A 230,686-nucleotide genomic window follows, 5' to 3' on the forward strand; every position below is an offset into this window, starting at 1 on the left:
GGCCAGCACGGAGGTCAAAGGCTGGTTCAATTCATGTGCCAGGCCCGCGGCCATTTCGCCAAGCGCATTCAAGCGGGCTACCTGACCGATACGTAGCAGCTCCTGAGCACGTAAGGTCTGTTCACGTTGTTTGCGCACATAGATGACCAACGCCACCAGCAAGGCGCTGGCCAGGGCGAACAGTGCCGCCTGCCCCCAAGGCAGGTCGGCATAACTCAGGACGCGGCGCGTGTGCAATTGAAAGGGTTGGCTGGTGGAAGCCAGCGTCTTGACCGACTGGAATACCACAGGTCCGGCATCGTCCAATCCTGGGCTGATCACCCATTGTTGATCCTGCCATTCCAGCACCACGCGCACAGGACTGCCATTACGCTGAAAAGGCCATTCGTCCCAGACGATGGCGGCATTCAAATCCAGTTGTACGGCAAAGCTGGCCGGGTGCGCCGCCACCAGCAGAACATAACGCCCTTGCGCCAGCCGCACATCCGTCAACACGGCACGCTCGGCCTTTAGAGACTGCAACTGCGCCTGCTGCCATTGGGGATTGGTCCACGCGGTGCCACTCTCTTGACGATAAATCGCCATGACCTGGGGAAAGATGGCTTCCAGCGCTCCCAGACGTTCTATCCGCTGCACGGGCGGCTGCAACAGGGCGAGCATCTGCAAAATGGCGTCCTGCTGAGCCAGACGCTGGCCCAGCAGCCGGTAGGCTATATTGCTTTGCACCGTGAATGCCTCCTGCTGCCTCGCCAGTTCAGCGCGCGTCAGCATGGTGGCGCCAGTCAAAGACAGGCCGAGCCAAATCAAAAAACCATACAGAAAGGTACGATGGCGCGATTTCATGGGTGCATGTTGAAGATGGGAGCCAATCAGATAAATAGGCCAACTGGCCCGGAAAACCAGACTTTCCTATATTAAACAATGCCCCTGTCCCGCGCCGTTGCAGCCGGTAAGGTCTGAATCCTCAAGGCCGACGGCACCTTCTGCAAGCGCATGTTTCAAGGACCGTCGACCAAGGGCATTCTTCATTTCAAATGCGATATCAGAAAAACCAACCTTTCACGGCTTGGCCGCCTGCTGATACAAAGGCATGACCCGTTCCGAGATCGCCTGCAAATCCGCAATGCGGGTAGAGGAAGCCGGGTGGGTGGACAGGAATTCCGGCTGACTTCTGCCCTGCTCCAAGGCGCCCATCTTCTGCCACAAGGTCACCGCCGCACGCGGGTCGTAGCCAGCACGAGCGGCCAGTTCAACCCCAATCAAATCCGCTTCAGATTCATGGGTGCGGCTATTAGGCAGTTCAAACATGACTTCGCTCAAAGTCCCGCCCAGATCATTCACGGCTTGGACGCCGGTCAGAGCGGAGAGCACCGTCAAACCAAAAGAAGTCGCCATTTTCTGGGAAACCTGTTCACGCGAGTGCTCGCGCAAAGCATGGGCGATTTCATGACCAATGACGGCAGCCAGTTCCGCGTCGCTAGGCTGAATCCGTTTGATCAGGCCATTGAAAACCGCCATCTTGCCACCCGGCATGCACCAGGCATTGACTTCGTCCTCGTTAATGACGTGAACTTCCCAGTTCCAGGAACGGGCGTCAGCTCGGAACACACCGACTTGATCAATCAAGCGTTGAGCAATGGTTTTAACGCGTCGGGTCTGGGCCGCATCCGTATCCAGCGCCTTTTGCTGCCGTGCTTGAGACAAGACCTGTGCATAGTTCTGGGCGGCCGCCTGATTCAGCTCGGCCTCGGAGACCAGATTGGAGATGAATTGTTTGCGCTCGACACCGACCGTCCCGCTTTCTGTGGTCTGCACCGTGGCACAGCCCGTCATGGCCAGGAGTAAACCCGCCGCCAAAAAGCGTTTTCCTTTCGCAATACCTTTCATGCTCAGCTCCAAGAAACAAACCTGACAAGAAAATGAAGTGCTAGGTTCCTGCGCAAACGCTTAGATTCAGACACCACACTGCGAGCGATGACGCAGGCAATGATCCATCAGCACAATCGCCAGCAACGCTTCGGCAATCGGCGTGGCACGAATACCCACGCAAGGATCATGACGACCCAGTGTCTGGACCTCGACCGCTTCGCCAGCCCGATTCACAGAAGGACGCATGGTGCGAATGCTGGCGGTCGGCTTGATCGCCAAAGAGACCGTTACAGCCTGCCCCGAGGAAATCCCGCCCAGCACGCCACCGGCCTGATTGGTCTTGAAACCATCCGGGTACAGCGCATCCCCGTGCTCCGAGCCTTTTTGCGTGATGCAGTCAAAGCCAGCACCAATCGATACGCCTTTGACAGCGTTCAAACCCATCATGGCGTGGGCAATATCGGCATCCAGGCGGTCGTAAATAGGCTCGCCCCAACCGGCAGGCACACCTTCAGCCACGACTTCAATTCGGGCACCAATGGATTCGCCTTCTTTACGCAGCTCATCCATATAGGCTTCCAGTTGCGGCACGACGTCCAGATCCGGAGCGTAAAACGGGTTCTGCTCCACGACATCCCAGCTTTTGAACGGAATTTCAATCGGCCCCAACTGGCTCATGTAACCGCGAATCTTCACCCCGAAGTGTTCAGCCAGCCATTTCTTGGCAATCGCACCGGCGGCTACTGTAGGCGCGGTCAAGCGCGCCGAAGAACGGCCACCACCGCGCGGGTCGCGGTTCTCGAATTTCTTCCAGTAGGTGTAGTCGGCATGACCGGGGCGAAAGGTATCCAGCAGATTGCCATAATCCTTGCTGCGCGCATCGGAATTGCGAATTAACAGGCTAATCGGCGTGCCTGTGGTGCGGCCTTCATAAATGCCGGACAGAATTTCTACCTGATCAGGCTCGCGGCGCTGTGTCACGTGGCGCGAGGTGCCTGGACGGCGACGATCCAGTTCAAATTGAATATCTTGTTCAGACAGCTCCAGGCCCGGAGGGCAGCCGTCGATCACTGCGCCAATCGCTGGACCATGAGATTCGCCGTAATTCGTGACGCGGAAGCTTTTACCAAGAGTATTGCCGGACATAGGAAGAGTGAACGCAGAGAAATAGGGAAAAATAAAAGACAGGCACGATTATGGCATTGTTCCCGGATCAGGACATGCCCGGCACCGTGCCCTGCCTTTTAGGAAGAGCAACTGACCGCCAGTTCCGCACTGCCTTCGGGCGGCGGCATGGCGTAGGCCTCAAAACCGGCACGCTCGGTATAGGGATCGCGCAGCAACATCAACAAGGTGTCGATTTCGCTGGCGTCGTCCTTGGCGGCGGCCTGAATGGCCTGCTCGGCCAAATGGTTACGCAAGACATACAAGGGATTGACGCGATTCATGGCCTCGCGCTGTTCGGGCGCATCCGAGCCGTCCAGAGTCAGACGCTGGCTATAGGCTTGCCACCAGGCCTGGGCCTGGTCTTCGGAACCTTCAAACAGGTTCAGGAAGGCCTCGGGAGCCTTGCCTGCCTGTGCCAGGGCACGGAATGACAAAGTGAAATCCGCCCCGCTGTTATGCAGCAAACGCCACCAATCGTCGACCAGTTGAGCATCCTCTTCCCGCCAGCTACGCAGGCCCAGCTTGGCCTGTAAATTGCCGTGATAGCGCTTCAGGAAACTGGCTTCAAAACTTTGCAGATGCTCTTTCAGCGGCTCGGGATCCAGATCCAGCACCATCAGCGCGCTGGCCAGACGGTACAGATTCCAATGCACGATGGCAGGCTGGGCGTTCCAGGCATAACGACCTTGGTTATCGCTGTGATTGCACACGTGATTCACGCGGAATCGGTCCATGAAACCGTAAGGGCCGTAATCAATTGTCAGGCCCAGGATGGACATATTGTCCGTATTCATGACGCCGTGACAGAAACCCACGGTTTGCCAGTCGGCTACCATTTCCGCACTGCGATGCGTCACTGCCTGCAGAAAACGACCTACACGCTCTTGATCGGAATCGCCCTCTACGATTAATTCAGGGTAGAACTCGCGCAACACATAATCCAGCAGTTCTCGCACACGCGCAGGATCATTGGCCCAATGTTCAAACGAACCGAAGCGCACGAAGCTGGGCGCCACACGGGTCACAATCGCCCCGGTTTCCACCGTTTCGCGGTACACCGGCGTATCCGAGCTGACCAAGGCCAGAGCGCGGCTGGTGGCAATGCCCAAGCCCGCCATCGCTTCGCTGGCCAGATACTCACGCACACTGGAGCGCAGCACAGCACGGCCATCACCCATGCGGGAATACGGGGTTTTACCCGCGCCTTTCAACTGCAATTCCTGCTGGCCAGTCGGGGTGTCAATTTGCCCCAGCAAATGCGCCCGGCCATCACCCAACTGCCCGGCCCACACCCCAAACTGATGACCGCTATACACAGCCGACACCGTCAGGCCGCCCGGCAAGGGGGCCTGACCACTGACTACATCTAAAAATTCTTGCTCGCCCAGGCGCGTCACATCCAGGCCCAACTGCGCCGCCAATTCTTTATTGACATGCAGCAGGCGTGCATTGGCCAGAGGCTGAGGCGGCACAACAGTGTGAAAGGCCGAGGGCAAATCGGCAAAACGATGAGCGATGGTCAAGCCATCAAACAAGCTGGACATACAGACCCCCTCAGGCCGACTTGGCGGCTTTTGCAGCCTCGGCTTTCTCGGCCTTGCTGCGCTGCTTGGCCGCTTTCTTGGCAGGCCAGAGATAAAAAATGGCGCAGAAATAGTAAATCAGGGACAAGACGATTTCAGCAATCGCCCAGGGCAGGACTTCCGCTACCGGGTCCGACCAGGCACGCATGACCCCTTCTGCGAAATACAGCAGAATCATCATGGAGGTCCACTGCAGGGTATAGAGATTGCCTTTCAGCACGCTGCGCAGCGGCAGCACTAAAGGAATCACTTTCAGCACCAGCCAGGAGCCGCCGGGTTTCAGGGGCGCAAAATGCAGCTCCCAGGCCAGGCACAAAGCGATCAAGGCGACCAAAGCCAGGGCCGCCACTCGATGAAGTATGGGGTTTAAAGGTTCATGCATGCTGTTATTATCACCTGAACCCTGTCGAAAAGCAGCGTCCGCCGCATCAAACCGCTATGAAAAACGACGAGAACTTCCCTATGCCCTCTGAGCAAGCTGATCAGACAGACTTGAACCCAGATAACACCGATCCTGTATCCCAGCAGGAGTCCCCGCCCTCGCCCGCCCCCACCGCCAAGCATCACTTTTTAAGTGTGGCGCGCTTCGCCATCAAGCGGGTGGCCGAAAAAGACCTGATGAAGGTGGCCTCCAGCCTGACCTACACCACGATTCTGGCCATTGTGCCCATGCTGACGGTGGTGCTGGCGCTGTTCACCGCTTTCCCGCTGTTTCAGGAATTTGAACATGCTCTGGAAGGCTTCCTGACCCGTAATCTGATGCCCGAAGTGGTGTCGGAAAACATCATGCTGTACCTGAACCAGTTTGCCTCCAAGGCCTCGGGCCTGACCGCGGTCGGCAGCTTGTTCCTGATTGTCACGTCCATCATGCTGATCATGACCATTGACGAGACCTTCAACAATATTTTCCAGGTCCATGTGCAGCGACCGCTGGGCCAACGCCTGCTGGTGTACTGGGCCATTATTTCGCTGGGCCCGATTCTGACTGGTGCCAGCCTGTGGGCCACAACCATTCTGGCCAGGGAGTCCTTGGGTTATATCGGCGACTTGTCCGGCATTGTGTCCTTCGCCCTGGCCTACGTGCCCTTCCTGTTCACCGCCCTGGGGCTGACGGCGTTGTTCATGTATGTGCCCAACCGCCGCGTGTGGTGGCGCGATGCCCTGATTGGGGGTGTAGTCACAGCCGCCTTGCTGGAATTGATGAAAGCCGGTTTCGCCTTCTACCTGACCCGCTTTCCCACCTACACGATTATTTACGGCGCCTTTGCCATCCTGCCGATCTTCCTGCTGTGGATCTATATCTCCTGGCTGATCGTCTTGCTGGGTGCCTCCATGGTGGCAATCTTGCCCGATTGGCGTGGCCGCAACTGGGTCAAGACCAATGTGCCCGGCATTGCCTTTACCGATGCCGTGAACCTGCTCTATCAACTGTGGCTGAACCGTCAGAACCAGCAAGGACTCAGCGTCCGTGAACTCAGCCACAAGCTGGAACGCGACCCGGACGAGCTGTACGGAATTTTATGCAAGCTCAAGTCCATGGGGCTGATTGCTGATACCCAGCAGGACAATGACGAGCAGTGGGTACTCAGTTGTGATCTGCGTCAGGTCAGCCTGAAACAACTTACCAAGGCATTTTTGCTGGACCGTGCCCATACGCACGAGGGTCCGCTAGAATATGTATTCAATTATCTTTCTCAGTTTTTCGATCAGCGACTATCCAATCTGGAAGAGCTGTTTGAATCGCCGCAAGGCATTCTGACAGAGCCAGCCACCATACTAAACGCCGATCACGGTCAGGAGACCCAGTATGCTAAAAGTCAGTGAAATCCTGCGTGTCAAGGGAGACACGCTTTATACAGGCACCCCCGAAATGACCGTTGAAAAAGCGGTACAGAGCATGAGCGAGCTGGATATCGGTTCGTTGGTGATCATGGAGCACGGTCAGTTGGTGGGTATGTTGACCTTTCGGGAGATCATTCGCCACTGGCACGCCCAAGGCAATAAAGCCCAGGGTTTTACCGTGCGCAGCATCATGGATGACGCCCCCGTCAGCGTCACCCCCAACACCAGCGCCGACGAAGTGCAGCGCCTGATGCTGAACAACCACGCCCGCTACATGCCAGTGATGGACGGCCCGGTTCTGATGGGGGTTATTTCCTTCTTTGATATGGCCCGCGCCATTGTTCACGCCCAGCAATTCGAGAACAATATGCTTAAAGCCTATATCCGCGACTGGCCTACTGATTCCGAGCAAGCCAACGCGTCCTAAGACGCTGCTTCAGCCAGCCTTTACTGGCGGCTTTGCAACACTTCCCAGGCCTGCGCAAGCAGGCCTGGATCGTTTTTGGCCAACCAGTTGTGATCCGACAAGGTGCGACGCCACTGACGGGCACCCTTCTTGCCATGCGGCCAGCCCAACATGCTTTTAATCACAATGCGCAGCGGCACACCGGCCTGCACATGAGGACGCGCGTAGGCAATCATCTGTTCGACGACCGAGTCTTCATCCAGCAGCACATCCTCGGGCCACAGGCGACGATGAATATCGCTCAAGACCGCCGGAGTATGCCAGGCGGCGCGACCGAGCATTACGCCATCAAACTGCTCTTCCAGCTCCACCGCCTGATCGGTCTCGTGAATACCGCCATTTAGAATGAACAGCGCCTCGGGGAAGTCTTTTTTCAACTGCATGGCCATGTCATAGCGCAGCGGCGGAATTTCCCGATTGTCCTTGGGCGACAAACCCTTCAAGACCGCATTGCGGGCATGAACCGTAAAAACACGGCAACCCGCTTCGAACAAGAGTCCCACAAAATCCCGCACGAAATCATAGGACTCGTTGTAATCCAGACCCAGCCTGTGCTTGACAGTAACGGGTACAGAAACCGCATCCTGCATGGCTTTGACGCAGTCGGCCACCAATTGTGGCTCGTTCATCAGACAGGCACCGAAGGCACCTTTTTGCACGCGCTCCGAGGGGCAACCACAATTCAGATTAATTTCGTCGTAACCCCATTTTTCACCGGCCAGGGCACTGGTCACCAAAGCATCCCGATCACTACCACCCAACTGCAGGGCCACTGGATGCTCCGCCTCATCAAAATCCAGATGGCGCGCCTGATCGCCGTGCGTCAATGCGCCCGTAGTAATCATTTCAGTGAACAGCAAGGCGCGCGGGGCCAGCAGACGATGAAAAAAACGGCTGTGGCGGTCAGTCACGTCAATCATGGGCGCCACACTCAAACGCCACATCTGGCTGTCCGGCATCACAAAAGTAGTCATAAACAGGGGGCAAATCGCCTGATGGCAGGCGTGATCAAAAAGGGAAAACACCCATTTTAATGGTTTCAGCCGACCACAGGATGAAGATAAAGCGCGGTAAATCGCAGCAGGTCTCCAAAAAGCGGGCGCACTGGTCTAAAATCGGCCGTTTGACATACTTGCGCGCCTAATTAGTGCGCCCCAACCGGACCCTCACTGAAAGCATGGCTGTTTTTACTTCTGTCAGCGAACTTGACGCCCGCGAACTGCTGGAACACTACACAATTGGCGAGTTTGTTTCCTTACGTGGCATTACCGCCGGCATTGAAAACACCAATTACTTTCTGAGCACGACTCAGGGTGAGTACGTTCTGACCCTGTTTGAAGTCCTGACGCTGGAACAGCTCCCTTTTTACATTGAGCTGATGCACCACCTGGCGGCCAAAGGCGTTCCGGTGCCGGAACCGATGACCCGCCGCGACGGCAAACGCATCTGTGTCATGCACGGCAAGCCTTGTTCGATTGTGACACGCCTGCGTGGTGGTTACGAGCCCGAGCCCACGGTTGAACACTGCCGCCAGATCGCCCGCACCCAGGCCCAGGCCCACCTGGCCGCTCAGGACTTCCCCCTGGAGCAGCCCAATCTGCGCGGCTTGAGCTGGTGGAAAAGCACCGTCCCTCAAGTCCTGCCCTTTCTGGATGCCAGCCAGTCCGAACTGATTCAGGCCGTCCTGCAAGAACAAAGCAACTTTGCCGATAGCGATACCTATCGCTCCTTGCCACAAGGCCCGGCCCACTGCGACCTGTTCCGCGACAATGTGCTGTTTGCCGGGACCTCGGAAGCGCCACAAATGGGCGGCATCATCGACTTTTACTTTGCCGGTTGCGATACCTGGTTGTTTGACGTGGCCGTGGCCGTGAACGACTGGTGCATTGACCGCCTGAGCGGTGCCTTGAACCTGGAAAAAGCCCAGGCCTGGCTGGAATCCTACGCCCAGGTGCGCCCCTTTACCGAAGCCGAGCACACTGCCTGGCCTATACTGATCCAGGCCGCCGCGCTGCGCTTCTGGATCTCGCGCCTGTACGACTTTTATCTGCCCCGCCCCGCTCAAACCCTCAAACCGCATGACCCGCGGCACTTTGAGCGCGTGTTGCGCCAGCGTCGCGACCATGCTGTACCGGCGCTACCTCGATAAATACGGATACTGATATGCAAGCTGCCAAGCTCCCCTTTCTTTACGGGTGGTACTGGATTCAGGAAGGGTTGCGTTTGTTCAAGCTGCAACCTGCTGCTCTGTTTTTCTGGAGTTTGATCACCTCGATCCTGATCAACCTGAGCAATATCTTCCCCATCATCGGCCAGATGGTGCTGATCGTTCTGGTGCCCACCATGACCTTCATCATCCAGAATGCCTGTCGCCGTATTTATAACGGTGAGGTCATACGCCTGGGCATGTGGACGGAACCCTTGAAACCCGCTCCCGTACGCAACCGCCTGATCAAGCTCGGTTTGATCTATCTGCTGGCGTGTTTGGTCGTGGGCTTTCTGGCGACCTTCCCGTTCGTGAATGAACTGTCGCAATTGATGGACAACAGTAATGCCACCCCGCAAGCCATCATGGCGGCATTTCGCAAACCCATTATTTTGTTCTTCGTGCTGTACCTGGGCCTGTCCGCCCTGTTCTGGCACGCACCCGCCCTGGTAGGCTGGCACGCCATCCCCGTCAAGCAAGCCCTGTTCTTTTCCATGATTGCCTGCTGGCGCAACAAGGCCGCTTTCCTGCTCTACGGCCTGTGCTGGGCGGCTGCCTTTTTCGCCATCCAGACCCTGGGTGAACTGCTGCTGGGTGCGGGTTTAAGCCCAGGCACGGCCACCATGGTGCTGACGCCTATCAATCTGGCAATGGCTGCCATCCTGTACGCCAGCTTCTACCCGGCGTACCGCAGCGTGTTTGGTGATCCGTCGGGCGATACACAAACCGTCTGACAGGCTTACTCCTGAGCCTGCCAAGCCCCTCCCAAAGCACGATACAGGCCCACCGCCGCCAATAGGCGGTCGGCCTGTCGCTGCACAGCGGCATCCTGTGCAGCGTACAAAGAACGCTGCGTATCCAGCAAGCTCAGCACCGACTCCCCCCCCTCGCGATAGCGGGTTTGAGACAGGCTGAAAGCACGGTCTGCCTGCCGTAGAACCTCTTTTTGTGCATCCCATTGCTGCTGAGTCCCAACAACCGCATCCAGCGACATTTGCACGTCCGCGAATCCCTGCAAAATGGCCTGACGATACTGAGCAAGCAATGCCCGACGCTGCGCTATCGCGGCTTCATGCCCCGCTGCCAGACGCCCGGCATTGAAAATCGGAGCTAGCAGGCCACCGGCTAGCAAATAGACCGGGTTATCAAGCTCCTGCGAAAGCTGCCCATCCGCGCCCCCTACTGTTGCCGAGAGCTTCAGGCTGGGAAACATCGCCGCACGGGCAGCCGTCACATCTCCATCGCCAGCCCTGAGCCTGGCTTCGGCGGCCTGTATGTCGGGGCGTCGTACTAGCAGTTCAGAAGGCAGCCCCGCATCCAGAGCCGGTGTGAGCAAATCCGCCAGGTCCCTGGCGGTGGAATCCGGCTTCGTAGTTTGTCCCAACCACAGCGCAAGCAGCGCTTGCGCCTGTGCCGTCTGTTGACGCAGCAAGGCAATGCTCGCCCCTTGCTTGGCCACCAGAGTTTCTTGTTGTGCCAGGGCCAGCGGAGACTCTGAGCCTGCTTGCACACGGGCACGTACCAAGGCTGACAGGCGCTGGGCACTGGCTAGATCGGACTCGGCAATAGCGAGCCGTTGGCGCAAACCATTCATCCTGATCCACGCTGCCGCCGTCTCGGCACTGACTGTCAAAGCGACAGTCTGCGCATCCCATTCACTGGCCACGGCATGAAATACCGCCGACTCACGTTCGGCACTCAAGCGCCCCCAAAGATCGACCTCATAGCTGGCCGTCAGACCCAGTGCAACTTTCGACCCCGCCGTGTCCGGGCTTCCTCCCAACCGCCCCTGTCGGGAAGCATTCAGGTCCATGGAGACTTCCGGCCCGCGTGATGCGCCGACCATGCGCGCCATCGCCCAGGCTTGTTCCAAGCGGGCGAGCGAAACCGCCACATCCTGGTTATTGGCCAAGGCCTGTTCCACCACTGCCCTCAGTTCCTGACTGCCAAACTGTGCCCACCAGTCCTTGGATAGCGCTGCGCCTGCCCTCTCCTGCTGAAGCGGCAAGCGATGCCATTGCTCAGGCAAAGCCAGTTGTGCATCATCAGGGACTGGCTGCACCGCGCAACCGGCCACCAGGACAGCGGCACCGATCAAGGGATATAAAGAAAAACGCGGCATCTCACTCTCCCGCCAAGGCCACGACTGGATCAAGCTTCGCTGCCTGACGCGCGGGCATGATGCCAAAAACCACGCCCGTTGCCAGCGCGCAGAAAAAAGCCACCAGCATGGCCCGCACCGAGAAGATCACCGGCACACCCCACAACATCAGCAAGGCACCGATGGCCAGCCCAATCACCACCCCAGCCACGCCGCCAGTAAAAGACACAACAACTGCTTCACTCAGGAACTGACGACGAATGTCGCGTTGACGCGCACCCGTCGCCATGCGAATACCGATTTCCCGAGTCCGCTCCTTGACGGACATCAGCATGATGTTCATCACGCCCAGCCCACCCACTACCAGGGAAATACCGGCGATCAATGCCAGTAGCAGCGTTTGCTGGCGCAAGACCTCTTTCTGGCCCTGAACCACCGCCGCGCTATTGCTCACTCGGAAGTCATTCGCTCTCCGGGTCTCGCGCAAGACCTGCTCGATATCCGCCACCGTTTGATCCAGGACGTCCAGGTCATTCACCACGACTGAAACAAAGCTCAATTGAGGTCTGCCAAAAATACGCTGGCTAGCCGTTGAGTAAGGAATCAACACCAGTTCATCGTCGTGACTGCTGCCGCTGATCAAACCCTTTTCCTCCAACTCCCCGACGACTCGCAAGGGCGTGTTATTAAGCAAGAGGTATTGCCCAATGACTTCCTGGGCAGGCGTATCAGGGAACAATCGTTCCCGAGCCACTTTCCCCAAAACAATGACCGGAGCCAAGGTCTCATCGTCCTCCGGCGTGAAGAACACCCCATGCCGGATATTCCAGTTCAGAACCACCGGAGCATCCGAAGTCACGCTCCAGACCTCGGTGGCAAATGTCTCTCCCCCCGCCCGCAACAAGGCCGATTCGGACAGATAAGGCATGGCAACGCGCACATTCGCTACCTGCGCCAGCACCTTGGCATCCCTTTCGTAGAACTCTCCACGCATTCCAGTGGCCGCATCCACATCCGGGCGGACATACATGCGGTGTGTGCCCCATAGGGCGATCTGTTGCAGCAATTTCTCGTTATTACCCTGCCCGACGGCCACCAGCACAATCACCGAGGTCACGCCGATCACAAAACTCAGCAGGGTCAGAAAGGTACGAAAGCGACTTACCCAAAGCGCACGCCATGCACCGGACAAGAGCGTACCGATATCTTGCAGCCAGGATACGGACGAGGGTGCCGAGTCTATGTCGAGACGATCAAACGAGACACGGGATGGAGAATCTGCCTGGTCAAACTGATTGGGGATACGGTTCCTGGGAGCTTCCAGAGTCGCTGGAGGACTATACTGTCTGCCCGGCTGGCCCCTATCTTCGACAATTTCCCCATCGCTAATACGCACGATGCGCCGCGCCTGTGCAGCCACCTTGTCATCGTGGGTGATGAGAATTACGGTATGGCCTGCGTCAGATAACTCATTGAGCAGGGCCATCACTTGGGCACCGCTACGGCTATCGAGCGCCCCCGTAGGTTCATCGGCCAGGATAAGCTGCCCCCCATTCATCAAGGCGCGCGCAATCGACAAGCGCTGCTGCTGCCCACCCGAAAGCTGCTGAGGACGGTACGTCGTCTTGTCGGCCAGACCCAGACGTGTCAGCAAGCCGGTCGCCCGCTCTGCACGCGCCTGCGCTGGCATACCGGCATAGATCGCAGGCATTTGCACGTTATGCAAAACATCAAGCGTGGGAATCAGGTGATAGCCCTGGAACACAAAACCAAAGGCCTCGCGGCGCAGTCCGGCCAGCTCATCACCCGACATCTGCGCCACATCGCGCCCCAGGAAACGGTAGCTACCCGATGTAGGCCTATCCAGACATCCCAGGATATGCATCAAGGTGGATTTACCCGACCCCGATGCACCCACAATCGCCACAAACTCCCCGGCCTGTATGCTCAGCGAAATCCCATGCAGAACTTCCACCGCAGGGGCTCCATCCCGGCCACCGTACTGCTTGCGAATGTCAGTCAATTCAATCAGCGCTGCACGGGGCTGAATATCACTTACCATCGCAGCCTCTTGGCACCGTTTTCTTCACTCAGACGCATTACCAGCGCCTCCCCCTCCTCCAGACCCGATACCACTTCAACATGCAGGCGATCTTTCATGCCGATTTTGACCGACCGGGTTTCCAGGCTCTCATTCCCTGTCCAGACACGGGCGGTAAACACATCCTGATCCGGCGTGGCCTGCATCCCCGCCAAGGGGGCAAGCAAGACATTCTGCGCACTGGCCTCCACAAAGAAGACGCGGGCGCTCATTTGCGGCATCAGACTACCGTCGTTATTTTCCACATCGAACAAGGCGATGTAGCTGACGGCCTTGTTACCCGAAGACTTATCAACCCCACTCTCACCACTTTTGACCGGCGGTGCAGGCAGCACCTGACGCAAGCGACTCTCCCAACGACGGGACTCTCCCTTCTCATCCAGCAAACCCAGCGTTGTGAAGTACACCGGCATATCCGGTTTGACCCGCCCCACATCGGCCTCTGACACTTCCGTCCAGACAGTCATGCTGGTCAAATCAGCCAGGCGCAGCAAATTAGGCGTCTGATAGGTCGCGTTAAGCGTCTGGCCTTCACGCGCTTCCAGCGTAATGATCGTGCCGTCCATGGGGGCATAAATACGGGTATAGCCCAGCAAGGCCTCGTTACCCTCCAGCGTGGACTGCGCTCCGGCAATTTGCGCCTTCAGGCTAGTGACACGCGCCTGCGTAATCCGCACATGAGCCTGCGCATCCTGCAGCAGCTCAATACTGGTGGCCTCCTGCCGATGCAGGCGCTGCTGGCGATCCGACTTGATCTTGGCCAGCTCCAATTCAGTCTGCTGCTCGGCCAACTGGGCGCGCAGGCTTTCCAGAGTCGCACGGTTGGCATTGACCATAGCCAACTGCACCGCAGGGTCGATTTCCACCAGCAGATCTCCTTTGGCCACGATATCGCCCACATCCACGGCAATATGTTTGATCTGACCAGACACCTGCGCGCCCACATCCACATAGCGATGCGGTTGCAGGGTGCCCAGGGCGGAAACAGACAACTCCAGACTGCCACGGCGCACGGGCTCAGTCTCAATCGCCAGATCGGTGCGCCACAAGGCTCGCCAAAACAATAGCGCCAGCAAAGCCAGGGCAAGAGCCGCCAGCAGGCGGCGCACCATGCGCCGGGAAGTTACAGCCATTTAACTCATGCTCCATCCAGGTTTCACAGCAAGAAGCCAGCCAGTTTCTGCACGGCGCGCACCTGTCCAAGACAAACGACTGGCTGGCTTCTTGTCATTTCACAGTGCTTGCAAGTCGATCCGAACCACTTGGTCCAGCACGGCTGGCTGCCCTTCCTCAGCAAATGGCTGCTTCACACTGACATACAAGCGCTGCCCGTCAGGCGTCACCGCCACCGTATTAGGGTGAGCGGGCAAGGCAATACTGTGCTTGATGGCGTAACTGGTGGCGTCGATCACGCTTAGCGTTCCGCTATCTCGGCTAGCGACATAAACCTCATTGCGAATCGGGTTGTAGCGAATCCCTACCGGTGTTTCTCCCGTCGGAATCGTGTGCAAAATGGAGCCCGTTTTCATATCAAACACCAGGGTGCCTTCGCCGTTATTAAGCTGATTGGCGAACAGTCGTTCACTCTTGCTATCCAGCGCGGTGTTCACCAGAAAACGTCGGCGGGCATCGGTGTCCCCCCGTTTCTCGGGGATGCGGTTTTCACTGACCAGCTCCCAGCTACGGGTATCAAACACGGCATAGGCTGCGGTGCCACTGACCAGCAATTGATGATTCGCGGCATCCAGAGTCAGACCTGCAGTCGGTGCTTCGATATCGTGCAAAATGCGTTCCGTAGCGAACTTCTTGCTGTCGATTACCCAAATAAATCCACCATCCGTCACGCCACTAACGATGACCTGGCCAGCAGCTTCATCCACCACAATCTGACGGGTATGCACGGCCTTGCCTTTAGCATTGCTCACACCATGATGCAGCGTGCCCTTGACCGTCCCGGTAGAGGCATCGATCGCCGAAACGGCACCATCCAGCGTATGTCCGGCATAGAGCGTATTGCTACGCGTATCCAGCGCCAGTGCAAACGGCTTCAGTGCCAGATCAATTTTTTTCTGAACCGCCAGTGTTGTCGGGTCTAGCTGATAAATGGCACCGCCACCCTTGCTGGAAAATTCAGCACTGCTAGCCACGAAAACGGCGTTGGATGTGGGGCTATAGACCAGCTCGTAAATTCCCTGCGCGATGTCCTGCTTCAAGACCGAGCCGGATACCGGCGCGGCAACAACAGACGTGGAACCCGGCTGCTTTTCAGATACTTGCGATGTGCAGCCCAGCAAAAACAAAGGTAGCAGCGCGACCGATACGCAGCGCAGGCCATGCGCTAAAAAAGTAGATTTCTTGGACATATAAATCCTTAAGAGGCAGCCCTGGCGTAAAACGCCAGGGAAACGAGGAAGACAAGGCTGATGTGCCGCTGATTCAAGGCGGCACAGAAGAAGGTTCACTAGTGATGAATGTGGAATCTGCGGCGATTAATACTTCCAGCGCAGATTCAGCATGACGTTGCGTGGCGCACCGTAAAAAGTGCTGAACCCCGCAGATCCGACCTGACGCAAATAGGTACGGTCGAACACGTTGTCGACCAGCAGATCCACGTTCCAGTGCGAATTGATCTGATAGCCAATTTTGGCGGCTACCGTGGCGTAGCCGCCCTGGGTGTAGATGCCGTTGTAGGTATCACTTTGCACATTCAGGCCAGTACCCACAGTCCAACCTTGCAAGGCACCATCCAGCACCTTGTTGTTGAAACGATACTGGGTCCACAGCTTGAACATATGCACAGGCACGGCCGCATTGACCGGAGCACCCAGATTGGCCTGGTTGGTGTCTTTAACAATCTTGGAGCGATTCCAGGTGTAGCTGGCGCTGATATCCCACTCGGGCGTGGGGTTGCCGGTGACCTCCAGTTCTACGCCCTTGCTTTCCACTTTGCCGGCACTCTGGTAGCAGGTGCCTGCCGCTGAACCACCACAACCGATATGCTCGTTGTCCACCATGGAGCGGTTCTTGTCCTCCAGATAGAACAAGGCCAGGGTGGCTTTCAGGCGACCATCCATGAACTCGCTTTTAAGGCCCGTTTCGGCCTGCCAGCCTACGCGTGGTTTGAGGATATTGCCCGAATAATCAAAATTGCTTTGCGGGACGAACGTATCCGCATAACTGGCGTACCAGGTCATATCTGGATGAAAATCCCAGACCAGACCGCCATAAGGAGTGAACTCATTATTAACCTTCGCATTGCTGGTGTTCCAGCTCGTTTGCGCAGGCCAAGTCGTCCGGCTTTTGCTGGAATAATCCGTCCAGCGACCGCCCAGAATCAGCCTGAAATCATCGGTGAGACTAAAACGGGCGGCGGTATACAAACCCGACTGCTGAGTGACGGTCTGGCTACGGCTAGTGGGTGAGCCGAACTCGTAGCTGCTGTGATCATCCAGCACGTAATGGGGGGCCGCAGCGGTATAGGCCTGACCGGAACGGTAATCACGTTCGGTAATGTTGTAGCCAAGGGTCAACTCATGCGTTTGCCCAAACAGCTCGAACGGGCCAGTCGCACTGATGTCGCCACCCTGATAGATACGGGACTCGTCCAAATAACCGGCGTCACCGCCCTTGGACAAACCCGTCTTCTCATCAATCCGCGTATTGAAAAAAGAATAAGCCTCGGTATCCACTTTGCCGTAGTTATAAGTCAACTTGGTTTCCCAGCCATTCTCAAAACGGTGAGTCAAATCGGCTGAAAACTCCGGACTCTTTCGGGTCGACGGCTTGTCTGAACCTACATACGCATCACGGCCGGGCAGCTCGTCATTCATGTAGCGTGGCAAGCCCCAGTTCACGATATTTTTCTGATAACCATAGGTGCCCGTCAGACCCAGCGTGGTGTGAGGTGTCAGGTCATACTCAAGCGCACCGTAAATCAAGGTATAGCGATTGAACCAAGTCTCATAAAAGGTCTTCTTGTCATCATGAGACAAGACACCGCGCGCACGCAGTCGCCCGTCTTCCGTCAAAGGAGCACTAACATCCAGGTCCACTCCCCCATGCTGCCAAGACCCTGCACGCAGTGCGCCCGACATGCCGAACTCTTTAAGTGGCCGCTTACGGACGTAATTGACCGTGCCCCCAGGCTCCCCGGTTCCCGACAACAAGGCGGAAGGCCCGCGCAAGACTTCGATGCGATCGTATTGTGCGATCGTGTTATTGCCCGTGCCTCCCGTGTAGCTACTTTGTATCGGTACGCCATCCGCCTGGATATTTGCGGAAAAACCGCGAATGCTGGGGGATTCCTGGCCTTCATAGCCTGACAGCGTCACCCCGGTCACTTGCCGTAGCGCATCAGCGGATGTGGTCCACCCCCTGTCTTCAATCTGCTGACGCGTCATCACCGATACAGATTGGGGAATTTCTCTCAGGGATGTCACGCCCCTGAACAAGGTGACGGAATCAGCCGCATAAGAGCCTGTGCCTTCCGTGGTCGCTTCCAGATTACCCACCACCCTGACCGGTGCTAATTCAGTGACCTCAGACACGCGCGACAGCATGACATTTTTGCCCTCCCGTCGGTACTGCACGACAGTCCCTTGCAACAGACGCTGCAAGGCCTGCTCGGGTGCCATCGTGCCCTGTACCGCAGGAGCCTGGATACCTGCCACCACTTGCGGGGTGTAGAAAAACTGCAGATCAGTCTGTCGCCCCAACTGAATCAATGAATCGTCCAGCGACTGCGCTGGAAGCCTGATTTGTACAGCCACTTCCTGAGCATGCACATTCATGGGCAGACTCAAGGAAAACGCTCCCATCACGGCCATCGCCGTCAAATTGAGGCACAAGGCAGAGCGGGAAGCCAGCCGTCTGCTGGTGGAGCGGAATGGACGGTTGCCCATGATTCGGTTCATCCTTCAAGAAAAAGACTGCTGGGGCCTGTTCGGCCCGGTTGCCAAAGGTAGATTGCCTGGATACGGCAAGTGCCCGTCCACGACGCGGCACCTTCATGAGTAAAGCGCTTTGCTACCGTCTGCTCCTGAATGGAAACCCAAATCTAAATTGAAACTATTTGCAACTACAGAAAATTACATTTCATCCAACACGCGCACACACCGATGCGCGTAGCAAGGTACGCCACACTGATCAGCAAAAAAAGAAAGGGAATGAGGCCCGCGTCCTATGGCTTCAGATAGGGACAGACGCAGAAAGAACTAGCGGGCCAGAATGTCTACCGCCGTACCGTCCGGACGCGGCTGCACATTCACCGGCACGATATGTGGCAAGGCAGCCAGAAAAGAAGCCGGGTCGTCGATATTGAATACGCCGGAGACCTGCAAGCCAGCAATCTGAGGATCGGGCACCACCAGACGTTGAGTGCTGTAACGATTCAGCTCCTCAATAGCCGTGGCCAGTGACGTACCCCGGAAAACCACCTTGCCCTCACGCCAGGCCACGGAGTTTTCAACATCCTTGCCTTTGCCCGCGCTCAGATGATCGGGTTTGGAGACACGCGCCACATCGCCTGGCCGCAGCTTTGCGACTTGCCGACGCCACCAGGGGCCCGCGCTCACTTCAACGGAGCCCTGCAAGACATCGACTGAAAATGCCTGGTCGATACGGCGCACATTAAATTGCGTGCCCGTCACTCGGACAGCGCCACTCTCCATCTCGACCACAAAGGGCGTGCCTTGCGTGCCATCCACCTGGAAAAACACTTCTCCCTGCTCCAGACGAACCGTGCGCTGATGTCCATAAAGCGCAACTGTCACGCTTGTATCGGTATTGAGTAGCAGTGTGGAATCGTCTGGCAGAACAATCTCGCGCCGCTCTCCATGAGCGGTGGCAAATTGCGCCTGATACTCGGGGACAGCACGCCAATGCATGGGGTCAAGAACGGCAACCGTCAATGCCGCCACACAGGCAAGTCCCAGGCCATAGCTCCAGAATGCGCGCCGTGATGGTCTGCGATCCACTGCAGGCCCTGACGCCCTGCCAAGCTTTTGCACTTCACTTTTAGGCAGCGCGGCCGCCATGCTCCAAATATGCTGGACCTGCTGGTAGTGCTGTTCATTGCCTGGATCAGCCTGACACCACTGTTCAAAGGCCGCATGCTCTGGCTGCGTGACATCGTCCGAATGCATGCGCTCGTACCAGTACGCCGCCTGGTCACGCGGGTCGGTCAAGCTAGCCGGATCTATCCTGTCAGTCATGATCGTCTGCCCTCCAGGGCCAGGGCAAAACCTGCCCTCTTATAAGACAAGACGCTTGAGGACGCAGATCTCCTGAACGACTAGTGAGCATTTTTATGTAACTGATCTTGTAGATGGCGCAAGGTACGCATCATATAGCGTTCGACCATATTACGAGAAACCCCCATCTTCTCGGCGATTTCGGCATTGGACAAGCCCTCGACCTGACGTAATTGAAAGGCGATCTGGCAAGCCTGGGGAAGATCGTTCAAGGCAGCCAACATGCTGCGCGCCATTTCATCGGCCTCATACCAATCATGGGAACTGGATGCAGTCGGATGATGTTCTTCCGGCAAGGCATCCAGCGATTGCGTCTGGCGCACCTGTTCAGCGCGATAAATACTGATGGCACGGTTCGAGACAGCACGCTGAAAATAGTAATGCTCATGGTCACGCAATACCGCCGTATCCTGCTCCAGCATCTTCAATGCCACATCCTGAAGCGCGTCTTCGGCATCCTGCCGATTGCTGGATTTGCGCGTCCATGACCCCACCAGCTTGCTGTAGTGAGCAAGCCAGCCTTTCTTGGGCGTGGGTGGGCGAGACATGGTAAATACAGGGTAATAAAATCGTGGAACTCGCAATAATAACAATAATTCTCATTTCGATGCACAGATATGTAACGCTATCGCCCCGCCCCCTTTGGTTTTCCGTACTTCCTGCAAGGCCACCGCCCAAGGAGCAAACTGCTCCGGCCCGGACAGATAGCCCCGCGGCGCTTCCAACACCGATCTGGCTTTTCTATGCCAACGAGCCTTTCCTGGCGAGACAGCCAGACAAAACCTCAAGGGCTGATCACGTTCATCCAGAAAGCAGATATCCAGAGCCTGTCGCATTCCCCATAAATGAACCGCTCGGCATGGCCGCAGCCACACCGCTGTTGCAAAATCCCTGCTCTGCGGCAATGCCTTCCAGCCACGCCAACGGGCCCAGAAAGTATTGGCATCGAATAAATACAGGGGCTGCGCCTGCTGTAGCGTCTTTTGCAGCGGCTGTTTGGTCAAGGTTGATATCGGCTCCACCCTAGCCTCCGCCTGCCAACCAGGGGCCTAACAGACTCATGGCAATCACCAGAAACGTGCAGGGAAAAATGCACACGACCAAAGGCGCCAACAAATACACAGGCAACTTGAGTGCTCTTTGCTCCGCCTCCAAATGCAGATGAGCACGCAGTTTTTCCGCTTGAGATCGCAAAAGCAAGGCCAAGGACAAACCGGTGTCCTGAGCCAGCTCCAAAGACAAAGCCAACTCCTCCAGTTCCGCCTGCCTGAAGGTCAAAGCGACATTACGCATGGCTTGTGGCAAGCGTCGTCCTGCCCGAACCTCTCCCTGCACCTTGCTCAGGCTGAGCAGCAAACTTCCTTGTGGCACAGCCTCCATCGCACGAGCCCAGGCCTGTTGCAGCCCCAAGCCGGACTCGACGGCCAGCACTAATAAATCCAGAAAAAACGGTAAATCCCGACGACAACGGGCGTGATGCTGACGCTGCAGTTTTCTACCTCGCGAGATGGCCTGCAAGAGACTCAACAAAAAACCGGTTGTGATCAGGCCAGCGATATCGACCAGTGCTGCTCCCTGACTGAGCAGAAAGACCCCTGCCAGGCTTGTGAACAAGGCGGTCAAGGCCACACGTTTACTAAGAAAAACCCGTATCTCGTTCGCATACGAGCCCCATAAGCGTTCCGGCCAGTCATGCACAAAAGGAAAAGACAGGCAGACATTCAAGACTCTGGAAAATGGCGCTTCCCACGCCTGCCAGGCAGCCTGTTTCAGGCTGCTGCCACCTTGCAGCAACAGCAGATACCTTCCCCGCCAAGCCCATAAACAGGCGATCAGAAACAGGGCGGCGCTCAAGGCAGAAAGTGACCAAATTAAGGCCTGCATAGTCACGCCTCTCCTCGCAAAATTACCTGCATCCACCACAGCCCCATCATCAGCATGGCGACAATGCCTCCTGCCACCCACACGCCTACTGTGTTGAGCCAGGCTTGTTCAAATGCAGTGGCATCCAGCAGATACAACGCTCCCGCCACAAAAACCGGCAAACAGAACATGATTCTGGCCTGCAAGCGAGCTTGAGCCGTCAAGGCAACAATCTTTTCCTCGATGGTCAGACGGGCGCGTATCGTTTGTGCCAGTATTTTCAAACGCTCACCCAGCCCCGCCCCCGTGCTCTGCCCCATCTGCATGGCACTGACGAACATGGCCAACTCCGACACCGGCACACGCTCCAACAAGTCCTGGTAGGAGTCTTTGGCATTCAAACCCAAGCGCTGCTGGCGCAACAACAAACGCAACTCTTGCCCTAAAGGCGCAGGCAACGATTGGGCTAGCTGCTGCAAGGCCGCTTGCAAAGCCAGCCCCGCCTGCAGACTCAAGGCCAGGGACAAGACAAAATCTGGCAATTGTCGTCGCAAGGCTTCCAGGCGTCGCCGCCCCATCCAGCGCAAAATTACCAAAGGCGTCACGGCAGCAATCAATGCGATAAGTACAGCTAGCCACAAAGAATGAATCAGCCACCACGCCACCAGAAAGACCAGAGGCAGCACGGCCCAGGCACCAAAGGCAAGATACTGACTGCGCACAAACACAAAATGCGATTGCAGGCTCTGCTCGGACTGCTGAAGCAATTGCTGCCTGTAGCGTGTGGCAAGACGCTGCCCCAAGCGCAATAAAAGATACGCTAGCGCCGTGGTACCAAAGACGGTCAGCAAAATACTAAGAAACTTCATGACTGCCCCTCTGATGGAGAGACATACTCAGACCTCAAACCGCTGGCCGTAAAACCAAACTCCGGGCGGTAACTGTACAGAGTCTGCAATTGAATACGCTGTGCTTCTATACCCGTTACTTCCACAACCTCGTGAACCAAACGCTTGCCATCGGGCAAACGACTCAGTTGCACAATAATGTGCAAAGCCCGTGCGATATGCTCCCGCACGACCAGCAAAGGCAAATCCAGACCCGCCATCAAGACCATGCCCTCCAGGCGCGACAAGGCATCACGTGGGGTGTTCGCATGCAAGGTCCCCATCGATCCTTCGTGGCCTGTATTCATGGCGGACAACATATCGAAGGCCTCCGCCCCCCGACATTCTCCGACCACAATCCGGTCGGGCCGCATGCGTAGGGCTTGTCGCAACAGGCTCCGTATATCCACCTGTCCCTGACCCTCTGCATTGGCAGGCCGAGACTCCAAGGCCACCCAATTGCTGTGCTGCAACTGCAATTCGGCTGCATCCTCCAGGGTCACAATGCGCTCTCCCGAATCAATGCAGGTACTGAGCACATTCAGCAAGGTGGTTTTACCTGTGCCCGTCCCGCCCGAGACCAGGATATTGCAGCGCCCCTGTACTGCCTGTTGCAGAAAGCGAGCCATCTCGGGAGACAAGCTACCCGTCTGCAGCAAGTCCTCCAAGCCCAAGCGTCGTTTGGGGAATTTGCGTATGGTCACGCAGGTTCCCTTGACCGCGATAGGTGACAAGACCGCATGAAAACGTGAACCATCCGCCAAACGCCCATCTACAGCAGGCGAGCTGATATCCAGCCTTCTGCCCAAGGGCGCCAAGATACGATCAATAATGGCCCGCAAAGCGGTTTCACTACTGAAGGCCAAGGGATGGGCCTGCAATCGCCCCGCCTGCTCCACAAAAACCCGGTCGTAGTGATTAACCATGATTTCCGACACTGAAGCGTCCGCCAATAATGGCTCCAAAGGGCCAAGACCCACGGCCTCCGCACAGACACTAGCCTGCAATCTGGCACGTTCATGCTCAGGTACAGCACACTGCGCCTGAATCAAACGCCCCAGGCAATCAAAAGCCTCCTGTTCCAATTGTTTGTCCGTCACCCTGGACAAGTCCCGGCGCTGCAGCTCCAAGGCACTGAGCAAGGCATGGTGCAGGCGCTGTTGTTCTTGCCTGAACAAGTCACTATTGGAAGACGGCATAGGCTCCTGATCAGGAAGCGGTGCGTGACCATCACGCGCTACCGTCCGCACAGGTTCTTCCAAGATCAAAGCTCCATTGCCCCCAACACCTGCCATCGGCTTCTGAGCATCGGCTTCCGTCTGAAATGAGGAGGTCTGCCCAAAACCAGCAATACGCAACTTGAAACCGCCCAAAGCCAGCACATCCCCCTGACGCAAGGGGCCATCGTCATAGACCCGTTTGCCATTAAGTTGCACGCCGGTCAGCGAGCCATGATCCTGTATATACACGGCCCCGGCGCGCTCCAGCAGGCTCGCGTGCTGACGCGCAATTCGCCAGGACGGCAAGACGACATCGCAAGCCGGATCGCGTCCTATCAGGGCGGGCAAATGGACTGACCAAGGACGCGTCGTCCCCAACTCTGATTCAAGCTCAAGGTTCAACACGAAATACCTCGCTGTCTGGCTCTACCCATTGAGAACGATTGCCATGCCATACCCCAGCCCCCTTAGGCGCAGGACGCACCGGTGTATTCAGGCGCGGGGCATCGGGGAAGGTCTGATCCAGCCACTGTGCTGCATTTGCCTGCCGGGCCAGCAAGTCGGGATGCTCGGCAGCTACCAAGGTAGGCGTCACAAATACCGCCAGTTCTGTTTCCTGTCTGGCAAAGCGTTCTGAACGAAACAAGGCCCCCAGCACCGGCAAGCTGGCCAGACCCGGCAAGCGGTCTACATGACGGGACTCCTCTCTTGAAATAAACCCGGCCAGCACCAGGGTCTGCCCTGAACGCACATTGAATTCGGTAGAGGCCCGGCGTGTTTTCAAGGATGGCCCGGCTGGTTGAGACAGGCTGGCATCCACGGAACTGACCTCTACCTCGATCTGTGAACGCACCAGTCCGCCCCGCTCCACTCTGGGCACGATGCGCAGTGATACGCCATAGGGCTTGAAACTGGTCTTGCTGTTTCCTTTGTCATCCGTGGTGGTGTAGGGCAGCTCGCCCCCAGCCAGGAACTCCGCCTGCGACCCGCTGCGTGCCAATAACTGCGGCTGCGCGAGTACGACGGCATGACCTTCCTGCGCCATGGCCTGAACACGGGCGGACATCAAGGCTCCAACACCAAAGAAAGCCGCCCCCTGACGGGCCGGAAATGCCAAGGGCAAGACCGCTTCACCGGGACGCTCCAGAAACTGATGCGTTGCGGCATCCCAGCCACCGCCCATACTCAAGCCTCCCTGAGAGCTGCCATCCCAACGCACACCCAGCTCCCGCAAGCTGTTACGTGGCACTTCCACAACCTGCACATCCAGCAAGACCATAGGCTCCCAACCGTCCTGCTGGGTAAAGTCCAATAACTGGGGATGCTCCTGGCTCAGAGCCTGAATTCTTTGCTTGTCCTGATCGCTTAAACCCTCACCTTCCAACACCAGTTTTCCGCCTAGTTCACTGATACGCAGTTCAGGAATACGCTCCAGCAAACTTCTTAACTCAGCCAGTGTCTGCCGGTGATGTTCGGGTGATACCTCTATCTGATAAGACTGGCTTTGCCCAGAACTGGACCAGACCTGCACCACCGTGCTGCCTGTCTTGCGCGCAAAGAGAATCAGCTCCCCTGATTCGGTGGTGACCGCATGAACAATCTCGCCATCGCCAACCGCTACGCGTTCAACCTGAGTTTCGGGCAACACCATCAATTCACCGACCTGCAAACTTAAGCCCTGAGCATGACTGGGCATGCCAAGACCGAACAAGGTGCTGGACAGCACGCTGAAGGCGGCTCTGTGTTGCCAATGAATCGTTCTGCTCATGGCTGTTGCCCCACTGACAAACTGTCAGGCATCGCCAGCCACCCCAGACGTTCCTGCTCCGCCGGGCTGATCTGCCCACCTGGCCGGTTACCGTACAGGACCTGCACGGGCTGTCTGGGCGCCCCACCCTGTCCCAAACCCAGGATATCGGCCAGCTCACCACGCACTGCCGCCTGATGAGGGGTGTGATCATCAGGATTGCGCAGCAAGGCACTGATGCGACCATGCTGTCTGGCGGCCAGCAGTTTCAAGGCATCATCGGGGCCTACGTCCAGCGTGAGCGTGTTGTAGGCTTCTTTATCGAGACGATTCGATACCGTGCCTTCACCCGATTTCTGACCTGTCGCCAGCACCAGAACAGACTGCAATAACGGGGCTGTCACCCGTCTTTGCCTGTCATCAAAGCTGACATAAATATCAATCAGATCCCCAGGCCGGATCAGACCCGATACCGAGCTGATGGCATCCACCGGTACGGTTAAAGCCCGTCGACCAGAAAGCAATTGCTGCGAAAAGGGACTGCTGGCTTCCTGCACGTGGGCCTTGCTGATCAAATCTCCCGCACGCAACGGCTGGCTCACTATCTGCCCGACCAAGCTTTCAAACTGGGCCGCATCCCAGCTATCGCTAGGGACCAGGTCTGCGGGATAAGCACGGGCCGCCAAATGTTCAGCTTGAAGCACGGTTCCTGCCGCCAAACTGGACGCAGCCACGACCCTGTCCAATTGCACGCGGTGCGCAGCCTGTCGCAAAGCCTCTTCCTGGCGGTCCAGATAGCGACTGCTCGTCCCTGCCGCCATCCCTCCCGCCAACAAGGCCAAAACCCCAAATCCCACCGTCGGATGGCGACATAGCCATAAGAATTTTGCACGAATCATGAGGCCTCCTTTTCACAAGCACGGCAAATCAGCAGCAAGTAGCGCTCCTGCCCATACTCCAGTTCCATCACATCCAGTTCGGCTGGACCCCTACGCCAAAAGCGCTCGCCCGCTTCAGATCCCCAAGCCTCGCGACGCAAGGCCTCTTGCCAGCCCGATTCCGCGATGAGCAACCAGCTTTGTGCCTGCCCCGGCTGTTCGTGTTGCCATAACACGGGACCTGAAACAGGTGCTTCAGCCAGGTTTAAAGACGGACTCATCCGCTGACTTTGCTCGGCCATACTCAACAATCCTGAACGAGGCTGGGCCTGCACACTATCCAGCCATAAAACGCAGTTCTTGCTATCTTTTGCGCTCAAAAACACCCATTGCTCCTCCAGCCTCATGGCGCCAAAGCTGGCACCACAAAAAGGCTCCAAACGCGAGGACAAGGCTTGCGGGCCCAGCTCTGTACTCAAAGCCCAGGAATGGACCGGCCCCACATCCGTCTGTGTAATCTGGCCTTGATCCCAACTGATCTGAGGATCTTTTATCGGTTCGGACAAACTCTGCGTCTTGGCAGGGACGGGGCTAAGCATCAGCAAGGTCATCAACAACAAAGCGAGCAACGACTTCATAAGGCCCCCTTGTTAAGCTGATCAGGCACGAAGTCCTGCCATCGCCCCAACCAGTCCAGATCAGGCTGGGTTCTCCCCCACGCGCTATCCAAAGGCCTGGCTTGCCGTACCGTCTCGCGGGCGGCTGAGTGGCTGGATGATGCCGCCTTTTCCCACGCGGTAGCACTGCTTTCCAGACGCTGCCGGGTTTGCTGGGTGCTCGCCGCTTGCCCTGCACCGGCCCACAATTGTGATTGCCGATGAAGCTGCGTGCGCTTGGACAAGGCGCTTAACCAGCGAGGCCAGGGTACAGAAACGCGCGACTGTGCCGTCCAGGACCCACTCTGCAGGCTCAACAGCTCCCACTGCAAAGACTGGGCAGCAGAGGTGTCGGACTCCACAAAACGAACTGGCTCCAAACCGGGCGCAGGACTGAACACAGATGCCTGAGGTTTGCCTTGAGCGTCATGCATGAACAGCGTCAAATGCGTGCTTTGCTGCATTTGCTGCAAGCGATACTGCTGCTGCATCAGCCAGCGGCCCGCCATAACTATCAGACCCAGTACCACGCCCAGCAAACAGGCCTCCACCAGAGCCATCCCCACTTGTCGCTGTGTCATGATCGGCGGCTCCCTGCATCCATCAGGCGTGCCTGCCAGAAAGGCAGAAACAAGCTCGGCCGGGTCTCATCGGACTGGGGACTATCAGGCGGTAAAGAGAAAAAAGATTGAGCCGCCGCACGGGTATGGACGGTCTGCCCTAAATGACCGTTTGCCTGCAAACTCAGGACTAAATCCGGGCCAGCACGCTGCTCTGGATCAGCCAGAGCATAGCCATCCACCCAGGCTCTTTGGCTCCAGGGCCGGGCATCACGTCGCGCCCAGGAATGCGCCACGGTATTACCCTGGGCCGACAACAAAGAGCCATTCCCCTGCTCCATAGCCCATTTCCAGAAGCTCTGCCCTGAAAAGTCGTCTGGGGCTTCAATGCCTGAAGTCTGTGCGGGGGTCTGCAAGGCCCAGGCCATCGCGTATTCACGGAAGTAGCAACCTATCCAACGGTTGGATCGCACCATATGCATGGACTGCGTATCGGTGGAATGCCAGCGACCCGTGGTATCAAACTCGGTACGACCAGAGCGGCGTAAGCGATGACGCCACAAGGGACAGCGCCTGTCGACTCCCGGATAAGAGCGAGCCTCGTAATCTCGCGGGGCCAGAAAACCATACAAAGACACCAGATGTTCCAGTCCAGGTTGCCACTGCTGTTTCCCGGACTGCAAAAGCAGAAACTGCGGCCAACTATCCTGTTCAATCTGCCAGTTCAGGGCTTGAACCGGCCAGTCTGGCAAACTGCCCTCCAGAGTCGCTTGAATAATGGCGTGTCGACGTTGCGGCAAGCCCTGCACCAATTGCTGTTGTGCTTGGGCCAGCACCCCATGAATCACCTGCTGATGCCCCTGAAAGGCCTGCTCCAATGCCTCTTGATTGTCTCCGGCAGAACGCGCCTGGGTATACGCCAGGCCATGCGCCGAACCAAACATCATGGCGACCAGATGAGCGGGAGGGTTGGCTCGACGAGCCTGACCTGACTGTGTCTGGGCAGCCCTGTCCCACGTTGCCAAAGTCAGCAAATGACCCAGCGCCAGTTGATGCCCGAGCTGCGCCCGATTGATATACGCCAGCAGATTCAGCGTACGGGCCTGCTCGGTTGCCGCCCCATAGGCCGCCGCATCCAGCACCAAAGACAAGCGCCCTTGTTGCTCTGCAATCTGGTTCACATGAAAGTAGCCGCCCCAGGCGACAGACAGGAGCGCCAGCGCAATCAGGCCCCAGGCCAACGCAGCCCCGTCTTGATGATGATCGGGCTGCCTCATTGCGCATTGCCCGTAAAAGATTTTAGGCTCTTGGCACTGCCTTGAGCGGCTGCCGCAGAAGCCGCTGATTGGGCTTGTTGAGTCTGCTCGGAGCCATCCTCGCCCGCCAGTTCCTTGGCCATGGCGGCAGTCTGGTTACGAATCACCTGACCAAAAGACTGGTAAACGGCGATGGCCGCTACCGCGACCAAAGCCACAATAATCAAATACTCGACCATGCCCTGGCCGCGCTGCCGCCTGATGAACTGTCTCATTGGAATCTCCCAAAAGTCAGTTCATAGTCTGCCCCTTGGCAGCGCGCCAGAATATTCGCAAAAACCGAGCCGGATGGGCTTGTCCGGCTACGGTCTATGCGACTACTTCATACAACACTTGGCACTGTCAGCGTCACAAGGCCTGCAGATCAATACGAGCCACCTGATCAACAGGCTCCGGCTCCCCTTTTTTTGCAAATGGCTGCTTCACACTGACATAAAGCTGCTGACCGTCAGGCGTCACGGAAATCGTGTTGGGATGCACAGGCAGCGTAATAGTATGTTTGATGGCATAGCTGCTAGCGTCGATAACACTCAGCGTTCCACTGCCTCGGCTGGCTACATACACTTCATTGCGAATCGGGTTATAGCGTATCCCCACCGGCATATATCCCGTGGGGATTTTGTGCAAGATGGCACCCGTTTTCAGGTCAAACACCAAGGTGCCTTCACTGTTATTAAGCTGATTGGCAAACAAGCGTTCACTCTTGCTGTCCAGGACGGTATTGACCAGAAAACGTCGTCTGATATCGCTAGGCGACAGCTTCTCCGGGATGCGGTTTTCGCCGATCAGTTCCCAACTATTCGTGTCGAACACTGCATAGGCCGCCGTGCCACTAGCCAGCAATTTATGATTCGCCGCATCCAGAGTCAAACCTGCCGTGGGCGCTTCAAGGTCGCGCAGAATACGGTTTGTCGAGAAGGTCTTGCCGTCAATAACCCAGATAAAACCAAGATCTGTCACACCACTGACGATGACCTGATTAGCAGCTTCATCCACCACGATCTGGCGTGTATGCACCGGCTCGCCCTTGGCATCTTTGACGCCATGATGCAAGGTTCCCTTGAGCGTACCCGTTGAAGCATCAATAGCTGAAACAGCGCCATCCCGGGTATGACCGGCATAGAGCGTGTTGGTACGCGCATCCAAGGCCAGCGCAAATGGCTTGAATGGCAGATCAATCTTTTTCTGTACGGCCAGGCTGACTGGATCCAGCTGATAAATCGAGCCGCCTCCCTTGCTGGTCAACTCCTCCGTACTCGCCACAAACACGGCCTTGGAGGCCGGGCTGTACACCAGCTCGTAAATTCCCGGCGCAACTTCCCGTTGCAGGACGGCCTCTGACACCGGAGTAGATACGGCAGCAGTCGCCGCTACTGGCGTGGGTGCCGCATGAGACACACCAGTCAGCAAAAACAAGGGCAGCGCGGCAACAAGAATGGAACGCTTGCTGCGCGTTAAATAAGTAAATTTCTTGGACATACAAACCTTTTTGAAAACACCCCTGGCGGAAACGGCCAGGAAAAATGACAGATACAAACTCAGAACCGATGACTGACTGTCAGCAAGACCTGGCGAGGTTTGCCCAGGTAATTGCCGGTGCTGATGCTGGAGCCGATCTTTGAGTAGTACTGCTTGTTGCTCAGGTTATCGATATTCAACTGCACGGATGTATTGCGGTTGAAGTCGTATCTGGCCAAGAGATCAACAATGGCGTAGCCAGGCTGCTCGATGCGGAAATTTGATCCCTTGTAGAACACCTTGCTTTGCCAGCGCACGCCGCCACCCAGGGTCAGGCCATCCAGGGCACCGCCCAGTCGGTATGTACTGAAGATCTTCACCATGCTTTCCGGGCTGCTTCGTTCGTTGTACATCTCACCCTTTCTGGTACCCGACGCATATTCAGAGCGTGCGTAGGTATAGCCTGCACTGACGTTCCAGCGATCGGTCACGGCACCGGCCACCTCAAGTTCCACGCCACGCGTGCGCACTTTCTCTGCCGCCTCGTAGCAATACAGCACAGCAGGATTGCAGTACGTCACACCAGCTACCTGCGTGGGCAGATTCAACTGCTCCAACTGAAACAGCGCGATCGATGCATTCAGGCGTTTGTCCAGAAACTCGCCCTTCAAACCCAGCTCCTGATTCGTACCTTTCACCGGGTCCAGCAAGGAGCCGTTGATGTCGTAATAACTTTGCGGCTTGAAAATGCCGGTATGGCTTGCATAGACCGAGTAGGTGTCATTCAAGTCGTACACCAGGCCAACATAGGGCACAAACTCGGCATCCGCCGAATAGTCCGTTTTATAGTATTGCGACTTGGACTTGAACCAGCTCACACGACCACCCAGTATGAGTTTCAATGGGTCCGCGATATCAAAGCGTGCAGAGGCATAGAGTCCCAGTTCTTCCTTGTTCTCATCTACATAGTAGGGATTCAGACCAAAGGTCGGCTTGGCCTGCGATGTGGGATTCCAGTTCTCCGGATCAAGCGGAATGTTGGCGGCGGAACTGCCATCCACCCGCTCATTTTCCTTGTTGGCATTGATCCCGATAGAAAAATCATGATCACGCCCGAACAGCGTCAGGGGACCATTTGCATTGACGTTGAACGCGTAATGCTTGTCACGCATATCCACGCTTTGAGTAAATTTGCGCAGTGCGCCGCCGGTATACCAGGGGTAGCTCGCAACGTAATCGGACTCGGCCCACGCCGCGCGAGTCAGGGCTTTCATGACCCAACCGTTGTCAAACCGATGCCCCAGGTCTGCATACAGCGTTGTCTGACGGCGATCCAGATACTCCCAGTCGCTGCCCAGAAAATCATGAGGCGACAAGTCGTAAAACGAGCCATCTGCACGGGTCGGAAATCCTCCCCAGCTATAGCCGTCGTTATGTTGCCGCTGCCGTGACAAACCCAGGCTCAGGGTGGTGGCGGGCGTAAGGTCCACGTCCACCACGCCATAGAACAGTTGTTCCTTCTGGCGGTTGTAGTCCCGGTAAAGTTTGCCACCTCCGGCCACAATGACCGCACGGCCACGCACAGTGCCGGACTCATTGAGCGCATTGGACAGGTCCACCACGCCACGCGCATTCTCCCATGATGAGGCCGTCACGCGGGCCGAATACTGAGGTGTCGAAGTCGGTCTTTTGCGGATCAGATTCACGGATGCTGACGGGTTGCCAGACCCTTCCAGCAAGCCCGTGGCCCCCCGCACAATCTCCACCCGGTCATACATGGCCAAATCATCATCGGCCAGAATATCGCGCGAATAGCTTTGAGTGGACGTCGTGATGCCGTCGTACTGAATATTGGAAATGCTGTGACCACGCGCCAGATACTCCCAGCGCGAATCGCCATTGCCTTGCACGGCCACAATCCCCGGAGCATCACGCAAGGACTCATCCAGAGCCCGGTAATTCTTGTCCTCGATTTTTTGATGCGTAATGACGGTCATCGACTGCGGTGTTTCACGCAGCGAGAGCTCCAGTCCGCTGGCCGATGTCGACGGCCCCATCGCGACATAGGAGCCGCTCCCTTCTGTGGCCAGGCCCGTATTGGCCGTGACCGTGATCGGAGCCAATTGCGTGGTGTCATCATGACTGGGGCGGGTCAAGGAAACTGTTCTCCCCCTCCAACTGGCCTGCACTCCTGTTCCCTTCAGCAAACTTTGCATGGCTTGCTGCGGCGTCATGCGCCCACTAACGGGCGCTGCCTGCAAGCCACTGACGGTATCGGGCAAATAATAGATTTGGATATCTGCCTGCTGTCCCAACTCCAGCAAAGCCTGATTCAGGGATTGAGCCGGAATGGAGATCGACAGCACAGGCACATCCTGCGCGACCACCTGCTCCAAAGGGCTGAACGACAAGGCCAGTGCCAATACGCTGAGCCCTACGCCCTGCACCGGACGTAAGGCAAAAAAAGGCCATCGTTTATTTGTGTTCTGTGGATACACCGTAGTACTCGTTATAAGGAAAGCGACGCACAAAGCGACAAGCCCTTTGGCCAAAGGCAATCAGAGACGCAAAACCGTCCCTTCCCCCATAAGAGTCAATCAGGAGCAAACCCCGTAACGATTCTCGTTCTTAAATTGAAAGAAATTGTATCTTTCAGGGAGTATGAGGTCTAACGAGCCGCAATACCCCATCGGCCATCTGGCCCTTGCACAATCACCACGGGTGCCAATGAGGGCAGGACTTCCAGAAAAGCCTGGGGGTCATTCACATTGAAGACACCTGTCACTCGCAACCCGCGCAAGGATGGGCTATGCAGCACAATGCCTGGCTCCTTGTAGCGATTGAGCTCGGCCACGATATATTCCAGTGGCTCGGCATCGAAAATGGCTCGACCCTGACGCCAGGCCAAAGCCTGCACCATATTTCGTGACTGCACGGACGCTTGTTGACCGCTGCCCAGGCGCACACCCTGCTCCCCTGCCAGCTTGTAATGGACGCTGTTCCACCAGGGTCCACTCTCTACGCGCACCGAACCGGATTCAACCGCCACATCAACCGTGTCCATCTCCCGCCGCACGTTAAAACGAGTGCCCGTCACCCGTATCACAGCCTGACCCGCATCGACATTAAAAGGCCGATCTGGCTCGGAGCGTACCTGGAAGAAAGCCTCCCCTTTTTCCAGCACGACACGGCGCTCGGACTGATAGAAGGAAACGTGCACCGCGCTGTCGGTATTCAGACTGATCAGCGATCCATCCGGCAAGGTCTGCTCAAGACGTTCGCCCTTGCGGCTGACATAACGCTGGGCATACTGCTCACTTTCCAGCCAACGCTGCGGCCCCAGAACAGCGACTCCCGCTGCCGCCGCACAGGCACTTCCCAAACCTGCGATAAACGCTCTGCGCCCCCATTGCGGTGTCCGAGGGCGAGTGTTCTGTGCCAAGCGTGCCTTGAAAGCGGCATCCGGTGTTACCTGCGCAATCGACCACATGGCTTCCATGTCTTGATAAGCCTGCGCATGACGCGGATCCTGCTCGCGCCATGTGTTAAGCAGCGTCTGATCCCCCTCCTGCATCAAACCACCTCGCACGCGCGCAAACCAGAACGCGGCGGCGTCATGGGGATCATCAGGAATGGGAAGTGAATGGGATAAGCTCATAGTCGCTACGATAGCTCGCCGGTTAATCCCTGTACCAATGCGGGTGAAGACAGAAAAGTGCTCATGGCGTGCATCGCTATATTAAGAGGAAAACTGCTGCAACTTAAGCTGCAAATGACGCATGCTTCGGGTCAGGTACTTTTCTACCGAACTGACAGACAAACCCAGATGACTGGCAATTTCGGGCACCGTCCAGCCCTCCAGTCTATGGCAAGAAAATACCTGCTGACAAACAGGTGGCAACTCATCCAGGGCCGCCAGCAAGGCTTCCGAAAGCTGCCCGCAATAGGCCGCCTCCTCGGCGCCCGACACCACGGGGTGATCTTGTTCGCTCAGATCCTGCAAGGGAATCGTTAAGGCGGGTTGCTCCCGCTTTTGTCGCTGTATCAGACTGTTGGCCGCACTGCGGTGCAAATAGGCCCTGGGATTGCTAATCCGGGCTGCATCTTGCTCCAGCATACCGGCAATGGCATCGTGCGCCACATCTTCCCCGTCAAAGCTGTTTGATGAACGTCGCGTCCACGTCTTGACCAGCTCGTTGTAATGCACGAGCCAAGTTTTACGTGAGGACGAAAAACGCGACATAAAACAGCATGGGGTAAGTAGATCAGAGGGACATGATAATAACAACAATTCTCATTATTGTTCTTATGTTTTGATATGGACAGGAAAAAGCCTCGGAGTCATTGCCTCCTTTATCAGGCAAACGAACAAAAAAAACCCGCCAACAGGCGGGCTTTCTTGAAACAAGCTCAACGAGGCTCTAACTTGGCCACACTTTCCCTTGCTGTTCTGCTTTCTTCTTTGATGGACACGTAGACATTTCCCGAGCCCGCATCCAAGGTCAAGCTATTAGGATGCGGTGCCAAAGGCAGCGTGGCCAAAAGTGCGTAGTCGTTTGCATCCAGCACGCTGACGGTGCCGCTATCCCGGTTGGAGACATAGATACGGTCACGACCCTCATCCAGCAAGGGCGCAATGGGAGCTTTACCGGTAGGAACGCTAGCCACTAAAGCACCATTCGTCGCATCAATCGCGACCATACGATGCCCGGTTCCACGCTTTTCGTAATCCGTCAGCCCTGCCTTTTCCTTACGCAAGACATCCATGCGTTCCGAGCCCAGATCACTCGCCAATAGACGGCGTCGCTTGTGGTCATACGCCAGGTTCAGCAGTTGATCGGCCTTGACCTCCCACTTGGTTTTAATGGTGAGCGTCTGCGTATCAATCCCAAACACCTGTCCCTGCAAATTGGACACGTACACCCTGCCCCCTTCCTTATCCAGCGCGATCCCGGCAGCACCCGCTCCCAAACCTGGAACCACACGGTCCAGCTTCAGGCTGGCCGTGTCGACCACATACAGCACACTAGCTTGAGCACTCAGGCCGGGGACATACAAGCGTTGCTGCTTCTGGTCTACAACCAGCTCACGCAGCAAATGCGGGTAGATGGCTTTATCGCCGTCGTAACGAATCGGCTCGGCCAATTGCACCACACCCAGCACCCTATTTTGAGCCGTATCCACGACTGTCACAGACGCCGTCAGTGCATTGCCCACATAAAGGCGATTGGCGGCATCATCCAGAGCCACGCCAAACCCACCGCGCTCCAGCGGAATTTCTGCAGCAAGCGACAAATCCACCGGGTTCAGGCGCAAGACTTTGGAGGGCTCATTAGCCGGATCCGCGCCCCCCGCCGAAGCCACAAAAACCGCCTGCTGGCGCTCCGAAAATGCAAGTTCATACAGACGCGGGGCCACCGTTTTGCGCGCAATCTGAATGGTTTCCTGTGCTTTTTGTTCCTGAGCCAAGGGCTTGAGCGCCGCACGCCCATCCGCCCCCACCTGCGCGCAAGCGGCCGTCACGCTGACGCAGGCCAGCAATCCATAACGCTGCCATTTATTCATAGTCCACCTCTTGTTTTTGAATGAAATTTGTCTGACTTAAAAGTCCATGCTGGCGGACAACATGAAAGTTCGCGGTGCGCCCAGCCACAGCTTGCCGCTGCCACCTGCTGACCAATACGCCTTATTGGTGATATTGAGTACATCAGCACGCAAAGTCACCGCATGACCGCTAATCGAGGTTTGATAGCGCAAGCCAGCATCAAACAAGGTTCTTCCTGGAGCTCGCATCGTGTTATCGCTGCTGTAGTACTGCCCTTGAATGGCCTGCATATTCCCGCTTGCCGTCAGGCCAGGGACACCCGGCACATCCCACTCCACACCCAGCTTGCCTTGCCACTTGGGTCTGGCCATGACGAAACGTCCCTCATTCACACCACCAGCGGTCTTGCTCAACTCGGCATCCAGATAGGCAATACCGCCCATTACTCGCAAGCCCTCTACAGGCTCTCCGAAGAAGTTCAGCTCCAGGCCTCGATTACGCTGCTCGCCATCAAAGGAGAACAGATTGGTCGCGGGGTCGATATAGCTGTTGGGCAAACGAATCTGATAGGCGCTCAAGGTGGCGGCAAAATCGCCCAGATCCAGCTTCACACCCAGCTCATGTTGCTTGGTTTTATGGGGTGCAAAGATCTCCCCGGCATTATTGGTGCCCACCGGAGCAATCGCCCCCTCACGCAGGCCCTGGATGTAGTTGCCATAGACAGAAACTTCATCGCTCAGTTTGACGACCAGCGCGGCGGCTGGCGAGGTTGCCGATTCGTCATAGCGCGCCGTGCTGGCACCGCTGACGGCATGGAAGGATTCACTCAAGACATTCTGTCGTCTGATGCCCAAAGTCAGCATGACGCTATCGTCCGCAAACGAAAGTGTGTCAGCGATGCCCACGCTGCTTAAACGCGAAAAGGCAATTTTGGGAACCTCTGATTTACCAATCACCGTGGCAGGGGCAGGTCCCCAGGAAGGCGAATAAATATTGGTATACCAGTCCGCAGGCAATAAATTAACGACTGTTTTAGAGCGAACCTCTTGCTCGTAGTAGGAGGCGCTCAGCGCCAGTTCGTGACGAACGCTGCCCGTATTCAAGCGCGCCATGATGCCGACATCGCCCGCCTTACGGTCCAGAATCTGACGTTGCTGCCCGAAATTGTTTCGGTAACGACCATCTGCATCTGTCACCGCAAATACGACGCCTAAAAGGCCGTCGTAATCGGTGCTGCCCTGACCGTAATTGCCATATACCGTCACATCTTTACTCAGATCCGCCTCGCCCCGCAGCACAAACGCGGTGTCTTCAGCACGCGAGTATGTCCAGTCTGGTGCCAAAGCTTGTCCCGCCTTGGGAACATCGGGTGTATCCAATCCCCTGCCTACGGTGATCCCGCGTGTGACGCCTTTTACATTGTCTTTATTCATGTAAAAGTCCGCCGCCAGACGGACGGTATCCGTACGCCAGTCCAGGCCCAGCGCTGCCAGCGTAGCCCGCTTTGACTGCTCATCAATAGACGTACTTCCATCCTGGTACAAGCCGTTAAAGCGAATCCCAAATTGCTGCTTGTCACCAAAACGTCGGCCGATATCGACATGGCTGCCATATTGGCCGTCAGAGACAAACATGCCAGTCAGTCGCGTCAAAGGAGTCTCGGTAGCACGCTTCGGGACCAAATTGACGCTTCCGCCCACGGAGCCGCCGGGTGGCATGCCGTTAAGCATGGCAGAGGGGCCTTTCAGCACCTCGACCCGCTCCACCAACTCCAGAGGGACTCGGTTATAAGGCAGCAAACCGTACAGTCCGCCAAAGGCGATATCCCCCGAGCCCACATCAAAACCACGGATCACAAAGGCTTCCCGAACCGTGCCGCGCATGCCCAAGTCGTAGACGGCCGCGTCCGTAGAGCCAATCACCCGAGCCAGATCCTGTGCCTGCCGCACAGCCTCTTCGGTGTAACTGATCGTGCTGAACGGCGTTTCCATGAAGTCCTTGTAGCCCAGCATGCCCACTCGGCTGCCTGTCGCCACTTTTCCGCCTGCATACACCGGCGTCAAATCTCCCCGGTACAAACCAGTGACAATCACAGGGCTAAGTTGTGTCACCTCCTCCGTCCCGCTAGCAGGCGATACGACCGTGTCAGGCACGGGACGCAACACATAGCGGCTGTCTGCTGTCGCGACGGTTTCATAGCCCGTGCCTGCCAGCAACTGAGCAAACCCGCCTTGAACGCTATATTGCCCTTGCAAACCTGGGCTTTGGAGTCCGGCCAACTGCTGCGGCTCGTAAACCAGTTGTACACCAGAAAGCGCGGCGAACTCGGCCAATACATCGCTGAGTTTGCCCACCGACAGTGTGTAGTTTCGTTTGGAGCCGCTATCGGCCACCTCAGCCGCCAACACCGGCGCACTGCCCAGCAAAGACGTCACGACCAGGCTAGCCATGGTGGAACTGAGAAACAGAGCGAGTACATCGGCTCTTAGCCGGAACAAGGATGGGCGCAGCTTGCGCGATGGGTGTGAAGCCTGCTCGCCAGCCGCGCCCCCGACCAGTTTGGACAGACATACGTGAATAGCCATGCTAAGAACCTTTCGTCGATAGAGATGAAAACCCGTGACGTCATGCGTCATAAGAGGTACACCGGACGAGAAGAAAAAAGTGCTCACTTCACAGCAAAATTTTTTGTCTGACTGATCAGCAGACAAGCTCTGTGCCACTCAAGATCGCGGTAGCAGCTCCACCCAGTATGGAGAATATGTTTGGATACGCAGTGGCAATGATTCGGCCAGACTGGCCAAGGCTGCATCGGTATCAGTCAGGGATAGCGCCCCCGATACACGTAGCTGTGAAAGCGAGGGATCACAGCGCAGGACACCGGATCGATAACGGCCCAGCTCGGCCAATACGTCTTCAAGACGCATGTCTTTGGCCAGCAAAATGCCGTGTTCCCAAAAGATTTCCGGGTCTTGTAGAGGACGAGAGGGACTGACACCCCGGATAGTAAAATCGGCTTGCTCCCCCGCCTGCAGACGGCGGGCCTGCCCGGCCAGCGGTCGGATTTCAACAGCATGCTCCATCACCGCTACGCGGTAGGTATCTGCATCCAACTGACGCACACTGAAGCGCGTACCCAAGGCACGTACCAAACCGGCAGAGGTATCGACCAGGAAAGGCCGTGGGACAGCAAAAGAGTCCGGCTTGGTCGTCACAAGAATCTCACCACTGAGCAAATGCAGGCGGCGCTCGGTCTGTCCTAAGGCAATATTGACTGCACTGCCTGTATTGAGCACCAGTTGAGAGCCATCTGGCAGAACCATGGGCTTGAGCTCACCGGTGCCTGTGCTCGCGTCAGCCGTCCAGCGACGCCACGGCGCCTGACTGATAGCCAGCACGCCCAGTGGAGCGGCAAACAAGAGTGTTCCTAGCATGCGCAGTGTATGACGGCGTTTATGACGACTATCCAGCTTCTCCACCGCCTCTTTGCCAATCTCCACAGGCACCTGATCGAAGACATGGAATACCGCCTGGGTTCGCTTCCACGCGTCTTCATGAGCGGGGCTTTGCCTGAGCCAATGCTGGAATGCTTGGTGATCTTGCTCTGTCGGCGTGTCGTATTGAAAGGTCATGGCCCACGTGGCCGCCTCTTTCAGCAGATCCTGACTGATCATGTCCCGGGATGATGACATAGGCTAGGTCCTGGCCTGTTTCACGCCACTACGGCGCAAGCAACCAGCGCTTTCTGGATATAGCGCCGCACCGTAATCAGCGGCATCTGCATTTGCTCGGCAATCTGGGCCAGCGTCATGCCGTGTAACTGGGCCAGCAAAAAGACCTCCCGAGTACGCGGCGTCAGGCTGGCCAGCATAGTGTCTATCCGCATCAGAGCCTCGATGATGATCAGGCGCGTTTCCGGCGATGGCACATGCACAGGTGGAAGATGGGCAATAGCGTCCAGATAAGCATCTTCTACCGACTTTCTACGCCAGTGATCGACCAACAGACCCTTGGCTATATGTGTGAGCAAAGCACGCGGTTCACTGCCAAAGCCTGGGGTAAACGAACGGGAGCTCAGAATGCGGACAAAGGTATCTTGGGCGATATCGGCCGCATCATGGCTATTGCCAAGTTTGCGGCGCAGCCAGCCCTGCAACCAGCCATGATGATGGCAATAGAGCGTTTCAACCGTCATCACGGATAGCTTGTCGGACATGGGAGTATTCATTGAAAGCCTGGGGTCAGGCATGAAGACAAATAAGAATAAGTCTCAATTATCAATAAATTACTTCCGGCAGGCAAGATATACCTGTATCTGCACGGGCCTGACCGTCAGGCGACATCCTGGCGGACTATGTCACGCGCCCACCCTGCTCTCAAACGCTCTATACGAAAATGAATGAACCCGTCTGGAGACAACGCTCCAGACGGGTTCATGACTAACTATTCAGACTGAGATCAGACCAGACGCACGTCTATGCTGCCCAGACCGTCGATAGCCCCGTGCATCACATCGCCACGTTCCACCGAACCTACACCGGCCGGGGTTCCTGTGAAGATGATGTCGCCAGGAACCAGCTCGAACAGGCCCGACAGATAAGCGATGGACTCAGCCACATTCCAGATCAACTGATTCAAATCGCCGGTCTGGCGGCGTTCGCCGTTGACGTCCAGGGTGATTGCACCTTGGGACAACTCGCCAATAAGGCTGCGTGGCACCAGAGGGCCGGTCGGTGCGGAGTGGTCAAAGGCTTTGCCCACTTCCCAGGGACGACCGGCTTTTTTGGCTTGCGTCTGCAAATCCCGGCGGGTCATATCCAGACCCACCGCGTATCCCCACACACATTCAGCAGCCTGCTCCACGGTCAGATCACGCCCGCCTTTGGACAAGGCGACGACGAGTTCGATCTCGTGATGCAGATCCTGGGTGCGGGACGGATATGGCATGTCGCAGACCTGGCCGGGCAGCACATTCAAAATGGAATCCGCCGGTTTGCAGAAGAAGAAAGGATCTTCGCGACCGGTAAAGCCCATTTCCTGAGCATGCTCGACGTAATTGCGGCCGACGCAATAAATGCGGCGTACAGGAAAAACCTGCTCACTGTCCTGTACGTTCAGTGCCGCAACGGCTGGCATGGGGATGACGGTACTCATTTTGCCTGGCCGTCAGCAAAGCGCTTGGCACCGTCTACCAGTTCTTTCTTGGCAGCTTCGATACCGTCCCAGCCCTTGACCTTGACCCATTTGCCTTTTTCGATGTCTTTGTAGTGCTCGAAAAAGTGCTTGATGCGCTCCAGCTCTTCAGGCTGCAGATCTTCAGGCGACTTCACGTTGCGGTACAGGGGATACAGCTTGTCGGTAGGTACAGCCAGCAGTTTGGCATCGCCACCTGCTTCGTCGTCCATGTGCAGCACGCCGATAGGACGGCAAGGGATCACAGCACCGATCTGGATTGGGAAAGGAGCAATCACCAGCACGTCAACAGGGTCGCCATCGTCCGAAATGGTTTGTGGAACGTAGCCGTAGTTGCAGGGGTAGTGCATGGCGGTCAGCATGAAGCGATCCACAAAAACCACACCGTTTTCGTCAACTTCGTATTTGACGGGGTCCGAGTTCATGGGGATTTCGATGACTACGTTGATCTCGTCGGGCAGTTTTTTGCCAGCAGGTACTTGGGCGAGGCTCATTCGTGCAAACCTTTAAAAATAAAAGAAATTAATCGTTGGAGCGTCGAGGACGATCCGAAGTTTGAGAGAGATCGACCCCAGGGATGGGAGCCGTATCAAAGTAATCATCCAGATCCGAGGAGGAGCTCACGCTATCTTGCTCCGGTGTCGCAGCAGGAGGTACGGGCTCGGCGACCACAGGCAAGGGACGGCCATGATCGGGCAAGTCCTCGGCCACGACGCTGGCGGCATAGGTGTAATGCGGCAAATCGTCATCGTCCTGCGAAGGCAGACTGTCTGCGTCCGTGTGGCTAGGATCATGACGGGTATCCGCCGCAGGCAAAGCACGGCTGACTGCCAGGATAGGCAAGGTACCGGCCATGGACGCCGCCTTACGCCAGTAAGACACCGCTTCGTCATGGCGACCCAGGCTGTCGTACAAATTACCCAGCAATGCGTGATTACGCAGATCACCCTGAATTTTCAGGCTGCGCAGCAAATAATGTTCGCCCTGGCCCCACAACTGACTGGTCAGACACAAGTGACCCAAGGTGGACAGCAAGACCGGATTATTAGGCTGACTACGCAGCCATTCCTCGGCTTTGGCCAAACGGCGGCCCACAAACTCGGGGGGGCATTGCGCATAGGCTTCCAGCAAGCGAGCATCGAAGCTGGCGGCAATCGCAGGCTCCAGAATGCGACCGGCTTCTTCGTAATTGCCTTCTTGTTCCTGAATCAGGGCAGCTTCCAGGGCCACGCCGGGCAAGACTTTTTCTTCAGATTTCAGATCCGACCACAAGGCCTTGAACTGTTCTACACCGCCTGCACGCAAGCGTGCGGCAGCCGCAAACTCGATATGGCTGAGTGCCTCCTGGCGGTCAATGCCGCTGCGACGCACCAGCAAACGGGTCAACTCATAGACGCGCTCGGCATTGCCTTGCTGACGATAGGCACGCAACAGCAAACGGGTGGCATGCAGGTGACGCGAACTGGCATCTTGCAAGCCTTGCAGCAGCTCGATGGCCTCTTCTGTCCGGTTCTGATCCAGATACAGTTCGGCTGAGGCCACTGCGCTGGCTTCTTTCAAGCGTGCATCGTCACCAGCGGCCGCACGAGCGGCTGCCAATGCTTCGTCACGTTGTGCAATCTGACCTTGATAATGTGCGGCACGGGCCGCAGCCAAACCAGCCACGACTTTGCTGGACTGCGAGCGGGTTTTGCTCATCAGCTTCATCATGTCTTTTTCGGCTTGTTCGTAACGCCCTTCCAGAATGCTGATCCAGCCTGTTTCCAGCAAGGTTTGATCGCGCCGTTGAGCGCGACGACCACGCCAAAGACGGAAACGCTCTGGACCGTCGCTGAACCACGCCAGAAGACGCAGCAAAACGTACAGAACAATGAACAGGCCCAGCGTGCACAGGACCACATAGGTGAGCGAGGCACGAGCCAGATAATGCGGGGTCACCAGGTAGACGTTACCGGCGTGTTCACGCAGGACCAGTGCCAGAGCAACCGCGGCAATGAATAGGATGAGGGTCCAGAACCAAGTACGCATACCTTACCCCTGCGCCTGAGCGGGCTGTTCCGTCTCGGTTTGAGCGGGAGCACCAGACTCAGTCTGTTCGCTAGCCGGAGCCGCTGGCTCCTGGCTGGCAGGCTCAGTGGATTGAGGAGGGTCGGACAAGATGTGATCTGTATCGCCCGGCTCGTTCGTGCTGTCGTCCGCATTCTCCTGACTACGACCGGCCTGGGCCTGACGCAGGCTTTCAATCGCCGCCAAGGTGTTATTCACGGTAGGCAAACGAGCGCCGATGCGGGTGTCTTGCAATTGACGGGTCAGACGCAGCGCTTGCTGAACCTGGCCGGATTGCGTGTCAAAGCGCTTTTCCAGCGCCGTAGCCACAGCCGTCAACTCGGTCTGCCAGACGGCGGACTGATTCATCATCATGGCCAATTGCGCAGCCATAATGCGCAGACGCAGATTCTCACGCAGACGGGCAGCCTGATCGGGCGACATCAACAAGGCGGCAGCATCGTCAACACGGCGAATGGAGACAAACTGTCCCAGATCGTGGCTGACAGAACGCCAGGCGCTGCTGCCCCACTGCTCCACCGTGTTCCAGCTACGTTCCCACCATGGGGCATCGGTCGCCAACTCAGCAGGTTCCTGAACCTCGGACTGCAGGTCCAGCGCTTCGGTATTAGCACCACCCGCAACATCATCAGGCACCAGCAAAGGTGCTTCCGAGACGTAACGCGACAAGGTATCCAGTTGACGGGACAAAGAGGCCACATCAACCGTAGCCGCTGCACGCAAGCGCTCCAGATCGCCATTCAGGGTCTGTTGCAAGGAGGCCAGTCCCACGCGATTGGCACGCGCCAACTGCGCCTGGGCCGCTTCCAGAGAAACGATGGCATTGGCCACATTGCCACCCAGCATCAATTGTTGCTGGGCAATCGTGGCCAGGTGATCAATATCATTCAACAAGACCAATTCCGACCCGCTGTCCGTCATGGTCTGGAACGCCTGGCTCAGATCATGGAACTGTTCGGTGGAATCGTTAAAGGATTTTTCCAACTGCGCCAGCTTGTCGGACTGACGCTGTGCCAGGGCCAGGGCTTGCTGCGCGGTCTGGCGCGCCTGCTCCGTGGTACTGACGTTGGTCGCCAACTGCGCTTGCAGTTCAGCTTTATGCTTTTCCAGAATCGAGTTCTGATACCAAAGACCGGCAGCGGCCAGAACCACCACAACAGCCGTCAGGGCATAGGCCGGACCCGCGCCACTTTTACGCTTTTGAGGCGCGGTGGGGCTGCTTTCAGGTTCGGAATACGGATGAGGTGCCGTTGTATTGGCTGGGCTGGAAATGGGAGTCTCCGGTTCGCTTGCGGATGCGTTCTCTGTTTTATCGTTCATGGCAAGATTGTAATCCGTGTGAGGCTAATCGCGCGAGAGCACCGCCATCAAGGCAGCGACAATGTCATCATCGTCTGGCGTACACCTTTTTACCATTGGTGGCGCTGCGATTCCAGCTTGCAGCAATAAGGACTGTAAATGTTCTTCAATACGCGGATGAATGACCACATAGGCGCATTGCGCCCAACTATCCATCAAATCCAGCCGCTTTACATTGGCAAAAACCGCATCAGCACTTTGGGAGCTGCTAAGCAGAACGGCCAGGCGGCCCGCCTGCAAGCTGTCACGAATTTGACGGCCCTGCTCCGGGCTCCACTGCGCGGCGTTACGCTGATACATGGCCAGGCGCTGGACCTGAACTCCGTGGTCTTCCAGACGCTGCCCCAACCATTCGCGACCGCTATGGCCGCGCACAATCAGAACCCGCGCCAGATGCCCGAGCCTGGGCTCCAGGACCGCCCACAAAGCCTCTGAGTCCTGTAAGGAATCAAGCGCTTCGGGGTACAGCACGTCCTCGGATGCAACGCCCTCCTGGGCGCGCAAACAGGCTGCCGTCGCCAGGCCGACTGCAGCTAGCAGGACACCGTTGGGCCAGCTCTGGCCACGTGCCCGCAGAGCGTCAAAATAGAAATTGACAGCGCTGCTGCTGACAAAAAGCACCAGGTCAAAATCCTTGGGATCTTGCCATTGCTCCTGGGTAAGCGCTTGCGCTTCCAAGGTCAGGGCGGGGAAAACCAAAGAAGAAAAACCCTGCGCGGCCAGGGCAGCCGACAGGGTTTCATTCCGTCCCGCCGGGCGGGTCAGTAATACACAAGGCAGGTTCATGCCGATTTATTGGCCTTCTGGCGACTGTTCCGTCAGCAAGCGATCCAGGATAGCCTGGGCACCTTGCTGCTTCAGATCCTCTGCCAGGGACAGGCCCAAATCTTCAGCCTGTTTAGCTGAACCGCGAATTTGCGCCCGGTATACCGTCGATCCGTCAGGCTCGGCAACCAGACCGCTCAGGCTCAGTTGCTCGCCATCCAGGGTGGCGTAGGCAGCCAAGGGCACTTGACAGGAACCACCCAGAGCACGCGACACAGCACGCTCGGCCAAGGCACACACATGGCTGGTGTCATGGCTCAAGGGAGCCAGCCATTGCGCCACATCGGTGCGCGTCTTGAGGATTTCAATTCCCAAGGCCCCTTGTCCGGCAGCAGGCAAGCTGTCGTCAACAGAGATGTAATCGCGAATACGTTCGGCCAACTCCAGACGGCGCAAACCGGCCGAAGCCAGAATAATGGCGTCGTAATCGCCTCGATCCAGCTTGGACAAGCGCGTTTGCACATTGCCACGCAGCGGACGGATATCCAGATGCGGGTAACGCTCACGAATCTGGGATTCACGGCGCAAGCTGGATGTGCCTACGATGGCACCAGCAGGTAAAGCCGCAAGATTGGGATAAGTATTGGAAACAAAAGCATCGCGTGGGTCGTCCCGTTCCATGATGATGGGCAAGTCAAAAGACTCGGGCAGGACCACCGGCACGTCTTTCAAGGAATGCACGGCCAGATGGGCGCGGCCATCCAGCAAGGCGGTTTCCAATTCTTTGACAAACAGACCCTTGCCGCCGACCTTGGACAAGGTGCGGTCCAGAATCTGGTCACCACGGGTAGTCATTTCCAGCAAAGACACCTTGCACTGCGGGTACAACTGCTGCAGACGGTCGCGAACATGCTTGGCTTGCCACAAGGCCAGTTGACTGGCGCGTGTGGCAATAACCAATTCCTGAGGGGTAGAAGCCACAGCGGTCATGCAGCAAAGTAGCGCACGATGGCTGCTGCAACAATACCGATAATGGCCAGGAGCCCTAAGCCTTGCAGCAGGGACAAACCACCTTCCTGGCCTTTGGCGTCAGAGGATTTAAAAAATGCCATAGAACTATGCTTCCTTGATAGAGCCTTTACGGTGCGCCAGCCATTTGCCCAGCGCAATCACTAATAAGGCACAAACAATCTCGATCCCGAGTTTAACAGGCTGGGGCTGGACGCCAAATTGATTTTCCACAATCTTGTCCGTGACAAGCATGCCGCCTGCAATCCAGCCCAGCAAGGCGCCCCCCAAGGTAACCACGATGGGGAAACGATCAATCAACTTCAGAACCAGGGTGCTGCCCCAGACAATAATGGGGACGCTTAGCAATAAACCAAAGATCACATAGCCCAGTTGATGGTCCAGATGCGCGTTTTGCGCCGCACCGGCAATGGCAATGACGTTATCCAGGCTCATTACAAAGTCGGCAATGATGATGGTTTTCACCGCCGCCCAGATCGTGCCGCCACCTTGAATATTGCCGTGCTCATCGTCTTCGGGCATCAACAGCTTGACGCCGATCCACAAGAGCAACAGGCCGCCCACCACTTTCAGGAATGGCAGATCCAGCAGGGTCAAGGCAAAGAAAATCAGGATGACGCGCAGAAAAATCGCGCCGACCGTCCCCCACATGATGCCTTGCATACGCTGCTGCTTGGGCAGGTTGCGACAGGCCAGTGCAATCACGACGGCATTGTCACCGCCGAGCAAAATATCAATCAGTACAATTTGAAACAGTGAACCCCAATGCAGGGTTTGGAGGAATTCAATCATTTCGTTCCCGTGTGGCTAATCGTTAGCTCTCTTCCCAGCCGCTGGACAAACATTCTTTTTTTGTCGCCGGGCCGTCCCAAGACAACAATGCCCCTTAAAGCAGCAAACTAATCCTAGCCTGTGCAACATGGGGGGCTTCTTTTTTTACGTCATTCGTTTCAGCATCATCAGGCTGGCCAGATTCGGGAAGGAATGCGCCGGAACAGGTGTTTTCTTGACGAAACCGGCTGGCCAATCTGCTCTGGCTGCCAGGCAGCCAGACAAAGAACCCGCCGAAGCGGGTTCCGTACTACATCTTACAGCGCCAATTTGAGCAATTTGCCCATTTCGGATGGGTTGCGAGTGGTACGAATACCGCAAGCTTCCATGACTTCCAGTTTGGCATCGGCCGTGTCGGCACCACCGGAGATCAGGGCACCAGCGTGACCCATGCGTTTTCCGGGAGGGGCAGTAACACCAGCGATAAAGCCAACAACAGGCTTGGTCATATTGTCTTTAGCCCACAAAGCCGCGTTGACTTCGTCTGGACCGCCGATCTCGCCAATCATGATAACGGCGTCGGTATCAGGATCGTCGTTGAACATCTTCAGCACGTCGATGTGCTTCAGACCGTTGATTGGGTCACCACCGATACCAACAGCCGAGGATTGACCCAGGCCCAGTTCAGTTACTTGAGCAACCGCTTCGTAAGTCAGCGTGCCGGAGCGGCTGACCACACCAATGCGGCCCTTGCGGTGAATGTGGCCGGGCATGATACCAATCTTGATCTCGTCAGGCGTGATCAGACCGGGGCAGTTCGGGCCCAACAGCAAGGTTTTGCGGTTTTCGGCACGCATGCGGTTGCGAACTTCCAGCATGTCGCGCACAGGGATGCCTTCGGTAATGCAGATAACCAGATCCAGGTCAGCTTCAACGGCTTCCCAGATGGCAGCAGCAGCACCTGCGGGTGGAACGTAGATAACCGACACAGTCGCGCCAGTTTCAGCCTTGGCGTCGGACACGGAAGCGTAGATAGGCACGCCTTCGAAATCCTCACCAGCACGCTTGGGGTTCACGCCAGCCACAAAGGCTTCCATGCCGTTACCGTACTCGCGGCACATGCGGGTGTGGAACTGGCCGGTCTTGCCGGTGATCCCTTGCGTGATGACTTTAGTGTCTTTATTGATCAGAATCGACATTTGCTAATCCTCAACCTTTTCTTACTTGGCGGCAGCGACAACAGCAGTCGCCGCTTCGGCCATGGTGTCAGCACTGATGATGGGCAGACCGGAATCGGCCAGCATTTTCTTGCCCAGCTCTTCGTTGGTACCCTTCATGCGTACAACCAAAGGCACGTTCAGGTTGACGGCCTTGCACGCAGCGATCACGCCTTCAGCGATCACGTCGCAGCGCATGATGCCGCCGAAAATGTTAACCAGAATGGCTTTGACGCCCTTGTTGGCCAGCATGATCTTGAAGGCTTCGGTTACTTTCTCGGCCGTAGCGCCACCGCCCACGTCCAGGAAGTTGGCAGGCTCGCCGCCAAACAGCTTGATGGTGTCCATGGTTGCCATGGCCAGACCAGCACCGTTCACCAGGCAGCCGATATTGCCGTCCAGTTGGATGTAGGCCAGATCGTATTTGCTGGCTTCAACTTCAGCAGGATCTTCTTCAGCCAGGTCGCGGAAAGCCACGATATCTGGATGACGGAACAAGGCGTTGCTATCGAAGTTGAACTTGGCGTCCAGAGCGATGATATCGCCCGAGCCGGTCAGGATCAGAGGGTTGATCTCGGCCAGTTCAGCATCCGTTTCGGTGTAGCACTTGTACAGCTTCTGGAATTCAGCAACGGCTTTCTCGATGGAAGCGTCAGGAACGCCAATGCCACGAGCCAGCTTGGTGGCTTGCTCGTTGGTCAGGCCAACAGCAGGATCCACGAATTCTTTCAGAATGGCGTCGGGGTTACGCTCGGCCACTTCTTCAATTTCCATACCGCCTTCGCGGGAAGCCATGACGGCAACGCGTTGGGTAGCACGGTCGGTAACGATACCAACGTAGTATTCCTTCTGGATGTCAGCACCCTCTTCCACCAGCAGACGGCCTACTTTCTGGCCTTCTGGACCGGTTTGGTGAGTGATCAACTGCATGCCCAGGATTTCCGAGGCCAGTTGACGCACTTCGTCCATCGAGCGAGCCAGCTTGACGCCACCACCCTTACCACGGCCACCGGCGTGAATCTGGGCTTTGACAACCCACACAGAGCCACCCAGCTCCTGCGCAGCTGCAACCGCTTCATCGACGGAGAAGGCAGGAATTCCGCGTGGCACGGCAACGCCAAACTGCTTAAGCAGTGCTTTGCCCTGATATTCGTGAATTTTCATGTGATACCTGTCAGTCTAAAAACACAATAAAAAAGAAGGCAGGAACCCAAAGCCTAAGCCCGAGACCTGACTGAAACAAAAAAACTAATCCACCCCGTCTGTCACTTTAGGTCGATACCAGACGGGATAAAATTCCTCAACCACGGGACCGCTCAACCGCAAGGCGTGACAGCCGTCCAGATGGAACGGCTGCTTATCGGTGCGATAAATCTCTGATTCCCCACTGCTGCGACGCCGGCCAGCCATGGTCTGCACGGCGGCCGTTGGCAAAACCTGCGCCAACTCGCTCATGTGCGTACAGCCTGCCGAACGTCCAAAGCGTTCTTTGACACCCTGACGAAACTGTTTCAGCAAATTCAGGCCCACCAATTTCTGGTAGGCGTCCGAGATGGACGAACAGTTGTCCTGGTAAGGGGCCGCATCGTAAACCGCCACGGCATCCACAATGGCAAAGCTGCTGTCGATGGTGACACGCAGGTGCATCAAGTGGACGGGGTCACCTGCCTTATGGGTCTGGCCATTGCGAATGGGAAAGTCGTAGGACTTCACATCCAGCAACGAGGCCTCCAGATCCCAGAGGCCATCTTCCCGTGCAAACGACTGTACCGTGATGGTACGTGTATGCAGTGGTTCACGGGCAACGGACGGCGGAGGCAAAGGCATTGATATGAACGAGGCGGCAAGATTGAAACCGATCAAGTATAACGCACCTCGTATGTTCCGTATCAGCCCCTTACATAATCCGTCAGCGCTCTCAACGCAGGCCAAACACAGGATTAATGCGGTACTGAGCCTGCGATCAGCCAAAGGCGCATGAAAAAAACGACCACCTGATGGGCGGTCGTTTTTATCCGGGTGAGCAAATCGAGCAGCAAGATTCAAAACACCCCACCCAAGCACTTGACCCGGGCTGGGTGTTTTAAGCCTGCACTACTCTTGGGCAGCAGCGCGCAAGGTCCTGGCCGCATCAACCATGGCAAGCAAGGACGCCTCGGTTTCCGCCCAGCCACGGGTCTTCAAACCACAGTCCGGATTGACCCACAAACGGTCAGCAGGCAGGCGTTTGGCCGCCTCACCCATCAAACGCACCATCCAGTCCTTGTCCGGCACATTGGGCGAATGGATGTCATACACGCCGGGACCGATATCGTTGGGGTACTCGAAGTGTTCAAACGCGTCCAGCAACAACATATTGGAGCGCGAGGTTTCAATCGTGATCACATCCGCATCCATATCGGCAATCGACTGCATGATGTCGTTGAATTCGGAATAGCACATATGGGTATGAATCTGCGTCTCCTCAGACACGGCGCTGGTGGACAGGCGGAAACAATCCACCGCCCAATCCAGGTAGGCTTGCCAATCACCCTGTCGAAGGGGCAGCCCCTCGCGGAAAGCAGGTTCGTCCAACTGAATCACTCGGATACCGGCCTGCTCCAGATCGGAGACCTCGTCACGCAATGCCAGCGCCAACTGACGGCAAGTATCTGCACGCGGCTGATCGTCGCGCACAAAAGACCACTGCAACATGGTCACCGGCCCCGTCAACATGCCCTTGACCGGACGCTCGGTCAGGGATTGGGCGTAGGACGACCAGGCCACGCTCATGGGTGCCACGCGCAGCACATCCCCAAAAATAATGGGGGGCTTCACGCAACGTGAACCGTAGCTTTGCACCCACCCGTTCTGTGTGAAGGCAAAGCCGCCCAGCAGTTCACCGAAATACTCCACCATATCGTTGCGTTCGGCTTCCCCATGCACAAGAACGTCCAGACCAATGCGCTCCTGGAAACGAATGACCTGTTCAATTTCGGCCTGCATGGCTTTCTCATAAGCCGAATCGCTTAAAGAGCCTCCACGCCAATCTCGACGAGCACTGCGGATTTCGGTGGTCTGAGGAAAAGAACCAATCGTGGTGGTGGGGTAAGCAGGCAATTTCAATTTGTTGCGCTGGGCTTTGGCACGCTGGGCAAAAGGAGCCCGCTGGCGTTGAACCTGATCGATCCTGGCCATTTGGGCCTGCACTGAGGGGTTATGCGTGCGTCGGGACTCACGGCGAGTTTTCAATGCCAGCGCCTGGGCCTGGACCGCCTGCTTGCCCGCCTCGTCCAAGGTGCCATCAAGCAGCCCTTGCAGCAGCGCCAACTCATCCAGCTTCTGCACCGCAAAGGACAACCAGCTCTTTAATTCTGCATCCAGACCTGTTTCACTTTGCACATCAACAGGGATATGCAAGAGTGAACACGACGGCGCAATCCACAGACGCTCTCCCAAGGCGGCCTTCAAGGGCTGCAGGGTTTGAGCTACTTTTTCCAAATCCGTACGCCAGATATTGCGACCCGAGATCACCCCGGCAGACAGCACTTGGTCTGGCCCCAACACGGCCTTCACTGCGAGCAAGGCATCTGGAGCACGGACAGCATCGATATGCACGCCTGCAAGCGGCAAATCTTTAAGCACCGCGACATTTTCACGCAGATCATCAAAGTACGTTGCTAACAACACGTTCAAACCGACCTGGTTCAAACTTTGATATACACGGCGGAAGGCATCTTGCCACTCCTGGGGCAAATCCAGCACCAGGATAGGCTCATCAATTTGCACCCACTCCACACCTTGCTCTTTAAAACGAGCCAGCACTTGCTCGTAAACCGGCAGCAAAGCATCCAGCAAAGCCAGCTTGCCCGGGTCGGCCAAGCCTGTGTAGGCATCGCCTTTGCCCAACCACAACCAGCTCAACGGGCCAGGGATGACAGGCTTGACCTTATGTCCCAGCGCCTTGGCCTCTTCAATCTGCTCAAACAGAAACTCACGTGCAATACGGAAGGTTTGGCCAGGAGTGAACTCAGGCACGATGTAGTGGTAATTAGTATCGAACCACTTGGTCATTTCACACGCGGCGGCAGGCGTACCACTGGGTGCACGACCGCGAGCCATGCGAAACAAGGTGTCCAGCGACACAGGGGCATGATCGGCCTGCGCAAAACGAGCGGGAACCACGCCCAGCAAGGTGCTCCACTCCAGAATCTGGTCATACCAGGCAAAATCGCCCACCGGAACCATATTCAGGCCTGCCTTGCTCTGCAGGGCCCAATGATGGGCGCGCAAGGCCTTGCCAGTTTCCAATAATTCTTCCTGGCTGACCTGACCGGCCCAGTAAGCCTCCAGGGAGCGCTTCAATTCGCGCTGCGCACCCATACGGGGAAAACCCAGATTATGAATAATAGTCATAGTAAACCCCACAAATTAGCCATATGAGCGCCGTACCAGGCGGATGAAAGCTATTGTGCCTGTATACTTACTTGAAAAAAAATCAAATACACCATGCTAATCATGAGTTTTATTCAACATGCTTGAAATCCGACATCTCGAGACCCTGAGCGCTATCCGCGACAGCGGCAGCTTGCAAGAAGCCGCCGAGCGATTGCATGTGACGCAATCCGCCTTGTCGCATCAATTACGCGATCTGGAAGTGCGGCTGCAAGTGCAATTACTGAACCGCCGCACCCGCCCTGCTCGCCTGACCACCGCCGCTTTGCGCATCCTGATGCTGGCCGATGACATCTTGCCGCGCGTACGAGCAACCGAGCGCGACTTGCAGCGTCTGGCAGCAGGTCGCACCGGACGTCTTCATGTCGCAATTGATTGCCACTCCTGCTTTCAATGGCTGATGCCTGCGCTGGATGCCTTCAGGCAGCAATGGCCAGATGTCACGCTGGACTTGAGCGCCGCTTTTTCGTTTGCGCCCTTGCCAGCCTTGTTGCGCGGTGATCTGGACGTGGTGATTACCTCCGACCCGCAAGACAATCCGGCCGTACACTACGAGCCCCTGTTTCGCTACGAGCTGGTGCTCGCTGTTTCCAGCCAGCACCCCTTGTCGCAATATCGCTATATAGAGCCGTTCCAACTGACAGATCAGGTCTTGATTAGCTATCCGGTCGAACGCAATCGTCTGGATATTTTTACGCAGTTTTTGACCCCAGCCGATGTGGAGCCCGCTGCGATTCGGCAGGCAGAGCTAACGCCCATGATTGTGCAGTTGGTGGCCAGCCAACGAGGGGTCACCGCCCTGCCCAACTGGGCTTTGACGGAGTTCTTGAACCCAGCCTCGATCCGCACTTGCCGTCTGGGAGAGCATGGCATCTGGCGCACGCTTTATGCCACGGTGCGCAGCGAGGATTTACAGGCGGATTATGTGCAAGCCTTTTTGGCACAGGCACGTGAGACCTGCTTCAAAAGTCTGCAAGGGATTGTGGCGGCTCAGCCTTGAACCATTCAGCAATAGCATAGCTAACTGATAAACAGCGATTGAAGTAGAGGAGATAGACAGGCTGCTGATTCAAGCCGGATCGTCTTCCCAGTCGCCCAATATCTGCTGCAAGATACGGCCCGAAAAACCACGACTGGCCATGAAGCGATATTGCTTGGCGTAGTTGCGGGCATCTTCAGGCGGCGCGCTGAATTTTTTGCCCCATACTTGCTTGGCGCGCTCCAGCTCGGTCGCCATTAATTCTTCTTTGATTACTTCAGTCTGGTGTACATCCACACCATGCTGGCGCAGCTCTTGCAAAATGACTCGGGTGCCCACCCGTGAAGCACGGCGGTTAACTACGCTATGAGCAAACCGTTCGTTGGAGAGCCATTTTTGTTCGACTAAGGTGTCGAGCAAGGCTTCGACTTCTTCCGCGCTTTCCGCGTGGGCTGCCAAGCGGCGGCCCAACTCCAGGCGGGAATACTCGCGTCGAGACAGGAAATTCAAGGCCCTGGCTTTTAAAGACAGCCCGGGCCGTTTGGATGCTGCTTTCTTTTCAGAACCAGGGGACTCGCTTGAGTCGCCCTCTACGCGGCTGCCCGCCCGTGTGGGCTGAGCAGACAGCGCAGCAATACGCTCCCTTTGAGCCTGTTTGCGTTCCCGGATTTCCTCCGGGTCAGTCTCAAAGGGTTCATCATCGAACTCTGGGGGGAAAATCAGGCCTCTCCCTCGGGTGCCGCAGCGGCAGCAGGAGCAGCACTAGCGGGACGGCTGACAGCGGCGCTCATCAAGGCAACACCCAGCTTTTCGCGAACCTTGTTTTCGATTTCACGTGCCAACTCGGGACGCTCTTTCAGGTATTCGCGCACATTGTCTTTACCCTGACCAATGCGGTTGCCGTCGTAGCTGTACCAGGCACCGGCCTTATCGACCACAGCCGTCTGCACGCCCAGGTCGATAATTTCGCCTTCACGGGAAATACCGCTGCCGTACATGATGTCGAACTCGGTTTGCTTGAAGGGAGGCGCAACCTTGTTCTTGACCACTTTAACGCGGGTTTCGTTACCGACCATTTCGTCGCCACGCTTGATGGAACCGATACGGCGAATATCCAGACGCACGGAGGAGTAAAACTTCAGTGCGTTACCACCAGTAGTGGTTTCAGGGTTGCCGAACATGACGCCAATCTTCATACGAATCTGGTTAATGAAGATAACCATGCAATTGGCGCGCTTGATGGTTGCCGTCAATTTACGCAAGGCCTGGCTCATCAGGCGGGCTTGCAGACCGGGCAAGGAATCGCCCATATCGCCTTCGATTTCAGCCTTGGGAGTCAGGGCAGCCACCGAGTCGATCACGATCAGGTCAACCGAACCGGAGCGCACCAGGGCTTCGGTAATTTCCAGAGCCTGTTCGCCAGTATCGGGCTGAGAGATCAGCAGATCGCCCAGGTTCACACCCAGTTTTTGGGCGTACTGCACATCCAGCGCGTGTTCGGCATCAATAAAGGCGCAGGTGCCTTTGAGCTTTTGCATCTCTGCAATCACTTGCAGGGTCAGCGTGGTTTTACCCGAGGACTCCGGGCCATAAATTTCAATAACGCGACCGCGCGGCAAGCCACCGACGCCCAAGGCAATGTCCAGACCCAAGGAACCCGTAGAGACCACCTGGATGTCATGCTCGACGTTGTCGTCGCCATAACGCATGATCGAGCCTTTGCCGAACTGCTTTTCGATTTGCGTCAGAGCGGCGGCCAGCGCTTTGGAACGTTCCGAGGCCACTGCTTTGCTATTTTTATCGTCCATGAAAAATCCTTGACTGTGGAATGGCGCCCCAACGGACGGGCACGGCAATTAAAAATCAAACCTAATTATTGCATCAAATTATACTGTATATATACACAGATATTCAAATAAATTAACTAGGCGCCATCGTTATCCCCTACTGACCAGGCTTACAGCCTTATGCAACAATGCCGAACAGCCGTTAAATCACTTGTTTGTGTAGGGTCATGCGCATACTCATAGCCGAAGACGACAGTATTCTCGCGGATGGACTTTCTCGCTCCTTACGCTACGAAGGCTATGCGGTCGATGTGGTGCACGACGGCGATAGCGCCGACTCGGCCTTGCAACTGCAAAGCTTCGACCTTCTGATCCTGGATCTGGACCTGCCCAAAAAGCCCGGCCTGTCGGTGCTGCAGTCCATACGCCAACGCCAGGACAGCCTGCCCGTTCTGATTCTGACCGCCAGCGACACGGTAGAACAACGCGTGCGTGGCCTGGATCTGGGCGCGGACGACTACATGTCCAAACCCTTTGCCCTGACTGAACTGGAAGCCCGCGTGCGCGCCCTGACGCGTCGCAGTACCGGCACCAGCAGCGCCTTGCTGCATCACAAACGGCTTAGCTTTGATCTGAAAGGCCGCATGGCCTATATAGATAATCAGCCTCTGGAACTGTCGGCCCGCGAAACCAGCTTGCTGGAGATTTTCCTGTCACGCAGTGGCCGCATGATCAGCAAGAACCAGTTTGTGGACCTGCTCTGTGAGTGGGGTGAAGAAGTTACCCCTAACGCCATCGAAGTCTATATCCACCGCCTGCGCAAAAAACTGGAACCCAGCGGAGTCCGTATTCTGACCGTACGTGGCCTGGGCTACTGCCTGGAACCCGAGAAACTGCGAGAAGACGCTCCAGCCTAAGGGATCGTCCATGCAGCACGCTACACCACCCGCCGAATCCAGCAACACCCGCCCGCCCCCCAAGAGCAAGCGCGTGGTACCGCGCCCGTTAATCCACAAGATCATGATCTGGATTTTCGGGCCCTTGTTCTTGCTCTGGACGATCGGGATTGTCATTACCTATTTCATCGCCCAGCACATCGCCAACTCGCCCTATGACCGCACCTTGCGCGATCACCTGGACTTGCTGCGCGTGGAAATCAGCCAGCAGGACGTAAGAGAACCTATTCATTTATCGCACGGGGCTCAAACCATTTTGCGGCAAGAAAGCCCGACGCCTACCCTGTGGCAAATCCGGGATGCCAATGGCGAGCCTATCGCGGGCAATGCCAATTTGCCAGTGCCCGACAGTTGGAGCTATGACACCGACCTGGTGCGCTACCGGGACGTCGCCCTGGACGAACAAAGCCTGCGACTGGCCTATGTCTGGGGCGGCAAGGACAAAAACGACACGCCCTTCCTGGCAGTTGCAGCCGAAACCAATGAACATAGAGCGGTTCTACACAGAGAAATTCTGATCGGGATGCTGACACCGCAATTCATTCTGGTGCCGCTGGCGGCCATGCTGGCGGGCCTGGGGCTGACACATGGTCTGGAGCCGCTGAACCTGCTGCAGGCACGCTTGCGTGCCCGTGCGCCAGGTGATCTTTCACCTGTGGACCAGGAGCAGGCTCCGGCAGAAATTGTGCCGCTTATTGACGCCATGAATGGCTTGTTGGCTCGACAAGCGCAGTTCTCAGCCACGCAACGCCAGTTTGTGGCGAATGCGGCGCATCAATTGAAAACACCGCTGGCGGGGATACGCACCCAGGCTGAACTGGCGCTACGCGAGCGCGACCCCAAACAGACCGAGGCCAGTCTGCAACAACTGGTGCGCGGCACTGACCGTGCCACGCGTCTGGTCACACAAATGCTGGCACTGGCCCGCGCCGAAAGCAGTGATGCGCTCTACGCCCCCACCAAGCAAACGCTGGATCTGAACACCCTGACCGAGCTGCACGTTGGCCAGCGCGTTCCCGATGCCTTGAAACTGGGACTGGACCTGGGTCTGGAGAACAGCTCCAAAGCCATCCTTTTGCAAGCCGACCCGGTTTTGCTGGATGAGCTGATCAACAACTTGCTGGACAACGCCCTGATCTACACACCGGCTGGCGGCTGGATCACCATGCGCACGGGCCAGACACAAGGCAAGGGCTGGCTAGAAATTGAAGACAATGGCCCCGGTATTCCAGCCGAGCATCAGGCACGAATTTTTGACCGCTTTTACCGCATCATGGGCAATCAGGCAGACGGTAGCGGTTTGGGGCTGGCCATTGTGCGAGAGATTGCCGATATTCACGGCGCCTCTATCGACTTTATGCCACTAAGCTCCGGCCAGGAGAGCGGCCTGCGTTTGCGCGTCAGTTTTCCACTGTCTTTGCCTTGGAGGGCCTGAACCGATGTCCCAGACCATCACCGGCCCCGCCCTCCCCAAGATCAAGAACAAGCTGGATGCCCAAGGCCGCAAGGTTATTTTTGCGTCGGCCCTGGGTACCATGTTTGAGTGGTACGACTTTTATCTGTACGGCTCCATGGCCGCCATTCTGGCCCAGCACTTTTTTTCTGCGGTGAATCCTACGGCTGGCTTTATTTTTGCCTTGCTGGCCTTTGCCGCCGGTTTTGCCGTCCGTCCTTTTGGCGCCTTGCTTTTTGGCCGCATTGGCGACCGCGTCGGTCGCAAATACACCTTTCTGATCACTATCTTGCTGATGGGTCTGTCCACCTTTCTGGTGGGCGTACTGCCCAGCTATGAAGCCATTGGTATTGCCGCCCCCATCATGCTGATTGTCTTGCGCTTGCTGCAAGGTCTGGCAATGGGCGGAGAGTATGGCGGGGCCGCGACCTATGTGGCTGAATATGCGCCACAGCACCGCCGCGGCTTTTACACAAGCTGGATTCAAACCACCGCCTCGGTCGGTTTGCTCTTGTCCCTGCTCGTCATTATGGGCATACGCAGCCTGGTGGGTGAAGAAGCCTTTATCGTCTGGGGCTGGCGTATTCCCTTTCTGATTTCCGTCTTTCTGCTGGCTATTTCCGTATGGATACGGATGAACCTGAAAGAGTCCCCGGCCTTTCAGCACATCAAGGAAGAAGGCACGCTGTCGACCTCGCCCATTACCGAGTCCTTTGGCCGCTGGGCCAATCTGCGCATGGCCTTGCTAGCCCTGTTCGGGCTGACGGCAGGCCAAGGGGTGGTGTGGTACACGGGGCAGTTCTACGCCTTGTTTTTCATCACACAAATGCTGGGTTTGCACGCCACGCTGGCCCAAACCCTGATGGTGATTTCACTGCTCCTGGCCACCCCGCTCTTTATCTTTTTTGGCTGGCTGTCAGATCAGATCGGGCGCAAACCCATCATTCTGACAGGCTGTTTGCTGGCCGCCCTGACCTATTACCCAGTCTTCCAGGGCCTGGCCTATTTTGCCAACCCCGCCCTGGTCCAGGCTCAACGCAACGCCCCGGTCACCGTCATTACTGACCCGGCCAGTTGTTCCTTCCAGTTCAATCCGGTAGGCAGCCATACCTTCACCAGTTCCTGCGATATCGTGAAGTCCTATATGGCCAGCCATGCCGTCAGCTACAACAACGTCAAAGGTTCACCCGGCCAGGTGGCCCAGGTGCGCATTGGCGAGCATGTGATTGATGGCTTTGAAGGCGGACACCTTAGCCGCGCCGAATTTGCCCAGCACTCGCAAGAACTTAGAAATGAGCTGACCGAGACCATGCGCCTTTATGGCTACCCGAACGGTGCCGACCCCGCCCAAATCAATAAAGTGATGCTGGTTGTCTTGCTGACCTATCTGGTGGGGCTGGTCACGGCGGTCTATGGCCCCATTGCCGCCATGCTGGTGGAGATGTTCCCGATTCGCATCCGCTACACCTCCATGAGCTTGCCCTATCACATTGGCAACGGCTGGTTTGGGGGCTTTTTGCCCACCCTGTCCTTTGCCATGATTGCCGTTACTGGCAATATTTATGATGGTTTGTGGTACCCCATCCTGATCTGTCTGGTGACTGTCGCGATTGGCGCGCCGTTCGTGCGCGAGACCCGCCATAACGATATCAATCGTTAGCGACACCCTGCACACCCGCCCGTCGCGCCTGTCATTTTTTGCCCCCTGTCAAGCAAATGCAAGGGTCCGTAAATGGCCGGGCGACACAGGAAGATCTGCGCGTACAATCGAACATCGACTCGGGCTTGATGCCCGCCCCCTTTCTTCTGTTTATTTATCTTCGTATCCATGTGGTTTAAGAATCTACGCATCTATCGCCTCTCCCCCGACTGGGTATGTTCCGCCGAAGAGCTGGAAGAAGCTCTTTCCAAACACAGCTTTACTCCTGGCTCCAGCCAGGAACCGCTAAGCCTGGGCTGGGTCAGCCCGCGCGAGAACAATGCCCTGGTGCATGAAGTCAACGGTCAGTACCTGATCGCTCTGCGCGCCGAAAAGAAGCTGCTGCCCACCACCGTGATCAATCAGGTCGCTCGTGAAAAGGCTCGTGATATCGAAGAGCAGCAAGGCTACAAACCCGGCCGCAAGCAAATGAAGGAAATCAAGGAACAAGTCATCGTGGACCTGATGCCTCGTGCCTTCGCCGTCTCGCGCGATACCCGTGTGTGGCTGGATACCCGTAATCACTGGCTGGCTATCGATGCCGCTGCCACGGCCAAGAGCGACGAAGTCCTGGGTCTGCTGGCCAAGAGCGTGGAACCCTTCCCGGTTCTGCCTCTGTACACCGAGGAATCTCCAGGTGCAGCCATGACTTCCTGGCTGGTTGATCAGGAAGCCTTGGCTAACTTCACCGTAGACCAGGATACCGAGCTGCGCTCCACCGGCGACAGCGGTGCGGCCGTACGCTACGTGAAGCAAAGCGCGGATATTGACGAAGTGCGCAAGCACGTCGAAGCGGGCAAGCAATGCACCCGTTTGGCCATGACCTGGGCGGATCGCATCAGCTTCGTGCTGACCGATGCGCTTGACGTCAAACGCGTCGCTCCGCTGGACATCCTGACTGAAAAACAAGACGTGACGGCCGTCAACGATGACGAAATCTTTGATGCCGACATGACCTTGATGACCGCCGAACTGGCCAAGATGATCAGTGATCTGGTCGAAGTGCTGGGCGGCGAGCGCAAGTAAAGCCTGGGCCAGACCGGGCTCAAACCCGGCCAGGGCCGCCCTTCAGGCCAGTTCCTGTTGGGCAGCGCGATAGACACCGGGCGTCATTCCCGTCCAATGACGGAAGGCCCGGTGAAATGTCGCTGGTGAACTGAATTTCAATGCATACGCAATTTCAGCCAGCGACATATCCTTGCGCAGCAATTTGAAAATCGCCAGATCTCGGCGTAACTCATCCTTGATTCCCTGAAACGACAGGCCTTCTTCTTGTAGCCTGCGTATCAGCGTGCGCGCCGACATATGCAATTTTCCGGACACGTCCTGCAAGGTATAACCCAGGTCGGTATGCAGAATTTCCCGCACTTTCAAGCGCAAGGCGTGCTCGTGGTAGGACGTAAAAATCCAGTCACGCGGCGCACGCTCCAGAAAGGCTCTGGCCTCTACCTGAGTACGCTGTGGCCGCACCTGCCCCAGTTCCACGCCAAACAAAATATGAGAGCACGGCGCATCAAAACTGACTGAAGCCGGAAATAGTACCGAATAGTCCGATGCAAAGGCAGGACGCGGAAACGCAAAAGCCACTTGCTGCACCGGCACCTCACGTCCCATCAACCAGGACACGATGCCGTGTGTCAGTTTCAGCATCAGCGCATGGCCAAAACGATGCACATAGGCCGTGGGATAGCGCGGCACCAATTCAATGCCCAACTCCTTGTCTGTGCGTATCAGATTCAGACTGAAATCATCCAGCAGCAGATTCCAGAACTGGGTGAAACGGTACAAGGCCACATTAATGGACGGCGCATCTCGCACGGTACGCACGATGTATTTCAAGGCTCCGGCACGTATGGGCCGAGTCCAGAAGCCCATCATCTCATCACCCGTTTTTCTGGCGCTTTCCTGATACAGGCGCACCAATTGATCACGCGTCAAACGAGCGCCGGGCCGATCAATAAAGTCTTTCACGATGCCCGACTGCTTCAGGCAATGATCCAGCACCTCTTCGGAATAACTGGTGCGCAGGCTGTGAAACCAGTCCTGCACCAGATCCAGCGCCACAGTGGCGGTATGGGCTGCATCAACGGGCACCGGGAGCGTGCCGGGCAAAGCATTCATTTCCTATGACCTCTCAAAGATTGTCACTTTTTGCATATTCGACGTCAGTATTGGCTATTGGGCAAGGTGCTAAACCATCCTATGCTGACACACATAATACAAGGAGACATCACCATGTTAGGCACTGGAAATATGATGCATATGCCCTTGCTCATCAGTTCCATTCTCACCCACGCCGTAGAGAATAACCCTGAGCAGGAGATCGTTACCGCTTTGGACAATGGCGATCTTCATCGCTACAGCTATCTTGAATTCGCCTACCGGGTTCAGGATCTGGCCCTGGGATTGCGCCGTGAAGGCCTGCAGCCCGGCGAACGCGTGGCGACTTTGGCATGGAACACCTACCGCCACCTGGAAATTTACTACGCCACCTCGGGCGTCGGTCTGATCTGTCACACCGTGAACCCGCGTCTGACGCGCGAGCAAATTGCCTTCATCATCAATGATGCCCAAGACACGGTGATGTTCTACGACGAACATTTCGAAGAAATGGTCAGCTATCTGCGCGACCACTGCCCCACCGTCAAGCAGTGGGTACGCATGGGCAGTCAGGCTCAAGGCCCCTTGGCCGACGAATACGAAAGCTGGCTGGGCAATGACACGACGGGCTTTGAATGGCCTGTGTTTGACGAGAATACTGCCAGCGGCCTGTGCTATACCTCCGGCACCACGGGCGATCCCAAAGGAGCGCTGTACACACACCGCTCCACCCTCTTGCATGCCTACGCCTCGTCCCACCCCAATGCCTTGAGCATTGCCAGCGCCGATGCCGTCATGCCTCTAGTGCCCATGTTTCACGTCAATGCCTGGGGCCTGCCCTACTCCGGTTTGATGTCCGGTGCCAAGCTGGTACTACCCGGAGCAAACCTGCAAGGCGAGCGCATTTACTCTCTGTGCGAACGGGCTGGCGTCACCCTGTCTGCCGGTGTTCCTACGATCTGGAAAACCGTGCTGGACTACGCCAAAGCGAACGGCAAACAGTTCAGCACCCTGGGCCGCATTCTGATTGGTGGCTCTGCTTGCCCACCCAATATGATTGCCGCCTGGGCAGGCTACGGCATTACCGTGCGCCACGCCTGGGGCATGACAGAAACCTCGCCGCTAGGCACGGTGTGCCAATTGCTGCCCAAACACAGCGACTTGCCCGAAGCCCAGAAACAGCACGTGCTGGCCTCGCAAGGTCGTGCCCTGTTCGGCGCACGCCTGAAAACCGTTGACGACGAAGGCAATACCTTGCCACGCGACGGCAAGAGCAGCGGCCACCTGCTGATCCAGGGCAACTGGATCATGGACCGCTATTACGGCAAGCCCGATCTGGCCAGTGAGAACGGCTGGTTCCGCACCGGCGACGTAGGCTCCATCGACGCCGATGGCTACGTCTACATTACCGACCGCAGCAAAGATGTGATCAAGTCCGGTGGCGAATGGATTTCCTCAATCGAGATCGAAAACATCGCCATGGAAGAGCCTTTGGTCGAACTGGCTGCCTGCATCGCCCAGGCCGATGACAAATGGGGCGAGCGCCCTGTGCTGTTTGTCGTGCCACGTGAAGGGGCTGATCTGGACGAGGCTCACATGCTGGAACGCTATCAGGATCGCGTCACCCGCTGGTCGGTCCCCGACAAAGTAATTTTCATCGACCAGATGCCCATGACCGCAACTGGAAAAATTCAAAAAATGGCACTGCGCAAGATGCTAGCGGATCACACCGATCCCAACTGATTTGCACTGCTGCCCACGCATTTACGTAACACAAGGAGTTTTTTATGGCCGCCCCTTTCCTGCTCACCACCGAGTTGGACAACATCGGAATTGTCACGCTGAACAAGGCGCACAAGCGCAACGCCCTGGATGAAGATGCCATTGCTGAAATTGATGCGTACTTCTCCAATATTCCCGAGCACATCCGGGTCATTCTGATGAAGGCAGAAGGCGACCACTTCTGCGCGGGTCTGGACCTGAAAGAACACCATGACAAAGAACGCGGCGCGGTAGATTTTCTGCGCGTCTGCCAAAGCTGGCACCGTGCTTTCGACAAGATCGAACACGGCGGCATCCCGGTGATTGCCTGCCTGCAAGGCGCTGTCGTCGGTGGTGGCCTGGAACTGGCCAGCGCCGCACACATTCGCGTGGCCGACAGCAGCACTTTCTTTGCCCTGCCTGAAGGTACACGCGGCATCTTTACCGGCGGCGGCGCTACCGTGCGCACGGCCAAGATCATTTCCCCCAACCGCATGATTGAACTGATGCTGACCGGCCGTGTGCTGGACGCTGTGGAAGGGGAACGACTGGGGCTGGCGCACTACGTGTGCAACAACGACGCCAACCCCAAAACAGCCTATGAGCTGAGCCTGGAACTGGCCCAGCGCATTGCAGGCAATGCCCTTTTGTCGAACTACGCCATTGTCAGCTCGATCAGCCGCATTGCCGACATGTCTGCCACCGACGGCCTCTTTGCCGAGGGCTTGATGGCAGCAGTCGTACAAACCGGGCGGGATGTGCAGGACCGCTTGGGGGAGTTTGTTAATAAAAAAGCTCATAAAGTGAAGCCGACCAAATAACATCGGCCAGGCGGACATGGGCAGTAATCACAACAATACGGAGACAAAACCATGCTGTCGCATCAAGAGTTAAGCCGGGCACTGTCCGGACTACAGGAATATGAGCAACTCAAGTCGCAGCGTCGGCGTCTGGCATTTGCCTGCGCCGGCATCTGCCTGGGGCTGACCGGCCTGTTTATCGTGACGGCCATTTTCTGGCCCGGCGTTTTAACCCATGACCTGGGCAGTGGAGGAGCTGTCAACAGTGGCATGGTGTACGGGATAGGACTGATTTTTGTGTCCTGGTTATTAACTGGCGTCTACATTCACGTCGCCAACACCCGCTTTGACCCGCTGTGCGAGCGAGTACTGGCAAAGGTGCGCCCATGAATACACAAGCCATTCTGATCTTTGCGGCTTTTGTCCTGGTTACCCTGGGCATCACCTACTGGGCCTCGTCGCGCACCCGTTCCAGCTCGGACTTTTACACCGCCGGGGGCGGCATTACCGGCACGCAAAATGGCCTGGCCATTGTGGGTGACTACATGTCCGCCGCCACCTTGCTGGGCATTTCGTCCCTGGCCTTTACCAATGGTTTTGACTCGCTGCTGTATGCGGTCTGCGCCTTCATGGGCTGGCCCGTCATCATGTTTCTGATTGCGGAACGCTTGCGCAATCTGGGCCGCTACACCTTGAGCGACATCGTCTCGTATCGCCTGGACGAACGCAGCACACGTATCTTTACTGCCATCAGTTCGCTGACCGTCGTGTTGTTCTACCTGATCGTGCAAATGGTCGGCGCAGGCCAACTGGTGCAACTGCTGTTTGGCATTGATTACACCTATGCCGTGGTGGCCGTGGGCTTGCTCATGATGGTGTACGTGGTGGTGGGCGGTATGGTGGCAACCACCTGGGTACAGATCATCAAAGCCATTTTGATGATGGGTAATGGCTTTTTGATGGCTGCCCTGGCCATGTGGTATTTCAACTTCGACTTTTCTGCCCTGGTCAGCGCTGCTGCCGAGCATCATCAGGCAGGCGAAGCCATGAAGGGCCCCTGGAAGCTGATGGCCGATCCGTTCTCGGGTCTGTCTTTGGCCGTGTCGCTGGTGTTTGGTATTGCAGGCTTGCCACACATCATGATGCGCTTTTTCACCGTACCCGATGCACGCGCTGCCCGTAAATCGGTCTTCGTGGCGACAGGTCTGATGGGCGTGTTCTTTGTGGTGATCTGCTTTCTGGGTCTGAGCGCCATGGCGATTCTGCCCAAGTTCCCGCAGTTCTACGTGGACGGCAAGGTAGGAGGCATGGTTCTGGGTGGTTCCAATATGCCCATCATGCACTTGGCAACCGCCTTGGGTGGCAACCTCTTGTTTGGTTTGCTGGCCGCCGTCTCCTTTGCCACGATTCTGGCCGTGGTCAGTGGCTTGACGCTGGCGGGTGCCTCCGCGGTGGCCCACGACCTGTACGCCAAAGTCATCCGTCGCGACGACGTCACGCCTTCCCAGGCTATGCGTGTCAACCGTCTGGCCTCGATTGGTATTGGTTTTGTGGCCATTTTCCTGGGCTTGCTGTTCCGCGACCAGAACGTCGCCTTCCTGGTGGCCCTGGCCTTCAGTATTGCGGCATCGGCCAACTTCCCAGTGCTGCTGATGTCCATGTACTGCCGTGACGTCACCACACGCGGTGTTATTGTGGGTGGTCTGGCAGGCTTGCTGATGGCCCTGGGTCTGGTCATTCTTTCCCCTGCCGTATGGGTACGTATTCTGGGTTTCTCCGAAGCCGTCTTCCCGTACGACTTCCCTACCCTGATTTCCATGCCCTTGGCATTCATCACGATTTATCTTGTCTCGAAACTGGACCGCAGCCGCCGGGCCAGCGAGGACCGCGCCGGGTTTGACGCCCAGCAAGTCCGCGCTGAAACGGCAGTGGGTATTGCGGCCGTCTCTCACTGAGTACTTGGTACTCTGGCGGTAGCCCAGCCCGACCGGGTTACCGCCCCTTGTTTTAATTCATCCCAGCAGGAGCATCACCATGACAGAGTTAAACACCCCCGAAATTGCTCACTACATCGGAGGTGGCCAGCAGGCTGGCGCCGGTACGCGTACTCAACCGGTGTACAACCCGGCCACCGGCCAGGTCAGCGCCAAGGTCAAACTGGGTAGCCAGCAAGATATTGACGCCGCCGTGGCCAGCGCTCAGGCCGCTTTCCCCGCCTGGGCTGACACCCCACCGCTACGCCGCGCCCGCGTGCTGTTCAACTTTTTGGCCTTGCTCAACGAGAACAAGGAAAAACTGGCCGCCATGATCACCGCCGAGCATGGCAAGGTTCTGTCCGATGCAATGGGCGAAGTCACCCGTGGTATTGAAATTGTGGAGTTTGCTTGCGGCATTCCCCAACTGCTCAAAGGCGATTTCACCGAGCAGGTCAGCACCAATATCGACAACTGGACCATGCGCCAGCCCCTGGGTGTGGTAGCCGGTATCACCCCGTTCAACTTCCCGGTCATGGTGCCCATGTGGATGTTCCCCGTTGCTATCGCCGCGGGTAACACCTTTGTGCTGAAACCCAGCCCTATCGACCCCAGCCCCAGCCTGTTCATTGCCGAACTGCTGAAAAAAGCCGGTCTGCCCGATGGCGTGTTCAACGTGGTGCAAGGCGACAAAGACGCCGTTGAGGCCCTGGTCAATCACGAGGACGTGCAAGCCGTGTCCTTTGTGGGTTCCACCCCGATTGCCAATCGCATTTATGAAATGGGCGCCATTGGTGGCAAGCGCGTCCAGGCCCTGGGCGGCGCCAAGAACCACCTGGTCGTCATGCCTGATGCCGACATCGACCTGACCGTGGACGCCCTGATCGGTGCCGCCTACGGCTCGGCTGGCGAGCGTTGCATGGCCATCTCGGTGGCCGTGCTGGTGGGTGACTCTGCCGAACGCATCCTGCCCAAGCTGGAAGAACGCACTCGCAGTCTGAAGATTCTGAATGGCACCAACGCTGCCGCCGAAATGGGCCCCATCGTGACCCCTCAAGCGCGCGAACGCATCAGCGGCTGCATCGACAAGGGTGTACAAGAAGGCGCCAAACTGCTGGTGGACGGTCGCCATTTTGACGGCGCCAAAGCCGGTGAAGGTTGCGAGGACGGCTTCTGGATGGGCGGCACCCTGTTCGACCACGTCACCCCCGACATGAGCGTGTATCAGGACGAGATCTTTGGCCCTGTTCTGTGCTGCGTACGCGTACCGGATCTGGCCAGCGCCATTGAACTGATCAACAAGCACCAGTTCGGCAACGGTGTAGCTTGCTTTACCAGCGACGGTAACGTGGCCCGTGAATTTGGTCGCCGTATCCATGTGGGCATGGTTGGTATCAACGTACCTATTCCTGTCCCTATGGCCTGGCACGGTTTTGGCGGCTGGAAGAAGAGCCTGTTTGGCGATATGCACGCCTACGGTGAAGAAGGCGTACGTTTCTACACACGCCAGAAATCCATCATGCAGCGCTGGCCTGAAAGCATCTCCAAGGGAGCGGAGTTTGCCATGCCTACATCCAAGTAAGAACAGACCTGTCGCGCTGAATTGTTGTGCTTAACAGAGCAACTTTTCAGCGCAATGTGCAGCTTAGCGTTTGCACTTGAAGCAGGTTTGAAAACACTAGGATGAAAGACAAAAAGCCGGGGCTCTGAATCAGAGCCCCGGCTTTTTTTAATGCTATCAGGTACTTAATACCCAGTCATATCTGGATTAGTACATGCCATGAAAGACGGCATCCTCAGGGCCAATATGCGATGGCGGATTCCAGGTCACATCGCGCATGGAATGCTGCACCAGCGTTTCCACACCCAGCAAGACGGCAAAGATCGCCATACGCACAGGAATCCCGTTATCTGCCTGTCGGAAAATCGCCAGACGAGGATCGTGGTTCAGGTCCACGCTCAGATCATGAGCGCCTTCACGGCTATCGCGTGGCAACGGGTGCATCACGATCACATCGGGGCCGCAGCAACGGTCAATAATCGCTTTATTGACCTGGAAGTCCGCCGTGAAGCTGCCGTCCTGCCCTTCCTCGAAACGCTCTTTCTGAACGCGTGTGGCGTAAATCACGTCCACGCCAGGCAGGCCTTTTTCCAACGAGGTGGTCTGCTCGATCACGTGCTTACCTTGCTTGGCGACCTGCTCCACAATGTGCTCAGGCATCTCCAGGCCGGGAGGTGCGATCAGCGTGAACTTCAGGCCACGATACATGCCCAGCAGCTTGATCAGAGAGTGCACGGTACGACCATATTTCAGATCACCCACCAGGGCGATATGCGCACCATCCAGCAACTTGCCCAGACGGGAGAATTCGGTGCTGATGGTGTACAGATCCAGCAATGCCTGGCTGGGATGTTCACCCGCACCGTCACCGCCGTTCACCACAGGAATATTCGTGGCACGTGCAAATTCGGCCACAGAGCCTTGCTCAGGATGACGAACCACCATGGCATCCACATAGCCACTCATCACACGGCTGGTGTCGTAAATGGACTCGCCTTTAGCCATGGAAGAAAAGGTAAAGCCGGTGGTGTCACACACCGAACCGCCCAAGCGGCAGAAAGCCGAGCCGAAGCTGACGCGGGTACGGGTGGAGGCTTCAAAAAACAGATTGCCCAGCACTGCACCTTCCAGCACACGCGATACTTTTTGACGACGAGCGATGGGCTGCATGATGTCGGCCAGGCTACACAGCTCTTCCACCGTTTCGCGGGTGAACTGGTCGACGGACAGGAGCTGATGTTTGCCGCCCGTCGCAATACGATCACGCAAGGGACCGGACTGTGCGCTTTGCGCATACTTGCTCAGCAGTGCTTCGTTTTCCACGATTTCCGTGACGAAACGCTGCACAACTTCTGGCATGGCCCGCGACTCCAGGGAGCCTTCAGGCAGCAGCCATGTATCCAGTGCACGACGCTTCACCCCAATACGTGCCGCAAAAACGTCACGAGTCAGGTTCAGGCGACGCATTGCATCACGCAAAAAAACTTGTTGGGAGACGGCCATATCAGCTCTCACTTATGAAATATACGCAATGCGCACATTTTAAGACTATGGCCGATAAAAAAGCGAGGAAGAATTAAGTCTATTGCAAAAAATACAACGACAGTCTACGCAGCGGGCTGGAGTCGCTGCTATCCAAGCATAGTGACCACACCCTAAGGATGCTGCCGATACGGCGTGGTGTAGGGCACGACCTGGTCATTATTAGGAACGACAAGACCGTCGTAGCCTTGCTGGCCGGAGGTGAGCCATTCGCTATGCTGATAGGCAAAATCGGCCAGACCCAGAGTGCCCCATACGCCGATTACAAAAAGAGCCAGACTCAAGGCCAGAAAGAAGGCCGAACAGAAGCCGGGTATCCAGGCCCAGCGACGCCCTGCTTTGGAGTTATGCCACGCCAGGGTCCAATGGCTCCAGCACAAGGCCAGAAACGCCGAGACCAGCCCCATCAGAAAGACGAACAAGGGCAGGCGTAAAAAAGCGGGGACGAAAACGGATCCGATCGCTCCGGTGCCCATCAACATGATGAACAGCAGCGCGGCCCCATGCAGGCCGATCAGAACCCGAAAAGAAAGGATATAAAAAGCAAGACTGCCTGGCGGGGTCACCATACCGACTTTCCTGTTATTAACAAGAGCGGCGGGTTTGCACCCACCGCATTTTCCAAAAAGCCGGACATGAGTAAACCCAGGACCAGGACAGCGTTAAGGCAGCAAGCAGGGCTTACTTCTTGCCGTTGGTTTGTGTCGCTTCTGGACCGGCAATGGCACGAGCAGCGGCCAAGGCATTGGCTTCAGTGCCAACCATGAAAATCAGGCGACCATCTTTAACGGGCGAGCCGTAAGCTGGTGCTGCCAACATGGTGTCACCCACGACCAAAGCCAGACGCTTTTTAGGGAACTGGGTGGTCACTTGCAGCAGGCGCTGAGCCGCTTCAGGTGTCAGATCCAAAGCCAGCAAACCTTCTTTGCTGTCATTGGTCCCGGCTTGCACGCCAACCAGATCCTGACGCACCACCACAGCACGCGGATTCACAAACAAGACACCATTAGGTTGCACGTCGACACGTGCCCAACCCGCTTGTTCCTGGGTATCAGCCAGGAAGATTTGCACGGGCGCAGCTTGCTGCTCGGCACCAGGCTGAACCTGAGCTTGCTGAGCGCCTGTTGCTGGCGTGGAGGGAGTTTGTGTTGCGGCGCTGGAGGTACCAGTTTTATCGCTCGGCTTTTCTTGAACGGTTTGACAAGCGGCCAATGCGACCAGACCAACAGGAGCCAAAATTCGAGCCAGTGTGCGTAAAGTCATCATAGTGAAGTTCCCCCCTCTCTTTACGAAGATTCAGTAAGGATAGCAGTGTATCAGTCATGTAAAAGCGCAAGCGGTTAATCTTTGTTAAAGCTTGTCATTTGCGCACCCCTAATTTGTACGCTGACCTGATCCATTAAGCGACCTTGTTCTGTTTTCAATTCAATGCGCAGCGTCCCCGGTACTAACGGAATTCGCAACTGCGCCCCCTTCCCTGCTTCTACTCCCTGCACCCACCACACCAGAGGCTCGGTAATCTGACCTTGAGCCAGCAATCGCAGTTGCTGATTCTGCGGTGGAATATCCGGGTCCAAGGCGAAAATGGTGCCATTCACCGGCTCGCGGATACGTGCCGGGCCTGCGTAAGACAAATTCACATCGCTTAATTCCACGCGATCAGTCTGGGTTCCATCCACAAAAAACTCTTCGCGGCTGGGTTCGAGAGCGGGCACAAATTCAATTTGGCGAACCTGTACCTGTGCGGGTCTGGCTGTCTGACGGCCGGGGCGCCCTTTATTCAGCACGCTAATAACTTCATGCCAAATCGGTGCCGCGCCGCTCACGCCGGATACATCCTGCATACTTTGACCGGCACTATTACCGACCCAAACGCCGACGGTGTAGTGCTCGGTCCAGCCCAAGGCCCAGTTATCACGCATATCTTTACTGGTGCCGGTCTTGACCGCACTCCAGAACGGTGTGCTCAGGGCGCTGTCCAGACCAAAGGTCAACACACGAGCCTGGCGGTCCGACATCATGTCGCCCACAATCCAACTGGCTCCTGCATCCATCACAGCTTGAAACGTTGCTGCCTGCTGATCCATACGTGTTTGCACAGCCTGCGTCTGCCCCAGATTGGCCAGTGCACGGTAAGCATTCGTCAACTCCAGCAAGGTGACATCCGCACTACCCAAAGCCAGGCTATAGCCATAGAAATCCCCGTCCTGACGCAGATTCAGGCCCAGTGCTCGCAGACGTTCCACCAGATTGGCCGGGCCCAGCATGGTCAAGACACGCACAGCAGGAATATTCAGGGATGAAGCCAAGGCATTGCGAGCACTGACCCAGCCGACAAACTGCTTGTCGTAGTTTTGCGGGATATACAGACCATTGCCCGTGGCCAGGTTCAGCGGCGAATCCTGCAACAGAGAGGCCGCCGTCAACAGGCGTTTTTCGATGGCCATTTCATAAAGAAAAGGCTTGAGGGTGGAACCCGCTTGCCGCAAGGAACGAGCATGGTCGACCTCGGCAGCCTCGGACAGATCGCCACTGGAGCCCACATAGGCCAGCACCTGTCCGCCATGATTATCCAGCACCACCACCGCCGCATCCTGGACACGCGCCGTGCGCAGGTCCAGCAAGTGTCGTCGCATACTAGCCTGCACCCGCATTTGCAGACGTGCATCCAGGGTGCTGCGCACACGCTCACCGGCTTTGATTTGAGGGTTTTGCTCTAGCAGCCAACGGGCAAAATGCGGAGCCAACTGCGCCTGCCCCAAGGGAGGCTGGGCGGCCCGGCGCAAAGCCACCGGCACCAGATTACTTAACTCTCGACATTGTTGAGCGCGTCCCATTTCCTGCAAGGTCAGACACGCTCGGCGCTCGACGGTCAACGCCGAGGCATTGGGGCCGCGTAACAAGACCGCGGCAATCGCAGACTCGCGCGCATCCAGCGCGGTCGCCTGCTTTTGAAACAGGGTGCGCGCCATAGCGTCCACCCCGACCAGTTCCCCCCGGAACGCCACCTGATTCAGGTAGGCTTCCAGAATTTGCGGCTTGGTCCAATTATCTTCCAGTGATTGGGCGGCAACCACCTGGTCCAGCTTTTGCCAGACCGAACGCCCACCCCGACCCCCGACCAGATCTTGATCCATCAGACCGGCCAACTGCATGGTAATGGTGGAAGCGCCCCGACTACGTCCGGCGAACAGACCGTCCCAGGCGGCAGAGCCGACTGACAACCAGTCCACCCCACCATGGGACTCAAAACGGCGGTCTTCAGACATCAAGACCGCCAGTTGCAAGGCCGGGGAAATTTGTTCCAGTGCGACCCAATCGCCGCGCCGTTGCGCGAAGTCCAGACGCACACGCTGAACAAGTTCCCCCTGGCGATCCAGCACCTGCACATCGGAAGATCGATAAGCCTGACGAACTTCCTCATAGCTGGGCATGGCTTGCCCGGGACTGGCCCACAGGGCCAGTCCCAACACCAGCAGTCCTGCTTTAATTGGCTGGTGCATCCACAACTTCCAGAACTTGCTCATTAGGCCAGACGGCAAACACATCAGGCTCGTACAGGGCTTCAGCACGGCTGGCTGGCAGCACAAACTGACCCACTGTATTCAGACGCACCGTGTAGCTGACTTCAGTGGTGCCTTCTTCAAAGCGCTCGTAGTAAGCACGGTAGCCATCAAAGCGGCGTTCGATAAAGCTGGGCCACTGACCGGACTGTTCTTCACCAGCGGTTGCCATGGCGGAGTCACGACCCAGGCCGCTGCCCAGGATAGTGGCACCAGCAGGAACCGGATCCGACACGACCACCCAGTTTGCCTGGCCCTGAGCCTTGACCTTGATCTTCACACGCATGATGTCACCACGACTCCATACGCCTGGCTTGGCCTGCTCAACCGCTTCAATCTGACGCTCCATGCTCAAGCCCGCGGAGATCGGCTTGCTCACAGGCACCGCTGCCAGGGAACGGACTTCGATCCAGGCCTTGCCGTCACCCATTTGCTCAACATTCAGGTTTTCAGGCTGATCGCCGTGCCAAGGCACGTCAATCTTGGAGGAACGTACGCCCTGACCGTCCGGGTTCAGCATGTCCCAATCCACAACCTGAGCCGTTTCAGAACCCAGAATCACCATGGACTGACCGCTAGGGGACTGTTCGTGATCACGGCTGAACAGCTCAATGGCCAAGCTGCCAAAGAGGTTTTCCGTGGTCATGCGCCAGGCACCACGCTGCTGCTCGGCCAAGAGACCTTGCGCCAGACGAGGCATATCTTCTTGCCACTCTGGCATTTCATTGACCAGAAGCATCAAGCGGGCCTGGTTGGTCACACGGCTGGTCATGTCCCATGGGTTGCCATTCAGCGCATCATCACCAAAGACCAGACGAGTGCCACGGCTGATCAGGCGCGCCTGAATCAAGCCCAGCGCTTCTTTACGTGTCTGCTCGGCTTTCTTGATACCTGGCAAACGCTGAGTCAGATCCACCCAGGCCAGCAGGATTTCCGTTGGCCAGCTTTGCAGATTCAATTCCACCGAATCCAGCATATTGACGCGGGCACGATCGTACTTGGCCAGGACGGTCGTCGCACGAATCACCTCGATATCCCGCTCTTGACGAGAAACCGTGTGCATATTCGGGATACGACCATTCACCACATTTTCCAGACCCTGCAGCATCTCGTTGCGGAAACCGGCCGGGATGGGGTAGTTCAGGCCAATGGATTCAGCAATGTAGCTGATATCCAGGACGTAGCTGGTCAAGACACGGCTGCCCCAACCGTAGTTGCTGGGGAAGTAACGCAGCAAACCATTCGGGTCCATATAAGAAGGCATGCGCTGCATCAGGCCAGCCCAGGCTTCCTCGGAACGCAGGCCCATATAACGCGAGGCTTGCTGTTCAAAGCAGGTGTAGGGATAGCGTTCAAACCAGGCACGCACCCCTTCCATACCGCCGCCCAAGGAAGAGCGGAACAGCATTTGCAGACCACCTTGAACCACACCTTTCTCGTTCTTCAAGGCACCGGCCGGAGCTTGCACCGACATATTCAAGGGCTGATCGATACCGACAGCAACCAATGTGCCCTGCTGAACGCTAATGGGGGTCGCCGTAAAGACTTCCTGCTTGATCGCCAGGCTGTCTTTCACTGCTTTACCCGTTGCACCGGCCTGCTGAACTTCCTGTGCATCCACCGTCCATTCCATCTGATGCGAAGTCGCCGAACCGCTGGAGACAGGAACCTTCATGGGCCAGGAAACGACTTTGGCCGAGCCCGATGCCAATTCCACAGTTTGCTCTGGCAAGGCCGAGGAAGGCAGACCTTTACCGTGGTACTTTGCCGTTACCTTCACAGTCATGGCGCGCGGGCTGCTGTTACGCAGCGTCACTTGAGCCTGGTAATCATCACCTTCACGAGCAATGGCAGGCAAACCGGAAATGATCTGCAAGTCTTGAGTCGTGACGATCTGAGCGGAGCCGCTACCAAAACGGTCACCGGCCAAATCGGCCACCGCCATGATGCGGTATTGGGTCAAGGAGTCATTCAGCGGCACGGTCACCGTAGCGCGACCCTGAGCATCCAGCTCCACATTGCCCTTCCACAACAACAAGGTGTCCAGCAATTCACGAGTGGGGCTCTTACCGCCGCCACCACCGGCTGCGACAGCCTTGCGACCATAGTGACGACGACCCACGATTTCAGACTGCGCCGTGGCGGTCTGCACGTTGTAGCCGCGCAAGGCACGCATGGCCGTCAACAAGTTCCAGCTATTGTTGGGGCTCAATTCCAGCAAGGCCTGATCCACCGCTGCCAAGGCAACAGAGGCACCGGCTGCGGGTGTGCCATCCGACTTCAGAACCTGAATCTCGACTTTGGCCTGTTCGCGAATCGCGTACTGGCTGCGGTCGGTTGTCACCTTCACATCCAGAGCATCTTGCTGACTGCTGACTTCAATGCCAGTCAGACCGAAACGGTAGCTAGGCTTGGACAAGTCTACGGTTGTGGTCGGCGCAACAAACTCGCCACCGCCTTCCGAATAAGCCTTGTACCAATTCAAAGGCTGACTCCAGCCCCAGCTAAAGAAGGAGTACCAAGGCACTTCACGCAGACGGCCACGCAAGACCAGCACGGACACGTACACGTTCGGGCCCCACTCGGGCTTGATCTCTACGCTGACGTTAGGGCTGTCACCCTCCAGTTGAACGACTTGAGCCTGCAAGACGCCTTCACGCTCCACGGCCACCAGGGCTGTGGCTTCACGGAATGGCATGCGTACCTGGAACTCGGCTTTATCGCCGGGAGCCCAGGTCTTTTTGGCAGGGATCACGTCGATACGGTCATCATTCTGACCACCGAACCACATATAGCCCGAACCGCTGACCCAGACGCTGCTGGCAGCAACCGACTCACGGCCTTCGTCATCACGTGCAACGGCACGCAGTTCGACCTGACCGCCCTTCTCCAGCTTCACGTCACACTGCACCAGACCTTGCTCATCGCTGCGACCTTCGCAGATTGTGCCCAGGTCTTCACGCTGCTCCTGGTTGTCATAGCTGTAGAAGCCACCCACCATGCGCTTGCGAATCGAGAAACGCTGTACGTTAGCGGCTTCAATGCGCACTGGCACGTTCTTCAATGGCTTGCCATCCGGGCTCAAGGCAAGGGCCGAGAGCTTGGTGGACGAACCGGCGGCTAACCAGCTACCAGCACGCAAACCGGCCACCACATCCGCAGGCCATACCGCCACGGTTTGGGTCAGGGTTTGGATCTCGCCATTGGGATCTGCAAATGTGGCTTCCACCAGGAACTCGGAAGCCCGATCCACAGCGGGCAGGCTATCCAGCTTGGCACGCAAACCACCTTGGGCATCCAGTTGGAAGCGCTGCTTGTTCAAGAACACGCGCGATTCCGAGGCGTCAGACTGCTCGCTCTTTTCAGGAGGAGCAAAGCTGAAATCGTCGTAGGCACTGAACGAAGGCGATTGACTACGCACCACGGCCGACAACTGCACGGGCAGGAAGTCAGCCGGACCACCCGACAGATATTGCAACTGCACATCAGCCTGCATCTCTTTGGGTTTCACCAGATAAGGACGATCCTGGCCATCACCCAGCTTGATGCTGCCGCCCAAAACGGGCAGCTTGAATTCTTCAACACGGAACTCACCGAAGTTGAAGTACTGGTTCTCACCTTCTGTACGCAGACGGTAAACGCCCAGCTCGGCATCCTTGGGGATCTTCCAATCGGTCAGCGCAAACACGCTGCCCGCTGCTGTTTTCTGCCATTTCAGGGGCAGTTCAATCCGCTTGCCGCTGCCATCATGTTCGACGATCATCGTGTCAGGATAACGAGCAGGAGCCTTGAAACCTTCGCGTACGCGTTCACGTACGTAATGCTTCATGTGTGCCACTTCACCTGCACGGAACAGGCTGCGGTCCATGACGGTGTGAGCGATAGGCTCATCACTGCCACCCCAGCTATAAGGCACGTTAAAGCGCCATGGCTCAATACCCGAATTCCACTCGCTCAAGGCAAAGCTGAATTCATCTTTACCACGCGCCATCGGATTGTTTTTGTCGATCCGGGCCGTCACAAACAAACCGGACAGGCCGGTGTCGTTGCAATAGTCGGACGTTCCGACTGCATGTGGATGATGGAACACCCCATCCTTATCCGTTTCGCCAACCACCAGTTCATCACCACGGCAGTTCATGACACGAATTTTGGCGCCTGGAACCACTTTGGCATCATCCAGGGTCGTGACCCAGACCAGCAGATCGTCGCCGCCTTTTTTGATGTGCACACCCAGGTTCGTCACCAGGACCGAACTGCGCACATACATGGTGCCTGCCGACTCCAGCAAGGAGGCACCCAGACGTGGGGACGCCACTTCCAGCACATGGAAGCCAGGGTCTTTCAGAGGCACACCGATCAGCTCAAAAGGACGTTCGTCTTTTTGATCCATGCCCGGCAGATCCAGCTTTTTAACTTCCTTGCCGATCAACAGCGGCTGACCACGCAAGTCCAGTTGGCCGGACTCATCAACAGGCGCGGTGATGTGGAAGTCTTGATCCATGAGGTTGCGCAGATGCTCTGCACTGACCATCCAGGAATAGTCCAACTGACGCAAACGGGAATACCAGGCCAGGACTTCTTTATCGTCCGTCACGGCCATCGCTCCGACCTGACCGGCCGAGACCAACATTTGCTCTGTCGTCAGATTCGCTTCTACATTACGCAGGCTCAAACCGATGGCGGGCGGATCGGAGTCATCCGAACCGTCACGGTCGGCATGGCCGAAACGCTCGACAATCCCGAAAGGCTCAACCGCAAACTTCACCAGCGGCGGGTAAGTCGTGGTGCTCATGCCATTGGCCAGGACCTGCGGATTCTTCAGGCTGCGGCCTGCATCATCGGTCAGGTTGTCCGGGATTTTGACCGTCAGCTTGGCATTTTCAGGGAAAGGTCCTTCGAAACGCACGTATTGGCTGGGGCCACGATCTTGCCAGGCCTCATCGCTATCAGACTTGGGTTCCCAAACATCTTTACCGGCTTGCAAACGGATCTGACGCACATACTCGTACGGAACCGGTGCGGAGAACTGAACACCAAAGCTGCCTACGGGTGTGCAAGGTGCTTCGGCACGTTCGCGCATGCAAGAAAGCGAAGCGGTGAACTCGGGGCGCACGCTGAAATCGTAGGTATAACGGTCCGTATTGGGAACGCCCTTACGATTTTCAATTTTCGTCATGATGCCCGGTTCCAGCACCACGGACACGCTGGCGTCTGCAGGCAAAGGACGTGCACACTGAACGGCTTGGTAACGCTCGTCTACCTCGTCCACATAGAACTCGGCGCGAACCATGGCGTCGCGCTCGGCACCTTCAATGGCTTTCAGTCCAATACGCTCGCCAATACCCTCTACCCGGCAATAGCCGTTCTTGACTAAAGAGGCGGTATTAACAGGCGCATTGAAGTTGAATAGAAAGACCTGGTCTTCATCAATAATGTTGTAATACGGGCGGTTGCTTTCCAGAATGGCGCCGCCGGAATTAAAACGATATTGGGCCGGTCCGCTAATCGCTTCATTATTAATGCTGCGAAAGCTTGTGGACACGACGGCAGTACAACTCAAGCCTGGGCCTGGTCGCTCATCGAATTCGTAAATCCAACGGCGGGAATCCAGCCAACGGCCTTGACCGACTGCCGCAGGATCATCACACTGCACCTGCACGGGAGCAGGCAGTTGCGAATCCCCGAAATGAACAGCGGGCGTGGCAAAGGTGACTTTGACATCCCGCAAATCAGACGTCGCCCCTTGAGGCGAAAAACTGCTTATCGTAATGGCTTGGGCGCTACTGACGCCCAGCAAGAACATCAAACCCAGCAAAGACTGGCGATGCATCGTTCTTCCCCTATGGAATGTGCTATTTTCGGCGCCAGTTTAATAGAAATCAGGGGCTCTGAGCGTGTCTAAAAGGCCCTATAACTGCATAAAGAATGCCACCAAGTGCAACAGAAAAAGACACTCGGGTTTAAATATGCTTGTCACTGTGAAAAAAGGCGTTTTGGGTATTTGAAAGTAAAAATTTCAAATGCGACCAATACCCCGCTTTTTTCCCCAAACCAAGGCGATCAACTACGATAAGAAACATCCCGCCCCCAAGCAGTCTCTGGAAAACCGGCGCATCCACCCCATATGCGCAAGGCTTGCACGGATTACTCCGCCTCGATTTCAGGACAGACAAATGAGCTCAATGACACTGAAGGAACTGGACAAGACCCGCGAAGAATGTCGCAAATTAATCAGTCGGCGCGCCCTGCTGTCGGCCGCCGCTGCCGTTGTGCCTATCCCCGGTGTTGATGTGGGCGCTGACGTGGCGATTCTGATGAAGGTCATCCCCATCATCAATGCCCGTTTTGGGCTGACGGCCAACGATGTGGATTCGCTTAGCCCCGAACTTAAAAAGCTGGTGGTGGTGGGTGGAACCAGTATGGGCCTGGGCATGGTGGGACGCGTCCTGACCACAGACCGGGTAATCAATATTCTGGTGCGTCTGGGGGCCAAGAAGCTGGCTGGGAAATATGGCGCCAAATACGTGCCTTTAATAGGCAGCGCCATTTCCGCATCCATCAGCTTTGTGGTGCTACGTAAAGTCGGCAACCAGCATATTGAAGAGTGTTATGAGATCGCCCGCCGCCTGGCACTGGAAACACAAAGGCAGGAAGCGGTGCACACGATTGACGCCGCCGAGGACGGCTTGATACGCGAGATCAAGGGCTAAAGCCCTTGATTCATCTTAGCCCGCTGGAACCACACCGGGCTTGCTGCGACCATTCAACATGTAATCCATCAACTCGCGCACGGACTTCATGGCTTTACCAAAAGGCAAGGCTTCCGAGCTGCGGAAGAACAGACCGCGTTGTACGTCACCCTTCAAAGCGTAGGCCAATTGGCGGTCAATGCAGAATTGACCATGACGCTGCACCCCATCACGCAAACCGCAATGTGCCAGACAATCAAAGCCTTCGGTGCAAGCACGCTCACGCGCCACCGATTGCAGCTTTTGCTCTTTGTGCAGGTAAGCATCCAGCCACGGTGTACGCACAGCGCGGGCAGGCAGGCCAGCCACACTCATAAAGGTCACGATGTCCTTGGGCTCTGCATCCAGCAACACGCGTTTGAAGTTCTCATGCGCATCGCCTTCTTCGGTGACGGCAAAAGCCGTACCCATTTGCACACCATCCGCACCCCAATCAATTAATTGGCGCAATTGTTCAGGACGATGAATCCCGCCTGCGGCGATCAGGGGAATGCGCTCGGCCTCCAGGCCCAGCTCGCGGAACAAGGCACGGCACCCTTCCAAAACGCGCTGGAAAGCATATTCAGGTTTGTTCAAGGACTGGTCGTCGGCTGCCCCCAGATGGCCCGCGGCAAAACGGGGGTTTTCCAGAACGACAGCATCGGGCAAACGCTTGCGGCGCAGCCATTTTTTCACCAGCAAGGTGACGCCACGGACATCCGACAAGATAGGAATCAGGGCAACTTTAGGATGGTCCTGAACCAGTTCAGGCAAATCCAGCGGCAGGCCAGCACCTACCACCACGGCATCTGCCCCACTTTCGCAAGACTGACGCACGTACTCGGGATACTGCGACACCGCCTTCATGATGTTGACGGCAATACCGCCATTACCGCCCGAGCGCTCGCGGGCACGATTGATTTCACGATCCAGTGCCTGCAAATTGGCCGCATCGACCACGCCTTTTTCGACATCACCCTGGGTGCTGTCCATGAGGTCTTCGTGATGACGCCGTAAATCCACGCTGGAGATCGTCCCCAGCCCGCCCAATGCAGCCACAGTACCAGCCAGCCGGGACGCCGAAATACCGACTCCCATGCCACCCTGAACAATAGGCAAAAGCAGTTTTCCCTTCAGGGACATGAGACGTAAATCCGTCTTTAGCACGATGTTATACCTTAGGTTGATGCAAGAACCTGCCGGCCACGTCGGGACCAGAAACAGGGCAATAGAATCGTGGCCGTCTTGTTCAAGACGGCCACTGTGTTAAATCAGGCGGGAGTAGCGTGCGCCGCTTTCCTGGCTCAAGTACTTGTCGAACACCATGCTGTAGGCACGTACAAACAAACGGCCTTTGGGCAAAACCTGGATGGATTGGTGATCGACAGTTAGCAAGCCTGCGTCCGCGTAGCTATTGAGCTCTTGCAGCTCGGCAGAGAAGTAGCTGGCAAAATCAATGCCGTAACGCGCTTCCAGACGCACAATTGGCACAGGCATGCTGCACATCAGATGCATGATGACTTCCGCACGCAGGCGGTCGTCTTGCTGCATCACAATACCCCGCTCGATGGGCAAACGCCCCCGGTCTATATCGGCGTAGTAATTGCGCAGGCTGCGGGCATTTTGCACATGCATGGTGCCCACCTGACCAATAGACGACACGCCGAACGAAACCAGATCACAGGCCGCACGCGTGGTGTAACCCTGGAAGTTACGGTGCAGGCTGCCGTCCAGACGAGCCAGATTGAGCTCGTCCGTTGGCAAGGCAAAATGGTCCAGACCAATATAGACATAACCTGCATCCAGCAAACGCTGGGAGGACATCAGGAACAACTGCAAACGCTGGTCAGCGTCGGGAAGCTCTTCTTCATTGATCAAGCGCTGGGCCTTGAAGCGAGTAGGCAAGTGCGCGTAGTTATAAAGAGCGATACGATCTGGCCGCAGTTGCACCAGCGAATCGATGGTGACAGCAAAGCTTTCCAGGGTCTGCAGAGGCAGGCCGTAGATCAGATCGGTATTGATGGATTGGAAACCGGCTGCCCGGCTCTCTTCAATGGCCCGTTTGACCATTTCAAAAGGCTGGATGCGGTTGATCGCTTTTTGCACCTTGGGGTCAAAGTCCTGCACCCCGAAGCTGGTACGGTTAAAGCCCAGATCCGCCAAGTTCTGAAGCGTACCGTCTGCCAAAGTGCGAGGGTCGATCTCGATGCCCAGTTCGGCATCGGCCGTGAACATGAACTGCTCTTTAAGCTTGCCCATCAGACGAGAGAGCTGATCATTGTCCAGGAAGGTGGGCGAGCCGCCGCCCAGATGAAGTTGTTCGGTGCGCCGATCATCACCCATGTATTGGGTGACCATGTCAATTTCGCGCAGCAGGTAATCCAGATACTGCTCGCTCTTGCTGCGGTCCTGCGTGATGATCTTGTTGCAGGCACAGAAGTAGCAAAGCGACTGGCAAAACGGAATATGCAGGTAAACCGATAGAGGGGGGTTGCTGCTGCTCAGGGCGCGACGCGATAATTCGTGAATGTAGGGCTGGGCAGGAAAATCCTGAAAAAACCGGTCTGCGGTGGGGTAGGAGGTATAGCGAGGCCCAGAACGATCAAAGCGCCGGATAAGGGCTTCCGAGATTTCAATATCTGGCGCGGTAGGCGCGCTGGCATCCGATGCTTCCACGATTTGCGGCATAAAGGGTCCTCCTGCAAAAGACCTGTTTCTTCTAGTCAAGCATTCATTGTGAGAGAAAACCTCACGCATGCGCTTGACCTGCATCAAGACCGGAATAACTAAAAAAACGCTTTTTTTATCGCTGTAGGGCTGAAATTAGCTTCATATATCGTATTATTAAGCGCTAGCCGCCTAAATTACCGCCTGTTGGAGTCAGATGTATTTGCTCGTGATCCTAGCTCTACCGTTCATCGGTAGCTTGCTATCTTCCCTGATGCCCGCGAACTCTCGCAAACTCCAGGCATCCCTTGCAGGCGCTGTCGCCGTTACCTGCGCCTTGCTCACTCTCTACGCCTATCCGGACATCGCTCGCGGAGAGGTTTTAGAGTCATCCCGCTCCTGGATACCCGCCCACGGCCTGACCTTCAAGTTGCGCATGGACGGCTATGCCTGGCTCTTTAGCGTCATCATCACTGCGATGGGGGCCTTGATTGCCCTGTATGCGCACTATTACCTGTCTGCCCAGGATCCGGTCCGCCGCTTTTTCTCCTTTCTGCAAGCCTTTATGGGCTCAATGCTGGGGGTGGTGCTGTCGGGCAACCTGATTCAGTTGGTGGTGTTCTGGGAGCTGACCAGCATCTCCTCCTTCATGCTGATTGCCTATTGGTATCACCGCATGGATGCGCGCCGGGGTGCACGCATGTCGCTGATTGTCACGGGTACGGGCGGTTTCTGTTTGCTGGCGGGCGTGCTCATGCTTGGGCAAGCCGCAGGCAGCTACGATCTCAGCGTGGTTCTGGAATCGGGCGAACAGATTCGCAACCATCCCTGGTATACCGGGATGCTGATCCTGATCGCCCTGGGTGCGCTTACCAAAAGCGCCCAGTTCCCCTTCCATATCTGGCTTCCGCACGCCATGGCCGCGCCGACACCTGTTTCGGCTTATTTGCACTCCGCCACCATGGTCAAGGCTGGGGTGTTTCTGCTGGCCCGCCTGTGGCCCGCCCTGTCAGGCACCACGGAATGGGCGGTCATTATTGGCGGGGCCGGTCTGTGTTCGCTGACGCTGGGGGCCTATGTCGCCATGTTCCAGCGCGACATGAAAGGCGTGCTGGCCTACTCCACCATCAGCCATCTGGGTTTGATTACCTTGCTGTTGGGCCTGAACAGCCCGCTGGCTCTGGTTGCCGCGCTGTTTCACATGATGAACCACGCGACCTTCAAGGCCTCCTTGTTCATGGCCGCCGGTATCGTGGATCACGAAACAGGTACTCGTAACCTGAACCGGCTGTCCGGCTTGCGGCACGCCATGCCCTTGACGGCTACGCTGGCAACCGTTGCTGCCGCTGCCATGGCCGGGGTGCCGCTACTGAATGGCTTCATCTCCAAAGAAATGTTCTTTGCCGAGACCATTCTGGCCAGCAATGGCAACACCTGGGAATACGCCTTGCCCGTGGTCGCGGTCATTGCGGGCTCCTTCAGCGTGGCTTATTCCTTGCGCTTTATTGCCCAGGTTTTCTTTGGCCCCGTCGCCAAGGATTTGCCACGCGAACCGCATGAGCCACCGCGTCGCATGTTGATCCCCAGCGCCATTCTGGTGCTGACCTGCCTGCTGGTCGGTGTCATTCCCAGCCTGACCTTTGGTCCCTTCCTGCACACGGCTGCCAGCGCCATTCTGGGCAGTGAAATGCCTCAGTACGACCTGGCCGTCTGGCACGGTTTCAACCTGCCTTTGATCATGAGCCTGGTCGCAACCGGCATGGGCGTGATCCTCGTCCTGATCATCAACCGTTTCTACAAGAACCGTCAGGGTCGTACGCCGTTGCTGACCCGTGCCGATGGCCGCCGCTTCTTTGAGCTGGCCATGGAGTATCTGGAAGTAGCGTCCAATTGGGCCGTAGGCAAGCTGTACTCACCACGTCTGCAACGCCAGATGCTGCTGATTATTGTGGCGACCATCTGCGTAGCCGCCCTGCCCCTGGTCCGCGGAAACTGGTTCAAATCCACCATTTCCACGCCGATTGACCCCTTCTTTGCCCTGATGTGGGCGGTCGGGATTGCCTGCGCGATTGGTGCAGCTCGTCAGGCCAAATTCCACCGCCCAGCCTCCTTGCTTCTCTCCGGTGGTGCGGGTCTGGTCACCAGCCTGACCTTTGCCTGGCTGTCTGCTCCTGACCTGGCGCTGACCCAGTTAGCCGTTGAAGTGGTCACGGTTGTACTGATCTTACTGGGCCTGCGCTGGCTGCCTCAGCGCGTCAGCGATATGCCGGGTGCTCAGGACAATAGCGGCCAGGCCCTGTTCCGCCGTAGTCGTGACTTGATTATTGCCATCCTGGCCGGGGGCGGTATTGCTGCCCTGGCCTATGCCATGATGACTCGTCCCCACCCCAGCGGCATCTCGCCCTTCTTTATTGAGAAGGCCCTGCCTTTGGGCGGTGGCGCGAACGTGGTGAACGTGATTCTGGTGGACTTCCGAGGCTTTGATACCTTTGGCGAAATCGTGGTGCTGGGCATTGTGGCCCTGACCGTCTTCGCACTGCTGCGCCGGTTCCGTCCACCTATTGAAGCCATTGCCCAGCCTCTGGCCCGTCGTCAGAACGTCAAGGACAGCCGCGAAGCCGTCTTTGTGGAACCGGATCCGAAAACACCGCTGCCCGAAGGCATCATGCAGATTCCAGCCGTCTTGCTGCGTCTGTTGCTGCCTATCTCTACGCTGATTGCCTTGTACTTCCTGCTGCGTGGACACAACCTGCCCGGCGGTGGTTTTGTAGGTGGCCTGATTATGGCTACCGGCATTATCTTGCAATACATGGTTAGCGGCGTCGTGTGGATGGAGTCCCGCCCACTGATTCAACCCCAAACCTGGATTGGCTTGGGTCTGCTGACAGCCGGTGTGGCCGCCATGCTGGTCTGGGCCTTCAACAAGCCCTTCCTGTCCGCCCAGAGCTGGGATCTGCACCTGCCCCTGGTTGGCGACGTGCATACCTCCAGCGCGCTGATCTTCGACATCGGGGTCTTCATGCTGGTGATTGGTTCCACCATCCTGATTCTGGTCGCGCTGGCCCACCAGTCCCTACGTTTTTATCGCAAACTGCCGTCGCTGCAATCCGCCTCGAACGCTGCATCCGGGATGGAGAATAAATAATGGAAATCGTGCTTTCAATTGCGATTGGTGTGCTGGCAGGCTCGGGCGTCTGGCTCCTGCTGCGCCCGCGTACCTTTCAGGTCATCATGGGGCTGGCTCTGGTCTCCTATGCCGTAAACCTGTTTATTTTCAGTATGGGCAGGCTCAAAATCAGTGCGGCCCCTGTCATTAACAGCAGCGAACTGGGCGCCAGCTACGCTGACCCCTTGCCGCAAGCCCTGGTGCTGACCGCTATTGTGATTGGCTTTGCCACCACCGCCTTGTTTCTGGTTGTCATTCTGGCCAATCGCGGCCTGAGCGGCACTGACCACGTTGATGGCCGTGAGGAAGACGATCTGTGAGTCTACTCAACCAACACTTGCCCGTATTGCCTGTCGCCATCCCCATGGTGGCGGCAGCCCTGATGGTGATCCTGCGCGACAAGCGCCGTCACTACAAGCTGCTTATTGCCTTCAGTTCCTTGCTGGCCCAGTTGTTCTGTGCAGTCTATCTGCTCTTGCTGGCCGACGGCACGCTGACCCCTATCTGGCCTCAATCCGTTGGCGTCTACCTCTTGGGTGACTGGCCCGCTCCCTTCGGGATTGTGCTGGTCGTCGACCGCCTGGCCGCTTTCTTGCTGGTGCTGACCAATGTGCTGGCCTTTTGCTGCTGGTTCTACTCATTAGCCCGCTGGGATCGCGTGGGGGTTCACTTCCACTCTTTATTCCAACTGCTATTGATGGGCCTGAACGGCGCTTTCCTGACCGGCGACCTGTTCAACCTGTTTGTATTCTTCGAGGTTCTGCTAGCCGCCTCTTATGGTCTGATGCTGCACGGTTCGGGCGCGGCCCGCGTCAGTGCAGGTCTGCACTATATTGCGGTCAACCTGATCTCCTCGTTCTTGCTGCTGATCGCTATTGCCCTGGTTTACGGCGTCACTGGCACCCTGAACATGGCTGACTTGGCCCTGCGCGCGGGCTCCCTGCCAGATTCGGATCGCCTGGTGTTTGAATCGGCCATGGCTATCCTGGGCATCGCCTTCCTGATCAAGGCAGCCGCCTGGCCCTTGAACCTGTGGCTGCCCAACGCCTATGGCAATGCCAGCGCTCCTGTCGCCGCCATGTTTGCCATCATGACCAAGGTCGGCATTTACGCGCTGCTGCGTATCGGCTCCTTGCTGCTGCCTACGGGGGCGCCTGCTGCCTTTGGCGTAGCCTGGATGTTCCCGGCGGGGATTGCCACCCTGGCCTTTGGCGCGATTGGCGTGATGGCCGCACAGCAACCCGAACGACTGGCCAGCTATTGCATCATCGTGTCCTCGGGCACCTTGCTGGCCGCTCTGGGCATGCCCGGCGTCATTCTGACTGGCCCTGCCCTGTACTACATGCTGAGCAGTGTGCTGGCCCTGGGTGCATTCTTCCTGCTGCTGGAGTTGGTCAGCCGCACCAAACCTTTTGGTGCAGACTTGCTGGCCGTCAGTCAGGAGGTTTTTGACCTGGATGACCCCGAGTCCGAAGACCATAGCGATGACGTCGTGGGGGTCGCCATTCCCGGTGTGATGGTGTTCCTGGGCATGTCCTTTATTGCCTGCGCCTTGCTGATTGTTGGACTGCCACCGCTATCGGGCTTTGTGGCCAAGCTGTCTTTGCTGACCGCTGCCCTGAAAGCCTCGGGCCAATCACCTGAACCCCTGAACGCCTGGATCCTGACCGCCGCCGTGTTGCTCTCCGGGGTAGCCGGTTTGATCGCCATGGTTCGCGTCGGTATTCGTCTGTTCTGGAGCAATAGTTCCCTGGCGATTCCCCGCCTGAAGCTGATCGAGGCCGCTCCAATTGCAGCCATTATCCTGGCTTGTGGCATCCTGAGCTGGTACGCAGGCCCCATCACGACCTACCTGGAGCAAACAGCCCAACAGCTCGATGAGCCTCGTATCTACATCGGCTCGGTCTTGCGACAAAACCCTGTGCGTTCTGTTCAAGCGGAGGGATTCTGATGCGACGCTACACCAAACATCTCTTTCTGCCTTTGCTGCTCCTGGGTCTGTGGCTGCTGCTGAACGACTCGCTCTCGGCCGGTTACGTGGTGCTGGGCCTGTTCCTGGCCATCGCCCTGAGTTTGGCCGCCATTCCCTTTCGTCCGGTTAAAGCCAGCATTCGACATCCCTTTCTGGCGTTGAAACTGATCTGCCAAGTAGCTTGGGACATTGTGATGTCCAATATTGCCGTAGGCCATCTGGTTCTGAAAGGCAGCAAAGCTCCTCGTCCGGGCTTTCTGGCCATCCCTTTGCAACTGACTGACCCACATGGTCTGGCAGCCTTGGCCTGCATCATTACCTACACGCCAGGTACCGTCTGGTCCGGTTTCGATTACGAGACCCGCGTCCTGACCTTGCACATTCTGGATCTGCAAGACGAACAGGTCTGGTTAGACACCATTCAGAAGCGCTACCAAGGACCGCTACTGGAGATTTTCCAATGATAGACATCGTTTACTGGGCCTGTCAGTTTGCTCTGGGCTGCTTTGTCCTGGGCATGGGCTGCGCCGTCATCCGCCTGCTGAAAGGCCCCTCGGCCGCCGACCGCGTGCTGGCACTGGACACCATGTACATCAACGGCATGCTGGCCTTGCTGGCCCTGGGTATCCGTTTTGACTCAACCTTGTATTTTGATATCGCCTTGCTGATTGCCCTGTTTGGTTTTGTGGGTTCGGCCGCCATGGCGAAATTCCTGTTGCGCGCCGAGGTGATCGAGCCATGAACACGCCTTTACTGCCCTGGTGGCTGGCTATCCCGGTCGCACTTTTGCTAGTGCTTAGCGGCATTGTGTCCCTGGTGGGCTCAGCCGGTTTACTGCGCTTCAAGCACTTTTATTCACGCATCCACGCCCCCACCATGGGGAACACGCTGGGTACGTTTTTCATGGTGTTGGCCGTTGCCATCAGTGCCAGCCACTTGATGAGCCGTCCGATCCTGCACCCACTGATTATCAGTGTGCTCTTGATCATTACCTCGCCGGTGACTGCCATCTTCCTGATGCGCGCCGCCATCAAACGCGAGCATCGCCAACGTCTGGCCGAATATGGCCCGGACGAACCCGGCTACCTGGACATGCCTCACAAAGCACCTCTGCCCCAAGAGCTGGTTCAAACCCAAACCCAAACTCAAGCCAAAACCGAAGACTAATAAGCCACAGAGGGTTTGGAAAAGTTTTATTGCCCTCACTTACAAGTCCTCCACTTATACTGGTAAGTGTTCGCTGCGTATCGGGAATTGCCCCATACGCAGTCGCTTTTGGGGCTTAGCGGCCTGTTCTTCACGACTTATGACAGTGCTCGCCAAGCCGGTGATTCCCTTAGCAAGTAAAGGAGTGAGATCGATGAGTTTTCATACACGTCCATCCCGAATTCTGAGCGCTGGCTTGCTCAGCCTAGGTTTACTGTCCTCTGCTGCCTGGGCGCAAACCCCGACCAAAGACTACAGGCACGATGTCCAGCGCTGCGAACAATTTACCGGAGAGCAGCGCACGACATGTCGCCGTGAAGCCGGGGCCGCAGTGCAAGCGGAACGTCATCACAAGCTGGACAAGCGCGATCACAATCTGGATGCCAACCGCCAGGCGCGCTGCCATCGCTTGCCTGTTGATCGTCAGCAAGACTGCCTGAAATCCATGACTGGTCAGGACACAACCGTACGCGGTAGTGTGGAAGGCGGCGGTATTCTGCGCGAAACCACGACTGTGGTGCCTGCTCAGTAAAGCAAATCGCTAGCCTTGCCAAAAAACAGCGCCTGTATCAGGCGCTGTTTTTTTGACCTTGATACCGACTACTGCGTCTTGGTCAAATCATCCCTATAGGTTTCAGGGCTACGCCATGTCGCCCACAAAGTAATCACAGCCAATACAAGCACCATCAAGGCCACGCCCCAATAGTGTCCCTGGCTGGCTAGTAGCCATGTCGCCAACATAGGCGCCAGACCACCGCCCACCCCGGCAGCTACTTGGCAACCTAAAGATGCACCGCTATAACGCACTTTGGTACCGAACAACTCCGGCAAATACGCAGCCTGGGGACCGTACATCGGACCATGACCAAAAACCATGCACGCCGCAATTGCTCCGATGATAAGAGTTGGGTCACGCGTTTCCAGACAGAGAAACAAAGGATAGACCGCAAGTAAAACGAAGCAAGACCCGAAATAGTACAAAGCCTTACGCCCCACCTTGTCAGACAGGTAGCCAAAAAGGGGAATAAAGCCGATTTCAAGTGCAGCCCCAAGAAGCACTCCGTCCAATATCAAGCCCTTGGGTAGATCCAAGGTGTTAGTCCCGTAAACAATCACAAAGACTGTCAGGATATACACCCAGGCAACCTCACATACTTTCAACCCAATACTGAGACAAAGATTCAGGCGATGTTTAGTCAGGATTTGCCATAGAGGCGCCTTGTCTATCTCTACCTCCGAGCTGGATTTTTCGTCCTCATCCTGGCTGACCTGAAAAACAGGGGACTCAACTACCTGCAAACGAATATAAAAACCCAAGGCAACCAGCACCACACTCAGCAGGAACGGCACCCGCCATCCCCAACTCAAAAACTCGGCTTCTGGCAAACGACTTAACCAAGCCAAGATGCCGGTCGATGCCAACATACCCAGCGGGAAACCCACCTGCACCAAACTACCGTAAAACCCCCGTCGATCTCGGGGAGCGTGCTCAATGACCATTAGCGCCGCCCCTCCCCACTCTCCACCGATACCGAAACCCTGAATAATGCGCAACAAGATTAAGGCAATGGGAGCCCAGATCCCAATCTGTTCATAGGTAGGTAGCAGACCAATCGCGAATGTGCCTCCCCCCATCAAGAACATGGTCAACATCAGCATGGATTTACGACCAACTCGATCACCAAAGTGCCCAAACACCACGCCTCCCAAAGGGCGTGCAATAAAACCGACCGCGAACGAACCCAGCGCGGCCAAGGTACCCATCAGCGGATCCAAGCCTGGGAAAAAGATCTTGTTAAATACCAATGCGGCCGCGGTGCCGTACAACAAAAAGTCATACCACTCCACCGTCGTACCAATCACGCTGGCCATCACGACACGCCGCATGGACTTTTCCTCCTCCAGCGCCTGCCGCTCCTGAGTCGCGGGGTCCCCCAGACTGTCCGCCTTAACTGAAATGCTCATTCTTGTCTCCTGATTATCAGGCCCGGCTATCGATCCGGGCCTCTTATGGATGTGCCCGCAAATACCACACACGGTGGGCAAATACTGACAGGAAACTTTTTAAGCTTAAATTAGGGTTTATCAGTAAACTTATTCTTATTTTTATCTTAAAAGTTGACTAAAAAGAAACTTCTCACTAAATTATGTCTACCGACCCACATGGGCGGGCTAACCAAGGAGACATCATGAACACAGAAACCAACGTCACTGAACAAGCTGAAAGCAAGCACTACGCCCAACGCCTCAAAGGCAAGCTGGAACCCACCCAAGGCGGCTCCGTCTATGTAGACCCCGAATCCATGGAGTGGCAGCCTTCACAATTCGAAAAAATCTCGATGAAAGTGCTGTATCGCAATGATGCTGAAGGTGAGATGACTGTGCTTCTGAAGTGGGAGCCTGGCGCTGTCTTGCCTTTTCACCGTCATCCGGAAATTGAACAGAGCTACGTTTTGCAAGGCTCGTTCTATGACCACGACGGTATTTGTCGGGCTGGTCAATATGTATGGCGTCATCCAGGCTCTTTGCACGAAACACATTCCGATGAAGGATGTATTTTGCTGGCGGTATACCGAAAACCGAACGTGTTCTTTGGCACAGCAGGTTTTCAAGCCGCCTGAGCGGCCTTTCGCTACGCGGGGCGCAAGACGCCCCGCACCGCAAGGAGCAGTCATGACCTGCGTCGTCACCGACCCCTGCATCAACTGCCAATATGGCGAGTGCCTGGAGGTATGTCCTGCCGATGCCTTCCATCGCGGCCCGAACTTCATGGTCATCAATCCGCAAAGCTGCATCAATTGCACGCTGTGCATTCTGGCCTGTCCCGTGGAGGCTATTTCCTCAGACTATGAGTTAAGGCCTGAGCATCGGCACTACATCCAACTCAATGCCGAACTGGCACAAAGCTGGCCAGTCGCTTTCAGTGGGCCACCCGCTCATCCAGACGCGCACTTCTGGTCAGAGCAGACCGACAAGCTTGCCTTGCTGCAACGCTGAGAAAGCCACTGCGCACCTTCGCACTCATACGGTATGATTCAAGCTAGGTTGCACGCCTTAAACCCGCTGGCAACCAGACTATTTCATTGCCCGCAGATACGGCCTCACCCAGTGGGGCCGTATCTTCCTTCATACCGTTCAGACGTGGAATCAGGCGTGACCGAGGAACTCAGCTCTCTTAGCCCTAATAACGACAAGCCCGAACAAGAGGAAGCAGCCGTCTGTAAACGGCTGCGTGAACTGCGGCGTGAACATCGCCTGACTCTGGATACCTTGGCCGAACGCTCCGGCTTTACCAAAGGTTATTTATCCAAGATCGAGAATGGCAACAAAGCCCCTCCCATCGGAACCTTGGCTCGCATTGCGCGAGCCATGGGAGTGGACTTGAGCGTTTTCTTTGTCGATCCGGATCAAGACAATCCGACCATGCCGCTAAGCCAGGACTCACCTGTGTCTGTAGTACACAGTTGGGAGCGCAAACCAGTCAGCCGCGGGGGCAGTGAGTACGGCTACGACTACGTCAGCCTTGCACATAAAAAAGCCAACCGAAACATGGATCCGTTCATGTTCACCTTCCCCCAACACACTGATCCTCAAGTGTTTTTTGAGCATGCCGGCGAAGAGTTCGTCTACCTGCTGACTGGTACGGTTGAGTTCGAATTCAAGATTCACGGCCAATTAGCCAAAGTCAGGCTTGAAGCGGGCGATAGCATGTATTTTGAGTCCAATACCCCCCACCGAGGCCGAGCACTGGATGGTGACGCCCAAGCATTGGTAGTGATTATCGAACCACCCAGCGAGGAATAAGAAATCAAGCCGGACATTCTTGTTGCCAAAAAGGAAACATTTAAATATCATTAGGAAACTTTTACGGAGGTTTCCTTATGCGCATTGGCATCATCCTGTACGAAGACGTAGAGCCCATTGAAATTGGTATTTTGGGCACCCTGTCCATGGCAAAGCGCCTGGCCCCAGAGCTGCAGTACCACACCCTTTCCGAAGCTGGCGGAACGATACGATTGCGCAACGGTTTGCATCTGGAGACGGAATACAGTTTTACACAAGCACCCGCCGCCGATGTCACCATCATCACCGGCGGTCCGGGTTGGCAAACACAGGCCAATAACCCCGTACTGTTAAATTTTCTACGCCAACGCCATGCTCGTGGGGATGTCATGGTGAGCGTCTGTACAGGGGCACTTCTACTGGCCAGCGCCCGATTACTGGATGGCCGTGTCGCGACCAGCAAAGCTGCCTACGCAGCCCCAGAGACTTCGCCCCTAAACACATTGGCCGAAATGACCGTGGACTGCTCTGTACGCGAGGCCCTGTTGGTTGACGAAGGAGACATCATCACCGGTGGTGGGGTCAGCCTGTGTGTAGACCTGACACTCTACTTGCTAGAACGCTTTCTGGGGTCAGAACTCGCTGAACGTACGGCCCATATCATGGAATACAGCGCCGCCCGAGCTGCCAATCAAGCACGTTTACCCAGCTTGATAAAACCCATCCACGCCTAAAACCAAGCCGCACAGCCTGCTGTCCTTCACTGAACAACAGGCGCTGCTGCTACAGTTCCACCTGTATCCCCATCTCCACCACCCGATTAGGCGGAATCTTGAAAAAGCGCGTACTGCGGCTGGCATTACGGGCCATGAACGCAAACAAGCGACGACGCCAGCCCAGATACCAGGGCTGCCGCGACTGAATCATCACTGTCTGACGCGACAGGAAGTAAGAGGTCTGCATCGGCTCCAGATTCAACTCGGGATGCTCCAGAGTAATCTGCTCCAGCAACTGCGGCACATTCGGCTCTTGCTTGAAACCCCAGGAAGCCACGGCTTGCCAACTACCCCGGCTCAAACGCTGCAGGCTATAGCGCTCACCAAAAGGAACGTAAGGCACACCCGCACTGGTCACCGTCAAAAACAGTACCTGCTCATGCAAGACTTTATTGTGCTTCAGGTTATGCAATAAGGCTGGCGGGACAGAGTCCGGAATAGTGCTCATGAACACCGCCGTCCCCGGCACGCGGGTAGGGGCGTACTCCTCCAGACTCAGCAAAAATTCTTTCAAAGGCTGCTTGTTTTCCAACAAGCGCTCGTGCAAAGCAGCACGCCCCTGACGCCAGGTCAGCATCAAACCCAGCAAGACGGCACCGACCAGCAAAGGCAGCCAGCCGCCATCCAGAACTTTAAGTGCATTGGCCGAGAAAAGAAGCACATCCAGAATCAGGAAGATACCCAGCAGGCCCAACCATGCCCAACGCTTGATCCCGCTAGCACGACGCGGCAAGAGCACAATCGCCAGCAGACTGGTCATCAACATGGTGCCCGTCACCGCAAAACCGTAAGCATGGGCCAAGCGCTCCGAGGAGCCAAAACTCAGGACCAGAATCATCACCGCCACACACAGCAGCAGATTCACACGGGGCAAATAGATCTGCCCTTCTTCCTTGGCGGAGGTGTGCTGAATGACCATACGGGGCCAAAAACCGAGCTGTACAGCCTGACGCGTCACGGAGAAAGCCCCGGAGATCACCGACTGAGAAGCAATCACCGTCGCTACCGTTGCCAGCATCACCATCGGCACCAAGGCCCAGTTGGGAGCCAGGAAAAAGAAAGGATTACGGATGGCAGCCGGGTCCGAAATCAGCAAAGCACCTTGGCCGAAATAACACAGAACCAGGCAAGGCATGACAATCATGAACCAGGCCTTGCGAATCAAGGGACGACCAAAATGGCCCATATCCGCGTACAAGGCTTCAGCACCGGTCAGCGCCAGCACCAAGGCTCCTAGCAGTAAAAAAGTCTGCCACGGAGCTTCAGCAATAAAGGCCACAGCCCAACGCGGGTCCAAGGCCATCAGGACTTGCGGGTGCTCGATCACACGCCACAACCCCAAACCGCCCAACACCAGAAACCACATCAGCATAATGGGGCCGAACAATTTGCCCATTGTGCCCGTACCGTGCGATTGAATCAGGAACAAGGCCAGCAGCACGCCCAGCGCCAGGGGCACCACCCAGGGGTCCAGCACATGGGACACCATACCGATGCCTTCCAGCGCTGACATCACGGAGATTGCGGGGGTGATAATACTATCGCCGTAAAACAAGGCAGCGCCTATCAAGCCCAGCACCACAATCACCTGACGGCGAGGGCCATGTATGCCACGCGCTGCCAACTCCATCAAGGCCAGGGTTCCCCCTTCGCCCTTATTGTCCAGGCGCAGAACCACGGTGACGTACTTGATGGACACCACGATAGTCAGCAGCCAGAACAACAAGGACAGCACACCATAGACCTGCTCGGCCCCGGGCTGTCCGTACGCGCTCAAGGCCACTTTCATGGTGTAGAGCGGGCTGGTCCCAATATCGCCGTACACCACGCCTAAAGCGCCCATTAACAAGGCGGCCTGAGCCGCTTTTTTGGGGTTTTCTGTTGCTGTGTTCAAGGCTTAATTTCCAATCAAAGAATCGTGCCGGGTCAGACGCGCACCAATACGCGGACCGGGAAAAACGATGGTGACGCGGGTACCCGGAAAATCAGGACGGCTCATCAAACTCCACCAGGCACCATGCGCACGGGCAATTTCCTGCACAATGGCCAGACCCAAACCTGAACCCCCAGCCTGTGTGCCGGGCGAACGGTAAAAGGCTTCAAATACCCGCTGCTGCTCACTAGCCTCAATACCCGGCCCATGATCTTCCACGGACAAGGACGGCGGATTGCTGGACACTCTCAGCACAATCCGATCTGTCCCCTGCCCATAGCGCAGCGCGTTATCCATCAGGTTCGACAACAATTCCCGCAACAGCACGGGTGCGGCATCAATCCAGACAGGCTTTTCAGGTGCCAGCAAATGAATTTCTGCGCCATGCTGGCGAGCCTGCAAGAACCAGTCCCCGCCCTCTTCGCGCGTCCATTCGCACAAGTCCAGGCGCACAAAACTGTCTTTGATATTGGTGTCCGCATCGGTACGGGCCAGAACCAGCAACTGCTGGCCCAGACGAATCATGCGGTCCGACACGCTTTTGATACGCTCGGCGCGCTGCCGAATGTCATCAGGCAAAGGCCGTGCCAGCATGAGCTCGGACTCCAACTGCAAACCCGTCAAAGGCGTACGCAATTGATGTGCGGCATGACCAATAAAACGCTTTTGCGCCTGCAGGGTATCACGCTGACGTTCCAGCAATTCGTTGAAGTGCTCCACCAAGGGCACAATCTCAGCGGGCAAGGCGCTGGCATCCAGACGCTCGAAATCATCATCGGCCCGATTACGGATCTGTTGCGACAAATCGTCAATCGACGCCAACTGAGAACGAATCCCCGACAGCAGCACCCAGGCAATCAGGCTGACCAGCAGCACCTGGCTGAGCGCCATCGTCCAGAAAATATCGCGCAGCAGCCAGTCTTCCAGACTCATGCGACGCGTCAATATCCAGGTCACGCTCAGGTCGAGCACCACCAGAATGGAGATAGGGGGAAACAAACGACCCATCAGTTTGCGGGCCAAAGAACCGGGAGCAAGAAAGCGCTCCAGCCAGCCTCGCCATACGGAGGTTTTTACGGCTGGAGAAAGATGCTGATCGGGCATGGTTGACCTAAGGGTTCAGGCAGCAGGCATGGGCTGCCGTTATGCTCCGGCCACGCTCTCCACATCGAGCAAATAGCCAAAGCCGCGCACAGTCTGTATGACAGCCCCGGTGCCTTCCAGGCGCTTGCGCAAACGATACACGTAGACTTCGACCGCATTGTCGCTGAAATCTGCGTCCCAGGCTGACAAGGAGTTAATAATTTGCTGCTTGGTGACCACACGGCCAGCCCGCATCATCAACATTTCCAGCACGGACAGCTCGCGCACCGACAAGGTCACACGCTGACCGGCACAGCGCAGCTCGCGGCCAATCGTATCAAAGCTCAAGGGGCCCACATCAATAATGGGCTGGACCTGCCCACTGCGGCGGCGGCCAAACACACGCACACGAGCCGCCAGTTCGGACAGATCAAAGGGTTTGATCAGATAGTCATCCGCACCGGCATCCAGACCACCGACACGATCGTCCACGCCATCACGGGCGGTCAGGATCAGCACGGGAATGGCATTGCCCTGCTGACGCAACTGACGCAGCACATCCAGGCCACTGATACCGGGCAGGTTCAAGTCCAGAAGCAGAAGATCGTAGACCTGGGCGGTCAGCTCCCTCAAGGCACTTTCGCCTTCCTGGAGCCAGTCAACAGCGTAGCCCTGATCGTTAAGAAATTCCTGCAGTGCGGCGCCCAAGATGGCGTCGTCTTCGATAACTAGTACACGCATGCGGGGGATTTTATTACGAAACTGGCCCCTCGCGTTGCGGATGCAAAGCGAGGGGCCAGAAAAAACAACACGAGCTATCTGCCGGGATTACTGGGCAGGGGCAGGTACGGCTGGCTTCTCGACAGCCGGGGCACCTTCCTTGGCTTCACCCTCTTCACCTGCCGTCTTGGTCGTTGGACCTGGGCGAGTGATAAAGCCCAAGCGGGTCAGACCCGAGGCCTTGGAGCGGCTCATGACCTGGGCCAGTGTTTCGTAGCGTGTATCAATATCGGCACGGATACGCAGCTCAGGCTGTGGCTCATCCTTGGAGTAGGGAGCCAGCGTGGCGGTCAAATCTTCCAGCGCAACAGGCGACTCGTTCACGAAGATCTGCCCTTCTGCATCAATCGCCAGATCAATCGTCTTGGGATCTTGCTGCACCAGCTCAGAGCTGGCCTGTGGCAACTGAATCTTGATGGAATGCGACAGCAGTGGAGCGGTGATCAGAAAGATCACCAGCAGCACCAGCATGACGTCGATCAGCGGCACCATATTGATTTCGGACAAGGCGGAGCCCGAGTTGCGATTATCAAAGCTGCCAAAAGCCATGATTAGTGCTCCCGCTTGGCAGCCGCTGCCGAGCTCGATGCTGCACCGCCACCCGATGTAGGAACGCGACGCAGAACAGGTTGATTGTCCTGTACAGGCTGGCCGGTAGTCAGGAAGGTAAACAGATCATGGGCAAATGCGTCCAACTGGGACAGGTAAACGCGGTTGGTACGCACAAAAGCGTTATAGGCCAACACGGCAGGAATAGCCACGGCCAGACCCAGACCGGTCATCACCAGTGCTTCACCCACAGGACCGGCAATCTTGTTCAGGGTCACACCATCGGACAGACCGATGTTGATCAGGGCGTGGTACACACCCCAAACCGTACCGAACAGACCCACAAACGGAGCCGTCGAACCCACCGAGGCCAACAGCGTCAGGCCGTTTTCCAGCTTGGCAGTTTCTTCGTCCATGACTTTACGCATGATGCGCGAGACAAAGGCGTCCGTAGAGCCTTTTTCTTCCAGACGCATGGCACCGTACTTGACGTGGTGTTTTTGAGCGTGGATAGCGTGGCTGGCCAAGTGGCTGAACGGATCACGCGCACCGTGGGTGGCGATTTCGTTTTCAACCTGCTCCAGGGAGCTGGCGGACCAGAATTCGCGCATGAAACCTTGCGAGCGACGCTTCAGACGGAAGGACAGCACGCCCTTGACGATAATCAGGTACCAACTGGCAACCGACATCAAGGCCAGGATTACGAACAGCGTTTTACCCACCACATCACTTTGCTGGATAAAGTGCATTACGCCCGTTGATTCCTCAGCGGCAACAATACTGGCGGCAGCCTGATCGGCGACAGGCCCTGCAACTTGTGCCAGGCTTACCCATACGCTTTGAAATAGTTCCTGCATCATTGATATATCCTAGTAAACAAAGTCGAAAGGAATATCGGCCATGGCACGATAGGCCACACCATTTTCCGTATACGGTTTGAAACGTGCTGTGCGTACAGCTCGCAGCGCAGACTCATCCAGGCGTTCATAGCCCGACGAATTTTGCACCTTGGCTTCCAGCACGGTTCCTTGGGTTGAAATCACTACACGAACCACCACACGGCCCTGCTCGCGACGACGTTCCGAGGCCCGTGGGTACACAGGTACAGGACGGCGTCCCAAATAGTCCACACGGCCAATCAGCTTGGGCCTGTCGCCATCCGTAGAACGGGCAGCGGTTTGAGTCGTATTGTCCGTTGCCGGGCCGGCCTGTGCAGCAGGAGCGGCAGGCTGAGCGGGCTGCGGCGTTTCTGCCGGTGGCACCTCTGGCTTGGGCTGTGGCTTGGGCTTAGGTTTTGGCTTGGGTTTCGGTTTGGGCTTGGGAGGCTCCGGGATCGGTGGTTTTTCCACGATCGGCTCTGGCTCGGGCTCCGGTTCAAGGACCGGTTCCGGATCAGGCTCGGGCTCTGGTTCCACCTCGGGCTCGGGATCAGGTTCTGGCTCGGCCACTACCTCTTCAGGAGGAGCGCTGACCTGTTCTTGCTGAACTGGGGACTCCGACACTTCCACCAAAGTCACCCCAACAACATCCATAGGGGCTGGTTCGCCCACAATCTTGGGGGTTTCAGTCCACAAGATGGTAGCCACGACACCAACGTGCAATCCCAGTGCTAATGCCAAGCCAGTTGCCTTCAAGGCCAGCATCGAGCGATTATTCTTTTGAGAAGCAATTCCGGTCATAATCCGTTCTACACATTCTGCAACCCGCATGGACCATGACGGGACCGGACAGGATGCCCAGTGAAGTATCGAATCTTAACAGAAACAGGAATGATTCTCAATACTAAATTCCTGTAATATTTCCTGCTTCAATCCGCCCTGCAAAAACCCTCCAGATACTAACGCAGACAGGCTGACCTAGGGTCAGCCTGTTGCGAATAATTTGCAAAAAGACTAAGAAAGTCGCACTTCAGCCTGGGACTCCAAAGGGAAGGCGCTGAACTTGCGCGGCAAGGCCAAGGCGCGTTCACCCGGCTGCAAACCAAGCTGCGACCAACGCTGGTGATCGAACTCCGCTTCCCAAGCGCGCTCGCCCTCGTTCAGGGCCAGCTCTACCCTCACCGTCGCCCCCAAAGGAATAATGCGCTGTACGGCAACGATGATGCCTTGACCATCCAACTGACGCTGCAAGTCCAGGTCGTGCGGACGCACATAACCCACCGCTTCACCCTGCCCGGCTCCCTGACCATTCAAGGCCTCGTTGGACTCAAACTGACCCAACTGCGGATCGGCGACAAAGCGCCCATGCTGGAACTGACCGGGCAAACGATTGGCCGCCCCCAGGAACTCGTAAACAAAGGGACTGGCCGGATGGTTGTACACATCCTGCGGAGCACCCTCTTGCTCGACCCGACCCTTGTTCAGCACCACGATACGGTCAGCCACTTCAATGGCCTCTTCCTGATCGTGGGTCACGAACAAAGTGCTGATATGCAAATCGTCATGCAGACGACGCAACCAGGAACGCAGCTCCTTGCGTACCTTGGCATCCAGTGCACCAAAGGGCTCGTCCAGGAGCAAAACACCCGGCTCCACCGCCAGAGCACGTGCCAGAGCGATACGTTGACGCTGACCACCAGACAAGGCCGCCGGATAGCGATCCGCCAACCAATCCAGTTGCACCAGTTCCAGAAGCTCGTGTACCCGCTGACGAATCTGGGCTTCAGGCAAACGCTGTTTGCGGGGCTTGATACGCAGGCCAAAGGCCACGTTCTCAAACACAGTCATATGGCGGAACAAGGCATAGTGCTGGAACACAAAACCCACTTGTCGATCCCGCGTCCCCACGGCGGCCACATCCTTGCCATTGATCAGCACCTGACCCGCATCCGCATGTTCCAGGCCAGCCACAATGCGCAACAAGGTCGTCTTGCCGCAGCCTGAAGGCCCCAGCAAAGCCACCAGCTCGCCCGCTGGAAAATCCAATGTCACATCACCCAGTGCCGTAAACGCACCAAACTGTTTAGATAGATGACGAACTTCGATACTCATAATGAACTCCGAATGCGGTCACCCACGATGACCGTCTTGAACCATTTTGCGCTCGGCCCACAATTTAAGCGCCAACGTCAGTAAAGCCAAGACCGCCAACACCGAAGCCGCTGCAAATGCGCCCACCGTGTGATAGTCGTTGTACTCAATTTCTACATGCAAAGGCAGTGTGTTGGTCTGGCCCCGTATATGGCCCGACAGCACCGACACCGCCCCAAATTCGCCCATGGCACGGGCATTGCACAGGATCACGCCATACAGCAGGCCCCATTTGATCTTGGGGAGGGTGACCCGCCAGAACATCTGCCTGCCATTAGCCCCCAGCACCCGCGCCGCTTGCTCTTCCTCGCTGCCTTGCATTTGCATCAGAGGAATCAGCTCGCGCGCTACAAAGGGAAAGGTCACAAATAAGGTTGCCAATACCAGGCCCGGCAAGGCAAAGACGATACGGATATTATTCGCGTCCAGCCAGTCCCAAAATGGGCCCTGCCGACCAAAGATCAGCAGGAACATCAAACCGGCAATCACGGGCGATACCGAAAACGGCAGATCAATCAGCGTGGTCAGAATACTCTTGCCGCGAAACTCGAAACGAGCAATGGCCCAGGAAGCAGCCAAACCAAAGGCAATATTCAAAGGCACCGCAATCACGGCTACCAGCACCGTCAGACTGGCGGCATGCAAGGTGTCGCTCTCGCTCAGGGCGGACAGATACGGCATGATGCCCCGGCTAAAGGCCGTCATGAACACCAGGATCAAGGGCAGCAGCAAAAACAATACAAAGAACAGCAAGGCAATACTAATCAATATCACCTTGACGGCCGGACCCTCATCCTGAGCAGCCCGCAAGCGGGCTGTCTGCACCGGCACCACCTGCACAGTGGAATCCATCGTCAAACTGCTGCTCATCGGGCTGTCTCCAAGGATAAGGGCGCGGCTACCTTGGCCGCTTTACCCTGCGCCTGCCCGGAGTGACGCGACTGCAAATACCACTGCAAACGGTTGATCGCCAACAGGATGATGAAGGACAACACCATCATCAGGACAGCCAAGGCCGATGCTCCCGCATAGTCAAACTGCTCCAGCTTGATGACGATCAGCAAGGGGGTAATTTCCGAAACCATAGGGACGTTACCAGCAATAAAAATCACTGAACCGTACTCACCCACGGCACGCGCAAAGGCCAGGGCTACGCCCGTCAAGCAGGCGGGCAAGATAGCGGGCAAAATGACCTTGGTGACCGTCTGGAAGCGATCCGCCCCCAAACACGCACTGACCTCTTCCTGTTCCTGCTCCAGCTCTTCCAATACGGGCTGCACGGTACGCACGACGAAAGGCAGGCCAATAAAAACCAGAGCAATCAGAACGCCCCAGGGAGTAAACGCAATCTGTCCCACATAAGGCTCAGCCCAGGAACCGATCCAGCCGGTAGGCGCATAAATAGCGGCCAGTGAAATACCGGCTACCGATGTGGGCAGAGCAAAGGGTAAATCAATCAACGCATCCACAATGCGTCGGCCAGGAAAGCGGTATCGCACCAATACCCAAGCCAGAATCAAACCGAACACCCCGTTGATCAAGGCGGCCAAAGCGGCCATGCCAAACGTCAATTTCAAGGAAGCCAGAACACGGGCGGTACTAATCGTTTCCCAAAATGCCGACCAGCCCATAGAGGTGGTCTTGAGCAAAACTGCAGACAAGGGAATCAGCACAATCAGGCTTAAATAACTGATGGACAAACCCATCGTCAGACCAAAGCCTGGCAAAGCCCGCTGCTTACGAGCAGCGGGCAGAAATCCCCATAGACGAGCCTGTGACATCGGACGGTCCTTGGTGTTGGTGGGGGTCATTTGCTCAAGTAAATACTGTCAAACACGCCGCCGTCCGCAAAGTGCTTGGCCTGCACCTGAGTCCAGCCACCCAGCTCCTCATCCACCTTGTAGAGTTTCAAGGCCGGAAACTGGTCACGGTATTTGGCGGCCACCGACTCCAGGCGAGGACGGTAAAAGTGGCGTGCGGCAATTTCCTGACCTTCAGGGCTGTAGAGATACTCCAGATAGGCCTGGGCCACTTTTTCTGCGCCATGTTTGGCCGCATTGGCATCCACCAGCGCCACAGGCGGCTCGGCCAGAATGCTGCTGGACGGCACTACGATGTCAAAGCGATCGGGTCCCAAATCCTTGACAGACAAGAGAGCCTCGTTCTCCCAGGCAATCAACACATCCCCAATACCGCGCTCCACAAAGGTCGTGGTCGACCCACGCGCACCGGAATCCAGCACACTGACGTTACGATACAGCTTGGCAACAAAATCACGCGCCTTATCCTCGTCCCCATTACTTTGCTTCAGGGCGTACAACCAGGCCGCCAGATAATTCCATCGCGCCCCGGCCGAGGTTTTGGGATTCGGGGTAACGACCTTGATATCCGAGCGGATCAAATCATTCCAGTCATGAATCCCCTTGGGATTACCCTTGCGCACCAACAAAACAATGGTGGAGGTATAAGGCGTACTGTTATCAGGCAAGCGAGCTTGCCAGCCCTTGTCCAGCAAACCGGACTGAGCGATCTGATCAATATCGGAAGAAATACCCAAGGTCACCACATCAGCAGGCACACCATCAATAACAGTACGCGCTTGCTTGCTGGAGCCACCGTGGGAACTACGGATGACCACACTGTCACCCGTTTGTTCTTTGTAATGGGTCTGGAAAGCCTTGTTGAATTCAGCGTAAAGTTCACGCGTTGGGTCGTAAGACACATTCAGAATACTGACCTCGGCCGCGACAGCCGTAGCCGCCGCCAGCACCAAGGCCAGCAACGCTCCTGCCTTGACGCCCTTCCACTTCTGTTGAATCCGCTTCATTTCCCATCCCCTAGAAACCATTTCCAAGCAATGAGAACGAGTCTAGCAAGGCTGTTTCACCAGACTAAATACCAATTCTTTGATTAGATATAGCGGGGAGATGGAGAGGGATGGAACGAGTCTGCGAGCATTGCCTTCAAGCCAGCAATCAGCGTTTTTCCAGGACCAGCTCCCACATCGCTTTGGGCTTTATATATTTGTGCGATGTCATGTGCTGCACCGAGATCCGATGCCATTGCTCTCCAAACAGCTTGTCTACACTGGCCGGATCAAAGAAGCGCTTGAAATTGCCTTGATCCTGGTAGAAGTTTTCTTCAATCAACTCCCCCTGTCCGGCGCCGAAATTCACATCCTCGCTTGAGTTCAGACGACACAGAAACAAAGCACCTGGCCGCAAACTGTTCCAGATCCTATGCACAATGGCCTGGGTTTCATCCCATGGGAAGTAATGTAGAGACAGGCTGGCAACGATCAGTTCAAGATTGATCGCTGCATCCGGTAAAGGGTCACGCGTATCTCTGCACTCAATATGCGCCTTGGGCGCTCGCTGCTGCGCAGTAGCCACACACTCAGGAGAAAGGTCAAAAGCCAGCACGTTCAGGCCTGCCTGAATCAAGGTCACCGTGTCGTCGCCAAAGCCGCAACCTATCTCCAGCACAGGCGAACTAATGCCACGTTGGGAGATGAGGGGTAGCCAGCGATCAAGCCAAGGATCTGCATACATAAACGCTTCTCTCGTACGACAAAAAAGAGGATATCAGGACGTAGTAGTGGAAGCGCTACTGAATAACAAAATCAATACAAGCGCCGCAAACAGACATTCGCCCACATTGAACCAGAGGTGCCAAGGCCTGGACTTTTCACTATTGTTTAGCGCGTAGCGAATCCCACGATAGTTAATCCAGCTCAAGCCAATGACCAGCACCGGCCACAATATCCAGAGCGGCGGGAAGAACAGCAGAAACAGAAAGGACAGCCAAGCCAGGACTAACGTAGCCAGCGGTGAAAGACAGGAGAGAAGTTTGCTCATTAAAACCTGAGGACCGCGAATCGACAGGGTCTAGTGTTACCTGAATAGGCCCTGTGCTCAATAGCGGAAAACAGAGCACAAAAGACTGCAAGCAGAAAACCGATAGCTGAACACTGGAGGTAGGTAGTCGACACCAGGCTCAATCCTCAAGAACTAGGTGACCAGGGGAGCGTATCGACTTGCAATGATCGCCCAATCACGCCCCCCACTCTTGGCGTCTATAAGAAACGCTTCGCCACCACGATCATTAGCGAGGTAATTGCATCATCTCCTTGCCCGCCTGATCGTAGGCAATCACCGCCTTGTCCTGAATATTGAACTCCATCAAGTCCCGCCCCGCGACAACAGGACCTTGATAGGTGCTGCGCGTACGCTCCAACAAGGTCTGCTCGGGAATATTCGCCCCACCCTCAGGGAAATAAAACACGATATGCGTGTAAGCCCCCAGCAAAGGCTTGCTCTCGGCAAAGACCTGGCCAACCTGCTCCGGCGTAGAAAAATGCTTGAGCGTTTCATTCAGGATAGGCCTAGCCTTCAAAAAGGCCGGATCAATCAAAGCGACGGAATGGACAAATACATCCGCATTCGCCGCCGCTTCAATCAAGCGTTTGTCATACATGGCATCCCCCGAGATCGCCACTTTCTTGCCGTCATACTCCACGATAAAGCCAAAGGCCGGGATCAACTCCCCACCATGGTCAACCTCTACGGCAGTGACAGTGACCCCATTCTTCTCGTAGAGCACTCCACCTTTTTCAAACTCCTGAGTGACAAACTTCACCCCTTCCACCGGCAAACCCTGGTCTTCCACCCGAATACGAATATCCTCGGCATACGCCTTGGGCAAATAATCCGTCATCGTCTTGGTTCCCTTGGGGCCATAAACCTGCAAAGGTAGCGTCCGCCCTGGCCAAGGTCGGCCAAACCAACCCGTCAGCCATAAATCCGGTAGACCGACGGTGTGATCAGAGTGCAGGTGTGTAAAAAAATGCGCAGTAATGGCGTTAGGCGCAACCCCTTTCTGAAACAAACGCGTCGCCACCCCGCGCCCTGTATCAAACAACAAGGTCTCCTCCCCTGCCTGCACCAAGGTCGCCGGACCTGCACGATCTGCATAAGGTGCAGGCGTCCCCGTTCCCAGCAAAGTTACTGTCATGGAACCGGCGTAGCTCACGGCCGCTACGCCCAACAAAAGCCCGGCACACAGTGCCTTTAACGCTATCCTCATTTTCCCCTTCCTTATTATTGAAGCCTAAACCAATTAGACATTCATATGTTATTACATGCAATTTCAGATGCAGCTAGGAATTTCCCTAGGCGATGTAAAACCGGAGTTTGGAGATGCGGGAGATGCGCTGGACCCGCGACCAGTGAAGAGATAAAAAACTCAAGAACCCACGTAAACACTCAGCTCTGCCGCCAAATGCTCAAAAAGTGTATATATACGCGGCGTCTTGCGCTGATCCTCGTGCATGACCAGCCAGACCTCGTAGCTCCATCCCACTGAATCAGCCAAAACAGGCAGGCATTGTGGCTCCAGACAAGCCAGCGGCAAATGGCAAGCACCAATACCAAATCCTGCCTTCATCGCCATGAACTGCGCCACATCACTATCGCAACGAAAAGAGAAACTTTCTCTTGCAAGCCCATGCTCACTCAGCCCGGGATGCGCCAAGGCACGCAGCTCCTTGTCGACTCCAATCAGCGGATGATCTGACAAGGCTTCCACACAAGCAGGTTGCCCATGCTTGCGCACATAGTCCACATGCGCAAACAGGCCCACACGCACACTTCCAATATGACGCGCCACTAACGCAGCCTGGCTGGGTCGCTGCATACGAATCGCAATATCCGCATCACGCTGCAGCAAATCTTCATTACGGTTGGAAAGCGACAACTCAATCGCCACCTGTGGGTACACCTCCCGAAAGGCTGACAACATAGGCGGCAAGACCAAAGTCCCCATCATCTCGCTTGCCGCAACACGCACCGTACCAGAGACCTCCCCTTGCGAAGCCGATGCTGTGCGCATTAATTGCTCCGCAGCACTGGCCATCACCTCCGCTTGCGGAATTAATGATTGTGCCAAGTCAGTCGGATTGAGCCCATGACGAGAGCGAGTAAACAAGACTGTCCCCAAACCTGCCTCCAACTGCTGGATATGACGACCAACACTGGGTTGAGTCAATCCCAAGGCTCTCGCTGCCCCTGACAAGCTGCCCGTGTGAACAACCGCCAAAAAACTGCGCCACAACTCCCAGCCCAAGGCCGCAGGAGTTGAAGAAGGAAGAGCAGACGAGTGAGGTGTCTTCATCGTTTTTCGTATAGCTAATCAAAGACTTTGAGCAATGTTGATTCTACGAGATCTTTTTTAGAATGCATCAACCACAACACAGACCCAAACCATGACCAATACCTTACTGATCGGCACCTGTTTAGCTGCTCTTGGAATCCTGTGCGCATTGCGCTGGCCACCTCAGGCCACCTTGAACACCCACATTGATATTGACGCCACACCCGAGCAAATCTGGGAACGATTGGGGCAGCCTGAAAGTTACGCAAACTGGAACCCATTCATCATCTCCATGCAAGGGCGCTTGGCTGTCGGTGAACAACTGGTCAATGTGATGCAATCATCTGGGAAAAAACCAATTACCTTCAAACCCAAAGTGCTGACAGTCAAAGCCCCCTACGAACTGCGATGGCGCGGTCGGCTGTTGATACCTGGATTATTTGATGGGGAGCACTACTTTGAGCTACGCCGTCATGGGAACGGTACACGGCTTCACCACGGGGAGAACTTCAGTGGGGTGTTGCTGTGGGTGATGGATGTGGAAACCTTCAGAGCCGACTTTGAGCGGATGAATGAGGCATTGAAGGTGGTTAGTGAGGCGGGGGGATGAGTGTTCTGAAGCAGTCGACTAATCAACAAGATCTTCCACAACCAGTCCGAACCAGGTCACTTGGGCAGCAAGTCATTCGGGGCATCACCAATCACTATGGCAATGCGATTCAAACCCGGGGTGAACAATCCGTATGCTTGCCGTTCACCTTGACCTGCTTACCAGCACTTACATTTCCTCAGCAGCCTAATCTGGAAAAACTATCACCGTACAGCTTGTAGCAGAGCGGATTTGAGTTGATCCAAAACACAAACCAAACAGGCACAAAAAAAGCACTTAGTTTTACCTAAGTGCTTGATTCGACTAGCAAAAGAAATGGTGGGTGCTGAGGGGTTCGAACCCCCGACCTACGCCTTGTAAGGGCGCCGCTCTACCAGCTGAGCTAAGCACCCATTTCAGTGATGCTGTTCTTCTTGTGAAGAAAAAGAATTATAGGACCAAAGAATTCTTTTGGCAAGTCTTTTGCCTAAATTAATTTAAAAATTAATTCACGGCGTCTTTCAGAGCCTTACCGGGACGGAACTTAGGCACGTTTGCGCCTTCGATCTCGATAGTTTCACCGGTACGTGGGTTACGACCCGAACGGGCAGCGCGTTCCGACACAGCGAAGGTGCCAAAACCAACCAGAGTAACCGTATCTTTTTCTTTCAGCGTGGTGGTCACGGCATCGATAAACGCATCCAGTGCACGACCAGCGTCAGCTTTGGACAGATCGGCTTTGGTGGAAATGAATTCGATAAGCTCGGTTTTATTCATTGAGAAAATACCCCTGAAAATTATTTTACGGGCCCCCAGCGGGAACCAGTTTGTGGCGGTCAGACTTAATAGTGACAAGCGACAGTACATCCAAGCACTACCGTCTGTCATTGCAACCAGGCGCACAAGTGCCCCGGTTGGCTACCGCGTATTAAGCCTTCGTTTAATACCCGTGTCAAGCAAAAAAACCCCTGTAACCCGCATCATTGCTCACTGTTGATACAAGTTGCAGGACTTTCCCTAATTTGCATCGAGAAACTTAACAGCCCGTCGCAAATATGTTATTTGGGCCCGGACAAGCACAAAATTAGCTGGCTGATACTGCGTTTTTGAATGGTTTTTCAAGCACTTGGACAAACACGGCGCTTGCTCATCCTGAGCACATCAACAGAAATTCCCTTACCGGCTCCCGACTTAGCGTCGCCAGCGCGCTGCTGAGGGCGAAGGAACGGTCTTTCTGCACCCCTCTCTTGCTCAGCAACCGTGCCCATGCGTGAGCCCCTTCCGCTCCTACAATTTTCTGCATTGTTTGACTGTATTTCGGTAGTCATTACCGTCAAGGAGCACAGCGATGCACGGCAAGGTTTATTTGGTCGGAGCGGGTCCTGGCGACCCCGAACTTCTCACACTACGCGCGTTATATCTACTGCAACATGCGGACGCTGTGGTCTATGACCGTCTGGTCAGCCCCGCCATCATGGGCTGCATCAACCCCGATGCCACCCTGCACGATGTCGGCAAGGTCTCCGCCTGCAAACCCAGCATGCAGGACGATATCAACGATCTGCTCTTGTCTCTTAGCAGAACGCATCAGCATGTGGTCCGCTTAAAAGGGGGTGACCCATTCATCTTTGGACGCGGGGGCGAAGAACAGGAGTATCTGCATCAACATGGCGCTCAAGTAGAGGTGGTCCCCGGCATTACCGCTGCCACGGGTTGTGCGGCTGCTTTAGGGATTCCTTTGACGCATCGTGGACTGGCCAGCAGTGTGCGCTTTATTACCGGGCATCTCCGGGACAATCAAGGCCTGGAACTGAATTGGGCTTCCTTGTCTGACCCTTCCTGTACGCTGGTGTTCTATATGGCGATGGCCAATTGCGGCCATATTGCCCAGTCCCTGATCCAGCACGGACGCAGCCCTCATACACCTATCGCATTAGCACAGGACGCTACGCTGGCCAGCCAGCGCTGGGGCTTGGGCACCCTGGAAACCCTGCCACAGCTCGTGCAGACCTTCAGCCCACCCGCCTTGTTGATCATCGGGCAGGTTGTACAACTGCATCCCGACTATCCCAAACCCATCACCAAGGAGCTGGATGCGCTTACCTCCGAGCCTTCCTGCGTACTGATGTGAATGGGGTGCTCCTTCCTATCCAACACGGCAATAGGCGCTCAGTAGGCAAACGCTTGCTGGTCTTGTTTACGGCCCTACTTATTGCCCTATTCATAGCCTTGTCCGTATTGCATGAAGTGGGGGCAAGTGAGGCAACTCCAACTCTGGAGCGGCAAGCATCTTTACTGACATTGCTCCATCAGGAATGTGGGTCATGCCATGGACTAAGCCTCAAAGGAGGTCTGGGCCCGGCCTTGACGTCCGACGCACTACAAGGCCAAACCGCAGAGCAAATCGCCTTGACGATTATGCAGGGTCGCCCAGGGACGGCCATGCCTGCCTGGAGCCGTTTTCTGCAAGCCCAGGAAAGCCAATGGCTGGCTGATTTTCTTCTTCATAATCGGGATGCTGCACCATGAAAGCACTCATCACTCTTGGTTTGGTCGCTGCCTTGAGCGCTTGCGCCAGCCCACTGCGCGGCACACAGGATTTAGGCTTGATTGTGGAGCGCGCCAACGGCAGTGTGGCCTTGGTGGAAACCAGTCATCGTAGCCAGTTGGCGCGTATTGATGGCCTGGGCGATCTCTCCCATGCTCATATCACCTACTCACGTGACGGACGCTACGGCTATGTCTTCGGGCGCGATGGCGGCCTTAGCAAGGTAGATCTGCTCAAGCAGGTTTTAGTACGTCGCATTATTCAATCCGGGAATGCTATCGGCGGGGCTATCTCGCAAGATGGCAAGCTGATTGTGGTGCAGAACTATGAGCCCGGCGGCATCAAGGTTTTTAATGCAGACACTCTGGATTTAATCAGCGAAGTTCCGTCGTACTACGCTCCAGGAAAACGTGCCAAGGTAGTCGGTTTGGCGGATCTGCCGAACCAGCAATTTGCCTACTCCTTGTTCGAGGCAGGCGAAATCTGGTTGACGGATTTATCGGACCCGCTACAGCCCAAAACCCGGCGCTTTGCAGCAGGCCGCCAACCCTACGATGCCATGGTCACACCCGATGGGCGCTACTACATTGCCGGGCTATTTGGCGAAGATGCCTTGGCCATGCTGGATTTGTGGAACCCCGAAAATGGGGTCAAGAAAACCCTGCAAGGCTATGGACGTGGTGAAACCGCCCTACCCGTCTACAAAATGCCGCATCTGCGCGGTTGGTCCCAGGCAGGCCAAGATCTGTTTCTGCCCGCTATTGGACGCCATGAAGTCCTGGTTACCAGTACCTTGGACTGGCAAGAAAAAGCCCGCATCCCGGTTCAAGGCCAACCCGTTTTTGTGATGGCTCAGCCGGATAGCCGTCAGGTCTGGGTGAGCTTCGCCTTTCCAGACAACGACAAGGTGCAAATCATTGACGTTGCCACCTTGCAGGTCATCCAGACCCTGGCCGTTGGCAAAGCGGTTCTACATATGGAATTCACCCCACGAGGTGAGGCTGTCTGGATTTCGGCGCGAGACGACAACCGTGTCAGCGTGTATGACACCCGTACTTTCAAGCGTCTGGAAAGCATAGAAATTCAGCAGCCCAGTGGTGTGTTCTTTACTCATCGGAGCGGTCGCATTGGTTTCTAATCTCTCCCCTTCCGCCTTTCAATTGCTCAATGCCTGGCAACACGGCTTCCCCTTGGAGCCCCGCCCTTTTCGCAAACTGGGTTTACTGCTGGGGCTAAGCGAACAGACCGTGCTGGACTACCTCCAAGGCTGGCAAGCTGAAGGCATCATCAGCCGTATCGGCCCGGTACTGAATCCCGCCTGTATGAGCAGCACCTTGGTTGGCATGCAGGTTCCGACGTCAGATCTTGCTGCGGTTGCAGGCTGGATCAGCGCCCTGCCCGCCGTGAACCATAACTACGAGCGCGAACACGCCATCAATCTGTGGTTTGTGCTGACCTGTGCGACTGCTCAAGAACGGCAAGTAACGCTAGAGCACATTGCGCGGCATACCGGCCTACTCCCCCTGTCTTTACCTATGCTCAGGGCCTATCACATCGACCTGGGATTCAGCCTGGTGAAGCATGCCAAGCTAGTCACCACCCCCCTGGCAAGCAGCGACACACTACCTGTTACCGGCAGTCCAGAGCGCAAGCTACTGGAGTGCGCCCTGCAAGGCCTGGAGATTCATGCTGAACCATTCAAGCGCCTGGCAGAGCAAACCCACCTGGACGAGAAGCAAGTTCTGCAATACATCCAGAAATTTCTGGAGCAAGGCCTATTCCGACGCTTTGGCGTAGTTCTGCGTCATCGTGCGCTGGGCTACCAGGCCAACGCCATGTGCGTCTGGACGATACCCCAGGAGCGCATCGATACCCTGGGCGAACAGATAGCCCAGCAAGCGGGCATCACGCTGTGCTATCAACGCCAGCCCCTCCCACCCCACTGGCAACACAATCTGTTCTGCATGATTCACGGCAAAGATCGTCAGAACGTCTTGGCTGACCATGCCGCCCTGAACACCCTTCTGGGAATGGATCAATTTCCACATGAGGTGCTGTTTTCTACTCGCTGCTTCAAGCAACGCGGCGCACTGCTTGGCCCTGTTCACCATGACTGATACCCAACAAACGCCCCCGCGGTCCACCCTCCTCGAACTGGATAGCATCGACCGCCATATCCTCAATCACTTGCAAGAGGGCTTTCCCATCTGCTCACGCCCGTTCGCGCAACTGGCCCCTGTTTTCAATCTAAGTGAGCACGAGCTGATTACCCGCGTTCAGCACTTACGCCAATCCGGGGCGCTCAGCCGCTTTGGCCCCCTCTTCCAGGCCGAGGCCTTGGGAGGTGCGTACTGTCTGGCGGCCATTGCCGTACCAGAAACGCGTTGGGACAGCACCGTCAAGGCAGTGAACCGGCATCCCGAGGTGGCCCATAACTACCAACGTGCTCATACCTTGAATATGTGGTTCGTACTTGCGACGGCCACTCCACAAGAAATTGAGCCTTGCATCGCGGCAATCGAAGCTGAAACAGGTTTACCCGTCGTCGCTTTTCCTAAAGAGCGGGAGTACGCCCTAAGCCTGAAACTGGAGCTTTGAAATGGATCACCTGAACCCCGCCTATACCGCCCTGATTCATGCATCGCAACAGGGCTTGGCAATAGAAGCACAGCCCTATCTAAAGTTGGCTGAGGAACTGGGCGTATCCGAAGCCTATGTGCTTAAACAGTTTCAAACCATGCTGGACCAAGGATGCATACGGCGTATTGCTGCCGTACCCAATCACTATGCACTGGGCTATGTCGCCAATGGCATGTGTGTCTGGAACATCGCTGACTCCATGCTGGATGCCGTCGGTGAGTGGCTGGGCACACAGGCCGGAGTCAGCCACTGCTATCGTCGCCCACGTCGTCTACCGGAGTGGCCGTACAACCTGTTTGCCATGTTGCATGGCAAAGACCATGACACCGTACGTGCCCAGGCACGGGCTATCAGCACAGGTATCACGCAGCAATTTCCTGATGTGCTGCACGATCACGACATCCTGTTCTCTACGGCCATTCTCAAGAAAACCGGCCTACGTCTACGGAGGCCCTAAGCATGTTTCGTCTATCCCGTTTCGTCGCCGCCCTGCACTCCCCCGTCACGCCTACCCGTGTCAGCCGCGCACCTGTGGTGATCTGGAATCTGATTCGTCGCTGCAATCTGCATTGCAGCCACTGCTACTCCGCCTCTACCGACAAGGACTTTCCGGGTGAGCTTAGTTATGAGCAGGTCTGTACCGTTATGGATGACCTGCATCAGTTCGGTGTACGCGCATTAATTCTGTCGGGCGGTGAACCCTTGCTGCGCCCCGACATTTACGATTTGGCCCGCTATGCCAAAGCGCTGGACATATATGTCGGGCTATCGTCCAACGGCACCTTGATCACTGAACACAATATTGATCAGATTGCCGACTGCGGCTTTGACTATGTAGGTATTTCTCTGGATGGTCTACAGGCTCGACACGACCGGATTCGCGGCCAGGAAGGAGCCTACGACGCATCCCTGCGCGGCTTGAGACTATGCCGTGAAAAGCAATTAAAAGTGGGTCTGCGCTTTACCCTGACACAAGAAAATGCGATTGATTTAAGTGGCCTGCTGGCCGTGATGGACAGGGAGCAAATAGACCGTTTTTATCTATCTCATTTGAACTACGCCGGTCGAGGTTTAAGCAACCGTGCCTTGGCCAGCCACCATGCCGTCACCCGACAGGCTATGGAGCAGCTTTTCACGACCTGTATGGCATATCAAAAAGCAGGCACGCCCAAAGAATTCACATCGGGCAATAACGATGCCGATGGTGTTTTCTTTCTGCATTGGGTGCGACGCCACTATCCCGAACAAACCTCAAAGATCCTGACCCTATTACGCCAATGGGGAGGCAACTCATCCGGCCAAGGGATTGCCAATATCGACAACCGAGGCAATGTGCACCCCGACACCATGTGGTGGCACTATCGATTGGGAAATGTGCTGCAACGCCCTTTCTCGGAGATTTGGTCTAACAATCAAGAACCTTTGCTGGCAGGACTACGTCAACGACCAAGACCGGTACAGGGACGCTGCGCGAGCTGCGCTTATCTGGATATCTGCAATGGCAATACACGCACCCGTGCGGAGAAAAGCACAGGCAATGTATGGGCGGAAGATCCTGGCTGCTATCTGAATAATCAGGAAATTACTGCCTGAAACCCCAACCCTCAGCCTTCAACCTCCAACCTCCAACCTCCAACCAAACAGTTAAGTATTCAGAACCGTTACAAGCAGGCGCCAGCAGGTGCAGGTACAGGCAGGTGCAGGTGCAGGTGCAGGTGCAGGTGCAGGTGCAGGTGCAGGTGCAAGCGTAAGAGCGAAGAAGCAAAAAAGTGAGGCAAGAAAACCTTGCCTCACTCAATCACTTCAACTATCAGCGGATGCTTTAGCCTGCTTTATCTAGCTATTCATCACACGACACTTACGCCAGGTCACAGATCAAACCTTGCTGACTCAATAGCGCCCTTAAAGGCTGCACATCCCACGAAGACTTCCAGGCAATCACGATGCGCTCTCCTGGCACCCAGGCGCGGCACAGAGGAGCCCAAAAATCCGGGTTCAACAAGGTCTCTTGCAAAACCACACCGGCCTGATCCAGAGCCATCAAACGAGCATCACGGCGAGCCTTTTCCAGAATTCCGGGCAAGATCAATGGCAGGTACAAGACCCAGTCTGCCTGATTCAGTTTACGCAGGGCACGCAGCGTCAGCAGGTCCACCGCTTCCAGATCTGCAATCGGCAAGATAGTGACCTGAATATGCTGTTGGGGTGTTTCGGTCTTTAAGGCTGCTTCAAAGAGCTCTGATGCTTCGACGGATTTTCCCTGCGCCAACAGATCAGGAATAGCGCTATCGAGCACGTAGTCAAAGAAATGACGACGAGTATGGACCTCAGGGAAAGCCTGTTTGATCTCTGAGCGGCGTCGCGCCAGCAAACCGGCCAACTCCCCTACCGACTCTGGAAGCTCACTTTCTATCCACTCGCGAACGCGTCGCGCCAGAACAGGGGCTGAGCCAGCGGAGGAAACCGCAATCATCAAGGGGGAACGGTCGACCATGGCAGGCACCTGAACGGTAGACAACTGCCCGTCATCAACCACATTACAGGGCAGGCGCAAGGCATCGGCGGCCTGCGCTACGATCCGGTTGATCTCCCGCCGTCCAGTGGCCGCCACAACCAGCCAGGCCTCGCGTATATGCTCGGCTACAAACGTGGTGAACAGACTGCTCAGGGCGCCCGCCTGAGCACTGGCCCGCAGCCAGGAAGTCTGCTCCGGAGCGACAACCGTGACTCGTGCTCCTGCCCGTAGCAAGAGCCGAACTTTACGTTCTGCGACTGTACCGCCACCCACGACAACAACCACCTTGCCGGTCAGATTGAAGAACAAAGGAAACACATTCATTGCGCAACATCCTTAAGGCGCCAGTGAAGACTGGCGCCCGGTTCATACTTACTTCAGGCTGGAAAAATAGCCAGCCAGTTCATTCACCATTTCCGGGCTCAGAGGTTCGGCCATCGGGCTCATGATGGGGTCATTGCGCTCCCGCGATTTGAACTGCTGCAGTTGCTTGACCAGATACTCCACTTTCTGCCCAGCCAAGTTGGGATACATGCCCTCTGTACTGACACCCTCAAGACCATGACAAGAGGCACACAAAGGCAACATGGAAGAAGCCTGAGCAGACAACTGTGACTGCCCGTGCGAGCCTTGCAAGCCGACCGGCTTATCTGCCGCCCACACCGCACTGGAACCCAAGAGGCTTATCAGTGCCACACCCATAAAAAGCTGTTTCATGACGTTCCTTTGCTTAGAATTTTTGGGTTTCAGGCTGACCAATGGTGAGCCAGCGAGTACGAGCGCGAGAGAAAATACCGGATGGGCTTTCCATCTTGTGCTCGGCTACCAATTCCAGGCTGCGACTGTCGTAAATCTTCAGGCGATCTCCCCAGTAGCCCGAACTGACATACAGGTAGTCGCCCGTGCGGTTGTAGTTGGGGAAGAATGCATGGCCGCCCACATCCAGGGTCTTGACGACGGACAAGGTGTTTTTGTCGATCAGTTGAATCCAGGAAGCGCGCTTGTCCTTGTCGATAATGTCTACTGCCACATAAGGCGCGTTGGGGTGGGCGGCGGGAGATTCGGTGGCTCCGGCAACCGGGATCTGCTTCACGACAGAGAAGTCTTTGGTATCCCAGGCAGTGACCACAGAACCCAGCTTGCAGGTACCCATATTGGTGCCGAAGGCCAGCATGCGACCATTCACCTCGGTAACAGCACCCGAACCAGCGTGGGGCTGACAGCCAGCCGGTATGTCACGCACCACCTTGTCGTCCTTCAAGTCGATGGCCACATATTTGTTGTCATCGTAAGAAGCGACCATGGAGTAGCGACCATCCGGTGTCAGGAAGGTGTCGTGCAACATGCGTCCAACCTTGGCCAGCTTGGTGACGGGCATATCCGGTTTGTCCGGGTCAATAATCCAGATCTGCCCAGCTTGGCGTAGGGTCAGCGCAAACTTGTTATTGACGCGGCTACCGATAATGGGACCACCGGCAGATTTGATGAAATTGCCATCCGGGTCCTCGCCCTCCAGAGCCAGATACTTCACCGGTTCCAGGGTGTCGGCTTTCAGGATGACCATGCTATTAGGCACAAAGGAGCTCAGTGCCAGCCACTTGCCATCCTTGGAGAGTGCGATACCCGTCCCCGTCAGCCCCACCTTGGCCTGACGCACAATCTGCAAGGTGTACAGGTCGATTTTGTAGACATGACCATCGTCGCTTTTCAGATAACCCCAGCGCTCCTGACTAGGACTGAATTCCATGATGTGCGGCGCGCCAATCGTGGCAATCTCGCCCACCTTCTGGTTGTTCTTGCCATTGATGAATACGGCACGGGCCTGATTGGAACCATCGCCACGGCCGTAGCGTCCACGGGCCATGATAACCATCAGATCGTAGACAGAGTCGATCTCGTAATTGGGCTTGCTGGGCAAGGTGGATTCGTCTACCAGGACTTTCACACTGGCACGAATTTCATCCATGTCCCAGCTACGCTCCGGCACGGGCTCGTTTTTGATCATCTTGGCCAGCGCGCGGATGTCCTCGTCGGGCAGGCGGCCGACAAAAGGCGGCATCAAGGTATCCGGGATTCCGGTCATGATGGTGCCGCGCAAGGCAATCTCACTTTGAACCAGGCGATCACTGTGCAAACCCGGTGCGATATACCCTCCCCGGTCGGCTGCGTGACACACGGCACAGTTTTGCTGAAACAAATTATCTACCCGCACTTGCTCTTCCGTCGGGGCTGCCAGGGCAGCACTGACGGTGGTAGACAGGAAGGCGAGGGTCATCATTTTTCTATACATTCCATTACCTCCAACAATTGCCTTGCTAAAGGGCAAGACCACACAAACTATAACGATTGTTATTTTTTGTTGAGAAGGTATGGATACTGACTACTGAATGGGGATGGTTTTATTTATATCGTAATGACAGGAAACTAAATACTCTTGCATAGATAAAAACATCCATGACAGGCACTCAGTGGGCAGATCAAGAAGTGAGATAAATTTATCACGAACGAATAATCACTTTGACCCAACTCAAGTTAAAACCAAGGTGTGCTGCCTATAGTGGCCCGGCTTGGCTCGCCCTTGATGGTTCTGATTATTTTTCTGGTCCCGCCATGTTTTCTTTACCGATTACGCTTTCCCATACTCACAGCCCACCGTACAAACGACAAATTGCGCGTCAAATCGAAACCCTGATCTGTTCGGGTCGTTTGCAAGAAGGCAACCGTCTGCCCTCAATTAATCGAATGGCGTCTTTGCTTCAGGTTTCCAAGAACACCATCATGGGTGCCTATGATTTGCTGATCGACTCCAATCTGATTCATAGCGAACCCAGCCGTGGTTTCTTTGTGGCTACGCCAACCCGCCATGGACGCAGCCGTCTGGCACCGGACTTTGTTCTGGAGACCGCCCATTGCTCGCGTAACCTGCGCACCAGCACGGCCCAGGCCAGCGGCGTGCATGTGCCCGCTGCCAGCGTGCCCGTTCGGTTTGATTTCAAGATTGGCCGCCCTTCGGTCCATGCTTTTCCACTGCGCCAGTTTATTTATCTGTCCAATCAACTGCTGCGCTATGCGGGTTCGGCTATGGCGGACTACCCGCCGCCTGAAGGCTTATGGGGCCTGCGTCTGCAAATTGCAGACTATCTGGCAGCCAGCAAGGGAATACTGGCCGACCCGGACCACATCCTCATCACCGCCGGGACTCAGGAATCCCTAAGCCTGATCGCCGCCCACTTTCTGGATGAAAGTAGCTGTGCCGTGCATGAATCCCCCGGCTATAACGGCTTCAGTCATTTACTGGCTCGTCATCGTGCGCAAGGCCTTCCCGTGCCAGTGGATCAACACGGTTTGCGTACTGATTTACTGCCCAGGCAGGCGGTGCAACTGGCTTTTGTGACGCCCTCGCATCAGTACCCCTTGGGGCACACCTTGTCGGTGGCGCGCAGGCAGGAACTGCTGGCCTGGGCCAGCAGCAGTGGCGCCTTGATTATCGAGGACGATTATGACGGAGACTTCTGTTATGGCCCGGCCTTGCCCGCGCCACTCAAAGCCATGAGCCCGGGACAGGTGATTTATTTAGGCTCGTTTTCCAAGACCCTGGGGCCGGGTTTGCGGCTGGGCTATATGGTCTGTCCACCTAGCCTGAGCCAGGACTTCATTGCCCGCAAAGCCCTGCTCAATAACGGTTCGCCCTGGCTGACCCAAGCGGTTTTAGCCCGTTTTTTTGATGAATATGACTATTCCCGGCACCTGCAATACTTGCGCCGTCGCTATCTGGAACAGCGCAATACGGTGCTGCAAGGCTTGAAAAAAGTGTGGGGGAATACAGGAACAGTCAGCGGGCAAAATGCCGGCATGCATCTGGCTTTTTGCCTGCCTCCGCATAGTCCAAATGCCGATCAGGTGGCCGAGCGCGCATTGCGATACGGCATCCGGCTCTATCCCTTGTCGCAAGCGGCCAGCCAGGAAGCAGACGACACTGACCCACGTCATCTGCTGTTTGGCTATGCCAATCTGGAATCCAGGGAGCTGCAACTGGCCATGCAGCATCTAGCCTTGATTCAGCCCAGGCTGAACCATGACTAGATACATGAGGGACTTAGGACTGGGCCAGGGCCTGATCGAAGTCTGTGGTCAGATCAATGATCTCTTCGATACCCACGGAGATACGAAGCTGATTGTCGGCAATACCCATCAGCGCGCGCTGCTCGGCACCCATCTCGTGATAGATGGTATGCGCAACGGGCAGCACCAGACTGCGGTTATCACCCAGGTGCGTAGCCAGTACAAAGACTTTCAGACGGTTCAGGAAATCGAAGATTTCAATCCCCTCTTCCAGCACCACGCTCATCAGGCCACCGAAACGATTGCCGAACAACTCAGCCGTACGCTCATGCTGAGGGTGCTCTTCCAGGCCGGGATACTGCACATGTTTCACCTGGGGGTGAGCCTTCAAATGGCGTGCCAGAGCCAAGGCGTTGGAACAGATACGCTCCATGCGCAACGGCAAGGTTTCCGAGCCTACGGCCAGACGGTGAGCCACATCAGACGACAAAGTGCCACCCATATCACGCAAACCCTTCTTGCGGATCTGCACCAGGCCCCAGTTTTGCGTATTGCCGGTGCGATACACCTCGGCAATATTGGGGTAGTGGCTCCAGTCAAACAGACCCGTGTCCGTCACCATGCCACCCAAGGCATTACCGTGACCACCGATGTGTTTGGACAACGAATTCACCACCAGAGAGGCCTTGAATTCACGGCCAGGCGACAAGTACGGCGAGGACAAGGTGCCATCGACCACATACAGCAGACCTTCGTCCTGACACCACTGCCCCACCCCTTTCAGGTCCGCCACTTGCGTGCCCGGATTGGCAATGGTTTCAACAAAGACCATACGGGTATTGGGCTGGCGGGCTGCCTGAACCTGGGCCAGGTCGGTGGCATCGACCAGGGTAGTTTGCACACCCAGATCACGCAAAGTACCCAGCAAACTATTGGTATTGCCAAACAGGTATTTGCTGGCAATCAAGTGATCGCCTTGGCGCAGCAAGGTAAACAGGGTGGCGCTCAAGGCTGCCATGCCGGTTGCGAAGCTGACACTGCCCACGCCTTTTTCCATGCGCGTGATCTTGGCTTCCAGCGCTGCCGTCGTCGGCGTGCCCTGGCGGGAATAGGTAAAACCGGATTTGCCCTGGAAGACCGCTGCCAGCTCACGCGCATCCTGAAAACCGAACTCGGTCGAGGGGTGCAGTGGCTGATGAATAGCGCCATGTTGCGTGCCCAAGCGACGGTCAGAGTGCAAGGTAGAGGTAATAAAGCCGTTTTCTTCCATGATCGTTTCAAAGCCCATATTGCGTGTACACACCGTCAGCACTAACTGGGTTTTGCCCGGCTGACGGCCAATTACCTATTATCTGGTGAAGCGGCGGATGAAACCCGCCGTTTTTTATACAAATAAGTAATTAAGTCAGTAACAAGACTTAAAAGAAATCAAGACTGGCTACGCTGACGCAGGGTTTCGTACAGACAAACTGCGCTGGCAACACTGACGTTCAGGCTTTCTACTGCCCCCATCATGGGGATGGAAACCAGCTCATCGCAGGTTTCACGGGTCAGACGACGCATGCCCTCACCCTCGGCACCCATTACCCAGGCCATGGGGCGGCGAGCATCAACCTGATGGAAGGTGTGCGTTGCCTGATCGCTGGTGCCCACCAGCCAGACATCACGCTCGCGCAGCATGCGCATGGTGCGCGCCAGATTCGTCACCGTAATATAAGGCGTGGATTCAGCACCGCCACATGCGACACGGGATACCGTGGCATTCAAGCCCACGGCACGGTCGCGTGGAGCAATCACTGCATGCGCACCGGCCGCATTGGCGCTACGCAAACATGCTCCCAGATTATGAGGGTCAGTCACGCCGTCCAGAATCAACAAGAAGGGAACCTGACCGGCCTCTTCCAGATCATCCAGCAACTCGTTGACATCGACTGCCAGCTCTTGCTCCAGCGCCAAGGCCACCACACCCTGGTGACGCGTTCCTTTGGCCAGACCATCCAGGCGCTCGACCGGCACGGCCATGACTTTCAGACCAGCCTGCTCTACCTGTTCGATAAAGGCCAGCATACGTTTATCGCGCCGGGTCTGATCCACATAAACTTCGCGCACCGTAGCAGCGCTATAACGAACTCGGGCAATAACGGCATGAAAACCGGCCAAAACCTGCTGAGCCATAACAATCCTTGGGGGAAATAAGAGCAAATAAAGAAAGCCGGGCAAAAAGCCCGGCTTGGCATTGTACGCCTATCGGCGCCGCCCTCTAGGGCTGCGCGCGGACTTGGCAGACTTAGCCGCCTTTTCCGTACTACGTTTCTCGTCCCGCTCGGCCTGCTTTTGCGAGGCGCGGCGTTGGGAGGCTGTTGTTCCTTTCAAGGCCAGCGGCTTGGTAGACGCTGCTTTCTTGACAGGACGCTCGGACGGATCAGGCCCTTCTGCCGCTGCCTTCACCGCTTTGTAGCCCACGCCCTTGACCAGACGGAACTCGATACGACGGGCTTCCAGATCAACGCGTGCAACCTGAACCTGGACTGCATCCGTCAAGCGATAACGCAGACCGGTGCGTTCGCCACGCAGCTCGTTCGAGGTTTCGTTGTACTGGAAGTAATCCGCACCCAGTTCCGATACGTGAACCAGACCTTCTACGTACAAGGTATCCAGAGTCACGAACAGACCAAAGCTGGTTACGCCGCTGACCTTGCCGGAGTATTCCTCGCCCACGTGCTCTTTGACGAACCAGCACTTGAGCCAGGCTTCCACATCCTTGGAGGCCTCATCTGCACGGCGTTCACGCGCCGAGAGCAAGGCCCCCAGTTTTTCCCAACGTGCAAAATCACGCTTGCTGGCTGGTAAGGCGGCATCGCCCGGCTCTTCCGCAATCGCAGGAATATAGCGCTCGCCCTTCAGGATGCCTTTGATGACGCGGTGTACCAACAAGTCCGGGTAACGGCGAATCGGCGAAGTGAAGTGGGCGTATTGCGAATAAGCCAAACCAAAGTGGCCGGTTTTCTCAGGGCTGTAAATCGCCTGCTGCATGGAGCGCAGACACATGGTCTGGATCACGGCGAAGTCAGAGCGACCACGTGCGGCGGCGACAACTTTGGCGTAATCAGCCGACGTAGGCTCGTCGCCCCCTTCCAGCGTCAGACCCAGGCCGCGCAAGTATTCACGCAGCGCTTCCAGCTTCGGCGGGGTTGGACCTTCGTGCACACGGTACAAACCATTGCGACGGCTGCGAGCAATAAAGTCCGCTGCGCAGGTGTTGGCCGCCAACATGCATTCTTCAATCAGCTTGTGAGCGTCATTACGAATCAGAGGCTCGATGCGCTCAATACGACCCAGGGGATTGCAGACGATTTTGGTTTCGACGGTATCGAAATCAATGGCACCACGCGCCGTACGGCGTTCTGCCAGCAAGCGGTACAAGGAATACAGATTCTGAACCGGTTCCAGCACATGCTGAATCTGCGTTGCAGCCGGGCCATTAGGCTGCTGCAAGGCGCTCCAGATGTCGGAGTAGGTGGTGCGGGCGTGGGAATGAATGACGGCTTCGTAAAACTGATAGGCCGACACCGTTCCGGACTTGGCACCATCAGCCAGCACGACCATGTCGCACACCATGACCAGACGGTCTACCGACGGATTCAAGGAACAAATCCCGTTGGACAGACTCTCGGGCAGCATGGGGATCACGCGGCGCGGGAAATACACGCTGGTGCCACGCTCCAGAGCGTCTTCGTCCAGAGCATCGCCCGAACGCACGTAATGGCTGACGTCGGCAATCGCCACCAGCAGGCGCCATGCCCAACGGGGGCGTTTGCCTGCGCCTATATCTACGCGTTCGCAATAGACGGCATCGTCAAAGTCTCGTGCGTCTTCACCGTCAATGGTGATGAACGGCACGTCACGCAAATCGACGCGGCCTTTGTATTCAGACGGTTTTACCTTGGCAGGAATACGAGCGGCCTGCTTCAGCGCCTTCTCGGAGAAATCAACCGGCACCTCAAACTTGCGCACGGCAATTTCGATTTCCATACCGGGGTCGTCAATCTCGCCCAGCACTTCAACCACACGGCCCAAAGGCTGACGATGGCGCTCGGGTTGCTGGGTAATCTCGACGGTAACAACCTGGCCGGGTTCGGCCTCGCCCTGGTCCCCGCCGGGGATCAGAATGTCGTGCTTGATACGCTGATCTTCGGGCACCACGATAAACGTGCCACGTTCGCGCAAGAAACGGCCCACCAATTTGCTGGTGTGTCGCGCCGTGACTTCCACAATCGACGCATCAGGTTTGCCTCGGTACTCACCGACGATGCGCACCATAACGTGGTCGCCGTGCAACACTTTGGCCATCTCGCGCGGAGACAGGAACAAATCGGGCTGCCCGTCGTCGCGCTGCAAGAAACCAAAGCCGTCGCGATGGCCCAACACTTTGCCCGCAATAAAACCAGTTTGGCTATTTTTGCGAATTTTGCCTTCGGGGGAAATCAGCAACTGACCATCGCGCTCCATTGCGCGCACACGCCGCTCAAAACCCACCGTAATTTCTTTGCCCAGGCCCAGCTTTTTCGCCAGCGCCTGCATGGTCAGGCCGTCTGCATCTTCGCGCAGCCCCGCCAGGATCACTTCCCGCGTCGGGGTATCCGGGTCGAAGTCAGGCGGCAACTCATAACGGCCCGTTGATTGAATACGGTCCTCAGTACTGTCTTGATGTTTTTTATTCAAAAGGACACTTCCATTATTAATAAAGTATGCCTATAATCCTTTTTCTTTGCTGCTCACGCAGTAAAGATGTTGGAAGCTTTTGGCACAGCCATAAGCATACAACGATATGCCCAGGTGGCGGAATTGGTAGACGCGCATGGTTCAGGTCCATGTGCCTTCGGGTGTGGAGGTTCGAGTCCTCTTCTGGGCACCAAAATTCCGAAAGGCCGATCATTGAAAAATGATCGGCCTTTTTTATTTGGTGGGCCCACATATTGTTTATCCTCTCGCGTCAAAGAGATTAACGCTGGCTGTGACAGACAATTCGTCGCAATACGATTCCATTCTTTTTTGAACACAGCCACTTCCGCATAAAGAATCACCATCGAATGATCGGCTGCTTTCTTTACAGGCCTGTGAAAAAAGAATCGGAACGGCAGGAGCCACATCCAGCTATTTACCACAGCCTGACATCAAGCCAAACAGGCAAGCCCCCCCTACTCCGTGCAACAGCCATAAAAAAACCGACTGTGTTTCAACAATCGGTTTTCAGCTCCAAAACGTGTTGCGCTTAGCCGCCGCAGCCCCCGCAGCATGCACCATCTTCACCGTGTGCAGGTTTGGCGATTTGATAGCCTGCCCGCTCAACCGCAGCATGCAGATCTTCCAGAGAGACCTGGGTTTCATCAAAACGCACCGAGGCTTTGGCATTTTCAAACGAGGCATCGGCTGCCTGCACACCCTCAATCGCCGCCAAGGCGATGGCCACTTTATCAGCACATTCGGGGTGTTGAAGACCGGCCAGTTTCAGCATTCCAACTTGCATTTTTCGTCCCTTTAACATGAGGTGAGGCAGTTGATAAGATCGCCAACGCCCATAAAGATATATATTAAATACATCTTATTGATACGGCAAGCGATAGGAAGGGGCAAGCACACATCCGATGAGTGGCGGCCTTTACTTCATGCCCAGTTTTCGGCTTACAGCCAGCAAAGCCACAATACTGAGCACCGCAGACAGAATCAGGTAATAGCTAGGAGCTACAGGCGACCCTGTCCACGAAATCAGTCCGGTAGCAATGACCGGAGCAAACCCTCCAAACACCGTCACGCCAATGTTGTAGCTCAAGGACATGCCCGTTACCCGCGTGCGTACCGGGAACACATCGGCCATCAATCCCGCCAAGGGTGCAAAGTAAATCGACTTGAGCAATGCCATCAGGCCCACCACCAGAATCAGTGCCGTTTGGGTAGCCACCGCATTCAGCCACATGAAGGAGGGGAAAATCACAATGGCATACACCGTCGCAGCAAACAGCATGATCTTGATCCGGCTGTATCGGCCTGCCACGTAGCCCACCACGGGGGTTGCGAAGGTCAGGATCAAGCCGCCGGTCAGCGTCGCCAGAAAACCGGCTGACTGCGGGATATGCAAAGTCGTCGCGGCGTAGGACGGCATGTACTTGATAATGAAGTTCGAGGCCGTGGATACGATCAGCGTGCCCATAGCGATCAGCAGCAAGGTTTTTTGTGATGTCAGCACTTCGCGCAAAGGCTGGCTACCGGGCTCGCTTTCTTTGAAGTCGGGGGATTCGTCTACGGTTTTACGAATGTAGTATCCGACGGGCCCCAGCAACAGCCCAAAAATGAAGGGTGTACGCCAGCCCCAGTCCAGCATTTGCTGCTCGCTAAGATTGGAGGTCAGCACATAGCCAAACAAGGACGCCAGCACCACACCAAATCCTTGACTGGCGAACTGAAGACTGGCCACAAAGGTACGGGTGCTTTTCGGAGCGTGCTCCATCATGAAGGCAGTGGAACTACCGAATTCGCCCCCGGCTGAAAAACCCTGGATCAGACGAGCAATCAGAATCCCGATAGGTGCGATGACACCGACAGTGGCATAACTGGGCATGAAGGCAATCATCAGGGTGCCAATCAGCATCAGGATGATGGACAGCGACAAGGCTTTTTTACGGCCGTGGGTATCAGCGTAAGAGCCAATCACCGCCGCCCCGATAGGCCGAATCAAAAACGAGATACCAAAGGTGGCAAACGCCAGCACCAAAGAAACAGTGGGGTCGGTGGTGGGAAAGAACACATGGCTGATCGTCAACGCGAAATAGGCGTAAACGGAAAGATCGAACCATTCCAGGGTGTTGCCCACCAGAGATGCAGCAATCGGCTTCCAGAATGAGCGTGGCATGGCAGCGGCTGTTTGTGTATTTTCCATAATGTATCCTCCTTTTTTCCTGTTGTTGTGTGGGCAGCAAGCTGCCCTTTTTTACGTGTTGTGAGCCCGCTCACCCAATTCCCAGAAAATGCTGGTCATGATGTCCAGACCTTCCTGAATGACGGGTGTGAGCATGTGTTCGTCAGGGGCGTGTTGAGAGCAGCCGGGATAGGAGTGCGGCACCCAGAGAGTGGGCAGGCCCAGCACGTCGGCAAAAATATCGTTGGGCACCGTGCCCGCCAGATTCGGAATCAGGGCAATTTTTTGCGACGTCACCTTGCTGATGGCGTCTTTCACCACCGCAATCCAGGGGTTGCTTAAATCCAGTCGCGTGGCTGGGGTAATACGATCCATGCAGATGCGTACCTGCTCAAAGCCGTGTGCGTCCAGATGCTGACGCAGCGCAGTCTCCAGGCGCTCCCATTCGGTCCCCAATACAAAGCGCAGATTGCAAAAGGCTTTGGCGCGGGGCGGAATGGCATTCACCGGCTTTTGCGGATTGCCCGCCTCCAGCGCCAGCACCTCCAGCGTGTTCCAGCCAAACAGGCGCTCGCCATAACTCAGACCTGGCTCCCCCCAATGCTCATTCAAGGCTTGGCCCAAGGTGTGCTGCCCAATCTCCAGGTCGGCAATGGCTGCTTTGACATCGTCCGGAATCCCGCCTGGTGTCAGATCCGGGCACAATAGTTTTCCTTTGCCATCGATCAGACAGGCCAAGGCGTTGGCCAAGACGATGGCCGGATTCTCCATCACCCCGCCCCAATTGCCCGAATGCAGGCCGCTATCACGGGATACGACCCCCAAAGAGAACAGGGCCGTACCGCGTGAGCCCAGAAACACAGTGGGCTGACTGGCATTCAAGCGAGGGCCATCCGAGGCCAAAAACACATCTGCCGACAAGAGTTCAGCCTGCTCTTCACAGAACTCACGCAAACCCACCGAGCCACGTTCTTCACCCGTCTCAAAAATCGCTTTCAGGTTGAAACCCAGGCGTCCTTTCCGGGCCTGAATCACCTGCTCCAAGGCGACTAAATTGATACTGTGCTGGCCTTTGTTATCTGCCGTGCCACGGCCGTACCAGCGCTCGCCCTCAATCGTCAGCGCCCAGGGGGTCAGACCTTCCCGCCATTGCTGATCATGCCCTGGCACCACATCACCATGCCCGTAAGTCAGGACGGTTGGCAGATCGTCGGACTCGTGGCGATGCGCGACCAGAATGGGCCCTGCCCCTTTGGGGTTGTCCATAATGCGAACCGCAAAACCCAGCTTGCTCAGGCTGGGGCTCAGCTCCTGATCCAGATACTGAACAAGCTGATCGGCCTTCTCGGCAGTTTGGCTATCACTTTCAATGGCGACGCGTCGGCGCAGCTCGGCTTCAAAGCGCCCATCGGCCAGATAGGCACGCACATTGGCTAATGCTTCACTTTTTCCCATTCGTTTGTCGTTCTGTCATTGATATAGAAAGTGGGACTATAAAATCTGGCTTTCCTTCTGTATATTTCTATCTTTAGAATCTAATCAGCTAATTTTTAGAATCCTTAAAACGATACGAACCCATTCGTCCAACGCCAGGACGGGCATTTTTTTATGGACTACAAATATTTTCTGGCCGTTATGGAAACGGGCTCGCTGGCCGCGGCTAGTGCACGGCTGCACATTGCACCCAGCGCTATCAGCCGACAAATTGCCTTGTTGGAAGAGGCCGTGGGGGTCAGCCTGTTTGAACGCAGACGACGCGGCATGGTACTGACCGCTGCCGGGCAAGCCCTGGCCGATCACGCTTTACGAGTACGTTTGGAAGAAGAAGCCATCCTGCAGAGCCTGCGCACCCAGGACTATGCACAAGCCCATCTGATCCGGGTGGCTGCTACCGAAGGCTTGTCGCGCTACTTTTTACCCGGTGTAATGGCTGATTTTTCGGCCCGCATGCCACAGGCGCAATTTGCCTTGAGGGTTGGCTCGCCCAATGATTGCCTGGAGCAAGTCAAAAACGGCGATGTCGATCTTGCGGTGGTCTTTAGCACGGCGCCCGTACCCGATGTCGAGGTGAACCATAGCTGTCGATCCCCTCTTTTTGCCATCATGCGGCCTGATCACCCATTGGCTCGTTCACGCAGCCTGACGCTAGCCGAACTGCAAGCCTATCCCATCGTGGTGCCGGGTGAGGAGTCGACACAAAAGCAGCTTTTCAACCATGTCTGCCAGATGGAAAAACTGCGCTTCAACGAAGTCTTTAGCTGCAATTATTCGGGGGCGCTGCACGAATACGTGCGACAGACAGAAGCGATTGCTTTGGGGGCCTTGATCAGCCACCGCAGCAGTCAGGACAATGGTCTGAAAACCATCCCCGTGCATGACCAGCGTCTGGAGAGGGATATACAGGTGCTCAGCATGGCAAAGCGGGTGTTACCCGCCAGTGTGCAAGAGTTTATGCAGATGCTGATTTTTGAGCTGGAGCAGGATTAAGCGCGCCAGACGCGACCCTGTACCCGACCTGCCCTCACATCAGGTGCTTTAGCACCTGATGCTCCAGACCTGAAAAACAAAAAAGGCCGATCATTTTTCAATGATCGGCCTTTCGGAATTTTGGTGCCCAGAAGAGGACTCGAACCTCCACACCCGAAGGCACATGGACCTGAACCATGCGCGTCTACCAATTCCGCCACCTGGGCTCTGACTGCTTGACTTGTTTTTCAACTCGTCTCTGCAAGACAGAAGAGAACTATAGCATGATTTTCAAATAGTGCAAACTATTTCTACCGTTTTCATACCCGATAGAAATAAACGGGGCCCTTGCACTTCATGAGAATCGCTTTTATGCTTATTGCTATATCAAGAGTTGGGACATCCCATGCCAACCTGTGTACCCGCACAAGGTGGATTCAAGATATGGCCATCTGGCAACTAAAGGGATCGTAGTCATACAACCCGCTGCCAGCGGGTTTTTTTATGCTTGGCTTGCCAGGCAGCCAACGGGTCCTTTAATCCAAATTGCTCACCCGGAATCACTTCCAAGAGCTAAACAGGAGTGTTTTATGTCCGCAGCGTTTTTCTATCACCTGACCCTGGAACAACACAGCTATCGCATTGTTCTGCGCCCCGGTTGTTCCCGGCTGGCCGTAGTGTGTGAACGGCATGCCGATACGGTCGGTGATTACGAGCCACGTTGGCTGGGTTCCAGTTGCCGTGGCGGCTACTGGGCCCGCTTTGAACACGATATCGACAGCACCTTGCTGCTGAATATGGATGCCATTGCCCGGCTGATTGACGAACATCGTCTGGCACATCCCAGCACGGTTCTGGATACGGATTTACAGCCCGTCCTGAAAGTAGGCGGACGCTTGCGCGCCCAGCCCTACCCTCAGCAGCAAGCAGCTTAGTCCAGGCGGGGGGCGTCTTCGCCCTGATCACCTTGTCGCCAGTAGCTGCTGGCCCGGATGGCTCCTTTGTCCAGACCTCGTTCTTGCACCCAATATTCGCGCAAGCTTTGAGCAATCGAATATTCAGCCGCGACCCAAACGTAGCCTGTACCGCTTAATTCCGGTGCGGCACGCAGGGCATCAAGAACGCCATCCAGCCCCGCCAGAGAAGGAATCCAATTCACGGTGACGTGATCGGGTGCCTCCATCGTGCCCAGTGTCAGCAGATTGCGGGCCAGGACATAAACCTGCACCTTCACATTGGCGGGCAGTTCGTGCACACGTCGAGCCATGGCAGGAACAGCAGTTTCGTCACCAATCAGGATTTGCCAATCCAGATCTTTGCTGACCAGGAAGGAGCCGCGTGGACCAGCCACGCCCAGCCTGTCGCCCTCTTTAGCGTGCATGGCCCATTGGCATGCAGGGCCTTCGCCGTGGACCACAAAATCAATATCCATCTCATTGTCCTGTGCTCGGAATTCGCGCGGCGTGTAGTCGCGAATGGGGGGCTTTTCCTGACCAGCGGCAAAGACCATGCCACGCTCGCCCATTTGGGGCAGACGCAATTCCTTGGTGGCGGGATCAGGGAAAATCAATTTGACGTGGTCATCAAAACCGGGGGTGTGAAAACCGTCCAGATCCGAGCCTTCCAGGGTGATGCGCACCATATCAGGACCCAGTTCGCGTCGCTGCTTGACGGTCAGCAAGCGCAGTTTCAGGGTATGGGCCACTTTCTGAGTTAATTGTTCTGACTGCATGCTTAGGCCTCCTTAGGCAAATTGCGTATTTCGGCGATGGCTTTTTCCAGAATAGCCACCACCTCCGCCTGCCGTTCCAGGCTGGCGGTTGATTGTTCAAACATGGCCTGCTTCAGGCTATGACGTACCTGGACAAACTCCGGCAACCAGCCTGTTTGCTCTTGTGCGGCCTTCAAATCTTCATCGCTATTGTGTTCGGCCAACATCTGCCGGATCCACACCAGCTTGCGCCCGCGATAGGTCAGGGATTGCAGCAGGTAATCACATTTCTCGTGCTGCTCGTCCAGATAGGCCTGACCTTCTTTGGTCAGGCTGTACATCTTGCGTCGACCTTCTTCCTCAATCAGTACCCAGCCTTGAGTGGCGCAATAAGCCAGGGCCGGATACACCGCGCCCGCACTGGGCACATAGCTGTTCTGGCTGATCTGCGCAAAGCGGCGGATCAGCTGATAACCGTGAGTGCTGCCTTCTTTGAGCAGCGCCATCAGCATGAGCTGCATGGCGCGGGCAGAGTACTTTCGACCCTGGCCCATATCCAGCAACATGCGCTCGACATCCATTGTGTTGAATTTCATGATCACACTCTTATGCTATATCACACGACACATTCTAATGATAATGAGAACGCCAATCAACTAGAAATTAAAATAAATTCTACGCCTGGATAATTGCTTGCATTTTTAGTTGAATTAACCCTATAATTACAGGCTTGAGACGAGCAACAGCTTGAATCAAAGCCCAGGTGGCGGAATTGGTAGACGCGCATGGTTCAGGTCCATGTGCCTTCGGGTGTGGAGGTTCGAGTCCTCTTCTGGGCACCAAAAATTCCTCAAAAAACCGATCATCGCAAGATGGTCGGTTTTTTGCATTTCAGCCCAGAAAGTCAGGTGCTTGAGCACCTGACGTGGGGACGAGAAAGGTCGGGCATGCAAGCCCGACCGGGGTCGCGCCTGTGTGACCGAGTCCTCTTCTGGGCACCAAAATTCCGAAAGGCCGATCATTGAAAAATGATCGGCCTTTTTTGTTTTGTGTCTTGAAAACAAAGTGAAAAAACCGAAACAGTATTCAATCTGCTTCGGTTTTTTAGTGGTTCAAGTGATTGGGCTACTGCCCTATCCGCCGCAACGCTCTTTAGCGTCTCAATCTAATGCGCGGTGGCGGCGTTGCCAGAACGGCTGCGCCTGATAGCGTTGCTCCATGCTGTACAAGGCATGTTGTGCATTCAAATGGCGCACCAAACCCAGCAAGTAATCTTTCTCATAGCTGCGGGCAGGTTCCGGATTACCTTGTGTCAACGCGATTGCAGCTTGTGCAGCTTGCGATCCACTCCACAATGCCGTTGCCAGACCATTCGCCGCCAAGGGGTCCATTGCCGCGCCTGCATCACCAGCACGCAGGATACGGCCTTCCACAAAGTAAGACACGGTGCAGCTAGCGGCCGCGCTGACTCTCGGTGTGTGATCCGCCATCTGACTATCCAGGCCCAGGCTTTCCATGCGCACTCGTGCGGCATCGGCACAAGCCAGCAAACCAGCCCATACCGAGCCATCGCGGCTCAAGCCATCCGGCAAAAGATCCGAATCCGAGAACAAGGCCACCATCAGGCGGTGACCGGGCATGGGCGACAGATACCACCAGCCCAATTCCACCGCCTCGACCAAGGAGGCCGCCAGGGGCTCGGCCCCTTCAGGTAAGTCAAACACTTGCCACGCAGCAACCAGCCTATCCAGACGGCGACGCTCGGCAGCGGCTCCGGCCGACAAGGCGGCACGGCCGCTACAGTCGATCAATGCGCTGGCTTCCAGACTCGTGCCATCTGCCAATACGGCTTTCACCCCCTCAGGCAGATGCTCCAGACTCTGCACTCGGGTCTGACGAATACTGACTTTCTTTTCTTTTTGTACGCGCTCCAGCAAGACTTGTTCCAGCCGCGCCTTGTCCAGCAAATAACCCTGCCCATCTTCATCCTGTATGGTGCGCAATCCTGCGCCACCCCATACCGAAAAACGCCCTTGCGAACGCAAGGCCACCGTCTCGTCCAGACAGCTTGCCCAACCCAGGCTGGTCAAGACCTGAGCCCCGCGCTCGGACAAGGTTTCGCCAAAAGCAGGCTGGGGCTCTTGCGGAGCCACCAGCGTTACGTCCTGACCTTGCATACTCAGGCGACGCGCCGCCGCTAAACCCGCCACACCGGCGCCAACAACAATAATCATGCCTTCATCCTCAGGTTCCCGTCTGCTTTGTCAGCGGGACAATGTCCATGGAACCGCGTTGTACTTCCACATACAGCTCGGGCGGAACTCCCGCCAGCCCGACTGGCCCCGGACGTTTTACCACGACTCCCATACGAGTCCAAAGCTCGATCATGCGACGCAGGCCATCGGTATACCCCGCTTCCACGTGCAAGCCTATCCCGGAAGCACCCCGCGCCCAGGGCACACGGCTGTGATAGAAGCGCAGACGTTCTTCCACGCTCAAATCTTTGTCCATCAATTGCTTGTAAAACGCTTCGGGCAGAACATCGACTGGCAAAAGAGCTGGCCACCAGATAGGCGTAGGGAAACTGTCTGCTGTTTGTACGGCCTGGCAACTAAAGGCATCCCCTTGCCACGGCACACCCATCCAGCGCGTCAGATCACCCGGTGCTTGGGGACCGATAGGAGCGCCCTTCTCATCCTTGTCAGTGATCTTGGGATTACCTGCAAACACATTGACTGGATTAAGTTGATAACCCATGTCCTGCACCAGATTCTTGCGTGGCGACAAGGCCAGACGGAACGGCAAGCGGGTTTGATCCTTGCCCTGGAACAGTTCAGGGTGGCGAATCGGCCAGGTAATTTCCACACCAGGGTGGAAGGCCCCTCCCGAGCATGCATCCAGGGCAGCACGGGTCAGCGCTTCAGGTTGCAGCTCCAGCGGGATTTTCTCCAGCGAGGTATAGGCATCCATCTTCGCGTCGTGGAAATCGTTGTCGAACTTGCCTTGTGCCCACAGACTCAGAATGTTGTATTGCGTCTTGGTCAGTGTCAGCCAGGAGTGGGGGCTATCGGGATAGTTCACACCATCGCCCAACATCAAGGGCAAGGCATGAGCGCGGATATCTTCACCGCCGGGACGCCGGAAAGCCTCAAATACACGCTGTCGTTGCGCGCGCGCCTGCTCGCCCGGCTCGGCCAAGGCCGCTAAAGTGTCCGGGTCCGACAAGTCACCGACTTTCTGCCAGGCGGCACCCAGGAAGGTGGCGCTGGCTACCCATTGCATCTGACCACTGCGGCGCAAGATAGGCAGCACATCGCGCCGGAAGGAGACCTTTTCGCCGGGTTCGGACAGTTGGCCCAAGGAAATCATGGCTTCACGCGCCGCATCGTAGAGCGTCACAATGGGCTCCATTTGCGGGGCAAACTTGGGTCCGCAAGACACCACCCAGGCCGGTTCGCACTCCACGGTTTCGCCATCGATCTGCACGGTGGCTTTAACCCAGCCATCACACCAATCGTCATGCCAGCCATCATTATTGGTGAAGTCCCGCACCGGATTTTGCTCAATTGCCGTGCGCGATACGCCGTCCGCCGGGAACACCAGCAGGCGCCCTGCTTCATCCGTGCGCAAGTGCCCCAACGGCACATCCAGGCTTTGCCAGAAACGGCCTTGCATGCGATAGGCCGTATTGGCCCCATCGGCATTGATGGACTTGCCTTCAATATTGACCGGACCGGGATCAATCACCAGCATGTCGCGGCGTTTGTCACCGGCAATAAACGGATTGCGTTGGGCACCCGGCACACCGGGAGCCGCATCGCCCCGATCCATGGCATTCACAAAGCCGTACCAAGCGGCTTTGGTATTGGCGACGTGCACCGTCCACTTGGGATTGAAGCTGGCATCCAGCTCACGCACAACCCGACCTTGATCGTCGTAAGCATATAAACGAAAGCGCTGCGCCTGCTTCTTGATGCGACCTTGAGCATCCTTGAAGCCATGTTCAGGCTCGTCCATCAGACCAGGAACCTCAGGGGCAGGAAACCATTCACTGGAATTGCCAACCCGAGCAAAGCCAATGGCCGGGAAAATGGCCACCCGCGCAATTTTGGCTCCTTTGGGCGCCAGCTCCTGCGCCTGCAAAGGCGAGATGGCAGATTTAAACCAGATGGGTGAACTCAGGCTGGCCGCAGCGGCGCTGAACAGAAAATCGCGACGTTTCATAATGGTCCCCTTCGATCATCGCTATAGAGTCGACGTATCGGTGCGCGTAAACGTAATGGCTAAAAACAGAATCAAGAAGAGCCGGAGGCGTCTGAACAGACCGTCCCTGAACCGGCTTCTCTGCTTTTCGCCACTATGACAGCAGAGGAAAAGTCGCAGTAATTTTTTTTAATAATTGTTGAAAATCTGAGACATATTTTTACAGAATGCGAGGGAGCGAAAACAGCATCACCCAGCTTCCCAAGACCAGGTAGGGGCCAAAATGAATCGCCTGCCCCGCTTCCAGTCGTCCACTGAGCCTTAACAGCAAGGCCGCCAACAAACCCAGGACAGACGCCGATAACACCATTCCCGGCAAAGCCGTCGCCCCCAGCCAGGCTCCCAGAGCGGCCAATAATTTGAAGTCACCATGCCCCATGCCTGCACGCCCGGTCAGCAACAAAAACACATAATTCAATAGCCACAAACTGCCATACCCCAATGCTGCCCCCAGCACCGCCAGGGGCAAGCTGGTAAAGGTGTGATCCAGATTGACCAGCAAGCCCAGCCATAACAAAGGCAAGGTCAGGCGATCTGGCAAATAGCCTGTTTCCGCATCAATCCAGGCCAGCAAGGCCGTTCCTGCAATAAATACACAGGCCGCTACCGTCGCCGGAGTCAAATGCCAGCGCCACCCTGCCCAGAGCATCAAGACCAGGGCCAAGCCCTGGCAGACTCCACCCCATTGGCGATGGGCACGCAGCGGCCGGGCCTGCAGTTCAGGCTCCAATTCAATGGGCAGACTCCAGGACCAGTGCCGGGCAGGCCAGAAAAAACAGACCGCCAGGACCAGAGCAAGCCCCATTCCCGCCCAGGCATTGCCCCACGACGTCCACATCATATTGATCCTTCACCAGGTTAATGAAAGCGCGCTTCTCAGCCACGCTGCCCAAATCCTAGCAGAGCCCCAGGTGGTTTTGATGACGTAAGCATTTTTTGCTCCAGGGGTATCGAAGTGGATAGTGGCATTTTTTTGTTACCCGAATCACAGACACAGCCTCACAAGGCTAGGCATAATGCGCTTCACCCCTTTGTTTCGCTTACGGATGAATAAGGAAGCGCTATGAACCATCTTTTGCCACACCCTGCGCGTACTCCCCGCCTACGTCATTTGACGGGCGCGTTGCTCTTGCTCTGGACGGGCTCGGCAGCCAGTACAGCCTGGGCCCAGCAGATCGAGTCCATCACCTTATCCAGCGCCGGGATGGCCGAGATCGAGCGACAAATCCCCATCAGTGATGCGGGCACCGCGCAACTGCGCGTACCTCTCATTCAGGTGGATGACATTCTGAAAACCCTGATGGCTGTCGATGGCAAAAACCGCATCGAATCGCTGACTTTGTCGGGACTGGCCCCGCTGAAAGAAAGCTTTGACAGCCTGCCCTTCTCAGCCAACGACCTCCGCTCGCCCGCTACCCTGGCTCAAGCTTTGCGTGGTCAACAAGTCAGCGCCAGCTCGCAAGGCCGTCTGGTGCGTGGTGCCGTCCTGGGTGTGCAAGCCAATGCGGCCACCAACGAACGTCCCGCCCAAGCCATCTTGAGCGTGCTGACTGAACAAGGCCAGATCCAAACGCTGGAACTGGGACCCGACACCAGCCTGGAAATTCTGGACAAGACCTTGCAGCAGCAATTGCAGCAGGCCACTGAAGTGCTGGCCGGTCAAAGCAATCAGCAATCGCGTGATATTCAATTGGTCTTGAACAAGACCGATACCAAGACTGCCCGACTGTCCTACCTGATTCCTGCACCAGTCTGGAAAAGCTCCTATCGACTGATGATGCAGGACGGCAAGGCCCGCCTGCAGGCCTGGGCCATTTTTGAAAATACCAGCGGTGAAGACTGGAAAGACGTGAAGGTCACGCTCAGTTCCGGCTCACCAGTCATGCTGCGTCAACGTCTGCTGGAGCGCTACTGGAATGAGCGCCCTGAACTGCCTGTTGCCGTCGGCAGTTCCATCGCCCCACAAGCCGACACCCAGGCTACCCTAAGCGCCAATCAAGCCCGCCGAGCAGCGGGTGAAGCCATGCGCGCCCGCATGGCCCCGGTGGCCGCCCCCGCCCCCATGATGGAAGCGGCCTATATGGCAGACAGCGCCATGTCCAAACAATGGGCCTCCGGTGGCGCCGGTGCCAGCACCCAAGCTCAGGAAGGTTTAACCCAGGTTCGCTTTAACCTGCCTCAAACCTTGAGTGTGCCTACCGGCCAGACCGTCTCGGTCCCCTTTATCGATACCTCCTTGCAAGCCGAAGCCCTGTCGGTCTACCGCAGTGGTCAGGCAGGTGATCATCCTACGGCGGCCATCTGGGTCAACAATGAACAGGCCAACAGCCTGCCACCCGGCATCATTACCGTTTTCAACCAGCAAGATGGTCATGTAGGCGATGCAGAACTGGCTGGTCTGCCCGCTGGTGAACAGCGCCTGATCTACTTTGCCCAGGACAGCAAAGTCCAGATCCGTGAGGAGCAAACGGATGAATATCGTCTGAGCAAAACCCGCGTGACCGATGGCGTGGCCCGCTCCGAATGGACGCGTCTGCAAAACTACCGTTTCGAGATCAAAGCCCCGACCGATGAAGATCGCACCGTCCTGATCCAACTGCCTCGCCAGGATGGCTGGACCTTCAAGTCCGATGCCCATGACAGCGATACGGCCCAGGAACACCGTCTGAAGGTCAAAGTTGCCAAGGGCAAGACCGTTACCGTCACCGCCCAGTTGAGCCTGCAAGACCAGATGGAATTGCGCCTGGAGGAAATCGACGAAAACACCCTTCTGCAATGGCGTGGTAACGGCCAGGACAGCGCGCAACAAGCCAAGATGGACAAGCTGATTGAACTGCGTCGCCAACTGAGCCAAGCCCAGCAGGCGCAGAACCAGGCCGTCGAAAACCTGAACGAGACAGTGTCCGAGCAGGAACGCATCCGAGCCAACCTGGCTGCTGTCAGCGCCCAAAGTACCTTGGGTCAACGATTCAGCGAACAACTGGCTCAGCAGGAAGACCAGATTGCCAGCCAGCGCAAAGCCGTTCAGGAACAGCGCGATGCCGTACAAAAAGCCCGTCAGACTTTTGAGAAAGGCTTGGCTGAACTGGGCTAAGTCGCTTCAAGCAGGTGCAGGCAACTCGGCCTGCACCTGCTCCAGAAACGCGCGTATGGCATGGCCTTGCGCGCGTTCTTTCAAACAGTACACAAACTCGCTCAAATGGGCCGAGACATCGCTTAAAGGCAGGCTGATGATGTCTGGATGCGCGGGCACTTCGCGCAAGGGCAACAGGCTGGCCCCCATCCCGCACACGACTCCCCAACCGATGGCCTCCCGACTCCCTATTTCCAGTAGCTGCGTCGGCTCCTGCCCTGCCTGACGGAACACCTGATGGCACAGCTCTCGCGTCATGGAACCTGATTCACGCATCAAGATGGGATAGCGGCACAACTCCACAATGCGCACACGCTGGCGATTCGCCAGAGGATGATCCACCCGCAACACGGCCACCAAGGGGTCCGACGCCAACAACAAACGCACCAGTCGCGGATCGTCGACCAGGGCCGAGGACGCAATCACATCCAATTGATAGTCGTGCAGGGCACTTAACACCCTTTGGGAGTTATCAATGCTCAAGCGCATCTTCACACCGGGGTAAGCCTGATGGAAATTGCGTAACACAGCCATGATGTAATACGGCCCGGTTGCCCCCACGCGCAGCATGCCACTTTTGAGATCACGCAGATCGCGCAAGCTGAAATCAATCTGCGCGGCCTGCTGCATTAATTGCTCAACTTGCGGCAAGAGGCGCTCCCCTTGCTGGCTCAGATATACGCCCTTGCCTTGCCGATAAAACAGCTCCACCCCGTAACGGGTTTCCAGTTGTCGCAGGTGTGAAGTGACGGTGGGCTGGCTGATGCCCAATTGTTGGGCCGCCTTGGTAATAGAGCCACAATGCGCCGTGGCATGAAAGGACTTGAGTTCCAGAGCCAGCATGCTGCTGCTCTCCTTGGGAAGAGGGAAAGCCCAAATTATCCGATGCTCGTATTACAGAAATTAGTTGTACTGTCATCGGGCCGCCATATACGCCTCCCATACTGACGTTCATGACATTCATGACAAGTCGGAACCCCGGGATGAGCGCCAAGCCAGCTTTTTTAACCATACAAGGACTGCACAAGCAGTTCGGCTCCTTTACCGCATTGGACCAGGTCAGCCTGGACATACAAGCCGGTGAACTGGTGTGTTTGCTGGGCCCCTCGGGCTGCGGCAAAACCACTCTGCTGCGCTGCATTGCCGGGCTGCAACAAGCCGATCAAGGCATCATCGTGATGGCAGGCCGAGACATTACACACCTGCCTCCACAACAGCGGGACTACGGCATTCTGTTCCAGTCCTACGCCCTGTTTCCCAACCTGACCGTGGCCCAGAATATTGCGTACGGCCTGTCGCCCCGCAAGAACCTGGCCAGTCAAGTGCGTCAGCGCGTATCGGAAATGCTGGATCTGGTGGGTCTGTCCGGCTCGGAAAACAAATACCCAGCACAACTGTCAGGCGGCCAGCAGCAACGCGTGGCCCTGGCCCGCGCGCTGGCGCCTTCGCCTTCGCTGCTTTTGCTGGATGAGCCCATGTCGGCTCTGGATGCTCAAGTGCGCGAGCGCCTGCGTATTGAGCTGCGCGCCCTGCAGAAACAACTGTCCATCACCACCTTGATGGTGACGCACGATCAGGAAGAGGCCATGGTGATGGCTGACCGGATAGCGGTCATGGAAAAAGGCCGTCTGGTGCAGTTTGATCGCCCCCAGGCCTTGTACCGCGCCCCGGCTGATCCCTTTGTGGCAGGCTTTATCGGAGAGGCCAACTGGCTGCCCTTTACTCCGCTGCATGACTGCTCGGTACGGGTGGAGCGTGTTCGCCTGGACCTGAGTCAGGAAGCCCCCAACACGGCTGGCCGCCTGTTCATTCGCCCTGAAAACATCCGGGTTCTGGATAACAACAGCCCCGCCAGCGCCACCAATACCTTTTTGGCGGACATTGTGGATGGCGTCTTTTTAGGTCGTCACTACAAGCTGATTTTGCGCCCCGAAGGCATGGACGGACTGACGGTCCAGGCCATCGTCAACCCCGAACAAGGCGACCGTTTGCTGGACCCTCTGGCCGCTCGCCGCTGCCGCATCCAGCTTCCTAGCGAGGCGCTGCATGCCCACCACTGATTCCGTGCCGCAGCCTGGCGCTGCCTCCCTGAACGCTGGCCGCCTGCACGCTGTGCCTGTTGCTGAAATGCCTGTGAAGAACCATCCCCTGACTCGTCCCGTCTTGCCTGTCTGGCTAGGTTCGGGAGCACGACGCGCTTTACTGATTGCCCTGTTCGCCCTGCTGGTCCTGTTCCTGGCCCTGCCCATGCTGTTCATTTTGCTGCGTGCCATTCAGGACAGCGAAGGCCAGTTAGTTGGCCTGGGCCAGTTCTGGTCCATCATCAGCGCCCCTGGTTTCATGTCTTTGGTAGGCCGCAGTGTGCTAGTGGGTTTCAGCACCTTGATCATTGTGATCCCCACGGCCTACGCCTTCGCCTTTGCACTGCAACGCTGCTGCATACGTGGCGCAGGCATGTTCCGGGCCCTGGGTCTCCTACCTTTGCTGGCTCCTTCCCTGATGCCCGGCCTGTCCCTGATTTATCTGTTTGGAAATCAAGGCCTGCTGCGCAGTTGGCTAGGTGGCGAAACAATTTATGGTTTCTGGGGCATTGTGCTGGGCGAAGCCTTCTACACCTTCCCCCACGCCTTGATGATTTTGAGCACCGGTCTGGCCCTGGCGGATGCCCGTCTGTATGACGCGGCCCGCGCTATGGGTGCCAACTCCTGGCGTCGTTTTCTGACGGTGACCTTGCCCGCCAGCCGCTACGCCGTTTTTTCTGCGGCCTGCCTGGTCTTTACGCTGACCGTGACCGACTTTGGTGTCCCTAAGGTCGTGGGTGGCTCCTACAACGTGCTGGCTATGGAAGCCTATAAAGCGGTAGTCGGGCAACTGCAGTTCTCCAAAGGCGCAGCCATTGGTGTGCTGCTGCTGATCCCTGCTGTGCTGACTTTCTTTCTGGACCGCCACCTGCGTGCCCGTGCCAGCGGTCAGGCTCAAGGCTCTCTCAGTGCGTACTCGCCCCTGCCTCATCGTCACCGCGACCGCTACTTTACCGCTGTGCTGATTCTGGTTTCCCTGGCAATTCTGACTATTGTGGGCATGGCGGTCTGGGCCTCGCTGATCAAGTTCTGGCCTTACAACCTGAGCCTGTCCCTGAAGTCCTACGACTTCAACAATATGGATGGTGGCGGCTGGCTGGCCTGGCGCAACAGCTTGACCATGGCCTTGTTTACCGCCCTGCTGGGTTCCGCCCTGATTTTCCTGGGTGCCTGGGTACTGGAAAAACTGCCTGCCCGTGGCCAGTCCGAAAAAGGCTTGTACGGCGTGCTGCAGATGCTGGCGCTGGCCCCTATGGCCATTCCCGGCCTGGTACTGGGACTGGGCTACATCTTCTTTTTCAATCACCCCAGCAACCCCTTGGCAGGCCTGTACGGCTCCATGACCTTGCTGGTGCTGTGTACCGTGATTCACCTGTATACCAGCGCCCACCTGAACTTTGTGACAGCATTGAAAGCCATCCCTGCCGAGCTGGAAGCGGCCGCCGCCTCTCTGAAAGCGCCGCGTCTGTCCACCTTGATGGGTGTGACCGTACCGCTGTGCCTGCCCGCTCTGCTGTCGGTATCGCGCTACCTGTTTGTCTCGGCCATGACGACTGTCTCTGCCGTAGTGTTTCTGTACAGCCCGCAAACCGTGCTGGCCTCGGTGGCGGTCATGAATATGGACGATGCGGGTTTTATTGGCCCGGCGGCTGCCATGTGTACCGTCATCATGCTCAGCTCCGGTTCTGTCTGCCTGCTGGTTCATGTTCTGAGCCGGGCCGCCCTGCGTCGCAGCCAGGCCTGGCGCTCCCCCTCTTCTCTTTCTCCAACCTGATAGGACCGCAATGCCATCCCCAACTTGCGCGAGTATGTCGCTTGATACGCCCTCCTCCCAGGCCCCTCGCCTTGAAGCCCTGATTTTTGACTGGGCCGGTACGCTGGTGGACTTTGGTTCCTTTGCTCCCACCCAAATTCTGGTTGAAGCCTTCAAATGCTTTGATCTGAACCTGAATCTGGACCAGGCCCGCAGTGCCATGGGCATTGGTAAATGGGATCACATCAAGGCCATGCTGGAACTGCCTGAAGTGCAGGCCCAGTTTGTCGCCCTGCACGACCGTGAGCCCGACGACAGCGATGTAGACCGCATCTACAACACCTTTTTGCCCATGCAAAACGAACGCGTGGGCGAGTTTTCCGCCGCCATTCCCGGTGCGCGTGAAACCTTGTCCTGGGCACGTCGCCAGGGCCTGAAGATCGGTTCCTGCTCCGGCTACCCACGTCTGGTTCTGGACAACCTCTTGCAGCACGCCCACCGTCAGCAAGTGTTTGTGGACTACCACGTCGCCTTTGACGAAGTCCCCCAGGCTCGCCCCTGGCCTGCCATGGCCCTGGAAAACGTGATTCGTCTGGAAATCAAGAATGTCGGTGCCTGCGTCAAGATTGACGACACACCCGTCGGCATTGAAGAAGGCCGCAATGCCGGTATGTGGACGGTTGGCTTGCTGCTTTCGGGCAATGCCGCCGGTCTGACTGAACTGGAATTTCTGGCCCTGGACGAGAAAAGCCGCCAAGACCTGCGTGATCGCGCAGCGGCCACCTTTGACCATGCCCTGCCCCATTACCTGATCGATACCGTTGCCCAACTGCCTGCTGTGATCGAACAGATCACCGAGCGGATGGCCCAGGGCGAATGCCCCAGCGACTCCCTCTAACCCGCCACACCCCCTTTTGCTGTCACAAGGACATTTCTTCCATGAAAACCATTGTTCTGAGCTCCCTGGCTGCCGCTTTGATGGGCGCCACTTCCCTGGCTCAAGCCGCCACCACCCTGACCGTGTACACCGCGCTGGAAGCCGATCAGCTCAAAGCGTACCAAGCGGCTTTCGAGGCCAAGAATCCCGATATCAAGATCCAGTGGGTGCGTGACTCCACCGGCATCATTACCGCCAAGCTGCTGGCTGAAAAGAACAACCCCAAGGCCGATGCGGTCTGGGGTCTGGCCGGTTCCTCGCTGGGCCTGATGGCCAGCCAGAACATGCTGCAACCCTACGCCCCTCAGGGCCTGGACAAGATCGACGCCAAAATGCGCGATCAAAGCAACCCGCCTAGCTGGGTTGGCATGGACGGCTTCGCGGCCGCCCTGTGCGTGAACACCGTTGAGCTGGAAAAGAACAAGCTGCCTATGCCCACTTCCTGGGAAGATCTGACCAAGCCTGCCTACGCGGGCAAGATCGTCATGCCTAACCCCGCTTCCTCGGGTACCGGCTTTCTGGATGTAAGCGCCTGGCTGCAACTGTTTGGTGAAGACAAGGGCTGGGCCTTCATGGATGGTCTGCACAAGAACATCGGCGCCTACACTCACTCCGGCTCCAAGCCTTGCAATATGGCAGCTGCTGGCGAATACGCCATTGGTGTGTCCTTTGACTACCGTGGCGCTCGTCTGAAAGAAGAAGGCGCTCCACTGGAACTGGTGTTCCCCAAAGAAGGTCTGGGCTGGGAAATTGAAGCCGCTGCCATCATGAAAGGCACCAAGAACCTGGAAGCCGCACAGAAACTGGCTGACTTCTCCGCCAGCGAAGAAGCCAACCACCTGTACAAGACCAACTTTGCCGTGTTGGCCATTCCTTCCATCGCCACCGCCAACCCGCACCTGCCGGCAGACCTGAACCAGCGTCTGATCGACAACAACTTCGTCTGGGCCGCTGAAAACCGCGAGCGCATCATCGAAGAGTGGACCAAGCGTTACGACGGCAAATCGGAAGCCAAGAAGTAATGAGCACACAACACTACGATGTCATCGTGGTGGGGGGCGGCATCCTGGGCATGGCACATGCCTGGGCGGCTGCCCGCCGCAAGCTCAGCGTGGCTGTGCTGGAGCGCAGCCACCAGGCCCAAGGCGCCACCATACGTAATTTTGGTCAGGTACTGGTGACCGGTCAGGCACCGGGCATCATGATGGATCTGGCTCGCCAAAGCCGCGGCCTGTGGCTGGATCTGGCGGCACAAGCCGGTTTCCATGTACGCAGCAATGGTTCGCTGGTACTGGCACGCAATCATCTGGAACTGGAACTGCTGGAAGACTTTGCCCAGGGCCGTGCCAAAGATGAAGGCGTGGCCTGCCAGATGCTGAACGGCAAGGAACTGGCGGCTTTATTTGATGGCCGTTTGGGGCATCACCACGGTGCGCTGCAAGGTCTGGATGATTTGCAGATTTACTCGCGCGACGCCCTGCCCGCCATTACCAGCAGCCTGCAAGCCATGGGCGTGGATGTGTACACCCAGGCGCATGTGCACTATGCGCAAGAAGGTCAGGTACACAGCAGCGTGGGCAACTTCACGGCTAACAGCATTTTTGTGTGCCCCGGTCACGACTACAGCAGCCTTCACCGCGAACTGCTGGATACCGTCAAACCGTCGGTAACACGTTTGCAAATGCTGAAAGTGCGCGCACAAGATGCGGGCTGGGCCTTGGATAGACCTTTGCTGACGGGCTTGTCCTGCCTGCACTACGGTGCCTTCAGCGATCTGCCTCTGGCCGACACGCTGCGCGAGCAAGTACAGCAACGTCATGGTGTTTTGCTGGATCAAGGGATTCACTTGCTGATCAGCCCCACCCCAGAGGGTGATCTGATTATTGGTGATTCGCATGACTACGGCCAGCAAGCCAGCCCCTTCAATCAGGAAGACACGGACCAGTACTTGCTGGCCCTGGCGGAAACCGTGCTGGGTTGCCCGGTACAGGTGCTGCAACGCTGGCAAGGTGTGTACGGTGCCAAGGGACCGGCTCCGTTTTCTGTCTTGCAAGCGGATGGCAGCACACAAGTGACAGTCATGCATACCGGCCTGGGAATGACGACGGGTCTGGCTATTGGTGAACGCAATATCTCGGCTCGCTACGATTGATGAGTTCATTGGCTCCTTGGCCGCTTGAACAAGGTGGCTTAGGTAGTCTGAGTGATCTGCTAGTTTGTACAGCAAGATAGATCCTGGCCCTGCCAAACACCCGGGCCAAACAAAAAACGCGCAGCTTGAGCTGCGCGTTTTTCTTGCTATCAAGCGATATCCCAACCTCGCCCTCCTGTCCTCAGGTATTTCATTGGAAATTTTTGCAAAAAAATCCAATATAGTGGAATAGAATAACTGCCACGACAAACCAACACGGCGGGTAAATGAGCACCGACGATATTAATACCCGCATTGCCAAACGCGTACGCGAGCTACGTCAATTACGCCCGGAAACCATTGATTCCCTGGCCAGCAAAAGTGGTGTCAGCCGCTCCATGATTTCCTTGATTGAACGCGCCGAGGCCAATCCCACGGCCGTCATTCTGGAGAAGCTGGCGGCTGGTTTGGGTGTGTCCATGGCCGCCCTGTTCGAGTCCGAAGAAACGGCTGACAAGCAAAACCCACTGGTACGCCGTACCGATCAGGCTCTATGGAGAGACCCGGAATCCGGCTACATCCGGCGCACCCTGTCCCCTCCCAATTGGCCCAGCAGCCTGCATCTGGCCGAAATCCATTTTCCAGCGGGCAGCAGCGTCACCTATGAAGCCAGTGGCCGCAAACATCCGCTGGAACAACAGATCTGGGTTCTGCAAGGGCAAATCGAAATCACCCATGGCTCGCAACAGTACTCGCTGAAAAGCGGAGATTGCCTAGCCCTGCGTTTTTATCTGCCCATGAGCTTTAGCAATCCACACAGCCAGGCCGCCAAGTACCTCGTCGCGATTGGCGATGAAACCCTGGCCTACCCCATGACAGGAAGGCAGCAATGAAAGACAGTGACAGCGGGTTGCGTTTTATAGACTGCAATGAAGAACAGCATGCAGCCGCTATTTTGGCGATCCTGAACGACGCCATCGTGAACTCCACCGCGCTTTACGACTATGTGCCGCGCCCGCCCGAAGCGATGGTGAGCTGGTTTGCCACCAAACGCGCCAACGGTTTTCCGGTGGTCGGCGTCATTGACGATTCAGGCACACTGATGGGCTTTGCCAGTTGGGGCAGCTTCCGCGCCTTTCCCGCCTACAAATACACCATGGAACACAGCGTCTATGTGCACCCGGAGCATCGCGGCAAAGGGCTGGGCAAGATTCTGATGCAGGAGCTGATTATCCGTGCCCGCCTGGCTAATGTGCATACGCTGGTGGGCTGTATTGATGCCAGCAATGCGGGCAGTATCCACCTGCATAAAAGCCTGGGTTTTACGCATTCGGGCACCTTCAAGGAAGTGGGTTTCAAGTTTGGCCGCTGGCTGGATGCCGCTTTTTACCTGCTCACGCTGGATACGCCCGCCGAGCCGGTGGACGGTTAAGGCGTAAAAAAACCATCGCGGCCTGGGCCTGCGATGGTTTTCAATTAAACCGTTTACCGCGGTATCAGGCACTGGCTTTCGGTTTTTCGTAACAGACGGCGAAGGCGATCAGGCCCAGCACAATACTGAAAACACCCACACCCACCGCCACCGAGGCAAGCAAGCCCAAACCTATGGCCATAAACACGCCCGGAAAGGCGTAGCTGCGCAACCAGGAGGGTTGCTTGGGAACAAGAAAGAGCCCCAGAAACAAAAACCAGGGCATCACAATCGTCCAGAACAGACTGTCCATTAGTACGTCACGCATCATTATTCCATTCAAGTAGGAGGGGCTTGGGCAAGCGATCAAGATGCTCGCCTTTCTGAGTGGATTGTAAACGTCCTGCGGCTGGCCTCCCAGCATGGGCGACTGTTATAAGAGAGAATTATTGTTTCATGGCTAAAGGACCCACTATGAGCATGCTTAGCTTGACCAGCGCAGACCAGCACCATTTTCAAGCCTATGCCGTAGGCGATGAGCAGGCCGAGCACGGCCTGATTGTGTTGCAGGAAATTTTTGGGGTGAATCAGCATATACGCAACACCTGTGACCGCTTTGCCGAGCAAGGCTACCGAGTGCTGTCCCCCGCCCTGTTCGACCGACAAGAGAAAAATGTACAACTGGGCTATACCGCCGAGGACGTACAAGCGGGTCTGGCGCTGCGCAATGGCATTGCTCTGGATAAAACCTTGCTGGATATTCAGGCCTGTGTGGATGCCCTGGGTTCGCGCAAGATTGGCATTGTGGGTTACTGCTGGGGCGGTTCACTAAGCTGGCTGGCCGCCTGCCGCTTGCAGGGTCTGAAAGCCGCCAGTTGCTGGTATGGCTCACAGATTGCCCAGAACGCTCACGAGCAGCCGCAGATTCCGGTACAGATGCATTTCGGGGCGCAGGATCACTCCATTCCTGCCAGTGCGATTCAGACCATTAAAGAAGCGCAGAAAGACGTGACCATTTACGTATATGAACCGGCCGGACATGGTTTTGGCTGTGATCACCGCCCCGATTTCCACGAAGCGTCCTACAAGCAGGCGCAAGAACGTACACTGGCTTTCTTTGCCGAACATCTGCGTTAATCCCCATGCTTGAATCCAGCGACGACCTGCTTGCCCTGTTGAACACCCCCATGCCCTATGGCAAATACAAAGGTCGGCTGCTGGCCGACCTGCCGGGGCACTATCTGAACTGGTTTGCCCGCGAGGGCTTTCCCTCCGGGCGGCTGGGACAGTTGTTGGCCCTGATGCACGAGCTGGATCACAACGGCCTGAAATCCCTGCTGGACCCCTTGCGCCCCCGCCGCAACTAAAAAGCCGGGACAAGCAGCCGCAACAAATACCTTACTGCTGAGCAGGCTGCAACGGTATGTCGCCGTACAGCTTGCTACTATCAAGGCTTCCTCTACACCCCATTGTGAAGGACGTCATGACAACCGCTCTATCTGATTTTCCCATTACCAAAAAATGGCCTGCTCAGCACCCTGAGCACCTGCAGTTGTACTCCTTGCCCACGCCCAACGGCGTCAAGGTTTCCATCATGCTGGAAGAAATTGGCCTGCCCTACGAACCGCATCTGGTCAGCTTTGACCGCAATGACCAGCTCAGCCCCGAGTTCATCTCACTAAGCAGCAACAACAAGATTCCAGCCATCCTGGACCCGAATGGTCCCGACAATCAGCCACTGGCCTTGTTCGAGTCCGGTGCCATCTTGATCTATCTGGCTGAAAAATCCGGTCAACTGCTCTCTGCCGACCCTGCCCAGCGCTATGAAACCCTGCAATGGCTGATGTTCCAGATGGGCGGTGTAGGCCCCATGTTTGGTCAGCTAGGTTTCTTCCACAAATTTGCCGGTAAAGACTTTGAGGACAAGCGCCCCCGCGACCGCTACGTCAGCGAATCCAAACGTCTGCTGGGTGTGATCGACAAGCACCTGGAGGGCAAGGACTGGATGGTGGGCAATAGCTATTCCATCGCTGATATTGCCCTGTTCCCCTGGATTGCCAACCTGATCGGTTTTTACGGGGCAGGCGAGTTGGTGGAGTACGCGCAATTCGAGAATGTAGCCCGTGTTCTGGCGCAATTTCAGGCCCGTCCGGCGGTGCAACGCGGTCTGAATATTCCAGCCCGTGATTAATGGATAAGCCGCGCCAATCAGTGCTTATAAGCCAATTTGCAATAGCCCTGCTATTAAACTGGTCTTGTTTGTATCGCTAGTCGCCAGTCCGTACAATTGGTCCCCTAAACATCCTGCGCAAGCGGTACTATTCCGTTTGCTTGGCTTGTTCATCAATCAAAAAACCAGTCTGCTCATAGAGCGGATACAGGCAAATCCACCAGCCTGATGAGCAAGCCTTTCAAAGCCCTGGATTCTTTCCAGGGCTTTTTTTTGTGTACGATTTGGTGCCCCCATTGCTATGCTTTTTGCTCCTTGCACACTTGCCAGAGCAGAGCCATGAAAGCACATCACTATGAATTGTTGATCAACTGGACCGGCAACACCGGAAGCGGCACCCGCACACTCCGTTCCTATTCACGCAACCATGACGTGGCGGCGGCCGGTCTGGGTGCCATTGCAGCTTCTTCAGACCCTGCTTTCCGAGGTGATCCAAGCCGTTGGAACCCCGAGCAGCTTTTCCTGGCATCGATCGCTCAGTGCCATATGCTGTGGTACTTGGGGATGGCGGCAGAAGCTGGCATTGTGGTTACGGCCTACGAAGACCGCCCTGCCGGGTGCATGATCGAAGAAACCAACGGGGCCGGGCAATTCGAGAGTGTTACCTTGCGTCCACTTGTCACGATCACGCCGGACAGTGACGTCGCCCTGGCCAAAGGGCTTCATGATCGTGTGGGCGAATACTGCTTTATTGCTCGCTCCATCAAAACTCCGATTCACCATGAAGTCACCATTCAGGTGGAGCAGTTGTAGATCGCGAACCCGACATCGCTACCGTCCTGCAAGATACGCAGACTACATTGCCGGAGTCCAGAAACTCCGGCAGCAGACATAGCAATTACACCGCAGGCAAAGGGATGAACTGATCGTCATCCAGCGGTGGCAAGCTGATACGACCGTTGACCCAATCGTCCTTGGCCTGCTCGATGCGGTCCTTGCGCGAGGACACGAAGTTCCACCAGATATGGCGTGGGCCCAAGGGTTCGCCGCCCAGCAGCATCAAATGGCTGTGTTGCTCGGCAACAATACGAGGGCTGTCGCCTTTGGCGAACACCAGCATCTGGCCTGCCGGATAGCGTTGCCCACCCACTTCCAGCCCGCCCTTACAGACATAAATAGCCCGTTCGTCGTGACCGGTCGGCAATGGCACGGACTGGCCCGCTTGCACGCGCAGCTCCATATAGAACAGGGGCGAGTCCACGCTGACGGGGCTGCACAGACCCAAGGCTGAACCGGCAATCAGGCGCCCCTCTAATCCGGTGTCTTGAATCAGCGGCAGTTGATCCGCTTCATAATGCACAAAATCCGGGGCTTGCTCTTCCTTATGCTCAGGCAGCGCCACCCAGGCCTGGATACCATCCATGCGGCCACCGTGGGCACGCATGGGCTCAAAACGCTCGGAATGGCTGATGCCTGAACCCGCTGTCATCCAGTTAAGCGCACCGGGCTTAATTTCCTGCTCCACGCCCAGACTGTCGCGGTGCGTCATGGCCCCTTCAAACAGATAGGTCACGGTAGACAAGCCGATATGCGGGTGTGGCAGCACATCGTTCTCTGGTCCCACCGGTGCCGTCAGTTCTTGCGGCCCCATGCGATCAAAGAAAATGAAAGGCCCCACCATACGCCGTTGGCGAAAGGGCAAAACGCGCCCCACTTCAAACGCACCAATGCTGTGCTGACGTTGCGGAATAAGCAGCTCGACCATAGACACCTCTACTGGGAAGTCGCAAAAATACAATCCCGATTACTATACTCTGCTCCCTGACTTGTTCGCCCTGCCCCACATGTCCACGCTCTCCCTCTTTGACCCGGACCCCGGCAACATCCTGACCCTGGCACCCGGCCTGATCGCCCTGCCCGGCTTGGCCCTGCCCTATGCGTCTGCCTTGGCAGAGGCGGTTAAAGAGGTCGTCCACCTTGCCCCCTGGCGTCACATGCAAGTCCCTTCTGGCCACCGCATGTCAGCCGCCCAAAGCAGTTGCGGAGCCCTGGGGTGGATATCGGATGAACTGGGCTACCGCTACAGCTCCATCGACCCGCAAAGCGGTGTGGCCTGGCCTGCGCTACCCAAGGCGTTCCAAGACTTGCTGGCACTCATTGCCCATGAATCCGGCCAGGGCCCGTTTATGCCCGACACCTGCCTGATCAATTACTACGACGAGCAGGCGCATATGTCCCTGCATCAGGACAGGAACGAACGCGATTTGCAGCACCCGATTGTCTCGGTGTCCCTGGGCCGTGAAGCCTTGTTTTTATGGGGGGGTGCAAAGCGTACTGATCCGGTACGGACACTGCGTTTGCGTGATGGTGATGTGCTGGTCTGGTGGGGGCCATCCAGACTGAATTTTCATGGGATACGCAGACTGGAAGGCCCGGCCCATCCGCTCTGGGGCACGGGACGGGTCAATCTGACATTCAGAAAAGCAGGCTAAGCCTGGGCGATTAGCCTAGCTCGGGCGGTGCAAAGCGGCGGTTTTCCAGCACCGGCAGAATACGTCGTGCATACGCCAGACGCTCGCGATCCAAATCCACCAGGAGCATGGTTGGGGTTTCGGCTGCCTGGGCCACGATCACTCCCAAGGGGTCGACCACCAGACTTTGCCCAATATTGCGCTCCCCACACTCCCCGACTGCGACCATATACGCCGTGTTTTCCAAGGCACGAGCCGTCGTCAATACACGCCAGTGGTGTTCCTTCAAAGGCCCTTTCAGCCAGGCCGACGGCGCCAGCAGGACTTGGGCCCCATCCACACACAAGCGTCGGGCCAGTTCCGGAAAACGCAGGTCGTAGCAAGTCATCAGACCCACTTTGAAACCGGCAACTTCGATCAAGGCCGGGACCTCGGTGCCAGGCTGAACATAGCGCGACTCCTGCACCGAGAAAGCATCGTACAAATGCAGCTTGTTGTAATGCGCCAGGACCTGGCCGTCACGCAGTACCACCAAGGTATTCCAGACCTTGCCTTCGTCTGCAGGAGTATGGATGCAGAAGACCACGGTCAAATCAGTATCGCGGGTGGCCGCACTCAAACGGCTAACAAACTCTCCATCCAGGGCCTGGGCGGATTTCAAGACCAGCTCAGGATCGGCCACATTGCGGGCCAAGACGCCCTCGGGCAGGACCAAAAGCTGGGCTGATGAGCGGATGGCTTGCTCAATCAAGCCCAGGCAGGTGCTCAGGTTTTCCTGCGAATCTTTGGACACGGCCATTTGGCCCAATGCAACTTTCATGACCTACTCCTTGGGTGTGCTGCCTAAGCAATTCTAACGCAGCCACCGGGCTTGACCAGCCAGAAGCTGGAGTCGCAAAAACTGATCGCCAGACGGCCATATGTAAAAAAACCACGGACCCAGCCCTGCGTATTCACCTCTCTTTTCATCATGTAAAAATTGAGACATAAACTGAAATTAAAAAATGAGCTTTATTTCTGTCAATACCCTGAAAGTGTTTAACCACACTAAACACTTGATGATAATTAAAGGAAATTTCAGAGATACGGGCTTGGTCATTAAGCGACAGGGACCTGAAACAAAGCATACGTTGACACACAGACGGCAATAAGTATCAGGGCAATCAATTCACGCTCCATTGTCACCAGTGCCATTCAATTTTTTTTATCCTAATTAGATCAAATCACAAACTGATTCTTTCCTTTGTTCCATCCGCAATCAAAAACATATAACAATGAGATATAAAAAACTTTTATGTTTGCAATGCAATATAGGTTATATAAATCAAGAAAAATGAACCGCTATTAAACCGGACAAAAGAGGAAAATCTTGCTGACAGGACTTGATCGGAGAGCTCCAGATCCTCCCAATCATTCTTTATTTATAGCGATAAACCTCAAAAAAATATGACCGGACATAATTAATATTTACGAACAGCCACTAAATAAGAAACCCATCAGAACAAAATAAAAAACCCAAAAAACAATGGGCCTGGTACGTAAAAGTACAGGCCCACTCATAAATCAGCATGGCTGTTGCAGCCCGCGTCCCAAGCCCTCGCAACAAGCCGGAAAGCCGCTTTGACATTGGACTGTCAATGCACTGATGATTGAAATTCAAAATAACAAGAATAAAAAAAACCCCCGATTTCTTGCAAAATCAGGGGAAAGCTACCACAGGAAAATGATTGGATACTAAACACCCAATAACGTGATTCTATATAAAAAATATAAAAAAATCTGCATACGTTGTTTAGGGCTGACGCTATAGATAGATAAATTAATTTGTGCTGGGACGTAATAAAAATCAAAAAGTTAAAGAAGTGCGTCAATTCCTTACAGTTACATGGCCTTATTACTTGCCCTGAAAATCTTGAGCCTTGCCCTATGACTGCGCGACAATACGGTCTCTTACGGGTTGGACACACCAACCCTCTTGTTTCTCAGGCTCCTATCTTGTCTTCCTCACACTCTTCTTTATCCTCCCGCCAAATTTTGTTGGCCATTCTGGCCCTGGCGGTGGGTGGCTTTTCCATTGGCACCGGCGAATTCGTCATCATGGGCTTGCTGCCCGATGTGGCGCAGGATCTGGGTATCGATATTCCTACCGCAGGCCACTTGATCAGTGCCTACGCGCTGGGCGTGGTGATCGGCGCACCCGTTCTGGCTGTGCTGGGCGCTCGCTGGCCCTGGCGTCGTTTATTAATTGCCTTGATGGGCGCCTATGCCGTGGGCAATTTCCTGACTGTTATCGCCCCCACCTATGAAACTGTCTTGATCACCCGCTTGCTGGCAGGTTTGCCGCATGGCACTTACTTTGGTGTCGCCGCTTTGGTTGCAGCCCGTCTGGTGCCTCCCCATCGCCGGGCACAGGCCGTGGCATACGTGATGCTGGGCCTAACGGTCGCCACCCTGGTGGGCGTGCCTATCGCCACCACCTTGGGGCAGTGGCTTAGCTGGCAAGCCGCCTTTACCTTTGTCAGTCTGATTGCCTTGCTCTCCATGGGCTTGGTACTGCGCTTTGTGCCCTTCGTGCCCGCCAATACCCTGGCCAGCCCTTTACGCGAATTGGGCGCGCTGAAACGCAAGCAGGTCTGGCTGACACTGGGCATAGGCGCCATCGGCTTTGGTGGCATGTTCTCGGTATTCAGCTACGTCAAATCCACCTTGATGGAATTGGCCGGTCTGTCGGCCAGCGCGATTCCTGTCGTACTGGCCTTGTTCGGCGTCGGGATGGTCATCGGCAATTTGCTGGGTGCCCGCTATGCCGACCGCTTTCTGGATCGCAGCATCCGTCTGGTGCTGATCTGGGCGACTGCTGTGCTCTTGTTGTTCATGGTGACAGCGCACCACCCTATTCTTGGCCCCCTGAATATCATGCTGATCGGCACCCTGGTGGCTTTGGGCCCGGCTTTGCAGATTCGCTTGATGGATGTGGCCGGTGATGCCCAAACCCTGGCCGCGGCGCTGAACCACTCGGCCTTCAATATGGCCAATGCGCTGGGTGCCTGGTTGGGTGGTCTGACTATTGCTGCAGGCTGGGGCTGGACATCGACAGCCTGGGTGGGCGCTTTGCTCGCTCTGGGCGGCTTGGCCTTGCACACGATTTCGCTACGCATCAAAGAATAAAGCAAGACTATTCCAGAGCAGCCTGACTCATCAGAAAATAGGCTGCTGTCAGGCTTTGCTGGCCCACTCCTACCCAGGGACCCGCAGCCGGGAACTAGCAAACTACTAGCAAACGGCTTGTCACACAGACAAAAAACGGCCTGTGATTGAGTTCACCCTAAAAGGGCTCAATCACAGGCCGTTTTTTTAACGCCAGGCTATCGGGCTACTTGGCACCCAGCCAGAGGATCAAGACTGACTCGCCACCGCAGGACGACCTGCCAGCCAACCGGCGTATCCCATCCCGAAAGTCACCAATATGCATAGGCCCAAAGCCCAGCCCCAGCTATTAAACAGATCATGCAGACCACCCATCGCTGGAGGCCCGAAAGCAGCCAACAAGTAACCCATACACTGAGCCATACCCGACAGAGAGGCGGCTTGCGAGGTGGAGGTGGAACGCACACCAATAAGGGACAAGGCAATCAGGAACACGCTGCCACTACCAAAACCAAACAGCACCGCCCACAACAATGACCAGGACGGCAAGACCAGGAAACCCACAAAGGTCAAGGTCTGCAACAAGGCCCCTGCCAAGGCAACAAGACGCTGATCGTGCAAACGACTCAACAAAGGCATCAACAACAAGGCTGGTACCGCGGTGGCCAACTGCATCAAACCGTGAATCTGCCCGGCATGGTCCGGCTCGAAACCATAGTTCACCAGCATGACGGGCAACCAGCTTGCCAGCATGTAATAAGCCACCGAGTTCAAACCCATATACAGGGTGATATGCCAGGCCAGCGGCAAACGCCACACAGGAGCACTGGCCGACACCGCGGCAGGCGCACTTTGTGCCGCACGTCGATCCGCCCCCAGTTGGGTCGCCCATATCGCAACGCTGGCCAGCGCCATGATGCCCACCACGATCAGGGAGGACCAGCGCCAGCTTTGACCTGTCCACTCGGCCATAGGCACCGCCAGCGCGGAGTTGAACGCCGCGACCAGACCCATGAACAAGACATACAAAGAGGTCACAAAGCTGATACGCATGGGGAAATGGCGTTTGACCAGAGAAGGCAAGAGCACATTCCCCAAGGCAATCCCGATGGCCAGCAAGCCAATACCGGCAAACAGTTCCGTGGTCCCGCCCAATATGCGCACCACCACGCCGATCGCAATCAGCACGGAGGCAATAAACAGGGAACGGGACAAGCCCACCCACCGGGCCATGGAGGCCGCCAGCAAGGAGACCACCGCAAAAATAAACAAAGGCATGGCCGTCAACATGCCCGCCTGGGTCGACGAGAGTGACAGGTCCGCCTGGATCAGCTCCAGCAAGGGTGCAATACCCGTGATCGGCGCACGCAAATTACCCGCGATCAGTAAAACACCCAGCACAACCGTCACGGGGTGAGAGAGCCAGGAAAAACGAGAAAGCGACATGGAAAGTGGCCAGTAGGTGAAAACCCTACTCTATCGTGTTTCGGCCTCGGCGCAAACAGGATATTATGACAACTTATACCCCAAAACGGACAAAGCATGAGTTTTAGCTCGAATCCGCAAGGCGGGCCTATTTTCAGCATCAAGATGGCCATGGGCAGTACGACGGAAAATCCACTGCACACGCATCCCAATGGGCAGCTCATCATGACGCAGTACGGCTCCGTCACCTTGCAAACCGACCAGGGCTACTGGATGGTGCCGCCCCTGTGCGCCGTCTGGGTGCCAGTGGGTATTCGCCACCGTGCCCGTGCCGACGATCAGGCCCTGATTCATTTTCTGTATATTGAGCCCGGCCTGGATCAATTACCCGACCATTGCAGCACCCTGGACCTAAGCCCCATGGTGCGCGAGATGATCATTCATTTAAGCGATCTGGATGCCCATTACGAGCCCAACAGCCAGACCCACCGCCTGGCACTGGTCCTGCTCGAGACCCTGAATCAGATGCCTACCCGCCAACTGCATGTGCCCGTGCCGGAAGACAAGGTTTTGCAGACCATCGCGCAGCATATGCTCAAGCAACCCGACTCGCGTCCTACTATGGCCGACTGGGCAAAAGAACTGGCCATGAGTGAGCGCACCCTGGCCCGACATATGCTAAAACACACAGGGATGAGCTTCGGGCGCTGGCGGCAACAATTCATGATTATGCTGGCCCTGCAAAAACTGGGTTCGGGAATGTCCGTAAAGAGCACGGCCAGGGAATTGGGTTACACCTCTATCAGCGCCTTTATTACCGTTTTCAAATCCATTTTGGGCGATACCCCCAGCCGTTACTTAAGCCAAACCTACTCTTCTTAAGTTTCCATTACCCTCACCACACGCATCCATGTCTTCCACACACCTGTCCCGCCCCGGATATCTGCAGCGCTTATTAAGTTGGTTCCAGATTTCTCACATGTCGGCGGGGCTTATTGCCGTGCTGGTGGGCTATACCAGTTCCGCTGCGATCGTGTTTCAAGCAGCCCAAGCAGCCGGAGCCAACACCGCCGAGCTGGGCTCCTGGATGTGGTCTTTGGGTATTGGCCTAGGCTTGCTGTCCGCAGGCCTGTCACTGCGCTACAAGATTCCGATTCTGACCGCCTGGTCCACACCCGGCGCGGCGCTGCTGGCCACGGGTCTGGTGGGTCTGCCCATGTCGCAGGCCGTAGGAATTTTCCTGTTTTCGTCCCTGCTGACCACTATTTGCGGTCTTAGCGGCAGTTTTCAGAAGCTGATGCAGTACATGCCACGCAGCATTGCCGGTGCCATGCTGGGCGGTATTTTGCTGCGCTTTGGTCTGGACCTGTTTGGTGCCATGCAAACCCAATGGCTGCTATGCCTGAGCATGTTTATCGTGTTCTTGCTGGTGCGTCAGTGGTCGCCCCGCTATGCCGTGCCTCTGGCGCTAGTGGCCGGTGTCACGATTGCCGCCATGCAAGGCCTGCTGAAAATGGAAATTCTGAGCTGGACGCCCGCCACGCCGGTGCTGGTCTGGCCCGAGTTCTCCTGGACGGCTCTGATCGGTGTGGGGATTCCCTTTTTCATCGTCACCATGAGCTCGCAGAACATTCCGGGCGTGGCCGTCCTGAAAGCTCACAATTACGATGCACCTAACTCCACCGTCATTAGCTGGACCGGGATTGTCGGCCTGATCTTTGGCCCTTTTGGGGGCTATGCCTACAATCTGGCCGCGATTAGCGCTGCCCTGTGCATGACGCCGGAAGTGGATGCAGACCCGCGTCAACGCTACCGCGCCAGTGTCTGGGCCGGGATTTTCTACTTTGCAGCCGGGATTTTCGGTGCCACGGTGGTCAGCCTGTTTGCGGCCTTCCCCACCGAGTTGATCGCCGCCATTGCCGGTCTGGCACTGCTGGGCACCATAGGCAACAGCATTCACATGGCACTGGAAGCGCCGGATACCCGTGACGCGGCTCTGGTCACCTTTTTGACTACGGCCTCGGGCATGAGTCTGCTCAATATCGGCAGCGCTTTCTGGGGTCTGGTTTTTGGTATGGCTATGTATCTGATTCAGAAACGAAAAGTTTCCTGACCCCGCCATTTCCCCCCAGTCTGTTCAAGACGGCAACAAGCTTCACATTTGCTTGCTTTGCCGTCTTTTTTCATTAGGCACACTAAAGGCGTAACCACTTTTCTATACGGAGGTGCTTTATGCCTGCTTTATCTCAAGCCCAACAAAAAGCTGCCGGTGCTGCCTTGTCGGCAAAACGCGGTGAAACGCCCCTGTCCAGTCTGAAAGGGGCGTCGATAGAAATGTATAAAACCCTGAGTGAAGGCGAGCTGGAAGAACTGGCCAGTACCGATACGCCACGCCGCAATCTGCCTGAACGCAAGACCTGATCAGACCGCCTGCACGCGTACACCGCTTTGTTCAAAAGCCTGGTGCAAACGCTGGGCAAACTCAGCCGCTCCCGCCTGATCCCCATGCAGACACAAGGTATCGGCAGACAAAGGCACTGTTTTACCGGACAGGCTGGTAACGGTGCCTTGTTCTATCATCTGCATCACTTGCTGCACGGACTGATCAGCGTCGGTAATCATGGCACCAGCTTGCTGACGGGGAGTCAGACTGCCATCGTCCTGATAGCTGCGGTCGGCAAAAACCTCCTGGGCGACTTTCAAGCCTGCATCACGCCCAGCCTGCACCTGAACACTGCCTGCCAAGGCATACAGAATCAGACTGCGATCAATATCCGCCACCGCCTGGGCAATCGCTTTTGCCAATGCCCCGTCGCGGGCGGCCATATTGTAAAGAGCCCCATGGGCCTTGACGTGGTGTAGCGCCGCACCCTGGGTACGTGCAACGGCAGCCAAGGCCCCCACCTGCACCACCACCATGTCATAGACCTGCTCGGGCGTGACGGCCATGACCCGACGGCCGAAACCAGCCAGATCTGGCAAACCCGGATGTGCGCCCAGCTTCACGCCGTGCTTCAGTGCCAAAGCCACCGTCTGACGCATGGTGCCCGGATCTCCGGCATGAAAGCCACAGGCGATATTTACCGACGTCACCCACGGAATCACCTGCTCGTCATGACCCATGACCCAAGGGCCAAAGCTCTCGCCCATATCGCAGTTCAAATCAATACCTAAGCTCATGGAGTTCCCTCTGATAATCCATCCAATCTGCCTGCGGCCTGGGCAATACAACGCCGGAACCACAGCAGCTCTGCTGCATTATGCGTGCGGGGATGCCAGAGTTGGTAAAAACGCATCAGCGGAAAGTGAACCGGACAGGGCAAGACCGTAATAGGCAGAATGCGGGCATAGTACTCGGCAAACTGGCGGTTGGTGGTAAACACCATGTCCGTGCGACTCAAAATCCCCGGCACCAGGCCGAAATACGGCACCACCATCTGTACCTGACGGCTGATGCCCTGCTCGGCCAGACAACCATCAATAAAGCCGCGCTTGTCCGTCACATGGGCTGAAGGGGCCAGATGCGGCATTTCCAGATAATGCTGCAAAGACAGCCCGCGCTGCGCCAGCGGGTGATGGCGGCCCAGCATACAGACCACTTCATCATCAAACAGGCGCGCCAGATGCAGCTTTTCCGGCGGTTCCAGCCAGTTGCCGATCACCACGTCCAGCTCGCCCTCTTCCAGGGCCTGCACGTAGTCCAGATCCGGGTTGATGGTATGGACCACCAGCCGGGCCTGCGGTGCCTGGCGGCGTACCCGCTCGGCAATATCCGGGATAAAAGCGCCATCCAGATAATCCGGTGCGCCCAGATTGAAAACCCGGGTAGACTGACTGGGATCCATAGGCTCTGCGGTAGCAGAAATTCGCTCGATAGCTTGCAGGGCTTCCGTGGCATGTGCCAGCAAAAAGGGACCGCGCTCGGTAGGCACCATCCCCTTTTTACCGCGCAACAAGATTGGATCGCCCGTGATTTCGCGCAAGCGCCGCAAGGCATTGCTGACGGCTGGCTGGGACATGCCCAAGCGGATAGCCGTACGCGAGACGCTATGCTCTTTGAGCAGCGACTGCAACACCCGCAGCAAATGTAGGTCTAGTTGTTCTCGTAATTTTGGCATGGTCTAAATAATACAAGCGCTGGCCCCTGCCGTTGATCCGTGTAGACACTCATACGCTTATATAGTGAACATCATGACAAGCGAATGTTCGCGTCCTAAGCAAATGCTATCTTCGATCCGTAAAAAACCAGTCGAGTGAGATCATGGAGACAAGACCAATTCGTTTTATTTTTCGCGGCCAGGTACAAGAGGTAGCCCAAGCCCCCACCACGCGAACCGTTTTACAGTATATACGTGAGGACCTGCACTGCACCGGCACCAAAGAAGGCTGTGCCGAGGGCGACTGCGGGGCCTGCACCGTCATGATTGGCGAACTGGACCAGAACAATCAATTGCAATTGCGGGCCGTGAACGCCTGTATCCAGTTGCTGCCCACACTCGATGGCAAGGTGCTCTACACCATTGAGGATCTGCGCCAGGACGACGGCACCCTGCATCCGGTACAGCAGGCCATGGTGGACTGGCACGGTGCCCAATGCGGCTTTTGTACGCCGGGCTTCATCATGTCCCTGTGGGGCCTGTACATGAAGCATTCGCCCGAGGACGGCCCGGTTTCCCGTGAGCAGATCGACGATGTGCTGTCGGGCAATCTGTGCCGCTGCACAGGCTACCGCCCCATTATTGATGCCGCCAAGGCCATGCACAGTTACCCGGCTGTCGGTATGGACCGCCCATCCATTGAAGCGCAGCTACGCGCTATTCGTCAGGACGGCATGCTGGCCTATGAATATCAGGGCCAGACCTTCCACGCCCCCCGCACACTGGACCAGTTGGCCCAATTGCGCGAGCAATATCCGCAAGCCCGCATTCTGGCTGGCAGCACGGATATCGGCCTGTGGGTCACCAAGCAATTCCGCGATCTGCCACATCTGATCTACATCGGCCAGGTCGCCGAACTGCGCGAGCTGAAAACCACCGAGGACGATCTCTACATTGGCGCAGGCGTGCTGCTGAACGACGCTTTTGATGCTCTGATCAAAGACCACCCCGAATTGACAGAACTGCGCCAGCGCTTTGCCTCCTTCCCTATCCGCAACGCCGGTACCTTGGGCGGTAACGTGGCCAACGGCTCGCCCATTGGCGACTCCATGCCTGCCCTGATTGCCATGCGTACCCGTGTGGTTCTGCGCAAAGGCGCGGTAGAACGCGTCATGCCTTTGGAAGACCTGTATCTGGCCTACCAGAAAACCGCGATGGAACCGGGTGAATTCGTACAGGGCCTGTATGTGCCGCGTGACAAGGGCCAATGGCAATTCCGCACGTACAAGCTGTCCAAGCGTTTCGACCAGGACATTTCTGCTGTGTGTGCCGCCTTTGCGGTGGAACTGGATGGCAAAATCGTCAAACAGGCCCGCATTGCCTTTGGCGGTATGGCCGCCACCCCTAAACGTGCCAGCCACGCCGAGCAAGTGCTGCAAGGCCAGGAATGGAATGAAGAAAACGTGCAAGCTGCCATGCAAGCGCTGCAACAGGACTACCAGGCCCTGAGCGATATGCGTGCCAGCAGCGAGTACCGCAATCAAAGTGCGGCCAATTTGTTGTATCGCTTCTTCCTGGAAACCCACCCTGAACACGCTTTGAGTCCCGCCCAGTTGAATGTCTTTCACCGAGCTCAAGCCAGCCTGGAGACTTTGTGATGAAAATTGACAGCATCGACCACCTAAACACCGCCACCGCGCAACGAGTCGGCGTGTCCTTTCTGCACGAATCCGCAGACCTGCACGTGAGCGGCACCGCCACCTACACGGACGATTTGCCCGAATTGCAGGGCACGGCCCATATTGCCCTGGGCATGTCCGAAAAAGCCCATGCCCGCTTGCTGAACGTGGATCTGGACGCCGTCCGTCAGGCACCCGGCGTCATTGCCGTGCTCACCGTCGCGGATATTCCCGCTGCCAATAACTGCGGCCCGATTCTGCACGACGACCCGATTTTGGCCGATGGCATTGTGCATTACTTTGGTCAGCCCATCTTTGCAGTGATTGCCAAATCACACGATCAGGCACGCCGTGCTGCTCGTCTGGGCAAGATCACCTATGAAGAGCTGCCTGCCATCCTGACTCCTCAAGAGGCCAAGGCTGCTCAGGTCGGTGTGCTGCCACCCATGCACCTGACCCAAGGGGATGCCCAAAAAGCGCTGGAGGCCGCCCCGCATCGCCTGAAAAGCACCTTCCAGTGCAATGGGCAGGAACAGTTCTACCTGGAAGGCCAGATTTCCTACGCCGTCCCCAAAGAATATGGCGCAGTCCATATCTGGTGCTCCACCCAGCACCCCTCCGAAATGCAACAGCTAGTGGCGCACTGCCTGGGCGTCGGTGCCCACAAGGTGCATGTGGAATGTCGTCGCATGGGTGGCGGTTTTGGGGGCAAAGAATCCCAGTCCGCCCTGTACGCTTGTGTAGCCAGTGTGGCTGCCGTCAAGCTGCAACGCCCGATCAAGCTGCGTCTGGATCGTGACGACGACTTCATGATTACCGGCAAGCGTCACGGCTTCTACTACGAATACGATATTGGCTACGACGACGAAGGCCGCATTCTGGGCGCCCGTCTGGACATGACGGCCAACTCGGGTTTCTCGGCTGACTTGTCCGGCCCGGTTGCCACCCGCGCCATTTGCCACTTCGACAATGCCTATTACCTGTCCGATGTGGAGATGAGCGCGCTGTGTGGCCGCACCAACACACAGTCAAACACGGCTTTCCGTGGTTTTGGCGGCCCGCAAGGCGCTTTGGTGATGGAAGTGGCGCTGGATACGATTGCCCGCCGCCTGGGCAAGGACCCTCTGGATATACGCCAACTGAATTTCTACGGCAAAGAAGATCGCAACATCACCCCGTACGATCAAACCGTTGTCGATAACGTCATCCACGAACTGGTTGGCGAGCTGGAAGCCACCAGCGAATACCGCCAGCGTCGTGAACACATCCGCGAATTCAATGCCAGCAGCCCGATTCTGAAAAAAGGTCTGGCTCTGACTCCGGTAAAGTTCGGTATTTCCTTTAACGTGCCTGCCTTTAACCAGGCGGGTGCTCTGGTCCACGTCTACCGTGACGGCACCGTGCTGGTGAACCACGGCGGCACCGAAATGGGCCAGGGTCTGAACACCAAGGTGGCCCAGGTCGTCGCCCATGAACTGGGCCTGAACCTGGAGCATATCCGGGTAACCGCAACCGATACCACCAAGGTCGCCAACACCTCGGCCACGGCGGCCTCCACCGGCACTGACTTGAACGGGAAAGCAGCTCAAGACGCGGCCTACCAGATCCGCCAGCGCTTGACGACCGTTGCCGCCCAACTGTTTTCCGTTGAAGAATCCAGTGTGAAGTTTGAACGTGGACAGGTCGAAATCGGCGATCAGACCATGCCCTTCTTCCAACTGGTTGAGCATGCATACCAAGCCCGTGTACAGCTCTGGTCTGACGGTTTTTACGCTACGCCAGGCCTGCACTGGGACTCCAAGATCATGAAGGGCAACCCCTTCTACTACTTCTCTTATGGTGCTGCCGTAGCCGAAGTACTGATCGATACGCTGACCGGTGAATCCCGCCTCTTGCGCGCGGATGTGCTGCACGATGTGGGCAAATCCATCAACCCGGCCCTGGATATTGGGCAGGTTGAAGGCGCCTTTATTCAAGGCATGGGCTGGCTGACAACAGAAGAATTGGTGTGGAACGCCCAAGGCAAGCTCACCACTCATGCACCGTCGACTTACAAAATCCCGGCCATCAGCGACTGCCCCGTAGACTTCCGCGTGAACCTGTTTGACGGGCGCAACGCCATGGACTCCATTCACCGCTCCAAAGCCGTGGGTGAGCCGCCCTTGCTGCTGCCCTTCTGCGTGTTCAACGCAATCCGCGATGCGGTCGCCAGCGTAGGCAATTACCAGATCGAGCCAGAGCTGAACGCTCCCGCGACTGCCGAAGCCGTCATGCGAGCAGTTGCGGCTATTCGTCAAGCGAAATGAGTAGCTGGCCCTCTCTTGCCCTCGCCCGCCTGAAAGCGGGTGAGCGGCTGGTTTTGTGCTCGGTGGCCTTGGCAAAAGGCTCCACCCCGCGCACCGCTGGCACCGCCATGCTGTTCAGTCAGACAGAGCAATGGCTGACCATTGGTGGCGGCCACCTGGAATGGGTGGCGGCGGAGCAGGCACGCGTCATGCTCAGCCAGTCCTCCGGCCCCAACTGGAGCCTGAGCCGTCTGCCGCTAGGCCCCAGTCTGGGACAGTGTTGCGGCGGAGTGGTCACCTTGCTGTATGAAACTCTGGGCCCCGAAGACCTGGAATGGCTGGAAGAGCTGGATAAAACAGTGAGCGCCGGACAAGCCAGCAGCCGCCGTTCTCAACTGCTGTCTGACGGCAGCAAGCAAGTGGATATCCAAAGCCCTTCCATCGTGGACGAGTCCCGGCTGGACTACGATGGTTCACAAGGCGTCTGGATGGAAGACCTGCCGCCCCCTCCTCTGACTATCCTGCTGTTTGGCGCTGGTCACGTGGGCGAGGCGCTGGTGCAGATTCTAGGTACGCTGCCATGCCGGGTGCTGTGGATAGACGAACGAGCCGAACTGTTTCCGGCTCAGGTGCCTGATAACGTCAGCCTGGAAATCACCGACATCCCCGATGCCCTGATTGAACAAGCCCCAACCAATAGCTATTTTCTGGTGATGACGCATAATCACGGCCTGGATTTGGCCTTGTGCCAACAAATTCTGCGCCGCCCCGATACGGCCTATGTGGGTCTGATCGGCTCCATGACCAAACGCCGCCAATTTGAGCGCCGCCTGCAACAGCGCGGCATGCCCGAATCCCGTATCCAGGAACTGGTCTGCCCGATTGGCGTACCCGGTATCAAGGGCAAAGCCCCTGCCATTATTGCCGTGGCTGTCGCCGCCGAACTGCTGGCTCATGCCTATCAAATGGGCCAGCTCAGTCGCTGATGCGACCCCGACTTCAAGGACACTATGACTACCTCTTTACACTCTGCCTGTGCCTACCGTGCCCAACTGCTGTACTTTGTAGCGGACCCAGCCACGCTGGAAGATCCTTCCGAAGCCGTGCGCTATCACAGTGATGGTCTGCTGCTGGTTAACGAACAGGGCCAGATCCAAGCCTGTGGCGACTGGTCCGAACTGTCGCGCAGCCTGCCTGCCGGTACAAAGACCGTGGATCTGAGCGGCAAAATCATCATGCCCGGCATGATCGATACCCACCTGCACTTTCCGCAAACCGATATTATTGCCTCCCCTTCCAGCGGCTTGCTGCCCTGGTTGGAAACCTACACCTTCCCGACTGAAGGCCGTTTTGGTGATAGCGAACATGCTCGCGAAGTCGCTGGCGTCTTTCTGGACGAGTTGCTACGCAATGGCACCACTACCGCCCTGGTTTACGGCAGTGTGCATCGCCAATCCGTTGACGCTTTTTTTGAAGAAAGCCACGAACGCAATCTGCGCATGATTGCAGGCAAGGTCATGATGGACCGCAACTGCCCCGACTATCTGCAAGACACGGCAGAGTCCGGCGCACGCGACTCGGAAGACCTGATCAAGCGCTGGCACGGCAAGGGCCGCCAGCTCTACGCACTCACCCCCCGTTTTGCCCCTACATCCACCCCGGAACAATTGGCCGCTTGCGGTGAACTGGCCCGCGCCTACCCCGATGTCTTCCTGCAAACCCACGTGGCAGAAAACAAGGACGAAATCAAATGGGTAAGCGAGCTGTTCCCCAAGAATCGCAGCTATCTGGACGTGTACGACAGCTTTGGCCTGCTTCGCCCCCGTGCCATTTACGGCCACAGCATCTGGCTAGATGAGCAAGACCGCGCCCGCATGCACGATACCGGCAGTATCGCGGCCCACTGCCCCACCTCCAATCTGTTCCTGGCTTCCGGCTTGTTCGACTTCCAGTCGATTCGCCAAAGCAAGGTTCTGCACACCCTGGCCACCGATGTGGGAGGCGGTACGTCTTTCTCCATGCTGCGCACCATGAACGAGGCCCATAAAGTGGCCCGTCTGAACAACTACCACCTGACCGCTGCCTCCATGTTCTACATGGCCACCGAAGGCGCCGCCCGTGCGCTGGACATGCAGGACCAAATCGGTACGCTGGCTCCAGGTGCCGAGGCTGACTTTATTGTGATGGACCCCAAGGCGACGCCCTTGATGGCTCGCCGCAGCACCATGCTGAACTCGCTGGAAGAACAATTGTTCATGCTTGCCCTGCTAGGTGACGATCGCTGCATTCAAGCCAGCTACAGCGCAGGCCGCTGTGTGCATCAGCGCGATCACTAAGCCCATCTGAAACGGGTTCCTGCCTGGCAATTTCAACCATTAAAGCCACTGCCAGGAACCCTCTTCTGCCTACTCAAAAAAGCATCTACACGCGTTTTGTGATTTAACGCGGATTTTACGGTGCCAGCGATACATTGATCCCGTCAGTAGGGAGCCAGCCCCGGCTCCTTCCTCTTCTTGGCGAGATTTCACTATGTCCGGCACATCTACACTGGTGCAACGCAACTCCCTGTTCTACCTGTTAACGCAGGTCGTGGGGGTGACTTTTTTATTTCTTTGGCTGGCCAGCCTGACGCAGAACTGGTCTCCACTCAACCCCTTATTGGCCTCCAGCCCTCAACCTGGCCATATGGCTCATGAAATGAAAGAGGCTCAAGGCCTGCTGACCGGCCTGATTGCCGCTGCTGGCTTGTCTTTTGCCGCTTGGAAGCTGCTGCGTTTGCGCGGTCAGGATGGCTTGTCAGGCAAACGCATCCTGCTCCTGGGCACCAGTCTGTTTCTGGCCGTCCCTTTGCTGATGCTGTTCCTGCAAAGCTCCGCCACCTCTCCGGAACTGGAGTCCGTCTATCGCTGGATGCCAGAGATCAAGCCTTTGCTGGAAGTCGGCGCAGTTCTGGCGGTCGGTGCTGGTTTGCTGCATTTGTACTTTGCGGGCTGGGCCCTGAACCAGGCTCGTCTGCGCTGGGGAGGCCTGCTGGCCGGTCTGGTGTGCGCCTTTTTGCTGGGTCTGCTGGAAGCCGATCAGGAACGTATCAAGCTGACCCAAGTGTTTGCCTCCTTGGCCATCGTCTGGCTCTTGGGCAGCATTGCTTTTTACCCCCTGATCGTCAATCCCAAGCGTTGGTCAGCCTCCCACAGTGAGCGGGCCACGGTAGAAGAAGCCTGGGAACACCTGGCCAGCATCCAGGTACAACGCCGTCGCACCTTGGGTGTCTTTGGTGGCCTGATGGCGGTGATTCTGCCGCTCTTTGCCTCCACCTGGGCCGCCGATTCGCTGGTGTTCCAGTTCACCCGGATGGCGGGTCTGGCTTTGGTGCTGATCGCCGTCCTGGGTCGTTGCTGGTGCATGCTGTACCTGGGCGGGCATAAAGGCTCCAGCCTGATTAGCCAAGGCCCTTACTCCATCAGCCGCAACCCCCTGTACCTGTTTTCACTTTGCGCCGTCATGGGCATGGGAGCGCTCTCGGGCAGCCTGCTGTTAGGCCCCGTGCTGGCCCTCTTTGTGTACGCCGTCTTTAATAATGTGATCGACGAAGAGCAAGTTCTGCTACAAAAAGTCTTTGGTAACAGCTATCAAGATTACTGTCAGCGTGTTCCCCGTCTGGCCCCGAGTCTGCGTCTGTGGAGCAGCCCCAAAGAGCTGCAAGTCTCTCTGACAGGTCTGGCCCGGACTCTGCGCGATGCCCTGCCTTACTTCCTGATCTGGCCTGTCTTTGCCCTGGCACAGTGGCTACAAATCCACGGCTGGGTCCCCGTACTACTACGTCTACCCTGATTAAGCCCAGGTGCAGTAAGCTGAACAAGAACTGTCCCAACCAAGTGGAACAAGCTGTCATGCGTGTTTTGATTGTTGAAAACGATACGACCATTGCCGAAAACCTGTACACCTATCTGGAACTGAAAGGCTTTGCCGTGGATGCCGCCTACGACGGCAATGGCGCGCTGACGCTCCTGCAAGAGCAGGATTTTGATGCTCTGGTCCTGGACCTGGGCCTGCCGGGCCTGGACGGTTTTGGGGTACTGCAGGCGCTGCGCCAGTCCAGCCAAACGCCTATCCCCACTCTGGTTCTGACCGCACGCAGCCAATTGGAAAGCAAGCTCACCGCCTTTGACCTGGGGGCAGACGATTACCTGATCAAACCCTTTGCTCTGGCGGAAGTCGAGGCCCGCCTCCGGGCCTTGATGCGCCGTGGCCCACCCCAGGTCCAACATGGCTCCCTGCATTGGGACAGCCTGGAATACAACCTGGATACAGCCCTGGTTACCGTCAAGGGACAAGACCTGCACCTGAGCTTCAAGGCCCGCCAACTACTGGAAGCCTTGCTACGCGACCCACAAGCCATTCTGACCCGTCGGGCACTGGAAAAAACACTGTGGCCCCAGGGTGCGCCTTCACCCGAAGCCTTGCGCAGCCAAATCCATCTCTTGCGACGCGCCTTGTCCGATGCCGGAGCAGGCTCCATCGAGACCTTGCCCGGCATGGGCTGGCGCTTGCAAAAGGATCAGTAATCAATGGCAAAAACCCTGCGCCGAAGCCGCTTCATGAGCACCCTGACACAACGGGTGTCCTGGGCCTTGACCCTGATTGCAGCCTTGCTGGTCATCATTATGGGTGGACTGGCCTATGTCGCTTTTGCACGCATGGAAGACGAAATGGTCAATGCCATGCTGATCTCCTACGCCCGCAACCCCACCTTGCTGCCAGACAGCGCCTACGACCGCAGCGAGGCACTGGGGGCCGAACTGGACAGTTACTGGTTCTTGCCGGGCCAGGCTCTGGATAATCTGCCTGAATTTGCCCAAGTCCCCAAACCGGGCATTTATGAATTTCATATAGGCAGTGATACCTGGCACGTGCTGCGCCAGGACCAGGAGCAAGGCCACTTGTATCTGGTGTATCGCGCCACCCCGCACGAAGACCGGGTGCGTGAATTTGGTCTGATTCTGCTGCTGATCGGTTCCGCCACCATTTTGCTGGTCTTTTTACTGGGTCGCCGCGTCGCCCGCCATGCCGTCGCCCCCATGCTGACCTTGTCCCGCCACCTGGAAAACTGGGCACCGGGCCGCTCGGGCTTGCCCGAGCATCAGGACGATGAAGCGGGACGCCTGATTCGTGCCTTTAACCGCATGCAAGAGCAAGTTGAAGAGCTGCTCACCCACGAACGGGAATTCGCCGCCAATCTGGGCCACGAACTACGCACGGGCCTGACCGCCATACGCAGCGATTGCGAACTCTTGCTGCTGCAACTGCCCGAAGGCTCCCAACAGCAGCGCCTGCAGCGCATGATGGTCCACGCCGACGCGGTCACCGCCAGTCTGGATGCGGCTGAAAGCCTGGCCTATACCGCAGAGCGCCATGTCCGCGAGGTGGAGCTTCACGAACTGGCCCAACAAACCTGGCAAGCCGTCGCCCTGCTGGACGCGGATAGCAGCAAAGTGCGGTGGAGCAATCTGCTGCCCGACACCCTGATCTACACCCTGGACCCTTATGCCTTGTCCATGCTGCTACGCATCCTGATGCGCAACGCCATCGACCATGCCGCCCCCTGCAAGCTGCAATTAAGCTGGATTGCCCCCTCTGTACTCGCCCTGCAGGACGACGGCCCAGGCATTGCCACACAAGACCAGATCCTGATTTTTGAGCGCCACTTCAGTCAAGGTAAACAACTGGCGACAGGCTTGCGTGAACAGGGCCACCGAGGCATAGGCCTGGCGCTGGCACGCCAATTGGCCCTGGCCCAGGGCTGGAGCCTTAGCGTTCAAAGCGGAGCGAATGAGAAAGGCTGTGTTTTCATGCTGGATCTTGATCCGTCATAAGCCTGTTTGAAGTCAGACTGATACGCCCTTTCCAGGACCGGCTCAAGACACCGTATTCACCGCTGAAACTGAGCTCTCGTAAACCAGGATGGCCGCAGCCAGATCTTCCAAAGCGGTCCCCACCGCTTTAAAGACCGTGCGGCCATCTAAGTCCTTCCGGCCTTCAACCCGCTTGTTCACCAAATCCGCCAGGTCTCCGACCACATCACCCGGCGTAAAGACGCCACGCGACATAGGCCCCAGTAGCTCCCCACTCTTTTGCAGTGCCTCTTGCGTATCAATATAGAGACGCGCATGACTGAAGCACGCATCATCGGCTTCTCGCATCTGCGGGGTGAAGCTACCAATCAGATCAAGGTGACTACCGGAACCCAGCAGCGCACCACGAATAATCGGCTCGGTAGCCAGCGTCGCACAACTAACAATGTCAACCTCGCCCACGGCGCTGCCCAAGTCTGATGCAAGCCGTGCATCAAAGCCTTGCTGGCTCAAACTTTTTACCAGCCTCTGCGCTGCCGTCACATCCCGATCCCACACCAGCACCCGCTCAATAGGCCGGACAACTCGGTAGGCTTCCGGGATCAGACTGCCCACACGCCCACACCCCACGACCAGCAGGCTCCGAGCCGCTGCAGGAGCCAGGTAGGCGGCAGCCAATGCCGATGCAGCCGCCGTTCGGCGAGAGGTAATTTCATTGCCGTCCAGTAATGCCAATGGCTCACCCGTCTTGGCGTCATACAGCAGATAACTGGAATGCAGGCCTGGCAGGCCACGTTCAGCATTGGCGGGGCAGATAGCAACTGTCTTGATACCCAAATATCGGTCTCCTTGCCATGCAGGCATGATCAGCAAGGTTCTGGGAGACGCCTCATCCGTCTCATGCAGTGAGTGAGTATGCCGCAAAGGAACGTGACAACCCGTGATGAACATCTGTTCCAGCGCGGGAATCAGACGATCAAAAGAAAGCGCCTGCCGTGTGTCCGCCGTATTAACAATTTTCATAGTAGTCCTGTGTTTAAAAGGGAATGAAGGTCTGCGCGTCCTCACGCATCCAGGACAACATCCTCAATAGGAATCGCCTGACAGACCAGACAAACGCCTGGGTCCTCTGGTTCACCACCATGAAGGTGACGTACCTTGCCAGAAACCAAACGCACCGCACAGCTTTCGCACTGCCCCACCCGACAACCGCTAGCCATCTGCAAACCCAGCGATTCAGCAAAGCTCAGCAGGGTCCCTTGCTGAGGCCCCCACTCCACGGCATCGCGGCCCGAGCGTAAAAAGCTGACCTTGAAACGCTGATCACCCTGCGGAGGTTCAGTAGGCGAACGAAAAATTTCGCTAAAGATGTCAAAACGGGGAACACCCCGCTCCACCAGTCCGGCGGAAACGATATCCATCATCATAGGAGGGCCACACATATACACCCGCGCACGCAATTCGATCAGCCTGTCATCGACCACACTGGCGTCGATATAACGCTGCTCCGTGAAATCGATTCCCTCCCGATCCCCTTCAAGCGGCGCGGCGTAATAGTTGAGCACCTTCAACTGGGGCAGACGGGACTGGTGATACAAGATGCGCTCACGAAATGCATGTGTGCGACTATTTTGGTTGCCGTAATACAGCCAGATTTCCGGCCCTTCCGCCCCGTTTGGCAGGGACTCCAGAAGACTGATGAAAGGCGTGATACCAATGCCACCCGCAAACAGACAAAGCGGCTGCTGAGATTGGCGCGGCAGGACCCAGCCTCCGGAGGGCGCGCGCAGCGACACCACGTCACCCAGGCGGAGTCGACGGTGCAACAGGCCAGACATGCGGCCCTCAAAGGGCACACCATCAGGCGATAGCCCCTTTTGATGGCGGACAGCGATACTGTAGCTGCGTCGATGAGGGACTTGAGCCGCAGCAGTCAGCGAATAGGCCCGCGACAAGGCGACTCCCCCTCCTCCACCCCACTGAATTTCGATATGTTGCCCTGGTCTAAAGTCCGGCAACTCCAGTGCCTCTACAGACTCAAAATGAATACCCAGAACTCCCTCCGCTTCCGGGTGCAATTTACTGACTTTGAAATCACGATAGCCCGCCCATTTACGTTGGCGCGCCTGAGTTTCAGGGTCCAGCTCCACATCACAGAGAAAAGAGCGCATGGGCACAGAACCACTGACAGGATCATGGTGGTCGGCAGAGATCAAGGTATTGAAATTGCTAGATTGAGCACCCTCAATGGGCAGGTCCGGGCGGTCCAGCTCCGGACAGCTTTGCCACCAGCCGAACTCCGCCACAATCAGGTTTTCAGCGAGTTGTGGCGTGATACGGGCAACGAATCGTGCCTTGCCTAGACGGGTGCTGATGCGTATCCAGTCTCCATCCAAAATCCCTTTCGCATTCGCCAGCACAGGGCTCAACTCAGCGACCGGGTCTGGAGCGCGTTTACGCAGCGACACCAGACTGCGGTGCTGACTATGACAATAAAAACCGTTTTTAGCCGAGCTCAACACAGAGGGAAAGCGCCCCTGCTGCGTCGCCTTAAGATCATGTGGTGTATCGGCTGGCTCAATAAAATTGGGCAGGGGCGGTTGGGAATACTTCAGCAGCCTCTCCGAGTAGAGTTCAACCCGCCGCGTCGGCGTATCAAATCCTAGCACTCCCTTTGATGTGACACGCGCATACTTTCTTTCGCTGGCATCAATAGAGCAGGCAATGCCCTGCGGCTGCTGCCGCAGTTGTTCCACCGACAGGCCCATGGGTTCCAGAATATGATTCCACCCAGCCTCCAGGCTACCCCCGAAGAAATCATCCCCCATGCCCAATCGGCAGGCCAGGTCAAAAACAACATCATTGTCGGATCGTGACTCGCCTTGAGGCGGCACCATACGCTGACGCAGTTGCACCCACCCTGCCGCCCGATCAGTAATCTCAAAACCGACCCGCAAACCCTCACGCTCCCAGGGCGTGTTGATGGGCAGCACGATGTCTGCATACTTGGCGGCAGGCGTCTCAAACAAATCGCAGTGCACATAGAACTCAAGCTGAGAAAGCGCCTGCTGCGCATGCGCCGTATCAGCCTGTGATACCAGCAAGTTCGTGCCAAACGCCAACATCCCACGTACCTTGTACGGCTTCCCCTCCAGAATGGCCCGGTACGTATCGCGTGCTGTCACCCAGCCTTGGGCGGGTGGGCCAATAGGCCGCTCATCAATCCCCAATGCCTTCATACGCTGACGATCAGCCAAGAGGGAAAGTGAATTTACTGGCTGAGTAGGCGGCCCGATACGCACTCGGTTAGCCCCTATACAGTCAAAACTCCCGGTCAGTGCATACAAACAAGCGACTGCCCGCTCTGTCTGCGTTGCATTGGAATGCTGCCCAATGCCCGTCCAGGCGTGATAGGCAATGCGGGCGCTGGACGCAAACAGTGCAGCAGCGGCATGCAAGGCCTTTTCCGGCACACCACTGATACGCTCAACCTCCTTTGGCTGATAGGCGGCACTGGCCTGAGCCAGCAGTTCAAATGCAGGATGACAAAGAAGCCCCGCGACCTTTTCGGTATCAATTGAAAAAGTACCCCGCAAGCAAAAATGCTCGCCACCTTGCTCCTGTGCACTCCGCTCGGTGTCATACGGCACCGCACACTGATGTGCGTCGCTCCACACTACATAGCGGTTCTGCCCGGCATGAGGCCAAAGATCTTGCTCTCGTAAAAAATGCCCGTTATCGCTACGGACCAATAAAGGCCCGTTAGTCCAATCACGGACAAATGCCTTATCGAAGCCCTCGTCACGTAGCATCAAGTGCATCAGGCCAAGCGCAACCGCCGCATCCGTGCCTGGGCGTACCGGCAGCCACACCTCGGCCTGACGCGCCAATGCCGTTGGCCTGGGGTCAACCACAATCATCTTGGCCCCTTTTGCCCGCCCCTTGCCAATTGCGTTGGCCTGCGCCAACCATGTATTGGTGGGGTTGTGCCCCCACAAGACCATCAGATCTGCATTGGCATAATCAGCCGGTGGCATGCCACAACCAAAGGTAAAAGCATGCGCATAGTCCTTATGCCAATTGCACACCTCGGTTGCGTAGCAAATATTGGGACTACCAAACAGGCGGACAAAACGCTCAATCCAGTCGATGCTGTCACTGAGCGAGGTTCCACTGGGTGTCGTCACAGCAAACACGACCGCCTCCGCGCCGCTCTCGGACTTGATTCGGCCTAGCTGTTGCGCCGTCTCCGAGAGCGCCTCCTCCCAACTGATACGCACCCACCCAGGATCAGCACTGCCTTTGGGCTGGGTGCGCCGCATCGGATAGTGCATGCGATGAGGGCTATGCACCATTTCAGGTGCCGACTTCCCCTTCATGCACATGGCCTCCCCGGTCGGATGCGACGGGTCGGGACGTACGGAAATCAAGCTTTCCCCACGCACCTCGTTGACCGTGCCGCAACGCGAACGACAAAGCGTGCAGTATCCCTGTTTGAATTCAGTTGGTATCACGATGAATCACACTCCCTCTGAATCAAGGCATCACAGGAGGGATGTAGGTCAAGGTACGCCCAAAGAACCAGAGCATGAACAGGACCAGCGGTGCATGCACCAGCAACTGCAAAAAGGTGAAGCCAACAATGTCGCGGGCTTTCAAGGCCAGCACTCCGAGCAGCGGCAACATCCAGAAGGGATTGATCAGGTTGGGCAGCGCCTCAGCCGCGTTATAGACCTGGACGGCCCAACCCAAATGTACCTTCAGTTCATTCGCTGCCTGCATGACGTAGGGGGCTTCAATAATCCATTTCCCACCACCCGAGGGGATGAAAAAGCCCAAAACTGCCGAATAGGCTCCCATCATCACTGCAAAAGTCTCTGTGCTGGAGATGCTGACAAACAGATGCGCGATACGGTCGGCCAGGGTCACTCCCCCGGCCCCCTTGGCGGCCGTCAACATAGCGGCAATGGCGCCGTACAAGGGGAACTGAATAATGACGCCTGCTGTAGAGGGGACTGCACGCGTCACCGCATCAAGAAAGTTGCGTGGACGCCAATGGAGCAACAAACCCAGCAAGAGGAACAAGAGGTTATAGGTGTTCAGCCCAGAGATTGCCACCAGAGGACTCTTGGCAATCAGCTCTTGTGCCAGCCAGCCAAAACCAAGAGCGCACAGAAGAATGGTCAGAATGGGGCTACGTTCAAACCATTCGCCCGGACGCCGGGTGGTGGATTCTTTATCAGCCGATTTGAATTCCGTCAGGTCCACACCCAGCTCCTGAGCCGTCACCGCCTTGGAAGCCGTTGGAGCGGACAGAAACGCAATCAGCACCGATACCGTGATCAGAATCACGGCCATGACCATGGACTGCCATAAAAAAATGGTCTGGCCGAATGGGATCACCCCGGTAATATCGAGAATGCTTTTAGGCAGACTGTCCGGATTAGCCTGCAACTGTGCGGCTGAAGAACTGAGACCCAAGGCCCACGTGCCACCCAGGCCCAGATACGCGGCGGCGCCTGCTGCGCGGTAATCCAGCCGCAAATCAGGACGACGTGCCAGGGCCCGTGCATAAAGCGCACTGAAAATTAATGACACCCCCCAATTGAACAAGGACAAAATCATGCTGATGGCCGCAACGCAAGCGATGCCCTGTCGGCCAGAACTGGGTACAGCAGCAAGGCGTTCAATAAGGCGGGCGGCCAGCGGCGAAGTCGCCACCACGTAACCACCAATCGCCACCAGAGCCATTTGCATCGTAAAAACGATCAGGCTCCAGAACCCGTCACCAAAGGCCTTGGCAACTGCTTGCGGGCTGGAGCCATTAACCATAGCCGCACATGCCACAACAACCACGGCAATCGCGGCAAACACATAAGCATCTGGAAACCAGCGCTCTGCCCAGGCCGTAAAGCGCAAACCTAGGCGACTAAGAACACCAGACTGACTGTCCGTATCGCCAGGCGCATGAGAATGAGGTGTACCCCGCCCTATCCCGGCAGGGACTTTTGATGAAGATTGCATGAGTGTCTCCGTATATTGGAACTGTTGGCGTTCCTTGTTGCACATCGACAAACGGTGTGCTGATGGGGATCCTAGCAATCGTCATACGATATTCATAATCCTTTAAATCTATGCAGTGATATAGAATAAATCTATGCAAATCACGATCAAACAACTGGAGCACTTCGTCGCTGCCGCCCAAACGGGACAGGTTTCTCGGGCTGCCCAGCGTTGTTATGTCAGCCAGCCCTCGCTCACCACTTCCTTGAAAAACCTGGAATCTTTTCTGGGGGTGCAGCTCTTTAGCAGGCATTCTGCTGGCTTGCGGCTGACCTTGCACGGCGAAGGCTTTCTGCGGCATGCCGAGCACATACTGGCGTCTTTGGAAATGGCGGTCGCGGAGACCAAGGACGCTATTTCGTCCGTAGAAGGCTCAGTGAAACTAGCCATTACGGACACAGTCTCGGAATACATGCTGCCTAAAATTATCGGTGCCATGCGCCGCCAACTCCCGCAGGTTTCCTTTGAGCCGGTTGAACGTAACCGCCTTCAAATCGAGCATGGAGTACGAGACGGCGAATTCGACCTGGCTGTCGTTCTTGTCTCCAACTTGACGCGCCGCTCAGACCTTCAGCAAGAACGACTACTGAAGTCCGAGCGCCGACTCTGGACAGCGCTGGATCATCCCTTGGCGACGCAAAGCTCTGTCTCCTTGCAGGAACTGGCTGATCAGGCATTTATCTTGCTGGATATGGATGAGCATGTGGCTACGGTCAATCGCTACTGGAGCGCAGCAAAGCTCAAGCCCAAGGTCGTTTTTCGTACGAAGTCCATTGAGGCGGTGCGCAGCCTGGTGGCCCAGAATGTCGGGGTCACTATTTTGTCAGACCTTGTTTTCAGGCCTTGGTCCCACGATGGCGGCAGGATACGCAGAACGGCCATGACCAGTGGCGTGCCCTCCATGGATTTGGGCCTGATTTATCGGCATGAGGCCCAGATGTCCAAAGCAGCCCTGGCCTGCGCCAACACCTTGCGTTTGCTGGCAAAAAGCGTTCTACGCGAATCCCATCTGATGACGGAAGGGAATGTGCAAGTACCCGGAAATTGAGCCCTAAAAGGCCCGCGCCAAACAAGCTGATCTGAATAAGCAATGCATAAAAAAACACCCCAAATGTCGGAGAAAACTCCAACTTTTGGGGTGTGATTCAGAAGGCCGGTTTTACTACCGACCCCGGCTGAAGAGCTAAAAACTTACTGGCTTTCCAGGAAGCTCTTCAACTTGTCAGCACGGCTAGGATGACGCAGCTTGCGCAAAGCCTTGGCTTCTATTTGACGAATACGCTCACGCGTTACGTCAAACTGCTTGCCTACCTCTTCCAGAGTCTGGTCGGTGCTCATCTCGATACCGAAACGCATGCGCAGCACTTTGGCTTCGCGTGGCGTCAGGGAATCCAGGACATCTTTCACCACATCGCGCATGGAACCGTGCAAAGCGGAATCCGATGGCGAAACGGTGTTGTTGTCCTCGATGAAATCGCCCAAGTGGGAATCGTCATCGTCACCGATAGGCGTTTCCATGGAGATAGGCTCTTTGGCGATCTTCAGGATCTTGCGAACCTTGTCCTCGGGCATGTCCATCTTCTGGGCCAGGGTTGCGGGATCGGGCTCGACGCCGGTTTCCTGCAGAATCTGACGATTGATACGGTTCATCTTGTTGATCGTCTCGATCATGTGAACCGGAATACGAATCGTGCGGGCCTGGTCAGCGATCGAACGCGTAATGGCCTGACGAATCCACCACGTTGCATATGTGGAGAATTTGTAGCCGCGACGGTACTCGAACTTGTCCACTGCCTTCATCAAGCCGATATTGCCTTCCTGAATCAGATCCAGGAACTGCAAGCCACGGTTGGTGTACTTCTTGGCAATGGAGATCACCAGACGCAAGTTGGCCTCGGTCATTTCGCGCTTGGCTTTACGTGCCTTGGCTTCGCCCGTGGTCATGCGTTTGTTGACTTCTTTCAGGTCCTTCAAAGGCAGCACAACGCTGGTTTGCAGGTCGATCAGTTTTTGCTGAACTTCCTGAATCGCAGGGATATGGCGTTCCAGAATGGAGCTGTACGCGTGACCAGCAGCCACTTCCTGAACTACCCATTCCAGATTGGTTTCGTTGCCTGGGAAAGCCTTGATGAAGTGTGCACGTGGCATATCAGCACGGTCCACACAGATGGTCAGGATTTCGCGCTCGTGCTGACGCACAATAGCGACCTGCTCACGCATGGTGTCGGCCAGCTTTTCCACCATTTTGGCGGTAAAGCGAATACCCATGAATTCGTTCAGGATGGTTTCTTGCGCCTGCACATAGCCCTGGCTCTTGTAACCGTCCGTCTCGAAAGACACGCGCATCTTGTCAAACCATTCGCCAATAATGTCGAATTTCTTGAGGGATTTGTTGCGCAGGTATTCGATCTGCTTGCTGCTCATGCCGCCAGCGGGACCTTCATCCTCGTCCTCAGCCGTCACACCCGAACCGGCGTATTCTTCGCCATCGTCGTCCACCAGACCGTCAACCACTTCGTCGATCTGCATGACGCCTTCGCGTACACGCTGAACGTAGGCCAGGATCTCGTTAACTGTGGTTGGGCAAGCGGCAATCGCCATCACCATGTGCTTGAGGCCGTCTTCGATACGCTTGGCGATTTCAATTTCGCCTTCGCGGGTCAGCAGCTCTACCGAACCCATTTCGCGCATGTACATACGCACGGGATCGGTTGTGCGACCAAAGTCGGAATCCACTGTGGTCAGTGCGGCTTCAGCTTCGTCCTCGACGTCGTCGTCGCTGGATGCCATGGGCGCGTTATCGCTCATGAGCAAGGTATCAGCGTCGGGAGCCTGGTCGTAGACCGAAATACCCATGTCACTGAAGGTGCCGATAATGCCATCAATGGCTTCGACATCGACCAGATCGTCAGGCAGGTGGTCATTGATTTCGCTGTAGGTCAGGTAACCCCGATCCTTGCCCAGCTTGATCAGTGCCTTGAGGCGATTGCGGCGGGCTTCCTGTTCTTCAGGGCTGAGCTGGCCACGTACACCGAACACGTCTTTTTCGGCTTTGGCACGCTTGGCACCACGCTTGGCCACCGGTTTGAGATCAGGAATGACCTCTTCTTCGCCCATTTCGTCGTCATCGACAAAGTCAATACCGTCGTTATTGGCATTTTTTGCGGGACGTCCACGGCGACCGCCGGTAGCGGCTTTAGCGGCCGTTTTCTTGGCAGCCGCTTTTTTGGCTACCGTTTTTTTCGCAGCAGCCTTTTTAGCGGCTTTCTTGGCAGGCGCTGCGCCTGGCTCTCCACTTTCGTGAAGTTCATCGAGCTCTACCGAGCTTGATGCCCCTGATTTTGCTGTCGCGGCCAAGGTTTTCTTAGCAGACCGAGAGACCGTCGTCGAGGTTTTACCAGTCGTTTGAGTCATATTTTCTTCCATAGACGCCATTTACCCCTGTGGCACTAAATATGTAGCCACCGAGTCGTACAGGCAAGAGCCTGATGATGAGCGTGTCCACAACCGGCTTGCTCCTGGGCGTGTTGCGCGAGCGAACCCTAAGTCATTTAATCCCTGGCTCATGGGCTCAAGGCATAAGGTGGTTCACAATCCGCTAACCCGCCGCATTTGCTCGCGTACCAGTTTTAACCCCCTGGCCGGCCACAAACACAACACATAACCCAATATTTTACTTCACTTGCCGAGTATAAGCAGCATTCAACAAAGCAATACGGCGTGTCAATTCTTGATAACGCTGACGCTGTTCAGGCTCTTGCAAGCCCGTAGCCACCAGTGCCGACTGCTCTGCTTTGATCGCATCCAGTTCAATGCGATGCAGCGCATCCCGCCATTCGCCTTGAGGATCGGGCAATTCTTCTTCGCCCAACAGCTCCGTAGCCAAGGCTTCCAGTACCGGGGCCAGGTCGGACTCGGGGTCCACGGCCTCCAGTAAAGCGCCTGCGTGACGCGCCGAGCTGGTATTGCTTAAGGCAATCAGCTCTTGCACTAATCGTAAGTGGGGACTTTGCGCCAAAATTTCAAGTTGTTGATCGCCAAGCCCACCCACCAAGGTGGGATGCCCGATCAGCAAGCGCAGCAAACGCTTGGCCATCGGGGTCACGGCACGGCTGCCGCCCACGACTGCGCGTTCGGTCCGCTGGCGATTATTCTTGCCTTTGCCACGAGCGGCGGCAGGCCGTTCCTGATATTGTTCGGGCTGCGAATGCCAGTCCGGTTCGTCCTGCCAGCCTTCCATTGGCAGACTGTCGGCAAACGAACCGTCAAAGCCGTCCTCAAATGGCTCCATGCCATCCGACGACGGTGCAGGCTGCACCGGCACGGGTGGCCGGGCAACCAAACCATCCTGAGCCGGAGGCGTATCGACCACAGGCCGACGCACGGGTTCAACCGTGCTCAGGCGTTGTGCCAATTCGTCCGGGGTCAGCAAGACCATGCGGGCAAATTCATGTTGAATCTGCACTTTCAAGGTGCTGTCAGCCAACTCCAAGAGCAAGGGCAGCGCTTCATGCACGCAAGCAGCACGGCCTTCTGCCTCGTCCATACGATGGCGGGCAGCCAGCTCGTCCAGGAAGAAGCGCGACAAGGCGGGCGCTTCCTGGGCTTGCTCGCGAAACGCGACCGCACCGTGTTCACGGACAAAAGAGTCAGGATCGTGATTGTCCGCCAGGAACATGAAGCGGATGGACACATCGTCACGGACTAGCGGCAAGCAGGTATTGAGCGCACGCCAGGCGGCTTTGCGCCCTGCTCCGTCACCATCAAAGCAAAACACCAGCCGGTCGCTGGCGCGCATCAATTTGGTGATGTGATATTCAGTCGTCGCGGTGCCTAAAGTCGCCACGGCATTGTGCAAGCCATGTTGCGAAAGCGCCACCACGTCCATATAACCTTCAACAATCAGGACAAAGCCTTCTTTGCGTATGCCCTGACGTCCTTCCCACAAGCCATACAGCTCGTGACCTTTGGAAAACAGCGTGGTTTCTGGTGAATTCAGGTACTTGGGCTCGCCCTTTTCGATCAGACGGCCGCCAAAGCCAATAATATGGCCCTTGCTGCTGCGGATCGGAAACATGACGCGCGAGCGGAAGCGGTCGTAGCGACGACCATCCTCGGACTCGATGACCAGGCCCGATTCAACCAGTTGCTTGTCTTCATACTGCGGAAATACAGCCGATAGTCCACGTCGCTCCGTGCCTGTCCAGCCCAAGCCGAAACGGGCAGCCGTCTCCCCATCCAGGCCGCGACGTTTTAAATAGTCGATAGCAATGGGAGATTGTTTTAGCTGACGTAGGTAATGCCCCTGGGCCGTCTCAAGAATGAGATGCTGGCGCGACAATTCGTCTTTACGACGGGCATCGGCAGCACGTTGACGTGGGGTGCGATCTGCTTCGGGCACGGTCATCCCGACGGAACCAGCCAAGCTGCGTACCGCCTCAGGGAATGAAGCCCCTGTGTGTTCCATCAGGAACGAGATTGCCGATCCGTGAGCGCCACAACCGAAGCAATGGTAAAACTGCTTGGTGGGACTGACTGTAAATGAAGGGGATTTTTCGTTGTGAAAAGGGCACAGGCCAAGCAAGTTGGCCCCGCCTTTACGCAACTGCACATATCGCCCGACGACATCTACGACGTCGACACGGGCGAGCAGTTCCTGAACAAAAGATTCAGGGATCAATACAAGCGTGGAGGCAGTTGCTGGCTGCGGATGCGTTTGTAGTGACGCTTCACGGCGGCAGCGTGCTTGCGCTTGCGCTCAGCCGTTGGCTTTTCGTAGAATTCGCGCGAACGCAGCTCGGTCAACAGACCAGTTTTTTCAATAGTGCGTTTGAAGCGGCGCAGAGCAACTTCAAAGGGTTCGTTTTCTTTCAGGCGAACAATGGACATGTAATCCCTGACCTTTGTAAAAAGAGTTAGCGTAACAGATAGCCCAATATGGTAGCACGATTGCAGGCATACACCAAGCAAGGCGCCATCAGGCTATCCACCAATTATCTGAATGCCAGCGATCAAGCCTGGCCAGTACCCTTGCGGATCCAGGCATCTAGCTGATGAGGGCGAATGCTATCGTAGTCCTCAAAAGGCTGATGAATCCAGGGATTTGTGGGCAACTTGGACACGTAGTAGTCCGGGTCGACCTGGGCGTGGCCTTTCCACCACAAAACGGCGGTTTTCAGCTCGGTGATCGCGGGAAACTGTGCACGCAAGTGATCACGCACACGCATAAAAGTCTTGCCCGTATCGACCATATCATCGACCAGCAGCACATTACCATCCAGGGTGCCACGAGTAATGGTGATGTATTGCGCAATATCCAGATCACCCTGTTCGGTACCGGCGGCTTCTCGATAGCTGCTGGTGGCCAAAATGCCCAGGGGAACATCATAGATACGCGAAATAACGTCTCCCACTCTCATGCCGCCTCGTGCCAGGCAAACAATTTTGTCGAATTTCCAACCTGACTCGTGAATGCTCAGGGCCAATGTTTCAATCAGGCGATTGTATTGTTCCCAGGAAACCCATTCATCAGTATCGCTATTTGGGGGCAGACTCATATGTATTCCAGATATAAATGCAATAGCTGCGCCTTTCATACCCGCAAAACAAGAGTCTGGTAGGCCGCGCAGCATCCAGAACGACAAAGCGGCCCTTCAGGCCGCTCTGTACGCACCGCACAACGGTGCAAGGCATTATACCGCGAGAAATCGCTTATTTGGTAAACGGATCGCGCAATACGATGGTTTCGTTGCGATCTGGCCCCGTAGAAACCATGTCGATAGGTACATCGCACAGTTCAGCAATACGTTCCAGGTAACGACGGGCATTGATAGGCAGCTTGTCGTAGTCGGTCACGCCCACGGTGGACTCGGTCCAGCCGGGCATTTCTTCCAGAACAGGTTCGGCCTCAGCAACCGCGTGCGCGCCGTAGGGCAGCACGTCCAGGAACTCGCCCTTGTAGCGGTAACCCACACCAATCTTGATCTGCTCAACGCCGTCCAGCACGTCCAGCTTGGTAATGCACAGACCGGAGATACCGTTGATCATCACCGAGCGTTTCATGGCAGCCGCGTCAAACCAGCCACAACGACGTGGGCGACCCGTTACCGAACCGAATTCCTTGCCGACGGTAGCCAAACGCATACCGGTGTCGTCCAGCAACTCGGTAGGGAATGGACCCGAGCCAACACGAGTGGTGTAGGACTTGGCGATACCCAGCACGTAGCTCAGTTCCTGAGGACCAACACCCGAACCTGCGGAGGCAGCACCGGACAGGCAATTGCTGCTGGTGACGAAGGGGTACGTACCGTGGTCAATATCCAACAACGCACCTTGAGCACCTTCAAACAAGAGCTTCTGCCCTGCTTTCTTGGCTTGGTACAGATTATTGGAGACGTCAGCCACCATAGGAGCAAGCTGTTCAGCATGCTTCATGGCCAGTTCACGAACCTGCTCGGCGGAGACCGCTTCGGCGCCCAAGTACTGGGTCAGCACGAAGTTGTGGTAATCCAGCGCTTCAGACAGTTTTTCGTCGAAGATTTCGGGATCGTACAAGTCCTGAACACGCAGAGCACGGCGTGCCACTTTGTCTTCGTAGGCTGGGCCGATACCGCGGCCGGTCGTACCAATCTTGCCGTCGCCTTTACGCTTTTCACGAGCCTGGTCCACAGCGATGTGGTAGGGCAAAATCAGCGGGCAAGCAGGCGAGATCTGCAGGCGCGAACGCACGTCCAGACCAGCGGCTTCCAGCTCGGCGATTTCGGTCAACAGGGCTTCGGGCGAGAGCACCACGCCATTGCCAATGTAGCAAGTCACGTGCTCGTGCATGATGCCCGAAGGAATCAGGCGCAGAATCGTCTTCTTGCCATTAATCCACAATGTATGGCCAGCGTTATGCCCACCCTGGAAACGAACCACGCCATGCGCGGACTCGGCCAGCCAGTCGACGATCTTGCCTTTGCCTTCGTCACCCCACTGGGTGCCAATCACCACAAGGTTTTTGCTCATGTCTAGTATCAGAATAAAGGAGGCCGGCACAGTGCCGGACCAATAACAATCACCAACGCCGCAAGCTCTCTGGCTTACAGCGCCCTAACTTGCCACTGATCGTCCAACGAGACCAGCTCGCGGTCGATCACGAATTCATCCAGATTCAGCTCTTGTCCGGGCAGCATCTGGACCACAATTTCACCGCTTTGACGCAACTGCTTCACCGCTGCGATCAGGTCTGCATCGCTGCCCCAGGGAGCACGCACGGCACGCGCGGCTTGCGCCGGAGGCAGGCCAGCGGACAGCTTGCGCAAATCCAGACTGAAGCCGGTAGCAGGACGAGCACGGCCATACATACGGCCAATACCGTCAAAGCGTCCACCCTTCACCAGAGCGTCGTGCCAGCCCTCGGCGTACACCGAGAAAATCAGGCCCGAATGATAGGCGTAACCACTGCCGATGTCGGCCAGGTCCACCGTGATTTCATGGCCGGGCAAGGCATCAATAAAACGACGCAGACTGCCCAGGGCTTCACGCACCTCCGGCTCATCGGGCAGAACCGTGCGAGCACGCTCCAGCACGCTGCCATCGCCGTACAGCGAGGTCAAAGCCAGCAGATAACGGGTGGTTTCAGGCAGACAGCCCGACTCACGCCCCAGGGCGCGCAGGCCCGACACATCCTTGGCGTTCAGAAGCTCACACACCTCTGCCACGCGGGTTTTCAAAATAGGATCGCGCTCGATCAGGAAGCGCCCCAGATCAGGGTAGTTCAAGTCCAGGCGAGGATGATGCACCCCTGCTCGACCCACGCTTTCCAGAGCCAGTTGCACCACCTCCAGATCGGATTCAATACCGGCATGGCCAAAAATTTCAGCGCCGATCTGCAGCAACTCACGATCCGACAGCAAACCAGCCGGACGGGCATGCAGGACCGAACCACAGTAGCAAAGCCGAGTTACGCCTTCGCGGTTAAGCAAGTGAGCGTCGATACGGGCTACCTGAGGGGTCATATCGGCGCGTACGCCCATGGTACGACCCGAGATTTGATCGACAACTTTGCTGGTACGCAGATTCAGATCTGTGCCAGAAACCGCTTGCAGGGATTCCAGATACTCCACCAGAGGTGGAGCTACCAGCTCGAACCCGTAAGTACGATACAAGTCTAGCAAATCACGGCGCAACTCTTCGATGCGGCGCGCCTCTGCAGGCAAGATATCAGCCAGGCTCTCTGGCAACAACCAATTGGACATACTCGTGCCTCGGACTACTTATAAACGAAAGTTCCAGCCAAATAAAAAGCGACTTGGGGCTTGTAAGCCGCCCAAGTCGCATGCGAAGTGGTGTTAGTAACTTACACGCTAGTATAAACGATCAGGGCCGCGGGTGGAACACCCGCGGCCCTAAGTTCTCTAGCGTAGATCAGTTAGCAGCCGGTGCTGCCGGTGATCCTTGCTTGCCCCAGTACTTGAAGAAATCAGAGTCGGGGCTGATGACCAAGGTATCGGTCTGCTGACTGAAAGCACTGCGGTAGGCTTCCAGACTGCGGTAGAAACGGTAGAACTCGGGGTTCTTGCTGTAGCTGTCGGAGTAGATGGCAGCAGCTTCACCGTCACCCTGACCACGGATGGCCTGGGCTTGGGCGTAGGCGTCGGCCAGCAGCTCTTCACGCTGACGTTCCGCTTCAGCACGAATACGCTCACTTTCAGCGGCACCGGTTGCACGCAAACGGTTGGCTTCTTGTGTACGCTCGGCTTCCATACGACGGTAAACCGATTCCGAAATCTCCGGAGCGAAGTCAATACGACGCAAACGTACGTCGATCACTTCTACCCCCAGAGGGCGGGCACGAGCCTCAACAGCAGTCAGCACTTCGCGCATGATGGCATCACGCTCGGTAGAGACCACTTCTTTCACGGTACGTACGTTCACCGAGGCGTTCAGAGCGTCACGAATCTGGGCTTGCAAACGCTCGACAGCACCACGGTCGGTTGCGCCGAACGTCACGTAAAACAAGCGTGGATCGGAAATACGCCATTTGACGTAAGAATCGATCAGCAAGTTTTTCTTTTCAGCCGTCTGAATACGCTCGGGGTCCTTGGTTTCAATCGTCTGCAGACGCTTGTCCAGGAACACCACGTTTTCAAACGGTGGCGGCAGCTTGAAGTACAAACCGGGGGTCGTGATCGTACCGCGCACTTCACCCAGAGCAAAAACCAGCGCCGCATCGCGCTCACGCACGATAAATACGGAAGACAGCAGCAGACCGACAATTACCGCCAGGGCCACCAGAGCAGGAAATAAACGTTGCATCAAGCTCTCCTAGCGTGCGTATGGGGAATAAGGACTGACCAAAGAGCCAAGCGAGGTATCCAGATTGGCTGGATTAGCTGGCGCTGGTGCTTTAGGTGCCACAGCCGGAGCTGGACGGCTGACCTGTCCTTGCGAAGCGGCCGAGGCGACAGGAGCAGAAGGCTCCATATCGGTACGGCTACCCACCTGACGCACGATCTTGTCCAAAGGCAGATAGATCATGTTGTTATCGCTACGGGTATCAACCAGTACCTTGCTGGTGCGCTCCAGGATTTCCTGAATCGTGGACAGGTACAGACGATCCCGAGTCACACCCGGTGCCTTCACGTATTCGGCTTCAACACTGCCAAAACGTGCGGTATCACCCTTGGCGTCACCCACCACACGAGCCTTGTAACCCTCAGACTCCTGCATCATGCGAGCCACTTGACCAGCGGCTTCAGGCAAGACCTTGTTAGCGTAAGCCTGACCTTCGTTGATCTGACGCTCGCGGTCCTGACCCGCTTTGACGGCATCGTCAAAAGCAGCCTGAACCTGCTCGGGCGGCTGCACGTTCTGAATAGCAACCGTGCTGATCTGAATACCGGTACGGTAGCGGTCCAGAATGGACTGGGCCAATTGCTGTACATCGACCGCAATCTGGGTACGACCGGAGTACAGCACAGAGTCCATAGGCTGTTTGCCCACGACTTCACGCATGGCGGTTTCAGCCGCCTGACGTACCGACTCGTCTGGATTATTGGTGTTGAACAGGTAATCCGGTGCGCCTGTAGGCAGCAAACGGTACTGAACCACATACTGCATATCGACGATGTTCTCGTCGGTCGTCAGCATCAGGGATTCAGGCAAGACTTTGTTGCGCGCACTTCCGCGATAGCCCACCTCGAAGGTACGCAATTGGGAAATATTGACGGTCTGGTGATCCTCGATCGGAGCAGGCCAGCGCCATTGCAGACCGGGATTCAAGGTCTTCGTGTATTCACCAAAGCGGGTGACCACGGCAACCTGACCTTCCTGCACGATGGTAAAGCCACTGGCCATCCACAGACCCACGGCCACCACACCGCCGATAATCAGCAGTTTGGGCGAGCCCTTGGGAATGGACGGGCCATTGCTGCCACCGGGAGGCATGCCACCGGGAGGGGAGCGACGTCCCTTTTTGCCGAATAAAGATCCCAAGCGACTATTGAAGTCACGCCATACCTCGTCGAGGTCAGGCGGGCCATCTTGTTTCTCGGGGCGGCGAGGTGGCTCGGAACCGTTTTTGCCACTGTCTCGTCCCCAACCGGGATCATTGAGATTGAATATTTTATTGTTCAGACGCATTGTTTTCCGCGAAATGACCTGATTCGACGATTGCTGTACGCAACCCATCCAATCCGATGCGCTCTAAAGCGCTAACAAAGACTCGGGCAATAGTACCATGTTCGTCCCGCTCTACCCGTGGCTCGTAGCCTGCCTGGTCAATTTTGTTATAGACCAGAATCCGAGGTATTTCATGGGCCCCGATGTCCTCCAGAACCTTATGAACTTCAGCGATTTGCTCATCGCGCTGAGGGTTGGCGGCATCGACCACATGCAGCAATAAATCTGCATGGACGGTCTCTTCCAAAGTAGCGCGGAAGGCAGCAATCAAGGTCGGTGGAAGTTCACGAATAAAACCCACCGTATCCGAGATCACGACCTGCCCTGCCCCTTCAATCCAGATACGACGCGTGGTCGTATCCAAGGTAGCAAATAACTGGTCTGCCGCGTAAGCGTCAGCACGAGTCAGGGCATTGAACAGCGTGGACTTGCCCGTGTTGGTATAGCCCACCAGCGACACCGACAAGGTGCCACTGCGAGTGCGCGCCCGACGCTGGGTGCTGCGCTGACGCTGCACCTTGGCCAGACGTTCGCGCAGGGTACGGACTTTATCGCCAATCATGCGGCGGTCCATTTCCAACTGCGATTCACCCGGACCACGCATCCCGATACCGCCTTTTTGACGTTCCAGGTGAGTCCACATACGGGTCAGCCGGGAAGTCAGATGCTGCAACTGAGCCAGTTCGACCTGCAATTTACCTTCGTGACTTTGTGCACGCAAGGCAAAAATATCCAGAATCAGGGCGACGCGATCCACCACACGCAATTCCAGCTTGCGCTCCAGATTACGCTGCTGAGCAGGGCTTAAGGCATGGTCAAACAGCACCACTTCCGCCCCTGTAGCCTTGGCCAGCGCAACGGCCTCTTCCAGCTTGCCCGTACCGATATAGTAGGCAGAGTCCGGACGGGAACGACGCACCACCAGCAGCTCAACAATCTGGGCACCAGCACCTTCAGCCAGCATGACGAACTCTTCGGCATGAGCCTTGTAGTCCAGCTCGCCCATATCCACACTAATAACCAGTGCCTTCAACGCTTGCTCCAGAAACAAAGACCCGCCCGCGAGTACCGCGAGACGGGTCTTTCAGAGTACAAAGAACTGGGTGAGGATTTATTCAGCCTGCTCATCCGCAGCCAAAGTAACAGGGCGTGCAGGAACGACGGTAGAGATCGCGTGCTTATACACCATTTGAGTGACTGTATTGCGCAGCAGTACGACGTACTGATCGAAGGACTCGATCTGACCTTGCAGCTTGATGCCGTTGACCAGGTAGATCGACACAGGGATATGCTCCTTGCGTAGCGCGTTCAAAAACGGGTCTTGTAGAATTTGCCCTTTATTGCTCATTGGTGAGGCTCCGGTTATGTTGTTTTTCCAGAAATGGAAGCGAATCCCACTACTTTACCGGGTTTTCCCTGAATCCGCACGTTCCAAACTGGAGATTTTTATCTAATAGGTGTATATCAGGCGCCGATCAGGCACCTTGCCCTAAAATCTGCCGCAAACTGTTGCACAGTCGGGCACATTGCTCGGGCGATCCTACGGTAATACGCAAATATTGCTCAATGCGTGGCTGGCGGAAATGGCGCACCAAAACCCCTTGTTCACGCAAAGCCTGCTGAATACCTGCTGCCGAATGCTTAGGGTGCGTTGCCATCAAAAAGTTCGCTTTGGAAGGCAGAATCTCGAAACCCAATTGCTCCAGATCAGCACGCAACTGCTCGCGAGCATCGATCACGGCCTGACACTGGCGTTCAAAGTACTCGGTATCTTTCAGCGAAGCCACGGCACCCACCTGGGCAATCGTGTCCATCGGGTAAGAGTTAAAGCTATCCTTGACGCGTTCCAGAGCCTGGATGATCTCGGCGCTGGCCAAGGCATAGCCTACGCGCAGACCGGCCAGAGCACGCGACTTGGACATGGTTTGAATCACGACCAGGTTGTCGTACTTTTCCAGCAAGCCCACAGAAGACGTACCGCCGAAATCGACGTAAGCCTCGTCCACCACCACCGTGGTATCGGGGTTGGCAGCCAGGATGGCCTCGATGTCCGTCAAGGACAGCGGAATACCAGTAGGTGCATTGGGATTGGCGAAAATAATGCCGGCAGGTTTCAAGCTGCGCTCGCGCACATAGTCCTGCACATTCAGCGTGAAATCATCGCGCAGCGGCACGATATCAGCCGGGACACCAAAGTACGAACAGTATGTGGTGTAGAAGCTGTAAGTGATATCGGGTAGCAGTACGGGACGCACACCACGCAGGAACAAGGCGCTGAACACATGGGCCAGGACTTCATCCGAGCCATTGCCCAAAAAGACATTGTTCGCTTTTACGCCGTGGTTATGGGCCACGGCGTCACGCAGTTCCTGCGCGCTGTAGGAGGGGTAAAGACGTAAATCATCGGTCGCCGCCTGGCGGATCGCTTCCAGCGCCTTGGGCGACGGACCGAAAGGATGTTCGTTTGTGTTCAGCTTCAAGAGGTTATCCAGCTTGACCTGCTCGCCCGGTACATAGGGAGAAAGCCCAGCTACATGATCACTCCACAAACGACTCATTACGCATCCTTCAGATAAGGGTTTTTAGATGATTTGAATTCAATGCGTAAAGGCGTACCTTCCAGCTTGAAGGCCTCGCGAAAACGCGTTTCCAGATAGCGGCGGTAACTGTCCGAAATAGCATCCAGGGCGTTGCCGTGAATCACCACAATCGGAGGGTTCATGCCACCTTGGTGAGCATACCGCAACTTGGGACGGAAAATGCCTTTGCGTGGCGGCTGTTGCTGTTCCACCGCTTCTTGCATGATGCGAGTGAGCTTGGGGGTAGACAGCTTGGAGAAAGCAGCAGCGTGTGCGGCATTGATCGACTTGAGCACAGGATTGATCCCCTGCCCTTTCAGAGCCGACAAAGTATGCATCTTGGCAAAGTTCAGGAAGCGCAATTTGCGATCAAACTCGCGCTTGATCCACTCGCGCTGGTATTCGTCCAGACCATCCCACTTGTTGATACCCACGACCAGCGCACGGCCCGTTTCCACCACAAAGCCCGCAATGCTGGCGTCCTGGTCAGAAATTTCCGTGTGCGCGTCAATCATCAGCAAGACCACGTTACATGCTTCAATCGCCTGCAAGGTCTTGATAACGGAGAACTTTTCAACAGCCTCGAACACTTTGCCGCGCTTGCGCAGACCGGCGGTATCGATCAGGGTGTATTCCACCCCGTTGCGCTCGAATTCGATTTCAATGGCATCGCGAGTCGTACCAGGTTGGTCAAAGGCAATAACGCGCTCTTCACCCACCAGGGTATTGATCAGGGTGGACTTGCCCACGTTAGGACGGCCCACAATCGCCAGCTTGATACGGTGCTGGAAGTCCTCGTCATCCTGGCCATCGTCTTCAGACTCAGGAGCAGGAACTTGCTCCAGCGCCAGATTGATCAGCTCTTCCACGCCGTCGCCATGAGAGGCAGAGATCAGGTAAGGCTGACCCAGGCCCAGTTCGTGGAACTCCACGCCACCGGCCTCGTAACGCATGCCTTCGGCCTTGTTGACGGCCAACAGCACTTTCTGCCCCAGCTTGCGCAGCAACTGCGCAATTTCCAGATCCAGCGCATTGACGCCTTCACGGGCATCAACCAGGAAGACGACCACATCCGCTTCAGCAATGGCTTGCTGGGTCTGGCGGGCCATTTCCAGCAACATGCCGGTTTTGGCCACAGGCTCAAAACCGCCCGTATCGACCACGATATAGGGTCGGCTACCTACCCGGCCTTCGCCGTAATGACGGTCACGAGTCAGACCAGGGAAGTTCGCCACCAGCGCCGCGCGCGAACGCGTCAGGCGGTTGAACAAAGTGGACTTGCCGACGTTGGCACGACCGACCAAAGCCACTACGGGCTTAAAAGAAACGCTTTTCAATTGATTCCAACCAAGACCAAATTACCATTGCCGGTCTGGACCAGAACCCCACGCGAGGTTCCGACCAAAGGCGACACAATGGCACCACCGCCGACACTGACCCGGCCCAACAAGGTGCCGTCCAGTCGCGATAGAAAGTGAACATAGCCTTCCATGTCACCGGCGGCGAGCGCCTGGGGCAGGACGGCCAAAGGAGCCAGACCACGGTTACGCAAGGCATTCTGCGTCCAGATGGTTTGCCCGTCTGTCATGGCAAACGCTTCAATCTGGTCGCGGCTATTAGCGGCATACAACATATGGTTGTCCGCTGCGATACCGGTACCGGCCGAAAATTCCCTATCCCATACCAGACGACCACCTTGGGAGACGTCAAAGCAGGCAACGCGACCTTGATAGGTTGCACCGCACAGCAGGGGATCGATGACCTGGGGAGCACCCACGACATCATTAATGCGCTCCAGATCGGTCGCGCCGCGGGAAACAGAAATACTGCCTTCCCACACCAGATGACCTTGAGCCGCGTCAATCGCCATCAAGCGGCCATTGGGCATACCAGCCAGAAGCAGGCCGTCGATAATGCGCATTTGCATGCTGGTTTTCAGCGACAAGGCTGGACCGGGACGCTGCAGGCTCCAGCGCAGATCACCGGTGCTGGCGTCAAAGGCTTGCAGGCGGTAATCGCTGGTGCGAACCACTACGACACCGGCACCAACAGCAGGAGGCACATTCACGGCGCTGCTGCTACGGCTGCGCCACAATTCCTTGCCCGAGTCGTCAAACGCAATCACGTTGCCGTCCACCGAAGCAACCGCAGTCACTACACCGTCCGAACCGGCTCCGGCTGTCAGCTTCTTGCCCGCGTTGGTCGACCACTGCACACGACCCGTTTCCAGATCTACCTTGCTGACCTGACCGGATACGGCGGCTGCATAGACCGAGGAACCGGTCAACTGAGGTGCAAAGCCTGAATCCGCACCGCTACCAATGGATGTGCTCCAGCTAATCTTGGCGGCCACACCCGGTGTGTACTCCGTCAAAGGAGTCGGTTCAAAGCGAGGGTCCTTGCTGGAGAACATGGAGCAACCGGCCAAAGCGGTCAGGCTCAGGGCCAGTGCGCTCAAGCGCAGTGCACGCATGGCAGACGATGGGGATTTGCGAATAGAAGGAAGAGACATGAATTAAGCTCCTGCCAGGGCATCAAGTTTGATCTGTACCAACTGGGAAATAGGGTCTTGCTTGAGCAACTCCACAGCCTGTTTCCAGGCCTCGCGCGCTGCATCGTTCTGTCCTTGAGCGGCCAGAATATCGCCTTTGCGATCTGCAAACAGACCGGCAAAGCTGGCAGGAGGGTTCGTCAACTGAGCCAGGGCATCGTCGTAATTCTTCTGTTCCAGCAAAATACCGGCCAGACGCAGGCGTGCCAGCGGAGTCAAGGCTGGGTCGTAGTTGGTTTTGACCATCCACTCCAGTTGCTCACGAGCAGGCGTCAGATTGCCACGCTGCTGCAAGGCCTGGGCAGCCAGCAAAACACCACGAGAGGTGTAGCCGGACTTGGGGAAATCGTTACGCAAGGTCGTGCTGGCTGCCAGCACGCGGGCATCGGCCTCTTCGCCAGTCTGGGCAGCCGCGCTTTCCAGTGCCTCAAAGTAACCCATGGCCTGTCCTGCCTGATGGCCCTGATACCACTGCCAACCGCGCCAACCTGCTACCGCCGCCAAAGCGACAAACGCCAGCACAATGCACAAGGTGCCCCAGCGGTCCCACCATGCCCGCATGGCATCTAGTTTTTCCTGTTCTTCAAGATCGTAGGCCATGCTCAAATCCTTGCTGACAAAACACTGGCGAGTTCAGAAAAATCAACAGACTGTTGTTGCTCGGCGCCATCCGCAGCACGCAACCATTTCACACTGGCCTGTTCTTTTTGGAGTTCATCGTCACCCAAAATCACGGCAGCCTGCGCGCCACTGGCATCAGCCCGTTTGAACTGGGACTTGAAGCCACTGGAGCCTGCGTGGACAATCACCTGCAAACCGGCATCACGCAATTGCTCGGCCAAGAGCGAAGCTTTGCGTTGCGCCGCCTCGCCTTGATGAACCATATATACCTGGCATTCGGGGATGGCTGCCTGCTCACCATCTTGCGAGCACAGATCCAGCAAACGCTCCATACCGATAGCAAAGCCGACGGCTGGAGAGGGTTTGCCACCCATCAATTCGATCAGGCCGTCGTAACGGCCACCACCGCACACCGTACCTTGCGCACCCAGACGGTCAGTTACCCACTCGAACACGGTCAAGTTGTAGTAATCCAGACCACGCACCAGACGCGGGTTCAGTGTGTAAGCAATACCGGCATCGTCCAGACGGTCGCACACGCCCTGGAAGTGAGCACGAGACTCCTCGCCCAGGAAGTCGAACAGGCGTGGGGCCGCATTTGCCATTTCCTGCATGGCCGGATTTTTTGTATCCAGCACACGCAAGGGATTGGTGTACATACGACGCTGGGCTTCTTCATCCAGTACGTCTTTATGCGCTTCCAGGTGTTCAATCAAGGCTGCACGATGAGCCGCGCGCTCTTCAGCCTGCCCCAGGGAATTGAGTTCCAGACGGATATCCGTCAGACCCAGTTTTTTCCACAAACGAGCCAGCATGACGATCAGTTCGGCATCCACATCCGGGCCGGGCAAACCCAAGGCTTCCACATCGATCTGGTGGAACTGGCGGTAACGGCCACGCTGCGGGCGCTCGTGACGGAACACGGGACCCAGCGCATACACGCGATGCGGCCGATCGTACAAAAGATTATGTTCGATAGTGGCGCGCACCATGCCCGCCGTAAATTCGGGGCGCATGGTGAGCTTGTCGCCGTTCAGCGAGTCGGTAAAGGAATACATTTCCTTTTCGACAATATCGGTGACCTCACCAATACCACGGGCAAACAACTGGGTATGTTCCAGTACGGGCGTACGCATATTGCGATAGCCATAACTGGCCAACCATTCCCGCACCAGAGCCTCCAGGGCTTCCCACTGTGCGCTTTCACCCGGTAAGGTGTCTTTCATGCCCGTCAGGGCGCGGAGCTTTTGAAACTGCTGCGTCATAATTCTAATGGTTTGCTCGCCATAGACTGACAAGCGTGTTGATCAAGCCGTTGATGTTTTGCCGTAGCGGCGCTCAACGTAATTCTGGACAATGGTCTGAAATTCCTGAGCGATAGTATCACCCTTCAGGGTAACGACCCGCTCGCCGTCCACATAGACCGGTGCCGAAGGCACTTCCCCGGTTCCCGGCAAACTGATGCCAATATCGGCGTGACGGCTTTCCCCCGGACCATTGACCACACAGCCCATCACCGCGACGTTCATGGTTTCCACGCCGGGATACTGATCTTTCCAGACAGGCATCTGGTCACGCAAATAGCTTTGAATATCATTGGCCAGTTCCTGGAACACCGTGCTGCTGGTGCGACCACAACCTGGACATGCCACCACCATAGGGGTGAAGGCGCGCAGACCCATGGTCTGCAAGATTTCCTGCGCCACCACCACTTCACGGGAGCGATCGCCACCGGGTTCGGGGGTCAGGGAAATACGAATGGTGTCGCCAATGCCTTGCTGCAGCAAGACCGACAAGGCGGCGGTCGAGGCCACAATGCCTTTGCTGCCCATCCCCGCTTCGGTCAAACCCAGATGCAAGGCGTAATCGCAGCGCGCGGACAAATCCTGATAAACAGTAATCAAGTCCTGTACATGGCTGACTTTGCACGACAGCACAATACGTTTACCGTCCAGACCCAATTCTTCGGCACGCTGGGCATTGCTGATGGCAGAAAACACCAGGGCATCACGCATGACAGCCTGTGCCGTCCAGGGATTCGCCCGTTCATTGTTCTCGTCCATCATGCGCGCCATCAGCTCGTGATCCAGGCTGCCCCAGTTCACGCCAATGCGTACGGCCTTGTCATAGCGGCAGGCAATCTCGATCATCTTGGCGAAGTTGTCGTCCCTGCGCTTGCCACCACCCATATTGCCCGGATTGATCCGGTACTTGGACAAGGCTTGCGCACACTCAGGGAAGTCCGCCAGCAGTTTGTGGCCGTTGTAATGAAAGTCCCCCACCAAGGGAACATTCACACCCATCCGGTCCAGTTGTTCACGGATAGCCGGAACCTCCCGGGCCGCTTCGGGAGTGTTAACGGTAATACGCACCAGCTCGGAACCAGCACGCGCCAGCTCTTTAACCTGAATGGCAGTTGCAATGGCATCGACCGTATCAGTGTTGGTCATGGACTGAACCACCACCGGAGCCGAGCCCCCCAGTTTCACCACATGATTGCCCCAACGCACGTCAACCGTACGCGTTACCCGCTTGGGTTGGGCACCCACCGGCAAGGGTTGGCAAGCAGAGGGAGTTTCTGGGCCCTGCGTCATTTCTTCAAATCCTTGAGCCAATCAAATACCAGCCATTCCTGGGGAATCCAGCCCCGATCAATGGCGTAAAAACCAGCGACCAACAACAACACAACAATAATCAGAATCCAGATCCAGCCAAAACCGCCACGGGAATCGGCATACAGGCTCAAATCCGCACTGGACAGGCCCGAACCGGACTGACTGCGGGGCACGGGCTTGGGCGCGGCCGTATCACTGACCTGCGCTTCCAGCATGACCAGTACAGCGGACACATCCGCCTCCAGAAAGCGCGCGTAATTGCGCACCATGCCACGCAAGGGCTGCCCACCGGGCAACTGGTCCCATTCCTGGGCCTCCAGGGCCTCTAGCTGGCGAACCGAAAACTTCAAGCGCGTGGAGGCTTCGTTCAGCGAACAGGATCGCGCCAGACGCAGTTCACGCAATGTAGGGCCTACACCTGAGCCCGTTTCCGGAGCCGATTGGTTGGAGGGGACCAGAGTCTCGCTCATGCACGTTCCTGTTTGATTTGAATAACAGCACGATCAGGCAAACGCTGTTCGATACGGGTGCGATCACGAATATCGCCCGCCAACTGTCCGCAAGCGGCAGCAATGTCATCGCCGCGCGTCTTGCGTACTGTGGTTACCACCCCACCATCCATCAGCCTTTGGGCAAATTGTTTGACCCGTGCTGCTGAGGAGCGTTTCAGACCGGACTGCGGAAAAGGATTGAAAGGAATCAAATTAAATTTACAACGCACGATACGTGCAATATCCAACAGTTCCTGCGCATGCTGGTCGGTATCGTTAATCCCGTCCAGCATGATGTATTCAAACGTGATGAAGTCACGCGGGGCGTGCTCCAGATAGCGATTACAGGCATCCAGAAGCTCGGCCAGCGGGTACTTCTTGTTCAGCGGCACCAGACGGTCGCGCAAGGCATCGTTAGGAGCATGCAGCGAGACGGCCAGCGCCACCGGGCAATCCTGGGCCAGACGGTCCATCATGGGCACCACGCCGGAGGTCGAAACCGTCACACGGCGGCGCGACAGGCCGTAGGCATTATCGTCCAGCATCAGGCGCAAGGCACCGAGCACCTGATCATAATTGAGCAAGGGTTCGCCCATGCCCATCATGACCACATTGCTGATGACGCGCGTACTGGTTTGCTCGGCATCGCCAATGCGGGCCGTTTCAGGCGCGCCCAGCAAAGCACGGCGGGCAAACCAGAGCTGGCCAATGATTTCAGAGGTTGTCAGGTTGCGGTTGAAACCCTGGTAACCCGTAGAACAGAATGGACAGGCCACCGTGCAACCAGCCTGGCTGGAAATACACAGGGTGCCCCGGTCGTCCTCGGGGATGAAAACCGCTTCGACGGCATTGTTGCTGCCAACATCAAACAGCCATTTACGGGTGCCGTCGGTAGAAATATGTTCATGCGACATGCTGGGCGCGGTAACAACACAATTAGCCGTCAACTGTTCGCGGAACTCGCGCGCCAGATCAGTCATCTGCCCAAAATCGTCCTGTTGACGCTGGTGTATCCAGCGCTGCAATTGGCGCGCGCGGAAAGGCTTGCCACCCCATTGGGCGACCAGTTCAACAAGTTTCTCCGGGCCCAGGCCCAGAAGATTGGTAGGTTCGAGCGATGACATAAAAAAATAATACCTTCACGCGCTACGGCATTTACTTTTTTGCACAGGCGCAAAAAAGTCTCTTTCTGTTGGATTTGCCCGGCTCACCGGAAATCCGGTGAGCCGGGCAAGTCTTGCTCAGAGTGCCGCCAATACTGCGCGGTTTAACAAATTAACGGCTGTAGACGTTGCACTCTGGGAAGAAGAAAGCGATTTCAACAGCGGCTGTTTCTGGGGCGTCAGAGCCGTGAACAGCGTTAGCGTCGATGCTTTCTGCGAAGTCAGCACGGATGGTGCCAGCGTCAGCTTTCTTGGGGTCGGTAGCGCCCATCAGTTCGCGGTTCTTGGCAATGGCGCCTTCGCCTTCCAGAACTTGTACGAATACAGGACCGGAAACCATGAAGTCGACCAGATCCTTGAAGAAAGGACGCTCGGCGTGCACGCCGTAGAAGCGCTCGGCTTCGCCACGGGACAGGTGAACCAGGCGACCAGCGATCACTTTCAGGCCAGCGCCTTCAAAGCGGGAAACAATCTGACCGATCACGTTTTTAGCAACGGCATCGGGCTTGATAATGGACAGAGTGCGTTCAATAGCCATGTGAAAATCCAATTAAGAACAATATAGTGTAGTCTTTGCTGCGTAAAGCAAAATGCAGATCCGACGGTTCGCGCTAAATTTTTTAATGAAAACAAGCACTTTCATCAGATTTACGGCAACCCGGCATTTTACCACGCCAAAGACGCGCGGCCACATCTTAAAATAGTGCATCTTACATTCGTTTTTTACCCAGGATTAGTCCAGCCTGACGCCGCGCCCTCCAGCACGTCACCAGGCAGACAGACCGCATCACCATGACCAACTCATCCGCAACGACCTCCGACGAGCAGTTATCCAAGAGCTTTGAACCCCAGGAAATCGAAACGCGCTGGTACGCGCGCTGGGAGCAAGCCGATCTTTTCAAGGGCGGCCAGCACGTCCAGCCCTTGGGTGACCATCAGTCCGAACCCTTTGTCATCCAGTCCCCGCCACCAAACGTGACCGGGACCTTGCACATGGGTCACGCCTTTAACCAGACCATCATGGATGGCCTGACGCGCTACCACCGCATGAAAGGCGACGACACGGTCTATATTCCCGGCACCGACCACGCCGGGATTGCCACCCAGATCATCGTGGAACGCCAGCTTGATGCCCAGAACATCAGCCGCCACGACCTGGGCCGCGAAAAATTCCTGGAAAAAGTCTGGGAGTGGAAAGAGAAGTCGGGCAATACCATTACCGGCCAGTTCCGCCGCCTGGGCGCGTCCTGTGACTGGAGCCGCGAATACTTCACCATGGACGACAACCTGTCCCGTGGTGTGTTGGAAACCTTTGTCCGCCTGTACGAGCAAGGTCTGATTTACCGTGGCAAGCGCCTGGTGAACTGGGACCCCGTGCTGGGCACCGCCGTGTCTGACCTGGAAGTGGTCAGCGAGGAAGAAGACGGCCATCTGTGGGAAATCAGCTACCCGCTGACAACCCCTCAGGGCGGCATCACGCATCTGACTGTTGCCACCACCCGTCCCGAAACCATGCTGGGTGACGTCGCCCTGATGGTGCACCCAGAAGACGAGCGCTACACCAGTCTTATTGGCCAGACCGTCACCCTGCCCCTGGTTGGCCGCTCTATTCCGATCATTGCAGACGACTATGTAGACCCGGCCTTTGGCACGGGCGTGGTCAAGGTTACGCCTGCCCACGACTTCAATGACTACGCCGTTGGCCAGCGCCACGGTCTGGAAATGATCAGCATCCTGACCCTGGATGCCCATATCGCCGACACGGCTCCCGAAGCCTACCAAGGCCTGGAGCGCTTTGCTGCCCGCAAGCAAATCGTGGCTGATCTGGAAGCCCAGGGATTTCTGCACGCTGTCAAACCTCACAAGCTGATGGTGCCACGTGGCGACCGCACCAATACGGTGATCGAGCCCATGCTGACCGACCAGTGGTTTGTCGCCATGAGCAAGCCCGCCCCTGAAGACTCGCTGCACCCCGGCAAGAGCATCACCGAGGTCGCCTTGGACGTGGTGGCCGATGGTCGCGTGCGCTTCTACCCCGACAACTGGTCCAACACTTACAACCAGTGGCTCAATAACATTCAGGACTGGTGTATTTCCCGCCAACTGTGGTGGGGTCACCAGATTCCTGCCTGGTACGCCGAAGATGGCCGCCTGTTTGTTGCCCGTTCAGAAGAAGACGCTCTGGAACAAGCCCGCGCCGCTGGCGTGACCGGCCCTCTGCGTCGCGACGAAGACGTGCTGGATACCTGGTTCTCCTCCGCCCTGGTGCCCTTTACCGATCTGGGCTGGCCGGAAGAAACGCCTGATCTGGCCCGATACCTGCCCTCCAGCGTGCTGGTGACTGGTTTCGACATTATTTTCTTCTGGGTTGCCCGCATGGTCATGATGAGCATGCACCTGACCGGTCGCGTTCCTTTCAACACCGTCTACGTTCACGGACTGGTGTGCGATATGGAAGGCAAGAAGATGAGCAAATCCAAGGGCAATACCATTGACCCGGTGGATTTGATCGATGGCATCGATCTGGAAAGCCTGTTGCACAAGCGCACCTTTGGCCTGATGAATCCCAAACAGGCACAAAGCATCACCAAGCGCACCAAGAAAGACTATCCCGACGGCATCCCCGCCTTCGGTACGGACGCGCTGCGCTTTACCATGGCCGCCTACGCCACCTTGGGCCGCAACATCAACTTCGACATGAAGCGTTGCGAAGGCTACCGCAACTTCTGCAACAAGCTGTGGAACGCCACCCGCTTTGTGCTGATGAACACCGAAGGCCATGAGCTGCACACCGACGCCTCTGCCGAACTGAGCTTTGCAGACCGCTGGATCATCAGCCTGCTGCAAGGTCTGGAACAAGACGCCGAGCGCGGTTTTGCCGACTACCGTTTCGACAACGTCGCCAACGCCATTTACCACTTTGTGTGGGACGAGTACTGCGACTGGTATCTGGAACTGGCCAAGACCCAGATCCAGAACGGTACGCCCGAGCAGCAACTGGGCACCCGCCGCACCCTGATCCGTGTACTGGAAGTAGTGCTGCGCGTCGCGCACCCCATCATCCCGTTCATTACGGAAGAGCTGTGGCAGAAAGTGTCGGTTGTGGCTGGCAAGCGCGCTGCGGACGAAACCACCAGTATTTCGGTCCAGCCCTACCCGATTGCAAACCTTGCTGCCATTGATGAGCAGGCCGTGGCCCAGGTTGCCGAGCTGAAAGCCCAGGTGGACGCCATTCGTGCCCTGCGCGGTGAAATGAATCTCTCGCCCGCCCAGCGTGTACCTCTCGTTGCCCAAGGTGACGCCGCAATCCTGACTGCCAACAGCCCTTACCTGGCCAGCTTGTGCAAACTGGAAAGCGTGGACATCGTGGACCAGCTCCCCGCCGACGCAGGCGCCCCCGTGCAAGTTGTGGACACCACCCAACTGATGCTGCACGTAGAGATCGACGTGGAAGCGGAGCGTATCCGTCTGTCCAAGGAAATCGAACGTCTGCAAGGCGAAATCAGCAAGGCCGAAGGCAAGTTGGGCAACGCCAGCTTTGTGGAGCGCGCACCCGCCGCCGTGGTTGAACAAGAGCGCCTGCGCGTGGCTCAGTTCGGTGAAACACTGCTCAAGGTGAAACAGCAGTTTGATCGTCTGGGCTAATTACTTGAACTAAGCCCCGGCGACAAGAAAAGGCCCTGCAATACTGCAGGGCCTTTTTTTATATCATTAGCCCCAACACCCCAACCAACTCAAACTCAGACGATTGAGCAAAAAATAGAGCCTAGTGGCAGCACAATAACATCATCAATAAACCCGCAATAATCACCACTTAGAAAAATCATATTTTTCACTTAAATCCCTAAAGCTCTGCTATTTTTATTCTTATAGAAAAACCGAACCCTAAAAATAAGAAACCCATGAAAATCATCAACAGTTATTTCGGCCACTCCTTGATCGAAACCCTAGAGAATGAACTTCAAACCGACCTTGGCGACCGATTTGACGTAGGCGTAGGATACGCACAGAATCTAACAAAAGACATGTTTCAACGATTCTGCACGGCCCTTGAGTCATGGCTGGAAGGCGACCAACAACGTAAATTTCGTCTCTTTATTGGGGACCATAGACACCAATATGACAAGAAGGACCAACAAAAAGCTAAAGTTAACGCCTGCACACTCCTGCCAGGCGAACTAAGCAATTTCGGAAGAGCCATTGAGGAGAGAATGGAGGTGATTTTCCTAGAAAGGCTCCATGCAAAATTCTATTGCATGTGGTCACATAAAGAGGATATCGCCAACCTTAGCTGGGCAATCATTGGCAGCAGCAATTTAACAGATGCAGCATTAGAAGAAAAAAATGTGGAAATGGATATCCATTTTGAATCCAGTGACCCACAAATACCTTCCATCCAAAAAGCGCTATACGACATTCTCAATTTCATTGAGTCAGACGGCAACTCAGATGGCGATCTTCACAACATAATTAACGAAAAGACAAAAAAAAGTCGCTGGGAGAACAGTAAACTTAGAGAAACTGAGGAATGGGAGGCCGAGGACCAAGCAATCCAATTAGCTGAAGAACTCCAAGAGGCGGAAGACAGCGCAAGGCGAGAGTCCGACAAAAGGCTAGGGATCAGTGATTCAGCGTAACACCCTCGAAAATAACACACCAAGCTCTACCTAATACGCACTCCAACCTGCCAAATAACACGAAATCAAGACACCCTCCCCATTCTCCGAGCAATACACAAGAATGCCTGTGCAGCCGGGGACAGACGATCGAAATTTAAGGCTGCCAGAGCAATCTCTCGAGGTCGACGCGGTTGTAAGCTGCGATAAACCACCCCTTCTGGCGGCGACGGCAAAGCCAGCCTGCCCGCAATCGTCACGGCCACTCCTTGGGCCACAAAACCCAGCATGGAGGACAACTGCTCAAAACGAAACAGGGTCTTGGGGATAGCACCCGCCGCCGCCAAAAACTGATCCACATGCGGCCCGGAACCCGCCGCCGTACGGATAAACGGCAGGCCATGAAAATCGCTGGCAGACACGCCGCTACAAACCGCCAAACGATGCCCTGCAGGCAAGACGGCCACCAGCTCATCCTCGGCCACAGGCAGAACATCAAAACGCTCATCAGGCAAGATGACAAAGCCCAATTCAACGCGTCGTTCCAACAGCCACTGCGCCACCTCGCTGTCTACACCCTCATCAATCTGCACTTCCACCTCGGGATGCGTCTGCCTGTAGCAGGCCAGCAAATGCGGCAGCACATGCAAGGACGAGGAAGCCCCAAAGGAAGCGATCCGCAAGGTGCCACGGGCAATACCCTGCTCGTAGCAGGCCTCCTGATGCAAGGCTTCTTTCTGCTGAAGGATGTCGTTGGCACGCAGCAGCAATTTGACTCCCACCTCCGTCAGCTCCACTGCCGTCGGACCGCGAGAAAACAGGCAAACACCCAGATCCGCCTCTAGCTGCTTGAGCGCATGGCTGACCGCACTTTGCGTAATCCCTAAAGCACTAGCCGCCCGAGAAAAGCTGCCGATTCTAGCCAGCATGGAAAAAATTTCAAGTTGGGTGAAGGTCATGAGCGTTTACTCATTCGACTATGAAGCAATAAAAGTAAATAGTACCCCTGCTGAAATCTCTCCCATAGTGAATTTAATGAAATCTCCCAACTACTCCGTACACCTGAGCATGATTGGCATGTCCGCCCTGTGGGGCGCTTCCTGGCCCTGGGGCCGGGTGGTCGCTCAAGCCATGCCACCCCTGGCAGCCGCCAGCCTGCGCTTTCTGATTGCCAGCGTGGTACTGCTGCTTTGGATGGGCTTGAGTGGTCGCCTGAAAACCCTGCGCACGCTTGATTCCAGAGAGTGGCTAGGCCTGCTCAATGCCTCTGCCTTTGGGGTGTTTGGCTATTCAATCTTCTTTCTTCTGGCACTGAAGCTGGTCCCCGCAGGCAAGGCAGCCATGGTTGTTGCGCTGAATCCGGTCTTGATCCTGATTCTGGCCTCTTTGCTGTTTCGCGAGCCCGTCAATAAAAAGATGGGCCTGGGCGTAGTGATGGCCGTTTCGGGCGCTCTGTACGCGCTAAGCGCAGGTTCTATCAGCAGTTTGATGCCCGGCCAAAATGGGATAGGCGAATGGTTACTACTGGGCTGTGCCCTGTGCTGGGTCAGCTATACCTTGATTGGCCGCACTGTGCTGACAACCGTAGATTCCCTGACCGCCACCAGCATGACCACACTGATAGGCGCAGTCCTCCTGTCCATCAGCAGCCTGAGCATTGAGGGCATCTCTGCCTGGAGCGGCCTGGCTCATGTTCCCACCCAAGCTTGGTACAGCATATTTGGTCTGGCCTTAGGTTCTACAGCCCTGGCCTTTGCCTGGTATATGCACGGCGTGAAGAGCCTGGGTGCCACATCCGCAGGCGCTTATCTGGCTCTGGTGCCGTTATTTGGTGTTTTGTTTTCCAGCCTGTGGCTTAACGAAGCTCTGAGCCCATCCTTGATAAGCGGCGGTTTGCTGGCGATTAGCGGGATGGTCTTGATGAGCTGGGGACGGCAAACACTGAATGCCAAAGACGGCACCCCCGCGAAAAAATCGGGGCTACAGCTTGGCCAGTGCGACCAAGCAAAGCAGCTCAGATAAAAAACGGCCCGCTTGAAGACGGGCCGTTAAGATCTAGTGAACTCTTCAAGCAAGACTATTCGCCCAAGGAAGCCAGAGACGCCAAAAAGCGTTCGTCCGCCTTGCTAAGCTCACCACGCTGACGAGCCTGCTCGATCAGCTCGGGCCGACGCAAGGCAGTCAAACGCAGGGATTGCTCGCGTCGCCATGCCTGGATACGGCCATGATGGCCGGACATCAGGACTTCGGGCACAGCTTGATCGCGGTAAACCTCGGGACGCGTGTAATGAGGACTATCCAGCAAGCCGCTATTGTCAGCATGAAAGGAGTCCTGACGCGCTGAGTCGGCATCATTCAATACACCCGGCAAGAGCCGAATGACGCTATCGATAATGGCCAAAGAAGCGATTTCACCACCAGACAGCACAAAATCACCCAAAGACAGTTCCTGGGTAATACGCGCATCAATAAAACGCTGATCTATGCCTTCGTAGCGACCACAAACCAGAACCGCGCCGGGGCCTTGGGCCAATTCCTGCGCGACTGACTGATCAAAACGACGCCCTGTAGGGCTAAGCAAAATCACCTCAGGGCGATCACCACGATCAGCCAGGGCCTGATCCAAGGCGTCATTCAAAGGGTCAGCCAGCATGACCATGCCGGGACCACCGCCATAGGGGCGATCATCAACTGTGCGATGCACATCTGTGGTGTAGTCGCGCGGATTCCAGGTGCGCATCTGCCAGATGCCCTGTTTGTGCGCACGGCCGGTGACACCAGCTTCGCTGACCACATCAAACATGTCCGGGAACAGGGTCAGGGCATCAAATCGCATGAGGACTCGGCAAGAAAAAAGCGGATACGCTACAAAAAAACACAGGCCCAGTCAGGCCTCGGTGTTTCCAGCGCGCAGGATTGAAACGATCAAACAGCCCAATGGCTATGCAGTTCGCGGGCGGACATATCCACCGTATGCACAATAGCTTGCACAAAGGGGACCAGCTCTTCCAGCGGCTTGCCCTGCTCGTCTTTTTCAGGCGTAAAGACACCTTCGGCATCCCAGGAGCCACGATGCACGACCAAAATGGAATGGGCACTGTTATCCAGCACTTCCACCACTTGCCCCATGCTTTGCGCCTGGCCATCCTGCTCGCCAAAGAAACGGCAGCCGATCAGATCGACCCAATAAAATTCGTCTTCGTCCGCTTTGGGGAAAGCGGCGCGGGATACCCAAACGGTATGCCCCTTGAGAGCCTGAGCCAGCTCTCGATTATCCAGACCCTCAAACTGCGCCACGATGGTTGCACCATGCTGCTTTGCGGTTTGTATCTGTCTGGGTGATGCAGACGCAAAAACGCCCGCCTGAGATTCAGGCCGGGGCGTTTTTAACCACCACGTTTTTGCATTCAATAGCGCTTTGGTCTGCATAGAATGCGGCTGGATCTTGACCCAACCACGCACACCATAAGCGGAAACAATACGACCAAGCTCAACAAGGTCAGCAGGAATCGCAGTTTGTTTCACACTAAACGCTACTAAAAAAACAGGTGAATCAACTTAGGCAGCCGAAGCAACCTTAGCCGAGTATTCTTTCAACAGGCGAGCCACAGCAGGCGAAACCTGAGCACCGTTGTCGGTGAAGTGCTTTACGCGATCCATTTGCAGACGCAGGTTTTCATGACCTTCGCCAGCAACTGGGTTGTAAAAACCCAAACGTTCGATGAAGCGACCATCACGGCGTTCACGCGCCTCGGCGGCTACTACGTTGTAAAAAGGACGCTTTTTGGAGCCACCACGGGCCAAGCGAATTACCACCATTGATAATCCCTTTATTGTGTAAGGTAAACGGTAAACAAAAAATTCTAGCACTTTTCTGGCATGCATGCCAAAAGCAACACGCAAAAATACCAGATTCAGTGCTAGATACGCAACATACAAAGCAACATTCTACCGCCGACGGCTTAGCGACGGCGTAAAAAATGCAGTGTTTTTTCGGCTTGCTGGTCTTGAGCCAACAGTTCGTTGCCAGTTTGGCGACAAAAAGCCTGAAAATCTTGAATGGCGTGCTGATCGGTGGTGATGACCTGCAACACTTGCCCGGACTCCAACTGTGCCAAGGCTTTCTTGGCGCGCAAGATGGGCAAGGGGCATTTCAGCCCGCTGGCATCAACCTGCAGATCGCTGCTGGGCAAGGCGCCGGTATCCTGTACCGTCATTACGCGCCCAACTTGCTTTCGACCCAGGCCTGCACCGAGGCATTAGCCTGTGGCAAGACACTGGCATCGGTGCCACCACCCATGGCCATGTCAGGGCGACCACCGCCCTTCCCGCCCATTTGCGAGGCCACGAAGCCCACCAGATCGCCTGCCTTGACCTTGGCGGTCAGATCGGGCGTTACGCCCGCCACGAGGCTGACTTTACCGTCAGCAACGATGGACAGCAGAATCACAGCAGACTGCAGCTTGTTCTTCAACTGATCCGCCATTTCACGCAAGGCTTTGGCTTCTACGCCTTGAAGCGTAGCCACCAGCAAGCGGCTGTTGTCGTTCAAAGGCACAGCCTGAGCCAGCAGATCCTGGCCTGCCGAAGCAGCCAGCTTGGATTGCATTTGTTCGCGCTCGCGCTCCAGATCCTTGATCTGACCTTGCAAGGCACTGATACGGGCAACCAGACCTTCTGGCTGGGTACGCAGGCTGGCAGAGGCATCGTTCAGCAGACGTTCCTGGGCTTGCACCCAGTGCAGGCTATTGGTGCCGGTGATGGCCTCAACACGGCGCACGCCAGCGGCTACACCGCCTTCCGAGACAATCTTGAACAAACCGATATCGCCCGTGCGTTGAACGTGGGTACCACCGCACAGCTCACGCGAGAAACCAATATCCAGTACGCGCACTTCGTCGCCGTACTTTTCACCGAACAAAGCCATGGCACCACCGCTGACGGCCTCATCAAAGGACATCAACTGGGCTTGCACAGCCTGGTTAGCCAGGACCTGATCATTCACAATGGCCTCGACCTGAGCAATTTGCTCGGCCGACATGGCAGCATCATGTGCAAAGTCAAAACGGGTTTTTTCAGCGTCTACCAGGGAGCCACGTTGTTGAACGTGACCGCCCAGCACCTGACGCAGCGCTTTGTGCATCAAGTGAGTAGCCGAGTGATTACGAATCACGCGTGCACGACGTTCGGTATCCACCTGAGCTTGCAGCGTCTGGCCAACACTCAACGTGCCAGCGTTCAGTACGCCCTGGTGACCGAACACCTGATTGGAAATCTTCTGGGTGTCCTGAACGTCAAAAGACAGGCCATTATCGCCGCTCAAGGTACCGGCATCGCCCACTTGGCCACCGGACTCGGCGTAGAAAGGCGTGGCATCCAGAACCACCACAGCTTGCTGACCTTGGGTCACGGATTGCACAGAGGTGCCGTCCACATACAAGGCGGTAACGGTGCCGCTACCTTCCAGCGTGGTGTAACCATCAAAGCGGGTTTGCACACCGGAATAGCTCAGGCCTTCAGCCGTTTTGAACTTGCCCGACGCACGCGCCATCTGACGCTGGTTTTCCATGGCGACTTCAAAACCGTCCAGATCGACCTCAATGCCACGCTCGCGGCAGATGTCGGCGGTCAGGTCCACAGGGAAACCGTAAGTGTCGTACAAGGTGAACAGTGTTTGGCCATCCAGCTTGCTGCCCTCTGGCAAGGCAGCCAAAGCCCCTTCAAGAATGCGCATGCCATTTTCCAGCGTTTCGCTGAAACGCTCTTCTTCCTGGCGCAGTACTTGTTCGATACGTTCGCGTTGAGCAATCAACTCGGGGTAGGCTTCGCCCATCGCCTGACCCAGATCCTGCACCAAGCGGTAGAAGAACAAACCCTTCTGACCCAGCTTGTGACCGTGACGCAAGGCGCGACGAATAATGCGGCGCAGCACATAGCCACGGCCTTCATTGCTGGGGATGACCCCATCAATGATCAGGAAGCTGCAAGCACGGATGTGGTCAGCAATCACCTTGAGCGAGTTATTGCTCAGGTCGCTGGTCTTGGTTTCACGTGCGGCGGCCTGAATCAGGGATTGGAACAGGTCGATTTCGTAGTTGGAGTGCACATGCTGCAGCACAGCCGAAATACGCTCCAAGCCCATGCCGGTGTCCACACAAGGCTTGGGCAACGGTGTCATGGTGCCGTCAGCAGAACGCTCGAACTGCATGAACACCAGATTCCATACTTCGATGTAACGGTCGCCGTCTTCTTCGGGCGATCCGGGAGGGCCACCCCAGACATCAGCGCCGTGGTCGTAGAAGATTTCCGAGCAAGGACCACAGGGACCGGTATCGGCCATCTGCCAGAAGTTGTCCGAGTTGTAGCGCACGTCGCCCTTGTCGCCAATGCGGATGATGCGCTCTTTGGGCACACCAATTTCCGAGGCCCAGATATCGTAGGCTTCATCGTCTTCCTGGTAGACGGTGACCCAGAGTTTTTCTGCAGGCAGTTGGTAAACCGTCGTCAGCAGCTCCCAGGCATAGCGAATGGCGTCTTGCTTGAAGTAATCGCCAAAGCTGAAGTTGCCCAGCATTTCAAAAAAGGTGTGGTGGCGGGCGGTGTAGCCCACGTTTTCCAGGTCATTGTGTTTACCACCGGCACGAACACAGCGCTGAGAGCTGGTAGCACGGTTGTAGGGGCGGGTTTCTTTACCCGTGAACACGTCTTTGAACTGCACCATCCCTGCGTTAGTGAACAGCAAGGTAGGGTCATTACCTGGAACCAAGGAAGCCGAGGAAACGATGTGGTGTCCCTTGGATTCAAAAAAAGAAAGAAACTTCTGACGAATTTCTGAGGTTTTCATTACATGCAACGCGATGGAAAATTTAACTGCCTATTATAAGACGATCAGCCTTGCAGCCCATGCGCGCGCTGCGCTGGCACAACACCTGCCGCCCCGGCATAGCAGTGAGAAGCCCGGACGCCACACTCCCTGTACGAGCGGCTGCGTAAGCGTCAAATAGTACTGTTTTCAGCGAGCAGAAACAACAATTCCGACCCCGGAGAGTCGGAACGTGAGACTACTCTGCCCGGAATCGGGAGGTCGCCATGACAGGCCAGAGAGCGCTAACCCTGGCCTGGGGCCGATCAGGCCTTGGGCTGGTAGGGATGATGCTCGGCCCAGTGGCGAGCAATATCTACACGACGACATACCCAGACGCGTTCGTGCGATTGCACGTAATCCAGGAAACGCTGCAGCGCACGGAAGCGGCCAGGACGGCCGATCAGGCGGCAATGCAAACCGATGGATAGCATCTTGGGCGCTTCTTCACCCTCTTCGTACAACACGTCAAACGCGTCTTTCAGGTAAGAGAAGAAATGATCGCCTGTGTTGAAGCCCTGAGGAGCGGCAAAGCGCATGTCGTTGCTGTCCAGGGTGTAGGGCACGATCAACTGAGGTTTGACGCTGTTGTCGCTCATCGGGACTTCGGCCCAGAAAGGCAGATCGTCACCGTAGTAGTCGGAGCTGTACAGGAACTGGCCTTCTTCTGCCACAAGACGCAGGGTGTTCGGGCTGTCACGGCCGGTGTACCAGCCTTCGGGGTGGTGGCCCAGCAAGTCCGTCAGCACTTTCACGCACTGACGCATATGCTCGCGCTCTACCTCTTCGGACACGTTCTGGTAGTGAATCCAGCGGTAACCGTGGCAGGCAATCTCGTGCCCCAGACGCACAAATTCTTGTGCCAGCTCGGGGTGACGCTCCAGCGCCATGCCCACACCAAACACGGTCATGGGCAAGCTGCGTTTTTCAAATTCCTTCAGAATCCGCCACACACCGGCACGCGAGCCGTATTCGTAAATGGATTCCATGGACAGGTGACGGTCCGGGTAAGCCGCCGCACCAATGATTTCGGACAGAAACTGCTCGGAGCCCGGATCACCGTGCAAAACGCAGTTCTCACCGCCCTCTTCATAGTTCAAGACAAACTGCACCGCAATGCGCGCCCGATCAGGCCATTGTGCATGGGGCGCGTTTTTACCGTAACCGATCAGGTCACGAGGGTACTTACTCAAGGACATACCGTCTCCGTTTAGCGTTTTACGCTGAGTGCCAGCCAAGGATCGGCAGCACTGCCATCACCCGCTTCGCTCATGCGATGTTCACAATCACTTAAGTGATGATGCATAGCCAGATGCGCACCGTCGGCATCGCCCTGACTAAGCTTGTCCAAAATCTCTTTGTGCTCGTAGAACGAGCAGGCCTGTTCGCCCGGTGTGTCGTGATAGGCAATGATGAGCGTGGTGCGCGCACACAAGGTATGCATCAGTTCAGTCAGCTCGTCATTGCCGGCGCAGCGCGCCAGCATCACGTGAAACGCATTGGACAGACGCAACCAGCTAATGCGGTCGCCGTGTTCAAAGGCGTGTTGTTCACGCTCCACCAGTTCATACAAGCCAGCCAGGCGCTCCGGCAAATCAGGAAAGCTGATCAGTTTTTTCAGGATCAAGGCTTCCAGATCACGCCGCAGTTCAAACACATCACGTGTTTGCTTGGCGGTGGGCTTCCAGATGAAGGCGCCGCGATTGGGTTCAATGACCACAATCTTGTCGTGTTCGAGGGCAGCCAAAGCAGCACGTACGGTGGCACGTGAGCACTCAAAAATCGTGCACAGCGTGGCTTCCGTCAGTTTGGTTCCTGGCAAAAGACGCCGATCGACCACTGCATCAAAGATCTGGCTATATACACGCCCGACCTCACTATCTGCCAAGCCTCCCTCTAGCAGCGAGGAGGCGCTTGGCGCTTGGGATTCGCTCGTCGTCCCCTCTTGCCGCCGTATCTGAAGCATAGAATTTCTCGTTATTGACTATTGACAATTATTCGGTACCCCGACAAAATCGTCAACATAAATTGTCGACAATCTGATTCCTCAAACAGAGCGACAGTTTCGGGGCCTCAACCCAGCGCACTGATCCTTGCACCGTTGGCCCCCGGCCGGTTCTCAAAACTGGGCTCGCTGGACCTTTTTTGATCACCATAAACCGGAGACATTTATGGGAAAGCTATCAACCCACGTCCTTGACACGACTCAAGGCCGCCCAGCCAGCGGCGTGCGCGTCGATCTGTACACCATCGAAAACGATCAACGCACTCTGATCAAAACCACTCACACCAATAGCGACGGTCGCTGTGATGAGCCCCTGCTGCAAGGCGAGGCCATGCGCACGGGCGTTTTTGAATTGGTGTTCCATGCAGGTGCTTACTTTGCCGCCAGCGGTGTCGCCGTACCCGAGCCACGTTTTGTGGATCAGGTCGGCATTCGCTTCGGCATTGCTGATGCCAACGCCAACTATCACGTTCCCCTGGTCGTGACGCCCTGGTCCTGGTCCACCTATCGCGGTAGCTGATCGCGTATCCAAGTCGACTTTTCGCTTCTATACGAAACCACTCTGATACGAGATCTTTATGTACGCTTACCTACTTGAGTACGGCAACCTGCTGCTGCGCTGGTTGCACGTCATCGCGGCGGTCGCCTGGATTGGCGAGTCCATCTACTTTGTGATGCTGGACAACGGCCTTAAACCCCCGAAAGGCGAAGAAAGCAAGAAACGCGGTGTGTTTGGCGAGATGTGGGCTGTCCACGGCGGCGGCTTCTATCACAATCAAAAGTACCTGACCAACCCGGCCGAGCTGCCTGATGACCTGCACTGGTCTTTCTGGAAGTCCTACACCACCTGGCTGTCCGGTTTCTTCCTGTTCGCCCTGCTCTACCTGACCAAACCCGAGTTCTACCTGGTCAACCCCAATAGCCCCTGGGAATGGGCTGCCCAAATGACTGGCACACAAGCCAACGTCATGGCCATTGCCTTCCTGGCACTGGGCTGGGTGGTTTACAACGGCCTGTGCCGTCTGATCAGCCCCAACATGAACCGCGACGGCCTGCTGAGTGTGGCTGTGGCCATCATGATGGTGGTGGTGGCATACCTGAGCGCCCACATTTTCTCGGGCCGTGCTGCCTTCTTGCTGACCGGTGCTGTCATGGCCACCAGCATGTCGGCCAACGTGTTCTTCTGGATCATTCCCGGCCAGCGCCGCATGGTCAAGGCACTGAAAGCCGGTCAGGCGCCCAACCCTCTGGATGGCAAACGCGGCAAACAGCGTTCGGTACACAATACCTACTTCACGCTGCCCGTTCTGCTGCTGATGCTGAGCAACCACTACTCGTTCACGTATAACAATCCGAATGCGTGGATCATCATGGTGCTGTTCATCTTTGCCGGTGCCCTGATCCGTCAATACTTCGTGCTGATGCACGCTGGCATCAAAAAGCCTGCCTACCCCGCCGCCGGTGTTGTCCTGCTGCTGATCGTGGGTTACCTGGCTGCTCCTGCCAGCCTGAAAGGTGAAGTTGCCAGTGCTCCTGCAGCCGCTAACGGCGCAGAAACCGTCAGCGTTGCCCGTATCCAGGAAATCATGGATGCCCGATGTGTTCAGTGTCACGCCGTCAAGCCTAACGCCGACTTTGGCTTTACGGCTGCCCCTGCTGGCATGTTGCTCGACACCATCGACAACACCGTGCTGCATGCCGACCAGGTAAAAACCGTGGTGCATTCCATGTACATGCCCCTGGGCAACATGACGCAAATGACCGACGAAGAGCGCGCAGCCATTGCCGCCTGGAGTGGCAAGCGCGACTAATGCAGAACAAGGCTCAAGCCTGACGAGCGACAAGCTCCGTAGTAACTTCCAACCCCGATATGATGAAAAATCATGTCGGGGTTTTTTCTTGCTTCGGGCCTGCGGGCTTGCTGCATGCGTAGGCATGCCCCCTCCCCCTATAAAGGCAAACAGAGTTTGATCGCTTGGGCGTGTTGAGGTGGCGCGTCCATTTCAAGCTCAATACAACGACTACTCAGCGACAACAAACGTATGTTTTGATCCCGCTCTCTCCCAATAGGCCAGCGTTGTCCTTGCTGAAATACAAGCAGACGCTGTTCATGCTGAACTTCAGCCAACAGTTGCGTATCTCGCCCATAAATCGCCTTCAGCCTTGGCACGTTCACGAGCTTTGGTGTTGGGCTCTGAATAGCATCGCGATGATGGCTCTCGCCCTCTGCCGGTCTGCTACAAGACGACATATTCTGACGAGCCTGCTCGGCTTCCAGCAGCAACATCTCCCTGACTATCGACACCATGGCTTCCGTCGCCCCAGCCGGTGTACTAAACGTCAACATCAGACCAAACAGAATGCTCAAAAGTCTGCATGTGATCCGCCAAATCCTGGTCGGCCAAGTCCCGATCCGCAGATTCATAAACATAGCCTTCCAGCTCCACGATAAAAGCGCTGCCCAGCAGCGAGGGATATGACTGCGGATTCAAAGACAAGCTCAAACGCTCCCATTGCAGATCAGGGAGCTGTGCCGCTAGCAAATACACCGAGCGCAATGGCGATTGACTGAGCCAGGAGCGCCGCCACACACCTGCCCCTGTTTGTGCGCTCTCATCAGCAGACTCGACCCACTGGGCAGGAGCCAATGACAAGCGCATGAAAGCAGGCTGCAGGGCTGCCAGCTCGGTATGCAAACGTGAAGATGCCGCAACTAGCAGCCGCTCCTGATCTGGACTTGCCAAGGAATGAGGATTCAATGCCTGATACCTCCGCCGGATACGCAACTCAGCCTGCCCTAGTCCGGTGAACTCCAGCTCATTCGGCTCTCGAGTCTGGCTATGCATGGCTACGCTAAAACTGTGCACATTCTCAAACCCATAGTGCGCCTGACAGTCCCACAAGGCAGTCTGACGACGACAATCCACCTGCTGCAATTGCCAGTCCACTCCCTGAGCAGGGAGCTCCTCAATCAGGCCCAGCACAGCCTGGATACTCGTCAAACCGGACTCCTCTTCCTGGGCTGGGCTTGGCTCCCAATCAGACACGTTCGTAACTAAACGCCCCCGCAGATCAGCAGACAACACGCCCGCGAGCGTAGCCATCACCAGCAAAGGCAGCACCACCAGACGAAGCGGACTCTTTTCACGCCACCTCACGCGTCTGACAGGCTGGTGTTGCATACGGCTCTGTGGCCCTCTGCTCTGCTCCAGACAAACCCACAAATCATCAGGCTGTCGCAGCTCACGGATGGAGGGGTAACGAGCCTGTATAGCCTGCCGCAAGGTCTGCACCTGTCCGACCTGAGCCAGGAGACAATCGCTACCCTCCATCACCCGGCCATGCTCCAGCACCAGAAACCACAAACGGCCAGGAGCCACCGTCCATAAAAGAAAAATGGCCTCTTGCGGGTGATGGGCAGCCATACAAGCAGCCGCGGAATAGGCTTGAGCTCGCGTCAGTCTTGCTCTTGAGGGCCCGTTCTGAGCCAGGCGCAGGACTGACTGCGTCCGCCGAGTGTTGAGCCAACTACTCGGCACCCAACCCATTGTCTGCCCTGCTCTTAGCCCTGCAGTTTGTCCTGCTGTCTGTTCTACGGTTTGGCCTACGACCTCCCCATCAACCTCTCCCCACACTTGTTGTTCTTCTGCCTGCCTCTCCATTCGCGTTTCTATTTGCCTTTCTGTTGGCCTTTCTGTTGGCTTGCCTGCCTGCTCTTTCAAATCCCCACCCGCTGCCATCGCGCAAGACCAATACGATTGATGCATCTGAGGGGTTTGAGTCCGATGACTATCTCGCCCGGTATTTGCCCATTGCAATCCGAACCAGTACTCCCGTTGGGATAGGGCTGCACTCATTTCGCGCCTCCATCGCTTGAGCCACCTGCCGATGACTGATCCATGCGCCGCAATCCAGACTGCGGCTCCAAAGCCAAGCGATGTGTTTCATTGCGGTACAGCTCGATACGGCCTGCCTGATAACGCCACTTCAGGCTATATACCGCTGCGATCTGATCAAGCAACGCTGACAAACGCAGTTGCTCAAAAATCAGACCACCTTGCTGAGTCGGTTCCAGCACCTCCTCCACACCTGTTCGTTGGGAAACCTGCGTTAACGACAAGCGAGCCTGCGGACTGATGAACACGGTCAGCTCAGACAATAAAGACAAACGACGCGCCAGTTCATCCAGATCGGGCAAAGGCGTTTCCAAAGAAAAACTGAAGGTTTGGCTGGAGCGTAATGCCGCAGGCAAGACAGCCTGTTTTCGTAAAGGGACGGCCTCCCCCAGCAACCAGGGCTTGTCGACAGACTGAGCATGGGGCATAAAAGCTGCGCTGCTGTCATCCAGTGATACGGCATCATCCAGCCACGCCTGATCGACGTGCTGCCCACGTGTTTGCAAGGTGCAACCCGTCATCAAAAGCAAAAACAATAGGCAGAGGTAATTCATGACTGTCCCTCAGGCGGCACGCTCGGATCGCAGGCTTGCGGCCAAGCCAGAACCCTAAGCACCTGATTGGAGTAAAAACAGGCCTGCAAAGGATGTGCATTCAGTTGGGCAGCCGCTAATAATTGAGCCACAGCAGACTCAAAGCTTCCCTCAAAACGGGCCACTGCCTTGACCGGGAAATCAAGCTCCAAGGTCCAGTGTTCAGGTGCAAAAGTCCATTTCGCTTGTTTAGCCCATCGGACTAATGCCTGCCTTAAGGTTCTATCCTTTATTCGCAGCTCAAAAACCGACTGTTCACTGGACGCTGTATCCAGAACAGGGGCTGGAACTGGCAGCACCTCTGAGCGGGCTTGAAAGGCCTGTGTCTGCACCAATTTCACTGGTGCAAATTCCCCTTCCTTCTCTTGGGCCGCCACTAAATCTGACGCAAACTTCCCAGGAGAAAAATTACTTTGGGCGGAAGAACCGGCCCGAGAAGGACTTGATGAGAAATGGCCTGGTAGAGGGTGAGCAAGCTGAGAGTGGCTTGCTTGGGCAGACTGCAAATGATCTTGCTGGAGGCGATCCTGTAGCACGGCATCTGACTTTTCTACGCCAAGCCATACAGACCCCTCACCATGGACACTCTTGCGCCCTAAGCTGGCCTGTGCCTGTGCTCGCCCAGCACGAAATATCAGCTCCGCCCATAAGCCTTCAATCACTTGAAACTGCCCCAAGGGTTTCAAAGACAGCAATGTTTCCTGCCCATTCCTGCGTCCTAACACCGCTGGCAGCATTTGCTCCGGTGAAAAATGCAGCCAAATCCGAACCCCATTATCAAAGACCTGCATAGGGCCTACCTGTGGGTCGCCGGACAAGCGCCAATCGAAGTTAAAGACGCGTGTGCCCGGGTCAGCCAAGCGACCATCCGGGCCCAGGCTGGTCTGACAGGCGGGCAGCCCCAAACCACACATCACCAACACGCAGAAACGGACAAGAAAACGCATCACAGACACCCAAAGAAAAAACCCCATGTCCCGTTCAAGGGCATGGGGTTTATCTTCCGTGATGCTAGCCTAGGCGGCTAGATCGGCTTGTACGCAGAGATAAATCAGCGTCCTTTCTGAGCCACCAAACGGTTGGCTTCAGTAGCTGCTGTACGCAAGGCAGTCATCGCGGGCTGCTGACCATCCAGAGCGCTTTCCAGGCTCTGGTTGAACACGGCACGAATCTGGCGGTAGTTACGGAAATTGCCTTTGGCTGTACCCGAGGTACCGCTGCTATAGGCACCCACCAGGTGCATCCAGTCGCCCTTGTCCTTGTAGTAATCGCTGCCTGTGGCATTGAAGGCTTCACGGCTCACCGGCAAGAAACCTGTTTTCTGATACCAGCGTGCTGCGTTTTCAGGTTGGGCCAACCAGTTGATGAAACGCGCCGAAGCCTGATCCTGCTCGGACTTATGGCCTTTGACCGCCCACAAAGCCGAACCCGTCACAAAAGGCTTACCGGGGGTTTGGGTGACTTCCGGATAGTACGGCAAACCTGTAACGGCGTACTTCAAGCCGCGTGTGTCGCTGTATTCACCGATATGACCCGAATTGGAGAACATGACAGCACATTCACCCTTGGCAAAGCGCTGGGGCGATTCAGGCAGCGTGCCGGGCTTGACCATCAGTTCGGACTTCACCCAACTGATCATCATGGACAGGTGGCGGATATACATGACGTCAAAGTCAAAACCGACCTTGCCTTTGACTTTGGGGCCGGGAGCCAGACCATAAATCTGGTTATTCACGGCAGCCAGATTCTCCAGATTGATGGAGACAGACTGGTCAGAGGTCAAAGGGCAACGACGCGAACCTTTATTGGCCAGATCGACCAACTGGGCCTGCAGATCCAGCCAGACACGACTTGGGACCGCTGGCTCGATCTTGGCCTTATCAAAGGCATCCAGGTTGTAGTACATGACCGGGATTTCGGCCATGAAAGGGAAGCCTTGCAATTGGCCGCGGCCATTGCGCACAAAGGAGTTCGAGGCCAGGAACCAGGACACATTGTCCATTTTTTCCCGAGCCAGCAAGGTGTACATAGGCAAGATATAGGAGCGATCAGCGACCTCGTCCAGACCGGACATCTCGCCTAACTGCACCAGATTGGGCAAGTCTTTGCCCGCTTGCATGGCCTGATCCAAAGAGGTTTCCGTATCATGCGCCTTGACCGTCACTTTGACGTCTTTCTGGCTACGATTGAAATCCCGAACCAAGCTTTCAAACTCGTCCTGATTGTGCGAGTTCAAAGCGGTCCAGACCTGAATATCAACGGCTGCCAGGGCGGTGGACCCGAACAGCAAAGCGGCTGAGCCACCCGCTGCCATCGCCAAAGCCATAACACCACGTTTCAACAGTAATCCGCGTAGATTTTTCATACATCCTTCAAGATAAAAAAGGAAATTCAGGTTCGGGTTGTCGTCCCATGACCAGGTCCGCCAAGGCTCGGCCAGAGCCTATACCCATGGTCCACCCCAGGGTGCCATGTCCGGTATTCAGGTACAGGTTAGGAATGGAAGATCGGCCTATCAGTGGGACATTAGATGCTGTGGCAGGACGCAGTCCTGACCAGAAATGAACATTATCAAAATCCAATGCGCTTGGGAACAGATCTGCGACATGGGTTAACAAAGCCTGACAGCGGGCGGGATTCAAACTACGGGAATAGCCCGACAATTCAGCGGTTCCAGCCACCCGCAGGCTATCGCCCAGACGGGAAAAAACAAGTTTTTTATCTTTGTCCGTCAGACTGACAGTGGGTACCCCCTCGGGCACCAGCACCGGGAAAGTGGCCGAATAGCCTTTGGCCGGGTAAACGGGGCAGGAAATCCCCAGCGGCTGCAGGACCGTGGGGCTGAAACTGCCCATGGCGACAACAAAAGCATCCGCCTGGATAGACTCGTACGCGCCATCAGCACCAATCACCTCAACTCCTACGACTCGGCCCTTGGTCGTCAGCAAACGGGTGATCTGTGTGGAAAAACGAAACTCCACCCCGGCGCGCCTGGCCATCGCGGCCAAACCACAAGTGAACTGATTGGCATCACCAGATTCATCGTCTTTGGTGTAATCACCACCCACAATCTGATCGCGGGCCGACGCCAGAGCAGGCTCAAGCTGCACCAGCTCGTCCACGCTCATGATGCGCCGGTCCACCCCCATATCGCGCATGACATCGGCCATTTGCTGGGAATCATCCAGACTTTGCGCATCACGGTAAAAGGTGATGATGCCCTTTTCCTGATGTCGGTAGTCAAAGTCCAGGCTAGGCCGCAATTGCTTGAGCGTGCTGCGGCTGTATTCAGCCATCGCCACCAGGGCACGCACATTAGGCGCAACCCGGCCGGGCAGACACTCTCGCAGAAAAGACAGGCACCAGCGCCACTGACGCAGATCCAGGCGCGGACGGAACAGCAAAGGAGCATCGTCCTGCAGCAACCATTTCAGCAGTTTGAGCGGCATTTTCGGGTTGGCCCAGGGCTCGGCATACGACACCGAGATTTGCCCACCGTTGGCACGCGAGGTTTCTTGTGCGGGACCGGTCCCCCGATCCACGACCACCACTTCACAACCTTGCTGGCTCAGCCACCAGGCAGTTGAAACCCCAATAATGCCGCTGCCCAGAACTGCTACTTTCATGTGTACTGTCCGCTTGTTGAGCTATTGATCAAGACGCTTACTTTACGTCTGCCAGGGACGTAAAGGCATCTGCAAAATAATTGTCCGGATTCAGTTGAGCTTGCTCCACAAAATCCTTGCGAGCCGCCTCGACCATACCCGGCGCACCACAGGCGTAGACCTGCCAGGCCGACAGATCAGGCAAATCAGCCAATACGGCCTGATGCACAAAGCCGGTACGTCCCGTCCAAGCATCTTCGGGCTGTGCGTCCGAAATCACCGGAATGAAACGCACATTAGGCAGTTCGCTAGCCCACTTTTCAGCCAGTTCGGACTGGTACAGATCCTTGGGTCGACGACCACCCCAGTACAGGGCCACTTCACGCTGGCTGCCGGTTTGAATCAAACGCTCGATCAAGGCCTTGATCGGTGCAAAACCCGTGCCGCTGGCCAGGAACACCATAGGAGCAGCGCTGTCTTCACGCAAGAAGAAAGAACCCAAAGGCGCTTCCACGCGCAGAATTTCACGCTCTTTCATGGCGGTGGCACCGGCACCGAACACATGATCGGTAAACACGCCGCCGGGCATGTGACGGATATGCAATTCCACCTGGTTGTCTTCCCGTGGCGGTGTGGCCATGGAGTAGCTGCGACGGCTGCCATCTTTCAGGATGAATTCCAGATACTGGCCGGGGTAGTAACGGAAAGGCTCGGACGATGGCATTTGCAGACGCACCACCATCACATCATCACGTACCTTTTCCAGCCCCACGACGCGCGACGGCATTTTGCGAATCTGGATATCGGTCGCCATACGAATTTCGTGGGACTCGATCAGCATGTCGCTGCTGGGCTTGGCCTGACAGAACAGGGTGTAGCCCACCGCACGGTCGTCTTCGCTCAGCAATTGCTCGGGCGCACGGCCTGCATCATATTCGCCTTCAATGACCTTGCCACGGCAAGACGAACAGGTGCCATTACGGCAGCTATAGGGCAAAACAATGCCCGCATTCAGCGCGCCATCCAGCACAGATTGTCCGGGCTGTACGTCAAAACTATGCCCGCTGGGCTGAACCGTAACTTTGAAACTCATATCCCACACTCAAAAAAGAAAGCTATCAGGCGGAGGGCCAGCCTCCGGCGACAATACAAATTCAGGACTCTTCAGGCCGATGCAAAACAGGGTCGTTCAATTTGAGCGACAGGGTCTTGCCCTTGCCTGCCCGCTTGCCCAGATAATTGGCCAGCATGTCCAGATCCATCACGATGGTAGAGGGACGCTTGCGATTTACTCCGCTAACCGCCAGACCGGTTTCACCAAAGGCCACCCACTGACTCAGCGTATCACCTTCATTGAGCTTGATCAGCACGGTGCCACGTCCACCTTTGGACAGCACTTTCAGTTCCTTGATGTCCACCACCAGGAAACGTCCCTGCTCGCTGAGCAGGCCCACATACTGATCGTCTGGGCGCAAAGCCAGGGGTTTAAGCAGCTTTTTGCCATCTTCAATAGTGACAAACTGCTTGCCCGCTTTCTGGCGCGTATTCATGTCGCCTTGGGAGGCCACAAAACCGTAGCCATCGCAGGCCGCCAGCAAGTAGTTCTGCTCCAGAGGCGCGGCCAGAATATGTTCGATAGGCGCGCTGGAGCTGACTTCAATCATGGAGGTAATGGGCTGACCATCTCCACGCGCTGAAGGCAAGCTGGAAACCGGCACAGTATAGACCCGGCCATCGGTACCGATGGCGACCAGATCAGTGGTACTACGGCACTCCAGCGAATCGCGCAGATCATCACCCGTTTTGAAGCTGAATTGCGAGGCGTCGTGGCCGTGGCCCTGACGCGAACGCAGCCAGCCTTTGCGCGACACAATCACGGTAACTGGCTCGTCGACCACCTTGGTTTCCAGCACGGCGCGCTCGGCCGCTTCAATCAAGGTGCGACGCTCATCACCGTAGGTTTTAACGTCTGCTTCGATTTCACGAATCATCAGACGTTTCAAGGCCTTGGGATCATCCAGCAGCTTTTGCAAGGACTCCTGCTCTTCCAGACGCTCTTGCAGCTCTTTCTCGATCTTGAAGCCTTCCAGACGCGCCAACTGACGCAAGCGCATTTCCAGAATATCGTCGGCCTGACGTTCGCTTAACTCAAAGCGCTCCATCAAGGCTGCACGCGGTTCGTCAGATTCGCGAATGGTTTGGATGACTTCATCCACATTCAGGTACACCACCATGCGCCCTTGCAGCACATGGATACGATCAGTGACTTTGTCCAGACGATAGCGGGTACGGCGCTCCATCGTATGACGGCGGAATTCCAGCCAGCTTTGCAGAACCTGACGCAAGGAGCGCTGGCCGGGACGGCCATCAGTATCAATACACACCAGGTTGATGGAGACGTTGCGCTCCAGACTGGTCTGCGCCAATAGGGTGGTCACAAACTCGTCCCGATCAATAGCGCGGGATTTGGGTTCAAAGACCAGACGCACGGCGGCCTGCTTGCCCGACTCGTCACGCACGGCATCGAGCATATTCAGCATCAAGGCTTTAGTCTGCTGTTGCTCGGTGCTCAGGGATTTTTTGCCCGCTTTGACCTTGGGATTGGTGCGTTCCTCAATCTCCTCCAGAATCTGCTGGGAGGAGCTGCCGGGCGGCAATTCAGTCACGACCAATTGCCATTGACCACGCGCCATTTCCTCGAATACCCAACGGGCACGAGCTTTGATGGAACCTCGGCCTTGCGCGTAAACCGCTGCAATGTCAGCCGAAGAGGAAATAATTTGGCCACCGCCGGCAAAGTCCGGGCCAGGAACGATCTCGTGTATTTCCTGATCGCTCAAATTCGGATTGCGCAGCAGGCTCACGCAAGCCTGGGCAACTTCGCGCAGGTTGTGGGAAGGAATCTCGGTTGCCATCCCCACCGCAATCCCCGATGCGCCGTTAAGCAGCATGATGGGCAAGCGAGCAGGCAAGGTCACTGGCTCTTTCTGGCTGCCATCGTAGTTGGGGATAAAGTCCACCGTGCCTTCGTCCAGCTCGTCCAGCAGCAAACGCGAGAACGGAGTCAGGCGCGCTTCCGTGTAACGCATGGCGGCGGCATTGTCGCCATCGCGCGAACCGAAGTTACCCTGCCCATCAACCAGCGGGTAACGCAGCACAAAATTCTGTGCCATACGCACCATGGCGTCATAGGCAGCCTGGTCACCGTGCGGGTGGTACTTACCCAGCACATCCCCCACCACACGGGCCGATTTCACTGGCTTGGCAGTTGGGCCCAGGCCCATCGCGTCCATCGCGTAAAGAATGCGGCGCTGCACCGGCTTTTGGCCATCCGTCAGGTCCGGCAAGGCACGCCCGCGCACGACCGAAACGGCGTAATCCAGATACGCCTGTTCGGCGTACGTCGCCAGCGTGATGCTATCGTCCGATCCGGCCGGTTCAAAATCCAATTGATTGCTATCCATAAATAACTCTTAAGTCGGGCTCAGACGTCCAGATCGGCCAAATTGCCTTTTTCTTCCAACCAGGCACGGCGGGCCGAGGCCTCGCCCTTGCCCATCAGCATGGTGAACATGGTTTGCGTACCGCTAAGCCCATCCTCACCCCAATGCACAGGCAATAAACGGCGGGTATCGGGGTTCATGGTGGTATCCCACAACTGTTCCGCGCTCATTTCACCCAGACCTTTAAAGCGGCTGATGCTCCAGGACTCGTTGCGGATACCTTCATTGCGCAGCTTTTCCAAAGTGGCATCCAGCTCGCCCTGATCCAGGCAATAGATTTTGCGAGCCGGGCGTTTGCCAGCGGCAGGCACATCTACGCGGAACAAGGGGGGGCGCGCTACATACACGTGGCCCGCCTCGATCAGTTTGGGGAAATGACGGAAGAACAAGGTCAGCAAGAGCACCTGAATGTGCGAGCCGTCCACGTCCGCATCCGACAAGATACAGATGCGGCCATAGCGCAAACCGGACAGGTCAGGTTCGGACTGGGCATCGTGCGGATCGACACCGATCGCCACGGAAATATCGTGAATTTCCTGGTTGGCAAACAAGCGATCACGATCCACTTCCCAGGCATTCAAGACCTTGCCGCGCAGGGGCAGAATGGCCTGAAATTCCTTGTCGCGCCCCATTTTGGCCGAGCCGCCTGCCGAGTCACCCTCGACCAGAAACAGTTCGGAATTTTCCAGATCGTGGGATTCGCAGTCCGTGAGCTTGCCGGGCAGGACCGCCACGCCCGAACTTTTACGTTTTTCCACTTTCTGGGCCGAACGCGTGCGGGCCTGAGCCTGACGCACGGCTACTTCAGCCAGCTTGCGGCCTTGATCCACATTGGCGTGGAGGTGCAGTTCCAGCGCATTGCGCACATAACCGCTCACCAGACGAACCGCGTCACGGCTATTGAGCTTTTCCTTGATCTGGCCCTGAAACTGCGGGTCCAGCACCTTGGCGGACAGTACAAAACTGGCACGCGCAAATACGTCCTCGGCCTGCAGCTTGACGCCCTTGGGAATCAGGCTATGCAGCTCGGCAAAGCTGCGCACGGCTTGATACAGGCCATCACGCAAGCCCGACTCGTGCGTACCACCGGCACTGGTGGGGATCAGATTGACGTAAGACTCGCGCACAATCTGGGAGTCCAGTGTCCAGGCCACCACCCAATGAGCACCTTCCCCGGGCGAGAAATTATCGTCATCTTGCGGGGCGTACTGGCGGCCTTCAAACAGCGGCACCAGCAACTCCACGCCTTCCATCTCTTCCTGAAGATAGCCACGCAAACCGTCCTGATAGCACCACTGCTGACGCTGGCCGGTTTTTTGCTGCACCAGCTCCACGGTCACCCCTTCCAGCAAGACGGCCTTGCTATGCAGGATATGAGTCAGTTGAGCCAGGGGAATCTGGGCAGAGTCAAAGTATTTGGGATCGGGCCAGACCCGAACACGGGTGCCCGTTTTACGCTTGGCCACCGTCCCCGTCTGGGCCAGAGGCTGCTCCAGCTCGCCGTCGGCAAAGACGATTTCATTGGCTTGCCCGTCACGCCAGACCAGCACTTCCAGGCGACGCGACAAGGCATTGGTTACTGAAACCCCCACCCCGTGCAAACCGCCGGAGAAGGCATAGGCCCCGCCATTGAGCTTGTCGAACTTGCCCCCGGCATGCAGCCGTGTGAAAACCAGTTCCACCACAGGCGCATTCTCTTCGGGGTGCAGGCCGACAGGAATACCGCGCCCATCATCCTCGACCTGGATACCGCCGTCCTCCAGCAAGGTAACCGTCAAGGTACGGGCAAAACCAGCCAGGGCTTCATCGGCCGCGTTATCGATGACCTCCTGCACAATATGCAGGGGATTATCCGTGCGGGTATACATGGCCGGGCGCTGACGGACCGGTTCCAGCCCTTTGAGCACCCGTATAGAAGATTCGTCGTAACGTGTAGTAGACAACTTGATTCCCGGTAGATCGTACAGAAAAACGCTATTTTACGAGTGGTTAGGCGCCAGTGGGGAAACGCTTTATTGGCGCGCGTTGCGCAGTGAATGCACATTATCAACCAGACGCAATGGTATCCTGTCAAAAATTGGCAACAAGACCGTCGCAATTGGCCGTAGAATACATTGTGCTCAGGTCACGCCACACGTATAGTTTTTCGTTATCTTTTAATTTTTTTGCATCTTGCCATGAGCGACTCCATCATTCACGTTACAGACGCCTCCTTTGAGAGCGACGTCCTCAATGCCGAACTTCCTGTTCTGGTCGATTACTGGGCTGCATGGTGCGGCCCCTGTAAAATGATTGCACCTTTGCTCGACGAGGCCGCCGAACTGTACAAAGGTCGTGTTATCATCGCTAAGCTCAACGTCGATGAAAATCCCGACACCCCTGCTAAATTCGGTGTTCGCGGTATTCCAACGCTCATGCTGTTTAAAGACGGCCAAGTCGCCCAGACTAAAGTCGGCGCACTGGCCAAGTCCCAACTTAGCGCGTTTCTCGACAGCTCCCTGTAATCTCTGATTAACCGCACGCAGGCCCTTCGCTGGCCTGCGGTCTGCTGCTGAAAGCCCTTCCCCACACCCATGCACCTGAACGAATTAAAAGCTCTGCACGTCTCGCAGCTGCTAGAAATGGCTGCCACTCTGGAAATCGACAACGCGAACCGCTTGCGCAAGCAAGAGCTGATGTTCGCCATCATGAAAAAGCACGCCAAAAAAGGCGAGCAGATTTTCGGCGACGGGGTGCTTGAAGTCCTGCCTGATGGTTTTGGCTTTCTGCGTTCGCCAGAAACCTCTTACCTGGCCAGCACAGACGATATTTACATCTCGCCTTCGCAGATTCGTCGTTTCAATCTGCACACGGGTGACTCCATTGAAGGCGAAGTGCGCACCCCTAAAGACGGCGAGCGCTACTTTGCCCTGGTCAAGGTGGACAAGGTCAACGGCATGCAGCCCGAGGCCATCAAACATCGCATCATGTTTGAGAACCTGACCCCGCTGCATCCCGATCAGCCCATGCGCCTGGAGCGCGACATCAAAAGCGAAGAGAACATCACAGGTCGTATCCTGGATATCTTCTCGCCTATCGGTAAAGGCCAGCGCGCCCTGATCGTGGCCAGCCCCAAATCCGGTAAAACCGTGATGATGCAGCATATGGCTCACGCCATCACGACCAATTACCCCGAGGCCATCATGATCGTCCTGCTGGTGGACGAGCGCCCCGAGGAAGTGACCGAAATGCAGCGCACCGTGCGCGGCGAAGTGGTGGCCTCCACCTTTGATGAACCCGCTACGCGTCACGTGCAAGTGGCCGAGATGGTCATCGAAAAGGCCAAACGCCTGGTTGAATTGAAAAAAGACGTGGTGATCCTGCTGGACTCCATTACCCGTCTGGCTCGCGCCTACAACACCGTGGTCCCTGCTTCGGGCAAGGTTTTGACCGGTGGTGTGGACGCCAACGCCCTGCAGCGCCCCAAACGCTTTTTTGGCGCTGCCCGTAATCTGGAAGAAGGTGGCTCCTTGACCATCATCGGTACTGCCCTGATCGAAACCGGCAGCCGCATGGACGAAGTCATCTATGAAGAATTTAAAGGTACCGGCAACTCCGAAATCCATCTGGAGCGCCGTCTGGCCGAGAAACGAATTTACCCTGCCATCAACCTGAATAAATCAGGTACCCGTCGTGAAGAGTTGCTGATCAAACCCGATCTTCTACAAAAGGTCTGGGTTCTGCGCAAGTTCATCCATGGGATGGATGAAATTGAAGCCATGGAGTTTATCCTGGACAAAATCCGGGCTACCAAGACCAACTCCGAATTCTTCGACATGATGAAGAAGTAAATCGAACATCCCGCGCAAGCCTCTCTATACGAGAGGCTTGCTTGCGATGGGCGTATGATCGGGTGCATTCCCGTGCATCCATTCTTTCAATCTGCTGAGTTCTACTCGAAATCTCAGTATTGCAAACAGAGTTCGCTTGCAATGAAATCTATCTCTCTAGAACAGTTCCTAGCCAGAGTGCAGTCCCGCGACCCTAACCAGCCTGAATTCATGCAGGCCGTACGGGAAGTCATGACCAGCTTGTGGCCCTTCATCGAGAAAAACCCCCAGTACGCCGATCATGGTCTGCTCGAACGTCTGGTCGAACCCGAACGCGCTATCCAGTTTCGTATCTCCTGGGTAGATGATCGTGGCCAGGTTCAGGTTAATCGCGGTTTCCGTATTCAGCACAGCAATGCCATCGGTCCTTTCAAAGGCGGCATGCGCTTTCACCCTTCGGTGAACCTGTCCATTCTGAAGTTCCTGGCTTTTGAACAAACATTCAAAAACGCCCTGACCACTCTGCCTATGGGCGGCGGTAAAGGCGGCTCGGACTTTGATCCCAAGGGCAAGTCCGATGGCGAAGTGATGCGTTTTTGCCAGGCCCTGATTGTTGAGCTGTACCGCCATCTGGGTCCAGACACAGACGTACCTGCCGGTGATATCGGCGTGGGCGCACGTGAAGTTGGCTTTATGGCTGGCATGATGAAAAAACTCTCCAACAGCGCAGCCAGTGTCTTCACCGGTAAAGATTTGTGCTTTGGCGGCAGTTTGATTCGTCCTGAGGCCACGGGATATGGCACCGTATATTTCGCACAAGAAATGTTGGCTCGCAAAGGCTTGTCCTTTGACGGCATGACAGTGTCGGTTTCCGGCTCGGGCAATGTGGCTCAATACGCCATTGAAAAATGCCTGGATCTGGGTGCGAAAGTGGTTACCGTTTCCGACTCGCAAGGTTGCGTGGTGGACATGGACGGCTTTACCCGCGAAAAACTGGCTTCCCTGATGCACGTTAAAAATGTGCAACGTGGTCGTCTGGTGGATTACGCCAAAGAACACGGCTTGCTCTTTCAAGAAGGCAAACGTCCTTGGCACGTCCCTGTGGACATCGCTCTGCCTTGCGCAACCCAAAATGAGCTGGATGGCAAAGATGCTGAAGTCCTGATCAAGAACGGTGTGCGTTGCGTTGCCGAAGGCGCCAATATGCCCAGCACGCTGGACGCGGTCGATGCCTTTATCCACGCCAAAATCTTGTATGCCCCTGGCAAAGCCAGCAATGCGGGCGGTGTTGCCGTATCCGGTCTGGAAATGAGCCAAAACGCCCAGCGTTTAAGCTGGACACGTGAACAAGTTGACGCCAAGCTGCACTCCATCATGCGTGACATCCACGAAAATTGTGTGAACTATGGTCAAGAAAGCGACTTCATCCACTACGTTAACGGCGCCAATATTGCCGGCTTTGTCAAAGTCGCCAATGCCATGCGTCATCAAGGTGTTTATTAAGTTTTGCGCCTTGCTCAGTAGTCAAAAAAACCGCCCACAAGGCGGTTTTTTTGTTGGTCCACTACGCGGAGCACAGACTCAAGGCAGAAGAATATCCCCACGCTGTGCATAATACGGCCCGGCCCACCGCGCCAAAGGCCGATACACCTCCAGATCTACTTTCCCCTTCTCGTCCATCAAGGACGAATCAACGTGAAAAGCCAGCACTTCCAGAATATGTAGCTGGTTCACGCCACGCCCCAAATCCACTACCTGATCCAGCTTGCACTCCATCTGCACGGCGGCCCCATCCAGGCGAGGCACGCGCACATACTGGCTGGGCACCAGACTCATGCCCAACTCCTTTACCTCACTCTGGCCGGGCGGCAAGGCAGCAGCACTGGCGTGGACAGCAGCCAGATCAGACTGGCGACATAACTGCACCACACATTCTTTGCTGGCCTGCAAATTACGGGCCGTATCCTTCAAGCTGCCGTCATCATTACGGTTGATATTGATCGCCAGCATGGGTGGGCTGTGTGCCACGTAATTAAAGGAGCTGAACGGTGCCAGATTCACACTACCCGACTCCTCCAAGGTACATACCCAGGCAATGGGACGCGGCACGATCAGGGACGTCAGCAGGCGGTAAGCCATGCTGTCGTCCATGCCTTCACAAGACAGGCTGCGATAGCTGGGTGATGTGTTAGTCATGTGCATGCGTGGCCTAAATGAAGAGCTGAATGGTGGGTAAATAACCATCCACGCTCAACAAGTCCACCCGCTTTTCCACGATCTCCCAAGCCTGATCGACGGCGCGCAAACGATAGGAGGCGGTAGCAGGCAGAACCTCGGTTTTTTGCTTCTGATACTCCGAATAAATCAGATTGGTGCGCACGGTATAGCAGCCGTCCTCGTCAGGATGTTCGGACTGAACGCGCGGGGTTTGAATCACGCGCAGACCACGCACGCCGGGTTGCAAGGAAAAGGCACGATGGTGCGACAGACGGTCAATACGCAAGCGCATCAACATGCGATTTTCCAAGGCAATGCACATGCGCCCTTCGGGGCTTTCCTGCCCGGATTCACCAGGAATCCAGTACAGGCCGTCTTGTGCAAACAACTCGTACCATTCATCAAAGCGACCCTGGTCCAGCAAGGCGTTCTCTTGCCATACAAAGTTCTGCAGGCTTTGTTGCAGACCCTCCGTTTGGCCCAGACGCTGGCCTTGCCCCTGGCTTTGCTGCTGATTCAACTGCTGCTGACCTTGCAATGCATCCTGTCCTTGGCCCCTCTGCTGGCCCTGCTCTTGCATCATCCCCATCATTCCTGCTCCTGCTGCGTCATGCCTTGCTTCCAGGCACGGTATTGATTGCGTATGACCCATTCATTATTAGCATCATCAAACGTGCCCTTGCCCTGCTCGCCTTCCTGCGCATCGTATTGACGCAGCAGGTTCACCCACGGATTGCCCTGGGCTTTCAGGCTGGCTTGCTGGCTCTCGAACAAATGCACATCGTCATGGGCGACGACGCTCATGGGCGAATAAACCAGACGGCTATAAGTCAGGCCGCGATCCAGCATTTCACGCGGTGCCCCTTTGGGTTGAAACACCCACACTTCCAGCAAAGTCCGGTTTACTGCCAGAGGCCGCAATACACGAATAATCTGTGGCGAACCCTTGGCCGCCATGCTGGGGTAAAACACCACGTTTTGTGGATTGAAACCCAGCACCCGAGCCGCTTTTTCCTCGCCCCAGGCTTCATTCATCATGGCTTTGTAGCCCGGAATTCCGGAGTAGTCAGTATGAATGCTGAACTTGGTGCCCAGAATGCTGTGCCCGTTCGGATACGTTTCCACGCCCATGCGTGAGTAGAAGTCATAGCCCGAACCGAAGGGCAGCAATTGCTCCAGCGCAGTGGGGTCTTCTTCCTTGAACACTTCACCCACTTTGGCTGCCGAGCTGGAGGCCGACTCATGCGTGGAGATGGGATGCACGGTGTCGTTGATGTTCTCCATGTACATCTTCCAGTTGCAGTTGATGACGGTACGAATCGAACCGCCTGCCACCTGCAACTCCCCTTCCGGAGAGCGATCCGCCATATTGTCCAAGGCCTGCAGCACATCACCGAAGTACTCTTGCAGGCTGAAGCCTTCTTTGCTGAGGCGGGCAAACACAAAGCCGCGATAACTTTCTACCGCCCCCGGCGTGGACAAACCACCAGCCGCCGGACATTGCGAAAACTCCGTGTTTTCGTAGGCATTTTTCAGCGGCACAGCCAGCAGCGAGCCATCCAGCTTGTAGGTCCAGGCGTGATACGGGCAACGCAGCATCTTGCCCACATTGCCACTGGACTCACTGACCAGTCGGGCCCCTTTATGAGCGCAACGGTTCATCACCACCCGTACCGAGCCATCGCTATGGCGCAGCATGATGACAGGGCTTTGCGCCAAGGTCACCGACACATAATCGCCCGTCTTGGGCACCTGACTTTCATGGCCCACGTAGAGCCAGGCACGGCTGAACAGCCGCTCCATTTCCAGTTGAAAGACATCCTCGTCCAGATAGGCATCCCGATGGACCTGGTGGTCCTGGGTCAGGCCCGACAAGGCGGCCTCGTTATTGGCATAACTCATAGTGCTTCCTGTAAATACGAGTAGAACGGGATTCAGACCGCCATAGCGGGTACTAAAGCGGGTGCAGCCTCACCCACGGTTTGGGATGGACAATCCAAAGGCGCAGGCCAGATCTGGCTGGAATCATCCGGCGGCACACTGCCCAGCAAAAGACGGGTATAGGGATGCTGCGGCTTGGCAAATACCTCGGCGGTATTACCTTGCTCGACAACTTCACCGTTTTTCATCACCAGCACTCGCGTGCACAGATAGCGAATCACGGACAAGTCATGGGAGATGAACACCACCGCGACGCCCAATTCCTTATTCAGTCGCAGCAAGAGATTCAGGATCAGTGCTTGCACGGATACATCCAGGCCCGAAACAATTTCATCGGCGACCAGCAGACGCGGTTGCACGCACAAGGCGCGGGCAATGTTCACACGCTGCTTTTGCCCACCGGACAGCTCCGAAGGGAAACGCAAACCAGCATCCTGGGCAATGCCCACCTGCGCCATCAACTCGTCGGCTTTCTGACGACGCTGCTCAGGCGTCATCCCCGGCTGCAACTCCAGCACCTGCGTGACCAACTGCTGCACACTGCGGCGTGGATTCAAGGCCGAATCCGGATCCTGAAAGACCATCTGAATCGTCTGCGACAAGGACTCGCCCTGCCCTTTGGCAAACTGCTCGCGGGACTGGCCTTGCACCAGCACTTGTCCACCGCTAGGCTGCAACAAACCCACCATCAAACGGGCGACGGTGCTCTTGCCACTCCCGCTTTCCCCCACCACACCAACCATCTCGCCGGGGCGCACGCTCAGGGATAGGGGTCGCAAGGCAACCATCAGGCTGCGACGACCATTACGCGTCACACGGTAGCTGCGCTCCACATTCTGAAACTCCACCAAGGGAGCCAAGTCTTCAGACGGCCCTTGCGGCAAAACATGCAGCGCAGCCTGGGCTGCGGCGTCGCGCGTCAGACAGGGGCCTGCACAGCTCACCCAATGACCGGGTTTAACTGCTTCCAACTCCGGGACGCGCTGCTCACAAACCGCATTGCGAGTAGGGCAACGGCGCGCAAAGCGACAGCCAGGCAGATCCCGCATATCTTTCAAGCCGG

The 230,686-nt window shown here is 56.3% G+C and carries 201 protein-coding genes, 4 tRNA genes and 1 riboswitch (2 of these 206 running past the window's edge); of the genes, 72 read left to right on the forward strand and 133 right to left on the reverse strand.

Features of this window, described 5'->3' with window-relative positions; translation table 11 throughout:
* The 5 genes from JYG33_RS05365 to JYG33_RS05385 all read right to left on the reverse strand — a co-directional run.
* Positions 1–843, reverse strand: the 5' portion of a protein-coding gene (locus JYG33_RS05365) for an ATP-binding protein (RefSeq protein WP_207874993.1). It extends 624 nt beyond the left edge of the window; the window shows 843 of its 1,467 coding nt (coding positions 1–843); its start codon is at positions 841–843; its stop codon lies beyond the left edge, outside the window.
* A gap of 216 nt (positions 844–1,059) precedes the next feature.
* On the reverse strand, positions 1,060–1,887 hold the full coding sequence (locus JYG33_RS05370) for a M48 family metallopeptidase (protein WP_207874994.1): 828 nt from the start codon (positions 1,885–1,887) through the stop codon (positions 1,060–1,062).
* A gap of 66 nt (positions 1,888–1,953) precedes the next feature.
* Positions 1,954–3,015, reverse strand: coding sequence for a chorismate synthase (gene aroC / locus JYG33_RS05375; RefSeq protein ID WP_207874995.1), 1,062 nt, complete (start codon positions 3,013–3,015; stop codon positions 1,954–1,956).
* A 98-nt stretch (positions 3,016–3,113) separates the two neighbouring features.
* Entirely contained in the window at positions 3,114–4,580 is a 1,467-nt protein-coding gene (locus tag JYG33_RS05380) for a protein adenylyltransferase SelO (protein ID WP_207874996.1), read from the reverse strand.
* 10 nt (positions 4,581–4,590) lie between these two features.
* Positions 4,591–5,001 (reverse strand): DUF2069 domain-containing protein, encoded by a 411-nt coding sequence (locus JYG33_RS05385; RefSeq protein ID WP_035274661.1) that lies wholly within the window; start codon positions 4,999–5,001, stop codon positions 4,591–4,593.
* A 56-nt stretch (positions 5,002–5,057) separates the two neighbouring features.
* Between JYG33_RS05385 and JYG33_RS05390 the strand changes: the two genes are divergently transcribed.
* Together JYG33_RS05390 and JYG33_RS05395 are read left to right on the forward strand one after the other, a co-directional pair.
* Positions 5,058–6,443, forward strand: a complete 1,386-nt coding sequence (locus tag JYG33_RS05390; protein WP_207874997.1) for a YihY family inner membrane protein — start codon at positions 5,058–5,060, stop codon at positions 6,441–6,443.
* Entirely contained in the window at positions 6,427–6,888 is a 462-nt protein-coding gene (locus JYG33_RS05395; protein ID WP_207874998.1) for a CBS domain-containing protein, read from the forward strand. The genes JYG33_RS05390 and JYG33_RS05395 overlap by 17 nt, the downstream gene beginning before the upstream one ends.
* Positions 6,889–6,908: 20 nt before the next feature.
* Here the strand turns inward: JYG33_RS05395 and dusA are convergent, their stop codons facing one another.
* Positions 6,909–7,901 (reverse strand): tRNA dihydrouridine(20/20a) synthase DusA, encoded by a 993-nt coding sequence (gene dusA, locus JYG33_RS05400; protein ID WP_243430279.1) that lies wholly within the window; start codon positions 7,899–7,901, stop codon positions 6,909–6,911.
* A gap of 203 nt (positions 7,902–8,104) precedes the next feature.
* On the opposite strand from dusA, the gene JYG33_RS05405 reads away from it, so the two are divergent.
* Together JYG33_RS05405 and JYG33_RS05410 are read left to right on the forward strand one after the other, a co-directional pair.
* Positions 8,105–9,076 carry a homoserine kinase gene (locus JYG33_RS05405; RefSeq protein WP_207874999.1) on the forward strand — a complete coding sequence of 324 codons (972 nt, stop codon included), beginning with the start codon at positions 8,105–8,107 and terminating at the stop codon, positions 9,074–9,076.
* A gap of 14 nt (positions 9,077–9,090) precedes the next feature.
* A complete protein-coding gene (locus JYG33_RS05410; RefSeq protein WP_207875000.1) occupies positions 9,091–9,867 on the forward strand; it encodes a BPSS1780 family membrane protein in 777 nt (258 codons plus the stop codon).
* A 5-nt stretch (positions 9,868–9,872) separates the two neighbouring features.
* Here the strand turns inward: JYG33_RS05410 and JYG33_RS05415 are convergent, their stop codons facing one another.
* The 36 genes from JYG33_RS05415 to metE all read right to left on the reverse strand — a co-directional run bounded on the left by JYG33_RS05415 (position 9,873) and on the right by metE (position 52,512).
* Positions 9,873–11,255, reverse strand: a complete 1,383-nt coding sequence (locus tag JYG33_RS05415) for an efflux transporter outer membrane subunit (protein ID WP_207875001.1) — start codon at positions 11,253–11,255, stop codon at positions 9,873–9,875.
* A 1-nt stretch (position 11,256) separates the two neighbouring features.
* On the reverse strand, positions 11,257–13,296 hold the full coding sequence (locus JYG33_RS05420) for an ABC transporter permease (RefSeq protein WP_207875002.1): 2,040 nt from the start codon (positions 13,294–13,296) through the stop codon (positions 11,257–11,259).
* Entirely contained in the window at positions 13,290–14,468 is a 1,179-nt protein-coding gene (locus JYG33_RS05425; protein WP_243430280.1) for an efflux RND transporter periplasmic adaptor subunit, read from the reverse strand. The genes JYG33_RS05420 and JYG33_RS05425 overlap by 7 nt, the downstream gene beginning before the upstream one ends.
* Positions 14,469–14,567: 99 nt before the next feature.
* Positions 14,568–15,698: a YncE family protein gene (locus JYG33_RS05430; protein WP_207875003.1), complete on the reverse strand. Its 1,131-nt coding sequence runs from the start codon at positions 15,696–15,698 to the stop codon at positions 14,568–14,570.
* A 126-nt stretch (positions 15,699–15,824) separates the two neighbouring features.
* Positions 15,825–18,236 (reverse strand): TonB-dependent receptor, encoded by a 2,412-nt coding sequence (locus JYG33_RS05435; protein WP_207875004.1) that lies wholly within the window; start codon positions 18,234–18,236, stop codon positions 15,825–15,827.
* 312 nt (positions 18,237–18,548) lie between these two features.
* Complete coding sequence (locus JYG33_RS05440) at positions 18,549–19,547, reverse strand: FecR family protein (RefSeq protein ID WP_207875005.1); 999 nt, start codon at positions 19,545–19,547, stop codon at positions 18,549–18,551.
* An 80-nt stretch (positions 19,548–19,627) separates the two neighbouring features.
* Positions 19,628–20,134, reverse strand: a complete 507-nt coding sequence (locus tag JYG33_RS05445) for a sigma-70 family RNA polymerase sigma factor (RefSeq protein WP_207875006.1) — start codon at positions 20,132–20,134, stop codon at positions 19,628–19,630.
* A gap of 475 nt (positions 20,135–20,609) precedes the next feature.
* Positions 20,610–21,470, reverse strand: coding sequence for a type II secretion system F family protein (locus JYG33_RS05450; protein WP_243430281.1), 861 nt, complete (start codon positions 21,468–21,470; stop codon positions 20,610–20,612).
* 2 nt (positions 21,471–21,472) lie between these two features.
* Positions 21,473–22,318: a type II secretion system F family protein gene (locus JYG33_RS05455; RefSeq protein ID WP_207875008.1), complete on the reverse strand. Its 846-nt coding sequence runs from the start codon at positions 22,316–22,318 to the stop codon at positions 21,473–21,475.
* Positions 22,315–23,961 (reverse strand): ATPase, T2SS/T4P/T4SS family, encoded by a 1,647-nt coding sequence (locus JYG33_RS05460; RefSeq protein WP_243430282.1) that lies wholly within the window; start codon positions 23,959–23,961, stop codon positions 22,315–22,317. The genes JYG33_RS05455 and JYG33_RS05460 overlap by 4 nt, the downstream gene beginning before the upstream one ends.
* Positions 23,948–25,324 (reverse strand): pilus assembly protein N-terminal domain-containing protein, encoded by a 1,377-nt coding sequence (locus tag JYG33_RS05465; RefSeq protein WP_243430283.1) that lies wholly within the window; start codon positions 25,322–25,324, stop codon positions 23,948–23,950. Before JYG33_RS05465 ends, JYG33_RS05460 begins: the two co-directional genes overlap by 14 nt.
* Complete coding sequence (cpaB, locus tag JYG33_RS05470) at positions 25,321–26,202, reverse strand: Flp pilus assembly protein CpaB (RefSeq protein WP_207875010.1); 882 nt, start codon at positions 26,200–26,202, stop codon at positions 25,321–25,323. Before cpaB ends, JYG33_RS05465 begins: the two co-directional genes overlap by 4 nt.
* Positions 26,199–26,819 (reverse strand): hypothetical protein, encoded by a 621-nt coding sequence (locus tag JYG33_RS05475; protein WP_207875011.1) that lies wholly within the window; start codon positions 26,817–26,819, stop codon positions 26,199–26,201. Before JYG33_RS05475 ends, cpaB begins: the two co-directional genes overlap by 4 nt.
* Positions 26,816–27,418, reverse strand: a complete 603-nt coding sequence (locus JYG33_RS05480; protein ID WP_207875012.1) for a pilus assembly protein TadE — start codon at positions 27,416–27,418, stop codon at positions 26,816–26,818. Before JYG33_RS05480 ends, JYG33_RS05475 begins: the two co-directional genes overlap by 4 nt.
* Complete coding sequence (locus JYG33_RS05485; protein ID WP_207875013.1) at positions 27,415–28,674, reverse strand: hypothetical protein; 1,260 nt, start codon at positions 28,672–28,674, stop codon at positions 27,415–27,417. The genes JYG33_RS05480 and JYG33_RS05485 overlap by 4 nt, the downstream gene beginning before the upstream one ends.
* Complete coding sequence (locus JYG33_RS05490; RefSeq protein ID WP_009462197.1) at positions 28,671–28,928, reverse strand: hypothetical protein; 258 nt, start codon at positions 28,926–28,928, stop codon at positions 28,671–28,673. Before JYG33_RS05490 ends, JYG33_RS05485 begins: the two co-directional genes overlap by 4 nt.
* 133 nt (positions 28,929–29,061) lie before the next feature.
* Positions 29,062–30,192: a YncE family protein gene (locus JYG33_RS05495; protein WP_207875014.1), complete on the reverse strand. Its 1,131-nt coding sequence runs from the start codon at positions 30,190–30,192 to the stop codon at positions 29,062–29,064.
* Between the two features lie 59 nt (positions 30,193–30,251).
* The gene (locus JYG33_RS05500) at positions 30,252–32,582 is read right to left on the reverse strand and encodes a TonB-dependent receptor (RefSeq protein WP_207875015.1); all 2,331 of its coding nucleotides are present in this window, start codon (positions 32,580–32,582) and stop codon (positions 30,252–30,254) included.
* A 257-nt stretch (positions 32,583–32,839) separates the two neighbouring features.
* Positions 32,840–33,829, reverse strand: a complete 990-nt coding sequence (locus JYG33_RS05505; protein WP_207875016.1) for a FecR domain-containing protein — start codon at positions 33,827–33,829, stop codon at positions 32,840–32,842.
* Positions 33,830–33,910: 81 nt separating this feature from the next.
* Positions 33,911–34,414 (reverse strand): sigma-70 family RNA polymerase sigma factor, encoded by a 504-nt coding sequence (locus JYG33_RS05510; RefSeq protein WP_207875017.1) that lies wholly within the window; start codon positions 34,412–34,414, stop codon positions 33,911–33,913.
* A 167-nt stretch (positions 34,415–34,581) separates the two neighbouring features.
* Positions 34,582–35,736 carry a YncE family protein gene (locus JYG33_RS05515; protein WP_207875018.1) on the reverse strand — a complete coding sequence of 385 codons (1,155 nt, stop codon included), beginning with the start codon at positions 35,734–35,736 and terminating at the stop codon, positions 34,582–34,584.
* A gap of 36 nt (positions 35,737–35,772) precedes the next feature.
* A complete protein-coding gene (locus JYG33_RS05520; protein ID WP_207875019.1) occupies positions 35,773–38,301 on the reverse strand; it encodes a TonB-dependent receptor in 2,529 nt (842 codons plus the stop codon).
* Between the two features lie 138 nt (positions 38,302–38,439).
* Complete coding sequence (locus JYG33_RS05525; protein ID WP_207875020.1) at positions 38,440–39,408, reverse strand: FecR domain-containing protein; 969 nt, start codon at positions 39,406–39,408, stop codon at positions 38,440–38,442.
* A gap of 20 nt (positions 39,409–39,428) precedes the next feature.
* Complete coding sequence (locus JYG33_RS05530) at positions 39,429–39,932, reverse strand: sigma-70 family RNA polymerase sigma factor (protein ID WP_207875021.1); 504 nt, start codon at positions 39,930–39,932, stop codon at positions 39,429–39,431.
* Positions 39,933–40,174: 242 nt separating this feature from the next.
* Positions 40,175–40,852 carry a fumarylacetoacetate hydrolase family protein gene (locus tag JYG33_RS05535; RefSeq protein ID WP_243430335.1) on the reverse strand — a complete coding sequence of 226 codons (678 nt, stop codon included), beginning with the start codon at positions 40,850–40,852 and terminating at the stop codon, positions 40,175–40,177.
* A 14-nt stretch (positions 40,853–40,866) separates the two neighbouring features.
* Positions 40,867–41,403, reverse strand: a complete 537-nt coding sequence (gene ppa / locus JYG33_RS05540; RefSeq protein WP_207875023.1) for an inorganic diphosphatase — start codon at positions 41,401–41,403, stop codon at positions 40,867–40,869.
* Positions 41,404–41,431: 28 nt separating this feature from the next.
* The gene (locus JYG33_RS05545) at positions 41,432–42,937 is read right to left on the reverse strand and encodes a heme biosynthesis HemY N-terminal domain-containing protein (protein WP_207875024.1); all 1,506 of its coding nucleotides are present in this window, start codon (positions 42,935–42,937) and stop codon (positions 41,432–41,434) included.
* A 3-nt stretch (positions 42,938–42,940) separates the two neighbouring features.
* Positions 42,941–44,296, reverse strand: coding sequence for a uroporphyrinogen-III C-methyltransferase (locus JYG33_RS05550; protein ID WP_207875025.1), 1,356 nt, complete (start codon positions 44,294–44,296; stop codon positions 42,941–42,943).
* 24 nt (positions 44,297–44,320) lie between these two features.
* The gene (locus JYG33_RS05555) at positions 44,321–45,121 is read right to left on the reverse strand and encodes a uroporphyrinogen-III synthase (protein ID WP_207875026.1); all 801 of its coding nucleotides are present in this window, start codon (positions 45,119–45,121) and stop codon (positions 44,321–44,323) included.
* Positions 45,122–45,127: 6 nt separating this feature from the next.
* Positions 45,128–46,090, reverse strand: a complete 963-nt coding sequence (hemC, locus tag JYG33_RS05560; RefSeq protein WP_207875027.1) for a hydroxymethylbilane synthase — start codon at positions 46,088–46,090, stop codon at positions 45,128–45,130.
* Positions 46,087–46,212, reverse strand: coding sequence for a hypothetical protein (locus tag JYG33_RS18720; RefSeq protein WP_266120336.1), 126 nt, complete (start codon positions 46,210–46,212; stop codon positions 46,087–46,089). Before JYG33_RS18720 ends, hemC begins: the two co-directional genes overlap by 4 nt.
* 4 nt (positions 46,213–46,216) lie before the next feature.
* Positions 46,217–46,921, reverse strand: coding sequence for a TerC family protein (locus JYG33_RS05565; protein WP_207875028.1), 705 nt, complete (start codon positions 46,919–46,921; stop codon positions 46,217–46,219).
* Between the two features lie 296 nt (positions 46,922–47,217).
* Positions 47,218–48,099 (reverse strand): succinate--CoA ligase subunit alpha, encoded by an 882-nt coding sequence (sucD, locus tag JYG33_RS05570; protein WP_207875029.1) that lies wholly within the window; start codon positions 48,097–48,099, stop codon positions 47,218–47,220.
* A 21-nt stretch (positions 48,100–48,120) separates the two neighbouring features.
* Complete coding sequence (gene sucC / locus JYG33_RS05575) at positions 48,121–49,281, reverse strand: ADP-forming succinate--CoA ligase subunit beta (RefSeq protein ID WP_207875030.1); 1,161 nt, start codon at positions 49,279–49,281, stop codon at positions 48,121–48,123.
* Between the two features lie 84 nt (positions 49,282–49,365).
* Positions 49,366–49,944 (reverse strand): DUF2889 domain-containing protein, encoded by a 579-nt coding sequence (locus JYG33_RS05580; protein ID WP_222667181.1) that lies wholly within the window; start codon positions 49,942–49,944, stop codon positions 49,366–49,368.
* Positions 49,945–50,211: 267 nt separating this feature from the next.
* The gene (gene metE, locus JYG33_RS05585; RefSeq protein ID WP_207875032.1) at positions 50,212–52,512 is read right to left on the reverse strand and encodes a 5-methyltetrahydropteroyltriglutamate--homocysteine S-methyltransferase; all 2,301 of its coding nucleotides are present in this window, start codon (positions 52,510–52,512) and stop codon (positions 50,212–50,214) included.
* A gap of 118 nt (positions 52,513–52,630) precedes the next feature.
* Here metE and JYG33_RS05590 point away from each other — a divergent pair, with 118 nt between their 5' ends.
* On the forward strand, positions 52,631–53,551 hold the full coding sequence (locus tag JYG33_RS05590) for a LysR family transcriptional regulator (RefSeq protein WP_207875033.1): 921 nt from the start codon (positions 52,631–52,633) through the stop codon (positions 53,549–53,551).
* Positions 53,552–53,620: 69 nt separating this feature from the next.
* On the opposite strand, the gene recX is transcribed toward JYG33_RS05590, so the two are convergent.
* A complete protein-coding gene (gene recX, locus JYG33_RS05595; RefSeq protein ID WP_243430284.1) occupies positions 53,621–54,040 on the reverse strand; it encodes a recombination regulator RecX in 420 nt (139 codons plus the stop codon).
* A gap of 209 nt (positions 54,041–54,249) precedes the next feature.
* Positions 54,250–55,338 (reverse strand): recombinase RecA, encoded by a 1,089-nt coding sequence (gene recA / locus JYG33_RS05600; protein ID WP_207875034.1) that lies wholly within the window; start codon positions 55,336–55,338, stop codon positions 54,250–54,252.
* A 206-nt stretch (positions 55,339–55,544) separates the two neighbouring features.
* Here recA and JYG33_RS05605 point away from each other — a divergent pair, with 206 nt between their 5' ends.
* The 4 genes from JYG33_RS05605 to JYG33_RS05620 all read left to right on the forward strand — a co-directional run bounded on the left by JYG33_RS05605 (position 55,545) and on the right by JYG33_RS05620 (position 60,451).
* A complete protein-coding gene (locus JYG33_RS05605) occupies positions 55,545–56,234 on the forward strand; it encodes a response regulator transcription factor (protein WP_207875035.1) in 690 nt (229 codons plus the stop codon).
* 10 nt (positions 56,235–56,244) lie between these two features.
* Positions 56,245–57,708: a sensor histidine kinase gene (locus tag JYG33_RS05610; RefSeq protein WP_207875036.1), complete on the forward strand. Its 1,464-nt coding sequence runs from the start codon at positions 56,245–56,247 to the stop codon at positions 57,706–57,708.
* Between the two features lie 100 nt (positions 57,709–57,808).
* Complete coding sequence (locus tag JYG33_RS05615) at positions 57,809–59,386, forward strand: MFS transporter (RefSeq protein WP_243430336.1); 1,578 nt, start codon at positions 57,809–57,811, stop codon at positions 59,384–59,386.
* A 168-nt stretch (positions 59,387–59,554) separates the two neighbouring features.
* A complete protein-coding gene (locus tag JYG33_RS05620) occupies positions 59,555–60,451 on the forward strand; it encodes a recombination-associated protein RdgC (RefSeq protein WP_207875037.1) in 897 nt (298 codons plus the stop codon).
* 42 nt (positions 60,452–60,493) lie between these two features.
* Here JYG33_RS05620 and JYG33_RS05625 read toward each other — a convergent pair whose 3' ends face one another.
* Complete coding sequence (locus tag JYG33_RS05625; RefSeq protein ID WP_207875038.1) at positions 60,494–61,546, reverse strand: AraC family transcriptional regulator; 1,053 nt, start codon at positions 61,544–61,546, stop codon at positions 60,494–60,496.
* Between the two features lie 114 nt (positions 61,547–61,660).
* Between JYG33_RS05625 and JYG33_RS05630 the strand changes: the two genes are divergently transcribed.
* The 5 genes from JYG33_RS05630 to JYG33_RS05650 all read left to right on the forward strand — a co-directional run bounded on the left by JYG33_RS05630 (position 61,661) and on the right by JYG33_RS05650 (position 67,641).
* The gene (locus JYG33_RS05630) at positions 61,661–63,268 is read left to right on the forward strand and encodes a long-chain-fatty-acid--CoA ligase (RefSeq protein WP_207875039.1); all 1,608 of its coding nucleotides are present in this window, start codon (positions 61,661–61,663) and stop codon (positions 63,266–63,268) included.
* 44 nt (positions 63,269–63,312) lie between these two features.
* Positions 63,313–64,107 carry a crotonase/enoyl-CoA hydratase family protein gene (locus JYG33_RS05635; RefSeq protein WP_207875040.1) on the forward strand — a complete coding sequence of 265 codons (795 nt, stop codon included), beginning with the start codon at positions 63,313–63,315 and terminating at the stop codon, positions 64,105–64,107.
* A 51-nt stretch (positions 64,108–64,158) separates the two neighbouring features.
* Positions 64,159–64,476 (forward strand): DUF485 domain-containing protein, encoded by a 318-nt coding sequence (locus JYG33_RS05640; protein WP_207875041.1) that lies wholly within the window; start codon positions 64,159–64,161, stop codon positions 64,474–64,476.
* The gene (locus tag JYG33_RS05645; RefSeq protein ID WP_207875042.1) at positions 64,473–66,041 is read left to right on the forward strand and encodes a sodium/solute symporter; all 1,569 of its coding nucleotides are present in this window, start codon (positions 64,473–64,475) and stop codon (positions 66,039–66,041) included. Before JYG33_RS05640 ends, JYG33_RS05645 begins: the two co-directional genes overlap by 4 nt.
* Before the next feature lie 79 nt (positions 66,042–66,120).
* Entirely contained in the window at positions 66,121–67,641 is a 1,521-nt protein-coding gene (locus JYG33_RS05650; protein WP_222667172.1) for a CoA-acylating methylmalonate-semialdehyde dehydrogenase, read from the forward strand.
* A gap of 186 nt (positions 67,642–67,827) precedes the next feature.
* Here JYG33_RS05650 and JYG33_RS05655 read toward each other — a convergent pair whose 3' ends face one another.
* The 5 genes from JYG33_RS05655 to JYG33_RS05675 all read right to left on the reverse strand — a co-directional run bounded on the left by JYG33_RS05655 (position 67,828) and on the right by JYG33_RS05675 (position 78,558).
* A complete protein-coding gene (locus JYG33_RS05655; RefSeq protein WP_207875043.1) occupies positions 67,828–69,123 on the reverse strand; it encodes an aspartate carbamoyltransferase in 1,296 nt (431 codons plus the stop codon).
* Between the two features lie 152 nt (positions 69,124–69,275).
* Positions 69,276–69,731, reverse strand: coding sequence for a hypothetical protein (locus JYG33_RS05660; RefSeq protein WP_207875044.1), 456 nt, complete (start codon positions 69,729–69,731; stop codon positions 69,276–69,278).
* A 112-nt stretch (positions 69,732–69,843) separates the two neighbouring features.
* Entirely contained in the window at positions 69,844–70,428 is a 585-nt protein-coding gene (locus JYG33_RS05665) for a hypothetical protein (protein ID WP_153230365.1), read from the reverse strand.
* A gap of 74 nt (positions 70,429–70,502) precedes the next feature.
* On the reverse strand, positions 70,503–72,665 hold the full coding sequence (gene pbpC, locus JYG33_RS05670) for a penicillin-binding protein 1C (protein WP_207875045.1): 2,163 nt from the start codon (positions 72,663–72,665) through the stop codon (positions 70,503–70,505).
* A complete protein-coding gene (locus tag JYG33_RS05675; RefSeq protein WP_207875046.1) occupies positions 72,649–78,558 on the reverse strand; it encodes an MG2 domain-containing protein in 5,910 nt (1,969 codons plus the stop codon). The genes pbpC and JYG33_RS05675 overlap by 17 nt, the downstream gene beginning before the upstream one ends.
* Before the next feature lie 343 nt (positions 78,559–78,901).
* Between JYG33_RS05675 and JYG33_RS05680 the strand changes: the two genes are divergently transcribed.
* Entirely contained in the window at positions 78,902–79,438 is a 537-nt protein-coding gene (locus JYG33_RS05680) for a hypothetical protein (protein ID WP_207875047.1), read from the forward strand.
* 15 nt (positions 79,439–79,453) lie between these two features.
* On the opposite strand, the gene JYG33_RS05685 is transcribed toward JYG33_RS05680, so the two are convergent.
* Both JYG33_RS05685 and hemN read right to left on the reverse strand, forming a co-directional pair.
* Entirely contained in the window at positions 79,454–80,599 is a 1,146-nt protein-coding gene (locus tag JYG33_RS05685; protein ID WP_207875048.1) for a nitronate monooxygenase family protein, read from the reverse strand.
* Between the two features lie 123 nt (positions 80,600–80,722).
* Positions 80,723–82,144, reverse strand: coding sequence for an oxygen-independent coproporphyrinogen III oxidase (hemN, locus tag JYG33_RS05690; protein ID WP_207875049.1), 1,422 nt, complete (start codon positions 82,142–82,144; stop codon positions 80,723–80,725).
* Positions 82,145–82,340: 196 nt separating this feature from the next.
* Between hemN and JYG33_RS05695 the strand changes: the two genes are divergently transcribed.
* The 7 genes from JYG33_RS05695 (at position 82,341) to JYG33_RS05725 (ending at position 88,999) form a co-directional block, all read left to right on the forward strand.
* Positions 82,341–85,268, forward strand: a complete 2,928-nt coding sequence (locus JYG33_RS05695) for a monovalent cation/H+ antiporter subunit A (RefSeq protein WP_207875050.1) — start codon at positions 82,341–82,343, stop codon at positions 85,266–85,268.
* Entirely contained in the window at positions 85,268–85,609 is a 342-nt protein-coding gene (locus tag JYG33_RS05700) for a Na+/H+ antiporter subunit C (RefSeq protein WP_035272858.1), read from the forward strand. Before JYG33_RS05695 ends, JYG33_RS05700 begins: the two co-directional genes overlap by 1 nt.
* A gap of 44 nt (positions 85,610–85,653) precedes the next feature.
* Entirely contained in the window at positions 85,654–87,240 is a 1,587-nt protein-coding gene (locus tag JYG33_RS05705; RefSeq protein WP_243430337.1) for a monovalent cation/H+ antiporter subunit D, read from the forward strand.
* The gene (locus tag JYG33_RS05710; protein ID WP_207875052.1) at positions 87,240–87,725 is read left to right on the forward strand and encodes a Na+/H+ antiporter subunit E; all 486 of its coding nucleotides are present in this window, start codon (positions 87,240–87,242) and stop codon (positions 87,723–87,725) included. The genes JYG33_RS05705 and JYG33_RS05710 overlap by 1 nt, the downstream gene beginning before the upstream one ends.
* Positions 87,722–88,003, forward strand: a complete 282-nt coding sequence (locus tag JYG33_RS05715) for a K+/H+ antiporter subunit F (protein WP_009461751.1) — start codon at positions 87,722–87,724, stop codon at positions 88,001–88,003. Before JYG33_RS05710 ends, JYG33_RS05715 begins: the two co-directional genes overlap by 4 nt.
* Positions 88,000–88,428: a monovalent cation/H(+) antiporter subunit G gene (mnhG, locus tag JYG33_RS05720; protein WP_207875053.1), complete on the forward strand. Its 429-nt coding sequence runs from the start codon at positions 88,000–88,002 to the stop codon at positions 88,426–88,428. Before JYG33_RS05715 ends, mnhG begins: the two co-directional genes overlap by 4 nt.
* Before the next feature lie 193 nt (positions 88,429–88,621).
* Positions 88,622–88,999, forward strand: coding sequence for a hypothetical protein (locus tag JYG33_RS05725; RefSeq protein ID WP_207875054.1), 378 nt, complete (start codon positions 88,622–88,624; stop codon positions 88,997–88,999).
* 68 nt (positions 89,000–89,067) lie between these two features.
* Here JYG33_RS05725 and JYG33_RS05730 read toward each other — a convergent pair whose 3' ends face one another.
* Entirely contained in the window at positions 89,068–90,432 is a 1,365-nt protein-coding gene (locus tag JYG33_RS05730) for an MFS transporter (RefSeq protein ID WP_207875055.1), read from the reverse strand.
* A gap of 224 nt (positions 90,433–90,656) precedes the next feature.
* Here JYG33_RS05730 and JYG33_RS05735 point away from each other — a divergent pair, with 224 nt between their 5' ends.
* The 4 genes from JYG33_RS05735 to JYG33_RS05750 all read left to right on the forward strand — a co-directional run bounded on the left by JYG33_RS05735 (position 90,657) and on the right by JYG33_RS05750 (position 92,984).
* Positions 90,657–91,088, forward strand: coding sequence for a cupin domain-containing protein (locus JYG33_RS05735; protein ID WP_207875056.1), 432 nt, complete (start codon positions 90,657–90,659; stop codon positions 91,086–91,088).
* A gap of 52 nt (positions 91,089–91,140) precedes the next feature.
* Positions 91,141–91,464 carry a ferredoxin family protein gene (locus tag JYG33_RS05740; RefSeq protein ID WP_207875057.1) on the forward strand — a complete coding sequence of 108 codons (324 nt, stop codon included), beginning with the start codon at positions 91,141–91,143 and terminating at the stop codon, positions 91,462–91,464.
* A gap of 156 nt (positions 91,465–91,620) precedes the next feature.
* Positions 91,621–92,271: an XRE family transcriptional regulator gene (locus JYG33_RS05745; RefSeq protein WP_042481190.1), complete on the forward strand. Its 651-nt coding sequence runs from the start codon at positions 91,621–91,623 to the stop codon at positions 92,269–92,271.
* A gap of 77 nt (positions 92,272–92,348) precedes the next feature.
* On the forward strand, positions 92,349–92,984 hold the full coding sequence (locus JYG33_RS05750; RefSeq protein ID WP_207875059.1) for a DJ-1/PfpI family protein: 636 nt from the start codon (positions 92,349–92,351) through the stop codon (positions 92,982–92,984).
* Positions 92,985–93,033: 49 nt separating this feature from the next.
* On the opposite strand, the gene JYG33_RS05755 is transcribed toward JYG33_RS05750, so the two are convergent.
* From JYG33_RS05755 to JYG33_RS05815, 13 genes are all read right to left on the reverse strand, one after another.
* Complete coding sequence (locus JYG33_RS05755; protein WP_207875747.1) at positions 93,034–94,869, reverse strand: potassium transporter Kup; 1,836 nt, start codon at positions 94,867–94,869, stop codon at positions 93,034–93,036.
* A gap of 54 nt (positions 94,870–94,923) precedes the next feature.
* A complete protein-coding gene (locus JYG33_RS05760) occupies positions 94,924–96,063 on the reverse strand; it encodes a HAMP domain-containing sensor histidine kinase (RefSeq protein ID WP_207875060.1) in 1,140 nt (379 codons plus the stop codon).
* A gap of 39 nt (positions 96,064–96,102) precedes the next feature.
* Complete coding sequence (locus JYG33_RS05765; protein WP_207875061.1) at positions 96,103–96,783, reverse strand: response regulator transcription factor; 681 nt, start codon at positions 96,781–96,783, stop codon at positions 96,103–96,105.
* A gap of 87 nt (positions 96,784–96,870) precedes the next feature.
* Complete coding sequence (locus JYG33_RS05770) at positions 96,871–97,371, reverse strand: biopolymer transporter ExbD (protein ID WP_207875062.1); 501 nt, start codon at positions 97,369–97,371, stop codon at positions 96,871–96,873.
* Positions 97,372–97,373: 2 nt separating this feature from the next.
* Complete coding sequence (locus JYG33_RS05775) at positions 97,374–98,231, reverse strand: MotA/TolQ/ExbB proton channel family protein (protein WP_207875063.1); 858 nt, start codon at positions 98,229–98,231, stop codon at positions 97,374–97,376.
* A 9-nt stretch (positions 98,232–98,240) separates the two neighbouring features.
* Entirely contained in the window at positions 98,241–99,014 is a 774-nt protein-coding gene (locus tag JYG33_RS05780; protein WP_207875748.1) for an energy transducer TonB, read from the reverse strand.
* A 249-nt stretch (positions 99,015–99,263) separates the two neighbouring features.
* Positions 99,264–100,361, reverse strand: coding sequence for a sulfate ABC transporter ATP-binding protein (locus JYG33_RS05785; protein WP_207875064.1), 1,098 nt, complete (start codon positions 100,359–100,361; stop codon positions 99,264–99,266).
* An 18-nt stretch (positions 100,362–100,379) separates the two neighbouring features.
* Positions 100,380–101,252: a sulfate ABC transporter permease subunit CysW gene (gene cysW, locus JYG33_RS05790; RefSeq protein ID WP_222667396.1), complete on the reverse strand. Its 873-nt coding sequence runs from the start codon at positions 101,250–101,252 to the stop codon at positions 100,380–100,382.
* A gap of 14 nt (positions 101,253–101,266) precedes the next feature.
* The gene (gene cysT, locus JYG33_RS05795) at positions 101,267–102,181 is read right to left on the reverse strand and encodes a sulfate ABC transporter permease subunit CysT (RefSeq protein WP_207875066.1); all 915 of its coding nucleotides are present in this window, start codon (positions 102,179–102,181) and stop codon (positions 101,267–101,269) included.
* Between the two features lie 26 nt (positions 102,182–102,207).
* Positions 102,208–103,227, reverse strand: a complete 1,020-nt coding sequence (locus JYG33_RS05800) for a sulfate ABC transporter substrate-binding protein (protein ID WP_207875067.1) — start codon at positions 103,225–103,227, stop codon at positions 102,208–102,210.
* A 148-nt stretch (positions 103,228–103,375) separates the two neighbouring features.
* On the reverse strand, positions 103,376–103,951 hold the full coding sequence (locus tag JYG33_RS05805) for a class I SAM-dependent methyltransferase (protein WP_207875068.1): 576 nt from the start codon (positions 103,949–103,951) through the stop codon (positions 103,376–103,378).
* Between the two features lie 553 nt (positions 103,952–104,504).
* A complete protein-coding gene (locus JYG33_RS05810; protein ID WP_207875069.1) occupies positions 104,505–105,485 on the reverse strand; it encodes an MBL fold metallo-hydrolase in 981 nt (326 codons plus the stop codon).
* Positions 105,486–105,644: 159 nt separating this feature from the next.
* A complete protein-coding gene (locus JYG33_RS05815) occupies positions 105,645–106,571 on the reverse strand; it encodes a LysR family transcriptional regulator (RefSeq protein ID WP_207875070.1) in 927 nt (308 codons plus the stop codon).
* 91 nt (positions 106,572–106,662) lie between these two features.
* Between JYG33_RS05815 and JYG33_RS05820 the strand changes: the two genes are divergently transcribed.
* Complete coding sequence (locus JYG33_RS05820; RefSeq protein ID WP_207875071.1) at positions 106,663–107,160, forward strand: SRPBCC domain-containing protein; 498 nt, start codon at positions 106,663–106,665, stop codon at positions 107,158–107,160.
* A 316-nt stretch (positions 107,161–107,476) separates the two neighbouring features.
* Here the strand turns inward: JYG33_RS05820 and JYG33_RS05825 are convergent.
* Both JYG33_RS05825 and JYG33_RS05830 read right to left on the reverse strand, forming a co-directional pair.
* Positions 107,477–107,552: transfer RNA gene (locus tag JYG33_RS05825), tRNA-Val, on the reverse strand.
* Between the two features lie 91 nt (positions 107,553–107,643).
* A complete protein-coding gene (locus JYG33_RS05830) occupies positions 107,644–107,916 on the reverse strand; it encodes an HU family DNA-binding protein (protein ID WP_003799450.1) in 273 nt (90 codons plus the stop codon).
* 571 nt (positions 107,917–108,487) lie between these two features.
* Between JYG33_RS05830 and cobA the strand changes: the two genes are divergently transcribed.
* From cobA to nirJ, 7 genes are all read left to right on the forward strand, one after another.
* Complete coding sequence (cobA, locus tag JYG33_RS05835) at positions 108,488–109,270, forward strand: uroporphyrinogen-III C-methyltransferase (RefSeq protein ID WP_207875072.1); 783 nt, start codon at positions 108,488–108,490, stop codon at positions 109,268–109,270.
* 116 nt (positions 109,271–109,386) lie between these two features.
* Entirely contained in the window at positions 109,387–109,668 is a 282-nt protein-coding gene (locus tag JYG33_RS05840; protein ID WP_243430338.1) for a cytochrome c, read from the forward strand.
* On the forward strand, positions 109,665–110,825 hold the full coding sequence (locus tag JYG33_RS05845; RefSeq protein ID WP_207875073.1) for a cytochrome D1 domain-containing protein: 1,161 nt from the start codon (positions 109,665–109,667) through the stop codon (positions 110,823–110,825). The genes JYG33_RS05840 and JYG33_RS05845 overlap by 4 nt, the downstream gene beginning before the upstream one ends.
* Entirely contained in the window at positions 110,815–111,804 is a 990-nt protein-coding gene (locus tag JYG33_RS05850) for an Lrp/AsnC family transcriptional regulator (protein ID WP_207875074.1), read from the forward strand. Before JYG33_RS05845 ends, JYG33_RS05850 begins: the two co-directional genes overlap by 11 nt.
* Complete coding sequence (locus tag JYG33_RS05855; protein ID WP_207875075.1) at positions 111,797–112,285, forward strand: AsnC family transcriptional regulator; 489 nt, start codon at positions 111,797–111,799, stop codon at positions 112,283–112,285. The genes JYG33_RS05850 and JYG33_RS05855 overlap by 8 nt, the downstream gene beginning before the upstream one ends.
* Before the next feature lies 1 nt (position 112,286).
* Complete coding sequence (locus JYG33_RS05860; protein ID WP_207875076.1) at positions 112,287–112,784, forward strand: Lrp/AsnC family transcriptional regulator; 498 nt, start codon at positions 112,287–112,289, stop codon at positions 112,782–112,784.
* Positions 112,785–112,786: 2 nt separating this feature from the next.
* A complete protein-coding gene (gene nirJ, locus JYG33_RS05865; RefSeq protein WP_207875077.1) occupies positions 112,787–113,920 on the forward strand; it encodes a heme d1 biosynthesis radical SAM protein NirJ in 1,134 nt (377 codons plus the stop codon).
* A 265-nt stretch (positions 113,921–114,185) separates the two neighbouring features.
* Here nirJ and JYG33_RS05870 read toward each other — a convergent pair whose 3' ends face one another.
* The 3 genes from JYG33_RS05870 to JYG33_RS05880 are packed head-to-tail and all read right to left on the reverse strand — an operon-like array spanning position 114,186 to position 117,120.
* Positions 114,186–115,166 (reverse strand): NAD(P)-dependent oxidoreductase, encoded by a 981-nt coding sequence (locus JYG33_RS05870; RefSeq protein WP_207875078.1) that lies wholly within the window; start codon positions 115,164–115,166, stop codon positions 114,186–114,188.
* Positions 115,167–115,214: 48 nt separating this feature from the next.
* Entirely contained in the window at positions 115,215–115,559 is a 345-nt protein-coding gene (locus tag JYG33_RS05875) for a c-type cytochrome (RefSeq protein ID WP_207875079.1), read from the reverse strand.
* Between the two features lie 13 nt (positions 115,560–115,572).
* The gene (locus JYG33_RS05880) at positions 115,573–117,120 is read right to left on the reverse strand and encodes a nitrite reductase (protein ID WP_207875080.1); all 1,548 of its coding nucleotides are present in this window, start codon (positions 117,118–117,120) and stop codon (positions 115,573–115,575) included.
* Positions 117,121–117,452: 332 nt separating this feature from the next.
* Between JYG33_RS05880 and JYG33_RS05885 the strand changes: the two genes are divergently transcribed.
* Positions 117,453–118,925: a PLP-dependent aminotransferase family protein gene (locus JYG33_RS05885; protein WP_207875081.1), complete on the forward strand. Its 1,473-nt coding sequence runs from the start codon at positions 117,453–117,455 to the stop codon at positions 118,923–118,925.
* Between the two features lie 13 nt (positions 118,926–118,938).
* On the opposite strand, the gene JYG33_RS05890 is transcribed toward JYG33_RS05885, so the two are convergent.
* The 3 genes from JYG33_RS05890 to rnr form a co-directional block, all read right to left on the reverse strand.
* Positions 118,939–120,174, reverse strand: a complete 1,236-nt coding sequence (locus tag JYG33_RS05890) for a cystathionine gamma-synthase family protein (RefSeq protein ID WP_207875750.1) — start codon at positions 120,172–120,174, stop codon at positions 118,939–118,941.
* 158 nt (positions 120,175–120,332) lie between these two features.
* Positions 120,333–121,079: a 23S rRNA (guanosine(2251)-2'-O)-methyltransferase RlmB gene (gene rlmB, locus JYG33_RS05895; RefSeq protein ID WP_207875082.1), complete on the reverse strand. Its 747-nt coding sequence runs from the start codon at positions 121,077–121,079 to the stop codon at positions 120,333–120,335.
* A gap of 69 nt (positions 121,080–121,148) precedes the next feature.
* Positions 121,149–123,626 carry a ribonuclease R gene (gene rnr, locus JYG33_RS05900; protein ID WP_207875083.1) on the reverse strand — a complete coding sequence of 826 codons (2,478 nt, stop codon included), beginning with the start codon at positions 123,624–123,626 and terminating at the stop codon, positions 121,149–121,151.
* A gap of 108 nt (positions 123,627–123,734) precedes the next feature.
* Between rnr and JYG33_RS05905 the strand changes: the two genes are divergently transcribed.
* Positions 123,735–123,819: transfer RNA gene (locus JYG33_RS05905), tRNA-Leu, on the forward strand.
* Positions 123,820–124,176: 357 nt separating this feature from the next.
* Here the strand turns inward: JYG33_RS05905 and JYG33_RS05910 are convergent.
* From JYG33_RS05910 to JYG33_RS05920, 3 genes are all read right to left on the reverse strand, one after another.
* Positions 124,177–124,431 (reverse strand): heavy-metal-associated domain-containing protein, encoded by a 255-nt coding sequence (locus JYG33_RS05910; RefSeq protein ID WP_026483445.1) that lies wholly within the window; start codon positions 124,429–124,431, stop codon positions 124,177–124,179.
* A 132-nt stretch (positions 124,432–124,563) separates the two neighbouring features.
* Positions 124,564–125,838 carry an MFS transporter gene (locus JYG33_RS05915; RefSeq protein WP_207875084.1) on the reverse strand — a complete coding sequence of 425 codons (1,275 nt, stop codon included), beginning with the start codon at positions 125,836–125,838 and terminating at the stop codon, positions 124,564–124,566.
* A 51-nt stretch (positions 125,839–125,889) separates the two neighbouring features.
* A complete protein-coding gene (locus JYG33_RS05920; RefSeq protein ID WP_207875085.1) occupies positions 125,890–127,272 on the reverse strand; it encodes a M20 family metallopeptidase in 1,383 nt (460 codons plus the stop codon).
* Positions 127,273–127,425: 153 nt separating this feature from the next.
* Between JYG33_RS05920 and JYG33_RS05925 the strand changes: the two genes are divergently transcribed.
* Positions 127,426–128,304, forward strand: coding sequence for a LysR family transcriptional regulator (locus JYG33_RS05925; protein ID WP_207875086.1), 879 nt, complete (start codon positions 127,426–127,428; stop codon positions 128,302–128,304).
* Positions 128,305–128,425: 121 nt separating this feature from the next.
* Here JYG33_RS05925 and JYG33_RS05930 read toward each other — a convergent pair.
* A tRNA-Leu gene (locus JYG33_RS05930) sits at positions 128,426–128,510 on the reverse strand.
* A 152-nt stretch (positions 128,511–128,662) separates the two neighbouring features.
* Positions 128,663–128,756, forward strand: a riboswitch (SAM-I-IV-variant riboswitch).
* A gap of 117 nt (positions 128,757–128,873) precedes the next feature.
* Here JYG33_RS05930 and JYG33_RS05935 point away from each other — a divergent pair.
* Entirely contained in the window at positions 128,874–129,218 is a 345-nt protein-coding gene (locus JYG33_RS05935) for a hypothetical protein (protein WP_207875087.1), read from the forward strand.
* Here the strand turns inward: JYG33_RS05935 and JYG33_RS05940 are convergent.
* Positions 129,215–130,015, reverse strand: a complete 801-nt coding sequence (locus JYG33_RS05940; RefSeq protein WP_207875088.1) for a siderophore-interacting protein — start codon at positions 130,013–130,015, stop codon at positions 129,215–129,217. The two genes, JYG33_RS05935 and JYG33_RS05940, sit on opposite strands and share 4 nt — an antisense overlap.
* Positions 130,016–130,017: 2 nt before the next feature.
* A complete protein-coding gene (locus JYG33_RS05945; RefSeq protein WP_207875089.1) occupies positions 130,018–130,590 on the reverse strand; it encodes a PadR family transcriptional regulator in 573 nt (190 codons plus the stop codon).
* A 161-nt stretch (positions 130,591–130,751) separates the two neighbouring features.
* Between JYG33_RS05945 and JYG33_RS05950 the strand changes: the two genes are divergently transcribed.
* A tRNA-Leu gene (locus tag JYG33_RS05950) sits at positions 130,752–130,836 on the forward strand.
* A 318-nt stretch (positions 130,837–131,154) separates the two neighbouring features.
* Here JYG33_RS05950 and JYG33_RS05955 read toward each other — a convergent pair.
* The 3 genes from JYG33_RS05955 to JYG33_RS05965 form a co-directional block, all read right to left on the reverse strand.
* Positions 131,155–132,228 (reverse strand): FAD-dependent oxidoreductase, encoded by a 1,074-nt coding sequence (locus JYG33_RS05955; protein WP_207875090.1) that lies wholly within the window; start codon positions 132,226–132,228, stop codon positions 131,155–131,157.
* Positions 132,229–132,238: 10 nt separating this feature from the next.
* Positions 132,239–134,218, reverse strand: a complete 1,980-nt coding sequence (gene goxA, locus JYG33_RS05960; RefSeq protein WP_207875091.1) for a CTQ-dependent glycine oxidase GoxA — start codon at positions 134,216–134,218, stop codon at positions 132,239–132,241.
* A gap of 199 nt (positions 134,219–134,417) precedes the next feature.
* Complete coding sequence (locus JYG33_RS05965) at positions 134,418–135,095, reverse strand: A24 family peptidase (protein ID WP_207875751.1); 678 nt, start codon at positions 135,093–135,095, stop codon at positions 134,418–134,420.
* Positions 135,096–135,320: 225 nt separating this feature from the next.
* On the opposite strand from JYG33_RS05965, the gene JYG33_RS05970 reads away from it, so the two are divergent.
* Entirely contained in the window at positions 135,321–137,351 is a 2,031-nt protein-coding gene (locus JYG33_RS05970; RefSeq protein WP_207875092.1) for a DUF4139 domain-containing protein, read from the forward strand.
* A gap of 6 nt (positions 137,352–137,357) precedes the next feature.
* Here the strand turns inward: JYG33_RS05970 and JYG33_RS05975 are convergent, their stop codons facing one another.
* A complete protein-coding gene (locus tag JYG33_RS05975) occupies positions 137,358–138,233 on the reverse strand; it encodes a LysR substrate-binding domain-containing protein (protein ID WP_207875093.1) in 876 nt (291 codons plus the stop codon).
* A 140-nt stretch (positions 138,234–138,373) separates the two neighbouring features.
* Here JYG33_RS05975 and JYG33_RS05980 point away from each other — a divergent pair, with 140 nt between their 5' ends.
* The 7 genes from JYG33_RS05980 (at position 138,374) to JYG33_RS06010 (ending at position 145,724) form a co-directional block, all read left to right on the forward strand.
* The gene (locus JYG33_RS05980; protein WP_207875094.1) at positions 138,374–139,450 is read left to right on the forward strand and encodes a putative 2-aminoethylphosphonate ABC transporter ATP-binding protein; all 1,077 of its coding nucleotides are present in this window, start codon (positions 138,374–138,376) and stop codon (positions 139,448–139,450) included.
* A complete protein-coding gene (locus JYG33_RS05985) occupies positions 139,437–141,245 on the forward strand; it encodes a putative 2-aminoethylphosphonate ABC transporter permease subunit (protein ID WP_207875095.1) in 1,809 nt (602 codons plus the stop codon). The genes JYG33_RS05980 and JYG33_RS05985 overlap by 14 nt, the downstream gene beginning before the upstream one ends.
* A gap of 34 nt (positions 141,246–141,279) precedes the next feature.
* A complete protein-coding gene (gene phnX, locus JYG33_RS05990) occupies positions 141,280–142,122 on the forward strand; it encodes a phosphonoacetaldehyde hydrolase (protein WP_207875096.1) in 843 nt (280 codons plus the stop codon).
* A gap of 41 nt (positions 142,123–142,163) precedes the next feature.
* Complete coding sequence (locus tag JYG33_RS05995) at positions 142,164–143,183, forward strand: putative 2-aminoethylphosphonate ABC transporter substrate-binding protein (protein ID WP_207875097.1); 1,020 nt, start codon at positions 142,164–142,166, stop codon at positions 143,181–143,183.
* A complete protein-coding gene (locus JYG33_RS06000) occupies positions 143,183–144,313 on the forward strand; it encodes a TIGR03364 family FAD-dependent oxidoreductase (RefSeq protein WP_207875098.1) in 1,131 nt (376 codons plus the stop codon). Before JYG33_RS05995 ends, JYG33_RS06000 begins: the two co-directional genes overlap by 1 nt.
* A 266-nt stretch (positions 144,314–144,579) precedes the next feature.
* Positions 144,580–145,185, forward strand: a complete 606-nt coding sequence (locus JYG33_RS06005; RefSeq protein ID WP_207875099.1) for an XRE family transcriptional regulator — start codon at positions 144,580–144,582, stop codon at positions 145,183–145,185.
* On the forward strand, positions 145,182–145,724 hold the full coding sequence (locus tag JYG33_RS06010) for a GNAT family N-acetyltransferase (protein WP_207875100.1): 543 nt from the start codon (positions 145,182–145,184) through the stop codon (positions 145,722–145,724). Before JYG33_RS06005 ends, JYG33_RS06010 begins: the two co-directional genes overlap by 4 nt.
* A gap of 64 nt (positions 145,725–145,788) precedes the next feature.
* Here the strand turns inward: JYG33_RS06010 and JYG33_RS06015 are convergent, their stop codons facing one another.
* Entirely contained in the window at positions 145,789–146,031 is a 243-nt protein-coding gene (locus tag JYG33_RS06015) for a hypothetical protein (RefSeq protein WP_222667121.1), read from the reverse strand.
* Positions 146,032–146,177: 146 nt separating this feature from the next.
* On the opposite strand from JYG33_RS06015, the gene JYG33_RS06020 reads away from it, so the two are divergent.
* From JYG33_RS06020 to JYG33_RS06035, 4 genes are all read left to right on the forward strand, one after another.
* On the forward strand, positions 146,178–146,840 hold the full coding sequence (locus tag JYG33_RS06020) for a dienelactone hydrolase family protein (RefSeq protein ID WP_207875102.1): 663 nt from the start codon (positions 146,178–146,180) through the stop codon (positions 146,838–146,840).
* A gap of 5 nt (positions 146,841–146,845) precedes the next feature.
* Positions 146,846–147,070, forward strand: coding sequence for a DUF3820 family protein (locus tag JYG33_RS06025; protein ID WP_207875103.1), 225 nt, complete (start codon positions 146,846–146,848; stop codon positions 147,068–147,070).
* Between the two features lie 116 nt (positions 147,071–147,186).
* Entirely contained in the window at positions 147,187–147,894 is a 708-nt protein-coding gene (locus JYG33_RS06030) for a glutathione binding-like protein (protein ID WP_207875104.1), read from the forward strand.
* Positions 147,895–148,212: 318 nt separating this feature from the next.
* Positions 148,213–148,686, forward strand: a complete 474-nt coding sequence (locus JYG33_RS06035) for an OsmC family protein (RefSeq protein ID WP_207875105.1) — start codon at positions 148,213–148,215, stop codon at positions 148,684–148,686.
* A gap of 85 nt (positions 148,687–148,771) precedes the next feature.
* Here the strand turns inward: JYG33_RS06035 and JYG33_RS06040 are convergent, their stop codons facing one another.
* A complete protein-coding gene (locus tag JYG33_RS06040; RefSeq protein WP_207875106.1) occupies positions 148,772–149,638 on the reverse strand; it encodes a pirin family protein in 867 nt (288 codons plus the stop codon).
* Positions 149,639–149,717: 79 nt separating this feature from the next.
* On the opposite strand from JYG33_RS06040, the gene JYG33_RS06045 reads away from it, so the two are divergent.
* A complete protein-coding gene (locus JYG33_RS06045; protein WP_207875107.1) occupies positions 149,718–150,365 on the forward strand; it encodes an alpha-ketoglutarate-dependent dioxygenase AlkB in 648 nt (215 codons plus the stop codon).
* A 10-nt stretch (positions 150,366–150,375) separates the two neighbouring features.
* Here the strand turns inward: JYG33_RS06045 and JYG33_RS06050 are convergent, their stop codons facing one another.
* The gene (locus tag JYG33_RS06050) at positions 150,376–151,164 is read right to left on the reverse strand and encodes a deaminated glutathione amidase (protein ID WP_207875108.1); all 789 of its coding nucleotides are present in this window, start codon (positions 151,162–151,164) and stop codon (positions 150,376–150,378) included.
* A 1,175-nt stretch (positions 151,165–152,339) separates the two neighbouring features.
* On the opposite strand from JYG33_RS06050, the gene JYG33_RS06055 reads away from it, so the two are divergent.
* A complete protein-coding gene (locus tag JYG33_RS06055; protein WP_243430285.1) occupies positions 152,340–153,512 on the forward strand; it encodes an MFS transporter in 1,173 nt (390 codons plus the stop codon).
* A 228-nt stretch (positions 153,513–153,740) separates the two neighbouring features.
* On the opposite strand, the gene JYG33_RS06060 is transcribed toward JYG33_RS06055, so the two are convergent.
* A complete protein-coding gene (locus JYG33_RS06060; protein ID WP_207875109.1) occupies positions 153,741–154,937 on the reverse strand; it encodes an MFS transporter in 1,197 nt (398 codons plus the stop codon).
* 96 nt (positions 154,938–155,033) lie between these two features.
* Here JYG33_RS06060 and JYG33_RS06065 point away from each other — a divergent pair, with 96 nt between their 5' ends.
* The 3 genes from JYG33_RS06065 (at position 155,034) to JYG33_RS06075 (ending at position 157,337) form a co-directional block, all read left to right on the forward strand.
* Complete coding sequence (locus JYG33_RS06065; protein ID WP_207875110.1) at positions 155,034–155,798, forward strand: helix-turn-helix transcriptional regulator; 765 nt, start codon at positions 155,034–155,036, stop codon at positions 155,796–155,798.
* Positions 155,799–155,826: 28 nt separating this feature from the next.
* A complete protein-coding gene (locus JYG33_RS06070; protein ID WP_243430286.1) occupies positions 155,827–157,029 on the forward strand; it encodes a benzoate/H(+) symporter BenE family transporter in 1,203 nt (400 codons plus the stop codon).
* Between the two features lie 119 nt (positions 157,030–157,148).
* Positions 157,149–157,337 (forward strand): DUF3008 family protein, encoded by a 189-nt coding sequence (locus JYG33_RS06075; RefSeq protein WP_207875111.1) that lies wholly within the window; start codon positions 157,149–157,151, stop codon positions 157,335–157,337.
* Here JYG33_RS06075 and JYG33_RS06080 read toward each other — a convergent pair whose 3' ends face one another.
* Positions 157,338–158,096: a 5-oxoprolinase subunit PxpA gene (locus JYG33_RS06080; RefSeq protein WP_207875112.1), complete on the reverse strand. Its 759-nt coding sequence runs from the start codon at positions 158,094–158,096 to the stop codon at positions 157,338–157,340. It abuts the gene before it with no gap.
* A complete protein-coding gene (locus JYG33_RS06085) occupies positions 158,093–159,034 on the reverse strand; it encodes a LysR family transcriptional regulator (RefSeq protein WP_042481505.1) in 942 nt (313 codons plus the stop codon). The genes JYG33_RS06080 and JYG33_RS06085 overlap by 4 nt, the downstream gene beginning before the upstream one ends.
* A 143-nt stretch (positions 159,035–159,177) precedes the next feature.
* On the opposite strand from JYG33_RS06085, the gene xdhA reads away from it, so the two are divergent.
* The 7 genes from xdhA (at position 159,178) to JYG33_RS06120 (ending at position 168,850) form a co-directional block, all read left to right on the forward strand.
* Positions 159,178–160,671: a xanthine dehydrogenase small subunit gene (xdhA, locus tag JYG33_RS06090; RefSeq protein ID WP_207875113.1), complete on the forward strand. Its 1,494-nt coding sequence runs from the start codon at positions 159,178–159,180 to the stop codon at positions 160,669–160,671.
* A complete protein-coding gene (gene xdhB, locus JYG33_RS06095) occupies positions 160,671–162,998 on the forward strand; it encodes a xanthine dehydrogenase molybdopterin binding subunit (RefSeq protein ID WP_207875114.1) in 2,328 nt (775 codons plus the stop codon). Before xdhA ends, xdhB begins: the two co-directional genes overlap by 1 nt.
* Positions 162,995–163,963: a xanthine dehydrogenase accessory protein XdhC gene (xdhC, locus tag JYG33_RS06100; RefSeq protein WP_207875115.1), complete on the forward strand. Its 969-nt coding sequence runs from the start codon at positions 162,995–162,997 to the stop codon at positions 163,961–163,963. Before xdhB ends, xdhC begins: the two co-directional genes overlap by 4 nt.
* A 24-nt stretch (positions 163,964–163,987) precedes the next feature.
* Entirely contained in the window at positions 163,988–165,313 is a 1,326-nt protein-coding gene (gene guaD, locus JYG33_RS06105) for a guanine deaminase (protein ID WP_207875116.1), read from the forward strand.
* A 193-nt stretch (positions 165,314–165,506) separates the two neighbouring features.
* The gene (locus tag JYG33_RS06110) at positions 165,507–166,808 is read left to right on the forward strand and encodes an isoprenylcysteine carboxylmethyltransferase family protein (protein WP_207875117.1); all 1,302 of its coding nucleotides are present in this window, start codon (positions 165,507–165,509) and stop codon (positions 166,806–166,808) included.
* A gap of 59 nt (positions 166,809–166,867) precedes the next feature.
* Positions 166,868–167,542, forward strand: coding sequence for a response regulator transcription factor (locus JYG33_RS06115; protein WP_207875118.1), 675 nt, complete (start codon positions 166,868–166,870; stop codon positions 167,540–167,542).
* A 3-nt stretch (positions 167,543–167,545) separates the two neighbouring features.
* The gene (locus tag JYG33_RS06120; protein WP_207875119.1) at positions 167,546–168,850 is read left to right on the forward strand and encodes a HAMP domain-containing sensor histidine kinase; all 1,305 of its coding nucleotides are present in this window, start codon (positions 167,546–167,548) and stop codon (positions 168,848–168,850) included.
* Positions 168,851–168,892: 42 nt separating this feature from the next.
* Here the strand turns inward: JYG33_RS06120 and JYG33_RS06125 are convergent, their stop codons facing one another.
* The 3 genes from JYG33_RS06125 to JYG33_RS06135 are packed head-to-tail and all read right to left on the reverse strand — an operon-like array spanning position 168,893 to position 174,853.
* Complete coding sequence (locus JYG33_RS06125; protein ID WP_207875120.1) at positions 168,893–169,852, reverse strand: ornithine cyclodeaminase family protein; 960 nt, start codon at positions 169,850–169,852, stop codon at positions 168,893–168,895.
* A gap of 41 nt (positions 169,853–169,893) precedes the next feature.
* The gene (locus JYG33_RS06130) at positions 169,894–173,340 is read right to left on the reverse strand and encodes a molybdopterin-dependent oxidoreductase (RefSeq protein ID WP_207875754.1); all 3,447 of its coding nucleotides are present in this window, start codon (positions 173,338–173,340) and stop codon (positions 169,894–169,896) included.
* A 25-nt stretch (positions 173,341–173,365) separates the two neighbouring features.
* Positions 173,366–174,853 (reverse strand): TIGR00366 family protein, encoded by a 1,488-nt coding sequence (locus JYG33_RS06135; protein WP_207875121.1) that lies wholly within the window; start codon positions 174,851–174,853, stop codon positions 173,366–173,368.
* Positions 174,854–174,986: 133 nt separating this feature from the next.
* Here JYG33_RS06135 and JYG33_RS06140 point away from each other — a divergent pair, with 133 nt between their 5' ends.
* Positions 174,987–175,940, forward strand: a complete 954-nt coding sequence (locus JYG33_RS06140; RefSeq protein ID WP_207875122.1) for a LysR family transcriptional regulator — start codon at positions 174,987–174,989, stop codon at positions 175,938–175,940.
* 143 nt (positions 175,941–176,083) lie between these two features.
* On the opposite strand, the gene rpoD is transcribed toward JYG33_RS06140, so the two are convergent.
* The 19 genes from rpoD to ndk all read right to left on the reverse strand — a co-directional run bounded on the left by rpoD (position 176,084) and on the right by ndk (position 197,114).
* Positions 176,084–178,306: an RNA polymerase sigma factor RpoD gene (rpoD, locus tag JYG33_RS06145; protein WP_207875123.1), complete on the reverse strand. Its 2,223-nt coding sequence runs from the start codon at positions 178,304–178,306 to the stop codon at positions 176,084–176,086.
* Between the two features lie 259 nt (positions 178,307–178,565).
* A complete protein-coding gene (dnaG, locus tag JYG33_RS06150; RefSeq protein ID WP_207875124.1) occupies positions 178,566–180,572 on the reverse strand; it encodes a DNA primase in 2,007 nt (668 codons plus the stop codon).
* Positions 180,569–180,781 (reverse strand): 30S ribosomal protein S21, encoded by a 213-nt coding sequence (gene rpsU / locus JYG33_RS06155; protein ID WP_003799344.1) that lies wholly within the window; start codon positions 180,779–180,781, stop codon positions 180,569–180,571. Before rpsU ends, dnaG begins: the two co-directional genes overlap by 4 nt.
* A gap of 122 nt (positions 180,782–180,903) precedes the next feature.
* Positions 180,904–181,449, reverse strand: coding sequence for a phosphoribosyltransferase (locus JYG33_RS06160; protein WP_189390842.1), 546 nt, complete (start codon positions 181,447–181,449; stop codon positions 180,904–180,906).
* 154 nt (positions 181,450–181,603) lie between these two features.
* On the reverse strand, positions 181,604–182,899 hold the full coding sequence (locus JYG33_RS06165; protein ID WP_207875125.1) for an adenylosuccinate synthase: 1,296 nt from the start codon (positions 182,897–182,899) through the stop codon (positions 181,604–181,606).
* Positions 182,900–182,973: 74 nt separating this feature from the next.
* Entirely contained in the window at positions 182,974–184,131 is a 1,158-nt protein-coding gene (locus JYG33_RS06170; RefSeq protein WP_207875126.1) for an ATP phosphoribosyltransferase regulatory subunit, read from the reverse strand.
* A 169-nt stretch (positions 184,132–184,300) separates the two neighbouring features.
* Positions 184,301–185,191, reverse strand: a complete 891-nt coding sequence (gene hflC / locus JYG33_RS06175) for a protease modulator HflC (RefSeq protein ID WP_207875127.1) — start codon at positions 185,189–185,191, stop codon at positions 184,301–184,303.
* A gap of 9 nt (positions 185,192–185,200) precedes the next feature.
* Entirely contained in the window at positions 185,201–186,517 is a 1,317-nt protein-coding gene (gene hflK / locus JYG33_RS06180; protein ID WP_207875128.1) for an FtsH protease activity modulator HflK, read from the reverse strand.
* Positions 186,501–187,589 (reverse strand): GTPase HflX, encoded by a 1,089-nt coding sequence (gene hflX, locus JYG33_RS06185; RefSeq protein WP_207875129.1) that lies wholly within the window; start codon positions 187,587–187,589, stop codon positions 186,501–186,503. Before hflX ends, hflK begins: the two co-directional genes overlap by 17 nt.
* A 78-nt stretch (positions 187,590–187,667) precedes the next feature.
* Positions 187,668–187,904: an RNA chaperone Hfq gene (hfq, locus tag JYG33_RS06190; protein WP_003799329.1), complete on the reverse strand. Its 237-nt coding sequence runs from the start codon at positions 187,902–187,904 to the stop codon at positions 187,668–187,670.
* Positions 187,905–188,031: 127 nt separating this feature from the next.
* Positions 188,032–189,114, reverse strand: coding sequence for a histidinol-phosphate transaminase (gene hisC, locus JYG33_RS06195; protein ID WP_207875130.1), 1,083 nt, complete (start codon positions 189,112–189,114; stop codon positions 188,032–188,034).
* Positions 189,114–190,472, reverse strand: coding sequence for a ribosome biogenesis GTPase Der (gene der, locus JYG33_RS06200; protein ID WP_207875131.1), 1,359 nt, complete (start codon positions 190,470–190,472; stop codon positions 189,114–189,116). The genes hisC and der overlap by 1 nt, the downstream gene beginning before the upstream one ends.
* On the reverse strand, positions 190,469–191,608 hold the full coding sequence (gene bamB / locus JYG33_RS06205) for an outer membrane protein assembly factor BamB (RefSeq protein WP_207875755.1): 1,140 nt from the start codon (positions 191,606–191,608) through the stop codon (positions 190,469–190,471). The genes der and bamB overlap by 4 nt, the downstream gene beginning before the upstream one ends.
* 42 nt (positions 191,609–191,650) lie before the next feature.
* Positions 191,651–192,286 (reverse strand): tetratricopeptide repeat protein, encoded by a 636-nt coding sequence (locus JYG33_RS06210; RefSeq protein WP_207875132.1) that lies wholly within the window; start codon positions 192,284–192,286, stop codon positions 191,651–191,653.
* Between the two features lie 2 nt (positions 192,287–192,288).
* Positions 192,289–193,572 (reverse strand): histidine--tRNA ligase, encoded by a 1,284-nt coding sequence (hisS, locus tag JYG33_RS06215; protein ID WP_153230436.1) that lies wholly within the window; start codon positions 193,570–193,572, stop codon positions 192,289–192,291.
* Between the two features lie 42 nt (positions 193,573–193,614).
* Entirely contained in the window at positions 193,615–194,901 is a 1,287-nt protein-coding gene (gene ispG, locus JYG33_RS06220) for a flavodoxin-dependent (E)-4-hydroxy-3-methylbut-2-enyl-diphosphate synthase (protein ID WP_207875133.1), read from the reverse strand.
* Positions 194,898–195,392: a helix-turn-helix transcriptional regulator gene (locus JYG33_RS06225; RefSeq protein WP_207875134.1), complete on the reverse strand. Its 495-nt coding sequence runs from the start codon at positions 195,390–195,392 to the stop codon at positions 194,898–194,900. The genes ispG and JYG33_RS06225 overlap by 4 nt, the downstream gene beginning before the upstream one ends.
* On the reverse strand, positions 195,389–196,537 hold the full coding sequence (gene rlmN, locus JYG33_RS06230; protein ID WP_207875135.1) for a 23S rRNA (adenine(2503)-C(2))-methyltransferase RlmN: 1,149 nt from the start codon (positions 196,535–196,537) through the stop codon (positions 195,389–195,391). The genes JYG33_RS06225 and rlmN overlap by 4 nt, the downstream gene beginning before the upstream one ends.
* A 151-nt stretch (positions 196,538–196,688) precedes the next feature.
* Positions 196,689–197,114, reverse strand: coding sequence for a nucleoside-diphosphate kinase (gene ndk, locus JYG33_RS06235; RefSeq protein WP_207875136.1), 426 nt, complete (start codon positions 197,112–197,114; stop codon positions 196,689–196,691).
* 254 nt (positions 197,115–197,368) lie between these two features.
* On the opposite strand from ndk, the gene JYG33_RS06240 reads away from it, so the two are divergent.
* Positions 197,369–200,221: a valine--tRNA ligase gene (locus JYG33_RS06240; RefSeq protein WP_207875137.1), complete on the forward strand. Its 2,853-nt coding sequence runs from the start codon at positions 197,369–197,371 to the stop codon at positions 200,219–200,221.
* 257 nt (positions 200,222–200,478) lie between these two features.
* Positions 200,479–201,213, forward strand: a complete 735-nt coding sequence (locus tag JYG33_RS06245; RefSeq protein ID WP_207875138.1) for a phospholipase D-like domain-containing protein — start codon at positions 200,479–200,481, stop codon at positions 201,211–201,213.
* Positions 201,214–201,278: 65 nt separating this feature from the next.
* On the opposite strand, the gene JYG33_RS06250 is transcribed toward JYG33_RS06245, so the two are convergent.
* Entirely contained in the window at positions 201,279–202,151 is an 873-nt protein-coding gene (locus JYG33_RS06250) for a LysR family transcriptional regulator (RefSeq protein WP_207875139.1), read from the reverse strand.
* 76 nt (positions 202,152–202,227) lie between these two features.
* Here JYG33_RS06250 and JYG33_RS06255 point away from each other — a divergent pair, with 76 nt between their 5' ends.
* Entirely contained in the window at positions 202,228–203,214 is a 987-nt protein-coding gene (locus JYG33_RS06255; RefSeq protein WP_243430287.1) for a DMT family transporter, read from the forward strand.
* Positions 203,215–203,269: 55 nt separating this feature from the next.
* Here JYG33_RS06255 and trmD read toward each other — a convergent pair whose 3' ends face one another.
* From trmD to JYG33_RS06290, 7 genes are all read right to left on the reverse strand, one after another.
* Entirely contained in the window at positions 203,270–204,028 is a 759-nt protein-coding gene (gene trmD, locus JYG33_RS06260) for a tRNA (guanosine(37)-N1)-methyltransferase TrmD (RefSeq protein ID WP_207875140.1), read from the reverse strand.
* Between the two features lie 89 nt (positions 204,029–204,117).
* Positions 204,118–204,717 carry a ribosome maturation factor RimM gene (gene rimM / locus JYG33_RS06265; RefSeq protein ID WP_207875141.1) on the reverse strand — a complete coding sequence of 200 codons (600 nt, stop codon included), beginning with the start codon at positions 204,715–204,717 and terminating at the stop codon, positions 204,118–204,120.
* 33 nt (positions 204,718–204,750) lie between these two features.
* On the reverse strand, positions 204,751–205,011 hold the full coding sequence (gene rpsP / locus JYG33_RS06270; RefSeq protein ID WP_189390859.1) for a 30S ribosomal protein S16: 261 nt from the start codon (positions 205,009–205,011) through the stop codon (positions 204,751–204,753).
* Between the two features lie 143 nt (positions 205,012–205,154).
* On the reverse strand, positions 205,155–205,409 hold the full coding sequence (locus JYG33_RS06275; protein WP_207875142.1) for a sulfurtransferase TusA family protein: 255 nt from the start codon (positions 205,407–205,409) through the stop codon (positions 205,155–205,157).
* Positions 205,409–208,036 (reverse strand): alanine--tRNA ligase, encoded by a 2,628-nt coding sequence (gene alaS, locus JYG33_RS06280; RefSeq protein WP_207875143.1) that lies wholly within the window; start codon positions 208,034–208,036, stop codon positions 205,409–205,411. The genes JYG33_RS06275 and alaS overlap by 1 nt, the downstream gene beginning before the upstream one ends.
* A 284-nt stretch (positions 208,037–208,320) precedes the next feature.
* A complete protein-coding gene (puuE, locus tag JYG33_RS06285; RefSeq protein ID WP_207875144.1) occupies positions 208,321–209,253 on the reverse strand; it encodes an allantoinase PuuE in 933 nt (310 codons plus the stop codon).
* An 11-nt stretch (positions 209,254–209,264) separates the two neighbouring features.
* Positions 209,265–210,020, reverse strand: a complete 756-nt coding sequence (locus tag JYG33_RS06290; protein WP_207875145.1) for a GntR family transcriptional regulator — start codon at positions 210,018–210,020, stop codon at positions 209,265–209,267.
* A 205-nt stretch (positions 210,021–210,225) separates the two neighbouring features.
* Here JYG33_RS06290 and uraH point away from each other — a divergent pair, with 205 nt between their 5' ends.
* Positions 210,226–210,579 (forward strand): hydroxyisourate hydrolase, encoded by a 354-nt coding sequence (gene uraH, locus JYG33_RS06295; protein ID WP_207875146.1) that lies wholly within the window; start codon positions 210,226–210,228, stop codon positions 210,577–210,579.
* Between the two features lie 58 nt (positions 210,580–210,637).
* Entirely contained in the window at positions 210,638–211,870 is a 1,233-nt protein-coding gene (locus tag JYG33_RS06300) for a urate hydroxylase PuuD (RefSeq protein WP_207875147.1), read from the forward strand.
* A 137-nt stretch (positions 211,871–212,007) separates the two neighbouring features.
* Here the strand turns inward: JYG33_RS06300 and JYG33_RS06305 are convergent, their stop codons facing one another.
* The 9 genes from JYG33_RS06305 to JYG33_RS06345 form a co-directional block, all read right to left on the reverse strand.
* On the reverse strand, positions 212,008–212,427 hold the full coding sequence (locus JYG33_RS06305; RefSeq protein WP_207875148.1) for a hypothetical protein: 420 nt from the start codon (positions 212,425–212,427) through the stop codon (positions 212,008–212,010).
* Entirely contained in the window at positions 212,393–213,484 is a 1,092-nt protein-coding gene (locus JYG33_RS06310) for a hypothetical protein (RefSeq protein WP_207875149.1), read from the reverse strand. The genes JYG33_RS06305 and JYG33_RS06310 overlap by 35 nt, the downstream gene beginning before the upstream one ends.
* 428 nt (positions 213,485–213,912) lie before the next feature.
* Positions 213,913–214,509 carry a hypothetical protein gene (locus JYG33_RS06315; protein ID WP_207875150.1) on the reverse strand — a complete coding sequence of 199 codons (597 nt, stop codon included), beginning with the start codon at positions 214,507–214,509 and terminating at the stop codon, positions 213,913–213,915.
* Positions 214,506–215,495, reverse strand: a complete 990-nt coding sequence (locus tag JYG33_RS06320) for a TcpQ domain-containing protein (protein WP_207875151.1) — start codon at positions 215,493–215,495, stop codon at positions 214,506–214,508. Before JYG33_RS06320 ends, JYG33_RS06315 begins: the two co-directional genes overlap by 4 nt.
* Positions 215,496–215,599: 104 nt before the next feature.
* Positions 215,600–216,913, reverse strand: a complete 1,314-nt coding sequence (locus tag JYG33_RS06325) for an extracellular solute-binding protein (RefSeq protein WP_207875152.1) — start codon at positions 216,911–216,913, stop codon at positions 215,600–215,602.
* A gap of 7 nt (positions 216,914–216,920) precedes the next feature.
* On the reverse strand, positions 216,921–218,174 hold the full coding sequence (locus JYG33_RS06330; RefSeq protein ID WP_207875153.1) for a D-amino acid dehydrogenase: 1,254 nt from the start codon (positions 218,172–218,174) through the stop codon (positions 216,921–216,923).
* Between the two features lie 37 nt (positions 218,175–218,211).
* Positions 218,212–219,246 (reverse strand): CDP-6-deoxy-delta-3,4-glucoseen reductase, encoded by a 1,035-nt coding sequence (locus JYG33_RS06335; RefSeq protein WP_207875154.1) that lies wholly within the window; start codon positions 219,244–219,246, stop codon positions 218,212–218,214.
* 61 nt (positions 219,247–219,307) lie between these two features.
* Positions 219,308–221,617, reverse strand: coding sequence for a DNA topoisomerase IV subunit A (parC, locus tag JYG33_RS06340; protein WP_207875155.1), 2,310 nt, complete (start codon positions 221,615–221,617; stop codon positions 219,308–219,310).
* A 20-nt stretch (positions 221,618–221,637) separates the two neighbouring features.
* Positions 221,638–223,599: a DNA topoisomerase IV subunit B gene (locus JYG33_RS06345; protein ID WP_207875156.1), complete on the reverse strand. Its 1,962-nt coding sequence runs from the start codon at positions 223,597–223,599 to the stop codon at positions 221,638–221,640.
* 234 nt (positions 223,600–223,833) lie between these two features.
* On the opposite strand from JYG33_RS06345, the gene trxA reads away from it, so the two are divergent.
* From trxA to gdhA, 3 genes are all read left to right on the forward strand, one after another.
* On the forward strand, positions 223,834–224,160 hold the full coding sequence (trxA, locus tag JYG33_RS06350; RefSeq protein WP_207875157.1) for a thioredoxin TrxA: 327 nt from the start codon (positions 223,834–223,836) through the stop codon (positions 224,158–224,160).
* Positions 224,161–224,229: 69 nt separating this feature from the next.
* Positions 224,230–225,486 carry a transcription termination factor Rho gene (rho, locus tag JYG33_RS06355; protein WP_009455931.1) on the forward strand — a complete coding sequence of 419 codons (1,257 nt, stop codon included), beginning with the start codon at positions 224,230–224,232 and terminating at the stop codon, positions 225,484–225,486.
* Positions 225,487–225,627: 141 nt separating this feature from the next.
* The gene (gene gdhA, locus JYG33_RS06360; protein WP_063690655.1) at positions 225,628–226,968 is read left to right on the forward strand and encodes an NADP-specific glutamate dehydrogenase; all 1,341 of its coding nucleotides are present in this window, start codon (positions 225,628–225,630) and stop codon (positions 226,966–226,968) included.
* A 78-nt stretch (positions 226,969–227,046) separates the two neighbouring features.
* Here gdhA and JYG33_RS06365 read toward each other — a convergent pair whose 3' ends face one another.
* The 4 genes in view from JYG33_RS06365 to JYG33_RS06380 are tightly spaced (at most 32 nt apart) and all read right to left on the reverse strand, a layout consistent with a single transcriptional unit that may run on beyond the window.
* Positions 227,047–227,661 carry a flavin reductase family protein gene (locus tag JYG33_RS06365; RefSeq protein WP_207875158.1) on the reverse strand — a complete coding sequence of 205 codons (615 nt, stop codon included), beginning with the start codon at positions 227,659–227,661 and terminating at the stop codon, positions 227,047–227,049.
* Positions 227,662–227,674: 13 nt separating this feature from the next.
* Positions 227,675–228,265, reverse strand: coding sequence for an aromatic-ring-hydroxylating dioxygenase subunit beta (locus JYG33_RS06370; RefSeq protein WP_207875159.1), 591 nt, complete (start codon positions 228,263–228,265; stop codon positions 227,675–227,677).
* A gap of 5 nt (positions 228,266–228,270) precedes the next feature.
* Positions 228,271–229,584, reverse strand: a complete 1,314-nt coding sequence (locus JYG33_RS06375; RefSeq protein ID WP_207875160.1) for a Rieske 2Fe-2S domain-containing protein — start codon at positions 229,582–229,584, stop codon at positions 228,271–228,273.
* A 32-nt stretch (positions 229,585–229,616) separates the two neighbouring features.
* Positions 229,617–230,686, reverse strand: partial view of an ABC transporter ATP-binding protein gene (locus JYG33_RS06380; RefSeq protein ID WP_207875161.1) — the 3' portion only. 817 nt of this gene lie beyond the right edge of the window; 1,070 of the gene's 1,887 nt are visible here — the last part of the coding sequence; the start codon falls outside the window, past its right edge — the gene reads right to left on this strand; its stop codon occupies positions 229,617–229,619.

This window comes from Alcaligenes sp. SORT26 (assembly GCF_017377875.1).
Lineage (GTDB): Bacteria > Pseudomonadota > Gammaproteobacteria > Burkholderiales > Burkholderiaceae_B > Alcaligenes > Alcaligenes parafaecalis.

Excerpts from the sequence above, each read along its gene's own strand:
- JYG33_RS05370 (WP_207874994.1), bottom strand. The coding sequence starts at position 1,887 with ATGAAAGGTATTGCGAAAGGAAAACGCTTTTTGGCGGCGGGTTTACTC.
- aroC (WP_207874995.1), bottom strand. The coding sequence starts at position 3,015 with ATGTCCGGCAATACTCTTGGTAAAAGCTTCCGCGTCACGAATTACGGC.
- JYG33_RS05380 (WP_207874996.1), bottom strand. The coding sequence starts at position 4,580 with ATGTCCAGCTTGTTTGATGGCTTGACCATCGCTCATCGTTTTGCCGAT.
- JYG33_RS05385 (WP_035274661.1), bottom strand. The coding sequence starts at position 5,001 with ATGCATGAACCTTTAAACCCCATACTTCATCGAGTGGCGGCCCTGGCT.
- JYG33_RS05390 (WP_207874997.1), top strand. The coding sequence starts at position 5,058 with ATGAAAAACGACGAGAACTTCCCTATGCCCTCTGAGCAAGCTGATCAG.
- JYG33_RS05395 (WP_207874998.1), top strand. The coding sequence starts at position 6,427 with ATGCTAAAAGTCAGTGAAATCCTGCGTGTCAAGGGAGACACGCTTTAT.
- dusA (WP_243430279.1), bottom strand. The coding sequence starts at position 7,901 with ATGACTACTTTTGTGATGCCGGACAGCCAGATGTGGCGTTTGAGTGTG.
- JYG33_RS05405 (WP_207874999.1), top strand. The coding sequence starts at position 8,105 with ATGGCTGTTTTTACTTCTGTCAGCGAACTTGACGCCCGCGAACTGCTG.
- JYG33_RS05410 (WP_207875000.1), top strand. The coding sequence starts at position 9,091 with ATGCAAGCTGCCAAGCTCCCCTTTCTTTACGGGTGGTACTGGATTCAG.
- JYG33_RS05415 (WP_207875001.1), bottom strand. The coding sequence starts at position 11,255 with ATGCCGCGTTTTTCTTTATATCCCTTGATCGGTGCCGCTGTCCTGGTG.
- JYG33_RS05420 (WP_207875002.1), bottom strand. The coding sequence starts at position 13,296 with ATGGTAAGTGATATTCAGCCCCGTGCAGCGCTGATTGAATTGACTGAC.
- JYG33_RS05425 (WP_243430280.1), bottom strand. The coding sequence starts at position 14,468 with ATGGCTGTAACTTCCCGGCGCATGGTGCGCCGCCTGCTGGCGGCTCTT.
- JYG33_RS05430 (WP_207875003.1), bottom strand. The coding sequence starts at position 15,698 with ATGTCCAAGAAATCTACTTTTTTAGCGCATGGCCTGCGCTGCGTATCG.
- JYG33_RS05435 (WP_207875004.1), bottom strand. The coding sequence starts at position 18,236 with ATGGGCAACCGTCCATTCCGCTCCACCAGCAGACGGCTGGCTTCCCGC.
- JYG33_RS05440 (WP_207875005.1), bottom strand. The coding sequence starts at position 19,547 with ATGACTGACAGGATAGATCCGGCTAGCTTGACCGACCCGCGTGACCAG.
- JYG33_RS05445 (WP_207875006.1), bottom strand. The coding sequence starts at position 20,134 with ATGTCTCGCCCACCCACGCCCAAGAAAGGCTGGCTTGCTCACTACAGC.
- JYG33_RS05450 (WP_243430281.1), bottom strand. The coding sequence starts at position 21,470 with ATGCAGGCCTTAATTTGGTCACTTTCTGCCTTGAGCGCCGCCCTGTTT.
- JYG33_RS05455 (WP_207875008.1), bottom strand. The coding sequence starts at position 22,318 with ATGAAGTTTCTTAGTATTTTGCTGACCGTCTTTGGTACCACGGCGCTA.
- JYG33_RS05465 (WP_243430283.1), bottom strand. The coding sequence starts at position 25,324 with ATGAGCAGAACGATTCATTGGCAACACAGAGCCGCCTTCAGCGTGCTG.
- cpaB (WP_207875010.1), bottom strand. The coding sequence starts at position 26,202 with ATGATTCGTGCAAAATTCTTATGGCTATGTCGCCATCCGACGGTGGGA.
- JYG33_RS05475 (WP_207875011.1), bottom strand. The coding sequence starts at position 26,819 with ATGAAGTCGTTGCTCGCTTTGTTGTTGATGACCTTGCTGATGCTTAGC.
- JYG33_RS05480 (WP_207875012.1), bottom strand. The coding sequence starts at position 27,418 with ATGACACAGCGACAAGTGGGGATGGCTCTGGTGGAGGCCTGTTTGCTG.
- JYG33_RS05485 (WP_207875013.1), bottom strand. The coding sequence starts at position 28,674 with ATGAGGCAGCCCGATCATCATCAAGACGGGGCTGCGTTGGCCTGGGGC.
- JYG33_RS05490 (WP_009462197.1), bottom strand. The coding sequence starts at position 28,928 with ATGAGACAGTTCATCAGGCGGCAGCGCGGCCAGGGCATGGTCGAGTAT.
- JYG33_RS05495 (WP_207875014.1), bottom strand. The coding sequence starts at position 30,192 with ATGTCCAAGAAATTTACTTATTTAACGCGCAGCAAGCGTTCCATTCTT.
- JYG33_RS05505 (WP_207875016.1), bottom strand. The coding sequence starts at position 33,829 with ATGAGCTTATCCCATTCACTTCCCATTCCTGATGATCCCCATGACGCC.
- JYG33_RS05510 (WP_207875017.1), bottom strand. The coding sequence starts at position 34,414 with ATGTCGCGTTTTTCGTCCTCACGTAAAACTTGGCTCGTGCATTACAAC.
- JYG33_RS05515 (WP_207875018.1), bottom strand. The coding sequence starts at position 35,736 with ATGAATAAATGGCAGCGTTATGGATTGCTGGCCTGCGTCAGCGTGACG.
- JYG33_RS05520 (WP_207875019.1), bottom strand. The coding sequence starts at position 38,301 with ATGGCTATTCACGTATGTCTGTCCAAACTGGTCGGGGGCGCGGCTGGC.
- JYG33_RS05525 (WP_207875020.1), bottom strand. The coding sequence starts at position 39,408 with ATGTCATCATCCCGGGACATGATCAGTCAGGATCTGCTGAAAGAGGCG.
- JYG33_RS05530 (WP_207875021.1), bottom strand. The coding sequence starts at position 39,932 with ATGTCCGACAAGCTATCCGTGATGACGGTTGAAACGCTCTATTGCCAT.
- JYG33_RS05535 (WP_243430335.1), bottom strand. The coding sequence starts at position 40,852 with ATGCCAGCCGTTGCGGCACTGAACGTACAGGACAGTGAGCAGGTTTTT.
- ppa (WP_207875023.1), bottom strand. The coding sequence starts at position 41,403 with ATGAGCCTCGCCCAAGTACCTGCTGGCAAAAAACTGCCCGACGAGATC.
- JYG33_RS05545 (WP_207875024.1), bottom strand. The coding sequence starts at position 42,937 with ATGCGTACTTGGTTCTGGACCCTCATCCTATTCATTGCCGCGGTTGCT.
- JYG33_RS05550 (WP_207875025.1), bottom strand. The coding sequence starts at position 44,296 with ATGAACGATAAAACAGAGAACGCATCCGCAAGCGAACCGGAGACTCCC.
- JYG33_RS05555 (WP_207875026.1), bottom strand. The coding sequence starts at position 45,121 with ATGAACCTGCCTTGTGTATTACTGACCCGCCCGGCGGGACGGAATGAA.
- hemC (WP_207875027.1), bottom strand. The coding sequence starts at position 46,090 with ATGACCGCTGTGGCTTCTACCCCTCAGGAATTGGTTATTGCCACACGC.
- JYG33_RS18720 (WP_266120336.1), bottom strand. The coding sequence starts at position 46,212 with ATGGCATTTTTTAAATCCTCTGACGCCAAAGGCCAGGAAGGTGGTTTG.
- JYG33_RS05565 (WP_207875028.1), bottom strand. The coding sequence starts at position 46,921 with ATGATTGAATTCCTCCAAACCCTGCATTGGGGTTCACTGTTTCAAATT.
- sucD (WP_207875029.1), bottom strand. The coding sequence starts at position 48,099 with ATGTCGATTCTGATCAATAAAGACACTAAAGTCATCACGCAAGGGATC.
- sucC (WP_207875030.1), bottom strand. The coding sequence starts at position 49,281 with ATGAAAATTCACGAATATCAGGGCAAAGCACTGCTTAAGCAGTTTGGC.
- JYG33_RS05580 (WP_222667181.1), bottom strand. The coding sequence starts at position 49,944 with ATGCCTTTGCCTCCGCCGTCCGTTGCCCGTGAACCACTGCATACACGT.
- metE (WP_207875032.1), bottom strand. The coding sequence starts at position 52,512 with ATGACTATTATTCATAATCTGGGTTTTCCCCGTATGGGTGCGCAGCGC.
- JYG33_RS05590 (WP_207875033.1), top strand. The coding sequence starts at position 52,631 with ATGCTTGAAATCCGACATCTCGAGACCCTGAGCGCTATCCGCGACAGC.
- recA (WP_207875034.1), bottom strand. The coding sequence starts at position 55,338 with ATGGACGATAAAAATAGCAAAGCAGTGGCCTCGGAACGTTCCAAAGCG.
- JYG33_RS05605 (WP_207875035.1), top strand. The coding sequence starts at position 55,545 with ATGCGCATACTCATAGCCGAAGACGACAGTATTCTCGCGGATGGACTT.
- JYG33_RS05610 (WP_207875036.1), top strand. The coding sequence starts at position 56,245 with ATGCAGCACGCTACACCACCCGCCGAATCCAGCAACACCCGCCCGCCC.
- JYG33_RS05615 (WP_243430336.1), top strand. The coding sequence starts at position 57,809 with ATGTTTGAGTGGTACGACTTTTATCTGTACGGCTCCATGGCCGCCATT.
- JYG33_RS05620 (WP_207875037.1), top strand. The coding sequence starts at position 59,555 with ATGTGGTTTAAGAATCTACGCATCTATCGCCTCTCCCCCGACTGGGTA.
- JYG33_RS05625 (WP_207875038.1), bottom strand. The coding sequence starts at position 61,546 with ATGAATGCTTTGCCCGGCACGCTCCCGGTGCCCGTTGATGCAGCCCAT.
- JYG33_RS05630 (WP_207875039.1), top strand. The coding sequence starts at position 61,661 with ATGTTAGGCACTGGAAATATGATGCATATGCCCTTGCTCATCAGTTCC.
- JYG33_RS05635 (WP_207875040.1), top strand. The coding sequence starts at position 63,313 with ATGGCCGCCCCTTTCCTGCTCACCACCGAGTTGGACAACATCGGAATT.
- JYG33_RS05640 (WP_207875041.1), top strand. The coding sequence starts at position 64,159 with ATGCTGTCGCATCAAGAGTTAAGCCGGGCACTGTCCGGACTACAGGAA.
- JYG33_RS05645 (WP_207875042.1), top strand. The coding sequence starts at position 64,473 with ATGAATACACAAGCCATTCTGATCTTTGCGGCTTTTGTCCTGGTTACC.
- JYG33_RS05650 (WP_222667172.1), top strand. The coding sequence starts at position 66,121 with ATGACAGAGTTAAACACCCCCGAAATTGCTCACTACATCGGAGGTGGC.
- JYG33_RS05655 (WP_207875043.1), bottom strand. The coding sequence starts at position 69,123 with ATGGCCGTCTCCCAACAAGTTTTTTTGCGTGATGCAATGCGTCGCCTG.
- JYG33_RS05660 (WP_207875044.1), bottom strand. The coding sequence starts at position 69,731 with ATGGTGACCCCGCCAGGCAGTCTTGCTTTTTATATCCTTTCTTTTCGG.
- JYG33_RS05665 (WP_153230365.1), bottom strand. The coding sequence starts at position 70,428 with ATGATGACTTTACGCACACTGGCTCGAATTTTGGCTCCTGTTGGTCTG.
- pbpC (WP_207875045.1), bottom strand. The coding sequence starts at position 72,665 with ATGCACCAGCCAATTAAAGCAGGACTGCTGGTGTTGGGACTGGCCCTG.
- JYG33_RS05675 (WP_207875046.1), bottom strand. The coding sequence starts at position 78,558 with ATGCATCGCCAGTCTTTGCTGGGTTTGATGTTCTTGCTGGGCGTCAGT.
- JYG33_RS05680 (WP_207875047.1), top strand. The coding sequence starts at position 78,902 with ATGAGCTCAATGACACTGAAGGAACTGGACAAGACCCGCGAAGAATGT.
- JYG33_RS05685 (WP_207875048.1), bottom strand. The coding sequence starts at position 80,599 with ATGTCCCTGAAGGGAAAACTGCTTTTGCCTATTGTTCAGGGTGGCATG.
- hemN (WP_207875049.1), bottom strand. The coding sequence starts at position 82,144 with ATGCCGCAAATCGTGGAAGCATCGGATGCCAGCGCGCCTACCGCGCCA.
- JYG33_RS05695 (WP_207875050.1), top strand. The coding sequence starts at position 82,341 with ATGTATTTGCTCGTGATCCTAGCTCTACCGTTCATCGGTAGCTTGCTA.
- JYG33_RS05700 (WP_035272858.1), top strand. The coding sequence starts at position 85,268 with ATGGAAATCGTGCTTTCAATTGCGATTGGTGTGCTGGCAGGCTCGGGC.
- JYG33_RS05705 (WP_243430337.1), top strand. The coding sequence starts at position 85,654 with ATGGTGGCGGCAGCCCTGATGGTGATCCTGCGCGACAAGCGCCGTCAC.
- JYG33_RS05710 (WP_207875052.1), top strand. The coding sequence starts at position 87,240 with ATGCGACGCTACACCAAACATCTCTTTCTGCCTTTGCTGCTCCTGGGT.
- JYG33_RS05715 (WP_009461751.1), top strand. The coding sequence starts at position 87,722 with ATGATAGACATCGTTTACTGGGCCTGTCAGTTTGCTCTGGGCTGCTTT.
- mnhG (WP_207875053.1), top strand. The coding sequence starts at position 88,000 with ATGAACACGCCTTTACTGCCCTGGTGGCTGGCTATCCCGGTCGCACTT.
- JYG33_RS05725 (WP_207875054.1), top strand. The coding sequence starts at position 88,622 with ATGAGTTTTCATACACGTCCATCCCGAATTCTGAGCGCTGGCTTGCTC.
- JYG33_RS05730 (WP_207875055.1), bottom strand. The coding sequence starts at position 90,432 with ATGAGCATTTCAGTTAAGGCGGACAGTCTGGGGGACCCCGCGACTCAG.
- JYG33_RS05735 (WP_207875056.1), top strand. The coding sequence starts at position 90,657 with ATGAACACAGAAACCAACGTCACTGAACAAGCTGAAAGCAAGCACTAC.
- JYG33_RS05740 (WP_207875057.1), top strand. The coding sequence starts at position 91,141 with ATGACCTGCGTCGTCACCGACCCCTGCATCAACTGCCAATATGGCGAG.
- JYG33_RS05750 (WP_207875059.1), top strand. The coding sequence starts at position 92,349 with ATGCGCATTGGCATCATCCTGTACGAAGACGTAGAGCCCATTGAAATT.
- JYG33_RS05755 (WP_207875747.1), bottom strand. The coding sequence starts at position 94,869 with ATGGGCGCTTTAGGCGTGGTGTACGGCGATATTGGGACCAGCCCGCTC.
- JYG33_RS05760 (WP_207875060.1), bottom strand. The coding sequence starts at position 96,063 with ATGCCCGATCAGCATCTTTCTCCAGCCGTAAAAACCTCCGTATGGCGA.
- JYG33_RS05765 (WP_207875061.1), bottom strand. The coding sequence starts at position 96,783 with ATGCGTGTACTAGTTATCGAAGACGACGCCATCTTGGGCGCCGCACTG.
- JYG33_RS05770 (WP_207875062.1), bottom strand. The coding sequence starts at position 97,371 with ATGGCTTTTGGCAGCTTTGATAATCGCAACTCGGGCTCCGCCTTGTCC.
- JYG33_RS05775 (WP_207875063.1), bottom strand. The coding sequence starts at position 98,231 with ATGATGCAGGAACTATTTCAAAGCGTATGGGTAAGCCTGGCACAAGTT.
- JYG33_RS05780 (WP_207875748.1), bottom strand. The coding sequence starts at position 99,014 with ATGCTGGCCTTGAAGGCAACTGGCTTGGCATTAGCACTGGGATTGCAC.
- JYG33_RS05785 (WP_207875064.1), bottom strand. The coding sequence starts at position 100,361 with ATGAGTATCGAAGTTCGTCATCTATCTAAACAGTTTGGTGCGTTTACG.
- cysW (WP_222667396.1), bottom strand. The coding sequence starts at position 101,252 with ATGGATTCCACTGTGCAGGTGGTGCCGGTGCAGACAGCCCGCTTGCGG.
- cysT (WP_207875066.1), bottom strand. The coding sequence starts at position 102,181 with ATGTCACAGGCTCGTCTATGGGGATTTCTGCCCGCTGCTCGTAAGCAG.
- JYG33_RS05800 (WP_207875067.1), bottom strand. The coding sequence starts at position 103,227 with ATGAAGCGGATTCAACAGAAGTGGAAGGGCGTCAAGGCAGGAGCGTTG.
- JYG33_RS05805 (WP_207875068.1), bottom strand. The coding sequence starts at position 103,951 with ATGTATGCAGATCCTTGGCTTGATCGCTGGCTACCCCTCATCTCCCAA.
- JYG33_RS05810 (WP_207875069.1), bottom strand. The coding sequence starts at position 105,485 with ATGAGGATAGCGTTAAAGGCACTGTGTGCCGGGCTTTTGTTGGGCGTA.
- JYG33_RS05815 (WP_207875070.1), bottom strand. The coding sequence starts at position 106,571 with ATGAAGACACCTCACTCGTCTGCTCTTCCTTCTTCAACTCCTGCGGCC.
- JYG33_RS05820 (WP_207875071.1), top strand. The coding sequence starts at position 106,663 with ATGACCAATACCTTACTGATCGGCACCTGTTTAGCTGCTCTTGGAATC.
- JYG33_RS05830 (WP_003799450.1), bottom strand. The coding sequence starts at position 107,916 with ATGAATAAAACCGAGCTTATCGAATTCATTTCCACCAAAGCCGATCTG.
- cobA (WP_207875072.1), top strand. The coding sequence starts at position 108,488 with ATGCACGGCAAGGTTTATTTGGTCGGAGCGGGTCCTGGCGACCCCGAA.
- JYG33_RS05845 (WP_207875073.1), top strand. The coding sequence starts at position 109,665 with ATGAAAGCACTCATCACTCTTGGTTTGGTCGCTGCCTTGAGCGCTTGC.
- JYG33_RS05855 (WP_207875075.1), top strand. The coding sequence starts at position 111,797 with ATGACTGATACCCAACAAACGCCCCCGCGGTCCACCCTCCTCGAACTG.
- JYG33_RS05860 (WP_207875076.1), top strand. The coding sequence starts at position 112,287 with ATGGATCACCTGAACCCCGCCTATACCGCCCTGATTCATGCATCGCAA.
- nirJ (WP_207875077.1), top strand. The coding sequence starts at position 112,787 with ATGTTTCGTCTATCCCGTTTCGTCGCCGCCCTGCACTCCCCCGTCACG.
- JYG33_RS05870 (WP_207875078.1), bottom strand. The coding sequence starts at position 115,166 with ATGAATGTGTTTCCTTTGTTCTTCAATCTGACCGGCAAGGTGGTTGTT.
- JYG33_RS05875 (WP_207875079.1), bottom strand. The coding sequence starts at position 115,559 with ATGAAACAGCTTTTTATGGGTGTGGCACTGATAAGCCTCTTGGGTTCC.
- JYG33_RS05880 (WP_207875080.1), bottom strand. The coding sequence starts at position 117,120 with ATGATGACCCTCGCCTTCCTGTCTACCACCGTCAGTGCTGCCCTGGCA.
- JYG33_RS05885 (WP_207875081.1), top strand. The coding sequence starts at position 117,453 with ATGTTTTCTTTACCGATTACGCTTTCCCATACTCACAGCCCACCGTAC.
- JYG33_RS05890 (WP_207875750.1), bottom strand. The coding sequence starts at position 120,174 with ATGGAAGAAAACGGCTTTATTACCTCTACCTTGCACTCTGACCGTCGC.
- rlmB (WP_207875082.1), bottom strand. The coding sequence starts at position 121,079 with ATGGCTCAGCAGGTTTTGGCCGGTTTTCATGCCGTTATTGCCCGAGTT.
- JYG33_RS05910 (WP_026483445.1), bottom strand. The coding sequence starts at position 124,431 with ATGCAAGTTGGAATGCTGAAACTGGCCGGTCTTCAACACCCCGAATGT.
- JYG33_RS05915 (WP_207875084.1), bottom strand. The coding sequence starts at position 125,838 with ATGGAAAATACACAAACAGCCGCTGCCATGCCACGCTCATTCTGGAAG.
- JYG33_RS05920 (WP_207875085.1), bottom strand. The coding sequence starts at position 127,272 with ATGGGAAAAAGTGAAGCATTAGCCAATGTGCGTGCCTATCTGGCCGAT.
- JYG33_RS05925 (WP_207875086.1), top strand. The coding sequence starts at position 127,426 with ATGGACTACAAATATTTTCTGGCCGTTATGGAAACGGGCTCGCTGGCC.
- JYG33_RS05935 (WP_207875087.1), top strand. The coding sequence starts at position 128,874 with ATGTCCGCAGCGTTTTTCTATCACCTGACCCTGGAACAACACAGCTAT.
- JYG33_RS05940 (WP_207875088.1), bottom strand. The coding sequence starts at position 130,015 with ATGCAGTCAGAACAATTAACTCAGAAAGTGGCCCATACCCTGAAACTG.
- JYG33_RS05945 (WP_207875089.1), bottom strand. The coding sequence starts at position 130,590 with ATGAAATTCAACACAATGGATGTCGAGCGCATGTTGCTGGATATGGGC.
- JYG33_RS05955 (WP_207875090.1), bottom strand. The coding sequence starts at position 132,228 with ATGATTATTGTTGTTGGCGCCGGTGTGGCGGGTTTAGCGGCGGCGCGT.
- goxA (WP_207875091.1), bottom strand. The coding sequence starts at position 134,218 with ATGAAACGTCGCGATTTTCTGTTCAGCGCCGCTGCGGCCAGCCTGAGT.
- JYG33_RS05965 (WP_207875751.1), bottom strand. The coding sequence starts at position 135,095 with ATGTGGACGTCGTGGGGCAATGCCTGGGCGGGAATGGGGCTTGCTCTG.
- JYG33_RS05970 (WP_207875092.1), top strand. The coding sequence starts at position 135,321 with ATGAACCATCTTTTGCCACACCCTGCGCGTACTCCCCGCCTACGTCAT.
- JYG33_RS05975 (WP_207875093.1), bottom strand. The coding sequence starts at position 138,233 with ATGCTGGCTCTGGAACTCAAGTCCTTTCATGCCACGGCGCATTGTGGC.
- JYG33_RS05980 (WP_207875094.1), top strand. The coding sequence starts at position 138,374 with ATGAGCGCCAAGCCAGCTTTTTTAACCATACAAGGACTGCACAAGCAG.
- JYG33_RS05985 (WP_207875095.1), top strand. The coding sequence starts at position 139,437 with ATGCCCACCACTGATTCCGTGCCGCAGCCTGGCGCTGCCTCCCTGAAC.
- phnX (WP_207875096.1), top strand. The coding sequence starts at position 141,280 with ATGTCGCTTGATACGCCCTCCTCCCAGGCCCCTCGCCTTGAAGCCCTG.
- JYG33_RS05995 (WP_207875097.1), top strand. The coding sequence starts at position 142,164 with ATGAAAACCATTGTTCTGAGCTCCCTGGCTGCCGCTTTGATGGGCGCC.
- JYG33_RS06000 (WP_207875098.1), top strand. The coding sequence starts at position 143,183 with ATGAGCACACAACACTACGATGTCATCGTGGTGGGGGGCGGCATCCTG.
- JYG33_RS06005 (WP_207875099.1), top strand. The coding sequence starts at position 144,580 with ATGAGCACCGACGATATTAATACCCGCATTGCCAAACGCGTACGCGAG.
- JYG33_RS06010 (WP_207875100.1), top strand. The coding sequence starts at position 145,182 with ATGAAAGACAGTGACAGCGGGTTGCGTTTTATAGACTGCAATGAAGAA.
- JYG33_RS06015 (WP_222667121.1), bottom strand. The coding sequence starts at position 146,031 with ATGCGTGACGTACTAATGGACAGTCTGTTCTGGACGATTGTGATGCCC.
- JYG33_RS06020 (WP_207875102.1), top strand. The coding sequence starts at position 146,178 with ATGAGCATGCTTAGCTTGACCAGCGCAGACCAGCACCATTTTCAAGCC.
- JYG33_RS06025 (WP_207875103.1), top strand. The coding sequence starts at position 146,846 with ATGCTTGAATCCAGCGACGACCTGCTTGCCCTGTTGAACACCCCCATG.
- JYG33_RS06030 (WP_207875104.1), top strand. The coding sequence starts at position 147,187 with ATGACAACCGCTCTATCTGATTTTCCCATTACCAAAAAATGGCCTGCT.
- JYG33_RS06035 (WP_207875105.1), top strand. The coding sequence starts at position 148,213 with ATGAAAGCACATCACTATGAATTGTTGATCAACTGGACCGGCAACACC.
- JYG33_RS06040 (WP_207875106.1), bottom strand. The coding sequence starts at position 149,638 with ATGGTCGAGCTGCTTATTCCGCAACGTCAGCACAGCATTGGTGCGTTT.
- JYG33_RS06045 (WP_207875107.1), top strand. The coding sequence starts at position 149,718 with ATGTCCACGCTCTCCCTCTTTGACCCGGACCCCGGCAACATCCTGACC.
- JYG33_RS06050 (WP_207875108.1), bottom strand. The coding sequence starts at position 151,164 with ATGAAAGTTGCATTGGGCCAAATGGCCGTGTCCAAAGATTCGCAGGAA.
- JYG33_RS06060 (WP_207875109.1), bottom strand. The coding sequence starts at position 154,937 with ATGTCGCTTTCTCGTTTTTCCTGGCTCTCTCACCCCGTGACGGTTGTG.
- JYG33_RS06065 (WP_207875110.1), top strand. The coding sequence starts at position 155,034 with ATGAGTTTTAGCTCGAATCCGCAAGGCGGGCCTATTTTCAGCATCAAG.
- JYG33_RS06070 (WP_243430286.1), top strand. The coding sequence starts at position 155,827 with ATGTCTTCCACACACCTGTCCCGCCCCGGATATCTGCAGCGCTTATTA.
- JYG33_RS06075 (WP_207875111.1), top strand. The coding sequence starts at position 157,149 with ATGCCTGCTTTATCTCAAGCCCAACAAAAAGCTGCCGGTGCTGCCTTG.
- JYG33_RS06080 (WP_207875112.1), bottom strand. The coding sequence starts at position 158,096 with ATGAGCTTAGGTATTGATTTGAACTGCGATATGGGCGAGAGCTTTGGC.
- JYG33_RS06085 (WP_042481505.1), bottom strand. The coding sequence starts at position 159,034 with ATGCCAAAATTACGAGAACAACTAGACCTACATTTGCTGCGGGTGTTG.
- xdhA (WP_207875113.1), top strand. The coding sequence starts at position 159,178 with ATGGAGACAAGACCAATTCGTTTTATTTTTCGCGGCCAGGTACAAGAG.
- xdhB (WP_207875114.1), top strand. The coding sequence starts at position 160,671 with ATGAAAATTGACAGCATCGACCACCTAAACACCGCCACCGCGCAACGA.
- xdhC (WP_207875115.1), top strand. The coding sequence starts at position 162,995 with ATGAGTAGCTGGCCCTCTCTTGCCCTCGCCCGCCTGAAAGCGGGTGAG.
- guaD (WP_207875116.1), top strand. The coding sequence starts at position 163,988 with ATGACTACCTCTTTACACTCTGCCTGTGCCTACCGTGCCCAACTGCTG.
- JYG33_RS06110 (WP_207875117.1), top strand. The coding sequence starts at position 165,507 with ATGTCCGGCACATCTACACTGGTGCAACGCAACTCCCTGTTCTACCTG.
- JYG33_RS06115 (WP_207875118.1), top strand. The coding sequence starts at position 166,868 with ATGCGTGTTTTGATTGTTGAAAACGATACGACCATTGCCGAAAACCTG.
- JYG33_RS06120 (WP_207875119.1), top strand. The coding sequence starts at position 167,546 with ATGGCAAAAACCCTGCGCCGAAGCCGCTTCATGAGCACCCTGACACAA.
- JYG33_RS06125 (WP_207875120.1), bottom strand. The coding sequence starts at position 169,852 with ATGAAAATTGTTAATACGGCGGACACACGGCAGGCGCTTTCTTTTGAT.
- JYG33_RS06135 (WP_207875121.1), bottom strand. The coding sequence starts at position 174,853 with ATGCAATCTTCATCAAAAGTCCCTGCCGGGATAGGGCGGGGTACACCT.
- JYG33_RS06140 (WP_207875122.1), top strand. The coding sequence starts at position 174,987 with ATGCAAATCACGATCAAACAACTGGAGCACTTCGTCGCTGCCGCCCAA.
- rpoD (WP_207875123.1), bottom strand. The coding sequence starts at position 178,306 with ATGACTCAAACGACTGGTAAAACCTCGACGACGGTCTCTCGGTCTGCT.
- rpsU (WP_003799344.1), bottom strand. The coding sequence starts at position 180,781 with ATGTCCATTGTTCGCCTGAAAGAAAACGAACCCTTTGAAGTTGCTCTG.
- JYG33_RS06160 (WP_189390842.1), bottom strand. The coding sequence starts at position 181,449 with ATGAGTCTGCCCCCAAATAGCGATACTGATGAATGGGTTTCCTGGGAA.
- JYG33_RS06165 (WP_207875125.1), bottom strand. The coding sequence starts at position 182,899 with ATGAGCAAAAACCTTGTGGTGATTGGCACCCAGTGGGGTGACGAAGGC.
- JYG33_RS06170 (WP_207875126.1), bottom strand. The coding sequence starts at position 184,131 with ATGTCCAATTGGTTGTTGCCAGAGAGCCTGGCTGATATCTTGCCTGCA.
- hflC (WP_207875127.1), bottom strand. The coding sequence starts at position 185,191 with ATGCAACGTTTATTTCCTGCTCTGGTGGCCCTGGCGGTAATTGTCGGT.
- hflK (WP_207875128.1), bottom strand. The coding sequence starts at position 186,517 with ATGCGTCTGAACAATAAAATATTCAATCTCAATGATCCCGGTTGGGGA.
- hfq (WP_003799329.1), bottom strand. The coding sequence starts at position 187,904 with ATGAGCAATAAAGGGCAAATTCTACAAGACCCGTTTTTGAACGCGCTA.
- hisC (WP_207875130.1), bottom strand. The coding sequence starts at position 189,114 with ATGAGTCGTTTGTGGAGTGATCATGTAGCTGGGCTTTCTCCCTATGTA.
- bamB (WP_207875755.1), bottom strand. The coding sequence starts at position 191,608 with ATGCGTGCACTGCGCTTGAGCGCACTGGCCCTGAGCCTGACCGCTTTG.
- JYG33_RS06210 (WP_207875132.1), bottom strand. The coding sequence starts at position 192,286 with ATGGCCTACGATCTTGAAGAACAGGAAAAACTAGATGCCATGCGGGCA.
- hisS (WP_153230436.1), bottom strand. The coding sequence starts at position 193,572 with ATGACGCAGCAGTTTCAAAAGCTCCGCGCCCTGACGGGCATGAAAGAC.
- ispG (WP_207875133.1), bottom strand. The coding sequence starts at position 194,901 with ATGACGCAGGGCCCAGAAACTCCCTCTGCTTGCCAACCCTTGCCGGTG.
- JYG33_RS06225 (WP_207875134.1), bottom strand. The coding sequence starts at position 195,392 with ATGAGCGAGACTCTGGTCCCCTCCAACCAATCGGCTCCGGAAACGGGC.
- rlmN (WP_207875135.1), bottom strand. The coding sequence starts at position 196,537 with ATGTCATCGCTCGAACCTACCAATCTTCTGGGCCTGGGCCCGGAGAAA.
- ndk (WP_207875136.1), bottom strand. The coding sequence starts at position 197,114 with ATGGCTATTGAACGCACTCTGTCCATTATCAAGCCCGATGCCGTTGCT.
- JYG33_RS06240 (WP_207875137.1), top strand. The coding sequence starts at position 197,369 with ATGACCAACTCATCCGCAACGACCTCCGACGAGCAGTTATCCAAGAGC.
- JYG33_RS06245 (WP_207875138.1), top strand. The coding sequence starts at position 200,479 with ATGAAAATCATCAACAGTTATTTCGGCCACTCCTTGATCGAAACCCTA.
- JYG33_RS06250 (WP_207875139.1), bottom strand. The coding sequence starts at position 202,151 with ATGACCTTCACCCAACTTGAAATTTTTTCCATGCTGGCTAGAATCGGC.
- JYG33_RS06255 (WP_243430287.1), top strand. The coding sequence starts at position 202,228 with ATGAAATCTCCCAACTACTCCGTACACCTGAGCATGATTGGCATGTCC.
- trmD (WP_207875140.1), bottom strand. The coding sequence starts at position 204,028 with ATGCGATTTGATGCCCTGACCCTGTTCCCGGACATGTTTGATGTGGTC.
- rpsP (WP_189390859.1), bottom strand. The coding sequence starts at position 205,011 with ATGGTGGTAATTCGCTTGGCCCGTGGTGGCTCCAAAAAGCGTCCTTTT.
- JYG33_RS06275 (WP_207875142.1), bottom strand. The coding sequence starts at position 205,409 with ATGACGGTACAGGATACCGGCGCCTTGCCCAGCAGCGATCTGCAGGTT.
- alaS (WP_207875143.1), bottom strand. The coding sequence starts at position 208,036 with ATGAAAACCTCAGAAATTCGTCAGAAGTTTCTTTCTTTTTTTGAATCC.
- puuE (WP_207875144.1), bottom strand. The coding sequence starts at position 209,253 with ATGTCCTTGAGTAAGTACCCTCGTGACCTGATCGGTTACGGTAAAAAC.
- JYG33_RS06290 (WP_207875145.1), bottom strand. The coding sequence starts at position 210,020 with ATGCTTCAGATACGGCGGCAAGAGGGGACGACGAGCGAATCCCAAGCG.
- uraH (WP_207875146.1), top strand. The coding sequence starts at position 210,226 with ATGGGAAAGCTATCAACCCACGTCCTTGACACGACTCAAGGCCGCCCA.
- JYG33_RS06300 (WP_207875147.1), top strand. The coding sequence starts at position 210,638 with ATGTACGCTTACCTACTTGAGTACGGCAACCTGCTGCTGCGCTGGTTG.
- JYG33_RS06310 (WP_207875149.1), bottom strand. The coding sequence starts at position 213,484 with ATGGCTGCCCATCACCCGCAAGAGGCCATTTTTCTTTTATGGACGGTG.
- JYG33_RS06315 (WP_207875150.1), bottom strand. The coding sequence starts at position 214,509 with ATGAATTACCTCTGCCTATTGTTTTTGCTTTTGATGACGGGTTGCACC.
- JYG33_RS06320 (WP_207875151.1), bottom strand. The coding sequence starts at position 215,495 with ATGCGTTTTCTTGTCCGTTTCTGCGTGTTGGTGATGTGTGGTTTGGGG.
- JYG33_RS06325 (WP_207875152.1), bottom strand. The coding sequence starts at position 216,913 with ATGAAAAATCTACGCGGATTACTGTTGAAACGTGGTGTTATGGCTTTG.
- JYG33_RS06330 (WP_207875153.1), bottom strand. The coding sequence starts at position 218,174 with ATGAAAGTAGCAGTTCTGGGCAGCGGCATTATTGGGGTTTCAACTGCC.
- JYG33_RS06335 (WP_207875154.1), bottom strand. The coding sequence starts at position 219,246 with ATGAGTTTCAAAGTTACGGTTCAGCCCAGCGGGCATAGTTTTGACGTA.
- parC (WP_207875155.1), bottom strand. The coding sequence starts at position 221,617 with ATGGATAGCAATCAATTGGATTTTGAACCGGCCGGATCGGACGATAGC.
- trxA (WP_207875157.1), top strand. The coding sequence starts at position 223,834 with ATGAGCGACTCCATCATTCACGTTACAGACGCCTCCTTTGAGAGCGAC.
- rho (WP_009455931.1), top strand. The coding sequence starts at position 224,230 with ATGCACCTGAACGAATTAAAAGCTCTGCACGTCTCGCAGCTGCTAGAA.
- gdhA (WP_063690655.1), top strand. The coding sequence starts at position 225,628 with ATGAAATCTATCTCTCTAGAACAGTTCCTAGCCAGAGTGCAGTCCCGC.
- JYG33_RS06365 (WP_207875158.1), bottom strand. The coding sequence starts at position 227,661 with ATGACTAACACATCACCCAGCTATCGCAGCCTGTCTTGTGAAGGCATG.
- JYG33_RS06370 (WP_207875159.1), bottom strand. The coding sequence starts at position 228,265 with ATGATGCAAGAGCAGGGCCAGCAGAGGGGCCAAGGACAGGATGCATTG.
- JYG33_RS06375 (WP_207875160.1), bottom strand. The coding sequence starts at position 229,584 with ATGAGTTATGCCAATAACGAGGCCGCCTTGTCGGGCCTGACCCAGGAC.